Genomic DNA, 230,686 nt, shown 5'->3' with positions numbered 1-230,686 from the left:
ACGGCCTATGAAGGCATCGAGCAGGACGACCAGCTGGATCAGGATCCCAAAGGTAGAAAGCCGCGCCGCAAAAGGCGAGGAGCCAACCTGCTGTCGGGTGAAGACCTCTCTCAACTGACCATATCGATGGAAATGGAGAACACACCACAGCATTCCGCTGATGGTTTGATGAATCTGCGGGCCTACACGGCAGCTCCTGCCCCCCGAGAGGATGACGAAGAGCCCAACTTCGATCGCAATATCTAAAAACAGTAACATTCGCCTGCCGCATTGTATTTACTTCTAGACAATAATGCCTGCTCTGCGTGAGCTTTTTGCTCGCACTGAAGCAACGAAAGCAATCGCAAAGTTGAAATCTTAACCGTTACATTTCACCATCAAAATCCCGAAAATCCGCTCTTGTTAACCAGTTTCGATGGCATAGAAACTGACCCGTTTTAGCAAAACGCAAACAGAATCAAAACGCTAGTTGGTAACAGTAAAAAGACCTGACGATACTTGCAGAAAATCGTTCGAATCCTGTTTTACAGATATTAACCATGAAAGAGAACTCATAATTAACCCTGACATCTGTTAACCATATAATTTTACTATTGATTTTCGGTTTTCCGACATTCTTTCCCCACGACCAAGGACGGTCTCGAGTACAAAAACCAGAAAGGTTATGGGGATTATGTCAGGAATTACTCTCTCAGCAGGCGTTCGCTCGAATTTGCTTTCTTTGCAGAACACTGCAAGCATGATGTCTGATACGGCAAACCGGCTTTCAACGGGTAAGAAAGTCAACTCCGCGTTGGACAATCCAAACAGTTACTTTACCTCTCAAGGTCTCAGCACGCGGGCAAACGAGCTGGGCAACCTTCTTGACGGTATCGGCAACGCAACCAAAACACTCGAAGCAGCTGACAATGGCATCAAAGCCATCACCAAGCTGGTAGAGAGTGCGCAGTCGACCGTTCGTCAGGCTCAGCAGGCCAACAGCGATTCAAGCGGCACCCACATTCAGTCTGGCGCCAACATCGACACGTCGGGCTCCACTGGATCCACCACCAAGGCTCGCGCTGAAAACCAGACCCTTACCAATCTGGGCTTCACCACCGGTACCAGCTCCAACCTCACCATCACGTCTACCTCTGAAAATGGCGTGACCAAGACGTTCGACCTGAATGCTCACTTTACAGCAACCGGCGAAACCCTGCTTGATGGCGATGGCTCTGCATCCACCAGCACCGACGACTATACGGTCAGCGATCTGGTTGATGACATCAACGCATCGGGCGTTGCAACGGCTTCGATCACCGATGACGGTCGTCTGGACCTGAAAGCCAACGGCAACGCCGAACTGGAACTGCAGTTGGTCAACACCGATACCGAAACCGCAACCACGCAGGCCGGCACCACCGGTACCTCGCTGGCATCTGCCCTCGGTTTTGGTGCATCCGCTGACGAACTGGGTGAACTGGCTGATGGCTCCACTGGTACGGTTGGTGACGCTGGTGGTACCGACGTTGCATTCACCGCAGGCGCAACGTCTGGTGATGCTGATACCTTCACGGTTACCAACGTGGCCTCCTCGTCTGATGCTGACAATGCCGAACTGGTTTCCCAGTTCAACGACATTCTCGATCAGATTGACGAATTGGCATCAGATGCCACCTATAACGGTGTGAACCTGATCAATGGCGAAGGCAGTGACTTGACCGTTGCTTTCAACGAGCATCGTGACAGCAAGAAGTCCGAACTGACGATCAAATCTGCCGACCTCACCGCCACGGGCCTGAGCATCGGTAGTGCGACCTCTCTGAGTTCTGATGAAGCCAACACCAAGCTGGATAACCTCTCCGAGGCCCTCTCCACCTTGCGTGCCCAGTCTTCGACCTTCGGTTCGAAACTGAACACGGTGACCATTCGTGAGGAATTCACGAAAGACAGCATCAACACCCTGCAGACCGGTGCAGACTCGCTGGTCCTCGCAGACTCCAACGAAGAAGGTGCAAACATGCTGGCGCTGCAAACCCGCCAGACCCTGTCCACCACTTCCCTTTCGCTGGCGTCTCAGGCAGACCAGGCTGTGCTGCGCTTCTTGCGCGCTTAACAGCAACCAAAATTTCACTAAAATCCAAAACGGCGGGACATTCCCGCCGTTTTTTTGTCGTTAATAATCTGTTCACCAATGTCTTTAACGACGTTCCTGCACCCTCTATTAACCTTAAATTAGCCTTTCATAGCGATCATCCGACTAAGCCTTAGAAAAAGGTCAATATTGTATTCGAGTACCCAGAAAGGTAACACAATGTCGGATATCACTCTCTCATCTGGCGTACGCCAGAACTTGTTGTCACTCCAGAATACTGCGGACTTGATGTCCACCACGCAGAACCGGCTTTCAACGGGTTTGAAAGTTAACTCAGCTCTGGATAATCCAACCAACTACTTTACCTCCCAGGGTTTGAGCAGCCGTGCGGCCGATTTGAGCAACCTTCTCGATGGCATTGGCAACTCGATCAAAACCTTGGAATCAGCTGATAACGGCATCAAAGCCATCACCAAGCTGGTTGAAAGTGCTCAGTCTACTGTTCGTCAGTCTCAGTCTGCCAACAGCAATTCCAGCGGCACCCACATCCAGTCCGATGCCGGCATCAACACCGCGGGTTCTACAGGCTCGACCACCAAGGCACGTGCAGAAAACCAGACCCTTACCACTCTGGGCTTCACCACGGGCACCAGCTCGAACCTGACGATCACTTCCACGTCTGAAAATGGTGTCACGTCGACCTTCGATTTGAACGCCCACTTCACGGCGACTGGCAAAAGCTATCTGGACGGAGACGGCTCCGCTTCCACCAGCACCGACGACTACACCATCAGCAATCTGGTTGACGACATCAACGCGTCTGGCGTTGCAACCGCATCGATCACCGATGACGGCCGTCTTGACCTGAAAGCCAATGGCAACGAAGAGTTGGAACTGCAGCTGGTCAACACCGATACCGAAACCGCTACCACGCAGGCCGGCACCACCGGTACGTCTCTGGCAGCAGCTCTCGGCTTTGGTGCTTCCACTGACGGGCTTGGTGAACTGGCAGATGGCTCCACCGGTACGGTAGGTGACGCTGGTGGTACTGATGTTGAATTCACCGCTGGTGCGACCTCTGGTGACGCTGATACCTTCAGCATCACCAACCAGGCCTCCACCTCGGATGCTGACAACTCTGAACTCGTCACCCAGTTCAACGATATTCTTGACCAGATCGACTCGCTTGCAGCTGACTCCAGCTTCAACGGCATCAACCTGATCAACGGTACAGGCAACGACCTGACCGTATCGTTCAACGAACATCGTGATGAAAAGAAATCAGAACTCGAAATCAAGTCTGCTGACCTGACTTCTGATGGCCTGAGCATCAGTGCAGCAACGTCCTTGAGCTCTGACGAAGCAAACCTGAAACTGGACTCTCTGGCCGACGCCCTGACGACCCTTCGTAAGCAGGCTTCGACCTTCGGTTCCAACCTTTCCACCGTGCAGATCCGTAAGGACTACACCAAGGAAAGCATCAATACCCTGCAGACCGGTGCGGATGCTCTGGTTCTCGCAGATTCCAACGAAGAAGGTGCGAACATGCTGGCGTTGCAAACCCGCCAGACCCTGTCCACCACTGCTCTGTCTCTGGCTTCCCAGGCAGACCAGGCCGTTACCCGGTTCCTCCGGGCCTAATCGGTTCCTTCGTAAGGCGATTAGAAAGGCGGGGATTTCCTCGCCTTTTTTTGTTTCTGCCACGCAGCGATCCCGCGCTCCAGCGTCTTTATTCTTTCCAAGAGCCCCCAACTCCTCTAGGAAGAAAGAGCAAGCCTCAACACGAAGACTTGCGACAAACAGGAGGTCCCATGCCCCTCAAGATCGAGTTGCGCCCCGGCGAAAAAATCATCATCGGCAATAGCGTCATCACCAATGGAGAGAACCGCGCCAAATTGTTCGTGGATGGTGAAGCGCCTATCCTCAGAGAGAAGGATATCCTGACCAGCGAAACCGCCAACAGCCCCGCCAAACGCATCTATCTTTGCGTTCAGTTGATGTATCTGGGTCAGGATCTGGAAAAGCACAGAGAAACCTATTTTACTTTGGTGAATGAATTTCTACAGGCGGCTCCCAGTGCATTAACTATTATAGACGCCATAAATAGGAAAATATTAACCTATTCCCTCTATCCTGCTTTGAAGGAAACCAAGGCGCTTATAAAGTACGAAGAGGAGTTGCTCCGAGATGTACAACCAATCCGCAGCGAGAGCCTATCAGGAGACGGGCTATCAGGGGGGTGAGCCGCGCGAGCGCGAAGCAGCCCTGTTGATCAAGGCAGCAGCCAACCTGCAGCGGACCAAGTCGGACGAAGCCACGCGTGAAGAGCTTGATCACGCACTGACCTTCAACCGTCATGTTTGGACCTTGTTCGTCGGCGAATTGCTTGACGAAAACCATGAAATGCCGAAGGATTTGCGCCAAAATCTTGTTAATCTTGGCCTTTTTACCTTCAATCACACTTTGGATGTGATGGCTGATCCGCAAAACAAGACTGTCGACAGCCTGATCAACATCAATCGCAACATCGCGGAAGGCCTTCGCGCCAACGGCTAAAAGTCGGCTAGCAAGCGAAGCTTCGATAGGATGCGAGCAGGAATGCCAAATGCGCCACCACACCGGTTGGCGCATTTTTTCGTTTGACGATCACAAACGCCGCCCCTCGAAGCATTTGAACGCGAATGAACAGAAGTATAAGCAAAGAAAAAGGTGGCCTGTGCCACCTTCTTTTAAACTCGCTGCCCAATACATCAAGCAACCGGCGCCTGCACGTAAGCAACAGGTTCACATAAACTTGGTTAGCGTCAGATTATAAAGCATGGACGTCGCCTGATAGGAGGCTTCAATGCGTGTCTGCATGACCATGATTTTCGCGGCAACCTCTTCATCGTTAATTGCCTCGATGCCATCTGATGCAGATTGCAACATGCTCAGGCTGGTCGTGTGCCTCGTATTGGCATCGGACAACATCTTCGTTGCCACCCCCAGCTGGGTCTGGATCGTTTTGACCACATCTCCCTGGTTCGCACTCGACAGCCCCGCTGACACAGCATCGGCCAACGCCGAGTAACGATCCTGATCAACGCTGCTGTCCTGATCGTAGGACGGCAGTGTGAAAGCAGTCATATAGGCCAACTGACGCACGATGCTTTTCTCATTGGCTCGCGCCCCATAAGAAACATCCAGATGACTGTCGACATGTGCCTTGGCAGTGTCGCGCGCGTTGCCAGGATTGTTGTCACCAAGATACCAATTGACCGTTGGCTTACCGGCATTGGTGGCCGTATCGAGCGTGGTGGCCGTCTCAGGCGTCCCAACAACACGTTTGGGCTCACCTCCGTTGGATGTATCATAGAAGTCCATAGCCGCCTGTATGCGCGACGCAGCCTCCCCTTCATCCTGAACATTCTTCTCGATCTGGAAAGCCAGCACGCTTTCCAGCGAGGCCGCGGTGTCCGCAGGCGTTGCGCCAATGGAAAAGATCCCTTCCCCCGGATCGGAAGCACCCGAGCCCGCTTTGAGCTGAATGACTTCATTTGATCCATCCGGCAGCGTGAAGGTGAAGGACAGAACCTCATTCGGATCGGGTTGCCCGGTAAACGCGACATCGACCGACAAAGGCGCGCCAGTTGGCCCGGTGACCGTGGCATTGCTCAACGTGCTGGTGACCGCTTCGAGCTTATAGCCAAAGTCGGTCGCCTGTTCGGCCAGCGTCACCGTCCCAGCAGCTGCCGACAGCGTTAACCGTCCTCGGCCATCCGCACCGGCATCCGCCCGCATGCGCTCGTCGGTAACAGTGATCAACCCTTCCTCACCACCAAAGCCATTGATGATCTGGTCGTAGTTGCGCGTCGGTTCAATCTCGGACGTGGTACCGGAGAAAACGAAGTCTCCATCCACCTCCGTGTCGAGCAACCCCAATATTTCCTTGACAAAAGCCGTCGTCGTCATCTGACCGACCGACTGGTTGGTGTCAGTGATGTTGTATTCTGTCGACGTTGCAGACCCACTGACTTCAGATCCAATATCAACGATCCGCTCAAGAGCGGTGTTCATCATCGAAATCTGCAGCTTGGCTTGCGCGATCGTCGATTGAAACCCTTTGAAGGTTGAAATGTCCGACCGCAGATCCAGCGCCTTGGAAGACTGCTCGCCCAACCCACCATAGGTCTGTGCTTTTTTGCCAGTGCTGATCTGAACTGTCAGTTCTTCCATTTGGGCGGAATTGCGACTGAGCGACGTCATCAGCATCGTAGAAGAAAAGCCGTTAAGTCCACTGATCATCTTTGTGTCTCATTTCCTAAATGCGCATCAAGGAGTCCATCATCTCCTTGACGGCCGTCATCACACGGGCATTGGCGGTATAGGCGGTTTGCAGCTCCAGCAGATGCGCCAGCTCGGAGTCGATATCAACCTTCGAGCCTTCCTCATAACGCGCCATGACATTGTTCATGACGATTTGCTGGCCCTCGTTCCGGGTCTTGGCGGTTGCACTCTGCTGGGACTGATAGGCGATCACTTCGCGTGCATATTCATCCACGCTCATGGTCACCGGAGCGCCACCATCTTTCAGGTTAAACTGCAGCGAGGTGTTGTTGAGCGCATCAAACATCGCATCCGGGCGCGTCTGATCAGACGCCCCGATCCCGGCGCTATATTTGACCAGCAACGATGGGTCATTCACCAAAGCGGCATTAACCTGGATGCGAGAAGCAAAGCCGGTCTGCTGGACCATGCCATCAACACTGCCGGTATAAAGCCCCGGACCTGTGCCACCATCCACGAAGAAAGGCAAAGCGCCGGCCTGATCCTGAAGGCCCGTCGCCGTCATGCGAGCGTCCAGCGCGGCCACATCCACTGTGTTTGCGGCTCCATCATCCAGAATGCGGATGGAGTTGCCGGACGGATTACTAACGCTGAAGGCACCGCCCAGAGCGGCCTGAATCTGAGTTGCCACGCTGGCCATACCGCCAGAAAAGTCAATCCCCACAACGCTATCGTCATTGCGCGCGGTAACATCATCGCCCAGCGGCAACGACGCGGCAGAATCCACCCGCACGAACGTTACAACGCTGGTCTCACCCGTCCCCACATCCTGATAGGACAGAGTGAACTCGTCGCCCGATTGCAGCCCCGTCAAATCGACATCGAAGCCAGCCTGCGCGCCTGCAGTTGCCGCTGTCCCGGCCACGTCATATTTGGCAAAGGCATCTGCCAGACCATCAGCGAGGCTGTCGAGCTGGTTCTGGGTCTCGACAAGGACCTCATCACGCAGCTCAAACAGGGCACCGATCTTGCCACCCTCAAAGCCGCCAGTGTCGGTCATGTCATGGCGCGTGCCACCCTGCGAAACCAGATTTAGGCTACCAAGCAGCCCCTGCCCCGTGACACTGTCTCGCTTGGTTTCCGCGCTGACGGTGCCATAGGCATCAAACTCGAACTGCGAGGCCACCTGATCATAGATGGTGACACCATTCTCCAGCGAAATCTGAACGGAATTGTTCGGCGCATCATCGACCCGCAGAGGCACGAGTTCGGACAACTGATGGATCAGGGCATCGCGCTGATCCATCATGGCGACTGGCTCAATCTGATTGAGCGTCATTTCCTGAATCCGCCCATCGATATCTTCGATATCCTTGAGCAGGCGGTTCATGTCCTCAACGGCCGTCTCAATGGCAAATTCCGCGTCCTGCCGTAAAGACTGCACCTTGTCGGCGGATTGATTGATCTTCTGCGCCAGAATGGCCGCATCATTGAGCACATCCAAACGGCTTGCGGCATCATCTGGTGACGTCTGCAAGGTCTGCAATGCATTCGAGAAGGAGTTCAGCAAGGTGTCCAGCGCATTGGCACCACCTGGCTGTCCCATGGTGGCATCCACCTGACCCAGATAATCGGCCATCACGTTGGTATAATTGCTGGCGGCGGTTTCGGTCCATAGCTGTTTCTGCGCCACCTCATCGATGGTCCGCTGAACGGTGGTCCCGATGACCGCTGTCACCTTGCCATCGACGGTCACATCTTCACGATTGGAGACCTTGCGCGTATAGCCCGGCGTATTGGCATTGGTGATGTTGGAGGCAGTGATCTCCAGCTCACGGTTGGTCGTGCGCAACCCCGAGGACGCGACAGAAAGTGCAAGACCAAGACCCATGAACCAATCTCCAAATCACCTAAAGGAAAGCCGCCGCACCCAAACAATCGATGCGGCCGGCTCAATCATCTGTTACCGAATGACCTGCATCACTTCGCTCAGCATGTCGCGCGCAGTCGACAGCACGCGGGTATTGGCCGTGTAGGCCTGCTGGGAAACGATCATTTTGGAGAATTCATCGGCGATATCGACGTTGGCCGATTCCAGCGACGAGCCACGAATGGAGCCGGTGGCCCCCAGAATGGCCTCGCCGGAATCTTCCGTTGCCCGGAAGGCGCCGCCGCTTTCACGGGCCAGATAGTTATCACCGTCAAAGGAAGCCAGAATGATCTCAGCCAGATTGCTCGACTTGCCGTTTGAATAGTTGGCAACCACATGGCCTGAGCTGTCGATGCTGATGTTGGTCAGTTCACCAGCGGCGGCACCATCCTGCGACAGGTTCATGTTGGCAACACCGGTCTGAGTGGCGAAGGCCGTGATACCATTACCGCCATGATCAAGGACGATATTGCCAAGGTTGATGCCATCAACCGTCATGCCTGAGACAGTAACGTTTGTGGTAGGTGCTGTCATCGCACCTGTGGAATCAAAGGTATAGTTCTGACCGACATTGGTCCACTTGGTTGCGGTGCCGGTGGCAGTGGAATCCGACTTGTAGTAAAGGTTCCATGTATCAGGGGTGTCGGAAATCTTACCCCAACGCAGCTGCAGGGACGCATTCTCACCATTGGCGATATAGGTGGTGATCGCACCGCCAGAGATGGTCTGGGACAGAAACTGGGTTTCGTCCTGCGCCTGCACGACACCTGCACCGGCCGAGGTCGGATCAACAGTGTAACCCGTACCCGGGGTTATCATGCTGCCTGCAGTATCAGTGGTGGACGGAACTGCTGGCAGATTGCCGGTATATTTGACGGTCGTGGTCGCCTCGGCGGCCATAAAGCCTTCCTCAAAGGTCGCAGGCTGCGGCACGGAGCTCACCGGGTTGCCGGTTGCATCATCCAACTCGATCACTGCCAGATAATGCCCGGCTTCGTTGACGAAATAGCCGTCCTCATCAAGGGTGAAGTCACCGCGACGGGTATACATCGGCGTGCCGTCAAAAATCGGCGTGCCATCGGTTTCACCGATTTTCTCGTAAACGACGAAATAGCCATCACCACTGATCGACATATGGGTCGAGGTATCAGACGACCCAATCGGACCAGACACCGTGTTGGTCTGACGGGAGTTGGTCATGACCGAGCCGGAAGACTGCGCGGACTTGTTTGAGGTGAAGTTGCTGACGAGATCCACGAAAGCGGTATCGACTCGCTTGTAGCCAACCGTCGAGGTGTTGGCGATATTGCCGGAAATATTCTGCATCGATTTGGATTGCGCAGCCATGCCCGCAACGGAGGTCGTAAGCGCCGAATAAAGACTCATGGTACTTCCCTTTGATCAGGTACAAATCAGGTTGCCAATCTGAAGAGCAAAAACCGGGCCAACTGGAAGAATCAAAATTCCCTTTAAATTTCAATTAACTAGAAAATTTAACCTCTTGTTAAGCAGGTAATAAACGCCCCTACTGAACCACAAGCGGCATTTTTTGCCCGCCTGCATGGCCCATTTCTGCCCTATGAAAGACTGTCCGTCTGCAAGATATCAGGCCATTATCGCCCAATTTCCCATTGCACCGTCCTGATTGCCGCGATAGGTCAGACGATGGAAATGGCAATAAAAAAGCACCAAAGCCACAAAGAGCTGCAACCGCATCAGGGCTCAGCAAGGGGAGAAAGCATGCGATTTGAAGGTACGTCCAATTATGTCGCCACCGACGATCTGCGCATCGCGGTCAATGCCGCCATCACGCTGGAACGCCCGCTTCTGGTGAAGGGCGAACCGGGCACTGGCAAGACCGTACTGGCCCGCGAAATCGCCACGGCACTCGATGCCCCGATGATCGAATGGAACATCAAGTCGACCACCAAGGCGCAGCAGGGTCTGTATGAATATGATGCGGTCTCGCGCCTGCGCGACAGCCAGCTGGGCGATGAACGCGTCAAGGACATTGCCAATTACATCCGCCGCGGCAAGGTCTGGGAGGCCTTTGTCTCAGACAAGCGCCCCGTCCTGCTGATTGACGAAATCGACAAGGCCGACATCGAGTTCCCCAACGATCTGTTGCAGGAACTCGACCGGATGGAATTCCATGTCTATGAGACTGGTGAATTGGTCAAGGCCAAGCAGCGGCCAATCATCCTGATCACTTCAAACAACGAGAAGGAACTGCCCGACGCCTTTCTGCGCCGCTGCTTCTTCCACTATATCAAATTCCCCGATGAAGAGACGATGCGCGAGATTGTCGAGGTGCATTATCCGGGCATAAAGAACCGCTTGCTGAATCAGGCGCTCACGACCTTTTTCTCCGTGCGCGATGTGCCGGGCCTGAAGAAAAAACCCTCCACCTCGGAATTACTCGACTGGATCAAGCTGCTGCTGAATGAGGATATCGATCTGGAAACATTGCGTGAGGCGGATGCCACCAAGGTCATTCCACCGTTGCATGGAGCCCTCCTGAAGAATGAGCAGGATGTTCATCTCTTCCAGCGCCTCGCCTTCATGGCCAGAGGACAGAGATAGCGGCCAGCGATAAGACGCAGCTCAAGACTAATGGCAGGTGCGACCCTAGCCGCGCCGCTCTTCCCACATATCTTGCAATTGAAGCCCCCAATAGACCATCTGCGTCGCAATCCGGCCAATCGACCCGCCACCCCACTGGGCGGTAAAGGGCTTGAACAGCCGATGGCGATCCGACGTGCCGGCAATCCCCTCTGCCGCCACCACACCAATGGTCGCTGTGGCATTCAGGCCATGGCCACCGGTCCCGGTTGCCGCCCATAAACCGGGTTCCATTTCCCGCAGGATCGGCATCTTGTGAACGCAATAGCCCATCAGCCCCGCCCAGGCGTGCTCTATCTTGAAATCGCCCAATTGCGGATAGATCGCCAGAATGTCCTTTTTCAGCATGTCGGCCAAGGCTTTCGGCTCTGAGCGGCGCGTGGTGATACGCCCGCCCCACAAAAGCCGCGCGCCATCCTCAACAAGCCGATAATAATCCCCCGCCCGGCGCGTATCGCCAATGCAGCCTGCATAGCGGATCGCCTCAGCCAGACGCTCTGGCATGGCTTCTGAGGTGATCACATAGGTCGCCACCGGCAGAACGGCCCGTTCAAGTTTGGGATAAAGATCCTGCATATAGGCGCTGCCACACAGCAGCACAGCCCCCGCCTTGACCCTCGCCCCGGTCTCGCATGTCACCATCCAGCCAGCACCGGAGCGATCCAGGGCGCGCGCCGGACTTGCCTCATAAAGTCGCCCACCTGTAGCCACCAGATCCGCTGCCAGCGCCAAGGCATAATTAAGCGGCTGGATATGAAAGGCAGTTGGATCATTCAGCCCCTGAAAATAACGTTTGGTGACCAGACTGTCGCGCACCTGCTCGGTGGTCCAGACACCGAAACGGGCCCCATATTTCTCTTTCATATGGTCCGCGGAGCGACGCAACTGATCTTCGTTGCTGTAGCGCAACACCCTCAGCCAGCCCTTTTTCGGCTCAACGCCGGGAGGCTGCAAAGCTGCGATGGTGTTGCGCACATAATCCGTGCCCATCACCGACAGATCGAACAGGGCCTTGGCATGATCCAGCCCCAATTTGTCTTCAAGCGCCTGCATGCCCTCGGCATAGCCGTTGGAAACAAAACCGCCATTGCGACCCGACGCCCCCCAACCAATCCGCTGACCTTCGAGCAAAATGACAGACTTGCCAGCCTTGGCCAATTCTCGGGCCGCTGTCAAACCAGCCAGACCACCACCGATGACACAGACATCGGCCTCCTGCTCGCCCTCAATCGGCGCATGAAAGGCCGCATCGACCTTGGTGTCACGATAATAGCTGTCGATATATTGGTCCATTGTCATGAAAATGTAGCCTGTTGCGATAGAATGGCCGCAGCCGGAGCAGCCCCAATATTGTCATGGGTGGGTTCGCACCAACGAGAACCGTGGTGAAGGGGCAACGTTAAAGCCGTCATTCAATCGAGGCCAGTGCCGATTGCCCTCACACCAGTGGTTTGCACAAGTCTATGCTTTTGTGCCAAGAAGCCTCTGACAGTCAGAAACCCAGAGACTGGCTTGAAGGATCTGACCCAAAGGAACTGACCCAAAGGAACTGACAATGCTGCGTCTTTACTTGCTTCGCCATGCAAAATCCTCCTGGTCCGATCCGTCTCTGCACGACTTTGACCGCCCCCTCAACAAAAGAGGCCGCAAGGATGCGCCAAAGCTGGCCCGCGCCATGCAGGAGCGCGCCTATCACCCCGACCGGATTCTTTGCTCCAGCGCCCAGCGCACCAAAGAAACACTGGCGGGCATCATTCCCGGACTGTCGGGCGATGTCAGCCTCAGCTTGCTTGACGCGCTTTATGAGGGCAATGCACCGGACTATCTGTCACTGCTGCGCCTTCACGCCAAACAAAGCCGCAATCTCATGCTGGTTGGCCACAATAGTGGTCTTCAGGACACAGCGATCCGGCTGGCCGGGCGTGGCGATGTGGACCTGCTTTTGGCTCTTCAAGACAAATATCCAACTGGCGCACTCGCCGTTCTTGATTTCAATACCGATGATTGGAACATGGTCATGCCGGGCAGCGGCAAGCTGATCGATTTCATCAAGCCCCGCGATCTGACCCATCAGGTGGAAGGGAGCGACGAGGCGCATCTGGTTGAAAACCCCGCTCCGACCTTCTTTCGCCGCTAAAGCGTTGGCACATCAAACTTCCATCCCATAACCGCGGTGATGTGCATTTGCATTTGCCACTTTCTGTGCCTACATGCTTTTAAGACAAGACGCCGCTCAAGATCAGGCAGGGCATATGAAATTCTTCGACGAAATGCGCATCGCCGCATCCAACCTCACCGACTTTGCCAGTGACATGGCCGAACCATCCGTCCGCCTCGGCGTGACCGGGCTGGCGCGGGCGGGCAAGACCATTTTCATTTCCTCAGCTCTGCATAACATCATCCATGCTGGTCGCCTGCCGCGCTTCGAAGCCCATGCCACCGGCCGGATCGCGTCGGCCGAGATTGCCCCCCAGCCTGACAAGCTTGTGCCGCGCTTTCGCTATGAGGACCACATTGCCGACCTGACAGACAGGCGCATCTGGCCTGTTTCCACTTCGCGCACCAGCCAGGTTCGTCTGTCCCTGCGCTACCAATCGAAAGAAACACTCAAACGCACCTTTCGCTCCGATCGGATGGCCATCGACATTGTCGACTATCCCGGCGAATGGCTGCTCGATTTGACCTTGATGGAGTTAAGCTATCGGGACTGGTCGAGCCGGTCTTTCGAGCAGGCATCAAAGCCCCTCTACAGCCCCCATGCACGGGACTGGTTCGCCCATTGCGACGGGATTGCCACCAGTCTCGCCAATCCAGAACAGGGCGACGAGCCTTATCTGGAAACCCTTGCCCGCAGCACCGCCAAGCACTTCACCGACTATCTGACCGCCGCCAAACAGGCGCGCGGGGCCTATGCCTTGCTGACGCCGGGGCGCTTTTTGATGCCCGGCGAATATCAGGACAGCCCGGCTTTGTCCTTTGCACCCCTGCCCGACGCCCTTTACAGCAAAGACAAACACAGCCTCTGGGCGATGATGGAGCGGCGCTTTGAAGACTATAAAGCCTCTATCGTTGTGCCCTTCTATCGCGATCACTTTGCCCGCCTTGACCGCCAGATCGTGTTAATCGACCTGCTCGCCGCCTTGAATGAAGGGCCGGAAACCTTGGCTGAGCTGGAAGAAACCATCACCGAGATCCTGCGGGCCTTCCGCCCCGGCTCCCGCTTCTGGCTGCGCAATCTGGTCTCACGCCGGATCGACAAAATCCTGTTTGCCGCCACCAAGGCCGATCACCTCCACCACACCTCCCATGACCGACTGGAACGCATTCTGGCCCGGCTGGTTGAACGGGCCACCGAACGGGTACAATCCTCCGGTGGCGAATGCCAGACCATGGCCATTGCGGCGGTCCGCGCCACGCGCGAAGCCACCCTGACAGTGGAAGGCGATGAGCTGCCGTCCCTTGTCGGCATTCCCCTTGAAGGCGAAATACTGGGCGAGGATGCCTTTGACGGCGAAACCGAATTTGCCCTCTTCCCCGGCGACTTGCCCGCCAATCCCGATCTGTTTTTCCGCGCCGCCGGACAACCGGCACCTTGGGGGCCACATCCGGACAAGGCAGCCCAATTGGAAGACGAACCCAACGAAGATGACCTGTTTCAGGATCCCCTGTGTTTCGTTCGCTTCCGGCCACCCCATCTGGAAAAAGACGCCGAGGGACTGCCCCGCTCGCTGCCCCATATCCGTCTTGATCGCGCCCTTGATTTCCTCCTCGGAGACATTCTGAAATGACCAAAGACAAATCTTCGAAAGGACCTTCGAACGGGACTTCCAAATCAGGCAGCCGCGCCCCGCGCGCCATCAAGCTCGACCGTGGTGCCTATGGCGATGACATGGCCCAGCCAACCCCGAACACCGGCGCGACCCTGTCGATGACACCGGACCATATCCCCGACAGCGAGGACTATGCCGACCGGTTCGAGACGCTGGAAGAACCAAGCTTCAAGCCCGCCCGCAAGAAAGGCTGGTCGCTCAGCACCTTCTTCTGGAGTGCCCTGTCCGGCGTGGTGATGATGGCCCTTGGCCTGTGGCTTGATGGCTTGGTGCGTGAATTGTTCGCCCGTTGGGACTATCTCGGCTGGGCGGGGCTAACCTTGGTTGCCATCGCCACCTTGTCGCTGTTCTTCTTCTTACTGCGCGAATATCTTGCTATGCGACGGCTGTCCCATTTGGGAAATCTGCGCGAGCAAATCGTCGAGTTGCAGGCCAATGGCGACCGCAAAAGCACCATGGCCATAGCGAAAGACATGTTGGGGCTCTATGCCAAGCAGCCTTCGCTTTTCAAGGCCCGGCAGGCGTTGAAACAGGATTTGCCGCATCTGTTTGATGCCGAAGACATCCTCGCCCAGACAGAAAACCACCTGATGCCGCCCTTGGATCAGGCTGCCACCCATCGGGTGCATCAGGCTGCTCGCCGTGTGGCTCTTGTCACCGCCCTCAGCCCCCGCCCCATCTTTGACATCCTTGTCGTGCTGATCGAAACCGTTCGAATGGTCCGTGCCATTGCCGAAATCTATGGCAAACGACCCGGCTTCATCGCCATGCTGCGCCTGTCGGGCCATATTGCAGGCCATCTGGCGGTGACAGGCGGCATGGCCGCAGGTGAAACCCTGATCCAGCAGATTGTCGGCCACGGCTTGGCCGCCCGTCTGTCGGCCAAATTGGGAGAAGGCCTGCTGAATGGCATCCTCACCGCCCGCATCGGGCTGGCCTGCATTGATCTGTGTCGACCGATGCCCTTTGTCACCCAGTCCCAGCCAAAGCTTGGCGCGGTGATCAAGACCCTGCGTGCCCAGTCCGAAGAACTGGAAGGCGAACCATTGAAGGATAAAAAGCAGGCCAAATCGAAGACCAGAGCGTAAATCAGCGCCCCCTGTCAGGACGGCATCTCCATCCATAGACGACTTGACCCTGCCCTTGCACTCAGCCTAACTCATGGGGCGGGCCGCAAACCCGCATTCCAGCGGTCGGCAGAGAAGAGGCACCATGTTCATTCATTTTTTCGCAGAATTGCGGGCGGCCAAGGTTCCCGTCTCCTTGCGCGAATATCTGATGCTGATGCAGGCCATGGAAGCTGATCTTGCAGAAAGCCGGGTCGAGGATTTCTATTATCTCTCCCGCGCTGCCTTGGTGAAGGACGAAACCAATCTCGACAAATTCGATCAGGTCTTCGGCGCCACCTTCAAGGGGCTCCAAAGCTTGTCCGACGCGGTGGAAGAGGCCGAAATCCCCGAAGAGTGGCTGAAAAAGCTGGCCGAGAAATTCCTAACAGACGAAGAAAAAGCCCAGATCGAGGCGCTCGGCGGCTTTGACAAGCTGATGGAAACCCTGCAAAAGCGCCTTACTGAGCAAAAAGACCGCCATCAAGGCGGCAACAAATGGATCGGCACCGCTGGCACCTCCCCCTTCGGGGCCTATGGCTACAACCCGGAAGGCGTCCGCATCGGCCAGCATGAAAGCCGCCATCGCCGCGCGGTCAAGGTCTGGGACAAGCGCGAGTTCAAGGATCTCGATGGCAGCGTCGAGCTTGGCACCCGCAATCTCAAGGTTGCCTTACGCCGTCTGCGCCAATTTGCCCGCACCGGCAGCGCCGACGAGCTGGACCTGTCCGGCACCATCCGCAACACCGCCCACAAAGGCTATCTCGACATCAAAATGCGCCCCGAGCGCCACAATGCGGTGAAGGTGCTGCTATTCTTTGATGTCGGCGGCTCGATGGACGATCACGTCAAGATCTGCGAAGAGCTCTTCTCCGCCGTCCATACCGAATTTAAACATCTGGAATATTTCTACTTCCACAATTGCCTTTACGAAAATGTCTGGAAGGACAATGCCCGCCGCCACAATGAAAAGATCCCCACATGGGACCTGCTGCATAAATTCGGCTCGGACTATAAGATCATTTTCGTCGGCGATGCTGCCATGTCCCCCTATGAAGTCTCCCACCCCGGCGGCTCGGTGGAACATTGGAACAAGGAAGCTGGTTCTGTCTGGTTGTCCCGCATTCAGGATGTTTATGACAAAGTGGTCTGGCTCAACCCGACGCCAGAGCGCCACTGGGACTACACCTATTCCATCGGCATCATAAAGGAGCTGATGCAGGAGCGGATGTTCCCCTTGACGCTAGAAGGCATCGACGAAGCCATGCGCGCCCTGATGCGATAACAGCACGGCTCGTGCATTCATCAATGCTTCCCATCGCCTGCATCAATCATTGTCATTTGACCAATCAGTCACTCTACTGATAGCGTCAGGCCTCTTGTGAATTGCGATGAAGGCCCGAACGATGAATGTGAGCAATCCAACCAACAGCACATGGCGCACACCTTTTGTTATGCTGATGCTGATGAGCGCTGCAATGCAGCTTTCCTTTGCCAGCTGGTGGACCCTGCTCAACAACTTCGCGGTCAATGAAGTCGGCTTCACCGGCCGCGAAATCGGCATTCAGCAATCGATACGCGAAATTCCGGGTTTTCTGGCCTTCACCGCCATTTTCCTTTTGCTGTTGGTGCGCGAGCAGACCTTTGCTCTGCTGGCCCTGCTGACCCTTGGAGTCGGGGTGGCCATTACCGGTTTCATGCCGTCGGTCTGGGGGCTTTATTTCACCACCATCATCATGTCGATCGGCTTCCATTATTATGAGACCGCCAACCAGTCACTGGCGCTGCAATGGCTGCCAAAGGACAAGGCCCCGGCCATGATGGGGCGCATTCTCTCGGTCGCCGCCTTCGCCCAGTTGATCGCCTACGGCATCATCTTCATCACTTGGAAGACCTTCCATCTGTCCTTTGAAATGGTGTTCGGCATTGCTGGCATTCTGACCATTGTCATGGTCGGCTTCCTGTGGCTGACCTTTCCCCATTTTGAAGCCCCGCATCCGCAACGAAAGCAACTGGTGCTCCGAAAGCGTTACTCGCTTTATTATGCCCTGACCTTCATGGGTGGTGCCCGGCGGCAGATCTTCACGGTCTTTGCGGGCTTCATGATGGTTGAGAAATTCGGCTATCAGGTGCACGAAGTCTCGGCCCTGTTCCTGATCAATTGCCTGTTCAACATGTTTTTTGCGCCGCAAATCGGCAAATTCATCGGCCGCTTTGGCGAACGCCGCATGCTGACCGTTGAATATGTCGGCCTGATCCTCGTTTTCACCGCCTATGCCTTCGTCAACAATCCGTGGGCGGCGGCGGCACTTTATGTCATCGACCACGGCTTCTTTGCCATGTCGATTGCCATGAAAACCTACTTCCAGAAAATCGCTGATCCCGGTGACATGGCCCCGACCGCAGGGGTTGCCTTCACAATCAACCACATCGCAGCGGTCTTCATTCCCGCTCTGTTCGGCCTGATCTGGCTGGTCAGCCCGTCTGCCGTCTTCTTCCTTGGCGCTGGCATGGCTGGCATTTCGCTGGTACTGGCCCGTTTGGTGCCGCGCGACCCGGCAGAAGGGCGCGAATGGATCGGCAAGATCACCAAGGCACCGATGGCCGGAGAGTCTGCTGCCAAACAACCCGCAGAATAGCTCAAAGCTTGCGGGCGATCCCCAAATGGTGGGTGCCGATGATACCGGTGCCCACGCCCAGGTCATAGACATCATAGCGATCCAGCGCAAAGCCCGCCGCAGCAATCAAGCGACCCGGATCGCGATTGAGATGACAGCCCGCCGCCATGAAACGCCATGGCGCATTCAGCCCATCCTGCAACCGCGCCACCAATCGGCTCGGCGATCGCCCATGCTCACAAAAGAAAAGCCGACCATGAGGTCTGAGGATCCGGTGAATTTCTGCCAACGCAGACGAGATATCTGGGATGGAACAAAGACTATAGGTCACCACAACCGAATCCGCTGACGCTGATGGCAGAGACATGGCTTCCGCACTTTCCACCAGCAAAGTTGCAGGCAAGTGGTGCGCGGCAATGGCTTTCTGTCCCAATGCGGGCAAGCCGTCATCGGGATTGATACCGATCAGACTGGTCACCGTGGAGCGGTCATAATGCGGCAGATTGAGCCCCGACCCGAAGCCGATTTCCACCACATCCCCGCTCGCCAAGGGAACGATCTTTTGACGCTGCCGGGTGACCATCGGCAAGCCACAGACCCAGTGCACCCCGTTTGGCATCAAGCCACCAAACAGCGAACGGGTTTTTCCAGACGTCGGCAAAGGAGAACAGCAAGGGGACATGGCACACCGTCGGACATTATTTTCAACAAAGTGAAAATAGAGGACCTGACCGGCCAAGGTCAATGCACGAAACTCAGAGCAGCAAAGCTCAGCCTTCAGGCGGCAGGCCATAGACGGCGAAAGCGCTCTGTGATGATCTCCACGTCATCGCGCATCGCGCCACCAATCTCTTCAAATTCCTTGGCGAAAAAGTCCCAATGCACCGCACGCCACCAGGTATAACTCTTGTCGCCTTCCCCTTCGGCGGCAGCAAAGTCAGCATCAATGGCACGAAAAGGCAGGCGGTCAACGGCAATCAACTCAACCAAAGCCACGGGATTGCGATTCCAATTCTGGACAATCAGCAAATCGCCGACCTGCGGCATCCGCTCTTGGCCACTATCAACCCAATACGCCAAACCGCAGGAGGCCCGTTTTTCATCTCGCAGGACAAGATCTGCACAGAGATTGGCATTCACTTCGTCGGCGCAAAAATAATCTGCGGCCACGTGCCGACAGGCCATCGCTTCACGCTGCTGCAGCGACAGGGTGTCCAGATAGGCATCAAAGAAGGCCTGAGTCGCCGCAGTCAGCTTGGTCATCGGACAGGCCTAGCCTCAAGCCTGAAATTCAGGGATGCGAATAACAATGCCATCAAGCTCGTCACTCATACGGATCTGGCAGGACAGGCGACTGGATTCATTCGCATCCTGCGCAAAGTCGAGCATATCCTCTTCCATCGGATCCGGATCGCCGGTTTTTTCCGCCCAGCTTTCGTCCACATAGACATGGCAGGTCGCGCAAGCGCAGGCACCACCACATTCCGCCTCGATGCCGGGCACGCCATTTTTTACAGCGCTTTCCATCACCGTTGCCCCGTTGGAGGCCTCCACTTCATATTTGGTACCATCGAAAGCGACAAAATTGATCTTCGGCATTGGATATCATCTCTGATTGAATTGGTCACATGCCCCGCTATAGCGCAATTTGCCGGTGAGTCAAAGTTGCCTTTGCCCTAAAGCGACAGAACGGCCAGCCCCTCACGCACTTTTCATCCCCAAGCCCTCTGCGATCACAATCGCGATGCTGCGAACGGCACAGAGAATGACAATTGCGTCACAGGTTGAGAATCGCGCGGATATCCTCCATCGCTTCCTCAACCGCGTTACCCAACTGGGCAATCAGCGTCGGATCCGGACAATCTGCCTGTTCCAATTTTTCAGCAACAGCCGCGACATCAACCGCCCCGACCCCGCGTGCCGAGCCCTTGATGCTGTGGGCCAGCTCTTTCACCGATCCTTGAGCACACGCCAGATCAGCCATTTTGTCGTTCATCTGTTGCTCGAAGATTCGCAACACCTCACGCTGCAAATTCGCATCATTCATTGTCTGGCGAGCAAGATGCTCGAGGTCCAGTCGCGCCATGGAACGCCCCCCTTTTTATACATTGTCGACCATTTGAAACCACCGGGATCAGGATTCGCCCGACAGTCACTTTTGATATTTTCTGTTAACCATAATTGCCGAATTTGACCCTGGAATACAAAATTTAATTCCTGTGGTCCCCATCTCCATTGCGACATTGGCTGAACGCTTGGTTTGTCGACAAAAATTCCATTTTTCCAATCTCTTAACCTTAACAGGCTATCCCTACTGTGTGACGTCCCCTCTCCCGTGGCATCGATTGTTGAACAAATGCAGCCAAGGGTCGGAAATTTCTTGTTCCTTTGCCTTTGCTCTGCCTGTACGATGCTATCCCGATATATCGATTGATAGCGACAGACTAACTTTGACCCCAAAAGGCGCTTCCCATTGCCTTGCCACAAGGCCATGAGACAGCCGTAATTTTGGGTCAAGCGGATGCGGCGAGATCAAGATATTGCAAGACCCCTTTCGCAAAAGGGGAGGCATTGGTGCCCACGAGGCAAGACCGGCATTGTAGTCGGTTCGGGGCGACCAATGAAGTGGCGAGTATAGAGTAAGACAAGGCTGGTATAGACATGGTCAATAAGTCTCCAAAGATTCAGGATCCGACAGAAGCGGCTCTGTCGGCGGTTGAAGACGCGTTGAAACTCGATTTCGACGGCACGGAAGAGGCAAAGAGCGACGGCGGCAAGCAGGACATGGCCAAGGCAACGGCCAGTGATCTTGCCCCAAGCGAGGTTGAGAGCAAGTCGGACATACGTCCCTCTTCTGGCCGACCACGCCCCGCCAACGACGACCAGCAATCGGTCGGTCATTTGCTGCACAGCCTGCAAAGACCCGCAAGCTCCGCTCCCTACTGGTTTGCCACCCTGCTTGCCGTGATCTGGGCAGGTATGGCTGGCAGCGCTTTCTATATTGCCTTTGGTCAGGAGCTGATCACCGCTGGCGGAGCGCCTGCCATCCTGCAAAGCCCGATGGCGCTCGGTGCCATGGCGGCCATCGTGCTGCCGGTCGTGCTGTTCTTCATGATGGCCTATATGATCGTACGCTCCCACGAAATGCGCCAGGTCTCCCACACCATGACCGAAGTGGCCATGCGTCTGGTCGAGCCGGAAAGCGTCGCCAAGGAATCCGTCGTCAATGTCGGTCAGGCCATCCGCCGGGAAGTCGCTTCCATGAGCGATGGCATCGAACGCGCTCTCGCCCGCGCGTCCGAGCTGGAAGTCATGGTGCATAACGAGGTGTCCTCGCTGGAGCGCGCCTACTCTGAGAATGAATTGCGCATCCGCTCACTGATCGAGGAACTGATCACCCAGCGCGAAGCCATCGTCTCCAACTCCGAGCGTGTACGGGCCTCTATTTCCGGCGCTCACACGTCCCTCTCTGATGAATTGACCACCACGAGCGAGTCCATTTCCAAGAGCGTGTCCGACGCGGGTTCCCGCGTCACCCTGTCTCTGGCAGAAAAAGGTGAGCAGATCACCATTGCTTTGGCCAATGCTGGCGAGACCATGGTCAATGTCCTCTCCAACCGCGGCTCCGATCTGGTCGACCGCCTGTCCTCGACGGGTGCCGATGTGACCTCGTCCCTGTCCACGGCAGGTCAGTCCATCACGGACCAGCTCAATATGTCCGGCACCGAGATTTCCCAGAAACTGGAAGTCACCGGCTCCGATCTGACTGGTCAGTTGGCCAGCATCGGCCATGAAGTCACCGATCGCTTCATCAATGCAGGTCAGGAACTCACCTCTACCCTGTCGCAGACCGGCAATGACGTGACAACCAACATTTCGCAGGTCGGCGAAAACATGAATGCCAACCTTCAGGCCATCGGCTCTGAAGTGACCAACAATCTCAGCGTCACCGGCAACAACCTGACCGGCGAGTTGAAGTCGATCGGCACGGAAGTCACTGCAAATCTGGCCAATACCGGCCAGAGCCTGACCGGCGAGTTGCGCACCATTGGCTCCGAGGTCACCGAAAATCTCGCCAATACGGGCGGCACGCTGACCAACGAACTGCGCACCATCGGCTCCGAAGTCACCGAAAATCTGGCAACCACCGGCGGTGCACTCACCACCGAGCTCAATGCCATCAGCCAGAATGTCACCGGCAGCCTGACCGAAATCAGCGCCAACATGACCCAGACCATGTCACAGACCGGGTCTACGGTGGCCGAGAATATTCGCGATCAGGGCACCCAGATCGTCACCGCCATCACCGAACGCTCCTCTGAAGTTTCCGAAGCGCTCAAAGGCACTGGCGACGCGTTGCTGGTTGACCTGTCGCTGCGTGGCACAGAAATCAACGAAAAACTCGACGAAACCGGCTCCAACATTGCTCATTCCATCTCGCAGGCAGGCGCAGGCCTGACCTCCAACATGAACGAGACCGGTGGTCGGATTGTCGAAACCCTGACCAGCCGCGGCGACGAGCTGACCAGCAAGCTGGATCAGACCGCAGAGCGGATCCACGAAACCGTTGCCGTCAAAGGCGGGGAACTCGACAAGCAGCTCAACGAACATGCCCGGTCTCTTGGGTCCATGCTCGACGAACGCACCCTGAATATGGGGACCCTGCTCGAAGGTCAGTCCGTTGCCATCACCGAGCAGCTTGATCAGGCCGCAGGCAAAGCCAGCGAAGCCCTCAACAGCCGCTCGATGGAAGTCACAGAACGGCTCGCAATGGTTGGCTCCGAAATCGCCAAGGTCATTGCCCAGCGCGGTTCCAAGGTCAAGGAACTGTTCGAGACAACGGGTGGCGAGTTGACCGCAGCCCTCGAAGGCCAGAGCGAAAGCATCCGTCTGGCGATGGAAGAACGCGTCAAGGCGTTCGACGAAGTCATCGGCGTGCAGGGCACCAATCTGGTCAGCCATCTTGGCGACCGCCTCGACAGCCTCACCCAGTCGATGGATCAGCGGATCAATGCGCTCGACCAGACCCTGTTTGCCCGTGCTGGTGAAATCGAAACCGTGCTCGATTCCCGCCTTGATGGCTTCTCCGTCAGCGTCGCCACCAAGGCTCAGCAGGTCACCGACACGCTGGTTGAACGCACGTCCAACTTCGAGAAGGACATTTCCACCCGCCTCGATGGGTTCGAGCAGAATATCTCCAGCCTGACGATGAATTTCGCCAGCAAGGCCGATACGCTCAACACCACCCTCGACGAGCGCACCAGCAAGCTCGACGACGCGCTCGATGTCCGTGCCCGTCAGATCAACGACACCCTGCTGGATCGCACCCGTGATATCGCAGCGGCCTACTCCAAGGGTCAGCAGGATATCAACGAGAGCATGGACAACCGCCTCACCATGGTTGGCGAGACCCTGTCCCGTCAGGCCCACGACCTCACCGAGACCCTGTCGGATCGCGTTGCCGAGATCAATGTCTCCCTTGGCAGCAAAGTGTTCGAAGTGGCAGAAACGCTCGACAGCCGCTCGGCCCAGATCGAGGCCATCCTCAATGACCGGATGAATGCGATCTCGACCAACTTCGCAACCGAGAGTGCCAAAGCACGCGATTCCCTCGCATCGACCCTGACCGAAGCAAGTTCGGCCATCACCGAGAAGACCGAGAATTTCAATGCGGTTCTGGGCTCCCGCTCCGCAGAGCTGTCCTCGATCCTCGATGAAAAAGGCAATGCGGTCATTCAGGCGCTCGACAGCCGGTCTGAAAACATCACCTCCACCTTCCAGAAGGCGGGTGAGAGCATCATTCAGAGCCTGTCGAGCCGTGGCGGCGAAATCGCCAAGGCCGTGGCAATGGAAAGCGCTCGTGCATCCCAGTCCTTGGCTGAAACCGGCGACGGTCTGGTGGCTGCCATCACCGAGAATAGCAGCAGGGCGACCGAAAGTCTTGATCTGAGCGCCAATCGCGCGGTTCAGGCAATCAACGAAAGCTCGGATCGCACGGTCAACGCAGTCAGCAGCAGCACCGAACTGGCTGCTCAGTCCCTGTCCGAGAATGCTCAGCGTGCCGTCGAAGCCATGGAAGGCTCGACCCAGCGCACCGTTGGCACTCTGAACAGCAACACCGAGCGGACCGCACAGGTGCTGGCAGAAAGCGCACAGAAAGCATCGGAAACCCTCTCCTCCAGTGCCAACGAAACACTGGCAGCAATGGAAGACAATTCCAAACGCGCCGTCGAAGCCCTCACCGTCAGCTCGGAACAGGCTCGTGCCGCTTTGGAAGCCTCTTCCAGCAACCTCGTGCGTTCGATCGCCCAGAGCAGCCACGATGCGATTGTCAATCTCGACAATTCCAACAAGCGTCTGGTGGAAGCGGTTCGCGCCTCCACAGAGGAAGCAACCTCGTCGCTCAACAGCACCAACGAGCTCTTGCGCAATGACGGAACCGAAATCGTTGAGCGCCTGAAAAACGCCAACGACACCCTGTCCGAACTGTTGCTCAATGCTGGACACAGCCTGTCCACCATCGAGACCAGTCTTTCGGCCCAGACCAACCAGTTCCGCGATGTGGTCGACACGGTTGTCAATCAGGCTGGTGCCTCTGCCCAGCAGCTGACCGGTCAGGTCTCTGATCTGCGCTCCGTATCGGGCAACATTCTCGAACAGGTCGCCACCCTGACCAACAAGTTCGAGGAACAGGCCGGTGCCTTGATCAACACCACCCAGATGATGGAATCGGCCAATCAGCGTCTGGAAGGCAATGTCGATGAACGTCGTGCGGCCCTCGCCGCCATGACCGATGATCTCAGCCAACGCACCGATGCCATCGAAGGTGTGCTGAACAGCTTCACCAATGTCATCGCCAACACGCTCAACACAGCCGAGGCCCGGGCGCGCGATGTCGGCATGCTGCTCAGTCAGAGCACGGAAGGCGTATCCAAGGAAGTCATGGATCAGCTCGAGCAGCTGCGCATCAACACCGCGTCCGAAGGTCGCCGCGCCGCGGAAAGCATTCGGGCTGCCCAGCAGGACCTCAACGAGGAAATGCTGCAATCCATGGCCGATGCCAACAGCCGGTTTGAGAAAGCCACACAGGACATCCGCACCATCACACAGGATATCCGCCGTGATCTGGATACCACCCGTGCCGAGTTGCGCAACGGTCTGGCAGAACTGCCTGAAGAAACCCGCGAAGCCACCGGTGCGATGCGCCGCGTTGTCTCCGAGCAGATCGATGCTCTGAAGGAACTGTCCCGTGTTGTCCAACGCCATGGCAACAGCTTTGACAGCCTGCCCGCAGGTCGTTCAAGCCAGCCATCCGCTCCGGCACCGCGTCCAACCCCTCCGGCTCCGCAGACCATGCGTCAGCCAGAGCAACCACCGGCGCGGGCCCCGGAACCACGCCAAGAACCACGCCAGGAACCGCGCCAAGAGTCCAGAAACGACTATGCGCCAGCACAGCGTGATGACGACGATAGCCGCTCCGGCGGCTGGGTCTCCGATCTGCTGCGCCGTGCGTCCCAGTCTGACGACGGCTTCCCGCAACCGGGCGACGCCGCAGCGCTGGCGCCTCTGTCCAAGGAAATCGTCCGCGGCATCGACGGGCAAAATCAGGAACAGGCATGGGAAAGCTATCGCCGCGGCGAAGGTGGCAGCTTCACCCGTCGTCTCTACACCCTGAAAGGCCAGCAGATCTTTGAAGATGTGCGGATGCGCTATCAGCGCGACAATGATTTCCGCACCACGGTCAACCGCTATGTCGCCGATTATGAGCGCATCCTTGACGATATTTCCCGCAAGGATCGCGATGGCACCAACACCATGAACTACCTCACTTCGGAAACCGGCAAGGTTTATACCATGCTGGCCCATGCCAGTGGTCGATTGGGCTAACACGGCCCATCGAGCCATCACAAGCAAACAAAAAAGGGTGCCGACTGGGCACCCTTTTTTTGTTGTATCTGTTATGCGCTGTGAGACACCTTGATCTTGAGATCCTTCCAGCTAACAACCGTCAGGATCAGCTGAAATCAGCAACCCGGTCTCTCAGATCGGCAATGCTGCCTTCCAATGCTTCCAGATCCTCTTCATCTTCAGGCGCCGCCGCAAAGATATCTGCTTCAACATTGTCGATGGTCACACCGGCGAAGACGTCGGCCTTTGCAGCAGGCGAGACCGTTTCATCGCTGTCGTCATCCCCATTGTCCAGATCTGCAGATGCGAAAACGTCAGCATCCCCTTCATCAACCATCTCGGTTGCATCATCCGCACCAGCTGCATCGACCTTGGCATCGGCCCAGTCGAGATCTTCCATATCCAGAACATCGGCACCGATATTGCCTTTGGCTGCCACAATGTCATCGTTCGGAGCAATTGCGCTGTCTGCCATCATGGCATCGATGTCGTCCTGCCCGGCTTCGGCAGACAGGTCCGGTGCACCGGGGACGGCAACATCATCAACTGCCTCGGCAGGCGCCGCATCAAACATTGCGTCGATGTCATCCTGATCGGCCTCTTCAGGTGCCGCATCAAACATCGCATCGATATCACCCTGATCGGATTCTTCAGGTGCCGCATCAAACATCGCATCGATGTCATCCTGATCGGCCTCTTCAGGTGCCGCATCAAACATCGCGTCGATGTCACCCTGATCGGCCTCTTCAGGTGCTGCATCAAACATCGCATCGATATCACCCTGATCGGCAGGGCCATGATCGGCATTATTCAGCAGAAGATCGACGTCGCTCTGTTCGACGCCTTCGCCTGCAAATTGCGGACCATTGAGCAAATGCGCATCCGGGCGCTCGTCATGCGACCGGTGGTGGTTAGCATCCACTTCGACCGTGTGGGATTCAAATCCCCAGATATCGATCATCGAATTGATGCGGCTTTCTACATAGCGCATCGCATCGACAATTTTCTTGATCCGCTGACCGGTCAGATCCTGGAAGGAGCAAGACATGTAAATATTGGTTGCTTCCATATCCAGTTCATTGCACTTGTCTTCATCAGCGCCCATTTCCCGCAGGGTCCAGGCATATTCCTGGATTTTCTCTGCTGCGCCAAGGATTTCGCCCGTCGCAGATTCGGTCTGGGACACAATGGCATCCAGCTCGAGCGAAGCCCGCTCAAACCGTTCTGAACCATCATTATTTTCATGCTTGATTTGGGCGATTTCCCGTTTGGTCCGTTCAATGGCGCCGGCCATGTCGGCCAAATCCACCTTGACCCGGTCCATAACGGTTGCCGGTGCCCGCTCACGGACAACGGTTTTTTCCAGTTTATCTATCGCCGCCAATAGAGTATCTGTATCGGAGTTCCGGTTTCTGCGTGCATATTCAGACAGAAACCACCGTCCTCTGGCTGTTTCCATAACAGCGGCTTCGATGGCCAGATAGTCTTCTTGTCTCAGGGGCGTCGGAGGCATAGCGTTGCTCATCGGTCAGACCGGGTCCCTATCCTGCATGGCGCGAATCAGTGCCAAAATACGTAGATATTCCCTTCCTATGCTACAGCCGAAATCTTAACGGTTGTTTACTCTATTCAAGGCCATTTCTTATGTATTCTGCCCCTCCTCCACACTATGCAACCCGCATATCCCTTTTCTTTGGGGCATTCTTCTTTCCCTATGGCATTTACATCCCTTTTGCCGGGATATGGCTAAAAAGCTTGGGTCTGAGCCCGGAATCCATCGGCATCGTGCTGATGGTGCCACTGATTGCCCGCGTCGTTTTCACCCCGGTAATGGCAGCGATGGCCGACAAGATCGGAGATCGGCGGTTAACCCTTCAGATCTATTGCACCCTCTTCGCGTTAACCTTCGCCTTCATAACCATTGATGATAGCCTGGGCTGGATTTTGGCAGTGATGGCCATCTCCCACATCACCCAAGGGGCCATCGTACCGATTGCCGATTCTCTCGCCATGGCAGGCACCCGTCGCTATGATCTCGACTATGGCCGGATGCGCCGCTGGGGTTCGCTGGCCTTTGTTGTCGCCAATTTGGCTGGTGGATTTTGCCTTGATCTGTTGGGCGCCAACAAGATCATCTGGCTGATGATTGGAGGCAATCTGCTGCAGATCGTCTTCTCCCTCACTCTGCCCAAGGACCCTCGCCTGATCGACCACCAGCGCATGAGCAAGGGCAACAAACTTGACTGGACCCAGCTTAAACAGTTCGGCCAGACCGGCTTCTGGATCGTCTTGGCCAGCATCAGTCTCATTCAGGCCTCCCACGCGCTCCTCTACACCTTCGGTACCATCTATTGGGAACAGCGCGGCGTCGCCGCCAGCATGACCGGCATTTTCTGGTCCGTCTCTGTCTTTGCCGAAGTCTTGGTCTTCAGCTTCTCAAAACGCATTTCCGGTCGCGCTGACTGGAAGGCACTGATCTTTATCAGCGGCCTGCTTGCCACCTTGCGCTGGGCCTTGATGCCATTCGACATGCCAGAAGCGGGCTACCTGCTCCTTCAATTGCTCCATGCAGGCAGCTTTGCCTGCTCCCATCTGGGCACCATGTTCTTCATTGCTGCGATGGTCGACGATGACCTCTCGGGCACAGCACAGGGCCTCTATACAATGCTCACCGGACTGTTGATGGCAATCGCCACCTACGCATCGGGCATTCTTTATGGTGATCTGGGCGGCAATGGCTTTGTCATAATGGCAGGCATTTCCACCACCGCTCTGTTCCTGCTCGCCACCAGTCACCTGTTCCCTGTTGGCTATATCGCCAGTGACAGAGCGAGCGAAGCACAAAACGCACAACCAAAATGACACAAGCAGGCGCTTTTCTCCTTGAAATCCGGGATTAACCCTTGTGCATAATGGTCAAATAAGGCCATTTAGGCAAACGGATGGAGACTGACGTCACGCAAGCCGGCAATGCACCCCTGCCCTCACGGCAGCGCAACCGACCAGCGGACCAAAGCAGATGACTGGACGATGACCCAATCGCACGCGCAACTGACCCAAATGACGGTGGCTCCGGCGCTGACGCTGGATCAGAGCCGGAACATACTGGTCGCGGACGGCGATTGGACCATCGACACCATCCGTGATGCGGACCGACTGGTGACGGCCCTGATCGAAGCAGGCAAGCGCCCCGATGGCCTGGACCTCACCCGCGTGTGCTCGTTTGATACATCCGGAGCCTGGACCATCATCCGCCTGATCCGCGGGTTCCAACTGGACCAGAACGTGGTTGAAATGACCGATCCGGACCATCAAACCCTGTTTGAAGCCGTCTGCGAAACCAATCTGCACAAACCCGAGCTTACCCCGCAACCCGGGACTTTCCTGCAGGCAGCCGAACAGACGGGACGCGACGTCGTCGAAGTCTATAACGACACCAAGATCCTCGCTCATCTGATGGGGGGCGTGATTTCGAGCCTGCTGGAGAGCCTTCTCAGTCCAAAGAAACTGCGCTTCACAGCGATTGCCCATCATCTGGAGCAAACGGGCCTCAAGGCCGTGCCGATTGTTGCCCTGATGTCTTTCCTCGTCGGGGCCATTGTTGCCCAGCAGGGCGCATTCCAGTTGCGCCAGTTCGGGGCGGAACCCTTCGTCATTGACCTTGTCGGCATTCTTGTCCTGCGCGAAGTGGGTATTTTGCTAACCGCCATTCTGGTGGCGGGTCGATCCGGTAGCGCCTTCACCGCTGAGATCGGTTCGATGAAGATGCGTGAAGAGGTTGACGCCATGACGGTGATGGGCCTCAATGTCATTCAGGTGCTGATTGCACCTCGTGTCATTGCTTTGGTCATTGCCCTGCCCCTGCTGGGCATGGTGGCAAACGTCTCGGCCCTGATTGGCGGCGGCATGCTGCTCTGGGTCTATTCCGACATCACACCGGCGGCCTATATCAACTGGCTGCGCGATGCTGTGGCGGTCAATACCTTCATGGTTGGCGTCATCAAGGCCCCCTTCATGGCACTGATCATCGCCCTCATTTCCTGTGCCGAAGGGTTGCAGGTAGGGGGCAGCGCCGAATCTTTGGGCAAACGCACGACGGCAGCGGTCGTCAAATCCATCTTCCTGATGGTGCTGATTGACGGCATTTTCGCCATTTTCTTCGCTGCAATCGGATATTAGGGGGCACGATTGGTTATGTCAGATCACACCATCACGTCGCCTATCATCCATTCTGACGAACCGCCCCTTTTGTCTGTGCGCGGCCTGACCGTCGGCTTTGGCGAGCGCACCATCATCGAAAATCTCGATCTCGATGTCATGCGCGGCGAAATTCTCGGCATTGTTGGCGCATCCGGCACCGGCAAGTCCGTCCTGCTGCGCAGCATCCTTGGTCTCATTCCCAAGCGTGCAGGTGCCTTCATCATTTTCGGCAATGACATGGAAAAGATGTCCCGTGCCGAGCAGAAGCGCATCGAGCGCAAGGTCGGCGTGCTGTTCCAGCATGGAGCGCTCTTCTCGTCCCTCACGGTGATGCAGAATATTCAGGTGCCGATGCGCGAATATTATTCCCTGCCCCAGCGGCTGATGGATGAGCTGGCCATTTCCAAGATCGAACTGGTCGGCCTGCCCCCCGACGCAGCCCACAAATATCCGTCCGAATTGTCCGGAGGCATGATCAAGCGCGCCGCCATGGCCCGCGCTCTGGCTCTCGATCCGGAGATCGTCCTTCTGGACGAGCCAACGTCCGGCCTCGACCCGATCAGTGCGGAAGAATTCGACGACTTGATTTCGACGCTCAGAACAACTTTGGGACTGACCGTTTTTATGGTAACCCATGACTTGGACAGCCTGAATGACGCCTGTGACCGAATTGCCGTTTTGGCAGAGCGGCGGGTTCTCGTATCTGGTACCATTGAGCAAATGCGATCAAACGACCATCCTTGGGTGAAGCAATATTTCACCGGCAAACGCGCCATGCGCCAAGGGAACAGGAACTGACAAATGGAAACCAAAGCCAATTTTGTTGCAATCGGCCTGTTCACGCTGATCCTCACCGCTGTCGGCTTCGGCTTCATCTACTGGATTGCCCGCTATGATGACGTCCGACCAACCCGTGAGATGATCGTGCGCTTTGAAGGCTCCGTGGCCGGACTTTACAAGGGCGGACAGGTTCAGTTCAACGGCATCAAGGTCGGCGAGGTTTCGCGCCTGAATTACGATCCGAAAAATCCCCGCTACGTCAAAGCCCATTTGACCGTCTTTTCCGACATTCCGCTGAAAAAGGACAGCCGGGTGGAGCTCGCCTATAAGGGTCTGACCGGCGTCGGCAATGTCGAGATCACGGGTGGAGATCCCAAGCTGCCCGACTTGCTGGATCAAGAGGATGTCCCGGTCTTGACCGCGAGCAACTCTGCCCTTCAGGACCTGATGACCGGTGCCCGCCGTATCATGTCACGCGTTGACAATGTCCTTTTGAAGGTGGAAAAGCTGGTCGACACCAATGAAGCCAGCATTTCCAACTCTGTTGCCAATGTCGAGACCTTCACCGATGCGCTCAAAAACAATTCCGGCAACATCGACACTTTTCTTGCCAATGCGTCCAGTGCGGCCAAGGGTCTGACCTCACTCTCTGCCAAACTCGAAACACTTAGCACCAAAGCCGAAAGCCTGATTGGCGCAGTTGACCCGCAAAGCGTCAAGAATAGCGTCGCCAATGTCGAGAAGTTCAGCCAGGACCTTGCCAAAGCCTCCGACAAGTTTGATGTCGTCGTCGATGATGCATCGCAGGCAGCCAAGGGCATCAACGAGTTCTCAGCCAGCCTGAGCACGTCTCTGACCAAGGTTGACAAGCTGATTGCCAGTGTGGATCCGGACGCCGTGCGCGGCGCAATCTCGTCCCTGACGAGCTTTGCCAAGTCCCTCGATGACAATTCGGACGACATTGCCGGCATTATCAATGAGGCCAAGGCCGCTGCAGGCAACATCAACAAATTCTCCCAGACCATGTCCACGCGGACCGAAGACTTCAATCAGATCATCACCGACGCAAAGAATATTGCCTCACGCCTGAATGAAGCCTCCAAACGTGTCGACAAGATCATGGGCAAGGTGGACGGCATCCTCTCCAACGAAGAGGGCGGCAAGGGCTTGATCGAGGAAGCCACGGCAGCGGCCCGCTCGATCCGCAAGGTCTCCGAGCGGTTTGAAGCCCGGGCAGACGAGATTTCCAACGGCCTTGCCCGTTTCTCCGGCAAAGGCCTGCGTGATGTCGAAGGCATGGTTTCGGAAGCCCGCAACACGTTGCGCCGTCTGGAAAGCGCCGTGGGCAAGCTTGAGGACAACCCATCCAGCCTGATCTTTGGCGGCAACAAGGTGAAGACCTACAATCGCCGCTACTAGTCAGCCCCTTTGCTGATCGATCTGATGTCAGGGCTCCGCCAGTCACAAGCTTTGTAATCTCTCAGAGCGAGGCCGATTTTGTCCCTCGGAGCTCCATGATTTGTGACAAATTGGCACAAAGAGGCCAAAAAACTGCGCAAAGTGCCAAAAACTGGTTGGCATGGTCAGCCACTCGATTAGAGTATGGCCAAATCGGTAGATTTGGGAACTGGGGTACGAATTTGTTGCGATCATCGTCCGTAAAGCGGGTTTTTGCGTTGGCTGGCTTGTGTCTGACACTCGCGGCATGCTCAGTGGTGGGCGGCAAGCAGCTGACCACCTATGATCTCAGCGCTCCGACCAACTTTGATGACATATCCGGACGCAGCAATGCGCAGGTCCTTGTCGCAGCCCCGACCGCGCTCAAGTCTCTTGACAGTGAAATGATTGTCGTGCGTCCCAACGCTTCCGAAATCACTTATTTTGGTGATGCGCAATGGAGCGACCGGCTGAGCCGCGTTGTGCAGGAAAAACTGATCCAGACCTTTGAGAATTCCGGACGCATCCGATCGGTTGCCAAACCCGGTGACGGCGTTGTCGTCGACTACAAGGTCGTCACCACCATTCGGGCCTTTGAGCTGATTGATGCCAATGGGGCTCAGGCGCGCGTTGCCCTGTCGGTCAAGATCATCAATGATCGCAATGGACGCGTCCGTGCAAGCCGCCAGTTCAGCGCCACGGCACCCGCCAACCTGTCAAGCTCCGCCAAGGGCGTTGCGGGCATTGATGCTGCCTCTCAGGCCGTTCTAAAAGACGTGCTCTCCTGGGTCGTCCGTGTCATCTGACCCCACGACCCTCTGAAACCGGCATCCAACCGGGACTGTTCCAGCCACCTTGACCGCTACTGTCAGCCCTTGGCCTCATCCAGAAATTTGTTGAAGACCTTGGAAAATTCCAGATCGCTGCGAAACGGAGGCTCACTCCCGGCTTCATGTTGCTGGCGGCGCGGGGCAGCATCAATGGCCGAAAGCATATCCGCTTCCTTGCAAAAAGACGCGCCATCAAATTCCTCGGCAATCATTCGGGCATTGTCGAGCTCATGCGGCATGGTTCCGGCATTGACTTCCAAGACCGTGCGCACACCCTTTGCCACAGCCTCGAAAGCCGATCCTGGCCCCGGCTTGCCGATCATCACGTCGGACAGCTCCATCAGCAAACCTATGTTGCGCACAAAGCCGAAGACACGCTTCTGATAGCCCATTTCAACCGCAGCCAGCTCCTGCTTCAAAGCCTTGTTGTGACCACAGACGAAAATGACGTTCAACGGCTCTGAAAGCTGCTCCAGCGCCTGCGCAATTCTGATCATTTTCGGAGACCCATTGCCACCGTAGAAAACCAGAACCGTTTTGGCATCGGGGAACAAGCCCAGCCGTCGCTTCAAGGCTGCGGCATGGTCCGGCGACCGACGGAAAAAGGCGCGCCGCAAAACCGGGCCACTGATCCGCGTCACATGGGTGATGGCCCTATCCTTGCCCTGATGATAGCCACGCTCAGAAAACGCCACCAGATGCGTGCCTGAGGCCGGAATCCAGCTGTTGCGATAGGTCTCGGAATGATCTGTCACCACCATCATGTTGGGCAACCCAGCCCGCTCTGCTTCCTCGATCACATCGATGCCGATGAACGGCAACACACAGATCACCAGATCCGGTTTGGCTTCCGCATAAAAAGCCTGAAACAGTCGGGAGATTGCCTTGCCACGAATGGTGCGGAAAACCAGAGGCAACCACGACATGACACGCCAGGCAAATTGCGGCAGGCGCGAATGCTTCAAAAGAAAATTATAGTGCGCTTCACTATGGTTCGCGACAATGCGCTCAAACCAGCTGCCACGGGACAGAACATCCTTGTAGGGATTGGCGAAGACCAGCTCGACATCTTGATCCTCCGGCAGATATTCCCGTATGGCATTCGCCGTCGCTCGATGCCCGGCGCCCGCGTCGATCACGAACAGGCAAACCTTGATGGCATTTTCGCTTTTGAACAGGGAGGCACGATCAGCCTCGACACTTGCACGCATGGTCATCCTCGATTGCGTCATGAAGGTCTGCCAACAAACTTGGCCAGCGGTGCCAGATTGTCGAGGAACTGATTCAGGCTCTTGTCCCATGTCCGCTCAAGCGCAAAGGCGCGACAGCCAGACTTGTCGATTTCCAGAGCCGCAAGACAGGCCTGCTGCAAATCCTCATGAAGAGCCCCAACGCCACTATCCTCCAACAGGTCAAGCGGTCCTGTGACGGGAAAGGCAGCAACCGGAACACCGCAGGCAAGCGCCTCTTGCTGGGTGTTGCCAAATGTGTCGGTCTTGCTTGGGAAGACGAACACGTCAGCAGCAGCCAGATGGCGTGCCAACTCCTTGCCAACCTTCTCGCCCAGAAAATGCGCGTCGGGATACTTCTTTTCCAAAAACGCCTTGTCCGGCCCCTTGCCAATCACGACCTTGCTACCGGGCAGATCGAGCGACAGAAATGCCTCGAGATTCTTCTCGATCGCAACCCGGCCCATGCTCATAAAAATCGGCCTTGGCAAATCGAGCGCCACCGGATCCTCTGGCGTGAACAACTCGGTATCGACACCGCGCCCCCAGCGAACCAGATTCTCGAACCCTCGGGTCTGCAACTCCAACTCCAGCGACTTGGTCGCCACCATCACCCGTTCCCCGCGATTGTGAAAGCGCCGCAGCACAGTATAACTCCAGGAGACCGGAACACGGAAACGCTTGGCGATATATTCGGGAAATTTGGTGGTATAGCTGGTGGTGAAGGGCAGCCCCTGCTCAATGCAAACCGAGCGGGCAAAAAAGCCGATACTGCCCTCCGTCGCAACATGGATCGCATCGGGCTTGAAGGCAGCGATCCTGTCACGGATGATCCGTTTGCTCGGTAGGGCAAGAGGTATTTCGGGATAGCTCGGCAACGGAATTGTTCGAAAGTCGTTTGGGCTGACAAAATCAAACACAATGCCACGCTCGGCGGCCAAGGCACCGACTGTGCTCAGGGTACGGACGACCCCATTGACCTGCGGATGCCATGCATCGGTTGCGACAAGAACCTTCATCGAAACACCTGTCCCGGTTGTTCTGATATGCGTGGTGAAATGTCAGGCCATCGCCTGCGATGGTTGGACCGTCACGGAAACCGGCGCAACGCCGCTTTCCTCACTCCAGCGGATCAGCTCGAACCGACCATCCTCATGCTCGACGATTGCCGTGCAGCTCTCCACCCAGTCCCCGGTATTGTAGTAGGTGATGCCGAACTTATCATGCATCTCCGCATGGTGGATGTGACCGCAAATGACGCCGTCCACGTCGAACTTTCTGGCTTCCTGACAGAGGGTCTCCTCAAAGGTGCCAATGAAGTTGACCGCATTTTTCACTTTCATCTTCGCCCAGGCCGACAAGGACCAGTAGCGAAAGCCCAGCTTGCGACGCACAAAATTGAAGACGGTATTGAGCGCCAGTGCGAAGGAATAGGCCCAGTCACCGAAATGGGCGAGCCATTTGGCATGACGGACCACCATGTCATATTGATCGCCGTGGATCACCAGCATGCGCTTGCCATCGGCGGTCTCGTGAATGTCATGTTCAAGCACTTCGACACCACCGAAATGGGCGCCGTAATAGCTGCGCAGAAACTCATCGTGATTGCCGGGAACATAAATGATCCGAGCACCCTTGCGCGCCTTGCGCAACAGCTTCTGCACCACATCATTGTGCGCCTGCGGCCAATACCAGCGGCTTTGCAGACGCCAGCCATCCACGATATCCCCGACCAGATAGATCGTGTCCGCATCGTGATATTTGAGGAAGTCCAGCAACATGTCTGCCTGACAGCCGCGGGAGCCCAAGTGAACATCGGAGAGGAACATGGTCCGGTGTTTGTATTGTCCTTCATCGTTCGACTGCGTCATGGGTCTGCTCTGATTCACTGTCGCGTTAAGAGATGCGCCACCTTTTAAGAACAGCCTGTCTCACTTTTGTGACAATGAAGGAAAAAGCCACCCATACGCTTGCAGACATAAACAAAAGGAGGGCCGAATGGCCCTCCTCTACACAGTCAAAATCGCATGAAAGCAAAGATCAGTATTTACGATCGATTGGATCGTCATTGGCGAACAGTGGGTCCGGTTTCCACTTGTACCGCATGGCGACACTGACGATATCGGCAGCGGAATCCGCGGTGCCGGTGTAGGCACCAAAAGCGTTGCTACCACTTACCTTTACATCATCCTTGATGAAGAGATGGCTATATCCAACATCAACCGAGAATTTGTCGCTGACATTGTAGGACGCACCAAGGCTGGCCCACAGACGATCCGCATCCGGCAGACGCAGGTTGCGGTGATTGTCTGGAATAGGAGATTTCTCCCAACCAAGACCACCACGCAGGGTCAGATTTTCATTATGCTTATACTCACCGCCAACAGACGCATACCAGCCATCCTTATAGCCGAACAGCAAAGAGGTCCCGACAACGCTCCCATTGATCGAAATCGGATCCTTGAGCTCGCTCCAGCGGGTATATTCAAAGCCAGCGAGGAAAGCAAAGCGATCCGAGATTTCCTGCCGCAAACCCACAGTGACCGTCGAAGGCAAAGTCAAATTAGCTGTAATGGGATTCGTATTTGGCGTGGTCAAAGTAAGGAACTCTGTCCCCGACAGCACAAGTTTTGTTTTATGACGATAGCCGATACCAATGGTTGTGCTGTCAGTCGGCTTAATGGTCACACCAGCACTGAAAGTTGGTGCCCAATCATCACCTTTGAGTTCAGAGGAGAAAAAACCCGGACGAGCCGCAGTCATACGCACATCGGTATACATGGCACCGATGCCAACACCAACGCTGAACGCATCGTTGATGCGGTAAGCAATATTCACCTTGGCGTCCATGGTGAAGATCTTGGACGTCGCGGCATGGAAGGAAGATCCTGATGGGTTCCGGGCTTTGGTTGCCATGCCGTAAGGCGCGTTAACGCTGAGGCCAACAAACAGATCTTCAGTCAATTGCGCCCCCATGTAGGAAGCAGGCACAAGCGCATCCAGACCAACATCGCCCGGATCGGCGGTTGTAGGAGTACCCGAAGTCAAATTCACGTCGGTGCGTGGGATGACGAAGCTGGCAACGCTTTCGGTGCTCATGCCGCCAACCTGCGTCAGGGTGGCCGGGTTCCAGAACATCGAAGACAGGCCGCCACCCGCCGCGATACCGGCGAAGGACGCCCCTTGCCCGATAGCACTCTGCTCGCGCAGAGCGAAGCCGCCGGCTTCAGCGCTGGTTGTCGATACAGAAGCAACTGCGCCAACCAGCGCAACAGACGCAACAGTGCTTCTGAGAAGCTTTTTATACTTTTGCTGAGACACGAATTCCTCCATCACCCATATGTGTTCTTCTGCCAATTGTGGCATTTTGGTGAAATGTCACACAGGCAAATTCCCCAAATCAAGCCCCTCGAAAGGCCCTGCGCGGCGGAATGCGGCAAATTGTCAGGGAAATGGACATTCCGATCCGGCAAAAAACTAACACCCGTTCTTTGAATGACAGCACTGTCCAAAAATGAGCTGAAATTTCATGAAAACTATCATGCACTTACAAAGCGCCAAGTTGCATCCAATGCCCTGCGCGGAACCGCCTTCCCTAAGGAGATACCCTTACGTCACTGAAAAGCTTAACTTTTTGTGAAAAATCGGGGATAACTTTACCAAGCGACCAAAATCGTCACATCTGTTTCACCAGAAACAAAGTCTTACCTTTACGTAAGTCTAGATTCTTCCCGATAGCCTGATACCGATCCACCCGGTCTACTAAAGCGCCTTGCTGCGATTTTCGGCCTTGCGGGCGACACCCAGTCGCCTCTCGCGTTCAACCACGAACAAACCGGCCAAAATCACGATAGTACCGCCGAGCAGAACGGTGTTTGAGGGATATTCATCAAACAGCAAAATGCCCATCAGAACCGCCCAGACCATATTGATATAGTCGAACGACGCCAACAGCGAGGCTTCCGTCAAACGGAACGCCTGCGTGGTCAGGATTTGCGCCACGCCACCCAGCAGCCCTGCAAAGACGAGCAGGAGAATGGTCTGCCAATCCGGCAAGACCCATCCCCAATAGAGACTGATCAACGAAAAGGCCGAGGCGGTGACGAAGAAATAGAACATGATCGCCGCATTCTTCTCGGTCTTTGTCATCTTGCGCACGAGGATCGCGGCAAAGGCCATGAAGACCGTGGAGATCGCCGCCAGCATTGCTCCCAGCATGCCGGTCTCACCAATCGGTTGCCCCAGCCGCGGATACAGAATAACCAGCACCCCGACAAACCCGACACCCACCGCACTCCAGCGATAGATCCCGACATCTTCCTTCAGGACAATCGCCGCCAGCGCCACAATCATCAATGGCGTCAGAAAGGATATCGCCGTGGCTTCGGGCAGTGGCAACATGCTGATAGCTGTGAACCAGGTGAACATCGCCGAGGCACCGATCACCGACCGACGCACATGCATCCACGGATTGGCGGTGCGAATACAATCACGCCAATCCCCCTGCATAACCGCCATCACCGCCAGCGGGATCAATGCAAAAAAGCTTCTGGCAAAGACGATCTCTCCGGTGGGAACCACCGTCGCAGCATGTTTGACAATGGCGATCATCACCGCGAACAGCATTGTCGCCAAAAGCTTTAATCCGATACCAACAAGCGAAGTCATGAATACATCCTACCAACACGCGCAAAGCGATCCTGTTGGTTCACAAAGGCCAGTTTATGAAATGGTCAAGACGCAATGGAATGCCGTATCAACACCATCGCCAATGAAGGGACATACAACCTCTCGCTTTTGCTTGCGGAAATCAAGGCAAAAAATCGGCCATCCATTCAGGCCATACCCACGCCTTGCCCCACGGTGTCTGTAAAGACAAATCCCTATAGCCTTTTGCTTTTCCATTCCGGACCTGATAGATTCAAGCCATTCCCAGTTCGGCGCGCAACCGACACCGACGATCCCCCGCATTTGATATCCTTCTCAGACTTCTGACAAAGTCGTGAGTCAGGCGCGCGTCATCAACGCAAAAACTCGGCCCCCTATGCCCCATACGCAAGATATGATCCGGCGTTTCAACGCCAGCTCGGACCCGGTCAGAGCTCTGCTGATGCTATTTGTTTCCATGATATGCTTCGCCATCTGCGTTGCGATGATCAAGCAACTCGGTCAGCGGATGCATGTTGCTGAGATTATTGCCCTGAGACAAATCTTCATGGTCCTCGCGCTGGTGCCTGCGGTCCGACAGGCCCGCCTTCACAGCTGGATGCTCCATCGGCCGGGCTTGCTAATGCTGCGCAGTTCGATTGCCTTTTTCTCGATCCTGTGCGGCTTCACAGCAATCATCAACCTGCCGCTTGCCACCGCAACGACCCTGAGCTTCAGCCGCACCTTCTTCATCACCGTCTTTGCCGTTTTGATCCTCAAGGAAACAGTCGGTCCGCGCCGGATCGGCGCTCTGCTGATCGGCTTTCTGGGCATTCTGATCATTGCCCGCCCGCTGGATCTGGTCAGTCAGGGCCTTTCAGGCATCGACGTCAATATCCTGCTGGCAGTCATTTCGGCGGCAGGCATTGGCATCGGCCAGATCATTGTCCGCATTCAGGCCCGCGCAGACTCACCGGTCCTGATGGTGACCTGGCAGGCCATTCTGATCGGTCTTGCCATGGCTCCGATCGCCTATTGGAACTGGGTGACCCCGACATGGGCAGAATGGGGCATCCTGATCATGGTTGGAATCCTGACCAGCTTTGCCCAATGGACGATGGTCAATGCGTTCAAGCTGACCGAAGCGACCTTCCTTGCCCCCTTTGACTATTTCCGGCTGATCCTGTCCGCCCTGATCGGTTGGCTGGTTTTCAATGAATGGCCAGATTCCTACACATGGCTGGGTGCGGCCATCATCTTCCTCTCCACCTTCTACATCATGCGCCGGGAAGCCAGCCTGAAACGAAAGCGCCCCGAACCTGTCAGCCTGAAATGAAAAATGAAAGTCCCAGCTGACACAAAAATGCCGGACACTGTCCGGCTCGCACGATCCATCCAACCCGAACAAGAGGCAACCTGAAAACAAGGTCAAACTCCCCCGCCCCGAGCATCCTCTCAGGGTTGGCATTCACATCGAAAAGTCAGGGGGCCATCGCGCCTGTTTTGCAGTAAATCGGTCCGAGCGGCTCAACGACAAACCGTCCTCCCACGCGAGGCCTCCCTTTTCGCATTCTATTATTGTTGCAATCGCGCAGAAACCTGATCCAGAAGCGTAAGGCGTGTTTTTTTCAAGTCCTCCAAGTGGAAGTCAGAAGCATGTTTTTCCTCATGCTCGATTCTAATAATCGCGTCATTCACTTTCGAATATTCAGCTGCAAGCCTCAAGAAATCGTCGTCCTCGACCAGAAGGGCTTGCAATTTCTCAATATCCTCGGGAAACTCTTCCCGAAGCTTGTGCGTTTCGTGAAACATTGTCTTCTTCTCCCTATTGCTGCCCTTCGAGTGTGCGCCCCCCCTACCGGACGGACTTTGAAGCAGATCAATATGAGGGGAAATTTCAAAAAAACTAAAGTATATATCCCAGTCTGTTTTTGGGTTCTATCTGTCCAAAAGACCAGTTAGCCATGCACATTCCTGATAGCTTGAAAAATGCCCTGCAATAACAGCAAACCCCAGCCTTTTCCGGTGGTTTGGGCGATATGGCAAACTGCCCGACAGACGGCGGGATCTATGTCCTGCTGGCACGATTGGAGCAGCCTTTGACGATCACCCGGCCGCGTTTAGCAGAGCTGGAGCCGGGACTGTATGTCTATGCCGGCAGCGCTTATGGGCCGGGTGGCCTGCGATCCCGTCTGGCCCGTCATTTGCGTCCCGACAAGCCCCAGCGCTGGCACATTGACCAGATCACAACCAGAGCTGAAACAAAATATGCCATTGGCTGGACGGATGGTAAGGAGTGCGAATTGCAGGCTGCTCTGGCGGCAGGTGGCAACATCACCTACCCATTGCCGGGCTTTGGCAGCTCGGATTGCCGCAGCTGCCCCTCGCACCTGCTCAGGATCATCCTCTGATCGTCATCAGACCCGTTCAAGCGGTTTGTGCGGTTCGGGCGGCAGGATAAAACTGATCCTGTCACCGGGCTTGACCACACCACCCGCACGGACAATGCCCATCACCCCGGCCTTGCGAATAAGGCCTCCATCGTCCCCCTTGACCAGCATCACCGACAGCAATCCCGGCTGCCAGTCATTGATCTGCTGGCAGGGATTGCGCAAGCCAGTCAATGTCACCTCGGCCGTCGCACCAATCCGCAACAAGGTGCCTGTTGGCAGAGACAAAAGGTCAATGCCGGACGTGGTGATATTCTCCCCCAAATCCCCGGCCTTGACGCTAAATCCCTTCCCTGCGGCCTCATCAAACAGCTCGCTATGGATCAGGTGCACCTGCCTGAGGTTAGGCTGCGTGGGATCAACCCGCACCCGCGAGCGATGCTTCACCGTCTCCCCCATGTGAGCATCTCCTTCCACCCCCAATCCCTCAAGCAGTCGGATCTCGGTTTGGAGGGCTTTGGAAAAACCATGATGATCACTGGAAGCGACGGCAAGAATGGTTCCGTTGGGGCGGGGCATGCGGCACGTCTCCAATGAAAAAACTGACGGGAAAGAAAAAGGGCGGGATGTCTCCCGCCCTTTTTCGCATGGGATTGATCTGTTGATCAATTCAAACTTGTTTGTGCATTCTGAATCTGCTTTTCGCGGCGGGTCATCAGCTTGTTCAAGGCCGACACATACGCCTTGGCAGAAGACACCATCGTGTCGGTATCAGCCGAGCGTCCAGTCACGCGATTGCCATTCTCATTCAGACGGCACGCCACTTCAGCCTGTGCATCGGTTCCCTCGGTCACCGCACTGACCTGATACAATTCCAGCCGTCCTTCATGATCGATCATCTGTTTGATGGCATTGAAGATGGCATCCACCGGACCATCGCCCGTTGCTTCCTTGGTTACATGGCTGCCGTCGATATCCAGCGTCACAATCGCCTTCTGCACGCCACCCGTGCCAGCAATAACGGTCAAGGCGATCACCTTGATCTTCTCGGATGCCCCGGCCACTTCGGTATCGACCAGAGCCTCGATATCCTCGTCGAAAACATGCTTCTTCTTGTCTGCCAAATCCTTGAAGCGGTTGAAGGCATCCTGCAAGGCATTCTCGCCCAACTCATAGCCCAATTCTTCCAGCTTCTTCTTGAAGGCATGGCGGCCGGAATGTTTGCCCATCACCAAATCAGTGCCAACAACACCCACATCTTCCGGCTTCATGATCTCGTAGGTTTCGGCATTCTTCAGCATGCCGTCCTGATGGATGCCGGACTCATGGGCAAAGGCATTCTTGCCGACAATCGCCTTGTTATACTGCACCGGGAAGGCAGAGACCGCCGACACCAGCTTTGAAGCACGCGTCAGGAATTTCGGTTTGATATTGTTGGCATATGGATATTCGTCATTGCGGGTACGGATCGCCATCACGATCTCTTCCAATGCCGCATTGCCGGCCCGTTCGCCCAACCCATTGATCGTGCATTCGATCTGACGCGCGCCGCCCTTGACCGCAGCCAGAGAGTTGGCAACAGCCATGCCCAGATCATTGTGGTTATGGGTCGAGAAGATCGCCTTGTCGGAATTTGGCACGGTCTCGATCACCCGCGAGAACAGCGACCGGATCTCGTCCGGCGTGGTGTAACCGACCGTGTCGGGAATGTTGATGGTGGTAGCGCCCGCATTGATCGCGGCTTCCACACAACGGCACATGAAATCGAATTCCGTCCGGGTACCGTCCTCACAGGACCATTCCACGTCATCAGTCCAGTTGCGGGCACGGGTGACAGATTCGATCACCTTTTCATAGACCCGGTCCGGCTCCATCTGCAGCTTGTATTTCATATGCAGCGGGCTGGTGGAAATGAAGGTGTGAATGCGACCGCGCTTGGCATGCTTGATCGCCTCCCCTGCTCGATCAATATCCTTGGCCCCGGCACGCGCCAAGCCGCAGACCACGGCATTTTTCACCGCTTTGGCAATTTCGGATACGGCTTCAAAATCACCATTGGAAGCGATTGGAAAACCCGCCTCGATCACATCGACACCCATCTCGTCGAGGATGCGCGCCACCTGCAACTTTTCTTCCAGCGTCATGGACGCGCCGGGAGATTGTTCGCCATCGCGCAAGGTGGTGTCAAAAATGATAATATTGTCAGTCATCGAATTCGTCCTGATTTGGCCGCCCCAGTGGAAATGCAGATCTGAAAACTGGTCACGCGGCGAGAAAGTATCTGGCTGCTTGAAAAGTCATCCCCTGAAGATCCGCCGCCGATCGTTTCGGCGCCTGTCGATGTTCAGGGGCAGATTAGGAGGAGACCGGACTGAAGACGTGCGAGAGCGCTGGGAGCCTGCAGCTCAACCAAGGCAGTCTGACCAATTTTGCTCATCTGAGCGGTCATATTGTCTCTCACGGTCTGTCGACCACCAATCGTGGTCATTCATAGTCTGATGGCAAAGTTCTAACCGAACAATAACAACACCACAAGCATGAATTTTGAAATATTCCAATAGAAAATGCTGCCAAAAGCGATATGGGGCTGCAATCAATACAAAAATGCAACGAGGGTTATGGCAATCAAGCGCAGTGCGATCCAATCCCTCCGTAACCACAAGTAGGCCTCCCGGACGCGTGCAACAACCGCATTAACCTCTCAACAAGCATTCTGCAAAAATGTTTGATTATAAGTGCTTGGCAATATTCTCCCGCAAGTTTCCCTTAACTCTTAGTTAGTACGATAATTCGAAAATAAAAACAAATTTGCTCAAAAAAATTGGGCACTGACGACCAGAAGACAATACAAACCAGCCAATGACCACAAGGACCACCAATCATGCAGCTCCTTGCAAATCTCAGGATGACCCAAAAGGTCACCTTCATGATCACGGCAGCCGTTCTGGTTTCCATGATCTCCCTCGCGACTGTCACTTGGGTTATCATCGACGGAAAGGTCCGATCCGATGTTGTGGAACGGCAAGCTGCCAGCATTCGCGCTGCCGCCCAGATTTTCGAATCCAACGTTTCCGGTGCATCGATTTCTCGTGATAGCAAAGGCGACATCACGCGAATTTCCATGGACGCCCTTCCGACCTTTGAAAATCATGACATGATCGATTTGGTTGGCTCGGTCACTGGTGAAACCGCAACGGTCTTTGCATGGGATGAAGAAAGCCGCGATTTCTGGCGCAAGACCACCAACATCAAGAAAGATGGTGGGGCGCGCGCCGTGGGCACACCACTGGGTCAGAAGGGTGCTGTCTATCCGGTGATCATGGCCGGCAAGGCCTTCAATGGCGAAGCCATCATTTTGGGCAAAGCCTACTACACGCTCTATCAACCCATTTTCGATAACAGTGGCAAAGCCATCGGTATTCTTTATGTCGGCATCGAACGGGCCAACGTCGACGCTGTGCTCTATGACATCACCACAGCTCTTCTGATTGGCTCCCTGATTGTTGCTGCCGTCATTCTTGCCTTCGCCTTCGTCGTCGTCAGCCGCATGATGAAACCATTGCCAAAGCTGACTGGCATTCTGGTTGGTCTGGCGCGCGATGAAGAGGCCTCGCATATTCCGTTCCGCGATCGCAAGGACGAAATCGGTGATATGGCCGCCGCCATCGAAGTGCTCAACCAGCACAACATCCACCGCCATTCCCTCGAAGCCGAGAAGAGCAAGGACGAGAAGGCGCGCGCAGAGCGCGAGCAGTCCATCCTGCGTATGATCGGTGATTTCGACGCCAACATTCAGTCAGCACTGAAAGTGACCCGCGAAAACACCCAAACCATGGAAGGCACCGCAGAGCGGTTGTCATCCATCGCGGAAAGCACGTCCAGTCAGACCAACGAAGCGTCCAGCATTTCCCATGAGGCTGCCAGCAATGTGCAGGCCGTGGCATCTGCCGCTGAAGAGATGGCTGCATCGATCGAGGAAATCACCCGTCAGCTGGGTCAGACCCAGATCGTGGTCAACCAGACCACCGAAGAAGCCCGCATGACCAACGACAAGGTTTCAAGCCTTGATGCCGCAGCCCAGAAAATCGGCGTCGTGGTCAGCCTCATTCAGGATATTGCCGAACAGACCAACCTGCTGGCGCTCAACGCCACCATCGAAGCGGCCCGCGCCGGAGAGATGGGCAAGGGCTTTGCGGTTGTGGCAGCGGAAGTCAAGGAGTTGGCCAACCAGACCTCCAAGGCAACCGAGGAAATCTCGTCTCAGATCAGCGGCATTCAGAATTCCTCGAAGGAAGCCGTCTCTGCGATTGCCAAGATTGCCACGACGATGGATCAGGTCAATGAATATACCAATTCCATCGCCGTTGCCGTCGAGCAGCAGAGTTCGGCAACCTCCGAGATTTCGAGCAATGTTCAGCAGGCTTCACAGGGCACGCAATTGGTGACCGAACGGATTGCCTCGGTCAATGGGTCAGTCACCGAGACCCACCAGTCCGCCACCAGCGTTCTGAACGCGTCTCGCTCGTCGGCAGAACAGACCGCCCTGCTCAATCAACGCATTGAGGCCTTCCTGAAAGACATTCAGGCAGCCTGATCCAACAGTTGGATAACGGAAAGCAATCAGACAAACAAAAGCCCCGCTTCCCTTGAAGAGCGGGGCTTTTTCATGGCTTCATCCCGAGCCGGATCAATCTTGCGTCAGACTGGAGAGATAGGCCGCTGTAGCGGACGGAATGGTCCATAGAGATGCCTGCCCGGAGTCGACACCGTCCGCAGCTTTGGCCATCGAGGCCTGTGCCAGTGCAATATGGCTATAGGTAGGATTGTCTGATGGGAAAGAGGCAATAGCCTCATTCAGACGCGCCAGATATCGATCCATATCGCCCGCCAGAAAATGATCCCAAACCTTAGGCACCAGAATGACGTCAAGCGGCACATTGTCAGCCTTCATCACGCCTTGACGCGCCTTGAACAAAGCCGTTGTCGGGTCAACACTGCTCGGAGCAACCACCAAAACCGCCACTGAAGTCGCTTTGGACGAAGCAATCGCATCAGCCAGAACCGCATCTGCCAGAATCTGATCGGTACGCAACACGGCCTGACCGGACGAATGCATCTTGTCTGCCACCGCACCAATGCTCGAGCAGGTCAGCAACACCAGATCCGCCTCAGCCAGCCCCTTATTCAAGGCAGCAGCAACATCGTCTTCAAGCGCAGGGCTGACGCCACCCTCGTCCGTTGCACGTGCCAACAAATCCGGGCGCACCTGATGACAGGACACATCAAAGCCAGCAGCCACAGCTGCCGCATCAAAAGGCGCTATATTGCTCTCCACCGTATGCAGAAAAGCCAAACGGTCAACCATCAAATCCCTCCCCTGAGGTCAGATATAAAGTGCGCCGGATGCAACCCGCACGGCCTTGCCGCCGATCCGCGCTGCCTTGATGGCTTCCCCTTCCACATCCAGTTCCAGATGGATGATCGATGGCCGCTCCATCTCGAAGCCCTGCTCTATGATGTAGGCGTTGGACCCCTTCATCGGTCTGTCAAATTTCCGAATGACGCCGCTGAAGGCCGCAACAGCCGACCCGGTGGCAGGATCCTCGACAATCCCCATACCGGGCGCAAACATCCGCGTATGAAAATTCGAGGTATGTTTGACGGTCTCCCGGCTGTAGACAAAGGCATCATTGTGGGCATGAGACCCAAAGGCGGTGTTCCAACTCGGCATCACCGGCTTGGCCCGCTGAACCGCATCAAGGTTTTTCAGCGGCACCATGGCAAAAGGAACACCGGCGGAATAAACCGTCGGCACGTGATTTTCGAAGCCAATATCCTCGATATGCAGCCCCAGAGCGGCCGCAATCTCGTCTTTCGAACCAAGCGCCATGGCCACCGGTTCAGCCTCCTTGGGCAGTTCAAACACCGCCTCCCCGCAGCCATCAGGATCGATTTTGACAGCACAGCGCACCAGCCCGATTTTCTCCTCGAGCACCACCATGCAATCCATTTCCTTTTTCACTTCGGCGCATTTTTCCAGCCCCAGAAGCACTGCCGTGCCCACCGTGGGATGCCCGGCAAAAGGCAACTCAAGCTGAGGCGTGAAGATACGCAAGGACGCATTGTGCGCCGGATTGCTTGGAGCGCAGACAAACACTGTTTCAGAGAGATTGAACTCTTTGGCGATTTTCAGCATCTGCTCGTCCGACAGGCCTTCGCTGTCCAGAACCACCGCCAGCGGATTGCCCGCCAACGCCTCATCAGTGAAGACATCAAGGATAGAATAGCGTCGTGCAGATTTGGACATGGCAAGATCCTGCAATCATAAAAACGGGGAATTTACAGCTTAGGCACAAAGACGATCATTCACCAACGCTCAGCCCATAGCTTGGGTTATTTCCGACAAATCAAACCAAGCAAGTTTGAATCAAACATTAACACGGCACAAATCAAAAATCCCGGCCACGTGGACCGGGATTTTCCAAAAGTGTCTCAGCAGAAAAAGCTTAGTTTTTCGACTTGTCCACCATGGCTTTTTCCTTGATCCAAGGCATCATCTCACGCAACTTGGCGCCGACTTCCTCGACCTGATGGGCATCATTGCGGGCACGCACAGCCTTGAAGGAGGTCTGGTTGACCTTGTTTTCCAGCATCCAGTTGCGCACGAAGGTGCCATCCTGAATGTCGGTCAGAACTTTCTTCATCTCTGCCTTGGTGTCCGACGTGATCACCCGTGGGCCGGTGACATATTCGCCATATTCAGCGGTGTTGGAGATGGAGTAGTTCATGTTCGCGATGCCGCCTTCATAGATCAGGTCAACAATCAGCTTCATTTCGTGCACGCATTCGAAATAGGCCATTTCCGGAGCATAGCCAGCTTCGACAAGCGTTTCAAAACCGGCACGCATCAGCTCGACAGCACCGCCACACAGAACAGCCTGTTCACCGAAGAGGTCGGTCTCGCACTCTTCCTTAAAGGTGGTTTCGATAACACCTGCACGGCCACCGCCATTGGCGGATGCATAGGACAGAGCCAGATCATGGGCATTGCCGGTTGCGTTCTGAGCAATGGCGATCAGGGTCGGCACACCAGCGCCGCGCAGATATTCACCACGAACCGTATGACCTGGGCCCTTTGGAGCCACCATGGCAACGTCGATGTCAGCGCGTGGCTCGATCAGATTGAAGTGAACATTCAGACCATGAGCGAAGAGCAGCAGAGCGCCTTCTTTCATGTTGTTGTGCATGTCTGCATAATAGATGTCAGCCTGCAGCTCATCCGGGGTCAGCATCATGACAACGTCGGCCCAAGCGGATGCTTCAGCAACGGTCATGCACTTCAGACCTTCGGCTTCAGCTTTCTTGCGCGTGGAAGATCCTTCACGCAGAGCGATAGCGAGATTGGCAACGCCGGAGTCACGCAGGTTCAGAGCGTGGGCGTGGCCCTGGGAGCCATAACCAACGATGGCAACATTCTTGCCCTTGATCAGATTGATATCCGCATCGCGATCATAATATACGCGCATTATATTTTCCTTTTCCCTCGCTGTCGGCTTCGAAAGTTTCCCGAACAGCCTCTGAATTGGTCGAAACAGAAAGATTTGAACCACGGCCTAAAATAAGTGTTAGCCCACGTCAAGTCCAAACCATGTGAGACGACACCGAAAGGCGTCGCGAATTTTGTGTTTGCGGCTCGGCCATCAGCCTTCGCCGCAGAAATGAGAGCCTATCTCTCTCCCATAGAGACCTGAAAGCGTTTGACGCTCTCTGCAAAGCCGTAGATCAGCGCATCCGCCACAAAACCATGACCGATCGAGACTTCCTCGATATAGGGCACCTCTGCAATGAGAGCTGGAAGATTGTCCGGTGTCAGATCATGCCCCGCATTGACTGACAGGCCGACCTTGCGAGCCGCTTCCGCGGTTTCAATAACCTCCTCCAATCGAGCACTTTCCTGCTCCAGATCGTCATAGCAGGCCCCGTAAGGCCCGGTATAAATCTCGATCCGATCCGCCCCGACCGCAGCCGCCTTGGCAGGCTGGGCCGGATCCGGGTCAACAAACAGCGACACCCGCATCCCGGCCTTTTTCATCCGCTTAACACAAGCACGCAACAAAGCGTCATTGGCTTCGAAATCCCAGCCATGGTCCGAGGTCGTCTGCGCCGGATCATCGGGCACGAACAACACCTGATCGGGCTTGGCTTCCTCGCACAGGGCAAGAAAGCGCTCGTCCGGATAGCCTTCAAGACACAGTTCCTTGGCAGGAAAATCGCCTCTAATCATCTCTGCCAGATCCCGCACATCCTGTCGGCGAATATGGCGCTCATCGGGGCGAGGATGCACCGTGATGCCCTTGACTCCCGCCTCCAGCGCCAGCCGGGACAGCCCCGTCACACTTGGCCATGGCAGGTCGCGTCGGTTGCGCAGCATGGCAACCGCATTCACATTGACACTCAGTCGCGTTTTCATTGGCATTCATTCCATGATCAAAGCTTCATCGGCGACCCGGATCAGGTCTTGTCCCGTCCGCGCCTTAGAGCAATCACCCCGGTCCGGCACACCTCGACAAGGCCGAGCGGTTCCATGATGGTGATGAATTGCTCAATCTTCTGTGTCCGTCCGGTCAGCTCGAAGACGAAATGCTCCTGTGTCGCATCGATTACCGAAGCGCGGAAGGCATCTGCCAGACGCAAGGCTTCCACCCGCTGTTCGCCAAGGCCGGTCACCTTGACCAGAGCCAGTTCGCGCTCCAACGGCTTGATTTCACTCAACGACAGATCAGCCACCTCGTGAACTGGAATGAGCCGTCCCAGCTGGGAGCGGATCTGTTGCAGGACCTGAGGCGTTGCGGTGGTCACGATGGTGATACGGGAGATATGCTCCTCGTGTGAGGTTTCCGAAACAGTCAACGAGTCAATGTTATAGCCCCGTCCGGAGAAAAGGCCAATAACACGCGCCAGCACGCCGGGCTCGTTATCAACGAGCACCGACAAAGTGTGCGTTTCTTCCACAGTCGAGACTTCTTCGATGAAATAGGCAGATCCTTGTTGCATCTTGCCGTTCCTTCTCTTGAATTCAAATGTCGGTGATACAGCGATCAGACCAGCTTCTTGCCAGCGTCTCCGATTGCGGTTGCGATTTTCTCTGCATCCTCTGCTTCGTCAGACAGCAGCATGTCATTATGCGCCCGACCCGACGGGATCATCGGGAAGCAGTTGGCAAGCTTGGCCACACGGCAATCGAACAGAACCGGCCCGTCATAGGCAATCATTTCATCGATGGCTGCATCCAGATCATCGGGATGATCACACATGATGCCATGGGCACCATAGGCGTCCGCCAGCTTGACGAAATCAGGCATAGCCTCAACATAGGAGTTCGACATCCGGTTGCCATGCAGCAGCTGCTGCCACTGGCGCACCATGCCCATATATTCGTTATTGAGGATCATCACCTTGACCGGCAGGTTATACTGCACACAGCAGGACAGTTCCTGAATGGTCATCTGGATCGACGCATCCCCGGCAATGTCAATCACCAGACTGTTGCGATGTGCGGTCTGCACGCCCATTGCCGCCGGGAAGCCATAGCCCATGGTGCCAAGCCCACCGGAGGTCATCCAACGATGCGGCTCTTCAAAGCCGAGGAACTGCGCTGCCCACATCTGGTGCTGGCCCACCTCGGTGGTGATATAGGTATCCTTGCCCTTGATCTTTTCATTCAGACGCTGCAACGCATATTGCGGCATGATCACATCGTCATTCGGGCGATAGGCAAGGCAGTTGCGCTTGCGCCAGATCTTGATCTGCTCCCACCAGTCGGCGGTTTCCGACTTGGCCGGCTTCTTGCCACTGGCCCGCCAGATGCGGACCATGTCTTCGAGCACATGACCGACATCGCCGACAATCGCCAGATCCACCCGGACGATCTTGTTGATCGAGGAGGGGTCGATATCGATATGGATCTTTTTCGAATTGGGCGAGAAGGCATCAAGACGCCCGGTGATGCGGTCATCGAACCGTGCCCCAATACACAGCATGACGTCACATTCATGCATGGCCATATTGGCTTCATACGTGCCGTGCATCCCCAACATCCCGAGCCATTCGTCACCAGAGGCCGGATAAGCCCCCAACCCCATCAGGGTCGAGGTGATCGGATAACCGGTCAGGGAAATTAGCTCCCGCAGCATCTGACAGGCTTCGGTGCCTGAATTGATGACGCCGCCGCCGGAATAGATGACGGGTCGCTTGGCACCCAGCAACATATCAACGGCTTTGCGAACGCTTTCCAAGTCCCCCTTGACCTGCGGATGGTAGGTCTTGTGGCTGATGTTGGACGGACCATGATAGGTGCCGGTCGCGAACTGAACATCCTTTGGAATATCGACAACAACCGGCCCCGGACGCCCCGAACGGGCAACATAGAAGGCTTCATGCAGAATGCGCGGCAGATCCTCGATATGACGGACCAGATAATTGTGCTTGGTGCAGGGACGAGTGACACCGGACGTATCGCATTCCTGAAAGGCATCGCTGCCGATCAGTGCAGTGGGCACCTGCCCGGTGATGCAGACCAGTGGAATGGAGTCCATCAGCGCATCGGCCAACGGGGTCACGGCATTGGTGGCACCCGGACCGGAGGTTACCAATAGCACGCCAACTTTGCCGGTGGAGCGAGCATAGCCTTCGGCCGCATGGCCTGCACCCTGTTCATGGCGCACCAGAATATGCTCAATGTCTTCCTGCTGAAAAATCTCGTCATAAATCGGGAGAACCGCTCCCCCGGGATAGCCAAAGATATGGTCAACGCCCTGATCTCTCAGAGCTTGGATAACCATTTCAGCACCAGTCATCTGACGTGTCATTTATCCATTCCTTAAACTGACTTTGGTCCTGCCGAACACTTCGACTTTGCTTGAACACACATAACAGTCTTGTGTTTCCTGCGGGCAATAAAAAAGGGCCCTCAAAGGCCCCAGATGCGCACCACCATTTGCAACGGTCAATCAACCATCGCAGCGGCGCGCCTTCCCACTAGAATCACAAGAATATTTCGCATAATAAGCTCAGTCTTTTCGTTCGTTTCGCGTGGCACGTTAGTCCCTCCCCTCCATTAGGTCAACCCGCTTTAAACAGGATTCTTAATTCTTAGGGTAATTTTCTACACTCTTTCCTCGCCTTTGCTTTTCAATTCTATCAAAAAATGCGCAATGGCAGCCTCGGCAGTCTCAAAATGCGGCCATTTGTCCATCTGATTGCGGATCCATGTCATTTGCCGTTTGGCATAGCGACGGGTGTCCCGTTTGCAAAGGGCGATCGCTTCGTCATACGAGATGCGGCCATCTGCAAAGGCATTGAGATGCGCCACCCCGATGGCCTTCATGGCGGGCAAGTCCGGGTCGATCCCCAAAGAGGCCAGATGTCGCGCCTCCTCAATGCCGCCCAGTTCCACCATCTGGTCAAAGCGCTTCTCGATCTTGCCATAGACCAGTTCGCGCGGTGGCAGCAGCACCATCCGCATCGAATCCTCCACGATGGAGGTGTCATGACGCATGGCATCCTCCGCCTGCCAGTCGAGCAGGGATTTGCCAGTCTCATCAAGAATTTCCAGCGCCCGCAGGATTCTCTGCCCGTCGGCCGCCTTCAGGGTCGCTGCCATCGCTGGATCACGGTCTGAAAGAATGGCATGCAGTGCCTCCGGGCTGCCGAGGCGGTGAAGCTCTCCCGCCCAATGGGCCCGCACTGCATCGGACACCTCGGGAATGGCATTCAGCCCCTCAAGCAATGCCTTGTAATAGAGCCCCGTGCCGCCAACAAGGATCGGGCAGCGGCCGCTCGCGCGCACATCCTTGATCGCCGCCACCGCGTCATCCAGCCAGCGTCCCACCGAATAACGCTCGGAAGGAGGCACATAGCCATAGAGCCGATGCTCGATGCCCCCCATTTCATCGGCTGTCGGACGGGCGGACAGGATCAGCATTTCGTCGTAAATCTGCATGGAATCGGCGTTGATAATCACCCCGTCCACCATTTCCGCCAACCGCACCGCAAGAGAAGACTTGCCGCTTGCCGTTGGCCCGGCTATCAACACCGCAGAAGGCGCAGAAGAGAGTTTTGTTCCGTCTGTCATCGTCCGATCATTGCCGCCTCCTCAAATGGGGAGGCACCAATCCTTGCTGGGGGATCCATGTCTTTCACTCTGACCGTCATCAGCGCACCGGCAAAGCCTGCCGTCACCGCCGACCTCGTGGCCAAGATCCGCTCTGTCATCAGGGTCGATACAGACTTTACATGGCTTATGGAAGGGGTTGCATGCGATTTTGTCATCCCCAAGCATCCTGATTATGCCAATTTGCGGGCCGAACTGCGCGTGGCCCTCAGCAATGCGGGCGTCGACATGGCCCTGCAGCCCAGCGAAGGCCGCAAGAAAAAGCTGCTGCTGGCCGACATGGACTCCACGATGATCCAGCAGGAATGCATCGATGAGCTGGCCGACGAAGTGGGCCTGAAAGACAAGGTCTCCGCCATTACGGCACGTGCCATGCGCGGCGAGATTGACTTTGATCCCGCGCTGAAGGAACGCGTTGCCCTGCTCAAGGGGCTTGATCTCAGTGTCGTTGATCAGCTATTTGCCAAGCGCATCACCTTCACCCCCGGCGGCAAAAGCCTGATCCAGACCATGAAGGCCAATGGTGCCTATTGTGCTCTGGTGTCCGGCGGCTTCACCCATTTCACCGCCAAGGTGCGCGAAAGCCTCGGCTTTGACGAAGACCGCGCCAACATCCTGCTCGAAGCAGGTGGCAAATTGACCGGCGAGGTCGGCATGCCGATCCTCGGCAAGGACGCCAAAAAGCAGCGCCTGCATGAATTGATCGCCGAGATGAACATCACCGCAGCCGACAGCCTCGCGGTTGGCGATGGTGCCAATGATCTGGCCATGATCCAGGATGCGGGCATGGGCGTGGCTTTGCATGCCAAGCCGAATGTCGCCGCGCAGGCCGAATTTGTCATCGACCATGGCGACCTGACCGCTCTTCTCTTCCTGCAAGGCTATAAGGCCTCGGACTTCATCACCACCTGAGAGACAAAGCCGCGGCCTATCCGCGTTCATCCTTGGGAGACGACATCACCGCATAGCTAGTGATGGACGTCACCTGAGGCAGCGCCCCCAGCACATCTGTGTGAAACCGTTTGTAGGCCGCCAGATCCGCAACCTCGACCCGCAGCATATATTCAATCGTGCCGGTGACATTGTGGCATTCCTTGACCTCCCGCGCCGCCAGAATGGACCGCTCAAACGCCAATTGTGATGCCTTGGTGTGATCCTTCAGCCCCACCCCGATCAGCGCCACAAAGCTGTTGCCAATCTTGGCCGGGTCTATCACGGCCCGATAGCCTGTGATCACCCCCTTCTGCTCCAGATCCTGCACCCGGCGCAAAACAGCCGAGGCTGACAGCCCGACCCGCTTGCCCAGTTCGGTATGCGTCATCCGGCCATCGCGGCTTAACTCACGCAAGATTTTTTCGTCAAATTGATCCATAGATCACAAACTATGCGATTTAAGATCCAGCTGCACGTAATTTTGCAGAAATTCTCCATCAAATCGCCGCTAATCTTGCGCCATGACATATGAAACGCTCTTTCCGCTGGTGCTTTACGCCTTCTCAACCTCCATCACCCCTGGTCCCAACAATCTGATGCTTATGTCGTCAGGGGCCAATTTTGGCCTGACCCGAACCCTGCCCCATCTGGCAGGAATTTCATTCGGCTTCACTTTGATGACGGTGGTAATCGGCGTCGCCTTGATGGATGTGCTGGCAGCCCATCCCGCCATTCTTCAATGGCTGAAAGTGATCTGCTTTGGCTTTGTGCTTTATCTGGCATGGCGCATTCTCACCTCTTCCGCCCCAGATCCAGAGCGCAGCAAACGCGCCCGCCCATTGGCCTTTCACGAGGCCGCTGCCTTCCAGTGGCTCAATCCCAAGGCCATAGCCATGGCACTGACCACCATCACCGCCTATACCCAGCAGCAGTCCGTCTGGTCGATCTTGTTGGCGGCAAGCATATTCGGGCTGATCAATGCGCCCTCTTGCAGCGTTTGGATTCTGCTTGGTCAAAGCCTGCGCAGAGTTCTGCAGCGCCCCGCAACCCTGCGATTGTTCAATGCTGCAATGGCCAGTCTTCTGGTGCTATCAATGGTGCCTTTGCTGCTCAGTCTGGGCACCTGAGAGGCTCTCGCCCTACTCCAGCTTGAGCGGCACAAAGACCAACTCACCGCCATCGGGCCGCGCCAGCAGCAACACGATGGTGGTCTTGCCCTCGGCCTTCAGCGCCTCGACCCGCTCGATCACCCCTTCGGGCGTCGAGACAATTTCCTGATTGATCTCGACAATCACCATCCCCTGCACAATGCCCTTCTGGGCTGCAAGGCTGTCAGGCGCGACCTGATGCACAACCACGCCTTCCACCTGATCCCCCAGATTGTGCTTCTTGCGTTCAGCTTCCGTGAGGTCCGTCAGCGCCATACCGAACAGCGAGGCCTGCATTGCCGGTGCTTGCTTCAGTCTGGGCAGAGACGTCTGGTTTGCTTCCAAATGTCCCACCACAATCGGCAACACCATTGTGTGCCCTTTGCGCACCAGACGCACCTTCACCTGATCGCCAATAGCGCTTTCAGCCACCAGCCGGGTCAGATCACGCACTTCATGGATGGCCTTGCCATCATAGGAAAGAATGACGTCGCCGGGCTTCAGGCCGGCTTTTTGTGCCGGGCCGTCCTGATTGACCCAGGAGACCAGAACGCCACGATCCTGCGACAGGCCAAGCCCCTCGGCCAGATCTTGTGAAATCTGCTGAATGCGAATCCCGAGCCAGCCACGGCGTGTTTCGCCGAAGGATTTGAGCTGATCCACCACCCGGCGCGCAATGTCTGCCGGAATGGCAAAACCAAGGCCGATGGAGGAACCGGTCGGCGAGATGATCGCCGTATTGACCCCGACCACATTGCCATACATGTCGAACAGGGGACCGCCGGAATTGCCCCGGTTGATTGCGGCGTCGGTCTGGATGAAGCTGTCATAAGGTCCGGTATTGATGTCCCGATTGCGGGCCGAGACAATGCCGACAGACACCGAGCTGCCAAGACCGAACGGATTGCCAATCGCCATCACCCAGTCACCAACCCGCACATCTTCATCAGTCGCAAAGGAAACGACTGCCAGTGGTTCGGTCACTTCGATCTTCAGAAGCGCCAGATCGGTTTTGGTATCGCGTCCGACAAGCCGCGCCTCGTGCCGCGATCCGTCGGCCAACTTGATGGTGATCTCATCGGCTTCGGAAATCACATGATGGTTGGTGACAATCAACCCTGAAGCGTCGATGACAAAGCCAGATCCGAGCGACTGCACACTTTGCTTGCGGCTGCCCCCCTCACCATTCTGTTCGAAGAAATCCTCGAAAAATTCCTGAAAGGGAGAGCCATCAGGGACCCGTGGAATGGGAATGCTCGATTTGGCATCCACCACCGAGCGGGTGGATATATTGACCACGGCTGGCATCAAACGGTCTGCCAGATCGGCCACGGAACGCGGGCCGGTCGCTGTCTTGTGCCCGGCCTTGGCCAGATCTGCACAAGCAAGCGAGACCAACGCAGCCAGCAGAACCACCGATAGCGAAGGAATTTGGCGGGCAACCGGCCTCAGTCCCTCGCTGACAAACGCGCGAAAAATCATCCCAGTCCCCCTCGCCAAACCGGTTGATCGCATCAACCCAAAGCAAAAAACGCCCCGGCCTGCATCCCACAGAGCCTCAACCAAAGCCAGCCCCAGCCTTGTCAGAGCTAAGCTTACCAGATTCAATGCGTTAGAAAAGTCGCGACTTAGCCGCGGATAAGATAGATGATCACCACACCAATCAGCATGGCCATCAGGCCGCCCGAGCGCAAACTGTTGCTGGGCAGGGTCAGAACCTCAAAGATCATGCGCTTCATCAGATCGGGGAAAGCCGCATAGACCAGCCCCTCAAGAACCAAAACAAGGCCAATTGCGACGAAAAAGTCAGACATGGAGGTCCTTCATAGTCTTTATTCTTCGGATCTGAAAAGACCCTGAATGCAGCTGCGGCCCCTTTTGAGGGCCGCAGACTTGATCATTATTATTACTGAGGCTTGGCAGCGCCTTCAGCACCACCAAAGTAGCTGAAGAATTCCCCATCCGGGGTCAGCACCAGGCGGGTGTCGCCTTTTGCAAGGCTGCGCTCATAGGCCTGCATCGTACGATAGAATTCGAAGAAGCTGGCATTCTTGCCATAGGCTTCCGCAAAGATATTGTTTCGCTGAGCATCGCCCTCACCGCGAATGACCTCGGAATCACGCCGGGCATTGGCGATGATAACGGTGGCATTACGGTCAGCGATAGAGCGGATCTGCAAGGCGGCACGATCACCGTCGGCACGAATACCATTGGCTTCCTGCTGACGCTCGGTCTGCATCTGACGATAGACCGCTTCAGAGTTTTCCTTTGGAAGGTCTGCACGACGAACCCGGAAATCAACCACTTCGACGCCGAAATTCTTGGTCTTTCCGTCGATATCCTTGCGGATTGCCTCGATCAGATCCTCACGCTTGTCACGCACAATGTCCTGAAAATCGAAGTTGGCAGCAGCTGCACGCAGGGACGAATCCATGAAGGTGCGCAACTGGTTTTCGAAGTTGGACATCACCTTCGCACGCTGTTTGAAGCGCAGCGGCTCGATGATCCGGTAACGGGTGAAGGAATCGATGATCAGACGTTTCTTGTCGGACGCGATGACCTCACGTTCGGACAGCTCGAGATATCGGGCGCGCTTGTCAAGATATTCCACATTCTGGATGAACGGGATCTTGAAATAGACACCAGGCTCACGCTCGGCATTGACGATCCGGCCAAACTGCGTCACCACAGCCTGCTCGTGCGGATAGACGAAATAGACCGACAGAAACAGCACAACGGCCACAATTGCGGTCAGAATGAGGGAAAAAATTGCTTTTACAGACATGATTAGTTCCCCGCTTTCTTGGTCAATTCATTCAAGGGCAGGTACGGCACGACGCCGGAGCCATCCTTGCCGCCACTGTCGAGAATGATCTTCTCGGACTGGCCCATGACCTTTTCCATAGTTTCGAGATAAAGACGCTTGCGGGTGATTTCCGGCGCCTTTTCATATTCCCCAAGAACCTTGGAGAAGCGATCGGCCTGACCGCGCGCTTCGGCCACCGTCTGTTCACGATAGGCATTGGCAGCTTCCAGAATTTGGGCAGCCTGACCCTGTGCCTGTGGCACGACCTTGTTGGCATAGGCCTGTGCTTCGTTCTGCAAACGCACATTATCGGCCTTCGCCGCCTGAACGTCACGGAACGCGGCGACCACCTCTTGCGGAGGCTCGACACCCTCAAGCTGAATCTCGACGATGGTCACGCCGGTCTTGTAATCATTCAGCATCTTCTGGGACAATTCCTGAACGGCCAACTCAACCGCGGTACGGTTACCGGTCTGGATCTCATCCATCGTGTTGCGGCCAACGATTTCGCGCATCGCGCTTTCGACGACCTGCTTCACCGCGACTTCTGGCTCTGCCACATTAAACAGATATTGCGCAGGATCGCTGATATTCCACTGAACCTTGAAATCCACGTCGATGATATTCTCATCCCCGGTCAGCATCAGGCTTTCTTCAGGCACGTCCTGCACGCGGGTACCGCGCGAAGACGAAAACTGCCGAGCGCCGACATTGATTTCGCGGATCTGTTCCACATTGACGATTTCTGTGCGACCGACGGGATATGGGAAATTGTAGTTCAGACCGGAGCCGGACACTGCCGACGTCTGACCGAGCATCAGTTCAACACCGAGCTCACCCTCTTTGACCGAGTAGAAACCGGTCAGCATCCACACAGCAATGGCACCAAGCCCGAGGAGGCCAATACCTTTGGCGCCGAGAGAACCGCCGCCCGAACCGCCACCACCTGGGAAGGCTTGCCGGAGACGTTCCTGGCCTTTGCGGATCATGTCTTCCAGATCAGGCGGATTGGATCCCGGTTTCTGAGGGCCTTGCCCCCATGGTCCGCCATTCCGTCCGCCGCCGCCGTTGCCCCAAGGGCCACCGCTGCCGCCACCACCATTCTGATTGCTCCAAGGCATAGTCTATCCTTATTCTAGGAACCGATTGAGCGAAACTTCGCCCAGTTGATCATCCAAGCCCTCCCGGACTTTGACAACATATGGGGAGAATTACGCAACTCTTCAAACTCGACTTTGGTGACAAATTGGGAAGCAACTGCCGTAAAATCAAGGCTTAACTCACGATTTTCAGCCCTTGGACCGAATTAAGTGAGGAAAGCCGGTTTAATTTCCCTTACCATCGCCAAAACGGGCAAAAGTAGCGCACACTTCTTTGCCCTTTGTTACGGTCTGTCAGGACAGTCAGACCACCCCTGTCACAAGCCACCATCGGAAGCTGCATCCATGAACAGAACGGACCGCCCCATTGCCGAGCTGAAAAATATGGGGCCGAAAACCAGCGTCTGGCTGGCGGAAATCGGCATCCATACGGAGCGGGACTTGCGCCAACGCGGCATCATCGACGCCTATATCGAGGTGAAGGCCCGCAATCCGCGTATCGTCAACCTGATGATGCTCTGGGCCTTGCAAGGCGCACTGATGGATATCAATTGCCTGCATTTGCCTGATGAGATCAAGGCAGCGCTGAAACAGGACCTGATAAACCACACCTGACTGACAAGAAATCAGGCCCGGCGTTCATAGATCGCAAACCGCATCGGAGCGCTGTCCTTCTCCCCCTGCACCGGATCTTCGATGCTCACCTGACGCCACACCGCTGCATCAATCAACGGCAAAAAAGTATCCCCGTCCGGCTCGGCCTCGATATGGGTCACATAGAGGCGATCCGCCCGCCCCCAGAGCGCGTTATAGATCGTCCCACCACCAATCACCGCAATTTCATCGACCTGATCGTCAGACGCGATGGTCTGGGCCATGGCAAGGGCTTCTTCGATATCCCTTGCGACCCGGATGCCTTCGGCGGTGAAATCAGGATCTCGCGTCACCACGATGTTGGTCCGTCCAGGCAAAGGTCGCCCGATCGAGGCAAAGGTCTTGCGGCCCATGATCAATGGCTTGCCCATCGTCATCGCCTTGAAGCGCTTCAAATCGCTTGAGACATGCCAAGGCATGTCATTGTCTTTGCCAATCACCCCATTGCTGGCAACCGCATAATGAAAGACCAGCTTCGCTGCCTTTGGCTCCACCATAGCCCAACCTTTCTGTTTACACCGCCACAGGCGCTGCAATATGTGCATGGGGATCATAATCAACCAGTTCGAAATCTTCGAATGTGAAGCTGAAAATGTCTTTCCGATCCGGATTGATTCGCATCTTGGGCAAAGCCCGTGGCGCACGGGTCATTTGCGCGCGGGCCTGCTCGAAATGGTTCGAATAGAGATGAGTATCGCCAAAGGAATGGACAAAGTCACCCGGCTCCAGATCACAGACCTGCGCCACCATCATGGTCAACAGCGCATAGGAGGCGATGTTGAACGGCACGCCGAGAAACACATCCGCTGAACGCTGATAGAGCTGGCAGGACAGGCGGCCATTGGCCACATAGAACTGGAACAGACAGTGGCAGGGAGGCAACGCCATCCGCTCCACATCGGCAGGGTTCCACGCGGTGACCATCAGGCGGCGGCTGTCCGGGTTGGTCTTGATCTGGTCAATCAACTGGCTGATCTGATCGATCGTGCCCCCGTCCCGCGCCGGCCAGGAGCGCCACTGATGGCCGTAGACCGGCCCCAGATCGCCATTCTCATCGGCCCAGTCATCCCAAATCCGCACCTTGTTGTCCTTCAGATAGCCGATATTGGTATCCCCCGACAGGAACCACAACAACTCATGGATGATCGAGCGCAGATGCAGCTTCTTGGTGGTCAGCAGCGGAAAGCCTTCCGAGAGATCAAAGCGCATTTGATAGCCAAAGACCGAGCGGGTACCAGTGCCGGTCCGGTCGCCCTTGTCGACGCCAGTGTCAAGAATATGCTGCAAGAGATCGAGATAGGACTGCATGGCAAAGGGCTCCCGGGAGATGTGTCTTTAAAAAAGGGTGTTATCCGATTCTGACACATAGAGCGAAGCCCTTGTTTTCGCCGCCTTTGCATTGCGTTAAAAACAAACCATGCACAGGATGGTGCGAAACCGCTCTTCCCTCTTTAAATTCACGCACTTGATCCTTATATTCAGGCTGTTGCTTCGGCAACTATGGCAATAAATGGCCTTTGTAATAAGCCTATCGGACCCGGGGGCGGTACCCGGCGCCTCCACCACAAGCACCGTTGAGTTCATTTGACAGCGGTGTTTTTGATGGGGGCGAAACAGGATCGACGAGGGTGTAAAGATTGTGTTTTTGCTCGGCATTGTACCACCGTTATCGGGCTAATTTAGTAGTTGCAAACGACAACTATGCAGGCTCCCGTCTCGCTGCTGCCTAAGCAGTGCGACAAGCCACTTAAAGCCCTAGCCGGTATGCTCGGTTAGGCGGGGTCCTGGGGGCACCTGGCAACAGAAGCCCTCGCCTTACAGCCTTCCCGGCACAATAAAAATGGATCGTCGGCCAAGGCAATGACGGCTTCCCAATCCCGGCAATGGTTGATATCTCCAACGCATTCAGCTATTCACGATTTGGCTTGCTTGACTCCAAGCCCAAGCCACTGACACAGTGGCAGAATACAGGACAATTCTCGGAGGCCCTATGAGCGAAGACCTGATCCGGTACGACATTCTCGCACAGGATGCACTCAGAGGTGTGGTGAAAACCGTACTCACCGAGGTAGCGCGCACTGGCTTGCCCGGCGAGCATCATTTCTACATCACCTTCAACACCCAGGCACAGGGCGTTCGCATTTCCCCACGGCTTCTGGAGAAATATCCAGATGACATGACCATTGTCCTCCAGCATCAATTCTGGGACCTGCAGGCCAACGAGCAGGCAATCGAAATAGGCCTGTCTTTTGATGGCATCCCGGAAAAGCTTTACATTCCCTACACCGCGATCATCACCTTCATCGACCCGTCGGTGCATTTCTCGCTGCAGTTCGAAGTAACCGGCGAGATGGATGAGGATGATGAGGACTTTGACGGCGAGATGCTGATACCGATCGATGAGAATGACGATGGCGTCATTGCGGTCATTGCACCCAGCGAGGAAACCGGTGATCTTGATACGTCAGATGCAACAGACATCGACGAAGAAGCTGCCAACGAGAGCGAAGACGACAGCAAGCCGGCCAAACCCGAAGGAGCAGAAGTCGTCTCCCTTGATTCCTTCCGCAAGAAATAGTCGGGGAGCAGTCAGCCTGCGGCAGACACAGCCAGCAATGGGGCGTACATGACCGAAATCATCAATCTGCGTCAGGCGAGAAAAGCCCGCAATCGGCAGGAAAAGGAAAAGCAGGCCGAAGCCAATCGCGCCCTGTTTGGCCGCACCAAGGGTCAGAAAGCCAAAGACAAGGCAGAAGCGGACAAGCTCAATCGTCATTTGGATGGACACAAGCTGACCACTCTGTCCAGACCCGATAAGGCCCCCGAAGATGGGTCTGAAGCGGCGACATGAAGAAACACTCTGTCACCATTTCCGGCCACCGCACCTCCATTTCGCTGGAAGATGAGTTCTGGACGGGCCTGAAAGAGATTGCTGACCACCGCAACAAGGCACTGGCCGATATCATCCGCCAGATCGACAAAGACCGCGGCAATCACAATCTCTCCTCGGCCATTCGGATCGCGGTGCTCGATCACTACAAATCCCGGATCCCCACGACAGACCAAGGCAAGGACATCGACTTGCACCGCTCTATTCGAGCTGAATGATCCGATCCGGAGAATTGCGGAACTCTTCCATCAATTCATTGAAGGTTGGCCGATTGTCATTGGCTGGCTCAGACGCTGGCGCCTGTTTCTCGCCAATGGCAGGCGCGACCCGAATGCGCGGCAGCACCGACAGATTGTCCGGCAAGGGTTGCGATGCGCGGCTTTCGGGACCTGCTGCTGCACCACTGAGCAAACCGGATTCGGTTGCCAGATCCTCGCTGCCATTGCCCGTGGCATTCGTCTCATTGGGCACAAGATCGCCAAGCGGACGCACTTCGATCTGTCCATTGCTCTGGTTTGGCAACGGCGCAATAACGCTGGCAGGCTGCTGGCTTTGTTCCAGCTGCCGAGCGGCTTCTTCGGCTGCACGGGCCTCTGCTGCGAGACGCTCGGCTTCTTTGCGGGCGGCTTCCACCTTGCGGGCTTCTTCATCTGCACGGGCTTGGGCTTCGGCTGCCAGACGGGCCTTTTCGGCGGCGGCTTTGCGGGCTTCCTCGGCCAAACGCTTTTGCTCAGCCAGTCTCTTTTCTTCCGCCTTGCGGGCCGCCTCGGCCTCCAGCCTTGCCTTCTCAGCAGCCTTACGGGCTTCTTCCGCCTTGCGCTTGGCTTCGGCCTCTGCCGCTTTGCGCGCCGCTTCAGCTTCCAGACGAGCCTTTTCTTCCGCGGCCTTGCGCTTCGCTGCCTTTTTGGCATCTTCAACCGCCTGCAGCTTTAACCGCTCCGCTTCCTGTTCGGCGGCCAGCGCCTCCGCCTCCCGATGCCGCGCCTGCTCACGATAGAGCCGCAACAGTCGGCGCATCCGTTCCTTTTCCAGAATATCGGCCTGCAAGCGTTCGACCCGATCCACCTCGCGCTCGAAGGCGCGAATGCTCAAATAACCGGTGAAAGGCGCCACATCAACAACGCGTTTTGGTGCCTCCAGATCACCGGAAAAGACCAGCCCGACCTCAGGCTGCGCACCCGTCACCGCATCTTCCTCATTCGGCTCGACCTTGATCGACCAGTCCCCTTTCAGGGTCTGGGCGGACAGATCCAGCATCAAAGAGCCGCGCGACTGCAAAATGTCCGCTTCCGCATTGATATTGTTGGCCCTGAGCGCTCCACCTGCAATCTGGAAGGCCCCCGACAGGCTTTTGACACGCGTTGAGCCAGCGTCCATATGGGCAATGAAGGTTCTTTTGATATCCGCTTCCTTCAGGTCCAGCCCCGCATCAACCGCACGCACAACCTGCTCGAAAGCCAATGGATTGACATATTTCAACTCCGCATCCCTGAGCGCGAATGTGCCATCACCAGTCAGCCCGGACACCAGCCCCGCATAGGAGCGCCCCTGGCTTTCAAGCGTCACATTGAGATCCATCAGCCCCGTGGCAACCGAGCGGCCATCCCGCTCCCAAATGAATGGTTCAAGCGCCATGCCATCGGCCCGCAGGTGAGATTTCACAACCCCTTCGCCAGCCACATTCTCGAACTGCAGGCCACCCGTAACCTTACCGCCTTGCAACAAGGCCTTGAAGTCACTGATCACCAGACTGTCGTCGCGCCAGATCATCGAAAAACGCGGTTGCTGGAAAATGGTGGGGGCAATCAGCTCAAGACTGCGCGCCTTGACATCAAGCGCCAGTTTGACCGGCAGGGTTTCGCCTTTCTCGAGCGGTTGCTGGAACGGCAGATCCGGCCAGGCGCGACTGGTGGCCGTCAGGCGTCCCGGCCCGACAATGCTCTCCCCCAACCACAGACCATCGAGATCGCCAAGTTCCAGAGAACCAGACACCACACGGTCCGTCACCGTCCGCTCAAGACGCAAGGTCCCAACCACCGGCTGGTCATCCCATGTGCCTTTGAGGTCGGACAGATTGCTCGCCTCATCCCTATGGGCCAAATGCGCTGTCAGAGCGACCGGAAGAGCAAGGCCGGGATTGGACAGAGATATGCCAGATGCCATCAGATAAGGCGCCAGATCCTGCGAGCGGAGCGCCAACGCGCCATCAGCAACCAGACGATCCCGGTTATCGAGCGCCAGTGTGCCTTGATAGCTCAACGCCCCATCGTCGGCATCAAGCGAGACGGACAATTGCGCTGTCTCACGCGGCGTTCCCTGCAAATTCACTTTGGCCGCCAATGGTGGCAGGCCGATCATGTCGCCCCCTAGCCCCACAAGGCCAAGCAGTTTTGCGCCATCGGGATTGTCAATCGCCAGATCAAGCGCCAGAGGCTTCTCGCGCCATGTGACCAGTGAGCCTTCCATCGCCGCGTCAAGGGCAACAGCACCACCACTCATCTGCCCCTTCAGCTTGGCCGACAGACCATTGCCATCGGGATTGCCCTCCAGCGAAAAGGCAACATCTGCCGGAGCCAACGCCCCTTTGGCGCTCTGGAACCAGTCAGCAACTGGCTGATCGGGCAACAACCATTGCGCCGCCGAGGCCAAACCATCCAGATGCTTCGCCTTGATCCGCCCGGACAGGGTCCCGCTCGGTCGCCCGGCCAAATCACGCAAGGACCCGGTCGCCTCAACCGACGCTCCGGCAAAATCATCCACCTTGAAGCTGTCAATCGCCAGATCCCCATCCATCAGACGGATCTTGGCGGCAAGGCTTTGGCCCTCGAACTCGCCAAGCGACAGCCGGTCGGTTTTCACATCCACATCAATGCTACCCAGCGGCGACGCCGCCCCATTGGTGTTGGCAAGCAGCAGTGAGCCAATGCCACGCACCGCGTCGAGATCGATCCGGTCAGCATCCAGTTTGATGGTCAAAGATCCATCCGTCTTTTTGGCGTCATCACCGATATACCAGTCGATCCGTCCCGTTGCCCGATCTCCATTCATGTCCAGATCAAGGGAGGAGACCTGCAACCGGTCTGCCTTGGCCAGCACCTGACCACTCAAGTCAAACGGCTGCAATTGCCCATTGGCAGGCGCATCCCTCAGCCACCATTTGGCAAAGACTGAAGGTTGCTCGGACCGCATCCGCGCTTCACCCTCAAAGGCATGTTCCAAACTGCCGGCGTCGAAACGACGGGCAAACATCCCGGCCATGGCAAAGCGGGTCTGCCCCGGCAGATCTGCTTCCAGCGTCTCGATCTGCCAGCCCTGATCCACCAGCATGGCATCCAGCTGGACATTGCGCACAATGCCGCCGCCCAGAATGATCCCCGGCACATCAAAGCCCACATGGCCCGGCATTGGCGGCAATGGCATCTGCGTCAACGCCGAGGCCAGCTTGCTAACCCCAACTTTGAGGTCAATCGGCGCATTTGGCCCTTCGCCTAGCGCGCGATCGAGATCCAGCTGGCGCGACGAGACCACGATGTCAAACCGCGGCTTGGCTCCGAAATTCACTGTCCCGGCGCCGCTCAAGCGATAGGCCTGTTCAACATCGCCATGGGAGAAGTCAAATTTGGGCATGACCAGAGAGGTCGCTGTCAGGTTGCTCTCACCGGTCAATTCCCAAGGTGTCACCTGCTGCTCCAACCCCTCGATGGCATTGGTCAGCTTCAGCACACCCATATAATGGAAGCGCTCATCGGATCCTTCCTTGACTTCACCGTCAATCGACAGGGTCACCGGATGGTTGGCTGGCGTCAAAAGGCTTTTCAGCCGCATGCCCGCTTCACTCGCCGAACCAGTTGACAGCATCAGCGAATAGGGCTCCCCTTCCATCAGAAAGGAGGTTTCGATCTTGTAGGGACCAATCAGACTGCGGGCTTCAAGGGTGCCATTGAGATTGGAAACCTCTTTGTGTCGGCCAGTGCTTTCATCGTCAAATTCGATCCGACCATCGGCAATTCGCACGTCATTGAGGCGGATTTTCTCCAGATCCAGATCCCAAAGCTTGCCCGTGTCCCGACGCCAGGCAAATTTCCCCTCCTGATCAAGCCGAATCTTGAGAACCGGTGACCTGAGGGTCATGTCGACCACTTCAATCTTCTTTTGCAACAGTGGCATCAGCTCGATGCGCATGTCGAACTCATCAACGACGAGGATAGGCGCCTGATCGTCCGGCCCGACATGGATGCTTTCAAAATGCAAATGCGGCAAAGGCAGGATTTGCATGTCCGCATCGCCGAGCACCCGCACCGGCTGCCCCAACGCCAACGTGGCTTCGCGCTCGAAGGCGGAGCGGTAGGAAGTCCAGTCAACAAAGAGAGGTCCGACCAGCGCCACGATCAGCGCCAGCAAGATTGCGCCACCGACGGTGAAATACAGACTATTCAGAACCCAGTCCCCCTATGGCCTTGACGCACTACCAACCAAGCCAGCAGACATCGACGGGTTGCCACGCTCACCCCAATGGCAAACAGACACCCACGCCCCAAACCGGCTCTTGTCTGACGCAGGTTATTGAAACCATTCCAGAAAGAACCGGCTATTTTATGACCAAGAAGCTAGCAAATTTCAGCCCTAAGCGGCAAATGCCCGTTAAGGATTAGTCAACACTTGGAAGGATTTTCCCCGGATTCATGATGTTTTTCGGGTCGATAGCCTGTTTGATCGCGGCCATGTAGGTCAGAGCCGGACCATATTCTTCAACCATATACTTCATTTTGCCCTGCCCGATGCCATGTTCACCGGTACAGGTGCCGCCCATTGCGATGGCGCGATGGGCGAGTCGCCCAAGGAAGGTTTCGGCTTTTGCCTGTTCTTCCGCGCTGTCCGGGTCAAGCAGCAACAGGACATGAAAATTGCCGTCCCCCACATGGCCAACAATAGGGGCGATGAAGCCAGTTTCAGCAACATCCTTCTGGGTTTCAGCCACACATTCCGCCAGCCGTGAAATCGGCACACACGCATCCGTCGACAGGCCCTTGGCCCCGGGGCGCAACTCATGCGCCGCCCAATAAGCATTATGCCGCGCGGCCCACAGCTTGCTGCGCTCTTCGGCCTTTGACGCCCAGCGGAAATCGGACCCGCCGCACTCGGTCACAATGTCGGAAAACAACTCCACTTGCTCGGCAACACTGCCTTCGGTGCCGTGGAATTCCACCAGCAAGGTCGGACGCTCCGCCAGATCGAGCTTGGAATAGCCATTGCAAGCCTTGACTTGCAATTCATCCAGCATCTCGATCCGGGCAACCGGAATGCCGCACTGGATGGTCAGGATCACCGCATTGCAGGCGCTTTCCAGATCTGGAAAATTGCAAATTCCACCCGTCACGCTTTGCGGAATGCCGGACAATTTCAGCGTCACTTCGGTGATGATGCCAAGCGTGCCTTCCGAACCGACCAGCAGGCGGGTCAAGTCATAGCCAGCGGAGCTTTTCTTGGCGCGGCTGGCGGTCTGGATGATTTGCCCATCCGGCATCACAGCCTTCAGGGAAACCACATTGTCTTTCATCGTGCCATAGCGCACCGCATTCGTGCCCGAGGCCCGTGTCGCTGCCATGCCACCAATCGAAGCATCGGCACCGGGATCAATCGGGAAGAACAGCCCCGTATCACGCAAATAGGAATTGAGCATCTCCCGCGTCACGCCTGCCTGCACTGTGCAGGTCAAATCCTCGGCCTGCACATCGACAATGGCATTCATCCGCGAAAGATCCACCGAAATGCCGCCAAAGGGTGCATTCAGATGCCCTTCGAGCGAAGAGCCAGTACCAAATGGGATCACCGGCACATCGTGGCTGTGGCACAGCGTCACCACCTCGGACACATCCTCAGAACTTTCAGCAAAGACCACCCCGTCCGGGATCTGGTTCTTCATTGAGGTGGTGGTATGGCCATGTTGTTCGCGCAAAGCCTGGCCCGTGGTGAAGCGATCACCAAACCGGGCTGCCAGCGCGTCGCAAACCAGCTTCACCGCTGCGTCATCTTTGGTGCGGGTAAAGTGCGGTTGAATGGCCATTAATCTTGTCTCCCTTGAAGCTTCCGAAGCGATTGCGGCGACGGACTGGGTTGGCAACGCGCCAACGCTCTTTCTTTGATTGCTTTATAATGAAGGACGGATGGTGCTGCAAACAAAAGTGCTTGGCAAAACGGGATATCGCCTTGCCACCCCTCAGCAAATCGCACTGTCAGCTTTCAGGCACAAGCGAACGAAAGTCTAAGCTTCCACCCGCCCCTCTTTGAGCCATCCGAAAAATATGAAGCAAAAAACCTCATTGCCCTGTGTATCATGCGAGCGGCCATAGAAAGTCGGGTGGGATCGAGACGAATCTTTATTTACTCTGGGGCACAAGACAGGCCAAAATGGCGCGATGAAAAGGGCAGCCCAAAGCCCGGACATTCAGTTTGCGCAACAAGGAGATAGTCGGAACGCATGCGCTGGTTAAATCCAATTCAAATCTTGAAAAGCTGGATCGAACCCAACTGGCGCAGCTATCTGGGCACCCAACAGCCAAAAATCTGGTTCTTGTCGATGGTCATCGGCCTGCTGGTGTCACTGGCCGCCATTCTTTTTCGCCTTGGCATCGGCGCGGTGCAATGGCTATGGCTTGGCACATCGAGCGAGATTATCATCGACAAGGTTGAGGCCACCCCCTTTTGGATTGTCGTGCTGGCCCCCACCATTGGCGGCCTTTTTGTCGGGCTTTTCCTTGAAAAGGTCCATCCCATCAAACGCGCCGAAGGGGTCGCTGATGTCATTGAAGCCCGCGCCCATTCCGGCAAGGGATTGAAATTCTGGCAAGGCCTCGACAGCGCTGCGGTCACCATCGTCTCGCTCGGGTCTGGCGGCAGCGGCGGCCGAGAGGGCCCAATCGTTCATCTGGGCGCGAGCCTTGCCAACATTGTCTGCGCCATCTTCTCGCTGACACCGGCTTCCAAGAAAACCCTTCTGGCCTGCGGCGTTGCCAGTGCCGTATCGGCCTCCTTTAACGCCCCCATAGCGGGTGTCCTGTTTGCCCACGAGGTCATTCTCGGCCATTATGCGATGACCGCCTTTGTGCCCATCGTGCTCGCCTCCGCCATGGGCACGCTTTTATCGCGGCTTTATTTCGGCAACATTGCTGCTTTCGAAATCCCGGCCTATCAGATCACCTCTTATTGGGAAATGCCCGCCTTCGCGCTGCTCGGAATCACCTGTGCCATTGTCGCGGTCTGCTTCCAATTTTCTCTGATGAGCACCGACTGGCTGGCCCGTCATGTCAAAATCCCACTGATGGTCCGCCCGGTCATTGGCGGCTTTATCATTGGCTGCATGGCTCTGGTTTTCCCCGAAATTCTCGGCGTCGGCTATGAAGCGACTGACAAGGCCCTGCATCAGCAATTGCCAATCGCTCTGATGGCCAGCCTGATTGTCGCCAAGACAGCCGCCACCGCCATCACTTTGGCCTCACGCTTTGGCGGCGGTATCTTTTCCCCCTCGCTTTATATCGGAGCGATGACCGGCGGCACCTTCGGCCTGATCGCAGCGCAAATCTTCCCCGAGCTGGCCTCCAGCCACGGCCTTTATGCCATTCTGGGTATGGGAGCCGTAGCCGCAGCCGTCCTCGGCGCGCCGGTCTCCACCACCATGATTGTCTTTGAATTGACAGGCGGCTACGCCCTCTCCATCGCTCTCTTGCTCACGGTTTCCATCGCCACCGGCCTGACGCTGGCCTTGCATGGCCGCTCCTATTTCCACTGGCAGCTGGAAATGCGCGGTGTCTTCCTGCAAAAAGGGGCCCATAAATTCCTCGTCACCACGGTCAAGGTGGGCAGCTTCTTCACGCCTTTGCCCAAAGACACACCGGACGAAGAACGAGCCCACAAAGACGGCACCCCAACCATCCAGTTAATGGATACGTTGGAAAAAGCACTCAAAGCCTTTGATGCGGCAGGCGGGGCCGATCTCGCAGTCATCGATCCGGCAGACCCAAAGCGCATTGTTGGCTATGCCAAACAGGTCAATGCCCTTCGCTATTTCAACAAACAGCTGATCGACACCCACGCCGAAGAGCATCGCTAGGGTGCTTTCGACATCCATGTGGCATTTTTGCTCCAGATATTCACATGACAAGCCACATTTGTTGCTATAATGTTCTTCAATTGGATTCGACCACCCCGTGAGCTTGTCGATCTACCCCACACGAACAACCGGACCCGTTTGCCTCCATGTCTGATCTTTTTGCCACGCCCCCCGCCCCACAGCCGCGCCAAGAGATGAATGACGGAGAAGAAGACAGCATTCGCGCCAAACTGGCCCGGATGAAGCCAACGCCCTATCTTGACGGCCTCAACCCCGAACAGCGCCATGCGGTTGAAAATTGCGACGGCCCTCTGCTGGTTTTGGCAGGCGCTGGCACCGGCAAGACCCGGGTTCTGACCACCCGCATCGGCCATATTCTGGCCACCCGCAGGGCCGCGCCTTGGCAGATTCTGGCCGTGACCTTTACCAACAAGGCCGCCCGCGAAATGAAAGAACGCATTGGCAGCCTGATTGGCGGTTCGGTCGAGGGCATGCAATGGCTCGGCACCTTCCACTCCATCTGCGTCAAGATCCTGCGCCGTCATGCCGAACTGGTTGGCCTCAAATCCAACTTCACCATCCTTGACACCGACGACCAGATCCGCCTGATGAAACAGCTCATTCAGGCCGACGGTCTGGACGAAAAGCGCTGGCCCGCCCGCCAATTGGCCAACCTGATCGACAGCTGGAAAAACCGTGGCCTGTCCCCTGATCAGGTGCCACAGGAGGAAGCCCATCTCTTCGCCAATGGCCATGGCATCCGGCTCTATGCCGCCTATCAGCAGCGCATGAAGATCCTCAATGCCTGCGACTTTGGCGATCTGCTGCTCGAATGTTTGCGGCTGTTCCGCGAGAACCCTGATGTCCTCAAGATCTATCACGACCGCTTTCGTTACATTCTGGTCGACGAGTATCAGGATACCAACGTTGCCCAATATCTCTGGCTGCGCCTGTTGGCGCAGGCCAGCCACAATGTTTGCTGCGTCGGCGATGATGACCAGTCGATTTATGGTTGGCGCGGGGCCGAGGTCGACAATATCTTGCGCTTTGAGGAAGATTTCCCCGGCGCGTCCGTCATCCGCCTTGAGCGCAATTATCGCTCCACCGCCCACATTCTCGCCGCTGCCTCTCACCTGATCGCCTATAATCAGGGCCGTCTGGGCAAGACCCTGCATCCGCAAATCAATGACCCGGAGGCCGAAAAGGTCACGGTCACCTCGGTCTGGGATTCGGAAGAAGAAGCCCGCACCATCGGCGACCGCATCGAAACCCTGCAGCGACAGGGGCACAATCTCAATCAAATCGCCATCCTCGTCCGTGCCTCCTTCCAGATGCGGTCCTTTGAGGATCGGTTTGTCACAATGGGATTGAATTATCGGGTCGTTGGTGGGCCACGCTTCTATGAGCGCGCCGAAATCCGCGACGCACTGGCCTATTTCCGCGCCATGCTGCAACCCGCCGACGACCTTGCCTTTGAGCGCATCGTCAACACCCCCCGCCGTGGCTTGGGCGACGCCACCATCAAGAAGGTTCACGACCTTGCCCGCGATCAGGAAATTCCTCTGATGGAAGCGGCAACGGAGATTGTCGGCACCGACGACCTCAAGCCACGGCCACGCAATGCACTGAAAACCCTGCTGGGACAGTTCAACCACTGGCGCACCCTGCTGCCCAATATGAAGCATACCGAATTGGCCGAGATGATCTTGGACGAATCCGGCTATACGGAAATGTGGCAGAAGGACAAGTCCCCAGATGCGCCCGGTCGCCTCGACAACCTCAAGGAACTGATCCGCTCCATGGAAGAATTCGATTCGCTCGCGGGCTTCCTTGAGCATATCGCGCTGGTGATGGATCGGGATGCCAGTGAGGGCAATGAAGCGGTGTCCATCATGACACTCCACTCCGCCAAGGGGCTGGAATTTGACACGGTCTTTCTGCCCGGCTGGGAAGAGGGTGTCTTCCCCAATCAGCGGGCGCTGGATGAATCGGGCACAAAGGGGTTGGAAGAAGAACGCCGCCTTGCCTATGTCGGCATCACACGCGCCAAGAAGCGCGCCAAGATCTATGTCGCCAACAATCGGCGCATTCATGGCCAATGGCAGAATTCCATCCCCTCTCGCTTCCTCGACGAACTACCCGTCAAGCATGTCGATATTGAGGAAAGCCAATCAACCTATGGCGGCTATGGCGCCTCGGGCGTGGGCGGCTCGGTCTATGGCAAGAGCCGCTTTGACAGCTCCGATCCTTACGAAAGTGATTATGAGACCCCCGGCTGGAAGCGCATGAAAACCGCCCAAGGCGGGAAAGGCGGAACCAAGGGCGGAAAAGCCAAAAGCTACGATCAGGGCAAGCGCCTCGGGCCAACAATCGAGGGCGAGCTGGTCGCCAAGTCGGTCTCTGACAGCCCGTCCAAATACAAGGTCGGCGAGCGGGTCTTCCATATCAAGTTTGGCTATGGCGACATCAAGTCTGTTGAAGGCAACAAGCTGACCATCCTGTTCCAGACTGGCCAGAAACGCGTGCTGGATTCCTTTGTCGAGAAGCACTGACCTGCAGCTTGGCAAGACGGGCAACCAATCAAAGACCGGGGCACATGCGCCCTGCTCTTGCCTTCTGACACCAGCCGCGCTATCGAACAGTTCACACTATCATTGGCCGTGCAGATACAATCCAGACCGAAGCAGTCTGCCTGCACACAGGCACAAAAGAGACCGACCATGTCCCATTATCTCTATGCCGAAGGCACAGTCGCCGACATCAAGAAGGCTGCCCAACATCTCGAACTGGTATTTGACGAAGACGGCTTTGCCATCTCCTACTTCGAAATCGACGAAGACAAGGGCGTCTGGGCCCTCTCGCTTTATCCGCAGGAGGAAGATCTGGCAGACGTCCATGCACGCGCCAAATCAGAGCTTGCCAACCTGTCGGTCAGTCTGGATTTGACCAAGCGCGAGCTGGATGACGTGGATTGGGTCACCAAGTCACTTGAAGGTCTTTCCGCGGTTCAGGCGGGTCGCTTCATCATCCATGGCTCGCACGATGCAGACCTTGACATGCGCGGTCATATCCCGGTGCAGATCAATGCAGGTCAGGCCTTTGGCACCGGCCATCATGGCACCACCGCCGGCTGCCTGAAGGTCATCAGCGAAGAGTTGCGCAGCTTCAAGCCTATGCGGGTGCTCGACTTGGGCACAGGCTCGGCGGTTCTCGCCATCGGCCTTGCCAAATTGCTGAAACAGGAAGTCATTGCAACCGACATCGATCCAATCTCGATTGAAACGGCAAAGGACAATATCCGCATCAACAAGGTCCATCCCTTTGTCAAACTGGCGGTTGCCCCCGGCTTCAAACATCCGATTTTTGCGGAAAAAGGTCCGTTCGACCTGATCGTTGCCAATATTCTGGCGGGCCCGCTTTGCAGCATGGCGCCCGAACTGGCGCTACATACCAGCCTTGGTGGCCGTATCATTTTGTCTGGCCTGTTGCCGCACCAACGCGCGCGCGTCATCGCGGCCTATCGCCAGCAAGGCATAAAACTGCTCAGAACAATCGAGGAAGATGGCTGGCTGGTGCTGGTCTTCGAAGGATAATATCCCCCAAAGGCAGATAAAAAAGAAGCGGGCCGTAGCCCGCTTTTTTTGTGTCATCGGGCAAAGTCCGATGCGCTTTGTTCCATTCGTTCAATCCGGTCCACCATGGGGGGACCTGACATCTTAGAATGGCAGGTCTTTGTTCCGGTCGATACGGAAATCGGCCATATCAGCGTCGATAAGATGATCATATTCAGCGACGTGACGACGCGCTTCCATCAGACGACCAGCAACCATGCGATCAAAAATGCGGCTAAATGCAGACATATTCGTTCCTATCCTTAACACAGAGGCTCTCGGATCAAATCGGAGCCTAATAAGTAGACATCCGTAATATGGTGCGGCGCAATAGAAATGAAAATAGACAGTTGAGCAACACAGTCATTCCATAAACGCATATCAAATAAATGAGACTTGCATTTTACGCAACATTCCTGTCACCGCTCACCGGCGCTCAAATGTCTTTCCATTCTGACAAAAATGACAAAGCCTCTCACCGGGGGACGAGAGGCTCTGAGCATTACAGATGGGTCAGGATTTATTTGCCCTGATATTCCCAAGTCATGTCCAAGTAGCGTTCCATACCACGGTTGGTCATGTAGTTACGGACATAGGACTCAACAGAGCCATCGATATGTTGAACGTCCTTGCCGACAAGCATGGAGAAAAAGCTCATTTTCTGTCCTTTCAAAATGTCCCGAACGATGCCAAGCCAAACAACTTGCCTTGTGGGATACAGCGATCGGTCAATATGCTGGGGCTGGCTGCTTGCGAACAACGTCGAAACATCTTCGCTGTCACCACCCTTACGCAATGGAATAGACCACTTATATGGGTCTTTACTTATTTCATAAAAGTCCGGAAACTCGAAAATTCTGAAAAAAGTTTTTACGGCACCCGGTTCGATGATTATGGCGCCTTGACATGCTTGATTTAAGTATTTGGTTTAATTATCTAATCAGCCCTATCACAAACAATTAGGCAAATTTGCCATTTGCAAGAGATCGAATTCATTACGCATCTTTCCCTATTTTGACAGCAATCTTCAATTACAATTCCGACATCGCCGACATGACCGCAAAGCCAGCAAAAGGCACCCTTGCCCCCCCTCCTGAAAACTGGCACAGTCGCAGCACAAGACACTTCCAGCCCACAGGATCTCATTGATGTTTCAAGACTTCGCCGATCAGGCCTGCCCGGATCAGGGCCGCGTACGCATTCCGCTCCTCAGAGAAGAATTGCAAGAGCAAGGCCTGACCGGCTTCATTGTCCCGCGTGCCGATGAATTCGGGGGTGAAAATCTTGCTGCCTATGCGGAACGCCTGAGTTGGCTGACCGGTTTTACAGGCTCGGCAGGTGCCGCCGTCATCCTGAAAACATCAGCCGCCATTTTCATTGATGGGCGTTACACGTTGCAAGTGAAGGATCAGGTGGATACCGATCTTTTAGACCCGATCTCCATCCCGCAAAATTCTGTCGCGGGATGGCTCAAGGAAAACACGACGGCCGGACAGGTGATCGGGTTTGACCCATGGCTTCACAGCGCCAACGATGCAAGGCGCCTGTTCAACGCCTGTGCGGCGACCGGAGCGGAGCTGCGCCCCTGCACAACCAATCCGATTGACGCCATTTGGTCCGATCAACCAGCCCGCCCAACAGGCCAGCTGCGCTTGCATCCCCCCAAATTGGCGGGCCAAACAGCGGAAGACAAACTCGCCGCCATTGTCAAAATCCTCAAAGGCAAGGCGACAGCCACCTTCATCACGCAAGGCGATAGCATCGCATGGCTGTTCAACATCCGCGGCAACGATGTGCCCTGTGCCCCTCTGCCTCTGGCGTTTGCCATTATCACCGCCAGTGGCGACGCCTTCCTGATCATCGATCCTGCCAAGGTGTCACCGGAAGTCAACAAGGCCCTACCTGCCAATGTGACGCTGATGGCACCCAGCGGCCTTGCCAGCACGATTGAAGGTCTTGCCAGTGACGAAACCACCTGGATGCTCGACGAAAGCCTCGTGCCCTATGCGGTCAAACAGATGATCGAGGCGACTGGCGCGGCCATCATTCCCGGCACCGATCCTTGCCTGAAGCCCAAGGCCGCCAAGAATGCAGCAGAACTTGACGGCATGCGCGCCGCCCACCTGCGTGATGGGGTCGCCATGTGCCGGTTTCTGGCCTGGTTCGACACCATGGCGCCGACGGACAGCCTCGACGAAATCGCCACGGCCCGAGCTCTGGAGCAATTCCGAGCCACCACAGGAAAGCTGCAAGACATTTCGTTCGAAACCATTTCCGGCGCAGGTCCCAACGGAGCCATCGTGCATTATCGCGTGACGGAAAGCACCAATCGCAAGCTCGATCAGAATTCCCTCTATCTGGTGGATTCCGGCGCTCAATATCCCGACGGCACCACGGACATAACCCGCACATTGGCGGTGGGCACGCCGACCGCCGAGATGAAGGACCGCTTCACCCGCGTGCTCAAGGGCATGATTGCCATCTCACTCGCCCGCTTCCCCCAAGGCACCACAGGCGCCCAGCTCGACACTTTGGCCCGGATGCCCCTTTGGCAGGCAGGGCTTGACTATGCCCACGGCACCGGCCACGGGGTCGGGTCCTTCCTGAGCGTTCATGAGGGCCCGCAGCGCATTGCCAAGACCGGCACCACCCCGCTTGAGGCGGGCAACATCCTGTCCAACGAGCCGGGTTACTACAAGGCCGGCCACTGGGGCATTCGCATCGAAAATCTGGTGATTGTAACAGAGCCGGGTTTGGTGGAAGGGGGCGAAGAGCCGCTTCACGCCTTTGAAACCCTGACCCTTTGTCCGATAGACCAGCGCCTGATCGATGTCAGCCTGCTTGATGACCGCGAATTGAACTGGCTGAACGATTATCACGAGCGGGTCTTTGCCGAACTGTCCGACGCACTTGAGGAAGACACGCGCAGCTGGCTGGCGGAAGCCACCAAGCCCCTGCATCGGTAAGACCAACTCAGCACAAAGCCATGCAAACGAAAGCCGCGCAATGCGCGGCTTTTCTGTTTTATTGGCCCACCAGTTCGATCCATTCATCCTCGGTCAGGATTTGGATCTCCAACTCCTGAGCCTTTTTAAGCTTCGACCCGGCCCCCGGCCCGGCAACCAATATATCGGTCTTCTTCGACACCGATCCTGACACTTTCGCCCCCAGACTCTCGGCCTGATTCTTGGCTTCCGTCCGGCTCAGCCGTTCAAGACTGCCGGTGAAGACGATGGTTTTGCCAGAGACAGAGCTATCGGTCTGAACAGCAGCAGCCTCTTGCGGGGTTACCGCATCAAGCAGCTTGTCGAGCACTTCGGCATTATGGCTTTCTTTGAAGAATTCCACCACCGCACGGGCAACAATCGCCCCGATGCCATCAATCCCCAACAATTCCTGCCAGGCGTCACTGTCGCCCTCCCCGGCCTTTTCCATCGCCGCGCGAAGATCAGCGAAACTGCCATAATGCCGGGCCAGCAATTTGGCATTGCCCTCGCCCACATGGCGAATGCCAAGGGCGAAGATGAAACGATGCAGCTCGACCGAGCGCCGATCATCAATGGCATCAAACAATTTGCGCGCCGAGGTCGGCCCCCAGCCATCCTGATCGCGCAGGCGTCTGCCACGTTCAGGTTTTTCCCGATCTTCAAGACTGAAAATATCCGCCGCATTGGCAATCATGCCCTGCTCGAAGAAGGCCCGAACCTGCTTTTCCCCCAGCCCGTCAATATCCATCGCATTGCGCGAGACGAAATGCTTGAGTTGCTCTACGGCCTGCGCGGGACAAATCAGGCCGCCCGTACAGCGGCGGATGGCATCCAGCTCGCCATTTTCCTTCTTCTCGCGCACGGCGTGAGATCCACAAATGGGGCAGGTTTCAGGGAAGACAAAAGGCTCCAACCCTTCGGGCCGTTGCTTAATGACAGGGGCAACGATTTGCGGGATCACATCGCCGGCCCGCTGGACCACAACCATGTCACCGATCCGCACACCCTTGCGCTCGATCTCGCCCTCATTGTGCAAGGTCGCATTGGAGACGACCACACCACCGACCGTCACCGGTTCAAGCTTGGCAACCGGGGTCAAGGCTCCGGTCCGGCCCACCTGAATATCGATATCCAGCAGCCGCGTCGTTGCTTGTTCTGCCGGGAATTTGTGGGCAATGGCCCAACGCGGCGCCCGGGAGACAAAACCAAGCCGCCTCTGATAGTCAAGGCTGTCGACCTTGTAGACCACCCCGTCAATGTCATAATCGAGCGAGGCGCGTTGCGCTTCAATTGCGCGATAATGCTCCAGCAAACTATCAATATTGTCGTGGCGACGCATTTGCTCATTGACCACGAAGCCCCAGTCCGCCAGCCGCTGAACAGCCCCATATTGCGTCTCGGCCAGCGGCTCGCTCACCTCTCCCCATGCATAGGCAAAGAAAGCCAGATTGCGCGAACGAGTGATGTTCGCATCCAGCTGTCGCAAGGACCCCGCCGCCGCATTGCGTGGATTGGCAAAGACCTTGCCGCCACTAGCTTCCTGCCGGGCGTTGAGCGCCAGAAACTCCGAACGGGGGAAAAAGACCTCGCCCCGCACTTCGACCACCGCCGGAATTTTGTCACCCTTGAGCGCGTGGGGGATGCTGTCGATGGTCTTCAGGTTGGCGGTAATATCCTCACCCACAGTGCCATCACCACGGGTCACCCCATAGACCAGCGTCCCATTCTCATAGCGCAGGGACGCCGACAGGCCATCAATCTTCGGCTCGGCGGTCAGCGCAACCGTCTCGGTGTGTGGCAAGCCGAGATACTTGCGCACCCGCGTGGCAAAGTCCCTTACATCTTCATCGTCAAACGCATTGTCGAGTGACAACATCGGCACCGCATGGGTGATCTTGGAGAATTTCTCCGATGGGGCAGCCCCAACACGTCCTGTCGGACTGTCCGCGCGCCGTAGGTTCGGGAACCGCAATTCGAGCGCCATATTGCGCTTGCGCAGCGCATCATAGTCAGCATCGCTGAGCTCCGGATTGTCTTCGGTGTGGTAAAGCCGATCTGCCTCGGTAATTTCCTCGGCCAGATAGGCCAATTCCTGCTTGGCTTCCGCTCCATCGAGCAAATCAACCGATTTGGCACGCAATGTCGGGCGATCCATCCTCAGGCCTCCGTCTTTTCACCAGCCATCAGCCGCCGCGCTGCCGCACGGGCTTCGTCGGAAATGACTTCGCCAGCCAACATCCGGGCAATTTCCTCTTCGCGATGATCGCCGTCAATCACGGTGACACCCGTTGCAACGCGTTTCTCACCCCTCACCGGGGTCTTGGCAATCCGCATATGGGCATGAGCCTGAGAAGCCACCTGCGGCGCATGGGTGACCGAGAGCACCTGCACATTGCTTGCCAGCCGCGCCAGACGCCGACCAATGGCGGCAGCCACCGCCCCTCCAACACCGGTATCGATTTCGTCGAATACGAGTGTCGGAGCAGAGCCCTTGTCTGCCATTGCCACCTTCAGTGCCAACAGGAAGCGCGACAGCTCACCGCCCGATGCCACCTTCATCATCGGGCCGGGCTTGGTGCCGGGGTTGGTCTGAACCCAGAACTCGATCTGGTCGATGCCTTCCTCGGCGCGGTTCTCTGGGTCAGTGCTTTGTTCAACAAGAAACTGCGCAGCCTCAAGCTTCAGGGACGGCAACTCCTTCATGACATCCTTGATCAACCGTTTGGCGGTCCGCTCGCGTTTCTTGCTCAACTCGGCTGCCGCCTTGTCATAGGCATCCTTGGTCGCAATGGCCTCTGCCCGCAAGGCAACCAGACGCTCCTCACCATGATCGAGCGTATCGAGCTCGGCCCGCATCGAGTCAAGCAGACCCGACAACGCGTCGGCTGGCAGCTTGTGCTTGCGCGACAGAGCACGCAGAGCAAACAAGCGCTCTTCGATCTGTTCCAGTTCATGGGGGTCAAAATCGGTCGCCCGCAAAGCGGTTTCCAGACAGCCACGGGCATCTTCCAGCCCATTAAGGGCAACATTCAAATGCCCCAATGTCTCGTCCAGCAGCCCCGGCATTTGCTCGGTCTTGCGTTCCAGACGCCGCATCATGCCCGCCAGTGTCGGGATAGGAGACGCATTGCCATCAAGCATATCAAACGCTTCGTTGAGGTCGCCGGCAATCTTCTCCGACTGCATCATGGTGGTGCGTCTGGTGGCCAGTTCCTCTTCCTCACCGTCCATCAAGCCAAAAGCTGTCAGCTCCTCTACTGAGGCGTTGAGATAGTCCGCTTCCTTGCGGGCTTCTTCGATGGAAAGCTCCAGCGCCTTGAGATCCTTCTCGGCCTTGCGCCAACCGTGAAACAGCTTCGCAACCTTCTCCACGTGGGGTGTCAGCGCATCAAAGGCATCAAGCAGACCACGATGGACGGAAACATCGACCAACGCTCGGTCATCATGCTGCCCGTGGATTTCAACCAGCCCCTCGCCCACTTGCCGCAGCGTACCAGCACTGACAGGCTGGTCATTGACAAAGGCACGGGTGCGGCCATCGGCATTCTGGACCCTGCGCAGCACAAGATCACCTTCGCTGTCGATGCCCTGTTCTTCAAGAAAGGCAAAAACCGGATGATCGGGAACAAGGTCAAACATCGCCACGACCTGCCCCTGCTTTTCACCGGCCCGAACAAGACCGCCATCCCCGCGCCCGCCCATGGCCAGCGACAGCGAATCCAGCAAGATCGACTTGCCCGCTCCGGTCTCACCGGTGAGCACAGTCATACCCTCGCCGAATTCGAGATCCAAACGATCAATCAGAACAATGTTGCGAATAGAAAGAGAGGCGAGCATCAGTCCCCCATGGATCAGTCGGCCCGCATGGCCGAAAGCCTGATTCAGATTTGGAGGTCATGCTATGCCAAACAAGGTCGACAAGGCAATCAGGCAGAACGGGACCACACAGAACAAATCGTGATCATTTCCCCAGAAATCGCAAACCGGGGAAACGAGTTTCATCAAATCACACTGGTCTTAGCTGAAGACATTGCTAATCCAGGACCCCTTCTGGATCTGAGGCTGAAGACCGCCCTCATTCAGCATGTTATAACCACGCTTGTACCATGGGCTGTCGGGGAAATTGTGCCCAAGAACGGCAATCGCAGTTTGGGCTTCGTGGGCAATGCCCATCGCCAGATAGGATTCAGCCAGTCGCATCAGGGCTTCTTCGATGTGACGGGTATTCTGGAAATCGGACACCACCACCTTGAAGCGGTTGATGGCGGCGATATATTCGCGCCGTTCCTGATAGTAACGACCGATCTGCATTTCCTTGCCCGCCAACTGGTCGAGCGTGATGCGGACTTTCCGGCGCGCATCATCGGAATATTCCGAATCCGGATAGCGCTGCACCAGTTCGTTCATCGCACCCATGGCGCGTTCGGCGGCTTCCTGATCGCGTGTGACGTCCGGGATCTGACGATAATAGCTTTCACCAATCAGATAATACGCATAAGGCACATCCTCATCGCCGGGATACAGCGCGATGAAGCGTTTGGCAGCCGTAACGGTTTCGGTATAGTTGCCGTTCCGAAAATTCTGGTAAGCGGTCAGCAGCATCGATTTGCGCGCAAAGCTCGAATAAGGATGCTGGCGATCGATTTCCTCAAACTTCTTCTTGGCTTCCTTGCTATCGCCGGTCTCCATTGCACGAAGACCTTCGGCATAAAGCTTCTCCGCAGGCACTTCTTCGAAGGCAAGTTCGGATGGATCTTTGCTTGCGCAGGCAGCCACGCCCAGTGTCAGCAGCAGAGCAAACCCGATACGGCTCTGTTTTGCAGAAAGAAAACCCATCTGTACTGTTACCCTTCCATCAGACGGCGAGCGGTGCCCCACTCAGTCCTGTCTCTTCTGACCGGATGCTCCCGGCTTGCTTGCACGCAATGAATTCATGCGCGGAAAATGTCATACCTTGCCCGTCACCCAAAAGCGAGAGGCTTTTTGCCTAGTGGCTCATTCTGTCTTTACAAGAAAGCAACCAAATTTGCCAACAGTCTCGTGACAAATAGGGACAAAATGTGTCCGTCACTACGTGAAAAGCACCAGTCTCAACAGTCTTGCACCTTCTATCTGTATCAGGACCGCAAGAGGGATGCCAAATATGCGAAAGGGCGACCGAAGCCGCCCCGAATAAACTCACACTGTCTCTTTTGACTTTCAGTTGGTCTCAGGACCCATCGCTGCCTGAATGGAGGAGTTGGCATGGGACACATCCACCCGCGCCGCATTGCGCTTGGTGATGGAGGCTTCCACCCACTCCCAGTTGCTGTCATCAGCGAACAGGGCTTCGAGCATATTGAAATTCAGCTTATGACCACCTTTGTAAGACCGGAAATGGGCCAACAGCTGCGCGCCAGCCAGCGCCAGATCGCCAACAGCATCCAGCGTTTTGTGACGCACAAACTCGTCTTCATAACGCAGACCGTCCGGATTGACGATTTTCTGATCGTCACCAATGACGACGGAATTTTCTAAAGACGACCCGAGCGCATAACCCGCAGCCCAAAGACGCTCGACATCCGACATGAAGCCGAAGGTGCGCGCAAGACTGACGTCGCGCTTGAAGACTGAAGGGGTCATTTCTTCATTGAAGGTCTGAACGCCGATGGTCTCACAATCGAAATCGATGGTGACATCAAAGCGTGTGCCATCATGAGGAAGCAGCTCACCGACGGAATCGCCATTCTGCACACGCACTGGCTTGAGCACACGAATGTAACGACGCGGTGCCGACAAGTCCTTGAGACCAACCTGGTCAATGGCATCGATATAGGCACGAGAGCTGCCGTCCATGACCGGCACTTCGTCCGCATCCACTTCCACCAACACATTGTCGACCCCATAACCGACCAAAGCCGCCATCAAATGTTCGATGGTGGCGATCATGCCTTTTTCCGGGTGACCGATGATGGTGCAGAGGCGGGTGTCAATAACCGACTGATAGGTGCCTTTGATTTCCAGCTCAGTGCCTTTTTCACGGTTCGTCCGTAGGAAGGTGATGCCTGTGTTGGCATCGGCTGGATGGAGGATCATCTCCACAGGCTTGCCGCTATGCACACCAACTCCGGAGACAACAACGCGTTCACGCAGAGTGGTTTGCTTGGCATTCAGCAGGTTGGCCATAATTCTGCCCCTAATCTTTTCATGCTGACTGACGTCTTCCCGGGGAAGTCTACGCGTCTCTGGCGGACAGCGTTAACAATACGTCAACAAGTTGAATTTAGGCCACAATAGCTTGTCGGCATCCCCTTTTCCAAATCACGCTTTCTTACCCAATGTTACGCGTTTCCGCAAAAGGAAGCTTGAACAGTAAATGGGAAAATTATAACTTTAATTCAAATAGTTAAAGCCGGATCTCACAGAGATCCGGCTTTTTACGTGGCGTTTAGAACTTGGCTTTGTAACAGACTGTTACCGGACCTGACGACGCAGGAAGGCGGGAATTTCAACCTGGTCTTCTTCACTGATTCCCTGTGGCTGCATGGGCGCTGCCGGGATTGCCCGACCCTGAGCATCCAGCTGGCCCTGCTGTGGCTGATACATGCCATGCTGAGCAGGACGCTGCGGGCGTGGAGCGAACTCGTTCAGCGGAGAATCCTGCGCTGCCATCTGCGGCTGAGCCGACATCGGCGCTTGCGGTGCAGCAGGCGCATTCATCGTCGGCATAACAGGCAAATCCTGCTGCACTGGTTGATAGGCAGGCTGCTGTTGAACCGGTGCCGATGGCTGAGCCATGTCCGGCTCATCGTCACGGCGGCCCAGACCAACCGCGGCCAAGCGCTTCAACAAGCTCATCGGACGGCTGTCATCATCATGATGGTTTAGATTTTCACCATTGCGCAGAGCTTCCAGCTCACGCTGGATGATCGGAGGCAACTCGTCAACATTCGGCATCTGACGATGCAGATTTTCAGGCACTTCAGCGGTTGGCGGAATGAAAGGCTGCTCGGCAACCACCGGGCGCTCTTCCACGGCCACACGTGGCGCTTCATATTCCTCTTCAACAACCGGCTCACTTGCTGCCTGTGGCGTGAAAGGAGCAATGGAGACTGCAGGATCCTGAACCGAAGGCTGTGCAAAGGTTGCCTGTGGCAATTCCATTTGACGCTCAACCGTTTCAACAGCTTCCGCGACAGCGGCTGCGGCTTCTTCCTCGAAGGCGACAGGTTCGGCAGGCTGGGATACGGCCTGTTCTGCTTCGGCCTCACCGGTAGGCGCGGCAACAGTGCGCAGACGCTCGGACAGCTCACGCATCCGCTGATCGGCAGGAACAACCTGCTCATACAGCACCTGATCAATTCCCGTGGCAACCACAGAAACGCGGATCATGCCATCCATATTCTCATCGAATGTCGCGCCAAGAATGATGTTGGCATCTTCGTCGACTTCCTCACGAATACGGGTCGCAGCTTCGTCGACTTCAAAAAGGGTAAGGTCCTGACCACCGGTAATGGAAATCAGCAAGCCTTGCGCACCCTTCATCGAGATATCATCCAGCAGCGGGTTGGCAATCGCCGCTTCGGCAGCAGCCAGAGCACGGTTTTCACCAGAGGCTTCACCCGTCCCCATCATCGCCTTGCCCATGGCGCGCATGACCGAACGCACGTCAGCAAAGTCCAGATTGATCAGACCTTCCTTGACCATAAGGTCGGTGATGCAGGCAACACCGGAATAGAGCACTTCGTCGGCCATCGAGAAGGCATCCGCAAAGGTGGTCTTCTCATTGGCAATGCGGAACAAATTCTGGTTCGGAATGACGATCAGCGTGTCGACATTTTTCTGCAGATCTTCGATACCGGTTTCCGCAAGGCGCATGCGGCGCTGGCCTTCAAAGTGGAATGGCTTGGTCACAACACCGACGGTCAGGATCCCCTGATCGCGCGCGGTGCGGGCAATCACAGGCGCGGCGCCCGTGCCCGTGCCACCGCCCATACCGGCGGTGATAAAGACCATATGCGATCCATTGAGATGATCGTTGATCTCATCGATAACTTCCTCGGCAGCCGCACGGCCAACCTCGGGCTGCGACCCGGCACCGAGGCCTTCGGTCACTGCGATGCCCATCTGGATAATGCGTTCAGCCTTTGACAGGGTCAAGGCCTGAGCATCCGTATTGGCAACAACAAAATCCACGCCGTCAAGACCGGTTTCGATCATGTTGTTGACTGCGTTTCCACCAGCACCGCCGACACCGAACACCGTAATTCTCGGCTTCAATTCGGTAATGTCGGGCATCTTCAAATTGATGGTCATAGTACCCTCATCTCACTGCATGGATCGAATTGTTACCGATCTCAATTCGCATTAATCCAAGCCGCAATTGAACGCGCGGCTCCGTTTCCAATTGTCTTTTTTCCGATTGGGACAAAGCTGCGAATCACTTCCCAACAATATAACCCAACCCTTTGATTCTGATCAACGATTCACGCATGTTTCACGAAATCAATCCAATCAGGATCAGAAACTCTCTCTCAGCCACTGCCCCATACGGGACAAATAGCCATCGGTGCCTGTCAAGCGTGGCTTGACCTGAACCCGTTCAAACTGCTCAATCTGGGCCACCTGCGGATAAATCAGCAAGCCCACCGCGGTGGCAAAGGCTGGGCCCTTGCCAAATTCCGGCAAGCCCGCCACCCCGAGCGGTCGACCTATGCGCACATTGCGCCCCAGGATCCGCCGGGCCGTTTCTGCCATCCCCGTCAACTGGCTCGCACCACCAGTGAGCACCACTCGTTTGCCGACATGGCCAGCAAAACCCGAGGCCTCGATGCGATCACGCACCAGCTCGAAAATCTCCTCAACCCGCGGCCGGATAATCCGGGTCAGCGCGGCCTGAGGCACCTGATTGAGCAAATCCCGATCATCATCCCCCACAGGCGGAATGGCGATCAGCTCCTGATCATCAGACAGGGACAGTAGCGCACTGCCATGCAGGGTCTTGATCCGTTCAGCATCCGCCAGACGGGTCGATAGCCCACGAGCCAAATCCATCGTCACATGATGCCCGCCAATGGTGATGGCGTCGGAATGGACAAACTGGCCGTCGACAAAGATCGACACAGAAGTTGTCCCGCCGCCAAGATCAACGCAGGCAACACCAAGTTCGGCTTCGTCATCGACAAGACATGCCAACCCGGAGGCATAAGGAGTGGCCACCATCATCTCGGCTTCGAGGTGACAGCGATTGATGCACAATTCCAGATTCTTCAGTGGCGCGGTCTGGGCGGTAACCACATGCATATCGACAGCCAGATCATCGCCGATCATACCGCGCGGATCCTGAATGCCCTTGCCGCCATCCAGCGAATAGCCGATCGGCATCGAATGAACGACGGTGCGATCCATTGTCAGCAGATGCCCGGCCCCGGCCTGAAGCACCCGACGAATGTCCAGCTCATCCACCTCATGCCCATTCAGGGACACTGAAGCGCTGAGCGTATCACTCTTGATCCGACCGCAGGACACATTGACGATCAGCGACTGGACCATGATGTCAGCCTGCCGTTCGGCAGCGTCCACAGCCAGACGAATGGAATTCTCGGCCTGATCCAGATCCACCACCACGCCGGACTTGATGCCACGCGCCTGATGCAATCCGAAGCCAAGCACCTCGATTGTGTGGGTACGGTGACGCAAGGCCTCGCCGGCCGGGCGCGGCACTAGGCGCGCAATCATGCAGCAGACCTTCGTCGAGCCGATATCCAGAATGGTAATGACCGAGGACCGCTTGCTGGTGAGATAGCGACCACGCATGTCTTTCTTGCCCCAAGGTGTTCCGATCATGTTTCCACCTCTTTGGGCAAATTGGCCCCAAGACCACGCAGGGTCGTGCGGCGGCGTTCGGCGGCATCCTTGCTCATCCGGACAAACATCCGGTCTGACAGTCGCATATCCACCAGCGTGATATCCTTGCGTGACAATGAGCCATCTTCGTCAAACACCAAAAGCTTCTCGAGCGCATCCTCGACATCGACTTCTGGCAATTTGGCCTGAACGCCATTCTTGAAATAGAGATCCCAGCGTCGTTCCGACACATAGACCACGGCCCGTGTCTTGCGGGCCAGAGACGGATATTGTGCCAGCACCTCGAAAATCTGTGCCGCCTTGCGCTGTGCCCCATGGCCAACAACCAGAGGCAGATCGGCAAATTCCGGATCAATGCGATTGGACAGAACCGAGCCGTCATAAGAAATCAACGAGACATATTGCCCACGTTGCCACAAGGCGAACGGCTTCTGCTCCTGAACCACCACCTGAATCTTGTTCGGATAGAGCTTCTGAACCGAGGCTTCAGCAATCCAACTGATGGCTTCAAGGTTCTTGCGCCCCTGATAGGCGTTGAATGTCAGCAGCGACGTATCGGCATTGATCCCCAGAGCAGTCAGAATCTCCGCTTCGCTCACTTCCTTCTGGCCGGTGATCAGCACGGCCTCGACCTTGAGACCAAAAACGGCGGAAGCCCGTTCCAAAGCAGACTGATTTCCACCACTGATGGTCGCGCCATACAGCGCCGTGACAGCCAGAAAGCCGATCGACAGTCCCCAGCCAATGCCCTTGGGCAACCAGGTTTCTGCCATTGGAATGATGCGACGATAAAATGGCAGACGGCGCTGTTCATAAGCGAACGCGCGCGGAACCATCGAGTCCAACTGCATCTTGGATGCAGACCCGCGGTCCTTTCTCTTCTTCCATTTTTCGATCAACGCCCGCACGAAGCGTCCTCCACCATCCAGGTTACCAATTGTTCAAAATCGAAGCCGGCCTCTGCTGCCAATTCAGGAACAAGAGAAGTCGGTGTCATGCCGGGCTGGGTATTCACTTCCAGACAGATCAACTCACCATCCTCGCCAACGCTCTCGTCATAACGAAAATCGGCGCGGGAGATGCCTCGACAACCAAGCGCTTTATGCGCGGTTATGGTTAACGATTGTATATATTCGTAAACATTCGGTTTAAGAATTGCCGGTAAAATGTGAGAAGACCCGCCGGGCGCATATTTTGCGTCAAAATCGTAGAAGCTATTGTTGTTGGAAACGATGTCGATAACGTCAAGCGCCTTGTCGCCCATCGCAGCACAGGTCAATTCGCGACCGGCGATATAGCGCTCGACCATCACGATGTCACCATAGGGCCACTGATCGGAATAAAGCTCTTGCGGTGGATGTTCCTGCCCCTGCTTGACGATCAGCACGCCAAAACTTGAACCTTCGCATACCGGCTTGATGACATAAGGGGTCGGCAAAGCATGCGCTTTGGCCGCTTCCAGCCGGTGCATCACCTTGGACTCAGCCACCGGAATACCCGCTGCACGCATGATATCCTTGGCTTTTTCCTTGTTCATCGCCACAGAGGACCCCATCACCCCGGAATGAGTATAGGGAATATCAAGCACCTCCAGCACGCCCTGAATGCAGCCATCCTCGCCGAATGGACCATGCAGGGCATTGAAGGCAACGTCTGGTTTGAGGTCGGCAAGAAGTTGTGCAATGTCCCGCTGAACATCGACCCGCGTCACCTTGAAACCGGCACTTTCGAGTGCGTCGGCGCAGGCAGCTCCGGAACTCAAAGACACAGGACGCTCGGAAGACCATCCCCCCATCAGCACTGCAACATGCTTGACCATTTCACTTCACCTTTCATGTCAGACCGCAAGTGCGCGGCACTTTTCCCGTCTGACAGCAACTTTTCATGCAAGCAGGACCGGAACATGGCGAGAATCGCAGGTCATGCAAATTGCACGGCTTCCTCCCATTTATGGTTAAAAATACCTAACAAAGTATGAGCGACCGTCACCGCCGATGATCGAGTGCACATAAAGCAGACAGCAAAAACGCAAAAAGCCGCCCCGAAATACGGGGCGGCCCATCCGAAAAGACAGTCTAAAAATATGTTGATGGCGTGCCTCGTCTATTCTGCAAGGAAAGGTTTCACCTCACCCCCCTCAACAAAGCGGCCAATGCGTTTGATTTCCCAATGCAGTTCAATGCCGGTCATCTCACGGACCTTGCCGCGCACCATTTCTCCCAGACGCTCAATGTCTTCTGCGGTGGCTGCGCCCGTATTGATCAGGAAGTTGGTGTGCTTGGGCGAGACTTGCGCCCCACCAAGCTCAAAGCCCCGAAAGCCCGCGTCATCGACCAGCTTCCAGGCGCTCATGCCATCGGGATTCTTAAAGGTCGACCCGCCGGTCCGTTCCTTGGTTGGCTGATTGTCTTCGCGATAGGCCGAAACCTCATCCATCTCGGCCTTCAGCGCAGTCGGATCCCCCGCCTCGCCCTGATAGGTAGCTTGGGTGAAAATAAAGTCAGCAGGTGCAGCACAGGAACGATAGGCATGACCCAGATCAGCCGGGGTCAGCACATGTATAGTGCCGTTGCGATCCACCGCCCGGGCCGAGATCAGCCGGTCCTTGGTCTCCGATCCGTGCGCCCCGGCATTCATCCGCAAAGCACCACCAATCGCACCGGGTATCCCCTTGTAAAAGGCAAAGCCGGCAATGCCAGCCTTGGCCATCTGGGTTGCAAAGCGCATGTCCGGCATAGCGGCCCCGACACTGACCGTGTGATCACTGTTGATCACCACATCACTGAACGCTTTGCCAGACAGGCGGATCACCACCCCTTCGACACCGCCATCACGGACCAGCATGTTTGAGCCAAGACCGATCACCGTCACCGGCATCTCTTCTGGCAGGTTTTTCAGGAACAGCGCAAGATCGGCTTCATCCGCCGGATTGAAAAAGAGCTGAGCCGGTCCGCCAACACGGAACCATGTATAAGGCGCAATATCGAAATTGCTCTTGAGACGCCCGCGCAGTTTCGTTGTCCAGTCACCAAGACCGGGCAGAAGATCTTCAAACACGCGCTCACTCCCCGGCCAATGCTTTGAGCTGCCCCGGCAGGGCATTCGCCCATGCGGTGATGTTGCCAGCCCCGAGGCAGACCACATAATCTCCCGGCTCGGCCATATCACGGATGCGTTCTGCCAGAACCTCCGGCGCGCCCATCAAGGAGGCATGGCGATGACCGTGGCTCTTCAACCCAGTCACCAAAGCCTCGGCACTTGCGCCCTCAATCGGCTGTTCACCGGCTTCATAGACATCAGCCACCAACACACGATCAGCAACATTCAAACAGGTGCAGAAATCCTCGAAATGGTCGCGCAAGCGGCTATAGCGGTGCGGTTGCATCACGGCGATCACCTTGCCCTGACTGGCCTGCCGTGCGGCCTGCATCACCGCCGAAATCTCGACCGGGTGATGGGCATAATCGTCAATCACTTCGATGCCATTCCAGCTGCCGGTGCGGGTGAAGCGCCGCTTGACACCCCCAAAGCTCGACAGGCCTCGACGGATCGCCTCACCCGAAATACCCAATTGATGGGCAACCGCAATCGCGGCGGTGGCGTTTGCCACATTATGCTCGCCGGGCATCGGCAGGCTAAGGCCAGTAATTTCTTCGCTCGTTCCGGTCTGTCGATTGCTGATGACAATCGAGAAACGGCTGACGCCGCCTTCCGAGCGCAAATCCTTGTAACGCACATCGGCCTGCGGATTGGTGCCGTAAGTGACGATCCGGCGATCCTCAATCTGGCCGACCAGAGCCTGCACTTCCGGATGATCAAGGCACATGGCCGCAAAGCCATAGAAAGGGACATTTTCGACAAAGGCGGTAAAGGCAGCCTTCACCGCGGCAAAGTCGCCATAATGATCCAGATGCTCCGCGTCGATGTTGGTCACCACCGCGATATCGGCGGGCAGTTTGACGAAAGTGCCATCGGATTCGTCGGCCTCGACGACCATCCAGTCGCCCTCGCCCATCCGCGCATTGGTGCCATAGGCATTGATGATCCCGCCATTGATCACGGTCGGGTCCATCCCGCCCGCATCCAGCAATGCCGAGACCAGCGAGGTGGTCGTCGTTTTGCCGTGGGTGCCACCAATCGCGATGGCTGATTTGAAGCGCATCAATTCGGCCAGCATTTCGGCCCGTCGGACCACAGGCAACAACCGTGCGCGCGCCTCGACCAACTCGGGATTGTCCGCCTTGATCGCCGAGGAGACGACCACGACTTCCGCATTGGCGATATTCTCCGCAGCATGGCCGATGGCCACCTGAATGCCCTTGTTCCGCAACCGCAACACATTGGCGCTCTCGGCAATGTCACTGCCCTGCACGGTATAGCCCAGCTTCACCAGCACCTCGGCAATGCCTGACATCCCGATCCCGCCAATCCCGACAAAATGCACCGGGCCGATATTTTGAGGCATTTTCATTTGGCAACTCCTGTTGTCTCGGCCACGCTCGCGACAAGATCAGCCAGTCGGTCGGCAGCATCCAGCTTGCCTTCCTTGCGCGCAGCCTCGGCTGCTGCGTTCAGCTTGTCGGGATGGGCAAAAAGCTCTTCCAGCAAATCAGAAATATCATTGGGGCGAAGGCCGCGCTGTTCCATCATCCAGGCACCGCCCACCTTGACGAGCACGGAGGCATTGGCTTTCTGGTCCTGATCAAGCGCACCGGGCAACGGCACAAGGATTGACGGGCGGCCAATCGCCGCCAACTCGCCAACCGATGACGCCCCTGAGCGGCAAATGACCAGATGGGCCTTGGCGATTTTTTGCGGCATGTCGGCAAAGAAAGGCGCAAGCTCGGCATCAAGTCCCAGCTCGCGATAGCCAACCTTGACCTTCAACAGATCCTCAGGCCGACATTGCTGCACCAGCTTGATCCGGGCGCGCATATCCTGCGGCAAACGGCCCAAGGCACCGGGCATATATTCAGAGAAAAACCGCGCCCCTTGCGAGCCGCCAAACACCACCAACCGGATTTCGCTATCAGCGCTCAGCGGCGCATAGGGCAATTTGGCAGCTTCCTCGACCATCGGCCGCACCGGATTGCCGGTCAGCGTTGTCTTGGCCTCCAGCCCTTCGGCCCCCTTGAGGATCGGGAAGCTCGCAGCAATTGCTTTGGCGCCCTTGGCCAGCATCCGGTTGGCGCGGCCCATCACGCCATTCTGCTCATGCAGGCAGCTTGGCACCCCGAGGCTTTTCGCCGCCAACATTGGCGGCACGGTCGGATAGCCTCCAAAGCCAACGACCACATCAGGCTTCAACTGCTTGATCACCTTGCGAGCGGCCACAAACCCCTTGATCAGCTTGAACACGGCCTTGGCCAAGACAATCGGATTTTTCACTGACGGGGTCGCTGACGGGATGATCAGAATGCTTTCGGCTGGGAAATCATGCCCATATTGGGTCGCCCGGCCATCGGTTGCCAAATGCACGTTCCAACCCCGCGCAATCAGTGCATGCGCAAGCGCCTGGGCTGGAAACAAGTGCCCGCCCGTGCCACCGGCGGTCAACAAAGCGACTTTTGCCATCAATTCTACCCCATCGGGTTTCTGTTACTGCGCGGATCGTTGCCAGGTCTGCGCGTCCGTCACTTTTGTGACTGATAAAACTGCGACTGCTCCAGTCCCACTTCAGGCCGCCGCCTTGTCAGGGCCAGCAAGAAGCCCATGGCAATCGCGACCGAGAGCAGCGATGAGCCACCATAGGAAATGAATGGCAGCGTCATACCCTTGGCAGGCAGCAACTGCAAGTTCACCGCGATGTTAATCACCGCTTGCAGACCAAACAACAGCGCCAGACCGGAAATGGCCAGCCTTTTGAACAAATCCTGCGTTTTCAGCGCCATCGACAGCGATCGCAACACCACGAAAAGATAGGCGCTGACCAGCAACAGGCAAACAATGATGCCAAACTCTTCAGCCAGCACAGCGAAAATAAAGTCCGTATGACTGTCGGGCAGGATCCTTTTGACCATGCCTTCGCCGGGTCCGGTGCCAAGCCAGCCACCGCGCACGATGGAATCCATCGCCGTATCCACCTGAAAGGTGTCGCCGGTTTCCGGATCCAGAAAACGATTGATACGACCGGTGACGTGAGGCACGAAAAAATAGGCCATGGTCAGTCCGCCGACCCCAAGCCCGGCCAATAGGAAAATCCAGAAAAGCGGCATCCCCGCCATGAAGAACAAGCCGCCCCAGACCGAGGCCAACAGCACGGTCTGGCCGATATCGGGCTGGGCCACCAGCAACACCACAGACACCATGAACAGCACAATCGAGAACAGATTGCCCGGAATTTCGGGCCGCCGGTCATTCTCGGCAAACAGCCATGCCGCAAGCACCACAAACGACGGTTTCAAAAACTCCGAGGGCTGCAGCGAAAAGCCCAGAATGGTGATCCAGCGCTGAGACCCCTTGGCGGAAAAGCCGATAAACAGGGTCATCACCATGCCCACCAACGATGCGATCAGCAAAGCCAAGGCAACACGTCGGATGGTGCGCGGATCAAGGAATGTCATGCCGATCATCAGGGTCAGGGCAATGGGAATAAAGAAGGCATGTCGCTTGACGAAGTGAAAACTGTCGAGCCCCAGACGCTCTGCCACGGGCGGACTCGCCGCCATCGACAGGATGAGACCGGAAAACAGGATCAGGATCAACACCAGCAGCATGGGTCGATCAATCGTCCACCACCATTCGGTCAGAAGATTTTTCCGCGTCCGCCGCATTATGCCTGTCCACCTCTGGCATGGTCGGGATCGACCGGCACGCTGCCGGTTTCGAGATAGGTCACCACCGCCTGACGGAACTGATCCCCCCGGACCATGAAGTTCGGGAATTGATCAAAGCTGGCACAGGCCGGAGACAGCAAAATGGCCACCTCGCCCGCACCATCATGGTCCGTTTTGGCCACAACAATGGCCTTTTCCAACGCGATATCCATATGCTCACACCGGCTGAAGGCGACATTGTGGCGCGCCAAGGTCTCGGCAAAGAGATCCGTTGCTTCGCCGATCAGATAGGCATGATCGACCCGCGGGAAATAATCAATCAGACTTTCGATGCCGCCATCCTTGGCCTTGCCTCCAAGGATCCAGTGGATATGCTTGAAGGCGGCCAGAGCGCGGGCTGCCGCATCCGCATTGGTGGCTTTGGAATCATTGATGAAGACCAATTTGCCTTCAACGCCGACTTCTTCCATGCGATGCGCCAATCCACCAAAGGAAATCAGAGCGCGGGAGAGCGAGGCCGGTGTGATGTCAAACTGCCGCGCAATGGCAACGGCGGCTGCCGCATTCTGGGCATTGTGGGTGCCGCGCAAGGCGCGCGCCTGATCAAGATTGAACAGGAAGTCCCCTTCCATGCTCTGCAAAATGCCATCGGGCGCGGCCATCATGGCGCGTTCATTGCCAAAACCGGAAATGGTCACCACGGCCTTGCCTTTCAGCCGCAAATTGGAAGCCACATTGGCGGTCAGTCGATCATCGATACCAACCACAGGCAACGCCGAACTCGTGATCATCCGCGCCTTGATCCGGGCATAGTTGAGCAAATCCCCGTGGCGGTCGAGATGGTCAGCAGAAATATTGAGCAGCAAGCCAATGGAGGGATCAATCGTCGGGGCAAGATCAATTTGATAAGAAGAGACCTCAATCACATAGACCCGATCCGGCGAAAGCGGCTCCAGCGCGAGAATGGGCGTGCCAATATTGCCCCCCATTTGCACATCAAGGCCTGCATCCTTGAGCAAATGACTGATCAAAGCGGTGGTCGTCGATTTGCCATTGGTGCCGGTGATAGCAATGAAAGGGCAATCAATGCCCAAGGCCCGGCGCTGACGACAGAACAGCTCCACGTCACCAATCACCTCAACGCCAGCCTGCTGAGCCAGCTTGACGCTCCAATGGGGTTCGGGGTGGGTCAGGGGTACACCGGGGGCCAACACCAGTGCGGCAAAGCCGGTCCAGTCCGCCTCGCGCAGGTCCTTGACGCTCACACCCTCAATCGCAGACGCCTTGGCACAACTTGCCGCATTGTCATCATAGGCAATCACCTGCGCACCGCCCGCCACCAATGCCTCAAGGGTCGCCAGACCACTGCCTCCAAGCCCGAATACCGCAATCGTTTCATCCTTGAAAATGGTAACCGGGATCATGACACTGTTGCCTTGCTGAAAGCTGAAAGGATGGGAAAGCCAGAAAAGCCGGGCACAGCAGCGCCCGGCATAGAGATTAGCGCAGTTTGAGGGTCGCCAGACCGATCAGGGCAAGCACCACCGCAATGATCCAGAAGCGGATCACCACCTGTGGCTCGGTCCAGCCTTTATGTTCGAAATGGTGATGGATTGGTGCCATCCGGAAGACCCGTTTGCCAGTCAGTTTGAAGGAGGCGACCTGAATGATCACCGACACAGCTTCGAGCACAAACAGACCGCCGACAATCGCCAGCACCAACTCATGCTTGGTAGCAACCGAAATCGACCCCAGCATGCCGCCCAACGCCAGAGAGCCGGTATCCCCCATGAAGATCGCAGCAGGCGGCGCATTGAACCACAGAAATCCCAGCCCCGCGCCGACCATCGCGCCACACAAAACCAGCAGCTCACCGGTTCCGGGAACATAATGGATCTGCAAATAATCAGCGAAAATCTCGTTACCAGACAGATAGGCGATCAGACCAAAGGTCGCTGTTGCAATCATTACCGGCACAATCGCCAACCCATCGAGCCCATCGGTCAGATTGACCGCATTGCCCGCCCCGACAATCACGAACAGACCAAACGGCACGAAGAACCAGCCTAGATCAAGCAAAATGTCCTTGAAAAAGGGGAACGTCACCGAGGTGGTGAAAGAGGTTTCGCCCAGCTGCGCCACGGCGAAGCAGGCCATGCCCGCAATCACGGCCTCAATCGACAGGCGCATGCGACCTGAAAAGCCTTTGTGAGACGAACGGGAGACCTTCAGGAAATCATCGTAAAAGCCAATAAGGCCAAAGCCGACGGTGACAAACAGCACAATCCAGACGTAGGGATTGGCCAGATTGGCCCACAACAAAGTCGCCGAGATCAGACCACTCAGAATCATCAAGCCCCCCATGGTTGGGGTGCCTTTCTTGGTCAGAAGGTGGCTTTCCGGCCCGTCTTCGCGGATCGGTTGGCCCTTGCCCTGACGCATCCGAAGAGCATTGATAATCATCGGCCCAAACAGAAACACCATCAGCAGAGCGGTGATGATCGCGCCCGCGGTTCGAAAGGTGAGATATCGGAAAACGTTCAATCCCGAGATTTGATCCGAAAATTCAACAAGATACATCAGCATCTGGGTATCTGGCCTTTCTGAAACGCAGCCTGTCCTTTGACGGGCCTATTGTTTGAACTCTTCAAGCAATGACTGAACAATCGGCCCCATCCGGGATCCCAACGATCCCTTGACCATGACCGCGTCACCATCCCGCAGCGCTTCGCACAACGGGGCGACAAGATCAGCAGAGCTATTAGCATAAATACCCCGCAGTTCAACAGGGGCAATTTCCCATAGGTGAGCCATCATCGGCCCGCAGAGATAGAGCCGATCGATGCCCGCCGACTGGATGGCTGGCAAAAGCGCAGCATGCATCTCTGCGCTCTCCTCACCCAGTTCCAACATGTCCCCAAGAACGGCGATTTTCCGCCCCTTGGTCTCTGAAAGACCAAGAGTCGCCAGAGCTGCAGCAACAGAAGACGGATTGGCATTGTAGCTTTCATCAATCAACGAAACTGTGCCGCCGCGCACGGCAAGCTCATGGCGTTCACCGCGCCCCTTGCTCGCCCCATGGGTCCCAAGCGCCAGACAAGCAGCCTCGACATCCCCACCAGCAAGGCGCACCAAGCCAAACACGGCCAAGGCATTCATCGCCAGATGCTCCCCCGCCGCTGCGACATGGCAGGACACAGGCTCACCGAACAAAGACAAAGTCAGATCCGAGCCATCGGCCTGCAAATCAAGTGCTTCAAGACGGATATCCGCATGGGCGGCACGTCCGAAATGATGGATATGGGCAATGCCGAGATCCTTGGCGATATCAGTCAAATAGCCATCAAACGCATTGTCGGCATTGAGCAACACCGCACCGCCTTCGACCACACCTTCAAAGATTTCAGCCTTCGCTGCGGCGATCTCGTCAATCGAATTGAAATTCCCGATATGAGCGGCAACAATCGTGGTGATCGCCGCAAGATGCGGTTTCACCATGTCGATCAGGGTGCGGATCTCACCGGGATGGTTCATCCCGACTTCAAAAATGCCAAATTCTGCATCCTCAGGCATCCGCGCCAAGGTCAGCGGCACGCCCCAATGATTGTTAAAAGACGCATTGGCCGCATGCAGCCGGCCACTTGGTGCCAAAGCCGCGCGCAAGGCATCCTTGGTGCTGGTCTTGCCCACGCTGCCGGTGATGGCAATCACCTTGCCTTTCATCCGCGCCCGCGCCGCACGACCAAGACGCTCCAGCGCCTTCAAAACATCGTCGACAAACACCACCCGCTCGCCAATGTCGGCAAAGTCAGCCCGCTGAGCCTCATCCAGCACCACCACAGCAGCGCCTGCTTCCAAGGCGGTCCGTGCAAAGGCATGGCCGTCAAACTGGTCGCCCTTGATGGCAAAGAAGGCATCGCCTTCACCAATCGTTCGGCTGTCGATGGAAATACCGGTCACATCCTTGATGCCTCCCGGCTGGGAGACCGGAGAGACTGCCGCAACAAAGGCCTCAGTCGTCCAGAGAACACTCATTGCGCTGTCCCCTTCCCGGTTTCGGCCATGGCCCGCGCCACGGCGTCATGATCGGAGAAAGGCAGCACCTCTTTGCCAATCGTCTGGCCGGTTTCATGCCCCTTACCAGCCACCAGCAAAATATCGCCCGGCTCCATCATGCGCACCCCGAGGGTGATCGCATCCTGTCGCCCGCCAACATCCACCCCGTTTGTCACCGCTGCCATCACAGCAGCCCGGATCAGGGCCGGATCTTCAGAACGCGGATTGTCATCGGTGACGATGGAATAGTCGGCAAAATCATTGCTCGCCTGCCCCATCATCGGCCGCTTGCCGGGATCGCGGTCACCGCCTGCGCCAAAGACTGAAATCAGCCGGTTTTTAACAAAAGGCCGCAAAGCCTGAAGCGCAACGGCAAGCGAATCTGGCGTATGGGAATAGTCGACATAAATCGCCGTCTCTGGACCCGCATGGCCCACCAGCTCCATGCGCCCGCAGGCGCCTTTCAGCTTGGCAATGGCTTCCAGAATGACAGAGGGTTCCACCCTGCCGCTATAGGCCATCAGGCCAGCGACCAAAGCATTGGACACCTGAAAGCTGCCAACCAGCGGCACATGGCAGGTGACATCGCCCCACAGGCCGGACAGGGTCACCGACTGATCAAAGCCATCAATCTCGATGGCCTCGATCACCAGATCAGCCTCTTGCGTCTGTCCCACCGTGTAGCAGGTCAGGCCGCGCTTTTTGGCAATGTCGAGATAGAAGGCACCATAGGGATCATCCAGATTGATCACCGCAGCACCACCCTCGCGCACCAGCCGCTTGAACAACAAAGCCTTGGCATCGCGATAGGCTTCCAGCGTGCCATGATAGTCCAGATGATCGCGAGTGAGATTGGTGAACGCCCCGACATCAACGCTGAGGCAATCAAGGCGCTTCTGCTCCAGACCGTGGCTGGAGGCCTCAAGCGCCAGATGGGTCACCCCTTCCGCGACCAGCCCCTCCACAGAAGAAATCAGACCGACAGGATCCGGCGTTGTCAGGCCACCATAGCTGGTGCCTTTTGGCCCTTCGATGCCGATGGTGCCGATATTGGCCGCAACGGCACCCGCATGAGCCCAGATCTGTCTGAGGAAAGAGGCAATCGACGTTTTGCCATTGGTGCCCGTCACCGCTCCAACATGCTGAAGGGAAACCGGATGCAACAATGCCGCCAGACGGGCCAACGCCAAATGTGGATCAGAAACCCGAACAATCGGCGCTGTAGCGTCGTCCAACTCAGCAGGCAGCTCAGAGGATTGTGCAATGAGAGCAAACACAGCCCCTTGCGCCAGCGCCTGCGGCACGAACTGCGCACCATCCACTGTTGACCCTGGCACCCCGACAAAGACAAATCCGGGCTTCACCGCCCGACTGTCGGCGGTCACGCCGACAATTGTCTGTCCAGAAACAGCGGCAAGTCCGCCTTGTTCAGTGGGCTGTTCCAGCGCGCCCAGCAGTTCGGCCACATTCATCCAACGGCTCTCCGGCTTTCAATTCGCACCCTTGCGGGTGTCAGCTTTAGAAGGATGCAGCCACTGTTGGAACAACCTTTTGGCCAAAACGGGGCTTAACCCCCAAAATTGCGCCAACCCTGCGGATAACTGCTCCTGCGGTCGGTGCGGCATTCACGCCAGCAGTGGCGTAACCATAAGTTTCCTTGATGCCCTTTGGCTCATCCAGCATCACCAGAACCACATAATCGGGATTGTCGATCGGGAAGGCTGACAGGAAAGATGTCAGCAGCTTGTTGTGAGAATATTTGCCATTCTCGACTTTTTCCGCCGTGCCCGTCTTGCCACCAACCAGATAGCCATCAACCCGACTGCGTTTGCCCGAGCCCTTGACCGCATTCAGACGCAGCAAATAGCGCACATTCTCACTGGTTTCCTGACTGACGATGCGGTCACCCTTCGAGATGATGACATCGGCACTGCGCTTGAGGAAGGTCGGCGTCACATAGGTGCCGCCATTGACCAAAGCCGCCGCAGTCGCTGCCAATTGAAGAGGGGCTACGGTCATACCATGCCCAAAGGAAATGGTCATGGTCGACAGATCTGTCCATTTGCTCGGATAGGAAGGCGTGCGTGATTCCGGCAATTCGGTCTGGACCCGATCCAGCAAATGCGCCTTCTGCAAAAAGTCCTTATGGCCTTCACGACCCACTTTCAGGGCCATTTTGGCAGTGCCGATGTTGGAAGAGTAAATGAACACTTCCGGCACGGACAGGATCCGCTTTTTGCCATGGAAATCGCTAATCGTACCGCCCCGCACCCGGATCGGCTGGCGCGCATCAAAGCTGTCCTGCATATTGACGGTGCCTGTATCGAGCGCCATTGCGGTGGTGACCAGCTTCATCACCGACCCCATCTCATAGACACCGGCAGTCATCCGGTTGAGACGGTCCGGCTTTTGCGCATCCACTGGATCATTTGGATCATAGTCCGGCAAGGAAACCATACCGACCACTTCGCCATTCCGCGCATTCAAAACAACACCAGCCGCCGCTTCGGCCTTGTATTTCTCCATGCTTTTGCGCAGCTCGTCACGCAACACATGTTGAACCCGCAAGTCCAGAGACAATTGCACCGGCTTCTGGTCCGCCGTGCGGGCAAAGCCGGTTTCATGCAACACCGACAAGCCGGATTCATCGACAAACTTCTCGATACCCGCGATGCCTTCATTGTCGACATTGACCAGCCCCAGAATATGCGATGCCGTCGCTCCGGCTGGATAGAAGCGGCGATTTTCACTCAAAAATCCAAGCCCCGGAATGCCGGCCTCATGCACAGCCTGTTGTTGGCGTGGCGTGACTTCGCGCTTGATCCAGGTGAACTTGCCGTCGCCCGACAGCCGCTTGCGCAGGCTTTCGCTTTCCAGATCTGGAAACACGCCGGTCAGCGCATCCACCGCTTCGTCCACATCGATGATCTTGTAAGGCTCGGCAAAGACCGAAGCGGTCTTGATGTCGGTCGCAAGGATTTCGCCATTGCGATCAAGAATATCAGGCCGCGCCGCCGCCATGGCATCCTGTGCACTGGAGCGGTGATTGGCTTCAGCCGGAGTGGCAAAGCCAAGCATCACCAGTCGGGCAGCAATGACAGTGAAACAAAAGACAAAGACGACAAGCGACATCTGGATACGCACGCCCGTTTCCTTGGAGCGCACTTTGTTGGTGCCGTCAAAATCGAAATTATGGTCCACGGTTCGTATTTGCCCCTGTCGGGCGAGAAGATCGGTCATGGCCCGCCCCTATTCCACGATGACTGCTGTCGGTTGTGCCTGCTTGAGAAACTCGTCGATGGTCGGCTTGTCTGCACCAACCTCTGACGGCTCCTGCACCCGTTCGGGCAAATCGGCCACCGTGCCAATCTGGTAAGGCTGCACTTCGCTCAATCCAAGCTCTTCGGAAAAGCGCTCAGAGAGCTTCTGCACCCGCTCGGGTCGATTGAGATAGCTCCATTCGGCTTTCAACAACAGCAAGGCTTCCTTTTCGTCCTCGATCTGCTGTTCCAGTTTGACAATCCGGCTCTCTTCCTCTTTGGCTTCATGTTTGACCTGATAGAGCCAAAAGGCCCCCAGCAACACAAAGAGAAACAGAACGGTATTGATGAGTCTGCTCATGATCGGCCTCCTGAGCGGCTCTCCGCCAGCATTCTGGGCAATCCAAGCCCTTTTGCATCCAATGGGTGAGGCGCAGCATTGGTCCGTATGCCAGCCCGCATCTTTGCTGACCTGGACCGTGGATTGCGCGCCAGTTCTACCTCGTCAGGTCCCACCCCGCCTTTCACCGCCATTTCGAAACTCGGGGCTGCGAGATCCTGCTCCGGCATATAACGTGACCCGCCGGAATGGGTCTTGGAACGCTCCTGAAAGAAGCGTTTGACAATACGGTCTTCGAGCGAATGGAAGGTCACGACAACCAGCCGACCGCCTGGCTTGAGACAGCGTTCCGCCGCCATCAGCCCGTCGACCAGTTCGTCAAGCTCGCCATTGACATAGATCCGCAGACCCTGAAACACCTTGGTCGCCGGATGTATCTTCTGTGTCGGTTTGCGGCCAATGGTCTTCTCGATCAGGTTCGCCAGATCAAGCGTGGTCTCAAACGGCATTACCGCACGGCGCTCAACAATCGCTGCGGCGATCCGGCGTCCTTGATTTTCTTCGCCCAACTGACGGAAAATCCGGGTCAGTTCCACTGCGTCATGACCATTGACCACGTCCGCCGCGCTCGGCCCGCTCTGGGACATCCGCATATCGAGCGGCCCATCCTGCATGAAGGAAAAGCCCCTTTCGGCTTCATCCAGCTGCATCGAAGAAACGCCGATATCCAGCACAACCGCATCAAGTGGTGTCAGCCCTTCATCGGCAGCAATATCGGCCAGCTCACTGAAACAGCCCGCCACGAACCGCAACCGCTCGCCATATTTGGTCTGCAACACCGCTGCCCGATCAGCAGCTTCCGGATCCCGGTCAACCCCAAGCACCGAAGCACCCCGATCAAGAATGGCGCTGGAATAGCCGCCAAAACCGAAGGTGCCATCGAGCACCCATTCGCCGTCACGGGCATCAAGGGCATCAACAACAGGATCAAGCAGCACAGGGATATGACGCTGAGCGTCTTCACCATCGGTCATCGCGCTGAGCTCGCTCATGCCTCGTCTCCTCCGCCTTGCCCTTCTTTGGGGGCCACATTTGTTTTTCCTTGACGGATCCTCGACAGGGCAAGCTTTTGCGCTTCCTTGCGATGGACCTCATAGCGATCGGGTTGCCAGAGGCGAAATTTCGTCCCTTGACCGACAAACACCACCACATCCGTGATGCCCGCATATTCCTTGATGCTTTCGCTCAGGACGATGCGACCATCCTTGTCGATCTTGAAAGTCTCGCTCTCCCCCAACAGGGCAGTCGAGAGCATTTCGCGCTCTTCCGAGAAGGGATCGAACTGGTTGAGCTGATCGTTGATTTCCTGCTGATAAACCAAGCCACCGGCCTCGATGGAGACTTGGTCAAGAGAAGGACTGCAAAATAGGCTGTCCTGTCCATCCTGTGCGAGCAACTGCCGGAAGGGAGCAGGTATCGACACACGCCCCTTGGAATCCAACCGGTTCACATATTTGGATACAAATGCCTGCATCCTATCCCGCCTACTGGACCATTTTCGACGCGTCTTGGCTGATCGAAAAATGCCTCACAACACTGAAAATCCAGCGCTCTGCTCCGCCCCGTTTTACCGGTGCGTTCCCAAACCGCCCTCAACGCTCATTGTTTCACTCTTGCCTCCCGATAAGGGAGTAGTCCGCCGCATATTCTGTGGGATCGAGTCATTTCAGACGACACGACCCCGGACCGCATGGATATGGGATATCATGGGATTATATGGGCGTCAATGGAATCCCATGGAGTCACGCCACAGCAGCCGCGATCTCCCATTTTAAGAAAATTAGCGTTAACAAAGGGTTGAAGCCAATTTGGTCCAAAAGGCCCAAAGGCACTTTTAACAGGTTAAAAACAGGCAAATGGCGTCTGGATTTTACACTTGCCCGACAAAACCCATGAACAAAACCCATGAACAGAACCCATGAACCGCCAGAGAAGGTTTCTGCGTCTTGCGACGCAACCAACTCCGCTGCGACACCCATCAGGAGGCGAAGAAACGCAAAAGAAAGAAAAAGAAGAACCAGTCGGTCTGTAAGCCGGGTTTTGTACGGCGCGGCCCGAGGGCCACACGCGGCAACCATTCATCTGGGGCATCCATTGCTGAATGCCTCTAGCAACCCACCCGAATGACTGGCCTGAAAGCCGGCTGGACTTGCGCCCGCGCCATTCCTATTCGGTTTTGCTCCCGGTGGGGTTTACCATGCCGTCCGCATTGCTGAAGACGCGGTGAGCTCTTACCTCACCCTTTCACCCTTACCCGACGCGATGTCGGGCGGTTTGCTTTCTGTGGCACTTTCCCTAGAGTCGCCTCCGCCGGGCGTTACCCGGCACCGTGCTTTCATGGAGCCCGGACTTTCCTCACCGGATTGCTTTCGCGTGACCGGTGCGGCTGCCCGACCGACTGGTCTCCCGGACCTAAGCCCAATTGCATCGCAGGTCAAGGGACGAAGCGCTTGAGACAGTGCGCAACTGCCTCAACAGCGTTAACAATCTCGGCCTCATTGGATGCCGCATAGCCAAAGAACAATCCCTGCCGCACCTCACAGCGACCAGACCAGTAAAGCGCCGACAAAGGCGTGCACTCGATGCCGATTGCTGCCAGTGCTGCCGCCAGCGCTTCATCCCGCACCCCGGCTTCCAGCAGGCGCGGTGTCAGATAGGCAGGCATCTGGATGCCCCCATCCGGCACTTCCGGCATCAAGATGTCACCACACCGAGCAGCCAGAGCCTCGGCCAAACAATCCCGCCGTGCCTGATAGAGCTTGTTCATGTCGCGCACATGGCTGCGAAAATGCCCGCTGGTCAAAAACTCTGCCAGCGCCATTTGCACCGTCAAACCCGGCACCCCTCCCATATTGCGCTGCATCCTCCTGACCGGCTCGACCAGAGGCGGCGGCACCACCAGATAGGCAAGGCGCAAGGAGGGCATCAGCGATTTGGCGAAAGTGCCCATATAGAGCACCCGCTCACCGCGACCCAACCCTTGCAAACAGGAGAGTGGCGCGTTGGAGAAATGAAACTCACTGTCGTAATCATCCTCCAGAACGAATGCCCCATGTTTGGCAGCAAAGGCCAACAGCGCCAAACGATCCTTCAGTGTCATCACCTGCCCGGAAGGGAACTGATGGGACGGCGAAACATAGATCAACCGTGGTACAGCCCCATCAGCCACCAAGTCGTCAAGCCGCTGAAACCGGTCTGCCGCATACACCTCAATTGGCCGGACATCCGCATGCACCCCGCGCAACACCGACAGCATTCCCGCATAGCCCGGCTCTTCATGCAACGCCACATCGCCCGGATCCAGCAACAGGCGCGCGACCAGATCCAGAGCGGCTTGCGCCGAGGAAAAGACAATCACCTGCTCCGCAGACGCAGAAACTCCTCGGCTCACGGCCACATGATCTATCAGCGCCTCACGCAGGTCCGGCAGGCCATAATAGTGAGCATAGCCCCCCAGCAGGGGCTGCTGATGCATCCCCCGTGCCGCACGCCTCAAACAGCGTCCCCACAAGTCATGGGGAAAGTGGCGCACATCTGGCAATCCCGGCTGAAAAGTGTGCGGTGTCGGTTGATCCCGCCGCCCAACCGCGATCAGCGCTTGGGCACTGCGCGACAAGCGCAGGGGACGCGCCTGCGGCGGCTCCTCTCGCGCCGGGGGCTCGACCGGCACAAATCCCCGTGAGGCTTCGCTGACAAAAGTGCCGCGCCGCCCTTCAGAGCGCAAATAACCTTCTGCCAGCAGCAAGTCATAGGCAGCCACCACACTGTTGCGCCCCACGCCCAGCTGGGCGGACAGATGTCGACTGGTCGGCAAGCGACTGCCAGCCCCAAGCACACCCGTCTCGATCAGCCCTCTGAGCTGTTCAAACAATTGCGGCACGAGACCCTTCCCCCCGACCCGATCCAGAGTGATGTGACTTGCAAGCATATTGGTTCCTATAAATTGATGCTTTTGGATCTTCATTAAGAACCAAAAGCCTGTTTGGATCAAGCCAAACCCAAACAGCACCGCATCTACGCCCGCAAGGCGTCAAGACAAGAGCAAACCAATGAGTGAGCAAACAAGCCAACAGGTTCCCATCACAGCCACCAACAAGGTGCGGACGGCCAACCGCGCTAACTATGACCGGCAAACCATTCACGCCATCCTCGATGATGGCCTCATTGCCCATGTGGCCTTTTCCCTTGATGATCAACCCTTCGTTCTGCCCATGGCCTATGGCCGGATCGGCGACCAGCTTTATATCCATGGAGCCAAGGGTGCCCGCATGTTCAAGGCCCTGAAAAAGGGCCTGCCGATCTGCATCAATGTGACCATCGTCGACGGCTTTGTCGTCGCGCGTTCCGCCTTCCATCATTCGATGAATTACCGTTCGGCCAATATTCATGGCATCGGCCGTCTTGTGGAAGACAGAGATGAAAAATACGATGCTCTGGTCGCGGTCACCGACCATATCGCGCCGGGCCGCTGGGACGAAACCCGCGAGACCACCGACAAGGAGCTCAATGCCACCACGGTGATCGCGGTCGAGATCGAAACCGCCGCTGCCAAATACCGCGCCGGCATGCCGGTCGATGACGAGGAAGACTATGCGACCGACTTCTGGGCCGGCATCGTGCCGATTGCCACCAGCTTCGGCCCAGCCATTGATGACAGCCGTCTGAAAGACGGCATTCCGGTCGCCGACAGCATCCAAAAGCTGGTTGGCCGTCGATAGCAGCCAAATCCCCCAAGCCGACCATGGCCGACCAAGCTTGACAAGATCTGAGGACGGGTTTATATCCGCCCTCAGGTTGCAGGCACCTGCCGCTCGCAAGGCGACAGCCCATGGTGAAGTCCTGATGATAGATCCGAAATCTCTGCCCCACATGCATTTCATGCGGGTGGCAATGCGGGCCCCATCCTTATTTGGAAATGCGTCTTGTTAGGAGGCTGAGATGTCATCGGACAACTCTTCCCAATCGCACGCGCATAGCCCGTTTTTAAGCGGTGCCCTCAGTGCGCATTTTGCTCGCACGGCCCTACCCATCATTTTCGTGATGGGCATGAACGGTCTACTGACGGTCGTCGACGCCATTTTTCTTGGTCACTATGTCGGCCCCGAGGCCTTGGCGGCGGTCACCCTGATCTTTCCCATCTATATGCTGATGGTGGCCCTGTCGACGCTGGTCTCTAGCGGTCTTGCCAGCTTGATCGCCCGGCAACTGGGCGCTGGCAATATTGATGAGGCACGCGCCCATTTCAGCGGCGCGCACGGCCTCGCTCTACTGATCGGCTTCTTCTTCATCGCCAGCTATCTCGCATTTGGCAAGGAACTGACCCTCATCGCCGCCAATGGGTCAGAAACACTTGCCCATCTTGGCACGATCTATTTGCGCATCATGGTCTTTGCCACACCGATGGTCATGGTCCTCTCGCTCCATGTCGATACCTTGCGCAATGAGGGCTTTGCTCCCATCATGGCTGCAATGAGCCTATTGGTGTCCCTTGCCAATATCGGCTTCAACGCCCTGTTCATCATCCACTATGATCTGGGTATTGCAGGCTCGGCCTATGGCACCCTAGCTGCACAATCTCTGGCATTCACAATCATTCTCGGCTTTCGCCATTGGGGGCCAAGTGCCTTCAAGCCATTGGGTCTGATGCGCCATTCGCTTACCACGGGCTGGCGGCAGATTCTGGCGCTTGGCGCACCGCAAAGCTTTGGCTTTATCGGCATGTCGCTCATCGCCACAGCCACGATCACCGCCTTGCAACTGGTCAACACCAGCCACTATGGCGAAACCATCTCGGCTTATGGCATCATCACCCGCATGATGACCTTCTATTTCCTGCCTCTTTTGGGAATGGGACAAGCCATGCAGTCGATTCTCGGATCCAACTTTGGTGCCGCCCTTTGGCATCGCTCCGACCATGCCTTGCGCATCGCGCTTGGTGCAGCATTGATCTACAGCCTGCTGGCTCAGGCTCTTTTCATGCTCGCACCCGGCATGCTTGCCAGCCTGTTCATCTCCGAGCAAGGGGTGATTGACGAGATGATCCGCATCCTGCCCAAGACAACCATGATGATGTTTACGGCAGGGCCACTCTTCATTCTGGCAACCTATTTTCAGGCCATCGGCGACGTGCCACGCGCAGCGATCCTCAGCCTGATGAAAACCTACTGCCTGATGCTGCCGCTGCTGTTCCTCCTGCCCATGCTGACAGGTGAAATCGGGATCTGGTTCACCGGTCCGCTGGCGGATGCCCTGATGTTGGCCATCACATTTGCGCTGCTGCGTCATGCGGCACGAAAGACAGGATATCAATGGGGTCTGTTTGCAGCCCCCGCAAAGGTGCAATCATGACAAACAAACCCGCATCCATCGATGCAGCCAAAAAACAGGCCAAATTACTAAGAAACAAATTGGCGGACGACGGCACTGCCATCTCCCATTCCAAGTCACTGGAACTGATTGCCCAGCAATATGGCTTTCGGGATTGGAACAGCCTGTTCGCAGACTATGGCAACCGGCCGAAACGGGACTGGCAGGTCGGCGACATTGTGTCCGGCCACTATCTCTCCCAACCTTTCCGGGCCGAGATCCTCAGCGTTACCCGCATGGGCGACGGCTGGTTCCGGCTCACCTTCAAGTTTGATGAGCCGGTTGATATCATCACCTTTGAGAGCTGGTCCGCCTTCCGCCAGCGCACCACACAGGTGATCGGCCCGGATGGCATGACACGAGAGAAGACATCGGACGGGCGCCCCCACATGGTGCTCGAACTCTAGACCAACCAGGCAACGAGCCCCCTGAAGCCGGCTTAAAGCTTCGGCATCAGGGTGTTCAGCTTGTAGAGGGTGGTGATCGTCGCGGCGTCCGCCACCCCATCCACTCTCTCTGGCAGGAAATGCATCTGGAACGCCTTGACCACCGCTTCTGTCGCAGCGTCAAAAACACCGGTCACATCCACCCGATAGCCATAAACCGCCAGCATCGTCTGCAAAGCCTGAATCGGCTGCCCCTCATCGCCACGCTGGAACGTTCGCCCCCCTTGCGCCGTTTCCGGCTCTGGCATCAGACCAACACCGGCATCGGCCAGTTTTTGCCACGGGAATTTCGCTCCCGGATCGATTTTGCGTCCCGGAGCGACATCGGAATGGCCCAGCACCCGATAGGCCGGAATATCGTGGCGTGCCATCAAGTCCTGACAAAGGGCGATCACCGCCTTGATCTGCTCCTCGGTAAAGTCTTCATGCCCGGCATTGGCGATTTCGATACCGATCGAGCAACTGTTGATGTCCTTTTCGCCCTTCCAGAAAGCCTCCCCCGCATGCCAGGCGCGCATTTCCTCGGCCACCAGCTGCTGGGTCGCACCGGCTCGGTCGATATAATAGTGCGACGACACTTCGCTTGTCTCATTGCACAACCAGTTGAGCGCCTGATCGTCATCCTCCATGCCGGTATAATGCAGCAGGATCATATCGATTCTGCCATCATTCTTGCGATCACCGAAATTGGGGGAAGGGTTCAAACTGCAAGCGCATTGGGTCTGGGTCGCTGACAGCATTGTCGTCTCCATTCTGTCTTGTCTTGATATTTGTTTCGATGCCTTGTCTGGGACAGGCCACAAATCTAACGCAAGCCGCGCTCCAACTGGACCTGTGACCAGGCCAGATTGATCGCCGCAAGTTTGTCGGTTGAAATGCGGACAAACTCCTCGGGCACACCACGGGCGATCAACCGATCCGGATGATTCTCCCGCACAAGCTTGCGATAATGGCTTTTGATCTCCAGATCCGACATGCCGCGATTGGCTTCCAGGATGGTATAGGGATCCTGTTCATCGGGCTGCACATGTCCCATCTTTATGCGTTCAAAACAACGCTCGGGGATACCGAAAATGTCGGCCACATGCTCCAGATAGAGCATTTCGCGTGCATGCATCACCCCATCGGCGGCCGCAATCATGAACAACCCGTCGATGATATCTTCGAGCACATCGCGTTCTTCCTCGAACAGATCGGCAATCTGCCGCGCATAGGCGTCATATCCGGCCACATCCTGCTTGGCGAGGTTGAACAGACGCGTCACATTGCGCTCTTCCCCTTCGGGAATTTCAAACATTTCATGAAAGACGAGGATTTCGTCGTGGGTCACGACACCATCCGCCTTGGCCATTTTGGCTGAAAGCGCGATCATCGCCACCGTGAAGGTCAACTGCTTGCGATCAACACCGGCACCCATGCCACGCACCACCGCCGCCGCTTTGTCAACAAAGGCCGATAAAGTCTCGCTCTGACGGAGCCCGTCAATAAGTGTGCCGATCTGGCTCCAGATACTCATTGCAGTTCCTGATCTTCCCCCAGCTCGCACAAGTCTCGTCCGGGACACGCCCTAAACCCAGACCATAGGCGACTTCACTGGGAAATGCGAGAGTGAAAGCACCATAACGCACATCCACCAACCCATTGGGACAGGCCGGAGCGCGCCCGCGCCGATGCCCTATTGGCAAGACCGCCACGTCCCCTTGCGGCCATGGCGACCATGATCCAGATGCAGATGATCCTGATGATATTTGTCACCCCCCGGGCCGATCACCGTCGTGAAATAGCGACAGGCCGAGCGGTTGATCGCCCTGAGGAACCGCCCCTTGCGCCCCATCGAATGCCAGTCATCCTCGATGGTCAGGACTGTGCCATCCGCCAGTGTCAGAGCACTCATATCGAAGGCATTCATCTTGGCATGTTCTGACAGTTTGGCCCCGCGCTTGCTGTTGCGCGTCCGGCAGGAATAGCTCGCGGCCACACGGACCTCAACCACAGGCTGGCGCAGCATCGACAAAGCCATCGGCTGCACACTGTCGGCAAAATAGCGCTGCAACTGTGTCGCCATCACACAGTTGATCTTGGCGTCCGTATTGAACGAAACCGGATTGCGTCCATTGATCCCGGCAATTGTGTAAGGATAGGGGTGACCACAGACCTTGCGTTCCTTGACTTCGGGCAACTCCCGACCGGACACCAGCCCCATCTCCAACACCGGACATTGCCCCTCCAAACCATCGAGGCCAGGCAAAACCGCATCTTCCTGCAAAGCGCCCTGATCAACCGGTTCCAGGTCCGCAACCGCGCTGCAACCAGCCAGCACCATGACACCAACGAGGCCCCACAATGCCGTCTTCGCAAGGTCTATTGCCTTCACCATCATTGGCTTCCCGCTTGCAGCCCATCCAAGAAAGGCGCATCCTGTTAGAGTTTGTTTCGCGCAAGTCAGGCCGCGCAAATGCGCCCAAAAGATGAAATCAGGCACGTCGTTTCAATCGGATTGCTCTGATTATTTTCGAAACGCGCTAGGAAAGTGTTAAGATTAAGGGAGGGGAACCCATGGTGGAGACAAAAAGCAATTCAGGGCTTGTCGGCCCGGTCAGCCTGCTTGATCAATTGAAGGCCATGGAACAGGGCAGTCTGTCGCCAGAGGCATCCATCGCAGCCTGTCTCGAGCGCATTGATCAAGTCGAAGAGCATTTGAAAGCCTTCTGCGCCTTGAATGCCAACGCGACCAGCCAGATTGCCTCATCCGGTCCGCTCAAGGGGATTGGCCTTGCGGTCAAGGACATATTTGACACCGCCGATCTGCCCACCGCCCATGGTTCTCCCATCTACCACGCCCACAATCCCGCACGCGACGCCAGCATCGTCATGCAGGCCAGACGGGCGGGATGCACCCTGCTGGGCAAGACCGTCACCACCGAATTTGCCTTCTTCCACCCCGGCCCGACCCGCAACCCCCACAATCTGGATCATACTCCCGGCGGCTCCTCGTCCGGCTCGGCAGCAGCCGTCGCCTCGGGCATGGCCCATCTGGCAATCGGCAGCCAGACCGGTGGCTCGATCATCCGCCCCGCCGCTTTTTGCGGCATCACCGGCTACAAGCCATCCGCAGGATTGTTACCCAAACCGGGCATGAAAGACGGCGCATGGTCGCTTGATACGATCGGCCTTTACACGGCCACGGTTGCTGATGTCGCCTATGCCATGTCGGCACTGACTGGCCGCAATTGCTCCATCCAGCCAAGAGCCCCCTTCCGCACCCCGAAATTTGGCGTCGTTCGCAGCCACAGCTGGCCCGAAGCGGATCCGGGCTACAAATCCCGTTTCAATAGCCTGCTGGAGCATCTCCATTCTCTGGGAGCGGAGCTGGTCGAAATCGAACCCAGCGAAACCTGGATTGCCGCCTTCCATGCTCATCAGATCATTCAGGATTATGAAATCCGTCAATCCCTGGCTTGGGAACATGACACACACGGCGATCTGCTCAGCCCGGTTTTGAAACAGACCCTCGATTTCGCAAAAACCATCACCGCTGCCGACTATGACGAAGCCCATCTCTGCGCACAAGAGGCACGCATCGAAGCCGCCGAGCATCTTGAAGATCTCGATGCCTTCCTCTCCCTGTCGGCCCCCGGCCCTGCGCCCCTGGGACTTGCCTCCACCGGCTCCTCCATCTTCAACCGCATCTGGACCCTGTTCGGCTTGCCATGTGTCAATGTGGCAGGCATGCAAACAGAGGATGGACTGCCACTTGGCGTTCAGATCATCGGCCCCTTCATGGAAGACCATCACACCTTGCATATTGCTCACTGGCTAGAAGGAGCGATTGCCCGCGCTCGATCATAAAGCGCACAAATCACATCAGCGTCCAGCCTTGCGCCCAGCCATCCGCTTGGCCTTCAACCGTTGCTTGACCGATGGATCGAGTTTTTCAGTTGCAGCCTGCCAGGCGGCAGGGGCAAGTGTAACGATATGCCTATCCAGAAGGGCCATCACCGGCTCCGGCCAAACATGCCAGGCTTCGCGCAATGTCCAGCCAAGCCCCTTCTGCACATAATAGTCAGGATCCGCCAGCAGGGCCTCCACCAGCTCGAAAACCAACGCTTGTTCGGGAAATGAGCGCCGAAATCGCGAATAGCATAGCAAGGCCACCAGCGACTGCCGGCGTTCCCACGGATTGTCGCTGCCATTCCAGTGCCTGAGCACCGGCACCACCTGCTCCGGATGGGCTTCGTTGATCCGGGCATAGAGGTTTGACAAGGTGTCCGACTGATCCCAGCAATTGACGCTCGACACCCAATCTTTCACTGCCCCCCAAAGCCAGACAAGATCTGTCCCTGCGGGCGGTTTCTCGATGAAGAAGGCTGCTTGCATTCTGGTTTCGTGATGGGTCGCCTCGGACCAGATATGAGCCCAGAGCGGCAATTGCACCTCGAACGGCAAGTGAGAGAAGCTGTAACCGCGACGCAGCAGCTTTCTTTGCGCAGGCACGCCAAGCCCGAACATCGGCATGGTCGCCTTCATGAAATGCGCCCGCTCTGCGGCTTTGTGCGGATCTATGCCCCGTGCATCTGCCCTAAGGGCAGCTTGCACTTCCACAAGCGCTTCTTGACACTTTTGTGAATGCTGCATCGCAATATTCCGATCCTGTCCCCGGTTTTGATGCTCTCGATTGTCGCACGTTGCCCCCTGAATCCACAAGGAGTTATGAGCAAATAGCGACTGGCGGCTGACATTATTTTGCAGCGCGGCATGTTTTTCTCTTCGCGAATTACCGAAGTTGCCGTAGACTCGATCACAAGCAATAAAAGCAGATAGGAGAGGTTACATGGTCAAATCAATGAATTTCATGATTTTGTGTGCCGCTTTCGCATTCATTGCAGCTATTGTGGTTGGAATTATTTAAAACAAGGAACCAGCCACAAAAGCACGCATCCGGGAGGAAAGCTCAGAGAGGCACTTGAAAAACAACGCTGTTTCTGAAGTTAGGAAGCGTAAAAACCGGGATTTTTCCCGGTTTTTTTATTTGCGAATACTACATGTAAAAGAAGAACTATACATAAAGATGGATTAGCCCGGCTTCCTCGCAGATTACGTCGAGGGAACCGGGCAGTTCCTCATGGCCGATAGTTCAGAATTGGAGCAAGCCAACGTTCGGCTTCTTCGGTTGTCCAGCCTTTTCGGGCTGCGTAATCTGCGACCTGATCCTTTTCGATCTTGCCGACACCGAAATAGTGCGAATCAGGATGGGAGAAATACAGCCCCGCCACGGCTGATCCCGGCACCATCGCAAAACTCTCCGTCAGTTTGATTCCGGTCGCCGCTTCCGCATCGAGCAGATCAAACAAGGTGCCCTTCTCGGTGTGATCCGGCTGAGCCGGATAGCCTGCAGCCGGACGAATGCCCTGATAACGCTCGGCGATCAGATCTTCAACATTGAGTGTTTCATCGCTGGCATAGCCCCAATGCTCTTTGCGCACCTTGTGATGCATGGCTTCAGCAAAGGCTTCCGCCAAACGGTCCGCCAGAGCCTGCAGCAGGATCTTGGAATAGTCGTCACCAGCCGCATCAAAGGCCTTGGCTCGCTCAGCTTCACCAAAGCCGGTCGAGACCGCAAAGCCACCGATATAATCGGCAACACCGCTGTCGAGCGGGGCAACAAAGTCCCCAAGCGCCACATTGGCGCGCGCCGACCGTCCGGCCATCTGCTGACGCAGTCCATAGAAGCGACCAAGCTCGCTGTCGCGGCTCTCATCTGCATAGACAGCAATGTCGTCACCAACCCCGTTGGCAGGCCAGAGGCCAAACACCCCACGGGCCGTCAGCCATTTTTCCTCGACGATCTGCTTCAACATCGCCTGTGCATCCTTGAACAGGCTTGTCGCCGCTTCCCCATAGACATCGTCGCTGAGGATCGCCGGATAACGCCCCTTCATTTCCCATGTCGAGAAAAACGGCGTCCAGTCGATATAGGGCACCAGATCCGCCAGATCGATATCATCAATCACTTTGGTGCCAAGGAAGGCGGGCTTGGTTGGCTGATAGGCAGTCCAGTCCAATGCCATTTTCTTGGTCCGTGCCTCATCGATGCTCAAGCGGCGCTTCTTGTCCTGTGCGGCCTCATGCTTGGCCCGCACACCGACATAGCTGTCCTTGATCTCGGCGATATAGGCATCCTTGTCCCGCGACAGCAGCTTGGTCGCAACTCCGACTGCGCGACTGGCATCGGTCACATAAATGGTCTGACCGCGATCGTAATTCGGATCGATCTTCACCGCCGTATGCACCTGCGAGGTCGTAGCCCCACCGATCATCAGCGGTTGATCAAAGCCTTGCCGCTCCATTTCAGCCGCCACATGACACATTTCATCCAGCGACGGCGTGATCAGACCGGACAGGCCGATGATATCGACCTTCTCGCGCCGCGCCGCTTCCAGAATGTCATTGGCTGGCACCATCACGCCGAGGTCAACCACCTCATAGCCGTTGCATTGCAGCACCACGCCGACAATATTCTTGCCGATATCATGCACATCGCCTTTGACGGTCGCCATCAGCACCTTGCCGGCGCTCTGGCGCTCACCTTCCTGCTCCGCATCCATGTAAGGCAGCAGATAGGCCACGGCCTTTTTCATAACGCGGGCAGACTTCACCACCTGTGGCAGAAACATCTTGCCGTCGCCAAACAGATCGCCGACCACATTCATGCCATCCATCAGCGGTCCCTCGATCACATCAAGGGTGCGGCTGGCGGCCTGACGGGCTTCCTCGACATCCTCATCGACATAGTCGCCAATGCCCTTGACCAAAGCATGCTCAAGGCGCTTTTCGACCGGCAACTCACGCCATGCCAGATCGACCACTTTGGCTTCGCCCTTCTGGTGCAGGAACCGCTCGGCCACTTCCAGCAGACGGTCGGTGCCGTCAGACCGGCGATTGAGGATCACATCCTCGATCCGCGCCAAAAGCTCCTTGTCGATCTGATCATAGACCATCAGCTGGCCAGCATTGACGATCGACATATCGAGCCCAGCCTTGATGGCATGGAACAGGAAGGCCGAATGCATCGCCTCACGCACCAGATTGTTGCCGCGGAAGGAGAAGCTGAGGTTTGACAGGCCACCGGACACATGGGCACCGGGCAGATTCTGGCGAATCCAGCGGATCGCCTCGATGAAGTCGACCCCGTAATTGTTATGCTCCTCGATGCCCGTTGCCACTGCAAAGACGTTTGGATCGAAAATGATGTCTTCGGGCGGGAAGCCCACTTCATTGACCAGAATGTCATAGGAGCGCTGGCAGATGTCGATCTTGCGCTCAAGGCTGTCGGCTTGCCCCTTCTCATCGAAGGCCATCACAACCACCGCCGCACCATAGCGCAACACCAGCTTGGCCTGTTCGATAAAGGCCTCCTTGCCTTCCTTCATCGAGATCGAGTTGACCACCGATTTGCCCTGCAAGCATTTCAGACCCGCCTCGATGACGCTCCATTTCGAGCTATCGACCATCACCGGCACGCGGGAAATGTCCGGCTCGGCCACGATCAGATGGAGGAAGGTCACCATTGCCTCTTCCGAATCGAGCAAGCCTTCATCCATATTCACATCGATGATCTGGGCACCATTCTCCACCTGCTGGCGGGCCACATCGAGTGCGGCTTCATAGTCGCCATCCTTGATCAGCTTGCGGAATTTCGCCGACCCGGTAACGTTGGTCCGTTCCCCGATATTGACGAAATTGGTCTCAGGCGTCAGCGTGAAGGGCTCCAGCCCCGACAGACGCATATGCTGTTCGATGGTCGGAATGACGCGGGTTTTGACCGGCTTGACCACTTCGGCAATGGCCGCAATGTGGTCCGGCGTCGTGCCACAACAGCCACCGACAATGTTAACAAGGCCAGATTCGGCAAATTCCTTGATCAGTCCGGCCATATGTTCCGGGCTCTCGTCATATTCTCCGAACTCGTTCGGAAGACCCGCATTCGGATAGGTCGAGACCAGTGTCTCGGCAACACGGGAAATCGATGCCACATGCTGACGCAATTCAGCTGCCCCGAGGGCACAGTTGAGACCAACCGCAAAAGGTTTGGCATGACGGATCGAATGATAGAAGGCTTCCGCCGTCTGGCCAGACAGGGTGCGCCCCGATTTATCGGTGATGGTGCCCGAAATGATCACCGGCCAGCGCATGCCGCGCGCTTCAAACTCTTCCTCAATCGCAAACAAGGCTGCCTTGGCATTCAGCGTATCGAAGATGGTTTCAACGGCCAGCGCATCCGCACCGCCATCGATAAGACCGCGCGCGGCCTCGCGATAGGCGTCTTTCAACACATCGAATGACACCGCCCGAAAACCGGGATTGTTGACATCGGGCGAAATGGAGGCGGTCCGGTTGGTCGGCCCCATGGCACCCAGCACAAAGCACTGGCGGCCCGGTTCCTTGGCCATTACCTCTTCGGCTGCTTCCTTGGCAATTTTGGCGCTCTCGACATTCAGTTCATAGGCCAGATGCTCCATCGCATAGTCCGCCTGCGCGATGGTGGTCGAGGAAAAGGTGTTGGTGCCCGCAAAATCGGCCCCGGCTTCATAATATTGCCGATGGATATCGCGAATGGCTTCCGGCTTGGTGATCGAGAGCAAATCATTGTTGCCCTTCAGATCCTGATTCCAGCTTTTGAAGCGCTCCCCGCGGAAATCCTCTTCCGTCAGATTGAGCCGCTGGATCATGGTACCCATTGCCCCATCGAGAATGAGGATACGGTCGGACGCCAAACGACGCAGCGCGTCAAAGGACGGGCTAAGAGGCAAGCTCGACATGATGACTGGTTCCTTGTCTATCCAGAGCAAGGCGGGTCGCTCTCCCGCACGGCTCTGTCAGTTTATGTCTATTCGGTCTTGATCTTGTTGCTCAGCTTAATCTTGCTCTGCCGCGCCCTTGATCGGACGCAAGCCAAGCAAATGACAGATCGCATAAGACAGATTGGCTCTGTTCATGGTGTAGAAATGAAAATCATCGACACCACGTTCATGCAGATCATTCACCTGCTCGGCAGCAATGGCTGCAGCCACCAACCGGTGGGTTTCCTCGTCATTTTCCAGACCTTCAAACCGGTTGGCCAGCCATTGCGGCACACTCGCCCCCGTGCGTGAGGCGAAATTGGCCATCTGCACGAAATTGTGAATCGGCAGAATGCCCGGCACGATGGGAATGAATATTCCGGCCCGCCGTACCCGCTCGACATAGGCCTCATAAAGATCATTGTCGAAGAAAAATTGCGTGATCGCCCGTGTCGCCCCTGCATCGACCTTCTGGCGAAGCATTTCGACATCGGTCGCAAAGTCCGGACTTTCGGGATGCTTTTCCGGATAGGCCGAGACGGACACCTCGATATCGCCCAATTGCTTGATGCCACCGACCAGATCGGCCGCATTGATATAGCCCCCCTGATGCGGCTGATATTTGGTACCTACCCCGTCGGCCGGGTCTCCACGCAAGGCAACAATATGCTTGACGCCAGCTTCGATATAGGAGCGCACCACATCATTGACTTCTTCCTTGGTCGCCCCGACGCATGTCAGATGCGCAGCAGCCGGAACAGAGGTCTCCCTGATGATCCGTTCGACAGTGGCGTGGGTCCGCTCGCGGGTCGAGCCGCCAGCGCCATAGGTCACAGACACGAAGTCAGGGGCGAGCGGGGCCAAACGCTCAACGCATTCCCAAAGCTTTTCTTCCATCTTCGGGGTCTTTGGTGGAAAGAACTCGAAGGAAATATTCAGCTTGTCGGCGCTTTGGCTGCGGCGTCCGCTGCGTTCTGCATTATGGTTCATCAGTCTTCTCTCAGTCTTGACGGCCCTGTTTTGGGAGGTTCGGGCCAGTCCTGTCATCACTTTGGTGATCCACCCCTTCATTGGTGAGGCGACACCCAAATCGGTAAAGGCAAAGTCTCGGCGCTCAGTCTCGGCGCTCAGTCAGGCATTCGTTTTTCGGCAACCCAGATCGTCACCGTCAGCGGCGTATCGCTCATCTCGTCGATCCGGCGGGTTTCCGCCAGATCAGTCGCCGAGACAACGGCAAAGCCAGCCTGTTCCATCCAGCGGCTCATGACGTCATGGGAGAAACCCAGTCGTCTGTGAGCATGGTCCTTTCGCAAGAATTCATAATCATGGGGCGCAAAGTCAGCCACCAGAATGCGGCCACCGGGCAGCAACACCCGACCCGCCTCATTCAGCGCCGCCGACGGATCGTCCAGATAGTGCAGCACCTGATGCACCGTCACCAGATCGAAGCTCCGCTCCAGCGTCGTCAGATCGAGAATGTCGCCCTGCTGCACATGCAGGTGATTGTGATGGGGTCCATCCAGACGCGTCCGTGCGATGGCCAGCATTGAACGGTTGGCATCCACCCCAAGGCCAAAGCGGCAGCGATCCGCCAAAAGCGACAACATACTGCCCGTGCCGGTGCCCAGATCCAGCATCCGCTGGATCGGCTTGTCGCCCAGCGCCTCGACAATGGCACTTTCCACGGCACTCTCAGGCACATGCAGCGCTCGTAATTCGTCCCACCGCTCGGCATTCTGCTGGAAATATTCCGTCGCCTGCTGTCGCTGGGTTAGTTTGATCTGGGAGAGACGCTCCATATCACGGCGAATCATCAGATCGTCCTGATCGATATGCCGCAGGGAAGCGGAAACCAGATCCCCCTTGGCCTGATCCCGCGTCAGGCAATAATAGACCCAGGCCCCTTCCGGCAGCCGGTCGACCAGACCGGCCTCATAAAGGAGCTTCAGGTGACGTGAGATTCTTGGCTGGCTCTGATTGAGGATCGCAGTCAAGTCCTTGACCGACAAATCCCCTTCCGCAAGCAGCGACAGAAGGCGCAGACGGGTTGGTTCCCCGCTCGCCTTCAACAATCCAACCATTTCATCAAGTGACAGCATCTGAATTCCCCAAAGATATAAAGATATCTTTATGCGACAAATGCAGAAGATGCAAGCCGGAAAGACGCTCCCTGATATCCTGTGCACATACACATGCACTGATTGCCGACCCAATGGTCAAAAATGCCTCAAAGGTCAGCCAAACATCAAAAAACCCCGCCTCTTGTGAGGCAGGGTTTTGATGAAAAGCATCGATAAAGGTGCTTATTCAGCGCTTGGCGCCATGCCGAGGGCATGCAGATACAGATCCAACAGAGCTTCCATTTCCTGACGCTCATTGTTGTCCTGCTTGCGCAAGCGAACCACCTGACGCATCACCTTGACGTCGTAGCCATTGCCCTTGGCTTCTGCATAGACATCCTTGATATCATCAGAGATGGCTTTCTTTTCTTCTTCTAGGCGTTCAATGCGTTCGACAAAAGCACGCAGCTGATCGGCAGCGACACCACCTGGATTTGACATATCCTACACTCCAATTATCGGTTCGTCGCCCGAAAGCATCGGCACTCGGGGGCCAACATGCCTGGGCGAGCGTAACCGCTCTTCAACCAAATTTGTGTTGCGACATCCTTAACAGCGATCCATTCCGGCGCAAAGTCTCTTTGACACCGAGCACACCATTTTTGCCAGTCCTTCAGAATAGGGCTTGCGGACCAGATACGCTCAATTGCCCGCACTCAGTCGTGTTTGTGCGAAATTTTGAACGCGTCAAGCTGGCCCTGACTTGCCTCTTTCTGATATTTTTCTTTCCATTCGTCATAGGGCATCCCATAGACGATTTCGCGCGCAACTTCCTTGTTCATATCGAGCCCGGCCTCGTTGGCCGCCTCCATATACCAGCGCGACAGGCAATTGCGGCAAAAGCCTGCAAGATTCATCATGTCGATATTTTGCACATCGGTCCGTTCGCGCAAATGCGCCATCAAGCGGCGAAAGGCTGCGGCTTCCAATTCGGTCTGACTGATCTCACTCATACGGCTCCCCTTCCTGTCATTCGCCCGCCGATTGGTCGCGAGCGCGAGAAAGCCCGCATCATATCGAAGGTGATGGCAGCAACAAGGCCAATCTGCCTTCCGATCCCCCATTTGACGCCTCGTGCACAGATCCTGTGAGGAACCCGTATGACAGCCGCTTTTTCGCCCAACTGATCGCCGATCATATCCCGTCACACAGCCGTCAAGCACAGTCGCTAAACAGGCCCATGTCAGTCAGAAGCCCTAGAATATCAATCCGGTCAGTCAGCCCAACCATGCACAGCGTCTCTCAAACTGAGGTGCAGAAGTTGGTACAGATTACCCCGGTCAGTTGAAAACCGCACAAAATGGGGAATGTTTGATCCCCTTTAACGCACAGTCTTCGACTATTGTAGAGTTCCTGCATTGACATTACGGGCGCAAGACGCGAAACAAAAGGCGGCTTACGAACAGCTTCAAGATGATATTGAGCCCAATGATTGTTTCAAAAAAGACAACAGCTCCTGCGACCAACACCTTGGTAAAGACCCATATCCGGACATGCACCATGGCAGGTCTGATGCTGCTGGCAAGCAGTCTTCAGGCGGCAGCCGACCTTCGTGTATGCAACAAGACCAGCAGCACGATCGGTCTGGCCATCGGATATAAGATGAAGGGCGAATGGATCAGTGAGGGCTGGTGGAACATTGACCAGAACAAGTGCGAGACTGTCCTCAAGGGCGTGCTTGTAAACAATCGCTATCTGATCCATGCCATCGATTATGACAAGGGCGGACAGTGGAACGGCGAGGCATTCATGTGCACACAGGATCTTGAATTCAAGATCAAGGGCACGCACGAATGTGTCGCGAGGGGATTTGAGCGCACCGGCTTTTTCGAAATCGATACGGCCGGGAAGCAGGATTATACGGTCCAATTGACCGATCAAGAATAGGAAAAAAACCGTGACTGTAAGACGCAATCGGAAGGTCAAGATCCTGGCCACCTTGGGCCCGGCTTCAGATAAAGAGGAACAGATCAAGGCTCTGTTCCTGGCGGGTGCGGATGTATTCCGCATCAATATGAGCCACTCGTCCCATGACGAAATGCGCGAGCGCGTCGCAAAAATTCGCTCTGTCGAAAAAGAAGTCGGCCGCCCGATCGGCATTCTGGCTGACCTTCAGGGCCCCAAACTGCGTCTTGGCAAATTCGCCGAGACCAAAGTGCGCCTCAAAAATGGTGCCAACTTCACCCTCGACATGAAGGATGAGCCCGGCGACGTCCATCGCGTCCAGCTGCCCCATCCGGAAATTTTCGGCTCGGTCAAGGAAGGTGACATGCTTCTGCTTGACGATGGCAAGGTTCGCCTGCGCACCATCGGCACCGCAGCCGACGCCATCCATACCGAAGTCGTCACCGGCGGCCCAATCTCTGACCGCAAGGGCATCAGCTTCCCCGATTCCACCCTCTCCTTCTCGGCCCTGACCGACAAGGACCGTGCCGATCTGGAAGCCGCCGTCAATGCCGATGTCGACTGGATTGCCCTTTCCTTCGTGCAGCGTCCCGAAGATGTCGCCGAAGTGCGCAAACTGTCCCGTGGCCGGACCGGCATCCTGTCGAAAATCGAAAAGCCGCAGGCCGTCAAACATCTGGCCGAGATCATTGAGCTGTCCGACGCGATCATGGTGGCCCGTGGTGACCTTGGCGTTGAAATGCCGCTGGAACAGGTTCCCGGTGTTCAGAAGCAGATCACCCGAGCCGCTCGACAGGCCGGCAAGCCGGTGGTGGTTGCCACCCAGATGCTTGAATCAATGATCACGTCGCCAATGCCAACACGCGCCGAGGCGTCTGACGTCGCCACAGCAGTGTTCGAAGGCGCTGACGCGATCATGCTGTCCGCCGAATCCGCTGCCGGTGAATATCCGCAGGAAGCGGTTGCCATGATGAACCGGATTGCCGAGCAGGTCGAAAAAGACCCTTACTATTCCAACATCATCTACGCACAGCGCGCCGAACCCGAAGCAACCGGTGCCGATGCCATCTCTGCTGCAACCCGTCAGATCGCCGAGACGCTGAAGCTGGCCAACATCGTCTGTTACACCTCTTCAGGCACCACCGGCCTCAGAGCGGCCCGTGAGCGCCCACAGACGCCAATCATCACCATGAGCCCGATCAACGCCACCGCGCGTCGCTTGTCCCTCGTCTGGGGCCTGCACTGCATCGTGTCTGAAGATTCCGGCACTCTGGATGAAATGGTCGACCGCGCCTGCTCCACCTCCTATCAGGAAGGTTTCGCCAAGCCCGGTCAGCGCGTTATCATCACCGCCGGTGTCCCTCTGGGTACCCCGGGCGCAACCAACATGCTGCGCATCGCCTTTGTCGGCAGCGACGGTCTGGGCGGCATTTAAAGCGCACCACGACCCACAATAGAAAGACAGACGCGACAGATATCATCCGATGTCTGTCGCGTTTTTCGTTCAAGGGCAGGCACTTGGTCAAAGCACTTGGATCAAATCAAACAACAAAAAGGCCGGTTCCCTGAGGAACCGGCCTTTTTCTGTCTTCTGCTTTGCGTATGAAACAGATTGACTTTATCCAGCGCCTTGCGCCATCCATTGCCAATCTATACAAAAAACGCGCGTGAGCTACACTCCTGCGCGCCTTATGTTCATGCAATCAAGAAACCTGACTTAGCCCTGACGAGCTTTAAAGCGAGGATTCTTCTTGTTGATGATATATACGCGACCCTTGCGGCGAACCATGCGGTTGTCACGGTGACGCTTGGCAAGTGCTTTCAGAGAATTCTTGATTTTCATTGTCCCAAGCCTCGGCCATTTATTCGAAACAAAAAGCGCGCCGAGGCGCGCAAAATTCGAAGCGGAAACTACGGCCAGAGACACGGCTTGTCAACTAGCAAATGACCTTGAATCGCAAGATTCACGCGATCTTTTCATAATTATCACGCCCCCATGGCCAGCAATTGCATCTTAAGAACGGAATCACACGGTCATCCCCGTCCCAGTCCACAACAACCCAGCCTTTGATCAACAGATCATCCCTTAGGAGCGATTCTTTCGAAAAAGCTCGACAGGTTGGCCGCATTTAAATACGCTTTTCCAAAAGGTCTCAAGGTTGCAAGGGGTGAATGCACTATGGCTTTTGGCGGGTCAGCAGATTTAAACTGGCATCATAAAGAAACAGTGCTTGTGGACATGAAGTGGGTCAACAAGACAATTGTCGTCCATGTCGAAATGCGGCAATTCGAGGAGGCCGAACATCAAGGCCATGCGCCCTCAGTCATCCTGACGCGCAAAACCCCCTCAAAGACTGAGGATCTCGTTGTTGTTTCAGGCCGCGCAGGCACGCGCCTCTTGGTCTCTCTTGACCATCAGGACAAACTGATTGGTCGCATCAACCAGACCAATCCCAATTCCGCAGGCAACGTGAAATGGGAAATCGTCGCCTGACAAGCGACGTCCGCAAACAACAGACCAGCATGCCTTATCCACACACCCGCTTCCCGCCAGGAGGCGGGGCGTGCCCTATATGCGTAAGCAATCGACTGGATTGGCGAAATGGTATCCCAAAAGAGTGCCTAAAGGTCTCGCACTTCTCACTGGAGCATGATAGATTGCAATCAGTAATTGCATTATCAAGCAACAAGGTTGAATCGTGAACAACCAGCCAAGTTCCCAAACCCGGACCACAGACCCCTCCCTCATCCAACTCGGACGCGACCTCAGCGCAACCTTGCTGGTTGGCAATCTCGACCAATCCCTTGCCCTGTTGCTCGATCATGCGGATCGAACGGAATATCGCTTTTCCGATCAAACCCGTGCCCGATTGCGTGCAAGACTAAGCGAAACCTCTCCGTGAGGCGTCTCCAAAGACACTGACAAATGAAGCAGGGACAAGTGAAGCGGGAAAAATGTGACCTGACACTCAAAAAATGAGCCAAAAAAAGAGCCATAGATCATCCGACCAAAGGGCCGATTGATCTATGGCGCTTCTCATTGCCATGAACCTTGACGGTTCACGACACCGATTGCCAATTTGACAGGCGGATCAGACTTGCAACACAAAACTGACCGCGCAAACATGCCATTCTGCAGGGCAGAACCGTCAGCGGCAATCACCAGCCTTTTGAAGAGAAAATGTAAGATATACCCCCCTGTAGGCCAGTCCGCTTTTGGAGAGTCCCCCGATCCCCCAAAGCAGTGGTATTTTTATCATTTCATAATCAAAACTGCAACCGCTGAGACGACACCTTTCAACCACTGCACTTATTTGTCGCAATTGGCATACCAATCGTCACCGGCAGCGCACCAAGGGAATACCCGCCCTCAGGGGAAAATCCCCTGAAAAAGGCAAACCTGCCGATTATCTTATCCACCGCCCGGCCCATCACTTCAGGGAAAAGCGACCATCGAGCGGCTTGTTGCGAATCGATGGCACCTGACGCGTTTTTTTTTCCGTCAGCGCTCGACTGGCAGCCAAGCGACCCACTGGAGAATGCGGCTCAGCGCGCGATCGTCAACGCAAACCGTCCATCGCTTGGAGCGATGGACAGAAGCCGATAGCTTGCAATGGCGGGAATACCGGCAGGAACATGCGCGGTTTGCGTTGCAGTGATGCCAATCACTTGCGCTCCGGCCGCCAACCCGGCTGTGATCCCGGCTGCGGCATCCTCGAACACAACGCACTGTTCTGGCGCCAGACCAACCAGATCCGCCCCTTTCAGGAACGGTTCAGGGTTTGGCTTGCCCTTGGTGATGTCATCGGAGGTGATCATACGCGCGGGCGTGGGAATGCCTGCGGCCCGGATCCGTGCACCGGCAACCGGCACCGAGCCTGATGTTACGATTGTCCAGGGCACTGACAGGCGATCAAGCTCGGCGATAAAGTCAAGCGCCCCGTCAAGGGCGACAATGCCCTCCACATCGGTGCTTTCCATATGTTGCAACCACCGGATCTCTTCCTCGATGATAGCCTCATCCTTGCCTGACAGCAGATCCCGAATGGACTCGTGCGCCGGACGACCGTGAATTTTGGCAAGATAGATCGCCGGATCCAGATCATGACGCTCAAGCAATGCACTCCAGCAGCGGACGACCGGCGGAGTGGAATCAATCAATGTCCCATCAAGATCAAACAGACAGGCGTCAAGCAGCAGGGAATGGGACATGGATACCTCGTTAAAGCAGAAACCGGCCCGGACACTCGGTCAGTGCACCAACATCTAAGGGCCACCCGGTGCGCTTCTGCTTACCACCCGCTTGGTGGAGGGGAAAGGCAAAATTTCAAGTGCATAACGGCTTTGCAGATTGCCCGGAGCGACGTCATCATGCCCGCACGGAGATCGTCCGCCTATCAGCAACAGCAATGCACCAAGCGCGCCTTCATCGGGGCTTTTCCTTGACCACCCACGACCGACGGGTCGCAAAGGGAGCCCAATAGGCAAACCACACCAGCAATCAGAATAGACGCGTTTTTGGGTCGCACTTGGCTGCCATTCGTGCCATATCTGGCGCCAAAGTGAAGCCACGGCATCACCGCCCGGAAGCCCGCGGCCGATATCTGGAAAGGAATGCAGCCATGTCCACCGCCATCATCATCCCAGCGCGCTATGGATCCAGCCGCCTGCCCGGCAAACCGATGTTACCGATCCTTGGAACCAGCATGCTCGAGCGGATCTGGCGGATCGCCAAGGCAACGACGGGCTGCTCCCGTGTCGTCATCAGCACCGAGGATGAACGCATCGTCAAACACGCCATGAGCTTTGGCGCCGAAGCCGTCCTGACCCCGGAAAGCTGTCGCAATGGCTCGGAACGCTCCTTTGCCACGCTGGAAGCTGCCAACATCACCGAAGAGGCCATCCTCAATTTTCAGGGCGATGCGGTCCTCACCCCGCCATGGGTGCTGCAGGCGATGATCGATGAATTTGCAAAGGGGGAAGGTGATTTCGACATTGTCACCCCGGCGACCGTGCTGGATGACACCATGCTGGCAAACCTTGTGGAGAGCAAAAAGGCCAATCCCGCCAGTGGCACCACCGTGGTGTTCGATGCCAACCGCAATGCGCTCTATTTCTCCAAAATGATCCTGCCTTATATCCGCGCAGCCGGTCACACATCGGTCTATCGCCATATCGGGCTTTATGGCTATCGCCGCGAGGCACTTGAGCGCTATGTCAATCTTGCCCCCTCACCGCTGGAATTGACCGAAGGGCTCGAGCAATTGCGAGCGCTGGAAAATGGCATGACAGTGCGCATCGTCACGGTCGACTATCTGGGGCGCACCCATGCCTCGGTCGATGCGCCCGACGACGTCAAGATTGTTGAAGACATCATCAAACAGGAAGGCGAGTTGGTGGCATGAAACTGATCCTTGTCAGACACGGCAACACCTTTGGTCCCGACGACAAGGTCGTCTGGGTCGGGGCACGCTCTGATCTCGATCTCGTTGAAAAAGGTCGCGCTCAGGCCAAAGAGGTTGGCGAGACCATGAAGGCCGCCACGATCCGCCCTGATTGCGTTGTTTGTGGCCCGCTCAAACGCACCCGCCAGACCGCCAGCATCATGGCCGAGACCGCAGGCTGGCTCGATCTGGAGCCACAGGTCAATGACGCCCTGTGCGAAATCGATTATGGCGCGTGGGAAGGTCGATCCAACGACGACATCCGCAAAGCCCATGGCGACAGGGACATTGACGGCTGGCAAAAGAGCAGCCTATGGCCCGAAGGCTATGGCTGGACCCCAAGCCCCGAAGCCATTCTTAATGGTTGGAATGCCATGATCGCCAGCATCGAAGAACAACATGGCCCGGACGCCACCGCCGTCATTGTTACCAGCAATGGCATCCTGCGCATGGCTGCTCCAACCTACGGCATCAAGGCCGAAGAGGCCAAGGTCGGCACCGGCCATATCTGTGTGATCGAGAACGGAACGGTCGCTCTTTGGAACACCCGTTCGTTGGTCTGATCCACCCCATGCCCGATCAACAAGCAGCCCTCTGCAAAAGCTTGCAGGGGGCTTTTTGTTGCAAAACAGCCCTTTGATTGAGCAGATCTCCACATTGCCAAGCGGCCACCTCTTGGCCACTATGTCCGACAAAATCAACAGAATCGGCCGATTTGTCGCGCAGAAAATCAGCCATTCCCGTCATTCTTTCAAATTATGTCTGATATAATCCTTTACATTGTCTGACATAGTTGTTTCAATATCAGGAGCACCCATGAGCAACCAACGATCTGACACCCCGATGAGCGACGCCACCGACAAGCAACTTGAGCAGGCATCCCGCGAGACCGTCATTCGCGAAGCCAAGAAGCGCCGCCTGACTTTGTCTGGTGAAAGCCGCAGCTCGAGCCGGGTTCAGGACATTCTCGACGCATTGGTGGAAATCATCGAAGCGTCGGGCTTGCAGGCTGGTGACCGCCTCCCATCAGAAACAGAACTGGCGCAGTCCCTGGGGGTTGGGCGCTCCACCATCCGCGAAGCCCTTATGGCTTGGCAGCGTATGGGCATCGTGGTGCGCAACAAGGGCGCAGGCACGCGCCTGTCGGCCGACATTTCCCAGCGTTCGATGAACTTCCCCCTCACCGTCAAGGTGGAGGCCGCCGGATTGATGCGGACCCATCAGGTGCGTATGCCGCTCGAGATCGAGGCCACCCGCCTTGCCTGTCAGAATGCCACTGACAAGGACAAACGCATCATCAATGCCCGATGCGAGGAGCTGATGGCAATTTTCGAAGCGGGCGAAAACTGGCATGCCGCTGACAAGCGCTTCCACGCCGCCATTCATGATGCGAGCGGCAATCCGCTGTTCGGTCAACTCATCTTGCAGCTTCATGAGGCTTTTGAAGAGACCTATGAAGCCCCCTTCGATCAACCGCAAATGGCTGATTCCAGCATACCCCTGCACCGCAATCTGGCAGATGCCGTCATCAATCAGGATGCGGATCAGTCAGAAGCCATCTTGCGGAAAATCCTCTCCATAGTAGAAGACGAGGTCGCCATAAGGCTCAATGAATAAGACGCTTCAGGACGAGACCAACACTCTGGCACTGGCCACGCGGCTCAACCGCCCCCATGCGGATGCGACCGGCACCATTGCACCGCCAATCTATCAAAGCTCGCTGTTCGGCTTTGAGAGTTTTCAGGACTTTGAAGACACGGTGTCCGGCAACAGCAACCACCCCATCTATACGCGCGTTTCCAACGAAACGGTCACTGCCTTTGAAACGCTCATGGCCGATGCGGAAAATGGCGAAGCCGCGGTCGCCTTTTCCTCGGGCATGGCGGCCATTTCTTCGACGCTTCTCGCCTTCCTCAAGCCCGGCGACCGGGTGGTTTGCATCGAACATGTTTATCCGGACAGTTTCCGGCTGTTCGAAAAAATGCTGCGGCCATTCGGCGTTGAGACCAGCTACCATTCCATTGAAGAGATGGAAAACAATCCCGATCTGATGGCGGGCGCCAAACTCGCCTATCTTGAAAGCCCCAACAGCATGATGATGCAGGCGATGGATCTGCCAAAGGTTGCCGCCCATGCCCGCAACCATGGGGCCATCACAGTCATAGACAACAGCTGGGCCACCCCGGTCTTCCAGCGCCCGATTGAGTTGGGTATCGATATCGTCCTTCATTCAGCGTCGAAATATATTTCTGGCCATTCCGATGTGGTGGCTGGCGTTGTGATCGCCAGTGCAGAGCATATCGCAGCCATCCGCACCATGAGCCTGACGCTGCTCGGCGGCAAACTGGCGCCGTTTGAAGCGTGGCTCTTGACCCGTGGTCTGCGCACCCTGCCGATCCGCATGCAGGCCCATCAAGCCACCGCCAATCTGTTTGTCGAAAAGCTTACTGCTCACCCAATGATCCGCGCGGTCCATTCCCCCGCTGCGGGCTCAGTGCCCGGTCTGGAAGGTCGCTCGGGCCTGTTATCCGTCGAAATTGCTCCAGAGGGCGACATCCGCACACTGGTCGACAGTCTCAAACTGTTTCGCCTTGGCGTCAGTTGGGGTGGCTTTGAAAGTCTTGTGGTCCCCACCGCCATCAGCCTCAAACAGAAAGATCCAACCAACTCCCTCCAAGCCTTCAAGGTTTCAGACCGGATCATTCGCCTCAGCCTCGGCCTGGAAGACGCCAACGATCTGTGGGCCGACTTCGAGCAGGGCTTGGCAGCCTGCCGCAGCAACCGCTGACCATCACCGACCAAAGCAATCCAGACAATCTAGGAGTTCCCTGATTTTCGTTTTTACAAAGTGGAGGACAAGATGAAGAAAACCGTATTCGGGCTGACCGTCGCCAGCCTTGCCCTGCTGGCCAACACGGCGTTTGCCGACACCCAGCTCAAGCTGGTGGAAGTGATTACCAGCCCGGCCCGCACCGAGACCCTGAAGGAAATGGTCAGCGCCTACGAAGCCGCAAATCCCGGCGTCACCGTTGAGATCGTCTCCCTGCCATGGGGACAGGCTTACGAGAAGCTGGCAACCATGGTCGCCGGAGGCGATGTGCCCGACGTGGTGGAAATGCCTGACAAGTGGCAGGCGCTGTATGCAGGCGCTGGCAAACTGGCGAGCCTTGAAGATCACATCAAGGCTTGGGAGCATGGCCCCACTCTGACCGACAAGACCATGGCCATGGCTCGCCTTGCCGGTGGCACCGCCTATTCCGTGCCTTATGGCTTCTATCTGCGCGCCATGTTCTACAACAAGAAACTGCTGGCTGAAGCAGGCGTCGCCAAGCCACCGAAAACCATGGAAGAGTTCCATGATGCTCTTGCCAAGGTCTCGGCCCTTGATGGCAAATCCGGCTACTGCCTGCGCGGCAGCCGCGGCGGCCACAGTGGCTGGCTGATGAATGCAGCAGCCATGAATGGCAGTGCCGACTTCTTCACCGCAGACGGCAAAAGCACCCTCAACACCCCTGAAGCCATCAAAGGCTATCAGGAGCTGATCGATATCTATCAGGAAGGTCTCGCACCAAAAGACTCGGTCAACTGGGGCTTCAACGAGATCGTCGCCGGCTTCTATTCCGGCACCTGCGCCTTCCTTGATCAGGATCCCGATGCGTTGATCGCCGTTCAGGAACGCATGGACAATGCTGACTTCGCCGTCATCCCGATGCCAACCGGCCCGCATGGCAAAGCCTATCCAACCATCGGCTTCGTTGGCTGGTCGATCTTCAACACCACCGAGCATGAGAGCGACGCCTGGAAGTTGGTGGCTCATCTGTCCGATCCGGAAAACAACAAGGTCTGGGCCCGCAAAGTCGGCGTCATCCCGGTTCACACCGGTGCTGACAAGGACCCTTACTTCCAGACCGAACAGTTTGCCGGTTGGTTCGAGACCCTGAATGGCGCTGACTATGTGCCCCTCGTTCTGCCCCATCAACTCGAAGGCTTCGGCTATTTCGCCGACACCATCGCCGTTGAAACCGCTCAGCAGGCCCTGCTTGGTGAAATCACCGCCAAGGAAATGGCCGACCAGTGGGCTGACTATATGAACGAAGAATATACCAAGTGGAAAGCCAATCAATGAGCCGCCCCTTGCATGACGACAAGCTCCCGGGGACACCCCGGGAGCCCAAGATCAGGCGCAGGAGTGCCCACGAGGCGAAAGCCGCGCAAGGGAGCCGCTTCGGTCTGTCCCTGTCCTATCTCCTTGAGCCTTACCTCTATCTCTCCCCGGCGGTGATCTTCATAGGCTTGGTCATTCTGGTACCGCTCAGCATCGGCATTTCCTATTCCTTCCAGTCTATCGCCCTGTTGAAGCCCTTTGACACCGGCTGGGTTGGCTTTGAGAATTACGAGGCCCTGCTGCATGATTCCAAATTCATGCTGGCGCTGAAAAACACCGTCCGCTGGACTCTCTATAGCGTCTTCTTCCAGTTTTTCCTCGGCCTTGGCCTTGCCATGCTGCTGAACACCAAATTCCACGGCAAGAAGATCGTTCAGGCGCTCGTCTTTCTGCCATGGGCAGTCCCCGCCATGCTCTCGGCACTGACCTGGGCCTGGTTGTTCAACCCGGTCATTGGTCCCATTCCCCATTGGCTAGCCGCCCTTGGCATCCTGTCCGAGCCCTACAATATTCTCGGCGACAAGGACCTCGCCCTCTGGGGGCCGATCGTCGCCAATATCTGGTTTGGCATTCCCTTTTTCGCGATCACCATGCTGGCGGCGCTGCAATCCATCCCGTCCGACATGTATGAAGCGGCCGAGATTGATGGCGCGACCCCATGGCAGCGCTTCACCAAGATCACCCTGCCCTTCCTTGCACCGATGATCGCCATCACCGTGATGCTGCGCACGATCTGGATCGCCAATTTCGCCGACCTCATCTATGTGATGACCAGCGGGGGACCTGCCAACTCCACCCAGATCCTGTCGTCCTACATCTTCACCACCGCCTTCCGAAAGCTCGATTTCGGCTATGCCTCGGCCATTGCCGTGGTGCTTTTGGTGCTGATGATGCTCTATGCGATGATCCTGCTGCGCATGCGGCAAAAGCTTGTGAAGGTGTGACATGTCCACCCGTAACCGTGCAACGCGCCCCCTCCTTGTTGGCGGCAAATATCTGGCCATCCTGCTCTATTTGCTGTTTGCCCTATTCCCGCTCTACTGGCTTTTGAAAATCGGCCTGACCCCGGACAAGTTGATCTATACCGAAGGCACGGCCCTGTGGCCGAGCTGGGTGACCTTCGACAATTTCCGCTCAGTCGTCACCCAGACCGACTTCCTGATCTATTTCCGCAACAGCATCACCGTGTCGCTGAGCACTGCCTTCGTCACCACTTTGGTCGCCAGCGCGGCGGGTTATGCCTTCTCGCGCTTTGTCTTTCGCGGCAAGAATCTGATCATCCTGTTGATGCTGCTGACACAGATGTTCCCGCTATTGATGATCATCTCGCCAATTTACAAGATTTTTGCCACCGTTGGCCTGCTCAACACCCTTTCTGGGCTGATCATCGCCTATACCGCCTTCAACATCCCCTTTGCCACCTTCCTGATGCAGTCCTTCTTTGATGGCATCCCGCAGGATCTGGAAGAAGCGGCCATGACCGACGGGGCAACCCGCTTTCAGGCTCTGCGTCTGGTCATCTTCCCGCTGACCCTGCCCGGCATGGCGGCCACCTTGGGTTTTGTCTTCACTGCCGCCTGGAGCGAGCTGCTCTTTGCGCTGATGCTGATCAATTCCAACGACACCATGACCTTCCCGGTGGGGCTGATGACCTTCGTGTCGAAATTCTCCGTCGACTGGGGGCAGATGATGGCCGCAGGCGTCTTGGCACTGATCCCGAGCTGCCTCTTCTTCTTCTTCATTCAACGCTATTTGGTTCAGGGCCTGACCTCAGGCGCCGTGAAAGGCTAGAGACATGGCACGTATCCAGCTTCAGAATATCTCAAAATCCTATGGCCCTGTCTCGGTGCTTGATGACATCAATCTCGACATTGACGAGGGCGAATTCATCGTTCTTGTCGGCCCGTCAGGCTGTGGCAAATCCACCCTTCTGCGGATGATTGCCGGGCTTGAAACCGTCACTGGAGGCGACATCCTTATCGGAGACACGCTGGTCAATGAGCTGCGCCCGCGCGAACGAGACATTGCCATGGTGTTCCAGTCCTATGCCCTCTATCCGCATATGGATGTCGAACGCAATATGGGCTTCAGTATGGAGATCCGAAAGGAAGACAAGACCTTGCGGGCAGAACGCGTCGGTGAGGCAGCGGGCATCCTTGGCCTTGGCAAGCTCCTTGGCCGAACACCCAAAGCCCTGTCTGGCGGCCAGCGTCAGCGCGTTGCCATGGGCCGCGCCATCGTCCGCGATCCCAAGGCCTTTCTGTTTGACGAGCCCTTGTCCAACCTTGATGCGGCCCTGCGCGTTGAAATGCGACTGGAAATCGCCAAACTGCACAAGCGTCTGGATGCGACCATGATCTATGTGACCCACGATCAGGTCGAGGCCCTGACACTGGCGGACCGCATCGTGGTGATGAATGCAGGTCATATCCAGCAGGTTGGCACGCCGATGGAGCTTTATGATCAGCCACACAACCTGTTTGTCGCCCAGTTCATCGGCTCGCCCAACATGAACATTGTTGGCACCGACACCATGCCCGATGCGCTGAAAGCAACCCTGCTGCCAAAAAGCAAGCAAAGCGCCAGCGCAAAGGTCGCCCATTTCGGCATCCGACCTGAACACACTATGATCATCGAGAACGGAGAGCACCAGCTTACCGGACAAGTCATCATCGCTGAGCGGCTCGGCTCGGACACCAACGTCTATATTGAAGCAGACGGCATTGGACAAATGCTGGTGCGCCAGCGCGGCGACGTTTCGCTTGCAGCGGGGCAACAGGTCAAGGTGCAGCTGGACCTCACCAAGGCCCACTATTTCAATGCTGACGGCGAAGCTTTGTTTTTGCGCGAGGCGTAAGCATCCCCTTTCCCCACCACCCCAAAAAGCCATGCCGTGGCTGCGAACAGCAGCCACGGCATTCCTTTATCCTCTTGTCTCGCCCGTTGCGACAATAAGCCGACATCTGGCATGTCATTCGAACCAGCATTTGCGTTATGATATGACACAATCGTTCCCCCAACGCAGAAACAGACAGTCATGAGACTATTGCTGGTAGAAGATGATCAGGGGCTGGTAACGCGGCTGAAAAAGGACTTCGAAGCAAACGGCTATGTCGTCGACCATGCTGACAACGGCATTGACGGCCAATATCTCGGAGAGACAGAAGCCTATGATCTGGTCATCCTCGATCTGGGATTGCCCGGCAGACCCGGCCTCGACATCTTGCACAATTGGCGTGAAAGCGGATTGACGCTGCCGGTCATTCTTCTGACGGCTCGCGATGCCTGGCATGAGCGTGTCGAGGGATTTCGCTTCGGGGCAGACGATTATGTTGGCAAACCCTTTCACTTCGAGGAACTGCTCGAGCGGGTCAAAGCCCTTATCCGGCGCAGCAACAACACCCAGAATAGCGAGCTGCACACGAAGGGCTTGTCGCTCGATGAAGAGCGGCAATGCGTCCTCATGGACGATGGCAGAACCATCGATCTGACCGGCACCGAGTTTCGCCTGCTGCGGTACTTCCTGCTGCACAAAGGCAAGATCCTCTCCAAGTCAACACTGACCGAACATATCTATGATCGCGACTTTGATCGCGACAGCAATGTCATCGAGGTCTATGTCCGCCATCTTCGCAACAAACTGGGCGACGAATGGATCCAGACCCGTAGGGGGCAAGGCTATGTCTTTGAGGGTGGTGACCAATGAACTCGATGGAGCGGCAACTGCAAGTCGGTCTGGCGGCCATTCTGCTTCTGCTGATGCTGTCGGCCTGGTATGTGGTCAATCAATCGGTTCAGACGCTGGTGGAGGACTTTGTGGTGTCTCGCCTCAAGCATGACGCTCAAAGCATGATTGGCGCTCTCGAGCCTGATCCCGCCTTTACCCGGGTGCGTTGGCGCGGTGTCAGCGACATCTACAACAAGGTCGATTCAGGTCATTATTATGTTTTCGCCTTCACCGACGGCCGGGTCATAACCTCACCCTCTCTGTGGGACCAGACCCCACAGGTTCCAAAGGTTGCTCCGAATGATGAAGCCGTCACACGCATAGAGACCCCCGACGGGCAAACCGTTCTGGTCTGGGCCAAGCAGTTCGAGAAGGACGGACAAGGATTCACACTGGCTGTCGCCGAAGACCTTGAGCCCATGCTCGCCCAGATCGACAGGCTCAAGCGCAACTTTGCCGGTCTGTTGGCCTTTGGCTTCGCCTCGCTTCTGGTCTTGCAAAGCTGGCTGGTACGAAGATCCTTTCGGAAACTGGACCCCATCCGGCAGGACATCAAGAGCCTTGAGCAAGGCAAAAGAGACAAGCTGCGCGAAGAAGTCCCTTCCGAAATCCAGCCGCTCGTCAGGAGCTTCAATCACTTGCTGGCACTGCTGACAACAAGGCTGGAGCGTTCGCGCAACTCACTGGGTAACTTGACCCATGCACTCAAAGGTCCTCTCAATCTGCTCATCCAGCAGCTGCATGAAAGCGATCAGTTGAATGGCAAGGGCCTGAAGGAAGCCCGTGATCAGACCGAGCGCCTGCACTTTTTGATCGAGCGGGAACTGAAGCGAGCCCGTATGGCAGGCCGAGGCATCAGCGGCCAACAGTTTGATGCCGGCCGCGACCTTCCAGACCTCATCGGAGTGATGCAACAAACCCACCGAGACAAACAGCTCGAAATCATCGCCATCGGCGCCAGTGCCATGCCCTTGTTTGGTGACCGGGAGGATTTGCTCGAGCTCATTGGCAACATTCTGGACAATGCCTGCAAATGGGCCAACGGCAAAGTGGTCTGCCGCATGTCCCTTGATGAGACCTATCGCATAACCATTGAAGATGATGGCGCCGGACTGCCAAAAGAAAAGCTGGATCAGTTGATCATGCGCGGCGTCCGATTGGATGAAAGCGTCGGGGGAACCGGTCTTGGCCTTTCCATCGCCAAGGATATTGTCAGCCTTTATGGCGGCACCATGCGCTTTGACCTGTCAGAGGAACTGGGAGGCCTCAGGGTCGACATGACCTTGCCGCTGATCGCCGCCAAATGACCTTATTGTTTTCAGCTTCATTTCAGCATGCTGCTCTAGACTTGGGGATATAAAGTCGTCTGCCACATGAGGCATGGCGATATCACTCAAAAGGAGATGTGCCATGAAAATGCTAGCAAAAACCATCACGATTGCTGCCATTGCCCTTGGCTTGACGAGTGGGGCAGCGCTTGCTGTCGATATGACACAACGCGGAATGTTGCCTTTCGCCACTTGGGACATGAACAATGACGGCTCAATTTCAAGCAAGGAATTCACGTCGATCCGTTCCAAACGACAGGCTGCGCGCGCCGCCGAAGGGCGTTTCATGAGGAATCAGGCCACCTCGCCATCCTTTGCCTCGTTTGATACGGACGGAAACGGTTCGATTTCGTCCAGCGAGTTCAACACCCGCCAGACCGCATTGCTCCCAAGCCGTCCCGGCGCTCAGAGAATGGGTATGGCCCGCAATATGGGCAACCGCAACTGGGGTAACCGAGGTTGGGGAAACCGTGGTTGGGGCAATCGAAACGGGCGTGGTCGCGGCATGGGCCGGAGATGGGCGCAATGAAGCCTTGTTGCAAGCTTTGAAAGTGGGCAGGTACTTCCTGCCCATTTTTGTTTGCAATGGCATCCACACTTGCTAAGCTGGCACCAAATGGTGCCCTCAATAGTACTGCAACCATCAAGCGCAAGAAACAGCTTGAACCTATACAATAACGATGGCCAGCAAGCAGGATAGAGGAGTGATCAAGATCGAGCAGCCGGTCCGCAGCCTCAAACAGACCTGTGGTTGCAGGTGGCAAATCGGCCTTTCGAGAAGATCAAGCCCAATGCGATACTGGTCTGCTCGTCTCGCGGTGGCATCATCAATGACGATGCCCTTTATGAAGCGCTGAATGCCCATTTCAGCAAAGCATCGAAGCGACCAACGGGGTTTTCTGGCCACTTCGACAACAATTCACAAGTTGATCCCCATGCCGTCTCGGCATTTATCTGGGTTAAGCGTCCAGTTTGGTCATAAGGGTCGGGCAGTGGTGGCAAGGCCATGGTCAAGGCACAGCTTTCCCGTTCGCAGGCTGCAAAGCCAACGGTCTGTCAGAAGTTATATCACGTCCCCAAAGATCCGGCGCTCAGCACAATTGCCGCGTGACGCCGAAATTGGTCAGCTCAGCCAGTGACCTGCGCCCCAAGTATCTACCAGTTTTAAGGCTGATAGAGCCGCATATTCGTTTGGTGTGAGGTTACCCAAAGAAGAATGAGGCCTCTCGGTGTTGTAATCGTCCTTCCATGCCTTGATCTCGTGCCGGGCCTGCGCCAATGAGGAAAACAGGGTTTCGTTGAGGCACTCGTCCCTGAAACTGCCATTGAAGCTTTCAACAAGGCCATTCTGCATCGCTGCACGACAAGTGATTGCTGGCAATCACTGAGAGTGGGGTTTGCCTGATGCGATATAGTGCCAGTCGATATTTGTCTCCTGACACCACTTCAGAATAGCCATCGAGGTAAATTCCGTTCCGTTGTCGCTGACGATGGTTCTGGGCTTGCCTCTTTGCCTGATCAGTTCATCAAGTTCTCGGACCACCCGATAGCCAGAAAGGGATGTGTCGACAACCAGTGCCAGACATTCTCGGGAGAAGTCATCGATGACTGCCAGCACTCGGAACCTGCGCCCGTCAGTGAAAGCATCGGAGACAAAGTCCAGCGACCACCGCTCATTTGTCTGGTTGGGCACGACAATAGGCTTTCTGGTGCCCAGAGCGCGTTTGCGACCACCCATTGCCCGGCAGGCAAGCGAAGCGCCGCCGAGAGGGGCGCTTCGCTTGCCTGCAGCTTCTCTTCACGATAAAGTCGCCTGAGCTTCTTGTGGTTCATATGGATGCCTTGCTTGGACAGCATGAGCGCAATCCTTCTATACCCAAAGCGGCGGCGTTTAGCCGCCACCGCCTTGATTGCTTCTCGAAGATCTGCGTCATCATCCCGAATGCTATTGTAACGCACACTGGACCGATCAACTTCAAGAATGGCACACGCCCGTCGCTGGCTCACACCATGCTCTTTACAGGCATGAGCCACAGCATCTCGCTTGCCGACAGGCGTCACCATTTTTTTGAAGCGATATCCTTCAGGACCGCATTGTCCAGCATCTGCTCGGCCAAAAGCTTTTTGAGCTTGGCATTCTCTTCTTCGAGTGCCTTCAGCTTGCGAGCATCAGATATATCCATGCCACCATATTTGGCCTTGTATTTGTAAAAGGATGCTGAGCTGATCCCGTGCTTGCGACAAACCTCTGCGGTTGGAACCCCGGATTCCTGTTCCTTGATCATTCCGATGATCTGTTCTTCTGAAAATCGCGTGCGCTTCATTATCCGTCTCCGTTAAGTAGGACGGACTCTACCAAATTCTGGAGGAGTTTTGGGGGCGCAGGTCACGAAGTATGGCGTGCGTGATTCGGACGGAAACCTGTCTGATGAGAAACTGCGTGAAATTGCGTCGCACCCACAAGTGCGAATGATTGAAATCAAGCTCAGCCAAGGGGCCAAGCCCGGAAAAGGCGGCATTCTGCCTGGCGGCAAGGCCACTGCCGAAAACGCAAAAGTTCGTGAAATTGCAGAAGGACAGGATTCTCTCTCATCCAACCGGCACACCGACATCAACAGCCTTAGGGAGCTGCTCGACATGATCGATTACGTGCGCGAGACAACGGGCTTGCCAACCGGCTTCAAGACAGTCATCGGTGACACCGCTTGGCTCGATGAGTTATTCTCGATAATTGCTGATCGAGGTGAACGGTCCGCTCCCGACTTTATCACTGTCGATAGCGGCGACGGCGGCACTGGAGCAGCTCCAATGCCGTTGATGGACAATATGGGATTGCCGATCAAGGAATCGCTGCCAATGCTGATCGCAGCTTTACACCGATCCGGATTGCGCAACCGGATCAAGGTTGCCGCATCAGGCAAATTGGTTACGCCAGCGGAGGTTGCCTGGGCCTATTGCGCTGGGGCCGATGTTGTCAACTCAGCTCGCGGTTTCATATTTGCGTTGGGCTGTATCCAAGCGCTCAAATGCAACAGGAACACCTGTCCGACGGGCATCACTACTCACAATCCACGCCTTCAGCGAGGACTGGATCCTGCAGACAAATCGGTTCGCGTTATAAATTACGTCGAGAAGATCCACAAAGGTGTCGGCGTCATCGCGCATTCGTGTGGCGTTTCGCATGCAAGGGCTCTTGGGCCGGCTCATGTCCGGATGGTCCAGCCGAATGGCGCTTCAAAATCACTTGAGCAGATTGCGTGGATGCTTGAGGCCGGTCTGCCAGAGGCCCCCAAAAACTTGGAACGAAGTTTGATGGATTGAAGGGCCCGGAACTGAGGGACGCTGTTGATCTCAATTTTTTTAGTGCATCAGCAGCTTTAGTCCCTCACCTCTCGATGGGTTGATGAAATGTTGTGTCTCAATCGAATGCGAGGAATGGAAAAGCAGGCTTCTTGAAAGTCGTCCGTGCTGAAGGTCTCCAAAGGGCCGCAAATGCTCTTCTTGGACCAAGAAGAGCGGTTTCATATGATGATGCTCCGCGTCAGTCAGCTTCTTCCATGGGCGCAGGTCATCATCGCGCCAACCGTTTTAGGGCTGCTGTGCGATAGGGGGCGTTGCGGGCACCATAGCCGTTATAGCCGCCGCGTCGTTCGACCACCTCGAAGAAGAAACCATCCCCATGGGGTCGGGAATAAAGCTGCAGGAAAGAGCCGCCATTGTCATCCTGATCATAGAAAATGTTGCGCGCGCGCAAGGTTTCAATCACTTCTGGCCCCAGCTCGAATTCGGTCGCCAACTCGTCATAATAGGTTTCCGGGATTTCCAGGCTTTCAAAGCCATTGGCTGCCAGTTTTCGAGCGGTGTCGATGATATTGCCACTCAGGAAGGCAAAATGCTGCATTGATGCACCATAGCTGTCTGACAGGAACCGTCCGGCAAAGGTGCGGTGGGTGTCGACGCCATTCATCGTCAGGCGGAAACTGCCATCTGCATTTTGCAGGGAGCGGGACTGCACAAGCCCCCCCGCATCTGCCACCCCCACATCGGGCGCCTTGTTGATATTGAAGATCGAAGTGTAAAACTGGGTCCAGCTGTTGAGCTCTTCCTGTTTCATCACCTGCGCCAAATGATCGATGCGCAACAGACCGGTGGGCTGAACATTGCTTTCATCGGTCACCGGAACAAATTCTTTCTCCCAAACCTCGCCCAGTTCGGTCTGTCGATCGAGGAAATGCAATACAGAACCACCAACACCGCGCATCGCGGGAATGTCGAGCTCTCCAGAATGACGCTTCTGCATGAACCGTTTGGCCCCGAGTAGTTCCGAACGCACGGTCGCGGCTTCGGCATCGCCGACCATCAGGCCAATATCGCAGACGCTCGTGCCATGCATCACATAGGCGGAATGGGCATAGCCCTTCGTTTCGGAGTTGATGACGATATTAATGCCATTTTGCTGCCAAAGCGTCACTTTCCGGGCGATATGCTTGGCAGTCGGTTTGAAGCCCAATTGTGACAGCATGGCCTCCATCGAAGGGGCGTCTTTATCACCAGCCGCAAACTCGATGAACTCGACGCCTTCAATCTTGGCCTTCTGTGGCATGGGAGGCAGATCGACATGACAGCTTGGTTCGGATTTTCGGGCCGCATCGGCAATGACAATCAGCGCGCGATAGCCATCGAGTGCCAATTGTCGGGTCGAAGCGCGGCTCTTGTTCTCAACCAAGTCAAGACCGTAGCCATCCGAGTAGCCGGTGGCCGCGACCGCCTTGACGAAATCGAGAATGGGAAAATCCCCTTCTCCCGGCAAGGAGCGGAAGTTGCGAGACTTGTATTGAAGATCCATGCTGACAGCAGGTGCATCGGCCAACTGGACATGAAACAGTTTGTCCGCTGGAATGGCACGGATGCTTTCAGACGAGAGGCCTCTGGCCAATGTGTGATAGCTGTCCAGCACGAGTCCGATCGCCGGATGATTGGCTCGACGGACGACTTCCCAGGCATCGCGATAATCGGAGATATGGCGCCCCCATGCGAGCGCTTCATAGCCTACTCGCATGCCGTATTTTTGCGCCAGTTCACCAAGTTCGGTAAAATCATTGGCCATCCGGTCTACGCCGCCCAGGCAGTCCGGTGAGGTGGCTGAACAGATCAACAAAAGATCAGTGCCCAGTTCCGCCATGGCGTTGAAGCGGCGTTCAATGCGGTCAAAGGCCCGACGGCGTGATGCCTCGGGCAGGCCTTCAAAATCGAGCGCCGGTTTGAACAGCCGGATGCTCAAACCCTGATCGCGGACCATCTGACCGATTTCGGTTGGGGTGCGGCCCTGCACCGCGAAATCCTGTTCCGTGATTTCAATGCTGTCAAAGCCAGCCGCAGCAAAGGCAGCAAGCTTGTCTTCCAACGCATCGGCAACGGACAAAGTGGAAATCGAAGTCTTCATTTTTCATTCCTTGCTGAACACCGGGACAGAATATCGAAAAGGGGCCGCATCCGGATCTTGTTAGGTGCTGGCGTGGCCACCGCTTCCATCAGGGGAATAGATGTCGAGAATGTTCCAATGGCCCGAAGTCGGAGTCGGGTTGTTGATCATCGCCACATCAATCACCGTCGGCTTGCCGCTGGCAATCGCCGCTTCAAGCGCCGGACGGAAGGCGCCAGCCGAAGTGACCCGTACGCCATCACAGCCATAGGCTCTGGCAATCGCCGCATAGTCTGGCGTTTGTTCTTGCGGGTTGTCAGCTGCGGGGAAGACCGTGCCATGGGTCAGGCCATAGTTCGACTTTTGCAGACCAGCGATAGTGCCATAGGCATTGTTATTCATGATGATCCAGATGACCGGCACATTCTCGGCGTTGGCGGTGGCGAGCATCGCCGGATTCTGGCCAAAGCCTCCATCGCCGACGAGGCTGATCACCACCCGATCAGGCGCTGCGATCTTGGCCCCGATGGCAGCTGGCGGGCCAAAGCCCATGGTGGCAAAGCCGCCGGGAATGAGGATCGAGCCCGGTGTGAAAATGTCAAACTGCTGGGCAACGCCATTCTTGTTCCAGCCCACATCGGAGGTGAGGATGGCATCGCGCGGCATGACGGCCCGCAGATCGGCCAAAATCCGTTCCGGCATCATCGGGAAGGCATCGGACTGCTGCATCTCGACATTTTGAGCGCTGAAGTTCTGGCGCTCAGTGGCGATCTGCGAGGCCCGGCCATCGGATGGACGTCCGTCGGGCAACATCTCGCGGGCCACGCGGTTGAGCACGGTGAGCGCCGCCTTCAGGTCAGCCACCGCCCCAATCTCGACCGGATAGTTGCGGCCAATTTCCTGCGGCTCGATGTCAATCTGCATCAAGCTGGTCGCGTCTTTGCCGATATTGAAGGTGTAGTCCGGATACCAGCTGGAGCAATCAGCTTCCTTGAAGCGGGTGCCGAGCGCCAGAATCCAGTCGGCGGCCAAGGTCTGCTGGTTGGTGAATTGCATCCCCCAGAAGCCGGTCATGCCCAGCACCATTGGGTGATCATCGGGCAGTACGCCCTTGCCCATCAAGGAGAAGGAAACCGGGATCTGCATGTGATCGACAAAGGCGCGCAGCTCGTCATAGGCTTTGGCCAGCGCGATGCCGCCGCCGACATGGATGATCGGTTGTTTGGCGTCTGCCAAGGTCTTTACGATCTGACGCGCTGTCGCCTCATCAATGGTTGGCTTGGCCAAGAGTTTGGAGCCTGTCTTGACCCGCTCCCAACAGGCCGGGTCGACCTTGGTGGAGAAGAAATCCATCGGCACATTGACCAGAACCGGACCGGGCTGGCCGCTTTCGGCCAAAAGGAAAGCCTTTTCGAGATTTTCAGGCAACAATTCCGGAGTATCGACGCGCCACGCCCGCTTGACGAAGGGACGGTAGATTTCATATTGCGCCGCATCCGCATGAAGATTGACCTCCTGATGGGGATGCTTGCCGTAATAATAAGACGGAATATCGCCGGCAATCACCACCATCGGGATGCAGTCGAGCGCCGCATTGGCCACCCCGGTCGCCGCATTGGTCAGGCCGGGGGAGAGATGGCTCAGCACCACCGACGCACGGCCTGTGACACGGGCATAGCCGTCTGCGGCATGAGCGGAAACCTGCTCATGGCGAACATTGACGAATTTGATGCTCGAGTCGGCCAAAGCGGACAGGACCGCGATGTTGGTGTGGCCGCAAAGGCCGAAAATATGTTCAATGCCGCGATATTCGAGATAATCCACCAACTGGGGTGCATTCTCGATCAGAGTCGTTTGATCCTTTTCCATCAGAGCACCTCTGTATTGTAAAATTCACCAAACAATTCAGCGTCGCTAGGGCGGTCTTCGGGGATTGGACGGGCGACCCAAGTGACATTCATATAGTGCTTCAGCGAGACATTCTCGTTGGTGATGTTGCCGCCCCAGATGCCACAACCGAGCGACGAGGTCATCGGCATGCCGTTGGAGAAGGAGCCTGCATTGGCTTTTGATTGCGGCTGGCGCACCATGACGCGGGAGACCGGCGCATTGGCGGCGTGGCGCAGAATGCGGTCTTCATCAAAGGAATAGATGCCGCAGGAATGGCCTTTGCCACCAACGTCATAAATTTCGCGGACCAGACGCAGGGTGTCGTCAAAATCCTTGGCCCGATAGAGCGCCATGGTGACGGACAGCTTTTCACGGCTGAAGGGATGATCCTTGCCGATTTCTTCCTGTTCGACCATCAGGAATTTGCGATCGTCCGGCAGATCAAAGCCCGCAAAGTCAGCAATGGTTTTGGCAGAGACCGCGACGGTTTCGACGCGACGGGAACCGTCTTCCTTCCAGAGCGCCTTGGCAAGCAGCTGCTTTTCCTCTGGCGAGCAGAGATAGCCGCCTTCGCTGATCAGCGCTGCTTTCATTTGCTCATAAACCGCATCGACAATGATCAGGTTGCCATCGGCCGAACAGCCGGACCCGAAGTCGGACATTTTCGACATGCGCGAATTGGCGGCCGCCTCAGCAATGTCGGCGGTCTCGTCAATCACCATGGTGGAGTTGCCTGCGCCGACGCCATAGGCCGGTTTGCCTGAGCTGTAGGCCGCATGAACCATCGGTTTGCCGCCGGTGGCGAGCGTCAGATCGGCCTGGCTCATCAGGTAATTGGTGCCCGGGATGGATGGCTGGGTGACACATTGGAACAGGTCTTCGGGTGCACCAACCAGTTTGCAGGCATGGCGCATGACATTGACCATTTCATTGGTTGTCGCCTTGGCGCGGGGATGGGGCGAGAAGATTACCGCATCCTTGCATTTGGCCGCATAAAGGCCGGTGACCGGCGGGGTCAATTCCGGGTTGGTGGTGGGGATGAGAGAGGCGATGACGCCTGCCGGTTTGGCGATCTTGGTCAGGCCTTTTTCTGCGTCTTCCTCGATCACACCAACGGATTTGCCACGCAAGGCATCACGCAGAACACCGAGCACCTTGAAGCGCTTGCCTGCGCGTCCAGCGCGGTCGCCAATGCCGCTTTCATCAACGCCCATCTGGGCGATGCGGACAAAGGTTTTTTCGTTGCCGCAATGCCAACCAATGGATTGTGCCAACCGGTCTACTTGTTCTTGATCCCAGTCGGCGATGGCGTCCATGGCAGCACGCGCACGGATGATCATTGCGTCGATGGTTTCGATTTCTTCTGGTGAAATGTCACGAGCCATATCGGATACTCCTGATTATCGCTGCGGCCTCAGGCCATTTGTTTGAACGATGCCGGGTCGGCATCAAAGACAGAACGGGCTGCTTCAAGGCAGTTTCGGGCATGCTGCTCGGGGCCAAATTCGGCAATCCGTTTGGCATGGGGCAGCTCGATGGAAAGGGGCAGATCGGGGAAAAGATAATTGACGGCCCAGAAATCGATCGCCCCTTCGCCAGGATAAAGACGGGCATCGCGGGCTGTTTCGATCATCGCTTCGCGGGTGAAGGCCAGATCCTCGGCGTCACAGATATGGAGGAAATTGATCCATTCTGGCGGCACCTTTTCGAGTGCCAGAAGGGGGGCCTTGTTGAAATGCATATAGAGGGTGTCGACCAGCATGCCCTGATTGCGCCGACCGGTCCGTTCGAGAACTTCCATTACCTCTTCGAGCGTTGTCAGCCGAGAAAAGGCCGGGAATTCCAGATTGACCGTCAGGCCAAAGGGAGCGGCGAGATCGCAGATCTCGGCAAAGGTCTCGACGATGAATTTGCGGTCGTTGCGCACATCGGTCCATGCAGAGCAAATGACTTGCCCTGCCCCCAGCTCAGCCCCGGCTTCAAAGGCGGGCACAAAATCCTTGGGGTCAAGGCCGCGCATGATGCGCATCAGCTCGATGTCAAAGCATTTCAGATCGGTGTCCGCCAGCGCCTGTTTGGTCTCGCGGATGATCTGCGGGTCAGTCGGGTTGATGTCCGGCTCGCCCGCCACACCCAGATGAAACAGCCGATAGCTGACATAATCATAGCCTGTGCGAGCGGCGATGTAAGTCTGTTCGGGTGGCGTTACGCCGGGCACCGTCAAATAGGACAGGGCATAGGGATGGCTCATGACTGATCCTCCGATGATTGCAGCCAAGGGGGCGGTGGCATATGAGACATGCGACCGGGCAAGGCCCGCTCAAACAGGGCTTCTGCTTCGGCGACAGGGCCGCGCAGGGCTTGCCAATTGATGCCGGTTTTTAGGCCCATTTCCTCGCAGGCATAGGCGACATCTTCGGTCGCGACATTGCCCGTTGCCATCGGCACGAAGGGACAGCCGCCAAGGCCACCCATGGCCGCATCAAAAATCCGCACGCCAGCCTGAAGCCCGGCCACCATATTGGCCAGCCCCAGCCCGCGCGTGTCATGCAGATGCAGCGACAGGGCGGTCTCGTCGCCGATCTCGCCGCGCAACCGCTGGCATAGGTTGAAGACCTGCTGCGGATTGGACAAGCCTGCCGTGTCGGCAATGTTGATTTCCTGCACCCCAAGCGCCGCAAAGCGCAGGGCAATGCGGGACACTTGATCCGGGTCGATATGACCTTCAAAGCCGCAGCCAAGGGCCGACTGGATGCCTGCGCGGACGGCGACGCCTTCGGACAAAGCCTTTTCGATCACTGGAAGGATGCGGGTGATGCCATCCTCGACCGAGCGATTGGTGTTTTTCTGCGAATGGGTCTCAGAGGCGGAGACCGAAATGGACAGATGCTTGACGCCGACCGCCAGCGCCCGGTCAAGGCCAGAGCCATTGAGCACCAAGGCGGTATAGACCACGCCCTTCTTTGGCTCGATCCGATCAAACAGAGCATCAGTGTCGGCCATTTGCGGCACCCATTTGGGGTGGACGAAGGAGCCGACCTGGATCCGCCGCACGCCTGCTGCCTCGAGATGGCCAAGGAAATGCAACTTTTCATCCACGCTCAGAAGGCGCTTTTCATTCTGCAATCCATCGCGCAGAAATTCGTCTTCGATGAGAATGTCCCCTGAAAGATCCATCATCAGAAGCCCATCACTCGAGGAAGCCATGTTACCGCATCCGGTACAAAGGTGATGATGATGAGCACCAGAACTTCAACCACGAAGAAGGGCATGATGGCCTTGATCAATCGGGCCATACCGACCCCGGCGACGCTCTCCGCCACAAAGAGGCAGAGACCAAGTGGTGGAGTAATCAGGCCGATCATCAGGTTGAAGATGACGACAATGCCGAAATGAACCGGATCGACCCCAAGCGACACGGCGATCGGATGCAGGATCGGCACCAGAACCAGCATTGCGGCGATGCCTTCGAGAAACAGGCCAACAAACAGGAACAGCAGGATGACCGCGATCAGGAAGGTGGTCTTGCTGTCGACATTGCCCAGCACCCAGTCGGTGACCATGTTGGGAATGCGATTGTAGGTCAGGAGCCAGTTGGCGGCGGCGACGGCGGCGATGATCACCAGAATGACCGCGCTGTCGCGCATGGCGCCCGAAAAAATCTGCGGCAGGCGTTTGAAGGAAATCTTGCGATAGACAAACAGACCCAGCACCAATGCATAGCAGACCGCGAAGCTTGCCGCTTCGGTCGGCGTGACAACGCCGAGCAGAATCGAGCCGACAACAAAGACTGGCATCAAGAGTGGAAGGATTCCGCCCACAATGGCGTCCCTGTTCGAGGTGCCGTGGATGTTTCTCTCACCTGAGACCGTGTCGGCCTTGACCGTCAGCATGACATAGATCGAGAGAAACACCGCCAGCAGCAAGCCGGGGACGATACCAGCCAGAAACAGTGCGGGAACGGAGACACCAGAGACGATGAGGGCGTAAATGATGACGGGAATGGATGGAGGAATAATCGGGCCAATTACCGAGGAGGCTGCCGTGAGCGCAGCCGCAAAGGCGCGGTCATAGCCATGCTTTTCCATTTCGGGAATGAAGACCCGGCCAATGGCCGAGGTGTCGGCAACCGCCGAGCCGGACAGCCCGGCAAAGATCACCGAAGCCCAGATATTGACATGGGCAAGACCCGCACGAAACCCGCCAACCAGTACATTGGCAAAGGCGATGATGCGGCGGGTGATGCCGCTTTCGTTCATCAATTCGCCCGCCAGAATAAAGAGCGGGATTGCCAGAAGGGGATAGGAATCGAGCCCCTTGAACATTTCGGTTGCGACGATGCGCAAGGTATAAGGTGCTTCGCCTGTGGTCATGAACCAAATGAGGGCAACTAGAATAGCGAACGCGATGGGCAGCCCCAGCAACAGGCCGGATGTCAGAATGAAAATGGTCATGCGTCACCCTTTTCCTGAATGCGTTCAATAAAGCGAATGGCAGCGGAAATCGCCAGAATGATGCCGCCGCAGGCAATCGCGGCCTGCCAGGTTCCAACCCGCCCGAGCCATTCGAGCCAGGCCATGTCGAGGCTCTGGGCCAGCTCCTTGGCCGTACCGATAAGCCCGGAGGCTTCGATCTGCGGTCGCCGGGATGCGAAGGCAATCCCTGACAGCGTGAGGCCAATGCCGGTTGCAAGCGTAACCAGATCCATCGCGGCGAAAGTCCAGCGCCGCCATTGATCCGTCAGTATGTCCGTAACGATGGAAAAGCGAATATGTCGATCCTGCAAATATGCCAAGCCAATGCCGAACATGACCCCATAGATGGTCAGATAGATCGGCATTTCCTCACCCCAAGCCAGAGAATGGCCAGTGGTGTAACGACGCACGGAATTGACCAAAATGATCGCAAAGACCAGAGCAATGGAAAGGCCTGCGCCAAAAGCCCAAATCCGCTGGGTAAACCGACTGATTACACGCATTCGATGTCTCACGATCCTTTGGGTGGGAGAGATGGGTGGCGTTTGGGCGGCCACCCATCCTTGGGTCTTACTTGGTGGCAGCTTTCACAGCAGCATCAAGCTTTTCAATCCACTCGGCTTCGCCGCCCAGCTCGCCAGCCAGCCATTTTTTGACAGCTGGTTGCGCCGCATCGCGGAACTGCGCCAATTCTTCGGCGGTTGGCGAATAGACCTGCATGCCTTCGGCTTGCACGGCATTCACACCAACGGCGGTGGAGAATTGCTGAATGGAACGACCCATATTGCCTGCCACGACGGCTGCTTTCTGCACCACGGCCTGCTCGGCAGGGGAAAGGGACTGGAAGAACTCATCAGAGATGAGCAGGAAGTCGGCTGCATAGACGTGACCGTCAAGGGTCATGTATTTCTGCAGTTTATGCAGGCCGTTATTGTAGATCACGCCGACCGGATTTTCCTGACCGTCAACCACACCTGTTGACAGAGCATTTGGCAATTCGGTCCAGGCAATCGGTGTTGGCTCGCCGCCAAGGCCCTTGACCATCTCAATATAGAGCGGGATCGGCTGGACACGGAATTTGAGGCCCTTCATATCTGCCGGGGTGCGAATTTCGCGCTCACCATTGGTGAAGTTGCGGAAGCCGGTTTCCCCGTAGGCAAGCGTACGCAGGCCGGTTTTATCCAGACAATGTGCGGCCAGTTCGCTCCCGAAGGAACCATCCAGCACGTTCCATGCCACTGGTGCAGACGGGAAGGTGTAAGGAATATCCAGCACGGATGCCGCGCGGCAGATTTTTGACATGGCACCGGAAACCATCACCACCTGGGTGAGATTGTCCTGTGCCTGAGCGACGAGTTCATCTTCGTTGCCTAACGCACCGGCTGGGAACAACTCGACTGTCAGACCGGTTTCGCCTTCAACGATGTTTTTGAAGATTTCGGCTGCGGCGCCCTTTTTCGAGCTTTGCCAATCAGCCGGGTCAACGTGAGCGAAGCGGATGGTCTGGGCCTGTGCACTGGCAGCAACGCCCAAGCCAATGGCCAGGCCTGCAAGGGCTGACAGGGTTTTGGTTGTGAAATTACGCATGGTTCTCCTCCCATTTCGATAAAGTCAGTGTGATCTATTGATTTCAGGGCTTACTGTGTGCGTGCAAAAAGGCCTCACGCATCACATCTCGATCGGGGCTTTGCTCGGTGAAAAGAGCAAATGCCCTTACAGCCTGCCAGAGCGCCATGCCACCACCACCCATGGTGCGGCATCCTTGAGCGCGCGCTGCTGCAAGCAATTCGGTTTCCATTGGAAAATAGATGATATCTGCCACCCAGGCGCCATGCGGAATGGAGGCAACAGGCAAGGGCGTACCCGGCAGTTTTGCCATACCCACAGGGGAGGCATTGACCAGTCCGTCACAATTCTGGACTGCCTCTTGTGCATTGGTGACGACCTTGATCCGGCGCGGGTCATAATGCTTGGAAAGCTCACTGGCCAGATCTTGGGCGCGCGCTTGTTCAGGGTCACAGAGGCGCAACTCGCCCACCCCCTCGCACAGAAGACCATAAGCAGTCGCCGCGCCAGCCCCGCCAGCGCCAAGCTGCAAGACACGCTCTCGGGCAACGCCGGTCAACTCGGTTCGAAAGGCTTCGGCAAACCCCCAGATGTCGGTATTGTGGCCATACCGGCGGCCATCGCGCAGAACGACCGTGTTGACGGCACCAACGCGTTCGGCATTTTCTGACAACTCGTCAAGGAAAGGAATGATTTCCTGCTTGCACGGATAGGTGATGTTCAAGCCATCGAACCCCATCCACTCGGCGGTCTTTAGAAGGTTTTCCAGAGAAAGCTTGCAGTCGAAATCGAGGTCCAGACGACGATAGACCAGCGGGAAGCCGAGGGCTCGAGCGGCAGCCTCATGCATGGCCGGGGTACGAGATCCTGCGATTCCTGCACCGATAAGCCCAATCAGGACGGATTTCGGCTCCGCTTGATGCTGCATTGTGTGATTGTTCATGTCTCACTCCCTGCACCATAATTAACTGAACAGTTAAATCTGTCAATTGTTTTTAACTGGACAGTCCATTAGGGTAAGGGAAACACGATATGCAGGCTTCAGATGACCAACCAGAAGAGCGCAGCTGCGCCCGAGCGAAAGAAGAGATGGAAGCAGGATCCGGAGGCTGTGCAAGCCAGCATTCTGGAGGCGGCTGCGACGGAGTTTGCCGAGCACGGTTTGACTGGCGCACGAGTCGATGACATTGCCGATCGTTCTCGCTTTACCAAGCGGATGATCTATTATTATTTCAATGACAAAGAGACCCTCTATCTGCGTGTTCTGGAAGAAGCCTATCGCAAGGTACGCGGTGAGGAAGCGGCGCTGGATCTATCATCCCTGAATGCCAAACAGGCCCTGCGCAAACTGGTCGAATTCACCTTCGATCATCATCGCAAGAATGAGCCTTTCATCCGACTGGTGATGATTGAGAATATCAACAACGGCCGTCATCTGGAAACGTCGACCCTGATTGCCAAGGTCAATGAAAGCGCTGTAGATCGGATCAATGAGATCTGCGCTCTTGGCAAAGAGGACGGAACCATCCGCGCCGACCTGTCACCGCTGGAGTTGCACTGGATGATCAGCGCGATGTCCTTTTTCAATGTCTCCAACCAGCCCAGCTTCGCCCGCGTCTTTGGCGGCACCCTGTTTTTGCCCGACGGCCAGGAACGGTTGCGTGACATGGTCGTTGAGGCTGTGCTTGCAATTGCTGAGCCTAAGCTTTGAGGAAAATTCTTCATACGGGTCAGGGTCTTTTGTGCGACAGTTTGGCAGATATGAATCAATGTGGTTTTCTAGATCGTGCCCCTTTTGCTGCATCGCCAGTGAAAAGCATGATGTCGATTGTGATGCAGATATAGAGTGCATTGCGGGGTCGGCAAAAACCGCTGCGTTCCCGCCAAAGCGTACTGCGAACAGGATGTCACTGGAGTGGCCCAAGCCGAAAGAGGCTCTTTCCTGCGCTCCGACTTGATGATCGAACAGGCTGGACGCCAGCATGGTATGGCTGCATCAGGCTTCCTGTGGTCGGTCATCTTCGCGGTGTTTTCACCCACCTTGGTGAGTTTTTCGGCAATAGTTCTTTGTACTTGACTGTGAGGAAATGCCGCTCACCCACGCGGCGCTTCAAAATCACTGCGGCAAATTGCGTGGCTGTTTGAAGTTGATCGGTCAGGGCAGTCTTGAACTTGAAACGAAGCTTGTGGATAGAATCGATCCGTTGCATCTATCAGGCTAGGTTCTCGCGGGCGTTGAGACTCCGGGATTTATGATCGTCAAGCGCACAGGTCATGGCTATTTTGGAATGGCTTCCACCGGTGTCAAACATAGCTGCGACAAATGCGATTGACTGGTAGATTTCAGATTTTCAAATGTTTGTAATCTTCGAGATTTGATCCAATATTGGCGCTAAATCTATCATCGGTTTGAATGCAAACTCAATTTTGGCGACACCCGTGACAATTGAAATCCCTTGAATTTCTATGCTTTTAGATGACATTTGCCGCATGCCCAACGTTACATTTGTATTTGCTTGCACAATGGCTAAAGCTGCTGGCATGTCGCTTTCTGAAGATGGCAGCCTTTGGAGCGATGGTGAAATTGTTCACCGGGTTGTTCAACCAGTGGACGGGCGTCTCACCTCCCCCCCTCACCACTGACGTAAGACCAACGGGATGGGCGTATAGCTCAGCGGGAACGCAGAGCAAGAGCCGAAGGCAATTGCGAAAACTTCGTTGTCCACTCACATTGACTGGTGTGAATAAAATCAGAGACTGAAAGGCTGGGCCTCAAGCTCACTCTATGAACGAAGCCATTGTTTTTCTTGACGAATGAGGAGAAAGGATGGTGGGCGTAACTGGGATTGAACCAGTGACCCCTTCGATGTCAACGAAGTGCTCTCCCGCTGAGCTATACGCCCATCCTGTTGGCGATCTATGGTTTTCGCCTTGCGGTGAGAAGGCTTCTACCGCCCTCAAGAAGTGATTGCAAGCCCCTTTTGCAAACTTGTCACATAGGGCTGTGGATCTGTGAAAAAACATGCACCACCAACACCATGGCGCATGGAAAGAAGATCACAGGGCCCGATCAGGCGGCAAGCATTTTGCCGACTTCATTCACCAGATCACGCAGATGGAAGGGCTTGGAAAGCACCTTGGCGTCCTTTGGAGCCTGGCTGTCAGGATTAAGGGCCACCGCCGCAAAGCCTGTGATGAACATCACTTTGAGATCCGGATCAAGTTCTGTCGCCCGGCGCGCCAGTTCGATGCCGTCCATCTCAGGCATGACGATATCGGTCAACAGCAAGGTGAAAGGCTCTTCACGCAGGCGATCATAAGCGCTCTTACCATTATCGAAGGAGACGACCTCATATCCGGCATTCTGCAATGCCCGCGACAAGAAGCGGCGCATATCGTTATCATCTTCAGCAAGCAAAATCTGTGACATGTCTGTTTGGTCTCCAGCCGCTTCGTCGGGCTTTTCGTTCAATGATGGAGCCCGGCTTCGCCCGGGGATCGTCCTGATCCTACATTTCTTGTCCTCACGGGTAAAGATCCCGTGAATTCTGACGTACATTTTACAAGCTTTCCTCAAGCACATCATCAATTGTGATGATTTAACCAAATATTAAGGAAAGAAACCTCCCGCCTTCTCGCAATCTGCGATAGTCTTCCAGCATGACCAACCACGACCGGGATGGAGCCACGGCAAGCCGATGATGGCAATCCGTGCAAATCAACTTCTGGCTAGCAACCAATTGCTTGCAAGAGGGGGATTGCACGAATCCGCCAGTTGGGAATATCATAGACCACAATCCGATGGCTTGACCGCGACATGGCGGGGCGAGCTGCGGCAATAAAACAAGAAGCCGAGAGACCGCGTTGACATCATCGAAATTCGCAGCATTTGACACCCTCGAAGACGCGTTTCTTCTCCATGAGCCAGAGGAGCAGCTGGCCCCGTTTCTATTCAACTCCCCTCATTCAGGCCGCTGCTACACCCAAGCCTTCAAAGACTCCAGCCGATTGGGAGAAATGGAGTTACGCCGGTCGGAAGATGCTTTCGTTGATCTGTTGTTTAAAAAGGTGCCCGATGTTGGCCTGCCTTTGCTGAAGGCCCATTTTCCGCGTGCTTTCCTCGATCTCAACCGGGAGCCCTATGAACTCGATCCAAGCATGTTCGACGCTCCGCTGCCTTCCTACGTCAAAAGCGCTGGTGCTCGGGTGGGCGGTGGCCTCGGGACGATCGCCAGAATCGTTGCAGAGCGCCGCGAGATCTACAAACACCGCCTGACTGTAGAAGAAGGGCTGGAGCGCATCGAAACATTCTACAAACCTTATCATCAGACGCTGAGACGACAAATGGCCCTCACCCATGTCGATTTCGGCTATGCCTGTCTGATCGATTGCCATTCAATGCCCTCCCGCGTGCTGCAAAATACCAATCCGGCAAACCGCCCAGACATCATTCTGGGTGATCGCTATGGCACCAGCTGTCATGCCTCCCTAACCGATGCGGTAAAAGGAATCCTGACGCATCTTGGTTTCAAGGTAGAAATGAACCGCCCTTATGCCGGCGGCTTCATAACCCAGCATTATGGTCGCCCCCTGAAGGGGCTTCATGCCCTCCAGATCGAAATTGATCGCAGCCTTTATATGGATGAGGATACCTTCACGCCGGTTGCCCATTTCGATGAACTGACGGATCTGTTTGCCCGCTTTGCCGAGCTGCTGATGCAGTGCGCCAATGACGCCTTCCTGCCGGAAGCAGCTGCCGCGGAATAGCATCCTCGCGCCCCTCTGCTATTCCCCTGACCCTCCCCCTATCCCCGCCTTGATTATGCAAAGCACACACACATCCGCATTGGATTGCGGACCAACAGGGGCACGGGAAGGCATAGGAAAGGGGACTGGACAAAGAAAAAGGGCCGCAAAAAGATGCGGCCCGCGAAGTCTAAGGAGGAAACGCCCAGCAAGGGCGGCGGGAATAAATTCCGCACTGCAACAATGGCACCGAAAGCCCAGAAATTCAAGACAATCCTGCCTCAAGGCGCGGAGACTGGCTCGGATCGGAGTTTTTCACGAACTTCCAAAAATCCTCCAAATCATTGAATAATAAGATATTTCCTCCCTTGTCCGGGCTTTATTTCAGCCTTCAAATTTACTGTGCATAATTTTTAGGCCAATTTCCGAAAATACTATAATTGCACAAAAAATAGACATATGCCTCCTGTTCTGATGCGAATTCCATCACCACAGAAGTCGAGTTTTCCAGCACAGCCAATGGCCTGACCGGAGGCTCACGCTTTGGTGATATTGCGTGTGATCAGCGTCACAGCCAATTCATTTCCCATTGATCAGCTTTCCCGACAGGATGCAATTGTCCGCTGAGCACAACCGATCAGACGGACCAAGTTTCAAAACGCAAACAACATTTTTGCTCACATCACTTACTCCGGGAGACTACCATGTCTAACAATGCAAAAACCTTCTCCGCAGCCCTCGTCGCTGGCGCTGTCGCCACTTTCGTTTCCGCCGGTGCCATGACCGCCCTGACCACCGACGGCGTACAGGCTGCCGAAATGGAGAAATGCTACGGTGTTGCTCTCAAAGGCCAGAATGATTGCAAGGCTGGTCCAGGCACCACCTGCTCGGGTTCCTCCACCATGGACTATCAGGGCAACGCCTGGAAGCTGGTCCCTAAAGGCACCTGCACCACCATGAAAACCCCACATGGCATGGGCAGCCTGACCCCGAAAAAAATGTAAGACCGGCCGCACCTGCGGACGATTTTTGAGAGGTACAGGCCAGAGGTAAAGTCCCATGACATTGTCCAACACCCTGTCTGCCTCGTCTTCCAAACCGATCCCGGCGCGTGCCGGGGTCGGTCTGAAGGCGGAGCATTATCAGACGATCCTTGAAACAAATCCCGACATTGGTTGGTTTGAAGTGCACCCTGAAAATTACATGGGTGCAGGCGGTCCGCCGCATAAATACCTGACCGAGATCGCCAGTCGCTATCCGCTGTCCCTGCACGGGGTCGCCGCGTCCATTGGCGCTGACCAGCCGCTGGATCAGGGCCATCTCGACCGCCTCAAGGCGCTCAATGAGCGTTACATGCCCGGACTTTTCTCCGAGCATCTGGCATGGTCGAGCCATGACGAGCTTTTTTTCAACGATCTTCTTCCCGTCCCCTATCGCGAAGACAGCCTTGAGCGGGTCGTCGCCCATGTGGATCAGGTTCAGACCCTGCTGGGTCGCAAAATCCTGATTGAAAATCCGTCGGTCTATGTGGCATTCGAAAGCTCCACCATGTCCGAGATCGCCTTTCTGGAAAAACTGGTGGCCCGCACCGGTTGTGGCCTGCTGCTTGACTGCAACAATGTTTATGTCTCAGCGACCAACCAGAATTATGACCCTGTCGCCTATCTCGACGCCTTCCCCGTGGAGCATGTTGGTGAGGTGCATCTGGCCGGATTTGCGCGCGATGAAGATGATGAAGGCGAGATTCTGCTGATTGACTCCCACGACCGCGAGGTTGCCGATGTGGTCTGGCAGCTCTATGACCACGCGCTCAAACGCTCCGGTACCGTGCCGACCCTGATCGAATGGGATGGCAACATTCCCACTTGGGACGTGCTGTTTGCGGAAGCTGAGCGAGCAGAAGCCATCCTTGATCAACACCGCAAGGCGGGAGACCTCCGTCATGCTGGCTAATGATCGGGTTAAAAATCTGGGCACGGTCCAGACCGGCTTTGCATCGGCCCTCCTCAATCTCGAGGATCCGGTGCCCGCCGACGTGATTGGTCCCAAGCCCGGCAAAAAGGCCGTCAAACGCTTTGGCGTCTATCGCAACAATGTGCTCAGCAGTCTCATCGAAGCCATGGCGGGAGTCTATCCGGTGGTGCGCGATCTGGTCGGCGAGGAATTTTTCAACGCCACCTGCTCGATCTACATTCGCCAGCATCCGCCACGTTCCAAGATGTTGATCACCTATGGCGATGCATTTGCCGAGTTTCTGGCAAATTTCCCGCCAGTTGCCGAATTGCCCTATCTGGCAGACGTCGCAAGACTGGAGCGAGCTTGGCTCGATGCCTATCACGCGGCCGACGCCGCACCATTTGACCCTTCCATGTTGCAATCAATCCCGCCTGAACGTCTGGGCGCGCTGACCTTTGCCTTTCATCCCGGTGCGCACTTGCTTCGGTCCGACCATCCGGTCTTTTCCATCTGGTCGGCTCATTCTGAACATGGCGACACTGTCGACCTTGGCACCGTAGAACAGGCAGCACAGTCCGTTCTCGTCACCCGCCCGCACTGGCAGGTGTCGGTGACCATGCTGCCCGATGGCGCAGACCTCTTCTTTGCCACCCTCATGGAAGGGGCGACCCTCGCTGACGCCGCAGAGCGAGCTGCCAGCGCTTACGACAATTTTGATTTTGGCCAGCATTTCACTGGCCTCTTGCAAACCGGCGCCTTGTTGAGCGCCCATTAACCCGAACAAACTGAAGCTGCCCTCCCCCGCAACGCAGCGTTCAGACAGCCTAACAACGGATACGAACATGTCTCTACTCGACCGGCTTATAGCCTTACACAACCGCACTTTCTCAGCACTGGATGCTGCACTGTCCGACTGGTTCCTCGGTCTTGCTGCCCGGTTGATTTTCTCCAGCGCCCTGTTTTTCTATTATTTCAACTCCGGCATCAGCAAACTGGGCGAGGGTTTCTTCGGAATATTCAATCCCTCCGCCGGTGCCTATGGCCAGATCTTGCCAACCATCGCCGAAGCCGTGCTGTATGACACCAGCCAGATCGCCTTCTTCCCTTGGACGATCATCGTCATTCTGGGCACCGTCACCGAAATCATCCTGCCATTTCTGATCCTGTTTGGTCTGGTCACACGTCTCGCCAGCCTTGCCTTCATTGGCTTCATTGCCGTTCAGACCTATGTCGACATCGCCTTCCACGGTCTTGAAAGCGAAACCATTGGAGCGGTGTTCGATCAGGTACACAATTCAGAAATTCTCGACTACCGCCTCTTGTCCATCCTGCCGCTGATCCTGCTGATCCTCAAAGGTCCCGGCAAGGCATCCCTTGACTATCTGCTGACAAAAACGATCCAGCCAAGCGGCAAATTGGCGGCAGCCTGACACACAAGATCAGAATTGGTCTTGACCCGGGCAAGCGAGCTTGGTCCTATGGGACACCAGCCAGACACCTTTTCAGGCACCTCTTCGGGCCACTGCCTGAAGAGGTTTTTGTCTCTTGCCTCAAGGATCAAACATGCAATTTGCCAGCGACAACTGGGCCGGGGCCTCTGCCAAGGTCATGGACGCCCTGTCCCGCCACAATGATGGTGCCGCCCCCGCCTATGGCGGTGATGACCTCACCCAACAGATCGAAACCCGTTTTCAGGACATTTTCGAAACCGATTGTTCCGTCTTCATGGTCGCAACGGGCACCGCCGCCAATGCGCTGTCGCTCTCAACGCTGACCGGTCCGGGCGGTACTGTCTTCTGCCATATGGACGCCCACATCCGGGTTGATGAATGCGGCGCACCGGAATTTCTGACTTCGGGTGCCCGCATGTGGGGTCTGGAAGGTCGCCATGGCAAACTGACGCCAGACGCCATCCGGCATGGTCTGGAGCAAGTCCCCCATGGGGTTGTCCATCATGGCCAGCCCAATGCCATTTCCCTCTCGCAGGCCACCGAATACGGCACCGCCTACTCACTGAGGGAGCTGGAAGCAATGGCAACCATTGCCAAGGACCAGAAACTCGCCCTGCATATGGATGGCGCCCGCTTTGCCAATGCCATGCTGGCTATCGGAGCAACACCGGCTGAAATGACATGGAAATCCGGTGTCGACGTCCTGTCCTTCGGCGCGACGAAAAATGGCGCCTGGTGCGCTGAAGCCGTGGTCTTTTTCAACAAGTCCTATGCGGGGGACTTTATCTATCGCCGCAAACGGGCAGGCCATCTCTTCTCCAAAATGCGCTTTGCCGCCGCCCAGTTTGATGGCTACTTTGCCGACGACCACTGGCTGGACAATGCAACGCACGCCAACAAGATGGCCAACCGTCTGATTGATGGCCTTAAGGCATCCAACAGCAGCCGCATCGCCTGGCCGAGCCAGTCCAACGAGGTCTTTGCCATCCTGCCCAAGACAGCAGCCGAACAAGCCCGCGAGGCGGGCGGCAATTTCCATGAATGGCCGTCAGCAGGCCTGCCGGATGAAGACTGCCCCGGCGAAGGCGAGTGCCTGGTTCGTCTGGTCTGTTCCTTCCGCACCCAACCAGATGAAGTCGACGCCTTCCTAGCGGCCATCAACAAAAGCGAAGCACCCCACAAAATCGGATAGCAAAACGGCTCCAGCGACATCATATCGCTGGAGCCGTTCTGTGAGAGGACCGATTGCCCTCAGGCACGGTGTGTGGGAGGAAGACCCTCAGGCAATCGGTACGACCTTTTGGAAAAGGTCTGGGAGGAATGTGGGGGGAGTGTGTGGAGCGTGGATCACGCTCCACCTTGATCTTGTCGGATCGAAGAAATGATTAGTGGGTGTTGCCTTCGATCATCGTCTGATCGGATGCGCTTTTGATGGCGATTTGGCGTGGTTTTTTCGCCTCAGGCAATTCTCGGGACAGATCGATATGCAACAGGCCATGCTCCATGCTTGCGCCTTCCACCTGCATATAGTCAGCAAGTTGGAACTGGCGCTCAAACGCACGGGACGCGATGCCGCGATGCAGATAATCCCGGTCCTTGTCCGCCTCATCAGCGACCTTTTCACCAACCACGGTCAGCGTGTTTTCCTTCACTTCGATAGAAACGTCTTTCTCGGTGAAGCCCGCGACAGCCATGGAGATGCGATAGCCATTCTCGGAAAGGCGCTCGATATTGTAAGGGGGATAGGAAGATGCTCCGCTATCCGGGCTTGAAACAGTGTCCAGCATGGAGAAAAGCTTGTCAAAGCCAACGGTGGAGCGATAGAGCGGGGTAAAATCGTAGTGACGCATGGAAATGCCCTCCTTTGAGCAGCAGGTTTGCGTATTTTTCAAAATGGTCATTCTCCCGTTCAGTGGCGAGAATGAGACGGCACCGGAGCCGTTTTGGCCTCCGATATACGAGATATGGAAATGGTCAATTTCCTTTTCAAGACTTTTTCTGCGAAAAAATGCACCAGCCCCGCGAGCGGCCAATTCGTGCAAAAAGTGGCAGGATTTGGGCCTGCCACAGCATCGCCACGATGATAAATCCCAGATGAACAGGGCCTTCCAATTGCGTTCAGCTAGCCCCTGCTAGGGTGAAATCACAACAACAAAATGGGCAGCAGGCACACCAACGCAAAAGGAAAGGCAAGATCATGAAAGCAATAGCAGTCGCACTTCCCCTTCTCGTCGCAACCCTCATCGGTGGACCAGCCTCGGCCCGTCCGATCGACCTCACGGCAATGAATGGTCAGCTCGTTATCTCCATCGGCAAGGCCGAACAGGTGAGACATTACGGCTGGGATCAGCGCAAGGCCGTCAAACATCATGGCAAGCAGCACCGCTTCGAGCCACTGCCGCCACGCAAGATCGCTCGCATTCTGAACAAGCGCGGTTTTACCGGTCTTAGAAACATGCGCACCGATGGCCGTGTCTATACCGTCAAGGCACGTGGCAAGCGTGGCAATCTGGTCCGTCTGACCGTCAATGCCCGCAACGGCAAGATCATCGACCGTCAGCTGCTGCGGCGCCTCAACCGTGTCGACCGGCGCGCCAATGACCATAGCGCCCGCTGGGACTATCGCAACGACCGCCGTCCCTTCTGGATTCGCTAAGCCCTGATCCAAATGACATCAGAGCAATTCCCGCAGAAGCAAAACCCCGTATCCTTCCAGCAAGGTTCGGGGTTTTGTGCGGTCCTTCATCCTTGCGCCGATGCCGTGGTGCACTATTCTAGGGTCCAGCCGCCCCATTGAGCGGGAAAAAGACACAATGGGCAGCATTTCCTCTCCCAATCCCCCAGCATTTGGGTAAACTGGGGCAAGCGTCGCCAACTGGGAAAGAGAATGTCGGACAAGCGCAAAGATTTGAAAAAGCTGGACAATTATCCAGATCTGATGGACGCCCGCTGCCAGACGATGAAAACCTATGATGGCTTTTCCTTGCGCACAGCACTTTGGCCTGCCACCGTCCCCGCACCCAAGGGCACCATCTGCCTGTTGCAGGGACGATCCGAATTCATCGAAAAATATTATGAAGTGATCCAGGAGCTACGCCAAAAGGGCTTTGCTGTGGCAACCTTTGACTGGCGTGGACAAGGAGGGTCAGACAGATTGCTGGACGATCCGCTGAAGGGGCATGTCAGGCGCTTTGCCGATTATGGCCGCGATCTTGATCAGTTCATGAAACAGATCGCCCTTCCCGACACGCCGCGACCGCATTTTGCGCTGGCCCATTCCATGGGTGGCCTGATCCTGCTCTCGAACTTGCCCCACATGCGCACTCTGTTCGAACGCACCCTGATCACCACGCCTTTATTGGAACTGGCCTCCCAACAGCGCCGCTTCATGGGTCTTCGCTTCCAGCAACAGACCATCCGCAAGCTTGCCGGTTGCCTGCGTTTCCTTGGACGGGGCAAAGCCTATATGCTGGGTGCCGACCGCAAACCAATCGACCCGCTGGGCTTTGAAGGCAATCCACTCACCTCGGACGGTCCGCGCTATGACCGCAATCGGCGCTATCTCGTCGATTTTCCCGAACTGGCCATAGCCGGACCGACGGCCAGTTGGCTACATGAAAGCTGCAAGGCGATGGATCATCTGCAATCAAGCGACGTTCAGGCCACGATCCACACGCCGACCCTCATCATCACAGCCTCACAAGACACCATTGTCAGCACCAACATGGCCGAGCAGTTTGCGTCATCGACCCGCGCAGCCTATGCCATCAGCATCGCTGGCAGCCGCCATGAAGTGATGATGGAGCGCAACATCCTGCGCCAACAATTCTGGGCCGCCTTTGACAGCTTCATCCCCGGCAGCAATCCCGTGGAATTGACCGACGTGGCAAGTTGACCGCCAGTCTGTGGCAATCAGACTTTACCCGCCAGCAGCGCGATGGCTTGCTCGAGTAGAGCCTCATTGGCCGCGGCAATCACCTGCCCACCGTCAAAGGCCGAGCCACCAGTCCAGTTTGTGACAATGCCGCCAGCCCCTTCAATGATCGGAATCAGCGGCGCAATATCAACTGGCTTCAGGGACGATTCAACAACCAGATCCCCATAGCCCAACGCTACCATGCAGTAGGCATAACAATCCGTGCCATAGCGCGTCAGGCGAGCCTGTGCCTCAACCCGACGATAAGCGATCAGTTCATCCCCGACAAACAGATCAGGCGTGGTGGTGAAAAGCGTGGCTTCGCTTATGTCATGGCAAGCCCGTGTCTTGATTGAACGTTTGCCGTCCGGCCCCTGATAAAAGCTTTCTAGCCCGTTGCCGAAATAGCGTTCACCGGTAAAGGGCTGGCTCATCATGCCAAGCGAGGCGCCATCCTTATGGCGGTAACCAATCAGGGTGCCCCATGTTGGCAAACCGGAAATAAAGGCGCGCGTCCCGTCGATCGGATCAAGAATCCACAGCCCATCCGCATCAAGATTTTCGTCTTCGAACTCTTCACCCAGAATGCCATGATCAGCAAATTGCGCCAAAATCGCCCGACGCATCTCCAACTCGGCCTGTTTATCGGCCTCGGTCACTGGATCAAACCCTGCTTCTTCCTTGTTCTCGACAGCAATCGGCGCCCGGAATAACGGCATCACCGCATCCCGCGCCAGATCGGCGAGATGGTTGAGAAAAGCATAGTCCGGGTGGCGTGAAGTCTCGGTCATAGTCGCGTCCATTCCTTAAGAGCGCCAGAGGCTGTTGGGGCGTGCCGGAGCGATCGGCTAAAGAGGATGCAAGCCTTTTACTCAAACGACCACATCCCTGCAATCGCCATAGCACGAAAAATGCCAAAGCGGACAGTTTGTAGCGCTCACACTGAATGAAAAGGCGCGGTCAGCGGCTGTCGGACCAGGAGAAATTATCCACCCGCATTTGCGGCACGGACAGGGAAGACGGCGTGACCGGCGCTCCCTTGTTTGCCGCATCCGATGGCTGCGCCAGAGCGACAGGTTTGACCAGCTTGTCGGAATCAAGCGGCGGTTTGCGCAAGACAAAGATATCCCGGCTTGCACCACGCCCTTCCCTCAGCGCCGCCTCATCGGCCGAGGCCAGATTGTCCGGCAGCACATCTTCGGCCACCGATTGAGACAAGGCGCGTACGACAAGTTTTTCGACAAAGAAGGCAAGCTTGCGCCGCCCGGCTTTGTTGAACCGAATGGCGTTGCCCTGACGCAGACGGCGATCCTGCCCGGTCAGATCCGGGCCGCGATAGGAGAAATTCCCCTCTTCATCAGCAAAGGCATCCCAGACATCAATGAACCGCTCGCCACGCTCCGTCAGACGACTGGCGACAAGATCGTTCAGATAACGCAGATCGGTGGACAATTTCTTGCTGCCAACCGGCGGCAAACCCACCCAGAAAACCGGCCTGTCCTGCAGTGCGAAAGCCAACCGAAGCCGATCAATCTCGCGCCCATAGGACCGGACCCAGCCATCGGTCTTGAAGTCATAGGCAGGATAGATCTGAGCGCCTTCTTCATCCTTTTTCGCCGGCATCTTGATGCGATCATTCAATCCCACCATCACGACTGCGAAACTGAAGGGCTTGGAATCGAACAAAGCCTCGGGATCCTTCAAGACATTGCGACTTGAATTATAGAGAATGCCGCTGCTCGGCTTGGCATGAATTTCCACCTTCACGTCAGGGACTTGCGAGAAGGCATCTTTCAGCCCCCAGGCAATATCCTGACCGAATTCATCGCCAAACACGGCAATCACCGCGGCATCAGGATCCTTGCTGACCGTGGAGATGACCGGCTTGACCGGCCCAGCCCGCCGCACTGGCTTTTTCGTACGCTTGGTCTTTTCTTCTTCTTTTTTCCGGCTGCGGCGTTTGAACAGCCGCTCAAAGAAACCAAGCGCAACGTCATACCGCCCGTCATCGACCGCCACCGCAGGCGCTTCGTGTCGCAACAGGGGCGCTGCGGACAATGGAGAGACCAGAGCCGCCTCCAACAGCAGACAGGCGCCAATCATCAGCGACAGGCAAAGCCTGATGCCCTTTGATCCACTTTTGCAATGTTGCGTCTGTCCACTCATGGTCTCAATCGATGCTCATCTGTCTCGTTGCTATAGATTTACCCGCCTTTGCGCAGAGCCTCAAGCAAATATCCACTTGGAAAGCCATCCGGAATGCGACCGGAGCGTTTCTGCCAATGGCGGATTGCAGCCTTCGATTTGGATCCCAACCGGCCGTCGACACCACCGGTGTCATAGCCTCGCCGATTGAGCAGCGTCTGCAGTTCTTTCCGCTCGGTTCGGGTCAACATCCTGTCGCCGCGCGGCCATGTTCCGGTAAAGCCACCACCGCCGCGAATCCGGTCGGCCAAATGCCCCACCCCGAGCGCATAGGCATCCGCATTGTTGTAGCGCTTGATGACCGAGAAATTCTTCAGCATCAAGAAGGCCGGACCACGATAGCCAGCCGGAATGATCAACCGGGCCTGATCGTCTGGCCGCGGGAATGGCTGCCCCTTTGCCCGTTTGATGCCCAGTTTTGACCACTCAGCCAAACTCTTGGTCACCCGCCCGTCCGCCAGTTCAAAAGCGAATGTCTTTGGCAGTGCAACCTCATAGCCCCATGTCTTTTCGCTCTCCCAGCCTGCGGTCGACAACAGGTTGGCTGTGGAGGCCAGAGCATCAGGCACCGAAGACCAGATATCACGCCGTCCGTCGCCGTCAAAATCAACCGCCTTGGACAGATAGGTGGTCGGAATGAACTGGGTGTGCCCCATGGCGCCTGCCCATGATCCGACCATGCTGGACGGAGCGACATCCCCATTTTGCAGAATCTTCAGCGCTGCAAGCAATTGTGTGCGGCCAAATTTCGAGCGTCTTTTATCCGCATAGCCAAGCGTTGCCAGCGACTGGATCGTCGGTTTGATCAGCTTGGAGTTTTTGAAAATCGCACCATAGGCGCTTTCCATCCCCCAGATCGCCAGAAGGACATGCCGATCAACACCAAAGCGTTGTTCAAGCTGACTCAAAAGTGTCGCATATTGTGCTTTCATCTTGCGGCCATTCTTGATGCGGGTCTCGCTCACCGCACCATCAAGATAAGACCAGATCGGTTTGACAAATTCTGGCTGATTGCTGGCTCGTTTGATGATCGAGCTGTCATAGCGCGCACCGGCAAAAGCGGCATTGTATGTCTGGCTCGAAATGCCCGCGGATCGGGCCGTTGGCCAGAAATCGCGGATCCACTTTTGAAACCCCGCTTCACTCGCCGCCCACCCTTCACCAGTCGACAGGGCGAGAATCAGTATGCCAGCCGACATGACTGAGCGGGGAAAAGAGCCACATTCCCCGGAGAGCCGGAACAATGCAAACCAAGACATTCTGCGCATCTAACAATCCTATATCTGCAAATCAGAAACACCCGGCCAGAATCATCGCAATCAAATGTGGCCAAGTTGTATTTTGTTTACCATCCTACGGACTTTTCCTTAACCAAGTTTCAAGCTGCCTGTGCCATCATCGAAGCGATATATTTCTTCTATATTGGGTACGACGTCGAAAAGCTTGGAGTCTTTGAAGAATGGCAAGACCGATCCGCAAAGCCGTATTTCCCGTCGCAGGTCTGGGAACGCGCTTTCTACCTGCAACCAAAGCAATGCCAAAAGAAATGCTGACGATCGTGGATCGCCCGGTGATTCAATATGTGGTGGACGAAGCCAAGGCAGCGGGGGTTGAGCACTTTATTTTTGTCACTGGCCGCAACAAGTCGGTCATCGAAGATCATTTTGACGTTCAGGTTGAGCTGGAACACACCCTTGAGCAGCGCGGCAAACTGGATATTCTGCGCACCTTGCGCAAGGAACTGCCAAAAGCAGGTCACACCAGCTTCACCCGCCAGCAGCAGCCTCTTGGTCTCGGTCACGCCGTTCTTTGCGCCCGCGAACTGGTCGGCAACGAACCCTTTGCCTTGCTGTTGCCCGACATGATCATGAACTCCGAACGCGGCTGTCTCGCTGAAATGATGGACATTTACGAAAAGCAGGACTGCAATGTCGTTGCGCTCGAAAAAGTCCCCATGAGCGAAACCCACAAATATGGTGTCGTACAGACCGGCACACAGAGCGAGGATGCCCACGAAATTCTCGGCATGATCGAGAAACCCTCACCGGGCACGGCACCCTCGGACCTGATCCTGTCGGGTCGCTATATCCTGAAGCCGGAAATCTTTGATTATCTCGCCCAGCAGCCTCCCGGCAGCGGCAACGAAATCCAGCTGACTGATGCGATGATCCGGTTGAACAATGACCAGAAATTCTTTGGTGTCGAGTTCAAGGGAGACACCTATGATTGCGGCTCGAAATCCGGTTTCCTGATGGCCAATGTTGCCTTTGGCATGCAGCGCGACGACATTGCACCCAATGTGGTCGAAACCCTGCGCAGCATTCTTGCCGATTATGACGCTGGCTCGGTCTGAGCCGCAATTAAACTGACAAACAGAGCCAACAAAAAAGCGGGCCAAGCCCGCTTTCTTTTTCACTCTGCGCGATGTTCGATGGAACCAATCGGCACCAAATGCGCCACTATTCCACAAGACTGACAATATTGCCCGACGGATCGATCAGATGGGCCAGCGATCCCCCCCAGAATTGCCGTTCTGGCGGCGCGACAAATGGCACACCCCGCGCCTTCAGCGCTTTGTAAAGGTCGGGAAGATTGTCGACAGCCAGCGACAGGCCGGTAAACCGCCCGATCAACGAGGACTGAGGTCCTTGGCTGTCTTCCTGCTCGATGATCACCAGCATGCCCGGCTCAAACCCGACAGCGCCCTGCTCCGAGCGATCCCAAACCATCGGCCATTCCAGCGCATTGGCATAGAATTCACGCGCGGCTGCCAGATCTCTGACAAATATTCGAAAGGCGGTTACATGCATTGGCCGTCCCCCATAATAGCCCGGACATTTGTCCGACATTCGCATGCGGGCCATTCAACCGACATCCACCCGCACCAGCGTCATTTTGATTTGGCCATCGGGAAAACAAACTGCACCTGCATCAAAGGGCCGCCCCCGACAGGGAGCAGCCTTTGGCTTGAGGATGCGGAAATTTCCTTCCAGCATCAACAGTCTGGCAATGGTTTGACGTGTCAGTCAAGGAGTAATCCATCCTGAGGCCACAAAAGTGCCCGGCTTCTTGCCTGTTCAACCGTCAACAGCCGATATTGTTTGACAATCATCATCGACTGGTTCGGCGACAGACACAAAAGCCATGGACCGCACGACAACAGGCTTTCGACCAACTGATCAGAGAAACCCATCAACTTGAACAGACACAGGGTCTGCTCCCAATGCAGGGTCGCCATCATCCGGGCAACAATCTGATGTGGAAAGCCACTCATGCGAGCGATGCCGCAGACAACATCAGCAAACTGATCATTGGATGCATATTGCCGCAGGATCCCTTTGTCGAGCACGCCCTGCCGTTCCAGTTTGTCGATCTTGTTCAGGGACGATTCGAAACGATAGCGTGCCAGATAGGAATGCATCGACAGATCATATAACGGCCCGGGCACTTGTGCCTCGATGTCCTTCCACAAGCTGGCAACACTGAGATCATTGGTGCGTTTCAACGGCGCAGCAGCTTTGACATCCTCGACCCCATTGACTTTGTCGCGACGGGACAATTCCTTGGCCAATGCCTGATCGTTGGCCGCCGCATTCTTCAGAACGCGCATGCCGATCGGCGAAATCTCTGCATCGGTGTTGGCTGCCAGCTTGATCAGCACCGAACCATGTTCTGATTCAATCAGCACATCGGTCACGACACAGGACAGCTGCTTGCGGAAGCAAATGGCAACCATATGGTCCTTGCCTTTGACATCGCTGACCTCAATCAGGTCCTGATCGGTCAAAACCGGAGAATGCTTGAGCACCGGATTCGCCACAGCAATGGCATCAAAAGCAAAGCGGCGAACGATCTGATGCGGCGCATTGCCAAGCGTGCTGAGCTTCTTGGCGGCAAAGGAACGCGTTTCCTCGCACACCAGATCAGCCAACCGTTGCATGACCGTATCATAAGTGGCGAGTTGCTCGTCCGTACAATGCTCAGCCGTCAGCGAAAACAATGTAGCAACATGGCGCATGAGCTCATCGCTCTTGTTTCTGTCGCCTTGACCGCTAAGGACTTTCCAGTCAACCAGTTCGGTTTTTAAGGTGGCAGTTTTCATTGTCTTTTCCCATTTCTGACCGCCCGTCTCGGCGGGAAACTGACTTATTTGAATTCCAAACTACCAGAACCGAATATACAAACGGCTAAACAGGGCATCGAGATTTTAGGATAAAGCATTGAAAACTAGAGCCAAATTTGCTTAAAATTTGATACAAATGAGACCCGCAGCATGAAGGATTGAGTTGACATATGCCCAAGCGCCCCGGAGAGAAAGAACTCGACACCGCCTGTCTGGCCAACGATGCCTGGCTCACCTTCATCGGCCATATCGAGACACAATACCAGACGCCCAAAGACTGTCCACGCAGTGGCGCAAACAGCGAAACCGAAGCCTTTTTGCGTCTCAAACCGGATTTTCTACCCGGCCTGAAGTCAGTGGAAACATGTAGCCATCTCATAGTCTTATACTGGATGGATCAGGCCATGCGGAGTCTGATCGAGCAGGCCCCCAAATTTGACAATCGGAGCCACGGCACCTTTGCCCTGCGCTCGCCCCATCGCCCCAATCCGATTGCCATCTCGACGGTCGAATTGCTTGCAGTCCTGCCAGATGGGTTGAAAATTCGCCATATCGATTGCGTCAATGGCACCCCTCTGCTGGACATCAAACCTTACTTCGCTCATTCCGATTGTGTACCTGACGCAACCGTCGGCTGGTTCTCGCAACGCGATGAGCGCACGCGATCTTAATCCTTCGGAAACCATGCACAAAAAAGCCCCGCTCAAATGAACGGGGCTTTCCGTTTCCAATGCGAAGTCTTAGCGGGAGAAAGGCTTGTATTGCACGCGTTTTGGATTGACCGCATCTGGTCCGAGACGGCGAATCTTGTCCTTCTCGTAATCCTCGAAGTTACCTTCAAACCATTCCACATGGCTGTCGCCTTCAAAGGCCATCATGTGCGTTGCAAGACGGTCAAGGAACATGCGATCGTGGCTGATGACCACGGCGCAACCGGCAAAATCCTCCAGCGCATCCTCGAGCGCGGCAAGGGTTTCGGTGTCCAGATCGTTGGTCGGCTCATCGAGCAGTAGCACATTGGCGCCCGATTTCAACACTTTGGCAAGATGCACCCGGTTCCGCTGACCGCCAGACAGGGAGCCAACTTTCTGCTGCTGATCGCCACCCTTGAAATTGAAGGCGGAGCAATAGGCGCGGCTGTTCATCTCGCGCTTGCCAAGCTTGATGATATCATCTCCACCGGAAATCTCTTCCCAGACGGTCTTGTCGGCATCCAGCGCATCACGGGACTGGTCAACATAGCCCAGATGAACCGTCTCGCCCAGACGCAAGGCGCCTTCGTCAGGCTGTTCCTGACCGGTCAACATCTTGAACAGGGTGGTTTTGCCCACGCCGTTCGGACCGATCACGCCAACAATGCCGCCCGGTGGCAGTTTGAAATCAAGCCCATCGATCAGCAGACGATCTGCAAAACCTTTTTTGAGGCCTTCGGCTTCAATCACCACATCTCCCAGACGCTCTCCGGGTGGAATGATAATCTGGGCCGTGCCCGGCGCACGCTCTTCGTTGCGCTTGAGCAATTCATCATAGGCCTTGATACGCGCCTTGGACTTGGCCTGACGGGCTTTCGGGCTTGCGGCAATCCATTCCTGCTCGCGAGACAGGGCACGCTGGCGGGCGGCCTCTTCGCGGCCTTCCTGTGCCAGACGCTTGGCTTTCGATTGCAGATAGGCGGAATAATTGCCTTCATAAGGGATGCCCGACCCACGGTCGAGTTCGAGGATCCAGCCGGTAACATTGTCAAGGAAGTAGCGATCGTGGGTAATGATCAGCACGGCGCCCTTGAAGTCCCGCAGATGCTTTTCAAGCCAATGCACGGTTTCCGCGTCCAGATGGTTGGTCGGCTCATCGAGCAGCAGCAGGTCAGGCTCGGCCAGGAGCAGCTTGCACAAGGCCACGCGGCGCTTCTCACCACCCGACAAGACGGAAACATCGGCATCCGAGGGAGGACAGCGCAACGCATCCATTGCCATCTCGACCTGACTTTCCAGATCCCAGAGATTCTGACTATCGATAATGTCCTGAAGCTGAGCGCCCTCATCCGCGGTTTCGTCGGAATAATTCATCATCAGCTCATTGTAACGGTCCAGAATGGCCTGTTTCTCGGCCACACCTTCCATCACATTGCCCAGCACATCCTTGCTTTCGTCCAGCATCGGTTCCTGTGGCAGATAGCCGATCTTGGCACCGTCTGCGGCCCAGGCCTCACCGGTAAATTCCTTGTCGAGACCGGCCATGATCCGCAGGATGGTGGATTTACCGGCCCCGTTCGGGCCGAGGATGCCGATTTTGGCGTCCGGGTAGAAGGAGAGATGGATATTGTCCAACACCTTCTTGCCGCCGCTATAGGTCTTGGAAAGACCATGCATGTGATAAATAAACTGTCGAGCCATTCAAACGCCACCATTTCAAAGGGGGGGGAAATCAGAGTTGCCCCGTTTTAATGGGCCAAGAGGCGGGTTTCAATCCCCTTTCCCCCTTTCATGAAGGAACGATGCTCGACTATCGGCCATTCACCCATGCCAGATCAAGCATAGGCCGGCCCGCAAAGCAGGCGCAGCCAGAAAGAATCGGCAGGATTGGTCGAGGGAGTGCCGTCTTTTACGACGCCTCCCGGAGTTCTTCCTCATGATGGAAGCAATTGCGACCGGACTTTTTACTCATGTAAAGCTGGGCATCGGCGCGGGCCATCACATCACAGGCATGATCACCGAACCGAGACATGGCACCGCCCACCGAAGCGGTGAAGGAAACGGTCTCCCCGTCAAGCTCGATCCATGATTCCCTGAGCAGCAGAACCAGCCTTTTTCCAACAGCAACCAGCCCTCCCTCCGAGATATTGGGCAGAAAGACGACAAATTCATCACCGCCCCAGCGACAAGCGACATCGGTCGGCCTGAGCGTCGCGATCAAGGTGCTTGATACAGCCTTGATCACCCGGTCTCCAACATCGTGCCCCCAACGATCATTGACGCTTTTGAAATTGTCGATATCAACATAGAGCACCCCGAACGGCACCTTGTTCTGCCGCCATGCATTGCCGAAACTGTTCAGAGAAATGTCTGCCTGACGCCGATTGCCAATGCCGGTCAGCGGATCGGTCACAGTGGCCTGACGCAGCGCCTCGACCTCGGAGCTGATTGCCATTGTATGGCTGCGATCTGAAAAAATCTCGACAGAGCCGACAATCTTGCCCTCTTCATCACGCATTGGCAGCGAACGGATACTCACCGGCACCCGATGCCCGTCCTTGTGATGCATGAAGACATTGACGTTGCGCGATTCTCCATCGCGCATGCATCCAGCCAAAGGGCACCCTCTTCGGCACAAATTGCGACCATTCTCATCCACATGGTTGAGTGTATTGTCCGCACAGCGCTTACCGAGCATTTCCTCGGCTGTATATCCACTCAATTGCTCAGCGGCCTTGTTCCAGTAAAGCACCTCGCGACGACGGTTGACGAAATAGATGCCGTCATTGAGTGAATCCAAGATATCCTTGTAAAATGACTCATTCATAACATGTCTATGCTGCCTTCGGTCGACTGCCACAATTGAACAGATCTGGGCCGAACGGCATTACCCCCACAATGCAGAATAAATGGCGTTTCTAATTAATCCTTTAATCGCGTGCAACGCAAAAGCATGAAACCAATTGTTGAGTTAATAAAAACTTGCGACAAATTGTCCCTAATAGACCAGATGGTTAAAGAAAAAATATTACCCCAAATCCACCGATGCCAAGCGCGCCTGCGCCCTCTGGTTAAAGCCAGAAGCCTTACAAGATGTAAATTTCTGAAGCGGTAGTTTTTAAGCTTTACACCAAAGACAAGCACCACACAGCAAGGCCTAACCCAGCGCCAGCCAATCAATTTCGCTTCGACCATGGTCGCTCAGAAAGCCGTTGGCGCGGGAGAAGCAGCGCGATCCAAGAAAGGCATCAAAGTCCAAACCGGCCTTACGTGCCCCCAAAGGACTCGGGTGAGAGGTCCGAACAACGCAGTGCCTGTTTTCATCGATGGCCGCAGCAAGTTTGTGGCTATGCTTGCCCCAGGCAAGAAACACAACCGGATCAGCTTTCTCATTGACCACGTCCAGCACAGCGGCGGTAAAGTCTTCCCATCCCTTCTTGGCATGAGAAGCGGCCTCTCCTTGGCGAAGCGTCAGGCAACTATTCAGCATCAGCACCCCTTGCGCTGCCCAACCGCGCAAATCTCCATGCAGCGGCACATCAAGACCGCAATCTTGAGACAATTCCTTATAGATATTGTTGAGCGAACGGGGCGGCTTGATCCCAGGCGAGACGGAAAAGGATAGTCCCATTGCGTGCGGCACGTCCCCTTCCAAGCCCGGATAAGGGTCTTGTCCCGTGATCACCACCCGCACAGAGGCCAGTGACGTTTGCTTCAGGGCATTCAGCCGCAATCCCCGATGTGGCAAAATCCGATAGCCCCTTTCTTCCTCACAAAGCCAGGCTTCAAGCGCTTCAAGACGCCCATGCTGGTCGCGCAACGCCTCGTACCAATCACCACAGGCACGCAGTTCATCCAGCAAAGTTTCCATCTGTCTCTCCCAAACTTGTCTCTGACCCTTCGCCTCTCAATAAACAACCCACTCTCTCCCCGCAATCGCCTGGCCGTCAAACCACAGCCCATAAATTCAATCAATCGATTGATTAATTTTTCAATTAGGTCTATTCTGGATCCCGAAACCCACATTCAATGAGCATCCAACATGGCGCAGGAACGATCGATCCAAACCAGACAGGCCCTGATCAAGGCAGCTTTCCAGCTGTTCGGAGAAAAAGGATTTGCCGCAACGTCCACCCGCGAACTTGCCGCGGCGGCAGGCACGAATGTCGCCTCGATCCCCTATCACTTCGGCAGCAAGGCTGGTTTGAAAATGGCCTGTGCCGACATCATCATCGAGCATATGACCCGGTTGCGTCAGGAACCGAGCGTCCAAGCCCTGCCAGACATCATTCAAACAGCCGAGACCACCTTCGAAAAACTGTTTCTGCGTCAGGCCTATATCCTGCTCAGCCTGCAAGAGGCTGAGCCGATGATCCGCTTTCTGTTCAGAGAAGCCCATGAACAGAGCGATGTCTTCGATCACATCTACAACACGCTGTTCCGCCCCCTGTTGGAATTCTTATTAAGCCACTGGGTCGAAGCCATCGGCGCAGAGCCGCACGTCGCCGAAGAGGAATCCACCCGCATCACCCTCTTCTCGATCATTTCGCAAATTGCCTATTTCCGCATCGCCCAGCCGATTGTTGCCCGCCACTTGAACTGGCACGGCTATGACCGCGAGGAAGCACTCGCTGTCCTGTCTGTCCTGCAAACCAACATTCGCGCCATCATTGCCGCCCACAGGAGCGCATCATGACCTTTCTTTGCTCCATCCCGTTTCTGAGCCTGCTCTTCAATGCCTGCCTGCCGCCTGCACCTTTGGCCACCGGCTATGTCGAAGGAGACTATGTGCTGATCGCCCCGATTGAAACGGCTCAGATCGCCGCCATTCCGGTCAAGCGCGGCGAAAGAGTGGCCTTTGACCAGCCCTTGGCTATGCTCGAACGCCGTGACGCGGAAATTGCAGTCGCCGAAGCCGAAGCCACCATCGCACAGGCCCGCAGCAAGCTGGCAAACCTGAACAGAGGGGCGCGGCCCGAAAAGATCGCCACCCTGCAAGCCTCCATCGCGGCGGCCCAGTTCAGCGCCGAAGAAGCCAAACGCGACATGGACCGCCAGCAAAAACTGATGGAAAAGGGCACCGTTTCCAAAAGCCGTTTTGATCAGGCCCATACCTCCTATGATGTTGCCAAGGCCAAGGTTGAAGAATTGAAAGCCAATCTTGCCTATACCAAACTGCCCGCTCGAGAAGATGAAATTGCAGCGGCGAAAGCCAGTGTCAAACAAGCAGAAGCGGCTCTGGAAAAAGCCGAATGGCGTCTGCGCAAACGCACGCTGAAAGCCAGCCAGACCGGTATCATCGTCGATATCATCCGCGATCTGGGTGAAGTCGCAGGCCCGCAAGCCCCGATCTTGTCGCTGCTGCCCGACAATGGCACCAAATTGCGTCTCTATCTGCCTGAAAAAGACCTTGCCTCGATCAAGGTCGGCAGCCAGCTCGATGTTGAATGCGATGGCTGCACCGGCCCCAACAAGGCCATCGTCAATTACATTTCCGACGGCCCGGAATTCACCCCGCCGGTCATCTATTCCCTCGAAAATCGCCAAAAGCTGGTCTATCAGATCGAGGCACGGCCCGCCGATGGCTCAAGCCTTAAGCCCGGCCAGATCGTCTCGGTGCGGCTTGTGCCATCCCCAGCATCAGTGAAGTGAGGAGGCAGGCATGAAAGCCATTGATGTCCGCAATCTCGTCAAACGCTTTGGCGACAAGACAGTCGTCAACAATGTCTCCTTGTCCGTCGATCAGGGAGAGATTTCCGGCTTTCTTGGTCCCAATGGCTCGGGCAAGACGACGACCATCCGCGTCATGTGCGGCCTGCTCACCCCCGATGAGGGCGAAGGCACGGTGCTCGGCTATGATTTGCATGACGACCAGTTGAAGATCAAACGGCAGGTCGGCTATATGACGCAGAAATTCTCCTTCTATACCGACCTGACGATTGAGGAAAATCTCTTCTTTGTCGCCCGGCTCTATGGCCTCAGCCCGGCCCGCGACCATGTCCGCGACACACTGGAAAATCTCGGCCTCACCTCGCGCAAACATCAATTGGCGGGGCTTTTGTCCGGCGGCTGGAAACAGCGTCTGGCGCTTGCTGCCTGCATCATGCACAAACCAAAGCTATTGCTGCTTGATGAGCCCACCGCGGGCGTTGACCCCAAGGCCCGGCGCGAATTCTGGGACGAAATCCATGCCCTTGCCGCCGATGGCATGACCGTGATGGTCTCCACCCACTATATGGACGAGGCAGAACGCTGTCACCGGATCAATTATATCGCCTATGGCAGCCTGCTCACCTCAGGTACCGTGCAAGAAGTGGTGGCCGAAGCGGGGCTGCATACCTTCATCCTGTCGGGTAAAAATGCCCTGATAGCCGCCAAAGCCCTGACCCAAATGGACGGCGTCGATCAGGTCGCCCCCTTCGGCAATGATCTGCATGTGGTTGGCAAAGACAAAGTCAAACTCGAGCAGATCGTCCGCCAGACCGCCAGCCGGTTCGACATCAGCGCCGCCGCCGGAGAAACGACCTTGGAGGATGTTTTCATCCAATATATGAGCCAGTCGACCGACAATATGGCCGACAACAAACAAGGAGAGCGGTCATGAACCACTATTTCTCCTTCTCCCGTCTCTATGCCCTGCTGGCCAAGGAAGTCACCCAGATGATGCGCGACCGCATCACCTTTGCCATGATGATTGGCATCCCGCTCATCCAGCTCGCTCTGTTTGGCTTTGCCATCAACACCGACCCCAAACAATTGCCCGCAGCGCTCGTCACCACCTCGCAGGATCAATTCACCCGCGCCATGGTTTCGGCCCTCGAAATCACCGATTATTACCGCTTCGATCATGTGGTCAGCTCCCATCTGGAGGCCAGCCGCTTGATGGAAGAGGGCCGCGTTTCCTTCATCGTCACCATCCCGTCCGATTTCTCCAGACGGGTGCTGAAAGGTGACCAGCCACAAATCCTGATCGAAGCCGACGCCACCGACCCGGCGGCGTCTTCCGGTGCGGTCTCCACCCTGACGACCGTGGCCAAACAGGCCTTCCAACGTGAATTGGGTCAGGTCGAGCCGGACGCGTCCAACATCGATATCGTCGTTCATCGCCGCTATAATCCAGAGGGCATCACCCAATATAACATCGTGCCGGGGCTGCTCGGGGTCATTCTCCAACTGATCATGGTGATGATGACCTCAATGGCGCTGACCCGCGAGGTTGAGCGCGGCACGATGGAAAATCTCCTCGCCATGCCCGCCACGCCGTTTGAAATCATGCTCGGCAAAATCATGCCCTATCTGGCGGTCGGCGCGGTGCAGGTGACCGTGGTGCTGGTTGCCGCCAAAACCCTGTTCAGCGTGCCCTTTGTCGGCTCTCTTTGGCTGTTGTTGCTCGGCGTCTTCATTTTTATCTGCTCGCTGGTGCTGATTGGTTATGCCATTTCCACCGTCGCAGGCAGCCAGATGCAGGCCATGCAAATGAGTTTCTTCTTCTTCCTCCCCTCTTTGCTTTTGTCCGGCTTCATGTTCCCCTTCAAGGGCATGCCGGGCTGGGCGCAAGTGATTGGCGAGATCTTCCCCCTGACCCATTTCCTGCGGCTGGTGCGCGGTATCATGCTCAAAGGGGCCGATATCCATGCCATGCGCGCCCCCTTGATCGCGCTTCTCATCTTCACGATAGCGCTTTCGGCCATTGCCTTATTGCGCTTCCGCAAGACGCTGGATTGATCCTTACCACTGGAAGTCGCAGCCAGACGGTCTTATATTCAAGCCACTGCAATATCCTTTCCCTCGTGCGAAAGAGCCAAGACATGTCGATGAGCCAACCCGTCTCTTGGGCCTTCAAGACAACGGGCCTGACCAAAGTCTATGGGGAAGGCAACGCCGCCGTTCATGCCTTGCGCGGGGTCGATCTCGAAATCCCCAATGGCGAAATGGTCGTTCTGCTGGGTGCATCCGGCAGCGGCAAATCCACCTTGCTGAATATTGTCGGCGGTCTGGATCGCGCCACCGATGGCACGGTTTTGTTTCAAGACCTCGACTTGACCGCCCTGTCCGATGACCGCCTCACCCTCTATCGCCGCGATCATGTGGGCTTTGTCTTCCAATTCTACAATCTGATGCCGAGCCTAACCGCCTATGAGAATGTCCAACTGGTCACCGAAATCGCCGAAGACCCGATGGAGCCGGACGAAGCCTTGGCCCTTGTTGGCCTTGCCGACCGTGCCCACCATTTCCCGGCCCAATTGTCCGGCGGTGAGCAGCAACGGGTCGCCATTGCCCGCGCCATCGCCAAAAAGCCCACTGTCCTCTTTTGCGACGAACCCACCGGGGCGCTCGACAGCACCACGGGCCGGGTGGTGCTCGAGGTGCTGCGCGATGTCAATGAACGGCTCGGCGCAACGCTTCTGATCGTGACCCATGCCGCCAACACCGCCGCCATGGCCGACCGGGTGGTGCATTTTGCCGACGGGCAAATCCGCGAAGTCGTGATCAATCAGACCAAACTCACCCCCGACCAGATCGAATGGTAAGGCGAAAGAGGTGAGCATGTCTCCACTCAACCAAAAGCTGGCACGGGATCTCTGGCGCATGAAGGGGCAGGCTATTGCCATTGCCGCCGTCATCGCCACCGGCGTCATGCTGCTGGTCATGATGTCGGGCGTTGTCACCTCCCTGTCCGAGACCAAACGCGCCTATTATGAGCGCAACCGGCTGGCCGACATTTTCGCCCCCGTCAAACGGGCACCGCTCCATGTCATCCGCGATCTGGCCGCCCTGCCCGGCATTTCGGCTGCCGAAGGTCGGGTGACGGGGTCAGCCCTGATCAGCCTGCCCGGTCTGGCGCTTCCCTTGCGTGCCAGCGCCGTTTCCCTGCCCGATGATGGCAGGCCGCGATTGAATGAAATTCATCTGACCGATGGCCGCCGCATCAGCCGCGACAATGCCAATGAGATCCTGCTGCTCGAAAGCTTTGCCAAGGCCCATGGCCTCACCCCCGGCGATCATCTCTCCGCCACGATGAATGGCGCCCGCCGGTCTTTCCTGATTGTCGGCCTCGCCCAGTCACCGGAATTTCTCTATAGCGTCGCGCCGGGGGAAATGATCTCCGACGACAGCCGCTTTGGTGTCATCTGGATGAGCCAGACCGCCCTGTCGGCGGCCTATGACATGCAAGGGGCCTTCAACGAAGCCATCCTGTCTCTGGGCCGCAGCAACAATCTCGCCGACATCCTCGACCGGATCGACCGCATTCTCGACCCCTATGGTGGGCTTGGGGCCTATGGCCTCAAGGACCAGACTTCGAACCGCTTCATCGCCGAAGAAATCAAGGGCATGGAATCGTCCTCCCGCGTCGTGCCGCCAATCTTTCTGGCCGTCGCCGCCTTCCTGCTCAACATCGTCATTTCCCGCATGGTGCAGGCCGAGCGTGAACAAATCGGCCTGATCAAAGCCTTTGGCTACACAAACTGGGAGGTCGGCGGCCATTATTTCAAATTCGTACTGGTGATTGCGATTGGCGGCGCTCTGATCGGCTGTTTGGGTGGCATCGCGCTGGGGCGTGGCATGCTCACCATGTATCAAGCCTATTATAAATTCCCCATTCTGGTCTTCCAGCTCGAACCCGCGGCCTTTGTCACGGCCTTTGCCACCTCCATTCTGGCGGCTTCCGCCGGAGGCCTGTTGGTGTTGCGCACGGTCTTTGCCCTAACGCCTGCGGTCGCCATGCGCCCTCCGGCTCCGGCCGACTATTCCCGCACCGGACGCCTTGGCGCCAGCCTCAACCGCCTGCTCGATCAGCCAAGCCGGATGATCCTGCGCCGCCTCACCCGCCAGCCGGGCCGCATGCTCGGCTCGCTTGCAGGCATTTCGGCGGGCATGGCCCTCTCGGTCTCGATGATTTCCCTGCTGGCAGGGTTCGACAAAACCATGGACCTGACCTTCAATGTCATGGATCGGTCGGAGGTCACCGTCACCTTCACCCATCCGCTCGCCAGCCGCACCATTCATGAGCTGCAAAGCATGCCCGGCATCCTGCAGGTCGAGCCGGAGCGCTCTGTTGCTGCCGTCCTGCGTCATGGGCTGAACAGCTATCGCGGCGGCATCACCGGCCTCATCAATGACCCGAGCCTCAAACGCGCTGTCGCCCGCGATCTCTCCCCCATTCCGCTGGGGCCGCAAGGCATCGTGCTGTCCAAGGCCCTCGCCAAGACACTCGACATTGTGCCGGGGCAAAGCCTGACCGTCGACATCCTCGAAGGCCGCCGCCCGACGCTGACCATCCCCGTCGCCAACATCGCTGAAAGCCTCATAGGCTCGCCCGCCTATATGCAGCTCGACGCGCTCAATCGCGAGCTGAAAGAACCTTTGCGCATCTCAACGGCTTATTTGCGCATCGACATGAAACAAAAAGACCGCATCTTCAAGCAACTCAAAGACCGCCCCTATGTCGCCGGAGTCAGCCTCAAATCCGACGCCCGTGCCGCCTTGCAGAAAATGATGGATACGGGCGCCGGCTCCACCCGCTATGTCATGCTGGCCATCGCCGCCATCATTACCTTTGGCATCGTCTATAATGCCGCCCGCATCGCTTATGCCGAACGCCTGCGCGATCTTGCCAGCCTGCGCGTCATGGGCTTCACCCGCGCCGAGGCGGCCTTTGTGCTGCTTGGTGAACTGGGCGTGATCACACTCACCGCCCTGCCCCTTGGCTCGCTTCTGGGCTATTATCTGGTCTATGCCATGGCAGAAGGTTTCAGCACCGACCTCTATCAGGTCCCCATCATCTTTTCGCCTGCCAGCTACGGCACCGCTGCGCTTGCCGTCCTCATGGCTGCGGCTTTTTCCGGCTGGCTGGTGAAACGCGACATCGACCGGGCCGACCTTGTGTCCGCCCTCAAAATCAGGGAATGATCCAGTTCACGCTGGGAGTTATCTCATGGCCAAAAGAAAATCTCGTTCTTTTCTCACCATCGCCGCCTTGCTGGTCACCGCCGCCGCGCTGACCTATGCCTTCTGGCCGCGCCCCTTGATGGTCGATATGGATGTCGCCAAACGCGGCGCCATGATCCAGACCATCAATGAAGAAGGCCGCACAAGGGTGCATGATGCCTATGTGGTCTCCAGCCCGGTGGCCGGACGCCTGATGCGGGTGGAAGCCAAACCCGGTGACGCGGTGATCCGCAATGAAACCGTCGTCGCCCAAATGCGACCGCTCAATCCCGCCGCCCTCGACATCCGCACCCGCGAGCAGGCCCGCGCTGCGGTCACCGCTGCTGAAGCCGCCCTGCGGGTCGCCCGCGCAGACCTCAACAAGGCCATCGCCGATCTGGAATTTGCCGACAGCGAATGGCAGCGTTCCAAGCAACTCGCCGCCAAAGGCAGCGAAAGCCAAGCTGCCCTTGACCGCAAGCAAAGCATGGTGCGCAGCGCCAGCGCCATCCGCGACACCGCAGAAGCCGCCATTGCCATGCGCGAAGCCGAGCTTGCCAATACCCGCGCCCGTCTGATCAGCTTTGATGACCCACAGCCAACCAGTGCTCAGGCCGACGATCATGCCATCCCGCTCAAAGCCCCAACCACCGGGCATATCCTACGCGTCATCCAGCAAAGCGAAACGACGCTGACTGCAGGCACCCCGATCATGGAAATCGGCAACATCGAGAATGACCTCGAAGTGGTGGTCGAACTGCTCTCCACCGACGCGGTGCAGGTCAGCCCCGGCGATCGGGTGATCATTGAAGATTGGGGTGGGGAAGCCACCCTCTCCGGCGAGGTCGAACGGGTCGACCCTTGGGGCTTCAAGAAATTCTCCTCCCTTGGCGTTGAAGAACAGCGCGTCAATGCGGTCATCCAATTTACCGGTCCCAGAGACACGCGCCTGCGCCTTGGCCATGGTTATCGGGTCGAGGTCCGCATCGTTATTTGGGAAAGCGACGGCTCCCTGATCATTCCATCCAACGCCCTCTTCCGCGATGGTGAAGACTGGGCCGTCTTCAAAGTGATCGACGGCAAGGCCCAGCAAGCCCGCGTCAATATCGGCCGCAACAATGGCATCAAGGCCCAGATCCTCGACGGCCTGAAAGAAGGCGACCCAATCATCCTCTACCCTTCCGCCGGCATCACCAACGGCGTAAAGGTTGCCCAGCGGACGATGGAATAGCAAAGGAAGACGCAATCGGGGCACAACCGCGCAAACAAACCGTAAAATCATAGCTAAGTTATTGAAAAGGTTGGTAGGACAGGAGGGACTTGAACCCCCAACCAGACCGTTATGAGCGGTCGGCTCTAACCAATTGAGCTACTGTCCCGAACCGGCTTGCTCGTCCTGACAGCGGACTGCAACAGCAGGGTGCATCTGACCTATACTGAAATGCGCCGACAGGCAAGCCCCGCAACGCCAACCAGTGGATAGCAGAATAGGCCTTCCAAGCCATGCATCCGGGTTATCCCCGACGATAAGTCCTCACTCCCTAATCCAGCCACAAAGTCGCACAACACTCACCCCACAATCGGGCTTGGTTTCAAAACCATGGTCCTTGCTGCGACTGGTCCCTTTTCAATGACCATTGCCCCGCGCTTTCAAGCCAAGGCATTTGATATTCGGAGACATAACTCATGAAAAAGCAGTTTCTGGCCCTTGCCACCGTCCTGCCCCTGTTGGCGCTACCAGCCCATGCTGATGAGGCCAAGGGCGGCACGATCTCGGTCACCGGAACCGGCATCATAGACATGGCCCCGGACATGGCCCTCGTCAGTGCAGGCGTCCAGTCCCGCGCCAAACAAGCCCAGCAGGCCTTAGCCGAAAACAACACCAAGATGCAGGCCCTGTTTGCCGAGCTGGAAAAAGCAGGCATCGACAAGAAAGACATCCAGACAGACAATTTCAACATCCATCCTGAAATCGTCTATCCGCAAAACAACAATTCCAACATCCAGCGCGCGCCTGAAATTGTTGGCTATGTGGTCAACAATCAGGTTGGCGTGAAAATTCGCAAACTGGAAAATGTCGGTTCGGTTCTCACCGCTCTGGTCAATGCCGGGGCCAACAACATGTCGGGCCTCCGCTTTGATGTCTCTGATAAAGCGAATCTGATGGACGAAGCCCGCAAGGCGGCCATTGCCAATGCCCGCGCCAAGGCCGAGCTTTATGCCACTGAGCTGGGCACCAGCATCAAACGCCTCACCTCACTAAGCGAGAATGGCGGCAATCGTCCCCCGGTCCCGATGATGATGCGCGCCGGCAAAGCAGAGATGATGGTCGCCGACGTCCCCGTCGCCGAAGGCACCCTGTCCATGTCCATCACCATCAACACCAGCTGGGAGTTGGCCCAATAAGCCATTGCCAACATGGTCCAGAACGAAAAAGGCCGGACAATCGTCCGGCCTTTTTGTTTCCAAATCCAAGATGCCCTTAGCTGTCCAAGAAGCTGCGCAGTTTGCGTGAGCGGCTTGGATGCTTGAGTTTTCTCAGCGCCTTGGCTTCGATCTGACGAATACGCTCACGGGTCACCGAGAATTGCTGACCAACCTCTTCCAGCGTGTGGTCGGTATTCATGCCGATGCCAAAGCGCATGCGCAGCACGCGTTCCTCACGCGGGGTGAGCGAGGCCAGCACGCGGGTCGTGGTCTCGCGCAAGTTGGCCTGAATGGCCGCATCGATTGGCAGGATCGCATTCTTGTCCTCAATGAAATCACCCAGATGGCTGTCTTCCTCGTCGCCGATTGGCGTTTCAAGGGAGATTGGCTCCTTGGCGATTTTCAGCACCTTACGGACCTTCTCAAGCGGCATCTGCAGCTTTTCAGACAGCTCTTCCGGCGTTGGCTCACGACCAATTTCATGCAGCATCTGGCGGCTGGTGCGGACAATCTTGTTGATTGTCTCTATCATATGCACCGGAATACGAATGGTCCGGGCCTGATCGGCGATCGAACGGGTGATCGCCTGCCTGATCCACCAGGTCGCATAGGTCGAGAATTTGTACCCACGGCGATATTCGAACTTATCGACCGCCTTCATAAGGCCGATATTGCCTTCCTGAATGAGGTCGAGGAACTGCAGACCGCGGTTGGTGTATTTCTTGGCGATCGAAATCACCAGACGCAGGTTGGCTTCGACCATTTCCTTCTTGGCCTGACGGGCTTCCCGCTCGCCTTTCTGCACGGAGGAAACGATGCGGCGGAACTCGCCGATTTCAAGGCCCGTCTCGGTTGCCAGCATCTGGATGTCTTCACGCAGTTCAGCAATCCGGTCCATCTCGTGATGGATGAAGTCTTTCCAGCCACGGCTGGTCAAAGTCGCAACACGCTCGGACCATGCCTGATCCAGCTCGTGACCCTGATATTGCTTGAGGAACTCACCACGGTTGACACCGTAGGCTTCGGCCAGACGCAGCAGACGCCCTTCACGACCGACAAGCTGCTTGTTGATGTCATAGAGCTGGGAGACCAGAGCATCGATACGATTCTGGTTCAAAGACAGACTCTTGACCTCGACAATGATGTCTTCCTTCAGCTTGTCATATTTCTTTTCCTGCTGAGGAGACAGAGCCTTGTTGGCCATGCGGACTTCAACGATTTGATCCTGCAGGCGGCGCAGCTTCTTGTAGTCGTCGGCAATCTGGTCGAAAATCGTCAGAACCTTCGGCTTCAGCTCGGCTTCCATCGCCGCGAGAGACATGTTGTTCTCGAGATCGTCATCGTCATCGTCGTCGCCTTCCCCTTCGCTCTCGGGTTCTTCCCCCTCCTCGCCGGATTTCGGCTGAGCGGCAGCAGCAGGCTTTGGCGTATCAGACGAAGCAGCGGGCGCCCCGGATGCTTCGGTGGCAACGCCCTCCGCAGTCTCATCGCCCTCTTCCTCGTCGTCATCCACGTCATTGTCCGGGCCAGCATAGGTGGCCTCAAGGTCAATGATGTCTCTGAGCAGAATATTGCCTTCGACCAGTTCGTCACGCCAGATAATAATGGCCTGAAAAGTCAGCGGGCTTTCGCACAATCCGGCAATCATCGCCTCGCGACCGGCTTCGATCCGCTTGGCAATGGCAATCTCGCCTTCTCGCGACAAAAGCTCAACCGACCCCATCTCGCGCAGATACATCCGCACAGGATCGTCGGTCCGGTCCGTCGGCTCCTTGCTGGTCGTGGTTTTCGCAACAGCCGTGGACCCTTTGGCTTCCACCAACTCGGTCGAATTGCTCTCGCTTTCGTTTTCTTCGGCTTCTTCCGCCTCGATCACATTGATGCCCATGTCAGACAACATCGACATGGTATCCTCGATCTGCTCGGAGGAAACTTCTTCAGAAGGCAGAACCTCGTTCAACTCGTCATAGGTGACATATCCGCGCTTCTTGGCAGTCTTGATCATCTGCTTGACGGCAGACGCGGTCATGTCCAGCAGCGGCGCGTCGGAACTTGCACCTTCTGAGCCGGACTTTTCTTCAGTATTCTGTGTTGCCTTTGTTGCCATTCCTGTCTCCAAGGATGCTCCATTCAGACCCTGTGCTGAACGTCATCCATTCGCACGGACGCTATTTCATATCCATCAGGCACTCGCCTTGCCAGTGGCATGATTTTTCAGGATTATCGGACCTTCATACCGTGTTGACGTTAAACGCCCCTTAACCGAAACCTGTTGCATGCAGCTGTCTTAACCCCTCAAGACCCTATCCACACCCAATCAGGCCGGTCAGACCAATTGGTCTGCGGCTCAGGTTTCCTTTGAATAATGCAGCTAACAATCATTCCCTCGCCAACTTGACTTTGGCGCATAGCGCTGCCGAACCATGATATTTAGCGCAGTGATTCGATTCGGCAACCCCCACAGACGTCAAAAACCGCCAGAAAACCGACTTTTTTGAATCATTTAGCGCAATTTACCCTGCAATCAAGTCCTCCCGCACGGCCAAGTAAGCAAAGCAACTGATTCGTTTTGACCAGAATGAAGCTGATTCGGTACAGGTCAGCTCATGCCCGGCTTGGCCAATTGCGCCAAGGTATCTTCCAGAGTGTCCGAAATCCCGCTTTCCTTCATCTGATTGTAAAGCTCGGACAGCTCCTGCTCTTCACGCAGATTTTCCTCGCGCCGCCGATGCAGCTCGTTATTGAGGGTGCGGATGCGATCGAACAGGGCCTCATCCACCGAGCCGGACAATTGCCCCATTTCCCGCTCGAGGTCCTTCTCGATCTCACGCACTTCCAGCACATTCAGATAGGACTGGAACAGACGCTGCAGGAAGAGCCGCGAAGGCCCATAGACCAATTGATGCACCCGCCGACGCCCGGCAAGACGCCAGCCCCATGGATAAACAAGGCTGCCATCCTCCTTGCGTTCCTCAAACCCATGAAGGTCGTCAAGCAGCCCCTTCAAGTCATCGCCGCAATGAAAATAGACATCTTCATAGGATTGGGCTTTGTGATCGAAGATGATTTGCGCCAGCACATGCTTGAAGGCCTCAAGGCTTGCCTTTTGGAACGGCAGTTCGAGAATCTGTTCGGCAAATTCCTCAAACAGGAAAGGCATGTGGATCGCCAGACCAATGAGGCAATATTCATATTCGGTCGACTGCCCCTCTTCCGGCACCCGCGATATATTGCCCGATGCTTGCAAGGCATTCGATGGCCCTGCCCCCTTGCCAGCCCGCGCCCCACCGCCGGTGAATCCGCGATTGCGGCTTTCATCCCGCTTCTGCCGCTCCTGTTGCCAGAACAGGGTCGAGAGCGCCGATTTAAACGACAATTGATATTGTCGCCGAACCCGCTCATCCTGAATGGTATTGAGCAGATCCTCAATTCGTTTCTCAAACGCCGCCTTGCGCTCTGGTGTATCGACCGGCTGAGCGTCCAGCTCCCGCTCCCAGATAACCTCGGACAACGGCTTGGCCGAACCAAGCACCGGCCGGAAGGCCTCGGCCCCGCCACTGCGCACCAGATCGTCCGGGTCCTTGCCGTCTGGCAGAAAGACGAACTGGAAGGAATAACCAGCCTTCAAACTGGGCAAAATGCGCTCAATCGAGCGGTGGGCCGCCTGTCGCCCTGCCCGGTCGCCATCAAAACAGATGTAAGGCTCATTGGAGAAGCGCCACATGCGGGCAATCTGCTGCTCGGTAAAGGCGGTTCCAAGGGAGGCCACCACATTGCGTATGCCCGCCTGATGCAGGGCAATCGCATCCATATAGCCCTCGACCACAATGGCCGACCCTGCCTCATAGGCAGCTTGTCGCGCCCGATGGGCGTTGAACAGCATCGTGCCCTTGAAGAACAGCTTGGTTTCGGGCGAGTTGAGATATTTCGGTTTGCCGTCCGGATCAAGGATACGGCCACCAAAAGCCACCACGCGACCCTTTTCATCCTCAATCGGGATCATCAGACGATTGCGGAATCGATCATAGGTCGCCCGACCATCATCAGGCTTGATCACCAGCCCGGTCGCCAGCATATCTTCTTCGCTGACACCGCGCTCCAGCAAATAACTTTTCAGATGATCGCGACTATTGGCAGAATAGCCGAAGCGGAAGGTCTTGAGCGTTTCCCCCGTCAGGCCACGCGCCTGCGCATACCGCCTTGCCTCACGCCCGAGGTCCGAGCTGAACTGCAGCTGGAAATAGCGCGCAGCCATTTCCATCACATCATAAAGGCTGGCCCGTTCCCGTTCCCGCCGTTCAACCTGAGGGTCCGGTGAAGGCAGGACAACGCCCGCCTGTTGCGCCAGCGCCTCGACAGCCTCGGGAAAGCTCAGTCCTTCGGTCTCCATCAGAAACTTGAAAATGTCCCCATGTTTGCCAGAGGAGAAGCAATGATAGAACTGCTTTTGATCATTGACGAAGAAAGACGGTGTTTTTTCCTTGTTGAAGGGCGACAAACCGGCATATTCCCGCCCCTGGCGGCGCAGCTTGACCTTGCGACCCACCACATCCGATACCGGAATCCGTTCACGGATTTCCTCCAGCAGACTTTGCGGAAACTTCATGGATGCGACCAGACTTTCATTCTTCTATCAGCCATCGATCAGGCATCAGCCTTTGATCCGGGCTCGCGAGCCGAATGGCTCCCAATTGCCACCCCCTTCATGCTACAGAAAGTGGGGCAAAATGCCAGTCTCGTAAAGAGACGGCAGGTCAAACGCACAATGGCCCCCGACCAAGGGAGCCATTGCGAAACTCTGTCAAAACAAACGGTCAGATCAAAGCAACATGCCCTTGACGATGCAGCTTGCCTTACCAAAGTCCATTTGCCCCGGATAATGCGCCTTCAGATGCGCCATCACCTTGCCCATATCGCGCAGGCCACCGGCATCCAGTTCCTCGACCGCCCGCGAGCAGGTAGCCGCAACCTCGTCTTCACTCATTTGCTGAGGCAGGAACTCCTTGATGATCACCGCTTCTTCCCGCTCCTGTTCAGCAAGTTCCAGCCGACCGGCCTCTTCATAAATTGCAATCGACTCATCGCGCTGTTTGACCATCTTGGCCAGAATTTGCAGCAATTCGTCGTCAGAAACCCGTTCCTTGCCTTGTCCACGTGCTTCGACATCCCGATCCTTGATCGCAGCGCTGATCAGTCGCAAGGTCGCAATCCGACGCTTGTCCTGAGCCTTGATCGCTTCTTTCAGGTGTTCCGAAATTTGCTCACGCATATTTGCCTCACATCTCATGACTGGCCGGGCACCCATGGTACCGCTGCCAGATCTCGACGGTAGAAGTTTCATCTGGACATAGTCTGTCGACACAAATGTCTATCAAAGCCAGACCACATCTTTCTTCAAAGACTTACCGCATCGCTCGTGCGTCAAGATTCACGGACAATGCACCGTTACATGGCGGCAACCAGTGCTTTTGGACGCCATTTGGCTATCACAAAAACCTAACCTGAATACAGCCACAGCGGCCAAAGAGCAAGTCGACATTCCACTTATAGCCCTTCGTCGCTACGAAGGATCTGAGCATGTACAACAAAAAGATCTCGGTCGCCAGAGGAGATTTACGCAGCACCACAACACAAAATGCCGAATAAAGTAGAAAATCAGAACTATTATCTGATTAATTTTCAACATCACATTGACGATGGCCATCTTTTGCCCTAGATCATGTCTTCTGAGAACAGGTGTTTCCCAAATCCGCCAAACCGTCCATGTTCTGCAAGCGCCTGACGGGCGCTGGCGGGCTGCAAACTGGCACGAACCTGACACTGTCACTGGCTTGGACGAGGGAAACGAAACACTTTCAGGACGCATTCGGCATGGCTCACCCCGCTACCAACTCGGCCCCAGCACCTTGGGAAGATACCAAACCAACCGCCTTGCTTGTCTTGGCGGACGGCACTGTCATTGAAGGACAAGGCATCGGCAGCACTGGCTCTGCAGTTGCCGAGGTTTGCTTCAACACCGCCATCACCGGCTATCAGGAAATCCTGACGGATCCCTCCTATGCTGGCCAGATCGTCACCTTCACCTTCCCGCATGTGGGCAATATCGGCACCAATGAGGAAGACGTCGAGACGATCGACATGGAAAGCGAGACGGGCGTCCGCGGCACGGTCATCAAGACCGATATCACGGAACCATCCAACTATCGTGCCTCCCGCCATTTCGACGCCTGGCTGAAAAGCCGTGGCATCATCGGCATTGCCGGTGTGGACACCCGCGCCCTGACAGCTCTCATCCGCGAAAAGGGTCTGGCCAATGCGGTCATCGCCCACGCTCCGGATGGTGACTTCGATGTCGACGCCCTCAAACGTCAGGCAGCGGGCTGGAATGGTCTTGTCGGGGCTGACCTCGCCAAGGATGTCACCACGGCGGCCAGCTTCGAATGGAATGAAACCCCTTGGCAATGGGACAAGGGCTATGGCGAACGCGCCGAAGATGCTTTCCATGTGGTGGCCATCGACTTTGGCGTCAAGCGCAACATCCTGCGTCTGCTGGCAGCACAGGGCTGCAAGCTGACCGTCCTGCCTGCCACCGCAACCGGCGAAGAGATCCTTGCCCTTAATCCCGACGGGGTCTTCCTGTCGAACGGCCCCGGCGACCCGGCAGCAACCGGCACCTATGCCGTCGACGCCATCAAGGCGGTGATCGAGGCGGGCATTCCTTTGTTCGGCATTTGCCTTGGCCATCAGATGCTGGCGTTGGCCCTTGGTGCCAAGACCGAGAAAATGCATCAGGGCCACCATGGCGCCAACCATCCGGTTCAAGACAAGACCACCGGCAAGGTCGAGATCACCTCGATGAATCATGGCTTCGCCGTTGATGGTGAGACCCTGCCTGCTGGCGTCTCCGAGACCCATGTGTCGCTGTTTGACGGCTCGAACTGCGGCCTGGCGGTAGACGGCAAACCGATCTTCTCGGTGCAGTATCACCCCGAAGCCTCTCCTGGCCCGCAGGACAGTCATTATCTCTTCACCCGCTTCACCAATCTGATCCGGGTGAAAAAAGGCATGGAGCAGCGCCCGGAATAACAGCCGCAACCGCTGACACTCAAATACAGAAAACCCGCCCAAGGCTCCTGCCCGGCGGGTTTTCTTTTGTCCTTAAAGGGCGTGTCTCAGGGATTGGCGACAGAAAAGGTATCACACGCCGCCACCTTGCCGCCCTCATAGCCACGGGTAAACCATGCCTTGCGCTGAGCGGACGTGCCGTGGTTGAAGCTGTCAGGCACTACATAACCTTGCGTGCGCTTCTGCAAGGCATCATCACCGATCTGGGTAGCCGCATTCAGGGCTTCTCCCAGATCCCCCTGCTCCAACAGGCCTTTCTGGTTGGTACGATGGGCCCAGACGCCAGCATAACAATCTGCTTGCAATTCGACCCGGATCGACATTTGGTTTTCTTCCAGCTTGCTCATAGAGCGCCGCATCTGATTGAATTTCGGCAGCACCCCCGTGATATTCTGGATATGGTGCCCCACTTCATGGGCAATCACATAGGCTTGGGCAAAGTCCCCCGGCGCCTCAAACCGGGTCTTCAACTCGCGGTAAAAGCCAAGATCGATATAGACCTTCTGATCTCCCGGACAATAGAAGGGCCCGGTCGCCGAAGAGGCTGACCCGCAGGCTGATCGGACCTGATTGGAAAAGAGAACCAGCTTCGGCTCGGGATAGCGCTCTCCCGCCTGCTGGAAGATTTTCCCCCAGACATCTTCCGTCTCGGCTAACACGACCTTCACAAAGGCCGCCATCTCGTCATTGGCAGCAGATTGCCCCGGTTGGGCCTGCTGGCTCTGCGGTGATGTCTGTTGCGGGAGATAGACATCCCCCCCACCCATCAGCATCGAAAGGATTGTGGTCGGACTGACTCCCATCATCCAAAGAACGCCCCCCACAACCAGAAGCACAATCAGGCTTGGGCTGCCGCGACGCCCCCCTCGCCCCAAAGGCAGGCGGATGCTGCCTCTTGGCATGGAAGCGGGACGCATCCCTCTTTGATCTTCCACATTGCTGCTTTGTCTTCGTCCTCGCCAACGCATGTCTTAAGTCCCTGAATCTCGCACCCGGTCCATAGTCACAAAGAGCTTGCACGAAGCCTCAAGCGAATTGCGATCAGAAATCTGACCAATGGCAACAAAATGTAGGTGGAAAAGAGGAGGGAGGCTCGGCGGAAATCGGGCTGCACCAAAGGCCAGATAACAAGAAAGGCCCGCGTGGGGTGCGGGCCTTCTTCTTGTCTATAAATGCCCGGATTTTTACCGGGACATTATTGGGCGTTTTAGTCTACAATAGAGCGCCAGATCCGTGCAAAAGAGCAACGGAAACTAGCAACCTTATGTACATCACACCGACGACTGACGCCCAACGTCGCACGGCTAGCTACAAGATCAGCCAACATTGGGTTTCTCCAAAAGTTGTTGGGACGATGACATCCCGATGATTGTCGCACCAAACGGTAATTATCAGATTGACCATAAGGAAGCTTAGGCTTTAAATGGACCTGAAACTGCACTTAGTGCGCTTACACGACTATATATGTGCACATTGTGCGCCAATGTCAACAGACAAAAGCGCACAAATTGCACCAAGCCACCCGAACGAAGTTAAATTTAGTCTAAGGTTGATGCTTCTCGTGCCCAGTCAGAAAAAAGAAACCACGCTTGATCCAATGCCTCCGGAACAGTTCCGCATCTGGCGGAAGAATATGGGGCTGAAACAAAAGGATGCCGCTGATTTGCTTGGCTTGAAAAAGCGGATGATCCAATATTACGAGAAAGGGCGACGAGACGGAAAAACCGTTACAATTCCGAAGTCTGTGCGTCTGGCCTGCTATGCGCTCTCCATCGGCGTGGGGGATTATGATGGCAACAAACCGTATAATCTGGACCTGAGCCAGTTTCAGCAGGACGAGAGCTGAAACACCACTCCCAAAAGCCTCGGCATGCCGATATCCAGCCAGCCCGAAAACACCCTTTTTCGATTCAATTCATCAGGAAAACCACAGATATCAACAAACCGTGTTTTTTCTCGGAAAATCGTGCGTTCAAGGGTCAATCCCCCTTCAGTTGGGCAAGACCTGTCTCATCAACCGCAGTCATCAACAACAAGGCTTCGATATCCACCAAACGAACGCAGGCCGGGAACATTATCAACCAAACGAGATCAACAAACCGAACAATCGACCGGATAAGTGCTGATTTCTATCAAAAAAGTGCCCCGCCCTATGGCCTTGACGACCATATTTCGCTATAGCGACACAAATCTCATCTGAAAAACCCCGACCTGCAACGGCCTGGGCTCCCATCATGCGCGGGAGCGCGGTGCCTTGACATGAGCGCGAAACAAGATGCCAAAGCGGAACGACATTCAATCCATCCTGATCATCGGCGCCGGCCCAATCATCATTGGGCAGGCCTGCGAATTCGATTATTCCGGAACTCAGGCCTGTAAGGCTCTGAAAGAGGAAGGATATCGGGTCATCCTCGTCAACTCCAACCCAGCCACGATCATGACTGATCCTGACATGGCGGACGCGACCTATATTGAGCCGATCACACCAGAAATCGTCGCCAAGATCATTGAGAAGGAACGACCAGACGCTCTGCTGCCAACCATGGGCGGCCAGACGGCGCTGAACTGCGCCCTGTCGCTGCGCAAAATGGGCGTGCTGGATAAATATAATGTCGAAATGATCGGCGCCACCGCCGAAGCCATCGACAAGGCCGAGGATCGCGAGCTGTTCCGCGAAGCGATGACCAAGATTGGCCTTGATACGCCGGTTTCTCGTCTGGCGCACAATATCCCCGAAGCGCTTGAGGCGCTCGACGTGGTCGGCCTGCCAGCCATCATCCGTCCGTCCTTCACCATGGGCGGCACCGGTGGCGGCGTGGCCTATAACCGCGAAGAATATCTCGAAATCATAGAGCGGGGGCTCGATGCCTCCCCGACCACCGAAGTGCTGGTCGAGGAAAGCATCATCGGCTGGAAAGAATATGAGATGGAGGTCGTTCGCGATAAGAATGACAACTGCATCATCATTTGTTCAATCGAAAACCTCGACCCGATGGGCGTTCATACCGGCGACTCGATCACCATCGCCCCGGCCCTGACCCTGACCGATAAAGAATATCAGGTCATGCGCGACGCCTCTCTGGCCGTTCTGCGCGAGATCGGTGTTGAGACCGGTGGCTCCAACGTCCAGTTCTCGGTCAATCCGGAAAATGGCCGTCTGATCGTCATCGAAATGAATCCACGCGTGTCGCGCTCCTCGGCGCTCGCTTCCAAGGCAACCGGCTTCCCGATTGCCAAGGTCGCAGCCAAGCTGGCCGTCGGCTACACTTTGGATGAATTGGCCAACGACATCACCGGCGGCGCAACGCCTGCCTCGTTCGAGCCATCCATCGATTATGTGGTCACCAAGATCCCACGCTTTGCCTTCGAGAAATTCCCCGGCGCCGAGCCAGTCCTCTCCACCGCCATGAAGTCGGTTGGGGAAGTAATGGCCATTGGCCGGACCTTCCAGGAATCGCTGCAGAAAGCCCTACGTGGTCTTGAAACCGGCCTGACCGGTGTCAACGAAGTGGAAATTGAAGGTCTCGGCCAAGGCGATGACAAGAACGCCATTCGCGCGGCCCTTGCCAAAGCCACTCCGGACCGGATCCTCAAGGCAGCCCAAGCCATGCGTCTTGGCGTGCCGCACGACCAGATCCATGAAATCTCCAAGTTCGATCCATGGTTCCTTGAACAGGTTCAAGGCATCATCGACATGGAAGAGCGTGTCCGCGCCCATGGTCTGCCGCAGGATGCGAAAAATCTACGCAAGCTGAAAAGCATGGGCTTTTCTGACGCCCGTCTGGCCGAGCTGGCTGATACCAGCGCCAAGAAAGTGTTTGAGCTGCGTCATGCCCTTGACGTGCGCCCGGTCTATAAGCGCATCGACACCTGTGCGGCCGAATTCGCCTCCCCGACCGCTTACATGTATTCCAGCTACGAGCTGCCATTCGATGGCGCGACCGTCTGCGAAGCCATGCCGTCGGATCGCAAGAAAGTCGCCATTTTGGGTGGTGGCCCGAACCGCATCGGTCAGGGCATCGAGTTTGATTATTGCTGCTGTCATGCCTGCTACGCCATGAGCGAAGTTGGCTATGAAACCATCATGATCAACTGCAACCCGGAAACCGTCTCCACCGACTATGACACTTCCGACCGCCTCTATTTCGAACCACTGACCGAAGAAGACGTGATCGAAATCCTGCGCAAAGAGCAGGAAAATGGCGAACTGGTTGGCGTGATCGTGCAGTTTGGTGGCCAGACCCCGCTGAAACTGGCCAATGCCCTTGAGGATGCAGACATTCCGATCCTCGGCACTTCGCCAGATGCCATTGATTTGGCCGAAGACCGCGACCGCTTCCAGAAGCTGCTGCACAAGCTGGATCTGATGCAGCCACGCAACGGCATTGCCTATTCCATCGAGCAGGCCCGCATCGTTGCCGATCAGATCGGCTTCCCGATCGTGGTCCGTCCATCCTATGTGCTGGGTGGCCGCGCCATGGAAATTGTCCGCACCGCCGACGCTTTCGAGAAATATATCCAGATGACGCTGGCCGAGCTGGTACCACCGGATATCCGTCTCAAATATCCAAACGACAAGACCGGCCAGATCAACGCTGTACTGGCGCAAAACGCCCTGCTGTTTGACAGCTATCTGTCCGGCGCGATTGAGGTGGATGTGGACTGCCTGTGCGACGGCGAAGACGTGGTCGTCTGCGGCATCATGGAGCATATCGAAGAAGCGGGCATCCATTCGGGCGACTCCGCCTGCTCCTTGCCGCCCCACTCGCTGTCAGAAGAAATTCAGCAAGAATTGATCCGTCAAACCAAAGAGATGGCATTGGCGCTGAATGTTGGCGGCCTGATGAATGTGCAATATGCGGTCAAAGACGGCGACATCTATGTCATCGAAGTCAATCCGCGCGCATCCCGGACCGTGCCATTCGTTGCCAAGACCGTCGGCAAGCCGATTGCCAAGATCGCTTCCCGCGTCATGACCGGCGAAAAACTTTCCACCTTCGACGTGAAGCTCGAAAAGATCGATCATGTCGCCGTCAAGGAAGCCGTCTTCCCATTTGCCCGTTTCCAGGGCGTCGACACGTTGCTCGGCCCGGAAATGCGCTCGACCGGTGAGGTTATGGGTCTCGACAAAGACTTCCCAATCGCCTTTGCCAAGTCCCAGCTGGGCGGCGGCACCAAGGTGCCGGTGGAAGGCACCGCCTTCATCTCGGTCAAGAAAGATGACAAGCCACGGGTCCTGTCAGCGGTCCAGCGCCTCAAAGACGCAGGCTTCCGCATCATTGCGACAGGCGGCACCCAACGCTATTTGGCAGAGAATGGCATTGAATGCGAGAAAATCAACAAGATGCTGGAAGGCCGTCCGCACATTGTTGACGCCATCAAAAACGGCGAAGTGCATCTGGTCTTCAACACCACTGAAGGTGCAAAAGCACTTTCCGACAGTCGGGATTTGCGCCGCGCTGCACTTTTGCATAAAGTACCCTACTACACGACGGTGGCGGGAGCCCTTGCTGCAGCACAGGGAATTGAAGCCTACAAAACAGGAAACATTGAAGTTCGGCCACTGCAGGACTATTTTTCCTAACAAACAACGGCCAAGATTGGCCTGTTGAATAGAGACAGATTCATGCGCGTTCCGAAGGCTTTTGCCCTCGGAGCGCTAAACTTTTTTATAGGGGCCAATGCCCCGGAACGGATCAGGAGGCTTTCCGAAGGCTATGGAAAAAATCCCAATGACGCCTGCAGGATATCAGGCTCTGGAAGAAGAACTAAAAAAACGCAGCAGCGAAGAGCGCCCGCGTATCATTGCCGCCATTTCAGAAGCGCGCGCGCACGGTGACCTTTCGGAAAATGCCGAATATCACGCTGCCAAAGAACAGCAGAGTCTCAATGAAGGGCGCATTGCCGAACTGGAAGACAAACTGTCCCGCGCCGAAGTGATCGACGTGTCCAAGATGAGTGGCGACACGATCAAGTTCGGTGCAACCGTCACCATTGTCGACGAAGACACCGACGAGGAAAAGACCTATCAGATTGTAGGCGACATGGAAGCAGACCTGAACAAGGGTCGCATTTCCCTGTCCTCCCCGATCGCCCGTGCCCTGATCGGCAAACAGGTCGAGGATTCGGTCGAGGTCTCTGCACCCGGTGGCTCGAAATCCTACGAGATTCTGAAAGTGAAATACGTCTAGGGGCCTCAAGCGCCGGTCTCCAAACCGGCGCAGCTCCCTTGCAGATTTTGGCTCTGCTCACGGGCTGCCTAACTGCCTCGCCCGTCCCCGAACCGGACACAAACTGCCCGATCCCTCTTCATAAAGCCCGATCAATCACCCAGATCGATCGGAACATTCGGATAGTTTTTGCTCTGTCGAATGGTAAGCGACGTGCGCACGCTATCTACATTGGGTGCCGAGGTCAGTTCGTTGATCACGAATGACTGGAAGGCCTGAAGATCGGGGGCCACACAGCGCAGGACAAAGTCGATATCGCCCGACAGCATGTAGCATTCGCGCACCTGTGGCCATGAGCGCACGAGGCTTTCGAACGCAACCAGATCGGCTTCAGCCTGACTGTGCAGACCGACCATGGCAATCGCGGTCACATCGAACCCGATTTGCTTCTCGTCGACAATGGCACGATAACCTTTGATGATGCCGGCTTCTTCGAGCGCACGGACACGACGCAGGCAGGGAGGGGCGGAAATACCGACGCGGCGCGCGAGCTCCACATTGGTGATACGACCGTCATCCTGTAGTTCTTTCAGGATCTTCCAGTCGATGGGATCTAGTCTTGCTTTCAATGCAACAGGTCTCTTATTTTTGTTGAGTAAGGGGAGAGATATCGCCCGAACCAATGCCAACCGGTATAACGCTCAAGCCTTCCATATCATAGTCACAAAAACACCGATTTGGAAAGTTTTGACATTTTTTTGTGCGCATTTCCGACACAGAGTGACTGTTCTGTGAATGATTCGGAAATTTTAGGAATAGGAGCGCTTGCGTGACTTCCACCCCTGATAGAGTGATTTGGGTTCTGACGGACGGCAAGGCAGGTGACCTGAACCAGTGTCTGGGCGTCGCCGAGCGGCTCAATGGCCGCATTGAAACACGCACGGTCGCTCCCGCCGCGCCATGGGTCTGGCTGATGCCCTGGGGCCCCGTTCCTCCCGCCGACAATCCGGCAAACCCCGCCTCACCACTCCATGGCACACCACCGGACATTGCCATCGCATCCGGCCGCCGCGCAGCCGCCTATCTGCGCAAACTCAAGCAGATCAGCCCGCACACCGTGACAGTCTTCTTAAAGGACCCGCGCACTGACAATGTGCAGGCCGACCTGATCTGGGTACCGTTCCACGACAAACGACGCGGCAAGAATGTGCTGGTCACCCTGACCGGCCCGCATCGCATCACGCATGAGGCCCTCAAGCAGGCCGCAAGCAAGGGTCCCGCAGCGCTGCACCACCTGCCAGCACCGCGCATCGCGCTCGTTCTGGGTGGCGACACCGCCAAGGAAAAGTTCGGCAAGGCCGCAGCCCAACGCCTCGCTCACTATATTGCCCACGAGTTGCCGCCCCATATGGGGGTGATGGTCACCCCGTCCCGACGCACGCCGGACCACCTGCTCAAGACTATCCAGCAAGCCTTGCGCGCGCGCCCTCACTGGATCTGGGATGGCGAAGGTGACAATCCCTACTTCACAATGCTGACGCTGGCCGACGCGATCATCGTCACGGCTGATTCTCATTCCATGCTGTCAGAAGTGCTTGCCGCCCCTGTTCCTGTCTATATTTTCGAGCCCGATGCCTACCCTAGGAAGCTCAAAAGCACCATCGACCAGCTCATTCAACAGCCTTCTGTTCAACTTCTTGTGGGACCACTTGAAACAGGAACCCGCCCGACCATAGATTCAACGGAACTGATAGCGGACGAGATTCTCGACCTGCTGAACCAATCCTGATAGCGTGCCGACTGCCACCCAGCAGATGGCAGTCCCTTTGAAGAAAGAAACTCCGATGCATAGCAAAGTCTTGATCATTGGCTCTGGCCCGGCCGGATATACCGCTGCCATTTATGCCGCCCGCGCCATGCTTGAGCCAACCCTTGTTGCCGGCATGCAAGAAGGTGGTCAGTTGACCATCACCACCGAAATCGAAAACTATCCTGGCTTTGCCGAAGAAATTCAGGGCCCGTGGTTGATGGAACAGATGAAGGCGCAGGCAGCCAATGTCGGCACCAAACTGGTCTCTGACATCATCACCGAAGTTGACCTGTCGTCCCGCCCCTTCAAGGCCAAGGGCGATTCCGGCACCGAATATACCGCCGACAGCCTGATCATCGCCACCGGCGCACAGGCCCGCTGGCTCGGCATGGAAACCGAAGAGAAGTTCAAGGGCTTCGGCATCTCCGCTTGTGCCACCTGTGACGGTTTCTTCTATCGCGGCAAGGAAGTGCTGGTGATTGGCGGCGGCAACACCGCTGTTGAAGAGGCGCTGTATCTGACCCACCATGCGGACAAGGTTACCGTCATCCATCGCCGCGATGAGTTCCGCGCCGAGAAGATCCTTCAGAACCGCCTGTTCAAGCATCCCAAGATCGAAGTGATCTGGGACAGCGTGATCGAAGAATTCACCGGCAAGGAAGGCTTCCCACCAAGCGTCACCGGTGCCAAGCTGCGCAATGTCAAAACAGGCGAGACCACCGACATCACCGCCGACGGCATCTTTGTCGCTATTGGCCACGCCCCGGCTGTCGAGTTGTTCAAAGACCAGATCAAGATGACCGACCACGGCTATATCTGGTCGGCACCTGATTCGACCGTCACCTCCATTCCCGGCGTTTTTGCTGCTGGCGACGTGACCGATGACAAGTATCGTCAGGCCGTCACAGCCGCCGGACAGGGCTGTATGGCAGCTTTGGAGGCAGAACGCTTCCTAGCTGAGCAGGAAGACGCTGAATAATAACGGGTTTTGCCCAAGAAATCCTCCCAGACCGCAGACAGACACTTTGTTTTGCGCTGCAAAGTTATTAGACTATCGGTTACCTTGGTTTTTGCATGCCAGACGTAACCAATACGCATAGCAAAACAAAGGTCTGGATTTTCAGTATAGAACCGAGAGGGGCCATCAGCTGCTCTTGGTGGAGGACAATATGGATTGGGACAAACTTCGCATCTTTCATGCGGCTGCAGATGCCGGGAGCTTCACCCATGCCGGTGACAAGCTCCACATGAGCCAATCCGCCATCTCCCGTCAGGTCAGCGCCCTTGAGGCCGATCTCGGCGTCACGCTTTTTCATCGCCATGCCCGTGGCCTCATCCTGACAGAACAGGGTGAGTTACTCTATCGCACCGCCCATGATGTGCTGATGAAGCTGGAAACGGTCCGCACTCACCTGACGGACTCCAAGGAAAAACCAACCGGAGAGTTGCGACTGACCACCACCGTTGGTCTTGGCTCTGCATGGCTGACCCAGCATCTACCGGAATTTCTGGAACTCTATCCCGGCATCGCGATCAATCTGCTGCTGGAGAATGAGGATCTCGATCTGGGGATGCGTGAGGCCGACGTCGCCATTCGCCTGCATCAACCGACCCAGCCGGATCTCATTCAGCGCAAGCTCTTCACCGTCCATTTCCACATGTATGCCGCACCGGACTATTTGAAGAAATACAGCCAGCCACAATCGATGGATGATCTGGACCATCATCGCCTGATTTGCTTTGGCAACAATCACCCGGCCTATCTCAAGGACATCAACTGGCTTGAAACCGCCCAGATGCCCCCGGGGCGCAAGCGCCAGATGGCGCTGAAGGTCAACAACATCCTTGGCCTGCGTAGCGCTGTGATGCGCGGTGCAGGCATTGCGATTCTACCCGATTACGTTGTCCATCCGCGCGACAACCTCATACAGTTGTTGCCAAGTGTGGAAATGCCAAGCTTCGAGACTTATTTTGTTTATGCCGCAGAATTGCGCAATTCCATGCGCATCAACGCCATCAGGGATTTTCTGCTGTCAAAAGCGGCAAGCTGGCATTATTAATTGCGTCAGAGCTACGTTTCACGACCAAAGCTTGCTCACTGGACATCGCATAACACCTACAGTGCAATGGAACAACTGCCATGCCCTTTCCGCATAGCAGCAATGCGTCTGTATGGATTGTAAGTAGGCTAATTAATAGGCATATACAGCCTTAGCTGAAGGCAATAATCGTCACACACTCCTCCCCGTGGCGATGTTTGTAGCCAGCTGTTCCCCTCTGGAAGGTGATTGCTCCGCATATTTATGCGGATTTTACTTCAAAGCCGGACCTTGGTCCGGCTTTTTTTTTCGCCTAAGCCAGTTGCTGCGCATACAGACTATTTATGCCTATTTTTTAATCAAAAATAAGTTTGCACAATAATCTATCAAAATCAGTTGGTTCAATAATGCATAGGACGAGGGCGAGACACCCGTTTATGCTGCACCGCATGCATAGAGCAGCAGTTCGATTGTCCATATTTGCATAACTGCAATCCAGCGTGAAACATCCCGCTAAAATCAGCGGTATAAAATTTCGCGCTTACCCAATTCCTTGTAGAGATGAGCGACCTGCTCACCATAGCCATTGAAGAATTGTGTCGGGATGCGCTCATTGGTGCCGAGCACCTGTTCGGTCGCCTGACTCCAGCGCGGATGCCGCACCTCCGGATTCACATTGGCCCAGAAACCATATTCCCCCGGTGCGAGTTGCTCCCAGAAGCTGACCGGTCGCTTGTCCGTGAAAGTGAAGCGGGTGATCGACTTGATTGACTTGAACCCATATTTCCACGGCAATGCCAATCGCAGCGGCGCACCAAACTGTTTGGCCGCCGGTTTGCCATACGCACCCGTAACCAGAAACGCCAACTCGTTCATCGCCTCTTCGATCGACACCCCTTCAACATAGGGCCACGGATACCAGCTTTGTTTCTGACCGCTGGCAACGCTTGGATCATGGAAGGTTTCCATCCGGATATATTTGGCCTTCGAGAGTGGCTTGGCCTTCTTGACCAGATCAGCAAAGGCAAAACCGGTCCAGGGGATAGTCATTGACCATGCCTCGACACAGCGATGGCGATAGAGGCGCTCTTCCAGCACCATCGAGCGGACCAGCACGTCGATGTCCAGTTCCATCTCCTCCTCGACCAGACCGTCAATCTTGACAGTCCAGGGGCGCGTCTTGAGGCTTTGAGCGGCCTTGGCAATCTGCTTGTGCGAGCCGAACTCATAGAAATTATTGTAAGCCGCATTGACCTCCTCAGGCGTGATATCCCGCTTGATAATGTAGGTCGGGTTGCGCTTGGCTGGGTAGAGATCAAGGGTCGGATCCTTGAAGTCGGAGGTCGAGGCGCTTTGCGTGATCGCGCTATCGGATGCGGCACTGTCCATATTGCATCCTGCAAGGCTGAGACTTGCCCCGCCAATCAGCAAGGATGAGCCACGCAGAAAGCTGCGCCGATTGAGATAGACCTGCTCGTCCGTTGCCTGATGCTCCTTCAGGGACCAACTGCGATTGCGTTTGATAAACATTGCGTCCTCACCCTCGATGATCAATTGGCATTGTTGCCCCCTCTACCCAGGGGTCCGATCTCAAAGCCTACGGTCTCTGCCCGATTGGAACAAATCACCAATCCGTGTCGTGCAAAGTGAGACATCATAACACGCACCTAAGGATCCATACTTATCCAAATATTCATTCTCTATGGTTAGAAATGGAAGGAAACAGAGAGGTCCCGTGATGTTCCAGCTATACAATCATGACCTGGCCCAAGCCGCAATGAAGACCGTCCGCTTGTCGGAGCTACTCGGCTCCCTCAGTTACGCGCTTGACTTGACAGAGGGGCAGCCGGTGGGTCATTGCGTCCGTTGCTGCTGGATCGGCACCAATATCGGCATGCATCTGGGACTGGACGACACAGCCCTTGAAGATCTCTATTATACCCTGCTGCTCAAGGATCTGGGCTGCTCCAGCAACGCGGCGCGCATTTGCGCCCTCTATCTGGCCGACGACATCACCTTCAAGCGCGACTTCAAAACCATCGACGGCAGTCTCGCCGCCGCCCTGCGCTTTGTGCTCTCCAAGACCGGCCTTGAAAGCGGCTTCAGCGAGCGCATCCGCGCCGTGGTTCATATCCTGCAAAATGGTGGCACCATCGCACGAGAATTGATCGAAACGCGTTGTCAGCGCGGTGCTGACATTGCCGCCAAAATGCGTTTCTCCAAGGCCGTGCAAGACGGCATCCATAGCCTTGATGAACATTGGAATGGTTCAGGCAAACCCAACGGGATCAAGGCCCAAGATATCCCACTCAATGCCAACATCGCCCTGCTGGCACAAGTGGTGGACGTCTTCACCCAATCACACTCGCGACAAGCAGCGATTGAAGAAATCAAACACCGCAGCGGCAGCTGGTTTGATCCGGCGCTGGTCGAGGCCTTTTTGGCGGTTCAGGCCCAGCCGGGCTTTTGGGAAACACTGTCCTCCAGCGACATTGATCAAACGCTGTTTGCCATGGACGCTGCCAGCCACCATCAGCAGATTGATGAAGACCATCTTGATGAAATCGCCGCTGCCTTCGCCGATGTGGTTGATGCCAAAAGCCCCTTCACTGCCGAGCATAGCAGCCGCGTCGCGATTTACACCGACATCATTGCCGCCGAGCTGGGGCTCGACACCGCTCATCGCCGCTGGTTGCGCCGCGCCGCCCTGCTCCATGACATCGGCAAACTGGCCATCAGCAACCAGATCCTCGACAAAAATGGCAAACTGGATCCACAGGAATGGCAAGCCATTCAGAGCCACCCTGTCCATGGCGAGGCCATTCTTACGCGGATCGAAGCCTTCCGGGACATTGCCCCTCTTGCTGGCAGCCACCATGAAAAGTTGGATGGCAAAGGCTATCCCAGAGGCTGGAAAGGCGAGGAAATTTGTTTGGAGAGCCGCATTCTCAGCGTTGCCGACGTCTTTGACGCTCTGACTGCCGACCGCCCCTATCGCGCCGCCATGCCGATCGAAAAGGCGCTTTCCATCCTCGACAAGGATACAGGCACCGCCTTTGACGGCAGGTGCGTCGCCGCTCTCAAAATGGCACTTGCGAAAATGAAGAAGCCGGAAGCGGCCTGACTGGCAGCCAACCACCATGACCGCACCAGAAAACGGGGCTTTACGCCCCGTTCCCTTCTCTCGGCCCCACGGTAATCAGGACTATTCCGCAGCCTGAGCGGCTTGCAGAACCAGATCCGCATTGCGACCGGTCAGCTCCTGCATGTGATCAAAGCTGGCCTCAAACGACGCCACCCCCGCGGAGATCGAGCGCAACTCGATGATCAGGTCTCCGATTTCCGACTGCGGCATCAGGGATTCAACCACATCCCAGCCATCCCAGCCCGGACGGGCGTCATAACCCATCAACTGCCCACGGCGACCCGCAACGATGGTGTTGACCTTGGCGGTCACATCATTCGGCACGGCGATCTTCACATTCATGATCGGCTCCAACAGCACCGGACTGCAATCCGGCAAGCCTTCGCGCATGGCCAAAGTGCCTGCAGACCGAAAAGCCTGATCGGAGCTGTCCACCGTATGGTAGGAGCCATCGGACAGATTGACCGTCAGATCCACCACCTCGAAGCCCAATGGCCCCTTGACCAGTGCATCCTTCACCCCATTCTCGACCGAGCCAAAATACTGCTTTGGCACGACACCACCAGTGATGCTTTCGCTGAAGACAAATCCTTCACCACGGCCCATTGGCTTGATATCAATGACCACATCACCAAACTGCCCATGACCGCCAGACTGCTTCTTGTGGCGACCGCGCACAGTGACGCCTTTGCGGATGGTTTCCTTGTAAGGAACCACAGGTGTGTAATGCTCGATATTGATGCCATATTTGCCCTGCAGCCGTTCAACAGCCACCCGCAAATGCATCTCGCCCTGACCGCGCAGGATGGTTTCACCACTATCCTGGTTTTGCTCCACCACCAGAGACGGATCTTCCTCCGTCAGCTTTTGCAAGGTTGCATGCAGCTTGACTTCATCGCGATGCTCGGTTGGCTTCACAGCCATGCCGAAGACCGGGGCCGGAATGGCCAACAAATCAAGAGGATCAACCCCGGCCTTGGCCGTCGTCAGGGTCGTACCGGTATGGGCGACATCAAGCTTGCCAAGAGCGATGACTTGTCCTTCGGTCGCCCGATTGTCCTTGACCGTTTTTTGTCCCTGCACATGGAACAGACCAGAAGAACGACCAATTTCGTCGCCGTCCGCCCCATAGAAGACATCCCCATCCTTCACGGCACCCTTGAGCACACGGGAAATGGACAGTTTGCCGCCATGGGAAGTATGGATCGACTTCATCACTTGTAAAATGGCATCGCCTTCCGCAGGATCCGGACAACCAAGGCGCTTGGCAGTGGTTTCAATGCCCGGGCCTTCATGACGCAGCACCTTCAGCAAGCGCAAAATGCCATTCTCTTGTTCGGCGGCCCCGATCAGCACCGGCATCACCTGCCCTTGGCGCATTTCCTCGACCAAGTCCCCAAACACCCGCTCGGCATCCGGTTCCATTTCTTCAAGCAGCTGCTCCATCAGCACTTCGTCATGGTCGGACAGGGTTTCAAGCATCGAATAACGGGCTTCCCACTCGCGCTCCTGATCCGTCTCGCTCATGCCAACCAGTTCGCTCGGGGCATGCTCGTGATAAAGGAACGCACGTTCAAGAGCGAGATCGATATAGCCAATGGCCGTTTCACCCTTCCAGATAGGAATCTGACGCAACAGCAAAGGTGTGGCGCTGGCTTTTTGCAGTTCCTCGACAACCGCGCGCACATGGGCGGTGCATTTGTCCATTTTGTTCAGGAAAAGAATCCGGGGAATGTTGCGCTCTTCAAGGCTTTTCAGGATCACTTGCAGCGCGGGGATCTTCTTCTCGTCTGGTTCGCAAACCACGATCGCGAGATCAACGGCGGAGAGGGCAGGCTGACTTTCAAACTGGAATTCGACAGATCCGGGACAATCAATGAAGGTGTAAGTATCACCCATAAATTCGGTTTCGGCGATGTTGGCTTCCACTGACATATGGTGGGATCTGGCTTCCTCCGATCCATCCCCGACCGAGCTTCCGCTATCTACCGATGAAAATTTGTTAATGGCTCCGGTTCGCGCCAAAATGGCTTCAAGGAGAGTTGTTTTACCGCCTCCAAAGGGTCCTACGATGGCTACGCAACGTGGACCCTCGACTCTTCTGCCAACTTGTCCCATGGCAGATCCTCCTTTCATTTTTGAGCATGACGTCCGGCATAAGATCCAAAGATCGCTCAGATGAACAATCATCAGCTCTTGCTTGGAAATTTCCGTCTGTTGAACAAACCTCCCGTTCAGACCATCCATAAACTGCCAAATGTCGGACAGAACATCTCAAAGCTTAACTGAGATCCGCCCGCTGCAATTGATCAAACGCAAACCACACCGTCGATTGCAGCGAAGAGTCACCGCTATTTGACATTTCCATGACAGCCCCTTCCCATGATACCACATCGCCTAAAACCATAGTATTAGAAGGCATTTTCATACAGCCGAAACCAAAAAAGGCCCGCCCCGGTGAGGGCGGACCTTTGACTATCTATTGTTGGCAAAAGCCTATTTCAGCGCGGCACAGAAGCGCTTGATGCGTGCACAGGCTTCTGTCAGGGCCTCGGTAGAGGTCGCATAGGAAACACGGAAATAAGGCTCAAGGCCAAAGGCCACACCCTGCACCACAGCCACACCTTCGGTTTCGAGCAGCTCGGTGACGAAGTCACTGTCATTCTCGATCACCTTGCCCGATGGCGCGGTCTTGCCAATGCAACCCGCACAGGACGGATAGACATAGAAAGCACCTTCCGGGGTCGGGCATTCCAGACCCTCGCACTCATTGAGCAGGGCAACCACCATGTCGCGACGCTCCTTGAACACTTTCGCGCGTTCAGGGATGAAATCCTGAGGCCCTTCCAAAGCTTCCAAAGACGCCCACTGGGAAATGGAAGTCGGGTTGGAAGTGGACTGGGACTGGATCTTGCGCATTGCGCCGATCAGCTCCAATGGACCTGCCGCATAACCGATACGCCAGCCGGTCATCGCATAGGCTTTCGACACACCATTCATCGTCAGGGTGCGATCTTTGAGCGATGGCTCGACCTGAACCGGGGTGACAAACTTGAAGTCGTCATAGACCAGATGCTCATACATATCGTCGGTCAGAATCCAGACATGCGGATGCTTGACCAGCACGTCGGTCAAAGCCTTCAGCTCGTCATGGGTATAGGCCGCACCGGTCGGGTTGGATGGCGAGTTGAAGATGATCCATTTGGTCTTCTCGGTGATCGCCGCTTCCAGCTGCTCGGGCTGCAGTTTGAAATTATGCTCGATGGTCGCTTCCACGGCGACGGGAGTGCCACCAGCCAGCAGAACGATATCAGGATAGGACACCCAATATGGCGCAGGGATGATCACCTCATCGCCCGGATTGATCGTCGCCATCATGGCATTATAGATGATCGGCTTGCCACCCGGTGCAACAAAGCACTGGCCAGGATCGTAATCGATGCCATTTTCACGCTTGAACTTGTCGGCAATCGCCTTCTTCAGTTCAGGGATCCCATCAACAGCTGTATATTTGGTTTCGCCACGAGTGATCGCATCGATAGCGGCCTTTTTGATGTTGTCAGGTGTATCGAAGTCTGGTTCTCCAGCCCCCAGACCGATGACGTCACGACCAGCGGCCTTGAGTTCTCGCGCTTTGTTGGTCACTGCAATCGTTGCAGATGGTTGAACACGCGAAAGCTGCTCGGCGATAAAGCTCATTGAGCCCTCCAAATATAAAGCGAAAAATAAAGTCAAGCGGACCCTGTCGTTGAGAAGGCTTCCCAACGCGACCGCACCGGAACACTAGTGCAGCCCCATAGGCAATTCAAGCAGGGCCAGGTAAGAATCGTCCGTTCCTAGCCTTTTGGTGTCGCAATTCTTGCGCACAAATGTACCCAACCAACAAGCAGCAACCTACATTCGTTTCGGAATGCGGGCTTCTACATAAACCAGATGCGCCCATAGTCGGATAAGTCACGACAAAGCAGGCCTCAGACCTAACCCTTTTTGCGATATATCAAATTTGGCGCAGCTTAGCCACATCTGCGACATTCTGTCCAACATTACTATTCTGTAATTTTCGAATTTCATAATATACTAATTTTTGGACCGGGCGAGTCTGGCGCCTCCAAATCCAGACTGCGTCATCACACGCAGACAGACTCAAACCGGGCAGTGCGAAGCTGGCCTTTGTTCTGTCCGGTCTATCGAGCATCCGTTAGGAGGAACCAATGACGGACAGTTCAAGACGACGTGGTTTGCGGCGGGTATGTTGTACCCTGACCTCAAGCCTGATGGTCGCCATTTTTGTAACGTTTTCCGGATCGTTTATCGCCGATATGGAGGTGAAGGCCTCCCCGGCACAGGCCACTGAAGCAAATGCATCGACACCAAGTGATGCCAGCCGACAGGTAACCGGCAAGGAACCCGGAGAGACCGCCGACCACACCAAATTCGAAATCCTGCAACAGGACTTCAAAAGCGGACCAGAGGTCACCAAGGCTTGCCTCTCCTGCCACACCGAAGCCGCCCATCAGGTGCAGGACAGCATTCATTACCAATGGGTCTTCGCCAACAAGACCACCGGCCAGACCCTTGGCAAGCGCAATGTGATCAACAATTTCTGTGGCAATGTCGCCTCGAACGAAGCCCGCTGCACATCTTGTCACGCAGGGTATGGCTGGAAAGACATGCGCCAACCGCCGCCCAAGGAGGAAAGTGCGGTCGATTGCCTCGTCTGCCATGCACCCAAGAAATATTACCGCAAGTTCCCGACCATGGCGGGTCTGCCAATCACCGAACCGAAAAAGTTCAATGGCAAGGACTTCCCCGTCTCCGACCTGACCAAGGCCGCCCAGTCGGTCAATCTCGCCCAACGTGAAAATTGCGGCGCCTGCCACTTCTTTGGCGGCGGTGGCGACGCGGTCAAGCATGGCGACATCGACAGTTCGCTGACCAATCCGCCACGCGATCTCGACGTCCATATGGCCACCGATGGCGGCAACATGGCCTGCTCCGCCTGTCACTCGGGCTCCGGGCACAAATGGCCGGGCTCCCGCTTTGAGATGGATGCCAAGCCGGTGACCCGCGACGCGGACGGAAAATCCATTCCGTCCTATCAGATCCGTCGTTCCAACAAGACAGCATCATGCGAGAGCTGCCATTCCGACGCACCGCATCAAGGCGCAACGCTGGAAGCGGTCAAGCTCAACAACCATACCGACACCGTCGCTTGCCAGACCTGCCATATCCCGGAATTTGCCAGAGGCGGCATCGCCACCAAAATGCTCTGGGACTGGTCAACAGCCGGCAAGAAGAAAGACGGCAAACCATATGTCGAAAAAGACGCTAACGGCAACCCGAGCTACAATTCCAAGAAAGGGACCTTCGTCTACAAAGAGAATGTCACGCCAGTCTATGCCTGGTTCAACGGCACGATCACCTACAAGACCGATGATGACCCGCTCGACACGGCCTCGCCAGTGGTCCTCAATCAGTTGCATGGGGATGCCAGCGACAAGACCGCACGCATCTGGCCTTTCAAGCTGATGAACACCGTTCAGCCGATCGATGCCGAAAGCAAGAAGCTCGCTTATATGCATCTGTTCGGCAAGGACGACAATGCCTATTGGAAGACCTATGACTGGGGCAAGGCTCTTCAGGCCGGCATGGACTATATGAGCAAGCCTTATTCCGGCAAATATGACTGGGCGAAAACCCAGATGTTCTGGCCGATCACGCATATGGTCGCACCGACCGAGCAGGCCGTTCAATGTGGCGAATGCCATACCAAGAATGGCCGTCTCGAAGGCATCACCGGGGTCTATATTCCGGGACGCGACAGCTTCGGCATTCTGGATTGGCTTGGCTATGGCCTCATCATCCTGACCATCATCGGCGTTGGCATCCACACCGCTTTCCGGATTGCCACCCGCAGCAAACGCCAATCTTGAGGAGTGCGTATCATGACAGACATTGCATCAACTCCCCTTGGCCCCAAAAATGGCCCTGAAACTGGCCCTGAAACTGGCACCAAAGACAGCAAACCGCCCCTTCAGCATCGCAAGGTGAAGAATTACTCTCGCTATGAGCGCTTCTGGCACTGGTCTCAGGCGTTGCTGATTTTCCTGCTGGCCTTCTCCGGTTTCACTGTCCATGGCACAATCCGCTTCATCCCGTTCGAAAAGGCGGTGATGATGCATGATATCGCCGCCTTTGCCCTAATCTTCCTGTGGCTGTTTACAGCCTTCTGGACGATCACCACCGGTCAATGGCGACATTTCGTGCCGACCAATGCGGGCCTTTGGGCCGTCATCCGCCATTATCTGATCGGCATGATGGTGGGCCAGCCCCATCCCTACAAGCGCACCCTGAGCCGGAAACAGAATCCACTCCAGTCAGCCGCCTATTTCGCGATCATGACCTTGGTCGGGCCGCTGCTCTGGCTCTCCGGGCTGGCCTATATGTTCTACAGTTTCTGGGCAGGCAACTCGGGCAATCACGAGATCTTCAACCTCGTTGTTCTGCTCCACCTCATTGGCGCTTTCCTGATGGTCGCCTTTGTCATCGGACACATCTATATGGTCACGACAGGCAAGACGATCTTTCACTATACCCGCGCCATGATCTCGGGCTACGAGGATATGGAGCTAACCGACGCCGAAGTGACCTATCTGGAGACCCACGAACCAGATCGCATCAAATAAAGCTCGCAACACACACCAAAAAGGCCGCAGCATCCGCTGCGGCCTTTTTTGTTGGACCAGTCAGAGAGGAAAAAGTCTCAGAGGCTTATTTGAAAGCACTGCCGGGCTTTACGCCCAGCATCTTGAAGATCATTGCTGCCGGACAAAAGCCGGTGAAGGCAGATTGCAGCAGGTTGGCGCCGATAAACACGGTCAACCACATGAAGAGCGGGCTGACAAACTGGGTCAGGGCGACGGAGATCAGGATCATGACGCCAGCGAAGGCGAAGATGGTACGGTCAAGGCACATGGAGCTATCCTTTGCATGCTCAATTAAATTAGTATTTGCGAATATTCATATCAAATAAATCTTTCATCGTAAATACGCCTTTATATGCGACATGCGACCGCAGGTGAAAAACCGAGTCACTCGGGGATCGTCTTCACCGGCACGTGATTGCCCTTTCCGGCTTTTAACTGGCCAGCCGCAAAATGGTCACAATATTTGTCCGCTTCTGCCCTTTTTCCCTCAAAACCGGGCCGCATTCGGGTGTGATCCTAGGATCAAGACATGCCTTCATGGTCATACATCCGATTGAGAGACGATCACCAATGCCCCTTTCATCACCTGATAGTCAGCGCAAAAAGCGCCGCCGCCATTCCATTGACCTCGACCTGAAACGAGGATCAGAAAAATCCATTTCCAAGGCCTTCAAAATCTGGATCGGCGCCTACGCGCTGGCCATTGGCATCGGCTTCACGGTTGCTGCACATCCTGCCCGTTCGGCTCCGGTGACCACGCCTGAGATCACCGCCGCGGAACAGGCCCCACAGGCCAGAGCGTCCAGCGACCTGCGCCTGGTCGGCCCCAATGACATGCAATCCGGCGGTCTGCTGTTCAAAGCCAAAGAGCCGGGCAAATATGTCGAAGCACCCAAAGTCGCGACCGACATCAAGCTCGACGTCACCGGCCCGGTTGCCCGCGCCACCGTCACGCAAACATTTCTCAATCCCAGCGACGTCTGGGTCGAGGGCATCTATGTCTTTCCTCTGCCGGACAATGCCGCCGTCGACCAGTTGAAAATGAAGGTTGGCGATCGCCTGATCGAAGGCAAGATCAAGCCAAAGCAGGAAGCCCGTGAAATCTACGAGGCCGCCAAACGCGAAGGCAAGAAAGCCAGCCTGCTCGAACAGCAGCGTCCCAACCTCTTCACCAATGCAGTCGCCAATATCGGCCCGGGCGAGAGCATCACCGTCCAGATCGAATATCAGGAAACCATCCCGCGCAAAGGCGAAGACTTCTCCCTGCGCGTGCCTCTGGTGGTCGCCCCACGCTACAATCCGCTCAACAAACCGTTGCAGCCCGTCATTGACATGGAAGCCAAACAGACCGCTGGCACCAGCGGCTGGGGCTCCACCGATCCGGTGCCGGACCGTGACACCATCACCGCCCCGGTGATCGATCCGAACAAAGAGGACAAGAGCAATCCGGTCACTCTTTCGGTCACCCTCAATTCCGGCTTCCCGCTCGACAAGGTCGTCAGCCACTATCATGACGTCGACATCAAGCCCGCAGGCGACGACAAGGTCACGCTGACCCTCAAAGAAGGGGCTGTGCCAGCGGATAAGGATTTCCTCCTCACCTGGACCGGCAAGAAGGGCAAGACGCCCAATCTCGGCCTCTTCACCCAGAAACTGACCGGCAAAAATGAAACGACGCAAGATTATCTGCTGGCCTATATCACGCCGCCATACAAGCTGACCGAGAGCCTGAAAGTGCCACCGCGTGAAGTGATCTTTGTTATCGATCAGTCCGGCTCCATGGCTGGCCCTTCGATCCGTCAGGCGCGCGCCAGCCTGATCGAAGCCCTTGATCAACTCAAGCCTGAAGACAGCTTCCAGATCATCCGCTTCAACAATGAAATGAACCAGCTGTTCGGTGCGCCGCAAAAGGCCGATAGCGAGACGGCCGCCAAGGCCAAGCGCTGGGTCACTCGCATCAAGGCCGAAGGCGGCACAGAAATGCTGCCAGCCATGCTCGAAGCCTTGGCCGACAGCGCCCCCAATGCCCCGACCCTGCGTCAGGTCATTTTCCTCACCGATGGAGCCATCGGCAACGAAAAGCAATTGTTTGAGGCGGTCAAATCCCAGAAAGGTCGCTCGCGCATCTTCACTGTTGGCATCGGCTCCGCCCCCAACAGCTTCTTCATGTCCCGTGCGGCAGAAGTGGGACGCGGCACCTTCACCCATATCGGTGATATCACCGAAGTACAGAGCCAGATGGAGACCTTGTTCAAGCAGTTGAGCAGCCCGGTCGCCACCGACCTCACCGTCACCCTTGCGGGCAGCGAAGGGATCGAAGCGTCCCCCGATGCCCTGCCCGATCTTTATCTTGGCGAACCGGTGATCCTTGCCCTCAAGGCAAACAAACTTGGCGACACGCTGACCCTGAAAGGCCGCTTTGACAATCAGCCATGGACCTTGTCCGTCGATCTGACCAAAGCCGCCCCGTCAACAGCTGTCGACAAGATCTGGGCCCGTGGCAAGATCCGTCAGCTCGAAAGTGACCGCCTTCTGTCCAATGACTCAAAGGCAATTGACAAGCGGATCGAGACGCTCGGCCTTGACCATCATCTGGTCACCCGCCTGACCAGCCTCGTCGCCGTCGATGTCACACCGTCCCGTCCAAGCGAAGAGGGACTTGAAAGCAAGAAAGTGCCTTTGAACCTGCCCGATGGCTGGGAAATGGACAAGGTCTTTGGTGAGCAGGCCGAAATGGCTCAGCCAGTGATGGCAGCCCCAGCCAAGGCCATGACCGGCACGAGCAAGAAACGCAGGTCGATGCAAATGCGCGACAGCAGCATGCGGACCTCTGCCCTGATCGCCCCTCAGGCTGCCCCGATGGTGGGGGCCAGCGGGCAACCGATGAAACTGGCTGCGGTGCAAACCAATCAGGGTCAGATCATGCTGCCGAAAACCGCGACCAAGGCAGACCTGATTCTGCTGGCTGGTACCTTGTTGCTGTTGCTCTCAGGCGGATTGCTTGCCTGGCTGCAATGGCGCCGCGTGGCCAAGAAATGACCCCGGCGCGACAACGACACTGGCTCAAACTCCCCGCCATGCTGATCGGCATGGCGGGCTTTGCCTTGATCCTCTGGGCGGGTTGGATTCCTGCCAAGGCCAAGCTGGCACAATTTCTCCTCCAGCGCGCCTGGATGGAAAGCCAGACCACAGGCACCCCGGTCAAGGCATGGGGCTGGGCCGACACATGGCCCGTCGCCAAATTGTCCATTCCGGCCATTGCCTTTGAAGCGATTATCCTGCGCGAAGCAGGCGGCGAGGGTCTCGCCTTCGGGCCTGTTCTGCTCAACCAGTCAGCATCCTTGGGCGAGGATGGCCTGTCAGTAATTTCCGCCCACCGCGACACCCATTTCAAACCACTGGCCCAACTGAAGCCGGGCATGAAAATCCACATTGAGCCTCTCAAGGGTCCGACACTCACCTATCAGGTCGAACAAATGCGCATTGCCCCTTGGGACCGCTCCGGCCTCAGCAAGGACAGCTTTGAGCCAACCCTTGCACTCACCTCCTGTTGGCCCTTTGAAGATGTCACCCCCGGCCCGTTGCGTTTCATTGCCGAGGCTCGTCTGCTCCAGTCCCTCCCCTCAACGCAGGCAGCCCCATTGTGATCAACCCTACGCATCCCTACGTAGAAGAAAGCAAGACGCCTTTCTTCTGACCGGACGGAGATGCTTCATGACTGCACATACACCCCCTGATATCGCAGCCCGCAAGATGCCCTCATTCAAGGCGGTTGATATGCGAGATCCTCGCTCAAATATCGCAGGAACAAATCTGATGTGGGCCATGCTGGCCCTTGCCACGGCCGTCTTCCTAGCCACCAGTCTGTCGAAGGCAAATGCCCAACAGACTCCCAGTCTTGAAACCCAGACCGGCCCGATCGAAATCGAACAAATAGCCACATTCGATCGTCCCTGGGGCATGGCCTTTTTGTCAAGAACACAGTTGCTGGTGACCGAACGAACCGGTGGCCTATGGCTGCTTGACACAGCATCAGGAGAAAAGACGGCGGTTAAAAACCCGCCCTCTGCCCATGTCGCCGGTCAGGGCGGGCTGCTGGATGTCGCCCTCCACCCGGATTTCAGCCAGACCAACTGGGTCTATTTCACCCTCGCACGCCAGTCCGAAGGGGGCACGGGAACCACTCTGGTGCGGGCCAAATTGTCAGGCCTCGAAACGGGTTCACCAACCCTGTCGGATCAGCAAACCCTGTATGAAGTCCTGCCCAGCGCCGGAACCTACCATTATGGCTCCCGCATCGCTTTCACCGCGGATGGCAACCTCTATGTCACCTTCGGCGACCATGGGGTACGCCCAAGAGCGCAGGATGCCACCAACGCCTCTGGCTCGGTCATCCGCCTGACAGACGACGGATCGATCCCAGATGACAATCCGTCCTTCGGTGCCAATGCCAAAGAGGGACTATGGTCGATTGGCCATCGCAATCCGCAAGGTGCCGCCATCCATCCCGAAACCGGTCAACTCTGGACCGTTGAACATGGCGCCCGGGGCGGTGATGAAATCAATCGTCCGGAAGCAGGCAAAAATTATGGCTGGCCAACCATTTCCTATGGCCGTCACTATTCCGGAGGCCGCATCGGCGAAGGCACTCAGAAGGCCGGCATGGAGCAGCCGATCCACTATTGGGACCCATCTATCGCACCGTCTGGTTTGGCCTTTTATGATGGCGATCTGTTCCCCGACTGGAAAGGCAACCTGTTTGTTGGTGCCTTGAAGGACCAGAAACTGGTCCGCCTGACCCTTGAGGGAAACCGGGTCACCCATGAGGAGATTCTGCTTGAGCGGCTTTATGGTCGCATCCGCGATGTGCGCTCCGGCCCCGACGGTGCCCTGTGGTTGTTGACCGACTCCTCGCGTGGTGCCTTGCTACGGATCACCCCCGCCCGATGATCCATCAATTTCCCTGCGCAATCCATCGAAACTATTCAATTGATTGATCGCAGAAAATGGCGTAATTCCGTTTGACCGGGCCGACAAGCCTCCCTTGTCGGCCCTTGATGACTTTATGACAGACCCGCCTCAAAAAATGTGTCCGGAAGTGATGCCATGTCCCGTTTGACTGCCAATAGCCTGTTGTTGATCGCCGCCATGGTCTGGGGCGCTGCCTTCGTGGCCCAATCCACCGCCATGGACTCCATCGGTCCGCTCAGCTTCACAGGCGTCCGCTTCCTTCTGGCTGCCATCTCAGTTGCCCCTTTTGCCTATTTCGAGTGGCGCAAAAGCGAAAAACGCATTCCCCTCAGGGGCATGTTGCAAAGTGCCTTTGTCGGCGCAATCTTCTTCATTGCCATCACCTTGCAGCAATATGGCTTTTTCACCACCTCTGTCACCAATGCCGGTTTCCTGACTGCGCTCTATGTGGTCTTCACCCCGATCATGGGGATCGTGATCCTGCGAACCTGGCCCAATGCCTATATCTGGCCCATCGTGGCGATTGCCTTGATCGGAGCCTATCTGTTGGCCGGTAGACTCGAAAGCATGGCCGTAGGTGATCTGCTGAATGTCTTGAGCGGCCTGTTCTGGGCCCTGCAAATCATCCTGATCGGTCGGCTTGTCCTCCAATATGGCAATCCGATCACCATTGCCTGCCTCCAGTTCCTCACAGCCGGTCTATTGGGCATGCTGTTCGGCCTGCCGATTGAAGGGCTGGCGCTGCACAATCTGACCGGTGCCTGGTTTGAAATCATCTATACTGGCGTCTTTTCAGGTGGCCTGTCCTTCACCTTGCAAGCCATCGGCCAGCGCTACACGCCACCAGCTGATGCTGCCATTCTGCTGTCGAGCGAAAGCCTGTTCGCTGCCATCTTTGGGGCCCTGCTGCTGAATGAACGCCTCACGGGCAGTCAGGTGATCGGATGCGCGATGATCTTTTCCTGCATTCTTCTGGTCGAATTGCTGCCTCTGATCAGCCGCAAACTGCGCCGCTCCGGTGACAAGCCACAGGCAAAACAGCCCGCCTGACAAGCGGGCGAATTTTTCCGTCCGACACCCTTCATATTCCTGATTTGTTCCCTTATATTGAGTCTTCGACGCGCACCGATACAATTGAGGGGCTTTCTCCATGGCATCTGACAATCGCAAGGGCAAAGGCAGCACCGCATCCGGTCTGGGCGAAGCGCCGCAAGCCCCGCTGGAAGGCATGCCCCTGTCTGATTCCATCGCTGACTGGGCCGAGGAAATCACCCGCAGCGCCGAGGAAAAACCTGCCGCGACCAAACAGACTGACAAATCCGACAAACCCAAGCGCAGCCGCAAAAAGCCGGAAGAGAAAGCCTCTGCCCGCGAACGCGCAGCCGGTGGTCTGAACCCGATTGCCGGTCTCGATATTTCGCTAGAAAAGGCCGAAGAGCTCGAACGCGTCACCAAGGAACGCAAGAAGGCCCAGAAGAAAAAAGGCAAGAGCGACGATCGCTCCGGTGTCACGGAAACCGTGCGTGCACTTGAATCGCTCATCGAGCATGGTCGCCCGGAATTCATGGATACCGAGCCGTGGCGACCTCATCGACCCGACCGGCCAGAGAAATCCGAAGGCGGTGTCTCCTTTAATCTGGTCACCGAGTTCGATCCTGCGGGCGACCAGCCGACCGCCATTGCCGATCTGCAAGAAGGCATCAAGAATGGCGAGGCCACACAGGTATTGCTCGGTGTCACCGGCTCGGGCAAGACCTTTACCATGGCCCAGCTGATCGCCAAGACCCAGCGGCCAGCCCTGATCCTTGCGCCAAACAAAACCTTGGCCGCCCAGCTCTATGGCGAGTTCAAGAGCTTCTTTCCAAACAACGCGGTCGAATATTTCGTCTCCTATTACGACTATTATCAGCCAGAAGCCTATGTGCCGCGCACCGACACCTTCATCGAGAAGGAAAGCACGGTCAACGAACAGATTGACCGCATGCGCCACTCGGCCACTCGCTCATTGCTGGAACGCGATGACGTGATCATCATCGCCTCGGTCTCCTGTATCTATGGTATCGGTTCCGTCGAAACCTATACCGAGATGAGCTTCAAGATCGAGGTTGGCGACGAAATCGATCAGGGCCAATTGATGGCCGATCTGGTCGCCCTGCAATATAAGCGCAACGACATGGCCTTCCAGCGCGGCTCCTTCCGGGTCAGCGGTGACAGTGTCGAGGTTTTCCCGGCCCACTATGAAGACCGCGCCTGGCGCATTTCCTTCTTCGGGGACGAGATCGAGGAAATCAAGGAATTTGACCCTCTGACCGGCCAGAAGATGGACGAGTTGGAGATGGTCAAGCTTTATGCCAATTCCCACTATGTCACCCCGCGCCCAACCCTCAATCAGGCAATCAAGAGCATCAAGAAGGAATTAACCGAGCGCCTCGCCGAGTTGGAGGCCCATGGCCGTCTGCTCGAAGCCCAACGGCTGGAACAGCGCACGCGTTTTGACCTTGAAATGATGGAAGCGACGGGCGCCTGTCAGGGCATCGAGAACTATTCGCGTTATCTGACGGGCCGCCTGCCCGGTGAGCCGCCACCGACCCTGTTTGAATATCTGCCCGACAATGCCCTGATCTTCGTTGATGAAAGCCATGTGACCATCGGCCAGCTTGGCGCGATGTATCGCGGCGACTTCCGCCGTAAGGCAACTTTGGCCGAATATGGCTTCCGCCTGCCAAGCTGCATGGACAACCGCCCCTTACGCTTTGAGGAATGGGACGCCATGCGCCCCCAGACCGTTGCCGTATCCGCCACCCCCGGTGGCTGGGAGATGGAAGAAGCTGGCGGTGTCTTTGCCGAACAGGTCATTCGCCCCACCGGCCTGACCGACCCGATCATCGAAATCCGCTCGGCCAAGACACAGGTAGACGATCTGCTTGGTGAGGTGAAGGAAAAGGCCAAACAAGGCTATCGGACATTGGTCACCACCCTGACCAAGCGCATGGCTGAAGACTTGACCGAATATCTCCACGAGCAGGGCGTTCGCGTCCGCTATATGCATTCCGACGTCGACACCATCGAGCGAATTGAGATCATTCGCGATCTGCGCCTTGGGGCCTTCGATGTGCTGGTCGGCATCAACCTGTTGCGTGAGGGGCTCGACATTCCAGAATGTGCACTGGTCGCCATTCTGGATGCTGACAAGGAAGGCTTCCTGCGCTCGGAAACCTCCCTGATCCAGACCATCGGTCGCGCCGCCCGGAATGCCGACGGCAAGGTCATTCTTTATGCTGACCGGATGACCGGTTCGATGGATCGAGCCATCTCGGAGACCAACCGCCGCCGCGAGAAGCAGATGGCCTATAATGAAGAACATGGCATCACGCCGCAGACCGTGAAGAAAAATATCGGCGATATTCTCGGCTCGGTCTATGAAAGCGACCATGTCACCGTCGACAAGGGGCTGGCTGAAGAAGGCCCGGCATCCATCGGCCACAATCTCGAAGCCCATATCGCGGATCTGGAAAGCCGCATGAAGGATGCCGCTGCCAACCTCGAATTCGAGGAAGCCGCCCGCCTGCGCGACGAGGTCAAACGCCTGCGCGAGACCGAACTGGCCATTGCCGATGATCCATTGGCCCGTCAGGCAAGCGTCGACGAGAAAACCGGTGGGTATCGCGGCGAGCGCAAATATGGCTCATCCGCCAACCTGCCCAAAACGTCCCGCATTCAACAACCCGATCTCGATGATATGGGCCCCGGATCAGACCGCACCCGCCCCAAAGGCGCAGCTGAGACCAAGGGACGGGGCAGAAAGAAAAGATAAAGGAGGGAGGCGCAAGCCTCCCTTTTTAAACGGCACGCCATCTATGCATGAGAGACAACAGCTGCCGATGTATCTATTGGCTTCGTTTGAGATCAACGCAATAGAGCCAGAACGCCATGCATCCAAGCGCCAGCACAAAGACATGCGGCATCATGACATTGGCTTTGAAGATGAGGCCGAGCCAGTCAAACTCACCCCAATTTGGTCGCCACGAAGAATAAATATTGAAGTCTATTTCCCCGTCCGCTGCGCAAGCAATGTTCTCTTCGAGCGCTTTGATCCGCGGAACATAGGCATTTTGATAGCTCTTCCAGACCGCATCGGTGATCCAGAAAGGCAGAGCAGACAAAGCCGCAAACAACATCGTCATCGCCCCGGCCCGTGTACGCGGCCTTGCATAGACCGCAAGAATGGTCGCCAACCCGATGGTCACCGACCAACCTTTCAAGGCCAATGCATGCTGATTGAAACTCTCATAGGTGAGATAGATCAGTTCATATTCTTTGATGACAGCGTCACAGGTCAAAACCGGGTCCAGCCTTCCAACAAACAGCGCCAAAGCACCACTATAAGGCGCACCTGAGAACCAATACAACACCCAACGGAATTGTGATTCCCAGTTGATTCCAGCAGCCGCTATAGAAGGGTTAGTCCTTGACGGAACCCAAGAGAGTGTAGCATCGCATGGAACTTGTCTTTGCTTACGGCGCCGGTCTGCTGACCCTGATCAATCCCTGTGTCCTGCCGGTTTTGCCGATTGTACTGGCCTCTGCCCTGTCGGAAGACCGCCGCGGTCCGGTAGCCTTGGCGCTTGGCATGTCGATCTCCTTTGTCAGCTTCGGCCTGTTGGTTGCCTCAGCGGGGCATGCTATCGGGCTGGATGAACGCATTTTGGGACAAATTGGCGCGAGCCTGATGTTGGCGTTCGGCCTGATCCTCCTTGTGCCCGCCTTTGCCAGCCGCTTTGAGACCGCGACCGCAGGCTTTGCCGCCAAAGCCGACAGTCAACTTTATCAATCCAATCTGACAGGGTTCAAGGGCCAGTTCTTTGCCGGTCTGTTGCTCGGAGCCGTCTGGTCCCCTTGCATTGGTCCAACCCTTGGCGGAGCCATTGCGCTGGCCAGTCAGGGAGAAAATCTCCTTTGGGCCACCGCCATCATGATTGCCTTTGCCGCCGGTGTCTCGACCCTCATTCTGGGCCTTGGCCTTGGGGCAAAGAATGCCATCCGCAGCCGGGCGCAGGCCCTGCGCGCCATCGCTGAGAAGTCCAAGCCACTGATGGGTCTGCTCTTGATCGCCGTCGGCCTGATGATCCTGCTCGGCGTCCATCACTGGTTCGAAGCATGGGCCGTCGCGCATCTGCCCTACTGGCTGCAAGACCTTTCCGTTGCGCTCTAGCTGCCCAAAATGATCACCAAGGCCACATCAACCGTAGAAATGCCAAATGCATCTTTCAGGGAGACACAACCATGATCCGATTTTTCGCCCTTCTGAGCTTCCTCGTCATGACCAGCGTTGCATCCGCCTCTGACGTCATGGACTACAAACCCGGCCTCATTCAGTCCTTGCTGAAAGAGGGCAAGACCGTCTTTGTCGATTACAAAGCCAGTTGGTGCACCACCTGCGCCGCGCAGGAGCGGGTGATCGAGCGCTTGCGGTCCGAAAATGATGTCTATGACAAGGCGCTAACCTTTGTCGCCGTTGACTGGGACAATTATCGCGACCACGAGGTCACCACCTCGCGCAACATTCCCCGCCGTTCCACCCTGCTGGTGCTCAAAGGCGATCAGGAACTCGGTCGCATCGTTGCAGGCACCTCGACCAAGGAAATCAAGGCCCTGCTCGACAAGGGCCTCTGACCATACCCACAAAGAAGGGAGCCACTTGGCTCCCTTTGCCCGTTCCATGCGCTGCTTTATTGGCAGACATGGATTGGTGCCGGATCAAGCCCGAACTGCAAGCCTCTTTCCTGACATCCCCAGCCATGGCTTCTTCATGGCCGCATCTTCATGGCTGCATCTTCATTGCATCGCACCATACTCTTGCCATTTTGATCGATCAAACAGTGCCCCTGCCGCATCTGGGATAGCCTTGCGGTCACCCAATGCACCGACAGGGAGTTTCGGTTGATGAAGCATGTTAGCCTATATGCGCTTGTGGCGAGCGCCAGCCTGCTCTTTTTGGCTGTGCTAATGGATGTCAGTCGCGCGACGGAATGGAACAATTGCGGCAAGGCTTCGTGGTATCAGCTCACGACGCGCACCGCGTCCGGCGAATATGCCAACCCGGACAAGATGACCGCGGCCCACCGCAAGCTGAAATTTGGCACCCATGTAGAAGTGCGCAACATGCGCAACAACAAGACGGTCATTGTCCGGATCAATGACCGCGGGCCCTTCATCAAGGGCCGTATTATCGATGTGACCCGCGCAGCTGCCATCAAGCTTGGCTTCAAGAATGCAGGCACCACCAAGGTCTGCTATCGCGTGGTGACAAAAGAGCATGCGGTCAACAACGCACCAAAGGCCCGGCCACACACCCCACCCAAAAGCCTGCCGAAAAGCAAACCGCAAAAGGCACCTGAGAAGTCACTCTGAATCACGCCCTCAACGCCCTCAACGCGGGCCGGGCTTTTGCTCCAGCGCATAGAGCGCTTCGGTATAATCGTCCATCTTCTTCTCAAGCAAAGCCCGCGCATCCAGCAATCCGCGATTGTAGAAGACCGGTGCCATGTAACGGGCCAGATGATCGAGCAGAAACTCCGCCTCAAAGCGCCCCAGCTCGAAGTCCAGCTCCTCGGCGACATACGCGCTGAGCAGTTCAACCAGATGCGCCTTTTCTTCGGGTGTTAACGTGACCTCGGTCATCCCACAATCCTCAGAGATGATACGTCAAAGATTTTGCAGGAACGGATTGTTCCGTCGCTCTTCGCCGATATTGGAATGATTGCCATGGCCACAAATGAAGGCCACATCATCGCCCAACGGCAGGATCTTGTCGCGGATCGAAGCCATCAGGGTGTCATAGTCGCCGCCGGGCAAATCGGTTCGACCAATTGAGCCATTGAACAAGACATCCCCCATGATGGCGAACTGCGCATCTCCATTATAGAAAACCACATGGCCCGGCGCATGACCGGGGCAATGCAACACATCAAAGGCCATGCCAGCAATATCCACCTGATCCCCTTCAACCAGCCAGCGATCCGGCTCGCATGGTTTGGCTTCTGGCAGTCCGAACTGGATCGCCTGATCGGCCACCCGCTCCATCAGCATCCGGTCCGCTTCATGGGGGCCTTCCACCTCGACATCCAGCGCGTCGCGCAGCTCGGCCGCTCCCCCCACATGATCAATATGCCCATGGGTGATCAGGATGCGTTCCACCTCGATCTTTTCATGCTCCAGCACCTTGAGGATCTGCGGCACATCCCCACCCGGATCGATCACGACCCCCTTGCCGGTTTCTTCGTCCCAAATCAGCGTGCAATTCTGCTGAAATGGCGTCACGGGAACAATCGCTACTTTCATGATGCTGTCCTGTCTTGCGCACCATCGTTGGCTGCGCGGATGAGTAATATGGTTCGCGGCGGCAAGACCGATGCGAAGCGCTTTGCCCCATGCTTAGCCTGTTTCGTGACAAAATCCAATCCGACCTTCCTTGGGATCACCACCCTTGAGAAGGGTCTCATCGGTCATGGTCATCGCCTTGGCCGGAGTCTGTTTGTTGCCGCATGCGCCTGCTCCATCATCTTTGGGTGAACAGGCCTGCGCGAAAGTGGCACAATCAAAACGAGTCAGTTATCCTTGCGTCCAGTCGTTTCTTCAGGCCAGTACTATTCTTCAGGCCAGCACTATTCTTCAGGAGCGTTGGTGATGCAATTCAGGCAATCGATCAAAGGGTACGAGAGACAAGCGCCCGCGGCCACTGCAAGGCAGCCCCAATCCCAGTCGATTTTCTGGCAATTTGGTTTTTTATGCCTGTTCGCTCTTGTGTTTTGCGCCTCTCTGGCGCAAGCCGCCAACATTCCCATCCCACAACGTCTGATCGACAATCACCGCGCCACAATGGGCTGCTGGCTGGCAGACATCGACGATGACGAACTCTCCGACAAGGCGATTTATATCGATCTGGGTGTCCAGAAGCTTTATGGTTTCATCTGCTCGTCCAGCCTGTCAGGCGACAGCTACCGGCTGTTTCAGGTCGAGGATGGGCGAGATGAATGGGCCAACCTGATCTCGTTTCCTCAACTCGACACCAAGCTGGGCTGGTATGCCACCAGCCAGCTGCAAAAACCCACATGGGATGAAAAGAAAAAGCTGCTGCGCTCGGAAATTCCGAAACAGGGCTCGGCCAGTTCCTGCCGCCAGTTCAGCATCTATTCCTGGCAGAAGGACCGCTTCTTCATCGCCCAGATTGGCTTGGCCGGTGACTGCAAGGAAAAGGAAGATGCCGACAAGGATCTGATCATATATCCCTTCGTTGCCGAAGTGGAAGAAGGCAAGGCTGCAGGAACCGCACCCGGTGACGAAACGGACGCAACCACCGACAAGGATGCGGATTCAGCGGAAAAGTCGGAAAAGAAGGCCAACTGAGCCGAGATCATTTGACACTCCCCGCCCGCTCGTCCATTAGGGCGCATCCGGTCTTGGCCCGCCCTTGGGCCCAGGCACCACCCGTTGCAACCCGAGCATGCCATGAACTATCGCCACATCTACCATGCAGGCAATTTCGCTGACTGCCTGAAACATATCGTGCTAACGCGCATCCTGACCTATTTGCAGAAGAAGGACAAACCCTGCTTCTGTCTGGACAGCCATGCCGGTATCGGTGCCTATGATCTGTCGAGCGAGGAAGCTCAGAAGACCGGAGAGTGGCAACAGGGCATCGCCCGCCTGATGGGCCCGGAAGCAGCCCCGCTGCCCGCCAACATTGCCGAGATGTGCGAGCCCTATCTAGCGATCATTCGCAAGTTAAACCCCGAAGGTCCGATCACCACCTATCCCGGATCACCGCTTCTGATGGCCGAAATGGCCCGCCAGCAGGACCGCGCCTTCTTTGTCGAAAAGCATCCCGACGATGCCGAGACCCTGAAGCAGACCATCCGCCGCGACCGCCGCTTCCATATCCGTCAGGAGGACGGTTGGAACGCCATCAAAGGTGACCTGCCGCCGCAGGAGCGCCGTGGCATGGTGCTGGTTGACCCGCCTTTTGAGGAGAAGGGCGAGTTCAATCGCATGATCTGGTACTTCACCCAAGGCTACAAGCGCTGGGCCAATGGCATTTATTGCCTCTGGTACCCGATCAAGGCCCGCCGCGATGTTGACGAGGCCGCGAGCATGCTCAAGGCCGAAGGCATCGACAATATCCTGCGCGCCGAGTTGGTGATCAACAAGCTCGACACGGCCAAACGCCTCAACGGCACCGGCATGTTCATCATCAATCCTCCTTTCATGCTGCATGACGAATTGTCTGCCCTGCTGCCGTTCCTTGCGGAGCGCCTTGGCGAGACGGCGCGCCGGTCCCATCTTGAATGGATAGCGCCGCCACGCTAGAAGCAAAGCGTGCGACACAAAAGGCAAGGATGGTCAGCCGAGCGAACAACCGGGCGCGGCCCATCCTTCATGGGGAACAATATGGCCATACACACAAAGATTGTGGCATTGCTCACGACCCTTATGCTCTTTCCGCTGGCGCTCGACAAAGCGCAGGCCGATCGGGCTGGAGACTTCGATTATTACCTCCTCGCCCTGTCATGGTCCCCCTCCTATTGCGCCGATGATGGCCGACAGGGACGCGACAAGTTGCAGTGCTTTTCGGGCCGTCCCTATGGCTTTGTCATTCATGGTCTTTGGCCGCAACATGAAAGCGGCTACCCGGAATTTTGTCGCTCCTCGCACCGCAAGCCCTCCGACAAACTTGTCGACCAGATGCTGAAATATTCCCCAAGCCGCGGCCTGATCCATCATGAATGGAAGAAGCATGGCAGCTGCACCGGGCTGTCACCCCTTGACTATTTCCGCAAGGCCGTCAAAAGCTACAAATCGCTAAAGCGCCCAAGCCAGTTGGTGGGTCTGGAGCGTCCCCTGCTGATGACAGTCAAGCAAATCCGCGACGCCTTTCTCAACGCCAACCCGGATCTGCCGCGCGACAGCGTGCTGGTGACCTGCAAGCGGAACAAGCTGCGCGAGGTGCGGATTTGCTTTGACAAACTGGGAAGCCCACGCGCCTGCAGCCCCTCCGCATTTAAAGGGGCCTGCCGAGATCGGGGCAAGCTGCGCATTCTGGCTGTGCGATAATGTCGCACTTTTCCGTGCCCTGTCACGCCATTGTGACCTGCATCCGCTACCCCTCATCCCGGACAGCCACCAGCCGCAGAATTCTGCCACCTTTCGCCCAGAACGTGTGATTTCTTTCTTGACCTAGGCAAACGAACAGGCAAAGCTGCTGGAAAATCACATTCGGGGAGCAGACAGAATGTCATTTCCAATCCGTGCCGCCTTCAGCGCCGCTCTGCTGATCGCAGCAACCCTCAGCATGCCCGCCAAGGCAGCGATCCTGCCGGAATGCGATTCCGCTGGCGTGCTGGCCAAAATCAACCGCACCCTGACCATTGCAGAAAGCAATGTTGTCCGGTCCGGTGACCCGGTCGCCCAACTGCACTATATCCGCCAGTCCAAGCTCAGGGATCAGGGGCCGCGCGCATTTGCACAGCGCTATTGCCGCGCCACCGGTATCACGGAAAATGGTCGCAAAAAAAGGGTCTATTACTTGATTGAAGCCCGTGGCGGTTTTGCCGGTTACACCTATGGCGTCGAGGCTTGCATCCTTGGCCGCGATCCGTGGAAGGTCCACGGTGCCTATTGCAGGTCCCTGCGCTAGACCTGCTCTTGCCTGATCGAAGATCCAAGCCTCTGGCCAGCTTCTGGCCGGAGGCTTTCATTTTGATTGGCAGCGTGCACCGCGTCAGACCGACACACATCCAGCACTCCCTATTTCCTTTGTCGAACGGCCTTTAAATCCCTCCGACGCCCGCCTATATAGGGGTTTACGCTTCAACAATCCCAAAACCAGCGCCAGAACAAGCCCCTCGGCACCAACAATAATAACGGACGTCAAACGACCCATGATGATGTATCTGCACCTCGTTGGAGGTCTCCTGTTGCTCTTGATTGCCGGGGATCTTCTGGTAAGAGGCGCTATTGCGCTCGCTACCCGTCTGGGCATTCCGCCACTGATCATCGGCCTGACCATCGTCTCCTTCGGTACCTCAGCACCTGAATTGATCATCTCACTACGCGCCGCCTTTGAAGGGGCAGCCGGCATCGCCATCGGCAACGTGGTTGGATCCAACATCACCAACATCCTGCTCGTCCTTGGCATGCCAGCTCTAATCCGCATGACCCAATGCACGGAAAATGGCGTCCGCTCCAGTACCGTTTTCATGATGACCATCTCGATTGTCTTCACAGCCCTGTGCTGGCAAGGGGTTCTCGACATCACAGCAGGCATTATCCTGTTGTCTCTGTTGGCTTTTTTCCTTTCCTGGACCGTATGGACCTCGCGCAAGCAAAAAGGCGAACCCTGTGATCTGATGGATGACGATATGCTGGACGAGGCGCCATCGAGCCTTGGCCTAGCCGTTCTGTTCACTGTCGTCGGCATCATTGGCCTGCCCATTGGCGGCAATTTCACCATCGACGGAGCAACCGCCATTGCCCGCACATGGGGTGTTTCAGAGGCCACAATTGGTCTCACCGTCGTTGCGCTTGGCACCTCGCTGCCCGAACTGGTCACAACACTGGTTGCCGCCATTCGCAATCAGGGCGCGGTTGCCATCGGCAACGTGGTCGGCTCCAACATTTTCAACATTCTGGCCATCATGGGCCTGACGGCAACCATCATACCGATCCGGGTGCCCAGCGAAGTGATCGACTTTGACCTCTGGATCATGCTCGCCTCTTCCGCCCTGATGTTGCCTGTAGCCCTGCTGCGCATGAACATCACGCGGATGCGCGGCATCGCCATGTTGATTGCCTATGCAACCTATATTGCAGTGGTCTTCAAGGTTGGCGAGTTGCCCGACATTTCCCTCGGCATCAAATTCTGAGCCGACACACAAAGCCAAATGCCTTCGGGAGGGGTCTGTTTACAGCCCCTCCTTTTGATTCACCATTCATTCAATTTGCTCTAAAGTGCAGCCATGATTGACGAATCGAACCATCCCGACGCATCCCATCCTACCGACGACACCAATGCCACACCCGCCAAACCGGCGACCGGCTTTGATGTCATCGCCGATTTCGTGCGCCGCTTGCCCAATGGTCCCGGCGTCTATCGCATGCTCAATGCGGGCGGCGATGTGCTCTATGTCGGCAAAGCCCGCAACCTGAAAAAGCGCGTCTCCAACTATGCCCGCCACGGCAACCAGACCAACCGCATCCTGCGGATGATCCAGTTGACCAGCTCGATGGAATTCGTCACCACCGCCACCGAGACCGAAGCCCTGCTGCTGGAAGCGAATCTCATCAAGCGCCTCCGCCCCCGCTTCAATGTGCTTCTGCGTGACGATAAGAGCTTTCCCTATATTCTGATCGGTGAAGACCATGCCGCCCCGCAAATCACCAAACATCGCGGCGCGCGCAAGAGAAAAGCCAAATATTACGGCCCCTTCGCCTCGGCTGGTGCTGTCAACAACACCATCAATGCCCTGCAAAAAGCCTTCCTTTTGCGCACCTGCACGGACTCGGTCTATGAAAGCCGCAGCCGCCCTTGCCTGCTCTATCAAATCAAGCGCTGCGCCGCCCCCTGCACCGGCGAAATCTCGATCGAACAGTATGGCGAGCTGGTCAAGGAAGCCCATCAATTCCTGACTGGCAAGAGCCAGACTGTGCGCAAGGAAATGGCGGAAAAGATGCAGCAGGCTTCTGAGGCCCTTGATTTCGAGACGGCGGCGATCTATCGCGACCGCTTGGCAGGCCTTAGCCATATTCAGTCCCATCAGGGCATCAACCCGCAGAATACCGAGGAAGCCGACGTCTTTGCCTGCTATCAGGATGGCGGCCAGACCTGCATTCAGGTCTTCTTTTTCCGCACCGGGCAAAATTGGGGCAACCGCGCCTATTTCCCCAAGGCCGATAAGAGCCAGACCGAGGCAGAAGTGCTCGGTGCCTTTCTCGCCCAGTTTTATGACAACAAACCCTGCCCACGTCTTGTGCTATTGTCCCATGAGATCGAGGAACAGGAGCTTGTCGCCGAGGCACTGACCAGCAAGAGCGACCACAAGGTCGCGGTCACCATGCCGCAAAGGGGCGAAAAACGCGCGCTGGTCGACCATGCCCATGCCAACGCCCGCGAAGCTTTGGGCCGCCGTCTGGCCGAAACCTCGACACAGGCCAAACTGCTTGATGGTGTCGCCGAGGTTTTTGGTCTGCCCGCCCGCCCAAACCGGATTGAAGTCTATGACAACAGCCACATTCAGGGCACCAATGCGGTCGGCGGCATGATCGTTGCCGGGTCAGATGGCTTCATGAAGAACCAGTATCGCAAATTCAACATCAAGTCCGACACGATCACCCCGGGGGATGATTTCGGCATGATGCGCGAAGTGCTGGAGCGCCGTTTCTCCCGTCTGTTGAAGGAAAATGGCCCTCGCCCCGAGACGACAGAAAAAGAAGCTGGCGACAATGAAGGCGTCAACATGCCAGACCCGGCCTGGCCGGATCTGTTGCTGATCGACGGCGGCAAGGGCCAGCTGAATGCGGTTTGCGAGACCCTCGCCGACCTCGGCATTCATGATCTGCCTATTGTTGGCGTCGCCAAGGGGCCGGACCGGGATGCGGGGCGCGAGCAGTTTTTCATGCCCGACCGCGACAGTTTCATGTTGCCCCTGCGCGACCCTGTCCTCTATTTCATTCAGCGCCTGCGCGACGAAGCCCACCGCTTCGCCATCGGCACCCATCGCGCCAAACGCAGCAAGCAGATTTCCCAGACCGGCCTTGATGACATTCCGGGCATCGGTCCATCCCGCAAACGCGCCCTATTGCATCATTTCGGCACCGCCAAGGCGGTGCGCAACGCCGCCCTTTCAGATCTCTTGGCCGTCGATGGCATATCTGAACAAATGGCCAAAGTGATCCACGCCTATTTCCACGAAGATGGCCACTGAACGGCACTAGGCATTAAAGCCGCATTGACGCCGCCCCGTCTGCCATGCTTTGAAGGGGGCGAGACGATTATGCAAGACCGCTGGTTTTTCAGCGACATCAGCCGCGCTGGGCCAGCATGATCTCAAGATGGAGCATTCTTTGCGCCCGTTTGCCACTCAGGCATCAGGCACGGACATGCCTCTGTCTTGAAGAAGGGCGCGACCAAGATGAATGGCTCCAAGACTTTCAGCCTTCCCAACATCCTCACATTCGGGCGCATTCTAGCGGTCCCGGCGGTGGTGTTCGTCCTGCTCTGGCCAGACAAGGAATGGGCACGCTGGACTGCATTGGGCATCTTTTCTGTCGCTGCCATCACCGATTTTTTCGACGGCTATCTCGCACGTCGCTGGAAAATGCAATCTGCCCTTGGCCGGATGCTCGATCCGATTGCCGACAAGTTGCTGGTCTCCATCTGCATTGTCATGCTGGCCCATGACCAGACGCTCTATGGCTGGCATATCTGGGCCGGTGTGATCATCCTTTGCCGTGAAATTCTGGTTTCGGGCCTGCGCGAGTTCCTTGCGGAGCTGCAGGTCAGTGTGCCGGTCACCAAGCTGGCCAAATGGAAAACCACGGCCCAGCTGATCGCCCTTGGCTTCTTGCTCGCAGGCCATGCAGGGGACAAGGTGTTGCCCTACAACACGGAAATTGGCCTCACGCTGCTTTGGGTATCGGCGTTGCTCACCCTTTATACCGGTTACGACTATTTCCGCGCCGGGATGAAATATCTGATCAACGAGTAAGCGGCGCGAAGTCGTGACGTCTACCCGTTTGCCGTGCTACCGTCTGACAAAGACGAAAGAATCAGGTGGAAGCAGTTATGAAGCTCATTTATTTTGCATGGATCCGGGAACGCATCGGCAAGGAAGAAGAAGAAGTCGCCCTGCCTCCTTCTGTCACCACCGTCCATGATTTGCTTGTCTGGCAAAAGCAGCGCGGCGAAGAATATGAAGCCGCCTTTGGTGAAATCGACACCATCCGCGTCGCCCTTGACCAGTTTCATGCCGACCCGTCCGATCCCGTCGGCGCTGCCGGTGAAATTGCCTTTTTCCCGCCCATGACCGGTGGTTAGGAGCGACCCATGGCGGTTAGGCTTCAGCGCGACGATTTTGACATTGGACGAGAGATTGATCACTTGGTGGCGGGCCGCACCTCTATCGGGGCTGCGGTCACCTTCACCGGTCTGGTGCGCGACATGATCGGCGACCAGCGCATTCTCGACATGGAACTGGAGCATTACCCGGCCATGGCACAGGCCGAGCTTGAACGGATCGAGGCAGAGGCCCGTCAGCGTTGGCCAATGCTCGAAGGCACCACCATCATCCACCGCTATGGCACCTTGGCGCCGGGCGACCGCATCGTTTTGGTGATCACCCTGTCGTCCCACCGTCAGGCGGCCTTTGACGCCAACAATTTCATCATGGATTTCCTCAAAACCCGCGCTCCTTTTTGGAAAAAAGAGCGTCTCGCCAGCGGCAACGCCCAATGGGTCGAGGCAAAAGACAAGGATGACGAAGCCACCCGGCGCTGGCATCAGGACTGAAGCCCAAAAGACTGAAACCCAGACACGAAAACGGCGCCCAATGGCGCCGTTTCTTATTCTGTCAGCACTGATCCTCCAAGGGGATCACTCGGCAGCGATGGCCTTCGGGGTGACTTCATTGGTATAGTCATCCATCAGCTGCTTGGTGATGTCGCCCGGCGTGAAGCCATAATTGTCGATGACCGATACCGGAGTAACCTCAACCGCCGTACCGGTCAGGAAGCATTCCTCGAAATCGCCCAGCTCTTCCGGGCGGATCTTGCGCTCGATCACCTCGATGCCGCGACGCTTGGCAAGCTCAACCGTGGTCTGACGGGTGATGCCATCAAGGAAGCAATCCGGGGTAGGCGTATGCAAAACCCCATTCTTGGTGAAGAAGATGTTCGCTCCGGTGGCCTCGGCGAT

198 protein-coding genes, 2 tRNA genes, 2 other RNA genes and 1 pseudogene (2 of these 203 running past the window's edge) are annotated in these 230,686 nt (G+C 56.2%); 98 read left to right on the top strand and 105 right to left on the bottom strand.

The window, feature by feature from the left end; genetic code table 11:
* From FDK21_RS02295 to flaF, 5 genes are all read left to right on the top strand, one after another.
* Positions 1-246: the 3' portion of a hypothetical protein gene (locus FDK21_RS02295; protein ID WP_138147367.1), read on the top strand. It extends 150 nt beyond the left edge of the window; only the last 246 of its 396 coding nucleotides appear in the window; its start codon lies beyond the left edge, outside the window; it ends in the stop codon at positions 244-246.
* A gap of 418 nt (positions 247-664) precedes the next feature.
* A complete protein-coding gene (locus FDK21_RS02290; RefSeq protein WP_138147366.1) occupies positions 665-2,095 on the top strand; it encodes a flagellin in 1,431 nt (476 codons plus the stop codon).
* A gap of 198 nt (positions 2,096-2,293) precedes the next feature.
* Positions 2,294-3,715, top strand: a complete 1,422-nt coding sequence (locus FDK21_RS02285) for a flagellin (RefSeq protein ID WP_138147365.1) — start codon at positions 2,294-2,296, stop codon at positions 3,713-3,715.
* Between the two features lie 170 nt (positions 3,716-3,885).
* Complete coding sequence (flbT, locus tag FDK21_RS02280; protein ID WP_114009378.1) at positions 3,886-4,317, top strand: flagellar biosynthesis repressor FlbT; 432 nt, start codon at positions 3,886-3,888, stop codon at positions 4,315-4,317.
* Positions 4,262-4,630 carry a flagellar biosynthesis regulator FlaF gene (flaF, locus tag FDK21_RS02275; RefSeq protein WP_138147364.1) on the top strand — a complete coding sequence of 123 codons (369 nt, stop codon included), beginning with the start codon at positions 4,262-4,264 and terminating at the stop codon, positions 4,628-4,630. Before flbT ends, flaF begins: the two co-directional genes overlap by 56 nt.
* 228 nt (positions 4,631-4,858) lie before the next feature.
* Here the strand turns inward: flaF and FDK21_RS02270 are convergent, their stop codons facing one another.
* The 3 genes from FDK21_RS02270 to FDK21_RS02260 all read right to left on the bottom strand — a co-directional run bounded on the left by FDK21_RS02270 (position 4,859) and on the right by FDK21_RS02260 (position 9,656).
* Positions 4,859-6,358 carry a hypothetical protein gene (locus tag FDK21_RS02270; protein ID WP_114009380.1) on the bottom strand — a complete coding sequence of 500 codons (1,500 nt, stop codon included), beginning with the start codon at positions 6,356-6,358 and terminating at the stop codon, positions 4,859-4,861.
* A 16-nt stretch (positions 6,359-6,374) separates the two neighbouring features.
* Positions 6,375-8,231 (bottom strand): flagellar hook-associated protein FlgK, encoded by a 1,857-nt coding sequence (flgK, locus tag FDK21_RS02265; protein WP_138147363.1) that lies wholly within the window; start codon positions 8,229-8,231, stop codon positions 6,375-6,377.
* A gap of 72 nt (positions 8,232-8,303) precedes the next feature.
* Positions 8,304-9,656 (bottom strand): flagellar hook-basal body complex protein, encoded by a 1,353-nt coding sequence (locus FDK21_RS02260; RefSeq protein WP_138147362.1) that lies wholly within the window; start codon positions 9,654-9,656, stop codon positions 8,304-8,306.
* Between the two features lie 354 nt (positions 9,657-10,010).
* Here FDK21_RS02260 and FDK21_RS02255 point away from each other — a divergent pair, with 354 nt between their 5' ends.
* The gene (locus tag FDK21_RS02255) at positions 10,011-10,853 is read left to right on the top strand and encodes a MoxR family ATPase (RefSeq protein WP_138147361.1); all 843 of its coding nucleotides are present in this window, start codon (positions 10,011-10,013) and stop codon (positions 10,851-10,853) included.
* A gap of 45 nt (positions 10,854-10,898) precedes the next feature.
* On the opposite strand, the gene FDK21_RS02250 is transcribed toward FDK21_RS02255, so the two are convergent.
* Positions 10,899-12,191, bottom strand: coding sequence for an FAD-binding oxidoreductase (locus FDK21_RS02250; RefSeq protein ID WP_138147360.1), 1,293 nt, complete (start codon positions 12,189-12,191; stop codon positions 10,899-10,901).
* Positions 12,192-12,447: 256 nt separating this feature from the next.
* Here FDK21_RS02250 and FDK21_RS02245 point away from each other — a divergent pair, with 256 nt between their 5' ends.
* The 5 genes from FDK21_RS02245 to FDK21_RS02225 all read left to right on the top strand — a co-directional run bounded on the left by FDK21_RS02245 (position 12,448) and on the right by FDK21_RS02225 (position 18,467).
* Positions 12,448-13,029 (top strand): histidine phosphatase family protein, encoded by a 582-nt coding sequence (locus tag FDK21_RS02245; RefSeq protein ID WP_138147359.1) that lies wholly within the window; start codon positions 12,448-12,450, stop codon positions 13,027-13,029.
* Positions 13,030-13,144: 115 nt separating this feature from the next.
* A complete protein-coding gene (locus FDK21_RS02240; protein WP_138147358.1) occupies positions 13,145-14,680 on the top strand; it encodes a YcjX family protein in 1,536 nt (511 codons plus the stop codon).
* Entirely contained in the window at positions 14,677-15,810 is a 1,134-nt protein-coding gene (locus FDK21_RS02235) for a TIGR01620 family protein (RefSeq protein WP_138147357.1), read from the top strand. The genes FDK21_RS02240 and FDK21_RS02235 overlap by 4 nt, the downstream gene beginning before the upstream one ends.
* A 124-nt stretch (positions 15,811-15,934) precedes the next feature.
* Positions 15,935-17,113 carry a VWA domain-containing protein gene (locus FDK21_RS02230; protein ID WP_138147356.1) on the top strand — a complete coding sequence of 393 codons (1,179 nt, stop codon included), beginning with the start codon at positions 15,935-15,937 and terminating at the stop codon, positions 17,111-17,113.
* A gap of 121 nt (positions 17,114-17,234) precedes the next feature.
* Positions 17,235-18,467 carry an MFS transporter gene (locus FDK21_RS02225; protein ID WP_198662887.1) on the top strand — a complete coding sequence of 411 codons (1,233 nt, stop codon included), beginning with the start codon at positions 17,235-17,237 and terminating at the stop codon, positions 18,465-18,467.
* A gap of 1 nt (position 18,468) precedes the next feature.
* Here the strand turns inward: FDK21_RS02225 and FDK21_RS02220 are convergent, their stop codons facing one another.
* The 4 genes from FDK21_RS02220 to FDK21_RS02205 form a co-directional block, all read right to left on the bottom strand.
* A complete protein-coding gene (locus tag FDK21_RS02220) occupies positions 18,469-19,065 on the bottom strand; it encodes a methyltransferase domain-containing protein (RefSeq protein WP_171021914.1) in 597 nt (198 codons plus the stop codon).
* Between the two features lie 158 nt (positions 19,066-19,223).
* Positions 19,224-19,709 carry an ASCH domain-containing protein gene (locus FDK21_RS02215; protein ID WP_138147354.1) on the bottom strand — a complete coding sequence of 162 codons (486 nt, stop codon included), beginning with the start codon at positions 19,707-19,709 and terminating at the stop codon, positions 19,224-19,226.
* A gap of 15 nt (positions 19,710-19,724) precedes the next feature.
* The gene (locus tag FDK21_RS02210; protein WP_114009391.1) at positions 19,725-20,045 is read right to left on the bottom strand and encodes a 2Fe-2S iron-sulfur cluster-binding protein; all 321 of its coding nucleotides are present in this window, start codon (positions 20,043-20,045) and stop codon (positions 19,725-19,727) included.
* Between the two features lie 178 nt (positions 20,046-20,223).
* Positions 20,224-20,532 (bottom strand): Hpt domain-containing protein, encoded by a 309-nt coding sequence (locus FDK21_RS02205; protein WP_138147353.1) that lies wholly within the window; start codon positions 20,530-20,532, stop codon positions 20,224-20,226.
* Positions 20,533-21,107: 575 nt separating this feature from the next.
* On the opposite strand from FDK21_RS02205, the gene FDK21_RS02200 reads away from it, so the two are divergent.
* A complete protein-coding gene (locus tag FDK21_RS02200) occupies positions 21,108-26,333 on the top strand; it encodes a hypothetical protein (protein WP_138147352.1) in 5,226 nt (1,741 codons plus the stop codon).
* A gap of 127 nt (positions 26,334-26,460) precedes the next feature.
* Here FDK21_RS02200 and FDK21_RS02195 read toward each other — a convergent pair whose 3' ends face one another.
* Positions 26,461-27,867, bottom strand: coding sequence for a protein phosphatase CheZ (locus tag FDK21_RS02195; protein ID WP_157967631.1), 1,407 nt, complete (start codon positions 27,865-27,867; stop codon positions 26,461-26,463).
* 131 nt (positions 27,868-27,998) lie between these two features.
* Between FDK21_RS02195 and FDK21_RS02190 the strand changes: the two genes are divergently transcribed.
* The 5 genes from FDK21_RS02190 (at position 27,999) to FDK21_RS02170 (ending at position 33,577) form a co-directional block, all read left to right on the top strand.
* A complete protein-coding gene (locus tag FDK21_RS02190; RefSeq protein WP_138147351.1) occupies positions 27,999-29,216 on the top strand; it encodes an MFS transporter in 1,218 nt (405 codons plus the stop codon).
* A 168-nt stretch (positions 29,217-29,384) separates the two neighbouring features.
* Complete coding sequence (locus FDK21_RS02185) at positions 29,385-30,533, top strand: ABC transporter permease (RefSeq protein WP_245418412.1); 1,149 nt, start codon at positions 29,385-29,387, stop codon at positions 30,531-30,533.
* 15 nt (positions 30,534-30,548) lie between these two features.
* A complete protein-coding gene (locus tag FDK21_RS02180) occupies positions 30,549-31,352 on the top strand; it encodes an ABC transporter ATP-binding protein (protein ID WP_114009396.1) in 804 nt (267 codons plus the stop codon).
* Between the two features lie 3 nt (positions 31,353-31,355).
* Positions 31,356-32,753 carry an MlaD family protein gene (locus FDK21_RS02175; protein WP_138147350.1) on the top strand — a complete coding sequence of 466 codons (1,398 nt, stop codon included), beginning with the start codon at positions 31,356-31,358 and terminating at the stop codon, positions 32,751-32,753.
* Positions 32,754-33,049: 296 nt separating this feature from the next.
* Positions 33,050-33,577 (top strand): ABC-type transport auxiliary lipoprotein family protein, encoded by a 528-nt coding sequence (locus tag FDK21_RS02170; RefSeq protein ID WP_171021913.1) that lies wholly within the window; start codon positions 33,050-33,052, stop codon positions 33,575-33,577.
* A gap of 62 nt (positions 33,578-33,639) precedes the next feature.
* Here FDK21_RS02170 and FDK21_RS02165 read toward each other — a convergent pair whose 3' ends face one another.
* The 5 genes from FDK21_RS02165 to FDK21_RS02145 form a co-directional block, all read right to left on the bottom strand.
* Positions 33,640-34,833, bottom strand: coding sequence for a glycosyltransferase (locus FDK21_RS02165; protein ID WP_171021912.1), 1,194 nt, complete (start codon positions 34,831-34,833; stop codon positions 33,640-33,642).
* Positions 34,830-35,849, bottom strand: coding sequence for a glycosyltransferase family 1 protein (locus tag FDK21_RS02160; RefSeq protein ID WP_138147347.1), 1,020 nt, complete (start codon positions 35,847-35,849; stop codon positions 34,830-34,832). Before FDK21_RS02160 ends, FDK21_RS02165 begins: the two co-directional genes overlap by 4 nt.
* Before the next feature lie 42 nt (positions 35,850-35,891).
* A complete protein-coding gene (locus FDK21_RS02155; protein ID WP_245418413.1) occupies positions 35,892-36,701 on the bottom strand; it encodes a UDP-2,3-diacylglucosamine diphosphatase in 810 nt (269 codons plus the stop codon).
* 169 nt (positions 36,702-36,870) lie between these two features.
* Positions 36,871-38,151 carry an outer membrane protein transport protein gene (locus FDK21_RS02150; protein WP_171021911.1) on the bottom strand — a complete coding sequence of 427 codons (1,281 nt, stop codon included), beginning with the start codon at positions 38,149-38,151 and terminating at the stop codon, positions 36,871-36,873.
* A 441-nt stretch (positions 38,152-38,592) separates the two neighbouring features.
* Positions 38,593-39,498, bottom strand: coding sequence for a DMT family transporter (locus FDK21_RS02145; RefSeq protein ID WP_114009402.1), 906 nt, complete (start codon positions 39,496-39,498; stop codon positions 38,593-38,595).
* Between the two features lie 442 nt (positions 39,499-39,940).
* Between FDK21_RS02145 and FDK21_RS02140 the strand changes: the two genes are divergently transcribed.
* A complete protein-coding gene (locus tag FDK21_RS02140; protein WP_171021910.1) occupies positions 39,941-40,813 on the top strand; it encodes a DMT family transporter in 873 nt (290 codons plus the stop codon).
* 239 nt (positions 40,814-41,052) lie between these two features.
* Here FDK21_RS02140 and FDK21_RS02135 read toward each other — a convergent pair whose 3' ends face one another.
* Positions 41,053-41,289 (bottom strand): DUF465 domain-containing protein, encoded by a 237-nt coding sequence (locus FDK21_RS02135; protein WP_138147345.1) that lies wholly within the window; start codon positions 41,287-41,289, stop codon positions 41,053-41,055.
* Between the two features lie 227 nt (positions 41,290-41,516).
* On the opposite strand from FDK21_RS02135, the gene FDK21_RS02130 reads away from it, so the two are divergent.
* Positions 41,517-41,888, top strand: a complete 372-nt coding sequence (locus FDK21_RS02130) for a GIY-YIG nuclease family protein (protein ID WP_138147344.1) — start codon at positions 41,517-41,519, stop codon at positions 41,886-41,888.
* 6 nt (positions 41,889-41,894) lie between these two features.
* Here FDK21_RS02130 and FDK21_RS02125 read toward each other — a convergent pair whose 3' ends face one another.
* On the bottom strand, positions 41,895-42,446 hold the full coding sequence (locus tag FDK21_RS02125) for an MOSC domain-containing protein (RefSeq protein WP_138147343.1): 552 nt from the start codon (positions 42,444-42,446) through the stop codon (positions 41,895-41,897).
* A gap of 86 nt (positions 42,447-42,532) precedes the next feature.
* The gene (locus FDK21_RS02120; RefSeq protein ID WP_138147342.1) at positions 42,533-44,077 is read right to left on the bottom strand and encodes a 2-isopropylmalate synthase; all 1,545 of its coding nucleotides are present in this window, start codon (positions 44,075-44,077) and stop codon (positions 42,533-42,535) included.
* Positions 44,078-44,748: 671 nt separating this feature from the next.
* Here FDK21_RS02120 and FDK21_RS02115 point away from each other — a divergent pair.
* The gene (locus FDK21_RS02115) at positions 44,749-46,461 is read left to right on the top strand and encodes a Cache 3/Cache 2 fusion domain-containing protein (RefSeq protein ID WP_114009408.1); all 1,713 of its coding nucleotides are present in this window, start codon (positions 44,749-44,751) and stop codon (positions 46,459-46,461) included.
* A gap of 93 nt (positions 46,462-46,554) precedes the next feature.
* Here the strand turns inward: FDK21_RS02115 and FDK21_RS02110 are convergent, their stop codons facing one another.
* The 7 genes from FDK21_RS02110 to miaA all read right to left on the bottom strand — a co-directional run bounded on the left by FDK21_RS02110 (position 46,555) and on the right by miaA (position 54,000).
* Positions 46,555-47,232, bottom strand: coding sequence for a hypothetical protein (locus FDK21_RS02110; protein ID WP_138147341.1), 678 nt, complete (start codon positions 47,230-47,232; stop codon positions 46,555-46,557).
* 18 nt (positions 47,233-47,250) lie between these two features.
* On the bottom strand, positions 47,251-48,174 hold the full coding sequence (locus FDK21_RS02105; RefSeq protein ID WP_138147340.1) for a PhzF family phenazine biosynthesis protein: 924 nt from the start codon (positions 48,172-48,174) through the stop codon (positions 47,251-47,253).
* Positions 48,175-48,373: 199 nt separating this feature from the next.
* Complete coding sequence (gene ilvC, locus FDK21_RS02100; protein WP_114009411.1) at positions 48,374-49,393, bottom strand: ketol-acid reductoisomerase; 1,020 nt, start codon at positions 49,391-49,393, stop codon at positions 48,374-48,376.
* 200 nt (positions 49,394-49,593) lie between these two features.
* Entirely contained in the window at positions 49,594-50,343 is a 750-nt protein-coding gene (locus FDK21_RS02095; RefSeq protein WP_138147339.1) for a pyridoxine 5'-phosphate synthase, read from the bottom strand.
* Between the two features lie 35 nt (positions 50,344-50,378).
* Positions 50,379-50,921, bottom strand: a complete 543-nt coding sequence (gene ilvN, locus FDK21_RS02090) for an acetolactate synthase small subunit (RefSeq protein ID WP_114009413.1) — start codon at positions 50,919-50,921, stop codon at positions 50,379-50,381.
* A 44-nt stretch (positions 50,922-50,965) separates the two neighbouring features.
* Complete coding sequence (locus FDK21_RS02085) at positions 50,966-52,735, bottom strand: acetolactate synthase 3 large subunit (RefSeq protein ID WP_246657472.1); 1,770 nt, start codon at positions 52,733-52,735, stop codon at positions 50,966-50,968.
* Between the two features lie 296 nt (positions 52,736-53,031).
* Positions 53,032-54,000: a tRNA (adenosine(37)-N6)-dimethylallyltransferase MiaA gene (gene miaA / locus FDK21_RS02080; protein WP_138147338.1), complete on the bottom strand. Its 969-nt coding sequence runs from the start codon at positions 53,998-54,000 to the stop codon at positions 53,032-53,034.
* Between the two features lie 57 nt (positions 54,001-54,057).
* On the opposite strand from miaA, the gene serB reads away from it, so the two are divergent.
* A complete protein-coding gene (gene serB / locus FDK21_RS02075) occupies positions 54,058-54,951 on the top strand; it encodes a phosphoserine phosphatase SerB (protein ID WP_138147337.1) in 894 nt (297 codons plus the stop codon).
* 16 nt (positions 54,952-54,967) lie between these two features.
* On the opposite strand, the gene FDK21_RS02070 is transcribed toward serB, so the two are convergent.
* On the bottom strand, positions 54,968-55,411 hold the full coding sequence (locus FDK21_RS02070; RefSeq protein WP_138147336.1) for an Lrp/AsnC family transcriptional regulator: 444 nt from the start codon (positions 55,409-55,411) through the stop codon (positions 54,968-54,970).
* A gap of 82 nt (positions 55,412-55,493) precedes the next feature.
* On the opposite strand from FDK21_RS02070, the gene FDK21_RS02065 reads away from it, so the two are divergent.
* The gene (locus FDK21_RS02065) at positions 55,494-56,099 is read left to right on the top strand and encodes a LysE family translocator (RefSeq protein WP_138147335.1); all 606 of its coding nucleotides are present in this window, start codon (positions 55,494-55,496) and stop codon (positions 56,097-56,099) included.
* Between the two features lie 12 nt (positions 56,100-56,111).
* On the opposite strand, the gene FDK21_RS02060 is transcribed toward FDK21_RS02065, so the two are convergent.
* The 4 genes from FDK21_RS02060 to hflK all read right to left on the bottom strand — a co-directional run bounded on the left by FDK21_RS02060 (position 56,112) and on the right by hflK (position 60,047).
* Positions 56,112-57,602, bottom strand: a complete 1,491-nt coding sequence (locus tag FDK21_RS02060; protein WP_138147334.1) for a Do family serine endopeptidase — start codon at positions 57,600-57,602, stop codon at positions 56,112-56,114.
* A 146-nt stretch (positions 57,603-57,748) separates the two neighbouring features.
* Complete coding sequence (locus FDK21_RS02055; protein ID WP_114009419.1) at positions 57,749-57,934, bottom strand: DUF2065 domain-containing protein; 186 nt, start codon at positions 57,932-57,934, stop codon at positions 57,749-57,751.
* Positions 57,935-58,026: 92 nt separating this feature from the next.
* Positions 58,027-58,905, bottom strand: a complete 879-nt coding sequence (locus FDK21_RS02050; RefSeq protein WP_138147333.1) for a protease modulator HflC — start codon at positions 58,903-58,905, stop codon at positions 58,027-58,029.
* 2 nt (positions 58,906-58,907) lie between these two features.
* Complete coding sequence (gene hflK, locus FDK21_RS02045; RefSeq protein ID WP_138147332.1) at positions 58,908-60,047, bottom strand: FtsH protease activity modulator HflK; 1,140 nt, start codon at positions 60,045-60,047, stop codon at positions 58,908-58,910.
* 324 nt (positions 60,048-60,371) lie between these two features.
* On the opposite strand from hflK, the gene FDK21_RS02040 reads away from it, so the two are divergent.
* Positions 60,372-60,641 (top strand): TfoX/Sxy family protein, encoded by a 270-nt coding sequence (locus FDK21_RS02040; protein WP_138147331.1) that lies wholly within the window; start codon positions 60,372-60,374, stop codon positions 60,639-60,641.
* Between the two features lie 11 nt (positions 60,642-60,652).
* Here the strand turns inward: FDK21_RS02040 and FDK21_RS02035 are convergent, their stop codons facing one another.
* Both FDK21_RS02035 and FDK21_RS02030 read right to left on the bottom strand, forming a co-directional pair.
* Positions 60,653-61,177, bottom strand: coding sequence for a dihydrofolate reductase (locus FDK21_RS02035; protein ID WP_138147330.1), 525 nt, complete (start codon positions 61,175-61,177; stop codon positions 60,653-60,655).
* Between the two features lie 16 nt (positions 61,178-61,193).
* Positions 61,194-61,988, bottom strand: a complete 795-nt coding sequence (locus FDK21_RS02030; protein ID WP_138147329.1) for a thymidylate synthase — start codon at positions 61,986-61,988, stop codon at positions 61,194-61,196.
* Between the two features lie 138 nt (positions 61,989-62,126).
* Between FDK21_RS02030 and ssrA the strand changes: the two genes are divergently transcribed.
* The 4 genes from ssrA (at position 62,127) to FDK21_RS02010 (ending at position 63,788) form a co-directional block, all read left to right on the top strand.
* Positions 62,127-62,496, top strand: a transfer-messenger RNA (tmRNA) gene (ssrA, locus tag FDK21_RS02025).
* A 174-nt stretch (positions 62,497-62,670) separates the two neighbouring features.
* Positions 62,671-63,258, top strand: coding sequence for a ClpXP protease specificity-enhancing factor SspB (locus tag FDK21_RS02020; RefSeq protein WP_138147328.1), 588 nt, complete (start codon positions 62,671-62,673; stop codon positions 63,256-63,258).
* Positions 63,259-63,306: 48 nt separating this feature from the next.
* Complete coding sequence (locus FDK21_RS02015; RefSeq protein WP_138147327.1) at positions 63,307-63,531, top strand: DUF4169 family protein; 225 nt, start codon at positions 63,307-63,309, stop codon at positions 63,529-63,531.
* Entirely contained in the window at positions 63,528-63,788 is a 261-nt protein-coding gene (locus FDK21_RS02010; protein ID WP_138147326.1) for a ribbon-helix-helix domain-containing protein, read from the top strand. Before FDK21_RS02015 ends, FDK21_RS02010 begins: the two co-directional genes overlap by 4 nt.
* On the opposite strand, the gene FDK21_RS02005 is transcribed toward FDK21_RS02010, so the two are convergent.
* Positions 63,772-67,971, bottom strand: a complete 4,200-nt coding sequence (locus tag FDK21_RS02005; RefSeq protein ID WP_138147325.1) for an AsmA family protein — start codon at positions 67,969-67,971, stop codon at positions 63,772-63,774. The genes FDK21_RS02010 and FDK21_RS02005 overlap by 17 nt on opposite strands.
* 247 nt (positions 67,972-68,218) lie before the next feature.
* Entirely contained in the window at positions 68,219-69,634 is a 1,416-nt protein-coding gene (locus FDK21_RS02000; protein WP_138147324.1) for an FAD-linked oxidase C-terminal domain-containing protein, read from the bottom strand.
* Positions 69,635-70,048: 414 nt separating this feature from the next.
* Between FDK21_RS02000 and FDK21_RS01995 the strand changes: the two genes are divergently transcribed.
* The 3 genes from FDK21_RS01995 (at position 70,049) to FDK21_RS01985 (ending at position 75,270) form a co-directional block, all read left to right on the top strand.
* Positions 70,049-71,677 (top strand): chloride channel protein, encoded by a 1,629-nt coding sequence (locus tag FDK21_RS01995; protein ID WP_138147323.1) that lies wholly within the window; start codon positions 70,049-70,051, stop codon positions 71,675-71,677.
* Positions 71,678-71,871: 194 nt separating this feature from the next.
* Positions 71,872-74,229, top strand: a complete 2,358-nt coding sequence (locus tag FDK21_RS01990) for a UvrD-helicase domain-containing protein (protein ID WP_246657504.1) — start codon at positions 71,872-71,874, stop codon at positions 74,227-74,229.
* A gap of 108 nt (positions 74,230-74,337) precedes the next feature.
* A complete protein-coding gene (locus tag FDK21_RS01985) occupies positions 74,338-75,270 on the top strand; it encodes a 50S ribosomal protein L11 methyltransferase (RefSeq protein WP_348639240.1) in 933 nt (310 codons plus the stop codon).
* Between the two features lie 123 nt (positions 75,271-75,393).
* Here the strand turns inward: FDK21_RS01985 and FDK21_RS20550 are convergent, their stop codons facing one another.
* Positions 75,394-75,537 carry a hypothetical protein gene (locus FDK21_RS20550; protein WP_157967636.1) on the bottom strand — a complete coding sequence of 48 codons (144 nt, stop codon included), beginning with the start codon at positions 75,535-75,537 and terminating at the stop codon, positions 75,394-75,396.
* Positions 75,538-75,808: 271 nt separating this feature from the next.
* Positions 75,809-75,946 (bottom strand): hypothetical protein, encoded by a 138-nt coding sequence (locus tag FDK21_RS20545; protein WP_171021909.1) that lies wholly within the window; start codon positions 75,944-75,946, stop codon positions 75,809-75,811.
* Between the two features lie 490 nt (positions 75,947-76,436).
* On the opposite strand from FDK21_RS20545, the gene FDK21_RS01980 reads away from it, so the two are divergent.
* Positions 76,437-78,254 (top strand): aminopeptidase P family protein, encoded by a 1,818-nt coding sequence (locus tag FDK21_RS01980; RefSeq protein ID WP_138147320.1) that lies wholly within the window; start codon positions 76,437-76,439, stop codon positions 78,252-78,254.
* 58 nt (positions 78,255-78,312) lie between these two features.
* Here the strand turns inward: FDK21_RS01980 and ligA are convergent, their stop codons facing one another.
* The 22 genes from ligA to FDK21_RS01870 all read right to left on the bottom strand — a co-directional run bounded on the left by ligA (position 78,313) and on the right by FDK21_RS01870 (position 106,541).
* Positions 78,313-80,430 (bottom strand): NAD-dependent DNA ligase LigA, encoded by a 2,118-nt coding sequence (gene ligA / locus FDK21_RS01975; protein ID WP_138147319.1) that lies wholly within the window; start codon positions 80,428-80,430, stop codon positions 78,313-78,315.
* Positions 80,431-80,432: 2 nt separating this feature from the next.
* On the bottom strand, positions 80,433-82,112 hold the full coding sequence (recN, locus tag FDK21_RS01970; RefSeq protein ID WP_138147318.1) for a DNA repair protein RecN: 1,680 nt from the start codon (positions 82,110-82,112) through the stop codon (positions 80,433-80,435).
* Between the two features lie 180 nt (positions 82,113-82,292).
* Positions 82,293-83,111 (bottom strand): outer membrane protein assembly factor BamD, encoded by an 819-nt coding sequence (locus tag FDK21_RS01965; RefSeq protein ID WP_138147317.1) that lies wholly within the window; start codon positions 83,109-83,111, stop codon positions 82,293-82,295.
* 363 nt (positions 83,112-83,474) lie between these two features.
* On the bottom strand, positions 83,475-84,440 hold the full coding sequence (gene lpxC, locus FDK21_RS01960; protein WP_138147316.1) for a UDP-3-O-acyl-N-acetylglucosamine deacetylase: 966 nt from the start codon (positions 84,438-84,440) through the stop codon (positions 83,475-83,477).
* Between the two features lie 288 nt (positions 84,441-84,728).
* A complete protein-coding gene (ftsZ, locus tag FDK21_RS01955) occupies positions 84,729-86,570 on the bottom strand; it encodes a cell division protein FtsZ (protein ID WP_138147315.1) in 1,842 nt (613 codons plus the stop codon).
* Positions 86,571-86,774: 204 nt separating this feature from the next.
* On the bottom strand, positions 86,775-88,070 hold the full coding sequence (ftsA, locus tag FDK21_RS01950) for a cell division protein FtsA (protein ID WP_171021967.1): 1,296 nt from the start codon (positions 88,068-88,070) through the stop codon (positions 86,775-86,777).
* A 26-nt stretch (positions 88,071-88,096) separates the two neighbouring features.
* Positions 88,097-89,029, bottom strand: a complete 933-nt coding sequence (locus FDK21_RS01945; RefSeq protein ID WP_114009441.1) for an FtsQ-type POTRA domain-containing protein — start codon at positions 89,027-89,029, stop codon at positions 88,097-88,099.
* A complete protein-coding gene (locus FDK21_RS01940; RefSeq protein ID WP_114009442.1) occupies positions 89,017-89,940 on the bottom strand; it encodes a D-alanine--D-alanine ligase in 924 nt (307 codons plus the stop codon). The genes FDK21_RS01945 and FDK21_RS01940 overlap by 13 nt, the downstream gene beginning before the upstream one ends.
* A 284-nt stretch (positions 89,941-90,224) precedes the next feature.
* Positions 90,225-91,178: a UDP-N-acetylmuramate dehydrogenase gene (gene murB, locus FDK21_RS01935; RefSeq protein WP_245418416.1), complete on the bottom strand. Its 954-nt coding sequence runs from the start codon at positions 91,176-91,178 to the stop codon at positions 90,225-90,227.
* A 4-nt stretch (positions 91,179-91,182) separates the two neighbouring features.
* The gene (gene murC / locus FDK21_RS01930; RefSeq protein WP_114009444.1) at positions 91,183-92,592 is read right to left on the bottom strand and encodes a UDP-N-acetylmuramate--L-alanine ligase; all 1,410 of its coding nucleotides are present in this window, start codon (positions 92,590-92,592) and stop codon (positions 91,183-91,185) included.
* Positions 92,589-93,695 (bottom strand): undecaprenyldiphospho-muramoylpentapeptide beta-N-acetylglucosaminyltransferase, encoded by a 1,107-nt coding sequence (gene murG / locus FDK21_RS01925; protein ID WP_138147314.1) that lies wholly within the window; start codon positions 93,693-93,695, stop codon positions 92,589-92,591. Before murG ends, murC begins: the two co-directional genes overlap by 4 nt.
* A gap of 59 nt (positions 93,696-93,754) precedes the next feature.
* Complete coding sequence (ftsW, locus tag FDK21_RS01920) at positions 93,755-94,894, bottom strand: putative lipid II flippase FtsW (protein ID WP_198662890.1); 1,140 nt, start codon at positions 94,892-94,894, stop codon at positions 93,755-93,757.
* Complete coding sequence (murD, locus tag FDK21_RS01915; RefSeq protein ID WP_138147313.1) at positions 94,894-96,321, bottom strand: UDP-N-acetylmuramoyl-L-alanine--D-glutamate ligase; 1,428 nt, start codon at positions 96,319-96,321, stop codon at positions 94,894-94,896. Before murD ends, ftsW begins: the two co-directional genes overlap by 1 nt.
* Positions 96,322-96,397: 76 nt before the next feature.
* Positions 96,398-97,483, bottom strand: coding sequence for a phospho-N-acetylmuramoyl-pentapeptide-transferase (gene mraY, locus FDK21_RS01910; RefSeq protein ID WP_114009448.1), 1,086 nt, complete (start codon positions 97,481-97,483; stop codon positions 96,398-96,400).
* A 45-nt stretch (positions 97,484-97,528) separates the two neighbouring features.
* Entirely contained in the window at positions 97,529-98,932 is a 1,404-nt protein-coding gene (locus FDK21_RS01905; RefSeq protein WP_138147312.1) for a UDP-N-acetylmuramoylalanyl-D-glutamyl-2,6-diaminopimelate--D-alanyl-D-alanine ligase, read from the bottom strand.
* The gene (locus FDK21_RS01900; RefSeq protein WP_138147311.1) at positions 98,929-100,425 is read right to left on the bottom strand and encodes a UDP-N-acetylmuramoyl-L-alanyl-D-glutamate--2,6-diaminopimelate ligase; all 1,497 of its coding nucleotides are present in this window, start codon (positions 100,423-100,425) and stop codon (positions 98,929-98,931) included. Before FDK21_RS01900 ends, FDK21_RS01905 begins: the two co-directional genes overlap by 4 nt.
* A gap of 46 nt (positions 100,426-100,471) precedes the next feature.
* Positions 100,472-102,193, bottom strand: a complete 1,722-nt coding sequence (locus tag FDK21_RS01895; RefSeq protein WP_114009451.1) for a penicillin-binding protein 2 — start codon at positions 102,191-102,193, stop codon at positions 100,472-100,474.
* Between the two features lie 9 nt (positions 102,194-102,202).
* On the bottom strand, positions 102,203-102,574 hold the full coding sequence (locus FDK21_RS01890) for a hypothetical protein (protein WP_138147310.1): 372 nt from the start codon (positions 102,572-102,574) through the stop codon (positions 102,203-102,205).
* Positions 102,571-103,605, bottom strand: a complete 1,035-nt coding sequence (gene rsmH, locus FDK21_RS01885; protein WP_138147309.1) for a 16S rRNA (cytosine(1402)-N(4))-methyltransferase RsmH — start codon at positions 103,603-103,605, stop codon at positions 102,571-102,573. Before rsmH ends, FDK21_RS01890 begins: the two co-directional genes overlap by 4 nt.
* Entirely contained in the window at positions 103,602-104,087 is a 486-nt protein-coding gene (locus FDK21_RS01880) for a division/cell wall cluster transcriptional repressor MraZ (RefSeq protein ID WP_114009454.1), read from the bottom strand. Before FDK21_RS01880 ends, rsmH begins: the two co-directional genes overlap by 4 nt.
* 539 nt (positions 104,088-104,626) lie before the next feature.
* An RNA gene (rnpB, locus tag FDK21_RS01875) (RNase P RNA component class A) lies at positions 104,627-105,015 on the bottom strand.
* A gap of 32 nt (positions 105,016-105,047) precedes the next feature.
* Positions 105,048-106,541 carry a PLP-dependent aminotransferase family protein gene (locus tag FDK21_RS01870; protein ID WP_171021908.1) on the bottom strand — a complete coding sequence of 498 codons (1,494 nt, stop codon included), beginning with the start codon at positions 106,539-106,541 and terminating at the stop codon, positions 105,048-105,050.
* Positions 106,542-106,662: 121 nt separating this feature from the next.
* On the opposite strand from FDK21_RS01870, the gene FDK21_RS01865 reads away from it, so the two are divergent.
* From FDK21_RS01865 to FDK21_RS01855, 3 genes are all read left to right on the top strand, one after another.
* Positions 106,663-107,331, top strand: coding sequence for a pyridoxamine 5'-phosphate oxidase family protein (locus FDK21_RS01865; RefSeq protein WP_138147307.1), 669 nt, complete (start codon positions 106,663-106,665; stop codon positions 107,329-107,331).
* 220 nt (positions 107,332-107,551) lie between these two features.
* Positions 107,552-108,961, top strand: coding sequence for an MATE family efflux transporter (locus FDK21_RS01860; RefSeq protein ID WP_138147306.1), 1,410 nt, complete (start codon positions 107,552-107,554; stop codon positions 108,959-108,961).
* The gene (locus FDK21_RS01855) at positions 108,958-109,386 is read left to right on the top strand and encodes a glyoxalase superfamily protein (protein ID WP_138147305.1); all 429 of its coding nucleotides are present in this window, start codon (positions 108,958-108,960) and stop codon (positions 109,384-109,386) included. The genes FDK21_RS01860 and FDK21_RS01855 overlap by 4 nt, the downstream gene beginning before the upstream one ends.
* Positions 109,387-109,418: 32 nt before the next feature.
* Here FDK21_RS01855 and FDK21_RS01850 read toward each other — a convergent pair whose 3' ends face one another.
* The 3 genes from FDK21_RS01850 to FDK21_RS01840 form a co-directional block, all read right to left on the bottom strand.
* On the bottom strand, positions 109,419-110,165 hold the full coding sequence (locus tag FDK21_RS01850; RefSeq protein ID WP_138147304.1) for an N-acetylmuramoyl-L-alanine amidase: 747 nt from the start codon (positions 110,163-110,165) through the stop codon (positions 109,419-109,421).
* A 65-nt stretch (positions 110,166-110,230) separates the two neighbouring features.
* Positions 110,231-110,941 carry a TerB family tellurite resistance protein gene (locus FDK21_RS01845; protein WP_114009459.1) on the bottom strand — a complete coding sequence of 237 codons (711 nt, stop codon included), beginning with the start codon at positions 110,939-110,941 and terminating at the stop codon, positions 110,231-110,233.
* Positions 110,942-111,100: 159 nt separating this feature from the next.
* On the bottom strand, positions 111,101-111,802 hold the full coding sequence (locus FDK21_RS01840) for an extensin family protein (protein WP_171021907.1): 702 nt from the start codon (positions 111,800-111,802) through the stop codon (positions 111,101-111,103).
* A 179-nt stretch (positions 111,803-111,981) separates the two neighbouring features.
* On the opposite strand from FDK21_RS01840, the gene FDK21_RS01835 reads away from it, so the two are divergent.
* Complete coding sequence (locus FDK21_RS01835; RefSeq protein ID WP_138147302.1) at positions 111,982-113,274, top strand: amidase; 1,293 nt, start codon at positions 111,982-111,984, stop codon at positions 113,272-113,274.
* Between the two features lie 15 nt (positions 113,275-113,289).
* Here the strand turns inward: FDK21_RS01835 and FDK21_RS01830 are convergent, their stop codons facing one another.
* The 6 genes from FDK21_RS01830 to FDK21_RS01805 all read right to left on the bottom strand — a co-directional run bounded on the left by FDK21_RS01830 (position 113,290) and on the right by FDK21_RS01805 (position 121,338).
* Positions 113,290-114,027, bottom strand: a complete 738-nt coding sequence (locus tag FDK21_RS01830) for a DNA alkylation repair protein (RefSeq protein ID WP_171021906.1) — start codon at positions 114,025-114,027, stop codon at positions 113,290-113,292.
* A gap of 518 nt (positions 114,028-114,545) precedes the next feature.
* On the bottom strand, positions 114,546-118,244 hold the full coding sequence (metH, locus tag FDK21_RS01825) for a methionine synthase (RefSeq protein ID WP_138147300.1): 3,699 nt from the start codon (positions 118,242-118,244) through the stop codon (positions 114,546-114,548).
* A gap of 96 nt (positions 118,245-118,340) precedes the next feature.
* Entirely contained in the window at positions 118,341-119,255 is a 915-nt protein-coding gene (gene metF / locus FDK21_RS01820; RefSeq protein ID WP_114009464.1) for a methylenetetrahydrofolate reductase [NAD(P)H], read from the bottom strand.
* 137 nt (positions 119,256-119,392) lie between these two features.
* Entirely contained in the window at positions 119,393-120,364 is a 972-nt protein-coding gene (locus FDK21_RS01815; RefSeq protein WP_138147299.1) for a metalloregulator ArsR/SmtB family transcription factor, read from the bottom strand.
* Between the two features lie 204 nt (positions 120,365-120,568).
* Complete coding sequence (locus tag FDK21_RS01810; RefSeq protein WP_114009466.1) at positions 120,569-120,826, bottom strand: DUF2312 domain-containing protein; 258 nt, start codon at positions 120,824-120,826, stop codon at positions 120,569-120,571.
* 215 nt (positions 120,827-121,041) lie between these two features.
* Positions 121,042-121,338: a DUF1244 domain-containing protein gene (locus FDK21_RS01805; protein ID WP_138147298.1), complete on the bottom strand. Its 297-nt coding sequence runs from the start codon at positions 121,336-121,338 to the stop codon at positions 121,042-121,044.
* Between the two features lie 547 nt (positions 121,339-121,885).
* On the opposite strand from FDK21_RS01805, the gene FDK21_RS01800 reads away from it, so the two are divergent.
* Both FDK21_RS01800 and pyk read left to right on the top strand, forming a co-directional pair.
* Positions 121,886-122,272, top strand: a complete 387-nt coding sequence (locus tag FDK21_RS01800; RefSeq protein WP_138147297.1) for a DUF1036 domain-containing protein — start codon at positions 121,886-121,888, stop codon at positions 122,270-122,272.
* Between the two features lie 10 nt (positions 122,273-122,282).
* Positions 122,283-123,725, top strand: a complete 1,443-nt coding sequence (gene pyk / locus FDK21_RS01795; RefSeq protein ID WP_114009469.1) for a pyruvate kinase — start codon at positions 122,283-122,285, stop codon at positions 123,723-123,725.
* A 282-nt stretch (positions 123,726-124,007) separates the two neighbouring features.
* Here pyk and ykgO read toward each other — a convergent pair whose 3' ends face one another.
* Entirely contained in the window at positions 124,008-124,133 is a 126-nt protein-coding gene (ykgO, locus tag FDK21_RS01790; RefSeq protein ID WP_097153051.1) for a type B 50S ribosomal protein L36, read from the bottom strand.
* 390 nt (positions 124,134-124,523) lie between these two features.
* On the opposite strand from ykgO, the gene FDK21_RS01785 reads away from it, so the two are divergent.
* Positions 124,524-124,784 (top strand): hypothetical protein, encoded by a 261-nt coding sequence (locus tag FDK21_RS01785; protein WP_138147296.1) that lies wholly within the window; start codon positions 124,524-124,526, stop codon positions 124,782-124,784.
* 205 nt (positions 124,785-124,989) lie between these two features.
* Complete coding sequence (locus FDK21_RS01780; RefSeq protein ID WP_138147295.1) at positions 124,990-125,193, top strand: hypothetical protein; 204 nt, start codon at positions 124,990-124,992, stop codon at positions 125,191-125,193.
* A 643-nt stretch (positions 125,194-125,836) separates the two neighbouring features.
* Here the strand turns inward: FDK21_RS01780 and FDK21_RS01775 are convergent.
* Entirely contained in the window at positions 125,837-126,502 is a 666-nt protein-coding gene (locus FDK21_RS01775) for an HAD-IA family hydrolase (RefSeq protein ID WP_138147294.1), read from the bottom strand.
* A gap of 410 nt (positions 126,503-126,912) precedes the next feature.
* Here FDK21_RS01775 and kdsB point away from each other — a divergent pair, with 410 nt between their 5' ends.
* Both kdsB and FDK21_RS01765 read left to right on the top strand, forming a co-directional pair.
* Complete coding sequence (gene kdsB / locus FDK21_RS01770) at positions 126,913-127,695, top strand: 3-deoxy-manno-octulosonate cytidylyltransferase (RefSeq protein ID WP_138147293.1); 783 nt, start codon at positions 126,913-126,915, stop codon at positions 127,693-127,695.
* Positions 127,692-128,297, top strand: a complete 606-nt coding sequence (locus FDK21_RS01765) for a phosphoglycerate mutase family protein (RefSeq protein WP_138147292.1) — start codon at positions 127,692-127,694, stop codon at positions 128,295-128,297. Before kdsB ends, FDK21_RS01765 begins: the two co-directional genes overlap by 4 nt.
* A gap of 16 nt (positions 128,298-128,313) precedes the next feature.
* On the opposite strand, the gene FDK21_RS20540 is transcribed toward FDK21_RS01765, so the two are convergent.
* Entirely contained in the window at positions 128,314-128,472 is a 159-nt protein-coding gene (locus FDK21_RS20540) for a hypothetical protein (protein ID WP_157967640.1), read from the bottom strand.
* A gap of 78 nt (positions 128,473-128,550) precedes the next feature.
* Here FDK21_RS20540 and FDK21_RS01760 point away from each other — a divergent pair, with 78 nt between their 5' ends.
* From FDK21_RS01760 to FDK21_RS01720, 9 genes are all read left to right on the top strand, one after another.
* Positions 128,551-129,351 (top strand): FadR/GntR family transcriptional regulator, encoded by an 801-nt coding sequence (locus FDK21_RS01760; protein ID WP_210238660.1) that lies wholly within the window; start codon positions 128,551-128,553, stop codon positions 129,349-129,351.
* Positions 129,344-130,522, top strand: coding sequence for an aminotransferase class I/II-fold pyridoxal phosphate-dependent enzyme (locus FDK21_RS01755; protein ID WP_114009474.1), 1,179 nt, complete (start codon positions 129,344-129,346; stop codon positions 130,520-130,522). The genes FDK21_RS01760 and FDK21_RS01755 overlap by 8 nt, the downstream gene beginning before the upstream one ends.
* A gap of 72 nt (positions 130,523-130,594) precedes the next feature.
* Positions 130,595-131,860: a sugar ABC transporter substrate-binding protein gene (locus FDK21_RS01750; RefSeq protein WP_138147291.1), complete on the top strand. Its 1,266-nt coding sequence runs from the start codon at positions 130,595-130,597 to the stop codon at positions 131,858-131,860.
* A complete protein-coding gene (locus FDK21_RS01745) occupies positions 131,857-132,843 on the top strand; it encodes a sugar ABC transporter permease (protein WP_114009476.1) in 987 nt (328 codons plus the stop codon). Before FDK21_RS01750 ends, FDK21_RS01745 begins: the two co-directional genes overlap by 4 nt.
* A gap of 1 nt (position 132,844) precedes the next feature.
* A complete protein-coding gene (locus FDK21_RS01740; RefSeq protein ID WP_138147290.1) occupies positions 132,845-133,690 on the top strand; it encodes a carbohydrate ABC transporter permease in 846 nt (281 codons plus the stop codon).
* 4 nt (positions 133,691-133,694) lie between these two features.
* Positions 133,695-134,756, top strand: coding sequence for a sn-glycerol-3-phosphate ABC transporter ATP-binding protein UgpC (ugpC, locus tag FDK21_RS01735; protein WP_138147289.1), 1,062 nt, complete (start codon positions 133,695-133,697; stop codon positions 134,754-134,756).
* Between the two features lie 180 nt (positions 134,757-134,936).
* Complete coding sequence (locus FDK21_RS01730; protein WP_138147288.1) at positions 134,937-135,605, top strand: response regulator transcription factor; 669 nt, start codon at positions 134,937-134,939, stop codon at positions 135,603-135,605.
* Positions 135,602-136,933 carry a sensor histidine kinase gene (locus FDK21_RS01725; protein WP_138147287.1) on the top strand — a complete coding sequence of 444 codons (1,332 nt, stop codon included), beginning with the start codon at positions 135,602-135,604 and terminating at the stop codon, positions 136,931-136,933. The genes FDK21_RS01730 and FDK21_RS01725 overlap by 4 nt, the downstream gene beginning before the upstream one ends.
* 103 nt (positions 136,934-137,036) lie before the next feature.
* The gene (locus FDK21_RS01720; RefSeq protein ID WP_171021905.1) at positions 137,037-137,483 is read left to right on the top strand and encodes an EF-hand domain-containing protein; all 447 of its coding nucleotides are present in this window, start codon (positions 137,037-137,039) and stop codon (positions 137,481-137,483) included.
* 594 nt (positions 137,484-138,077) lie between these two features.
* Here the strand turns inward: FDK21_RS01720 and FDK21_RS01715 are convergent.
* Positions 138,078-139,278 (bottom strand): annotated as a pseudogene (locus FDK21_RS01715) (IS3 family transposase).
* A gap of 49 nt (positions 139,279-139,327) precedes the next feature.
* On the opposite strand from FDK21_RS01715, the gene FDK21_RS01710 reads away from it, so the two are divergent.
* Entirely contained in the window at positions 139,328-140,275 is a 948-nt protein-coding gene (locus FDK21_RS01710) for an FMN-binding glutamate synthase family protein (RefSeq protein ID WP_246657470.1), read from the top strand.
* A 250-nt stretch (positions 140,276-140,525) separates the two neighbouring features.
* Here FDK21_RS01710 and FDK21_RS01705 read toward each other — a convergent pair whose 3' ends face one another.
* The 9 genes from FDK21_RS01705 to FDK21_RS01665 form a co-directional block, all read right to left on the bottom strand.
* On the bottom strand, positions 140,526-142,397 hold the full coding sequence (locus tag FDK21_RS01705; protein WP_114009485.1) for a sugar phosphate isomerase/epimerase and 4-hydroxyphenylpyruvate domain-containing protein: 1,872 nt from the start codon (positions 142,395-142,397) through the stop codon (positions 140,526-140,528).
* Positions 142,398-142,457: 60 nt separating this feature from the next.
* Positions 142,458-144,245 (bottom strand): thiamine pyrophosphate-binding protein, encoded by a 1,788-nt coding sequence (locus tag FDK21_RS01700; RefSeq protein WP_138147286.1) that lies wholly within the window; start codon positions 144,243-144,245, stop codon positions 142,458-142,460.
* Complete coding sequence (locus FDK21_RS01695; RefSeq protein ID WP_138147285.1) at positions 144,245-145,651, bottom strand: aldehyde dehydrogenase family protein; 1,407 nt, start codon at positions 145,649-145,651, stop codon at positions 144,245-144,247. The genes FDK21_RS01700 and FDK21_RS01695 overlap by 1 nt, the downstream gene beginning before the upstream one ends.
* Positions 145,652-145,680: 29 nt before the next feature.
* Positions 145,681-146,517 (bottom strand): TIM barrel protein, encoded by an 837-nt coding sequence (locus tag FDK21_RS01690; RefSeq protein ID WP_138147284.1) that lies wholly within the window; start codon positions 146,515-146,517, stop codon positions 145,681-145,683.
* Positions 146,514-147,473: a hydroxymethylglutaryl-CoA lyase gene (locus FDK21_RS01685; protein WP_138147283.1), complete on the bottom strand. Its 960-nt coding sequence runs from the start codon at positions 147,471-147,473 to the stop codon at positions 146,514-146,516. Before FDK21_RS01685 ends, FDK21_RS01690 begins: the two co-directional genes overlap by 4 nt.
* Positions 147,446-148,720: a TRAP transporter large permease gene (locus FDK21_RS01680; protein ID WP_138147282.1), complete on the bottom strand. Its 1,275-nt coding sequence runs from the start codon at positions 148,718-148,720 to the stop codon at positions 147,446-147,448. Before FDK21_RS01680 ends, FDK21_RS01685 begins: the two co-directional genes overlap by 28 nt.
* Positions 148,717-149,244, bottom strand: a complete 528-nt coding sequence (locus tag FDK21_RS01675) for a TRAP transporter small permease subunit (RefSeq protein WP_138147281.1) — start codon at positions 149,242-149,244, stop codon at positions 148,717-148,719. Before FDK21_RS01675 ends, FDK21_RS01680 begins: the two co-directional genes overlap by 4 nt.
* A 67-nt stretch (positions 149,245-149,311) precedes the next feature.
* Positions 149,312-150,328 (bottom strand): DctP family TRAP transporter solute-binding subunit, encoded by a 1,017-nt coding sequence (locus FDK21_RS01670; RefSeq protein ID WP_114009492.1) that lies wholly within the window; start codon positions 150,326-150,328, stop codon positions 149,312-149,314.
* A gap of 43 nt (positions 150,329-150,371) precedes the next feature.
* Entirely contained in the window at positions 150,372-151,250 is an 879-nt protein-coding gene (locus FDK21_RS01665) for a shikimate dehydrogenase (protein WP_245418417.1), read from the bottom strand.
* A gap of 102 nt (positions 151,251-151,352) precedes the next feature.
* On the opposite strand from FDK21_RS01665, the gene FDK21_RS01660 reads away from it, so the two are divergent.
* The gene (locus FDK21_RS01660) at positions 151,353-152,018 is read left to right on the top strand and encodes a TetR/AcrR family transcriptional regulator (RefSeq protein ID WP_114009493.1); all 666 of its coding nucleotides are present in this window, start codon (positions 151,353-151,355) and stop codon (positions 152,016-152,018) included.
* A 640-nt stretch (positions 152,019-152,658) separates the two neighbouring features.
* Here FDK21_RS01660 and FDK21_RS01655 read toward each other — a convergent pair.
* The 3 genes from FDK21_RS01655 to FDK21_RS01645 form a co-directional block, all read right to left on the bottom strand.
* Entirely contained in the window at positions 152,659-152,850 is a 192-nt protein-coding gene (locus FDK21_RS01655; protein WP_138147280.1) for a hypothetical protein, read from the bottom strand.
* Between the two features lie 285 nt (positions 152,851-153,135).
* Positions 153,136-153,210, bottom strand: a tRNA-Val gene (locus FDK21_RS01650).
* A 167-nt stretch (positions 153,211-153,377) separates the two neighbouring features.
* Entirely contained in the window at positions 153,378-153,737 is a 360-nt protein-coding gene (locus FDK21_RS01645; RefSeq protein ID WP_114009495.1) for a response regulator, read from the bottom strand.
* 434 nt (positions 153,738-154,171) lie between these two features.
* Between FDK21_RS01645 and FDK21_RS01640 the strand changes: the two genes are divergently transcribed.
* From FDK21_RS01640 to FDK21_RS01615, 6 genes are all read left to right on the top strand, one after another.
* Positions 154,172-155,074, top strand: a complete 903-nt coding sequence (locus FDK21_RS01640) for an N-formylglutamate amidohydrolase (RefSeq protein WP_138147279.1) — start codon at positions 154,172-154,174, stop codon at positions 155,072-155,074.
* Positions 155,075-155,757: 683 nt separating this feature from the next.
* Positions 155,758-156,057: a DUF2282 domain-containing protein gene (locus FDK21_RS01635; protein ID WP_114009497.1), complete on the top strand. Its 300-nt coding sequence runs from the start codon at positions 155,758-155,760 to the stop codon at positions 156,055-156,057.
* A gap of 55 nt (positions 156,058-156,112) precedes the next feature.
* Positions 156,113-157,006 (top strand): DUF692 domain-containing protein, encoded by an 894-nt coding sequence (locus tag FDK21_RS01630; RefSeq protein ID WP_114009498.1) that lies wholly within the window; start codon positions 156,113-156,115, stop codon positions 157,004-157,006.
* Positions 156,996-157,784 carry a DNA-binding domain-containing protein gene (locus FDK21_RS01625; protein ID WP_171021904.1) on the top strand — a complete coding sequence of 263 codons (789 nt, stop codon included), beginning with the start codon at positions 156,996-156,998 and terminating at the stop codon, positions 157,782-157,784. The genes FDK21_RS01630 and FDK21_RS01625 overlap by 11 nt, the downstream gene beginning before the upstream one ends.
* 67 nt (positions 157,785-157,851) lie before the next feature.
* Complete coding sequence (locus tag FDK21_RS01620; protein ID WP_138147277.1) at positions 157,852-158,439, top strand: DoxX family membrane protein; 588 nt, start codon at positions 157,852-157,854, stop codon at positions 158,437-158,439.
* A gap of 133 nt (positions 158,440-158,572) precedes the next feature.
* Positions 158,573-159,652 (top strand): low specificity L-threonine aldolase, encoded by a 1,080-nt coding sequence (locus FDK21_RS01615; protein WP_138147276.1) that lies wholly within the window; start codon positions 158,573-158,575, stop codon positions 159,650-159,652.
* A gap of 193 nt (positions 159,653-159,845) precedes the next feature.
* Here the strand turns inward: FDK21_RS01615 and FDK21_RS01610 are convergent, their stop codons facing one another.
* Positions 159,846-160,310 (bottom strand): Hsp20 family protein, encoded by a 465-nt coding sequence (locus FDK21_RS01610; protein WP_138147275.1) that lies wholly within the window; start codon positions 160,308-160,310, stop codon positions 159,846-159,848.
* A 347-nt stretch (positions 160,311-160,657) separates the two neighbouring features.
* Between FDK21_RS01610 and FDK21_RS01605 the strand changes: the two genes are divergently transcribed.
* Together FDK21_RS01605 and FDK21_RS01600 are read left to right on the top strand one after the other, a co-directional pair.
* Positions 160,658-161,116, top strand: a complete 459-nt coding sequence (locus FDK21_RS01605; RefSeq protein ID WP_138147274.1) for a hypothetical protein — start codon at positions 160,658-160,660, stop codon at positions 161,114-161,116.
* Positions 161,117-161,347: 231 nt separating this feature from the next.
* Complete coding sequence (locus FDK21_RS01600) at positions 161,348-162,355, top strand: alpha/beta hydrolase (protein WP_246657469.1); 1,008 nt, start codon at positions 161,348-161,350, stop codon at positions 162,353-162,355.
* Positions 162,356-162,372: 17 nt separating this feature from the next.
* Here the strand turns inward: FDK21_RS01600 and hisN are convergent, their stop codons facing one another.
* The 3 genes from hisN to FDK21_RS01585 form a co-directional block, all read right to left on the bottom strand.
* Positions 162,373-163,167 carry a histidinol-phosphatase gene (gene hisN, locus FDK21_RS01595; protein WP_138147273.1) on the bottom strand — a complete coding sequence of 265 codons (795 nt, stop codon included), beginning with the start codon at positions 163,165-163,167 and terminating at the stop codon, positions 162,373-162,375.
* Positions 163,168-163,336: 169 nt separating this feature from the next.
* On the bottom strand, positions 163,337-164,542 hold the full coding sequence (locus FDK21_RS01590) for a DUF459 domain-containing protein (protein ID WP_138147272.1): 1,206 nt from the start codon (positions 164,540-164,542) through the stop codon (positions 163,337-163,339).
* A gap of 38 nt (positions 164,543-164,580) precedes the next feature.
* A complete protein-coding gene (locus tag FDK21_RS01585; RefSeq protein WP_246657468.1) occupies positions 164,581-165,849 on the bottom strand; it encodes a lytic murein transglycosylase in 1,269 nt (422 codons plus the stop codon).
* Positions 165,850-166,040: 191 nt separating this feature from the next.
* Here FDK21_RS01585 and galU point away from each other — a divergent pair, with 191 nt between their 5' ends.
* Complete coding sequence (gene galU / locus FDK21_RS01580; protein WP_114009506.1) at positions 166,041-166,934, top strand: UTP--glucose-1-phosphate uridylyltransferase GalU; 894 nt, start codon at positions 166,041-166,043, stop codon at positions 166,932-166,934.
* Between the two features lie 106 nt (positions 166,935-167,040).
* Here galU and FDK21_RS01575 read toward each other — a convergent pair whose 3' ends face one another.
* Both FDK21_RS01575 and FDK21_RS01570 read right to left on the bottom strand, forming a co-directional pair.
* Positions 167,041-167,445 (bottom strand): VOC family protein, encoded by a 405-nt coding sequence (locus FDK21_RS01575; protein WP_114009507.1) that lies wholly within the window; start codon positions 167,443-167,445, stop codon positions 167,041-167,043.
* A 158-nt stretch (positions 167,446-167,603) separates the two neighbouring features.
* Entirely contained in the window at positions 167,604-168,683 is a 1,080-nt protein-coding gene (locus FDK21_RS01570) for a DUF2336 domain-containing protein (protein WP_138147271.1), read from the bottom strand.
* A gap of 191 nt (positions 168,684-168,874) precedes the next feature.
* On the opposite strand from FDK21_RS01570, the gene tsaA reads away from it, so the two are divergent.
* The gene (gene tsaA, locus FDK21_RS01565) at positions 168,875-169,375 is read left to right on the top strand and encodes a tRNA (N6-threonylcarbamoyladenosine(37)-N6)-methyltransferase TrmO (protein ID WP_114009509.1); all 501 of its coding nucleotides are present in this window, start codon (positions 168,875-168,877) and stop codon (positions 169,373-169,375) included.
* A gap of 69 nt (positions 169,376-169,444) precedes the next feature.
* Here tsaA and ettA read toward each other — a convergent pair whose 3' ends face one another.
* From ettA to ung, 3 genes are all read right to left on the bottom strand, one after another.
* Positions 169,445-171,097 carry an energy-dependent translational throttle protein EttA gene (gene ettA / locus FDK21_RS01560; RefSeq protein WP_114009510.1) on the bottom strand — a complete coding sequence of 551 codons (1,653 nt, stop codon included), beginning with the start codon at positions 171,095-171,097 and terminating at the stop codon, positions 169,445-169,447.
* Positions 171,098-171,305: 208 nt separating this feature from the next.
* A complete protein-coding gene (locus FDK21_RS01555) occupies positions 171,306-172,223 on the bottom strand; it encodes a sensor domain-containing diguanylate cyclase (RefSeq protein ID WP_138147270.1) in 918 nt (305 codons plus the stop codon).
* 330 nt (positions 172,224-172,553) lie between these two features.
* Complete coding sequence (gene ung / locus FDK21_RS01550; protein WP_138147269.1) at positions 172,554-173,267, bottom strand: uracil-DNA glycosylase; 714 nt, start codon at positions 173,265-173,267, stop codon at positions 172,554-172,556.
* 171 nt (positions 173,268-173,438) lie between these two features.
* Here ung and FDK21_RS01545 point away from each other — a divergent pair, with 171 nt between their 5' ends.
* The 7 genes from FDK21_RS01545 (at position 173,439) to FDK21_RS01515 (ending at position 181,556) form a co-directional block, all read left to right on the top strand.
* Positions 173,439-174,092, top strand: a complete 654-nt coding sequence (locus FDK21_RS01545) for a CerR family C-terminal domain-containing protein (RefSeq protein ID WP_138147268.1) — start codon at positions 173,439-173,441, stop codon at positions 174,090-174,092.
* Positions 174,089-175,048: an HlyD family efflux transporter periplasmic adaptor subunit gene (locus FDK21_RS01540; RefSeq protein WP_138147267.1), complete on the top strand. Its 960-nt coding sequence runs from the start codon at positions 174,089-174,091 to the stop codon at positions 175,046-175,048. The genes FDK21_RS01545 and FDK21_RS01540 overlap by 4 nt, the downstream gene beginning before the upstream one ends.
* 10 nt (positions 175,049-175,058) lie before the next feature.
* Positions 175,059-176,000 carry an ABC transporter ATP-binding protein gene (locus tag FDK21_RS01535; protein ID WP_138147266.1) on the top strand — a complete coding sequence of 314 codons (942 nt, stop codon included), beginning with the start codon at positions 175,059-175,061 and terminating at the stop codon, positions 175,998-176,000.
* Entirely contained in the window at positions 175,997-177,121 is a 1,125-nt protein-coding gene (locus FDK21_RS01530) for an ABC transporter permease (RefSeq protein ID WP_138147265.1), read from the top strand. Before FDK21_RS01535 ends, FDK21_RS01530 begins: the two co-directional genes overlap by 4 nt.
* Before the next feature lie 89 nt (positions 177,122-177,210).
* On the top strand, positions 177,211-177,927 hold the full coding sequence (locus FDK21_RS01525) for an ABC transporter ATP-binding protein (protein ID WP_210238695.1): 717 nt from the start codon (positions 177,211-177,213) through the stop codon (positions 177,925-177,927).
* Positions 177,928-177,943: 16 nt separating this feature from the next.
* Complete coding sequence (locus FDK21_RS01520; RefSeq protein ID WP_138147263.1) at positions 177,944-180,307, top strand: ABC transporter permease; 2,364 nt, start codon at positions 177,944-177,946, stop codon at positions 180,305-180,307.
* A 25-nt stretch (positions 180,308-180,332) separates the two neighbouring features.
* Positions 180,333-181,556 carry an HlyD family efflux transporter periplasmic adaptor subunit gene (locus FDK21_RS01515; protein WP_138147262.1) on the top strand — a complete coding sequence of 408 codons (1,224 nt, stop codon included), beginning with the start codon at positions 180,333-180,335 and terminating at the stop codon, positions 181,554-181,556.
* Positions 181,557-181,627: 71 nt separating this feature from the next.
* Here FDK21_RS01515 and FDK21_RS01510 read toward each other — a convergent pair.
* A tRNA-Ile gene (locus FDK21_RS01510) sits at positions 181,628-181,704 on the bottom strand.
* A 307-nt stretch (positions 181,705-182,011) separates the two neighbouring features.
* Between FDK21_RS01510 and FDK21_RS01505 the strand changes: the two genes are divergently transcribed.
* The gene (locus tag FDK21_RS01505) at positions 182,012-182,731 is read left to right on the top strand and encodes an SIMPL domain-containing protein (protein ID WP_138147261.1); all 720 of its coding nucleotides are present in this window, start codon (positions 182,012-182,014) and stop codon (positions 182,729-182,731) included.
* Between the two features lie 76 nt (positions 182,732-182,807).
* Here the strand turns inward: FDK21_RS01505 and rpoD are convergent, their stop codons facing one another.
* The 3 genes from rpoD to FDK21_RS01490 form a co-directional block, all read right to left on the bottom strand.
* Complete coding sequence (rpoD, locus tag FDK21_RS01500) at positions 182,808-184,859, bottom strand: RNA polymerase sigma factor RpoD (RefSeq protein ID WP_138147260.1); 2,052 nt, start codon at positions 184,857-184,859, stop codon at positions 182,808-182,810.
* A 492-nt stretch (positions 184,860-185,351) separates the two neighbouring features.
* Entirely contained in the window at positions 185,352-187,358 is a 2,007-nt protein-coding gene (gene dnaG / locus FDK21_RS01495) for a DNA primase (RefSeq protein ID WP_138147259.1), read from the bottom strand.
* 213 nt (positions 187,359-187,571) lie between these two features.
* Entirely contained in the window at positions 187,572-188,021 is a 450-nt protein-coding gene (locus FDK21_RS01490; RefSeq protein ID WP_114009522.1) for a GatB/YqeY domain-containing protein, read from the bottom strand.
* A gap of 602 nt (positions 188,022-188,623) precedes the next feature.
* Here FDK21_RS01490 and carA point away from each other — a divergent pair.
* The gene (carA, locus tag FDK21_RS01485; RefSeq protein WP_138147258.1) at positions 188,624-189,838 is read left to right on the top strand and encodes a glutamine-hydrolyzing carbamoyl-phosphate synthase small subunit; all 1,215 of its coding nucleotides are present in this window, start codon (positions 188,624-188,626) and stop codon (positions 189,836-189,838) included.
* Positions 189,839-189,924: 86 nt separating this feature from the next.
* Here carA and FDK21_RS01480 read toward each other — a convergent pair whose 3' ends face one another.
* Positions 189,925-190,845, bottom strand: a complete 921-nt coding sequence (locus FDK21_RS01480) for a neutral zinc metallopeptidase (protein ID WP_114009524.1) — start codon at positions 190,843-190,845, stop codon at positions 189,925-189,927.
* Between the two features lie 455 nt (positions 190,846-191,300).
* Here FDK21_RS01480 and FDK21_RS20870 point away from each other — a divergent pair, with 455 nt between their 5' ends.
* The 3 genes from FDK21_RS20870 (at position 191,301) to greA (ending at position 196,068) form a co-directional block, all read left to right on the top strand.
* Entirely contained in the window at positions 191,301-191,723 is a 423-nt protein-coding gene (locus FDK21_RS20870; RefSeq protein WP_245418420.1) for a helix-turn-helix domain-containing protein, read from the top strand.
* Between the two features lie 429 nt (positions 191,724-192,152).
* Positions 192,153-195,461: a carbamoyl-phosphate synthase large subunit gene (gene carB / locus FDK21_RS01470; protein WP_138147257.1), complete on the top strand. Its 3,309-nt coding sequence runs from the start codon at positions 192,153-192,155 to the stop codon at positions 195,459-195,461.
* Positions 195,462-195,594: 133 nt separating this feature from the next.
* A complete protein-coding gene (gene greA, locus FDK21_RS01465) occupies positions 195,595-196,068 on the top strand; it encodes a transcription elongation factor GreA (protein ID WP_114009526.1) in 474 nt (157 codons plus the stop codon).
* A 131-nt stretch (positions 196,069-196,199) separates the two neighbouring features.
* Here the strand turns inward: greA and FDK21_RS01460 are convergent, their stop codons facing one another.
* Entirely contained in the window at positions 196,200-196,676 is a 477-nt protein-coding gene (locus tag FDK21_RS01460) for an Lrp/AsnC family transcriptional regulator (protein WP_114009527.1), read from the bottom strand.
* A gap of 200 nt (positions 196,677-196,876) precedes the next feature.
* Between FDK21_RS01460 and FDK21_RS01455 the strand changes: the two genes are divergently transcribed.
* The 3 genes from FDK21_RS01455 (at position 196,877) to FDK21_RS01445 (ending at position 199,917) form a co-directional block, all read left to right on the top strand.
* Complete coding sequence (locus tag FDK21_RS01455) at positions 196,877-197,836, top strand: mitochondrial fission ELM1 family protein (protein ID WP_138147256.1); 960 nt, start codon at positions 196,877-196,879, stop codon at positions 197,834-197,836.
* A 55-nt stretch (positions 197,837-197,891) separates the two neighbouring features.
* Complete coding sequence (trxB, locus tag FDK21_RS01450; protein ID WP_138147255.1) at positions 197,892-198,836, top strand: thioredoxin-disulfide reductase; 945 nt, start codon at positions 197,892-197,894, stop codon at positions 198,834-198,836.
* Between the two features lie 178 nt (positions 198,837-199,014).
* On the top strand, positions 199,015-199,917 hold the full coding sequence (locus tag FDK21_RS01445) for a LysR family transcriptional regulator (protein WP_198662907.1): 903 nt from the start codon (positions 199,015-199,017) through the stop codon (positions 199,915-199,917).
* A 498-nt stretch (positions 199,918-200,415) separates the two neighbouring features.
* On the opposite strand, the gene msrP is transcribed toward FDK21_RS01445, so the two are convergent.
* A complete protein-coding gene (gene msrP / locus FDK21_RS01440) occupies positions 200,416-201,426 on the bottom strand; it encodes a protein-methionine-sulfoxide reductase catalytic subunit MsrP (RefSeq protein ID WP_138147254.1) in 1,011 nt (336 codons plus the stop codon).
* A 208-nt stretch (positions 201,427-201,634) separates the two neighbouring features.
* On the opposite strand from msrP, the gene FDK21_RS01435 reads away from it, so the two are divergent.
* Complete coding sequence (locus FDK21_RS01435; RefSeq protein ID WP_246657467.1) at positions 201,635-203,020, top strand: HD domain-containing protein; 1,386 nt, start codon at positions 201,635-201,637, stop codon at positions 203,018-203,020.
* Positions 203,021-203,101: 81 nt separating this feature from the next.
* On the opposite strand, the gene FDK21_RS01430 is transcribed toward FDK21_RS01435, so the two are convergent.
* Both FDK21_RS01430 and FDK21_RS01425 read right to left on the bottom strand, forming a co-directional pair.
* Complete coding sequence (locus tag FDK21_RS01430; protein WP_138147253.1) at positions 203,102-205,159, bottom strand: elongation factor G; 2,058 nt, start codon at positions 205,157-205,159, stop codon at positions 203,102-203,104.
* A 378-nt stretch (positions 205,160-205,537) separates the two neighbouring features.
* Complete coding sequence (locus FDK21_RS01425; protein ID WP_138147252.1) at positions 205,538-206,740, bottom strand: pyridoxal phosphate-dependent aminotransferase; 1,203 nt, start codon at positions 206,738-206,740, stop codon at positions 205,538-205,540.
* Between the two features lie 512 nt (positions 206,741-207,252).
* Here FDK21_RS01425 and FDK21_RS01420 point away from each other — a divergent pair.
* On the top strand, positions 207,253-208,974 hold the full coding sequence (locus FDK21_RS01420; RefSeq protein WP_210238659.1) for a tetrathionate reductase family octaheme c-type cytochrome: 1,722 nt from the start codon (positions 207,253-207,255) through the stop codon (positions 208,972-208,974).
* Positions 208,975-208,986: 12 nt separating this feature from the next.
* On the top strand, positions 208,987-209,727 hold the full coding sequence (locus FDK21_RS01415) for a cytochrome b/b6 domain-containing protein (RefSeq protein WP_138147251.1): 741 nt from the start codon (positions 208,987-208,989) through the stop codon (positions 209,725-209,727).
* 85 nt (positions 209,728-209,812) lie between these two features.
* Here the strand turns inward: FDK21_RS01415 and FDK21_RS01410 are convergent, their stop codons facing one another.
* Positions 209,813-210,016 (bottom strand): DUF2892 domain-containing protein, encoded by a 204-nt coding sequence (locus tag FDK21_RS01410; RefSeq protein ID WP_114009535.1) that lies wholly within the window; start codon positions 210,014-210,016, stop codon positions 209,813-209,815.
* Between the two features lie 302 nt (positions 210,017-210,318).
* Between FDK21_RS01410 and FDK21_RS01405 the strand changes: the two genes are divergently transcribed.
* The 5 genes from FDK21_RS01405 (at position 210,319) to uvrB (ending at position 218,533) form a co-directional block, all read left to right on the top strand.
* Complete coding sequence (locus FDK21_RS01405) at positions 210,319-212,787, top strand: marine proteobacterial sortase target protein (protein ID WP_171021903.1); 2,469 nt, start codon at positions 210,319-210,321, stop codon at positions 212,785-212,787.
* Positions 212,784-213,395 carry a class GN sortase gene (locus FDK21_RS01400; protein ID WP_171021902.1) on the top strand — a complete coding sequence of 204 codons (612 nt, stop codon included), beginning with the start codon at positions 212,784-212,786 and terminating at the stop codon, positions 213,393-213,395. The genes FDK21_RS01405 and FDK21_RS01400 overlap by 4 nt, the downstream gene beginning before the upstream one ends.
* A 67-nt stretch (positions 213,396-213,462) precedes the next feature.
* A complete protein-coding gene (locus tag FDK21_RS01395; protein ID WP_246657466.1) occupies positions 213,463-214,698 on the top strand; it encodes a PQQ-dependent sugar dehydrogenase in 1,236 nt (411 codons plus the stop codon).
* Between the two features lie 156 nt (positions 214,699-214,854).
* Entirely contained in the window at positions 214,855-215,769 is a 915-nt protein-coding gene (locus tag FDK21_RS01390; protein WP_138147248.1) for a DMT family transporter, read from the top strand.
* 100 nt (positions 215,770-215,869) lie between these two features.
* Entirely contained in the window at positions 215,870-218,533 is a 2,664-nt protein-coding gene (gene uvrB, locus FDK21_RS01385) for an excinuclease ABC subunit UvrB (RefSeq protein ID WP_138147247.1), read from the top strand.
* A 73-nt stretch (positions 218,534-218,606) separates the two neighbouring features.
* Here uvrB and FDK21_RS01380 read toward each other — a convergent pair whose 3' ends face one another.
* Positions 218,607-219,059, bottom strand: coding sequence for a hypothetical protein (locus FDK21_RS01380; protein ID WP_138147246.1), 453 nt, complete (start codon positions 219,057-219,059; stop codon positions 218,607-218,609).
* A gap of 158 nt (positions 219,060-219,217) precedes the next feature.
* On the opposite strand from FDK21_RS01380, the gene FDK21_RS01375 reads away from it, so the two are divergent.
* The 3 genes from FDK21_RS01375 (at position 219,218) to FDK21_RS01365 (ending at position 221,130) form a co-directional block, all read left to right on the top strand.
* Positions 219,218-219,931: a cytochrome c biogenesis CcdA family protein gene (locus tag FDK21_RS01375; RefSeq protein WP_138147245.1), complete on the top strand. Its 714-nt coding sequence runs from the start codon at positions 219,218-219,220 to the stop codon at positions 219,929-219,931.
* A 71-nt stretch (positions 219,932-220,002) separates the two neighbouring features.
* Positions 220,003-220,392: a thioredoxin family protein gene (locus tag FDK21_RS01370; RefSeq protein ID WP_114009542.1), complete on the top strand. Its 390-nt coding sequence runs from the start codon at positions 220,003-220,005 to the stop codon at positions 220,390-220,392.
* A gap of 270 nt (positions 220,393-220,662) precedes the next feature.
* Positions 220,663-221,130, top strand: coding sequence for a septal ring lytic transglycosylase RlpA family protein (locus FDK21_RS01365; protein ID WP_138147244.1), 468 nt, complete (start codon positions 220,663-220,665; stop codon positions 221,128-221,130).
* An 18-nt stretch (positions 221,131-221,148) separates the two neighbouring features.
* On the opposite strand, the gene FDK21_RS01360 is transcribed toward FDK21_RS01365, so the two are convergent.
* Together FDK21_RS01360 and FDK21_RS01355 are read right to left on the bottom strand one after the other, a co-directional pair.
* Entirely contained in the window at positions 221,149-221,400 is a 252-nt protein-coding gene (locus FDK21_RS01360) for a DUF2164 domain-containing protein (RefSeq protein ID WP_138147243.1), read from the bottom strand.
* Between the two features lie 24 nt (positions 221,401-221,424).
* Positions 221,425-222,060 carry an MBL fold metallo-hydrolase gene (locus tag FDK21_RS01355; protein ID WP_138147242.1) on the bottom strand — a complete coding sequence of 212 codons (636 nt, stop codon included), beginning with the start codon at positions 222,058-222,060 and terminating at the stop codon, positions 221,425-221,427.
* Between the two features lie 39 nt (positions 222,061-222,099).
* Here FDK21_RS01355 and FDK21_RS01350 point away from each other — a divergent pair, with 39 nt between their 5' ends.
* The 10 genes from FDK21_RS01350 (at position 222,100) to FDK21_RS01305 (ending at position 230,281) form a co-directional block, all read left to right on the top strand.
* On the top strand, positions 222,100-222,291 hold the full coding sequence (locus tag FDK21_RS01350; protein WP_138147241.1) for a hypothetical protein: 192 nt from the start codon (positions 222,100-222,102) through the stop codon (positions 222,289-222,291).
* A 114-nt stretch (positions 222,292-222,405) separates the two neighbouring features.
* Positions 222,406-223,125 (top strand): hypothetical protein, encoded by a 720-nt coding sequence (locus FDK21_RS01345; RefSeq protein ID WP_138147240.1) that lies wholly within the window; start codon positions 222,406-222,408, stop codon positions 223,123-223,125.
* A gap of 102 nt (positions 223,126-223,227) precedes the next feature.
* Positions 223,228-224,085: a 23S rRNA (adenine(2030)-N(6))-methyltransferase RlmJ gene (rlmJ, locus tag FDK21_RS01340; protein WP_138147239.1), complete on the top strand. Its 858-nt coding sequence runs from the start codon at positions 223,228-223,230 to the stop codon at positions 224,083-224,085.
* 81 nt (positions 224,086-224,166) lie between these two features.
* Positions 224,167-224,829 carry a ribonuclease T2 gene (locus FDK21_RS01335; protein WP_171021901.1) on the top strand — a complete coding sequence of 221 codons (663 nt, stop codon included), beginning with the start codon at positions 224,167-224,169 and terminating at the stop codon, positions 224,827-224,829.
* Between the two features lie 178 nt (positions 224,830-225,007).
* Entirely contained in the window at positions 225,008-225,412 is a 405-nt protein-coding gene (locus tag FDK21_RS01330; protein WP_114009550.1) for a hypothetical protein, read from the top strand.
* 244 nt (positions 225,413-225,656) lie between these two features.
* Positions 225,657-226,640, top strand: a complete 984-nt coding sequence (locus FDK21_RS01325; RefSeq protein WP_138147237.1) for a calcium/sodium antiporter — start codon at positions 225,657-225,659, stop codon at positions 226,638-226,640.
* A 93-nt stretch (positions 226,641-226,733) separates the two neighbouring features.
* The gene (uvrC, locus tag FDK21_RS01320) at positions 226,734-228,698 is read left to right on the top strand and encodes an excinuclease ABC subunit UvrC (RefSeq protein WP_138147236.1); all 1,965 of its coding nucleotides are present in this window, start codon (positions 226,734-226,736) and stop codon (positions 228,696-228,698) included.
* 207 nt (positions 228,699-228,905) lie between these two features.
* A complete protein-coding gene (pgsA, locus tag FDK21_RS01315) occupies positions 228,906-229,481 on the top strand; it encodes a CDP-diacylglycerol--glycerol-3-phosphate 3-phosphatidyltransferase (RefSeq protein ID WP_138147235.1) in 576 nt (191 codons plus the stop codon).
* A 77-nt stretch (positions 229,482-229,558) separates the two neighbouring features.
* Positions 229,559-229,810, top strand: coding sequence for a molybdopterin converting factor subunit 1 (gene moaD, locus FDK21_RS01310; RefSeq protein WP_114009553.1), 252 nt, complete (start codon positions 229,559-229,561; stop codon positions 229,808-229,810).
* 9 nt (positions 229,811-229,819) lie between these two features.
* The gene (locus FDK21_RS01305) at positions 229,820-230,281 is read left to right on the top strand and encodes a molybdenum cofactor biosynthesis protein MoaE (protein WP_114009554.1); all 462 of its coding nucleotides are present in this window, start codon (positions 229,820-229,822) and stop codon (positions 230,279-230,281) included.
* An 84-nt stretch (positions 230,282-230,365) separates the two neighbouring features.
* Here the strand turns inward: FDK21_RS01305 and FDK21_RS01300 are convergent, their stop codons facing one another.
* Positions 230,366-230,686 carry the final stretch of a branched-chain amino acid aminotransferase gene (locus FDK21_RS01300; RefSeq protein ID WP_138147234.1) on the bottom strand. The gene runs 570 nt beyond the window's last position, so only the last 321 of its 891 coding nucleotides appear in the window; the start codon falls outside the window, past its right edge — the gene reads right to left on this strand; the stop codon is at positions 230,366-230,368.

The organism is Cohaesibacter sp. CAU 1516 (assembly GCF_005771485.1).
In the GTDB taxonomy this organism is placed as follows: Bacteria; Pseudomonadota; Alphaproteobacteria; order Rhizobiales; family Cohaesibacteraceae; genus Cohaesibacter; species Cohaesibacter intestini.
This window is presented reverse-complemented; position numbering and strand designations above follow the sequence as displayed.

Coding starts and splice junctions, on each gene's coding strand:
- FDK21_RS02290 (WP_138147366.1), top strand. CDS start 665: ATGGGGATTATGTCAGGAATTACTCTCTCAGCAGGCGTTCGCTCGAAT.
- FDK21_RS02285 (WP_138147365.1), top strand. CDS start 2,294: ATGTCGGATATCACTCTCTCATCTGGCGTACGCCAGAACTTGTTGTCA.
- flbT (WP_114009378.1), top strand. CDS start 3,886: ATGCCCCTCAAGATCGAGTTGCGCCCCGGCGAAAAAATCATCATCGGC.
- flaF (WP_138147364.1), top strand. CDS start 4,262: ATGTACAACCAATCCGCAGCGAGAGCCTATCAGGAGACGGGCTATCAG.
- FDK21_RS02270 (WP_114009380.1), bottom strand. CDS start 6,358: ATGATCAGTGGACTTAACGGCTTTTCTTCTACGATGCTGATGACGTCG.
- flgK (WP_138147363.1), bottom strand. CDS start 8,231: ATGGGTCTTGGTCTTGCACTTTCTGTCGCGTCCTCGGGGTTGCGCACG.
- FDK21_RS02260 (WP_138147362.1), bottom strand. CDS start 9,656: ATGAGTCTTTATTCGGCGCTTACGACCTCCGTTGCGGGCATGGCTGCG.
- FDK21_RS02255 (WP_138147361.1), top strand. CDS start 10,011: ATGCGATTTGAAGGTACGTCCAATTATGTCGCCACCGACGATCTGCGC.
- FDK21_RS02250 (WP_138147360.1), bottom strand. CDS start 12,191: ATGACAATGGACCAATATATCGACAGCTATTATCGTGACACCAAGGTC.
- FDK21_RS02245 (WP_138147359.1), top strand. CDS start 12,448: ATGCTGCGTCTTTACTTGCTTCGCCATGCAAAATCCTCCTGGTCCGAT.
- FDK21_RS02240 (WP_138147358.1), top strand. CDS start 13,145: ATGAAATTCTTCGACGAAATGCGCATCGCCGCATCCAACCTCACCGAC.
- FDK21_RS02235 (WP_138147357.1), top strand. CDS start 14,677: ATGACCAAAGACAAATCTTCGAAAGGACCTTCGAACGGGACTTCCAAA.
- FDK21_RS02230 (WP_138147356.1), top strand. CDS start 15,935: ATGTTCATTCATTTTTTCGCAGAATTGCGGGCGGCCAAGGTTCCCGTC.
- FDK21_RS02225 (WP_198662887.1), top strand. CDS start 17,235: ATGAATGTGAGCAATCCAACCAACAGCACATGGCGCACACCTTTTGTT.
- FDK21_RS02220 (WP_171021914.1), bottom strand. CDS start 19,065: ATGCCAAACGGGGTGCACTGGGTCTGTGGCTTGCCGATGGTCACCCGG.
- FDK21_RS02215 (WP_138147354.1), bottom strand. CDS start 19,709: ATGACCAAGCTGACTGCGGCGACTCAGGCCTTCTTTGATGCCTATCTG.
- FDK21_RS02210 (WP_114009391.1), bottom strand. CDS start 20,045: ATGCCGAAGATCAATTTTGTCGCTTTCGATGGTACCAAATATGAAGTG.
- FDK21_RS02205 (WP_138147353.1), bottom strand. CDS start 20,532: ATGGCGCGACTGGACCTCGAGCATCTTGCTCGCCAGACAATGAATGAT.
- FDK21_RS02200 (WP_138147352.1), top strand. CDS start 21,108: ATGGTCAATAAGTCTCCAAAGATTCAGGATCCGACAGAAGCGGCTCTG.
- FDK21_RS02195 (WP_157967631.1), bottom strand. CDS start 27,867: ATGCCTCCGACGCCCCTGAGACAAGAAGACTATCTGGCCATCGAAGCC.
- FDK21_RS02190 (WP_138147351.1), top strand. CDS start 27,999: ATGTATTCTGCCCCTCCTCCACACTATGCAACCCGCATATCCCTTTTC.
- FDK21_RS02185 (WP_245418412.1), top strand. CDS start 29,385: ATGACCCAATCGCACGCGCAACTGACCCAAATGACGGTGGCTCCGGCG.
- FDK21_RS02180 (WP_114009396.1), top strand. CDS start 30,549: ATGTCAGATCACACCATCACGTCGCCTATCATCCATTCTGACGAACCG.
- FDK21_RS02175 (WP_138147350.1), top strand. CDS start 31,356: ATGGAAACCAAAGCCAATTTTGTTGCAATCGGCCTGTTCACGCTGATC.
- FDK21_RS02165 (WP_171021912.1), bottom strand. CDS start 34,833: ATGACGCAATCGAGGATGACCATGCGTGCAAGTGTCGAGGCTGATCGT.
- FDK21_RS02160 (WP_138147347.1), bottom strand. CDS start 35,849: ATGAAGGTTCTTGTCGCAACCGATGCATGGCATCCGCAGGTCAATGGG.
- FDK21_RS02155 (WP_245418413.1), bottom strand. CDS start 36,701: ATGACGCAGTCGAACGATGAAGGACAATACAAACACCGGACCATGTTC.
- FDK21_RS02145 (WP_114009402.1), bottom strand. CDS start 39,498: ATGACTTCGCTTGTTGGTATCGGATTAAAGCTTTTGGCGACAATGCTG.
- FDK21_RS02140 (WP_171021910.1), top strand. CDS start 39,941: ATGCTATTTGTTTCCATGATATGCTTCGCCATCTGCGTTGCGATGATC.
- FDK21_RS02135 (WP_138147345.1), bottom strand. CDS start 41,289: ATGTTTCACGAAACGCACAAGCTTCGGGAAGAGTTTCCCGAGGATATT.
- FDK21_RS02130 (WP_138147344.1), top strand. CDS start 41,517: ATGGCAAACTGCCCGACAGACGGCGGGATCTATGTCCTGCTGGCACGA.
- FDK21_RS02125 (WP_138147343.1), bottom strand. CDS start 42,446: ATGCCCCGCCCCAACGGAACCATTCTTGCCGTCGCTTCCAGTGATCAT.
- FDK21_RS02120 (WP_138147342.1), bottom strand. CDS start 44,077: ATGACTGACAATATTATCATTTTTGACACCACCTTGCGCGATGGCGAA.
- FDK21_RS02115 (WP_114009408.1), top strand. CDS start 44,749: ATGCAGCTCCTTGCAAATCTCAGGATGACCCAAAAGGTCACCTTCATG.
- FDK21_RS02110 (WP_138147341.1), bottom strand. CDS start 47,232: ATGGTTGACCGTTTGGCTTTTCTGCATACGGTGGAGAGCAATATAGCG.
- FDK21_RS02105 (WP_138147340.1), bottom strand. CDS start 48,174: ATGTCCAAATCTGCACGACGCTATTCTATCCTTGATGTCTTCACTGAT.
- ilvC (WP_114009411.1), bottom strand. CDS start 49,393: ATGCGCGTATATTATGATCGCGATGCGGATATCAATCTGATCAAGGGC.
- FDK21_RS02095 (WP_138147339.1), bottom strand. CDS start 50,343: ATGCCAATGAAAACGCGACTGAGTGTCAATGTGAATGCGGTTGCCATG.
- ilvN (WP_114009413.1), bottom strand. CDS start 50,921: ATGCAACAAGGATCTGCCTATTTCATCGAAGAAGTCTCGACTGTGGAA.
- FDK21_RS02085 (WP_246657472.1), bottom strand. CDS start 52,735: ATGACACGTCAGATGACTGGTGCTGAAATGGTTATCCAAGCTCTGAGA.
- miaA (WP_138147338.1), bottom strand. CDS start 54,000: ATGACAGACGGAACAAAACTCTCTTCTGCGCCTTCTGCGGTGTTGATA.
- serB (WP_138147337.1), top strand. CDS start 54,058: ATGTCTTTCACTCTGACCGTCATCAGCGCACCGGCAAAGCCTGCCGTC.
- FDK21_RS02070 (WP_138147336.1), bottom strand. CDS start 55,411: ATGGATCAATTTGACGAAAAAATCTTGCGTGAGTTAAGCCGCGATGGC.
- FDK21_RS02065 (WP_138147335.1), top strand. CDS start 55,494: ATGACATATGAAACGCTCTTTCCGCTGGTGCTTTACGCCTTCTCAACC.
- FDK21_RS02060 (WP_138147334.1), bottom strand. CDS start 57,602: ATGATTTTTCGCGCGTTTGTCAGCGAGGGACTGAGGCCGGTTGCCCGC.
- FDK21_RS02055 (WP_114009419.1), bottom strand. CDS start 57,934: ATGTCTGACTTTTTCGTCGCAATTGGCCTTGTTTTGGTTCTTGAGGGG.
- FDK21_RS02050 (WP_138147333.1), bottom strand. CDS start 58,905: ATGTCTGTAAAAGCAATTTTTTCCCTCATTCTGACCGCAATTGTGGCC.
- hflK (WP_138147332.1), bottom strand. CDS start 60,047: ATGCCTTGGAGCAATCAGAATGGTGGTGGCGGCAGCGGTGGCCCTTGG.
- FDK21_RS02040 (WP_138147331.1), top strand. CDS start 60,372: ATGAACAGAACGGACCGCCCCATTGCCGAGCTGAAAAATATGGGGCCG.
- FDK21_RS02035 (WP_138147330.1), bottom strand. CDS start 61,177: ATGGTGGAGCCAAAGGCAGCGAAGCTGGTCTTTCATTATGCGGTTGCC.
- FDK21_RS02030 (WP_138147329.1), bottom strand. CDS start 61,988: ATGCAGTCCTATCTCGATCTCTTGCAGCATATTCTTGACACTGGCGTC.
- FDK21_RS02020 (WP_138147328.1), top strand. CDS start 62,671: ATGAGCGAAGACCTGATCCGGTACGACATTCTCGCACAGGATGCACTC.
- FDK21_RS02015 (WP_138147327.1), top strand. CDS start 63,307: ATGACCGAAATCATCAATCTGCGTCAGGCGAGAAAAGCCCGCAATCGG.
- FDK21_RS02010 (WP_138147326.1), top strand. CDS start 63,528: ATGAAGAAACACTCTGTCACCATTTCCGGCCACCGCACCTCCATTTCG.
- FDK21_RS02000 (WP_138147324.1), bottom strand. CDS start 69,634: ATGGCCATTCAACCGCACTTTACCCGCACCAAAGATGACGCAGCGGTG.
- FDK21_RS01995 (WP_138147323.1), top strand. CDS start 70,049: ATGCGCTGGTTAAATCCAATTCAAATCTTGAAAAGCTGGATCGAACCC.
- FDK21_RS01990 (WP_246657504.1), top strand. CDS start 71,872: ATGAATGACGGAGAAGAAGACAGCATTCGCGCCAAACTGGCCCGGATG.
- FDK21_RS20550 (WP_157967636.1), bottom strand. CDS start 75,537: ATGTCTGCATTTAGCCGCATTTTTGATCGCATGGTTGCTGGTCGTCTG.
- FDK21_RS20545 (WP_171021909.1), bottom strand. CDS start 75,946: ATGAGCTTTTTCTCCATGCTTGTCGGCAAGGACGTTCAACATATCGAT.
- FDK21_RS01980 (WP_138147320.1), top strand. CDS start 76,437: ATGTTTCAAGACTTCGCCGATCAGGCCTGCCCGGATCAGGGCCGCGTA.
- ligA (WP_138147319.1), bottom strand. CDS start 80,430: ATGGATCGCCCGACATTGCGTGCCAAATCGGTTGATTTGCTCGATGGA.
- recN (WP_138147318.1), bottom strand. CDS start 82,112: ATGCTCGCCTCTCTTTCTATTCGCAACATTGTTCTGATTGATCGTTTG.
- FDK21_RS01965 (WP_138147317.1), bottom strand. CDS start 83,111: ATGGGTTTTCTTTCTGCAAAACAGAGCCGTATCGGGTTTGCTCTGCTG.
- lpxC (WP_138147316.1), bottom strand. CDS start 84,440: ATGGCCAACCTGCTGAATGCCAAGCAAACCACTCTGCGTGAACGCGTT.
- ftsZ (WP_138147315.1), bottom strand. CDS start 86,570: ATGACCATCAATTTGAAGATGCCCGACATTACCGAATTGAAGCCGAGA.
- ftsA (WP_171021967.1), bottom strand. CDS start 88,070: ATGCGTGGTCGCTATCTCACCAGCAAGCGGTCCTCGGTCATTACCATT.
- FDK21_RS01940 (WP_114009442.1), bottom strand. CDS start 89,940: ATGGTCAAGCATGTTGCAGTGCTGATGGGGGGATGGTCTTCCGAGCGT.
- murC (WP_114009444.1), bottom strand. CDS start 92,592: ATGAAAATGCCTCAAAATATCGGCCCGGTGCATTTTGTCGGGATTGGC.
- murG (WP_138147314.1), bottom strand. CDS start 93,695: ATGGCAAAAGTCGCTTTGTTGACCGCCGGTGGCACGGGCGGGCACTTG.
- ftsW (WP_198662890.1), bottom strand. CDS start 94,894: ATGCGGCGGACGCGGAAAAATCTTCTGACCGAATGGTGGTGGACGATT.
- murD (WP_138147313.1), bottom strand. CDS start 96,321: ATGATCCCGGTTACCATTTTCAAGGATGAAACGATTGCGGTATTCGGG.
- mraY (WP_114009448.1), bottom strand. CDS start 97,483: ATGCTGATGTATCTTGTTGAATTTTCGGATCAAATCTCGGGATTGAAC.
- FDK21_RS01905 (WP_138147312.1), bottom strand. CDS start 98,932: ATGAGTGTTCTCTGGACGACTGAGGCCTTTGTTGCGGCAGTCTCTCCG.
- FDK21_RS01900 (WP_138147311.1), bottom strand. CDS start 100,425: ATGAATGTGGCCGAACTGCTGGGCGCGCTGGAACAGCCCACTGAACAA.
- FDK21_RS01895 (WP_114009451.1), bottom strand. CDS start 102,193: ATGACCGATCTTCTCGCCCGACAGGGGCAAATACGAACCGTGGACCAT.
- FDK21_RS01890 (WP_138147310.1), bottom strand. CDS start 102,574: ATGAGCAGACTCATCAATACCGTTCTGTTTCTCTTTGTGTTGCTGGGG.
- rsmH (WP_138147309.1), bottom strand. CDS start 103,605: ATGAGCGAGCTCAGCGCGATGACCGATGGTGAAGACGCTCAGCGTCAT.
- FDK21_RS01880 (WP_114009454.1), bottom strand. CDS start 104,087: ATGCAGGCATTTGTATCCAAATATGTGAACCGGTTGGATTCCAAGGGG.
- FDK21_RS01870 (WP_171021908.1), bottom strand. CDS start 106,541: ATGCTTGCAAGTCACATCACTCTGGATCGGGTCGGGGGGAAGGGTCTC.
- FDK21_RS01865 (WP_138147307.1), top strand. CDS start 106,663: ATGAGTGAGCAAACAAGCCAACAGGTTCCCATCACAGCCACCAACAAG.
- FDK21_RS01860 (WP_138147306.1), top strand. CDS start 107,552: ATGTCATCGGACAACTCTTCCCAATCGCACGCGCATAGCCCGTTTTTA.
- FDK21_RS01855 (WP_138147305.1), top strand. CDS start 108,958: ATGACAAACAAACCCGCATCCATCGATGCAGCCAAAAAACAGGCCAAA.
- FDK21_RS01850 (WP_138147304.1), bottom strand. CDS start 110,165: ATGCTGTCAGCGACCCAGACCCAATGCGCTTGCAGTTTGAACCCTTCC.
- FDK21_RS01845 (WP_114009459.1), bottom strand. CDS start 110,941: ATGAGTATCTGGAGCCAGATCGGCACACTTATTGACGGGCTCCGTCAG.
- FDK21_RS01840 (WP_171021907.1), bottom strand. CDS start 111,802: ATGGTGAAGGCAATAGACCTTGCGAAGACGGCATTGTGGGGCCTCGTT.
- FDK21_RS01835 (WP_138147302.1), top strand. CDS start 111,982: ATGGTGGAGACAAAAAGCAATTCAGGGCTTGTCGGCCCGGTCAGCCTG.
- metH (WP_138147300.1), bottom strand. CDS start 118,244: ATGTCGAGCTTGCCTCTTAGCCCGTCCTTTGACGCGCTGCGTCGTTTG.
- metF (WP_114009464.1), bottom strand. CDS start 119,255: ATGAACCATAATGCAGAACGCAGCGGACGCCGCAGCCAAAGCGCCGAC.
- FDK21_RS01815 (WP_138147299.1), bottom strand. CDS start 120,364: ATGCTGTCACTTGATGAAATGGTTGGATTGTTGAAGGCGAGCGGGGAA.
- FDK21_RS01810 (WP_114009466.1), bottom strand. CDS start 120,826: ATGTCAAATCCAGGTGGTGTCGCTGCCGATCAGCTGCGTGCTTTTGTC.
- FDK21_RS01805 (WP_138147298.1), bottom strand. CDS start 121,338: ATGAGTGAGATCAGTCAGACCGAATTGGAAGCCGCAGCCTTTCGCCGC.
- FDK21_RS01800 (WP_138147297.1), top strand. CDS start 121,886: ATGGCAGGTCTGATGCTGCTGGCAAGCAGTCTTCAGGCGGCAGCCGAC.
- ykgO (WP_097153051.1), bottom strand. CDS start 124,133: ATGAAAATCAAGAATTCTCTGAAAGCACTTGCCAAGCGTCACCGTGAC.
- FDK21_RS01775 (WP_138147294.1), bottom strand. CDS start 126,502: ATGTCCCATTCCCTGCTGCTTGACGCCTGTCTGTTTGATCTTGATGGG.
- kdsB (WP_138147293.1), top strand. CDS start 126,913: ATGTCCACCGCCATCATCATCCCAGCGCGCTATGGATCCAGCCGCCTG.
- FDK21_RS01765 (WP_138147292.1), top strand. CDS start 127,692: ATGAAACTGATCCTTGTCAGACACGGCAACACCTTTGGTCCCGACGAC.
- FDK21_RS20540 (WP_157967640.1), bottom strand. CDS start 128,472: ATGGCTGATTTTCTGCGCGACAAATCGGCCGATTCTGTTGATTTTGTC.
- FDK21_RS01760 (WP_210238660.1), top strand. CDS start 128,551: ATGAGCAACCAACGATCTGACACCCCGATGAGCGACGCCACCGACAAG.
- FDK21_RS01755 (WP_114009474.1), top strand. CDS start 129,344: ATGAATAAGACGCTTCAGGACGAGACCAACACTCTGGCACTGGCCACG.
- FDK21_RS01750 (WP_138147291.1), top strand. CDS start 130,595: ATGAAGAAAACCGTATTCGGGCTGACCGTCGCCAGCCTTGCCCTGCTG.
- FDK21_RS01745 (WP_114009476.1), top strand. CDS start 131,857: ATGAGCCGCCCCTTGCATGACGACAAGCTCCCGGGGACACCCCGGGAG.
- FDK21_RS01740 (WP_138147290.1), top strand. CDS start 132,845: ATGTCCACCCGTAACCGTGCAACGCGCCCCCTCCTTGTTGGCGGCAAA.
- ugpC (WP_138147289.1), top strand. CDS start 133,695: ATGGCACGTATCCAGCTTCAGAATATCTCAAAATCCTATGGCCCTGTC.
- FDK21_RS01730 (WP_138147288.1), top strand. CDS start 134,937: ATGAGACTATTGCTGGTAGAAGATGATCAGGGGCTGGTAACGCGGCTG.
- FDK21_RS01725 (WP_138147287.1), top strand. CDS start 135,602: ATGAACTCGATGGAGCGGCAACTGCAAGTCGGTCTGGCGGCCATTCTG.
- FDK21_RS01720 (WP_171021905.1), top strand. CDS start 137,037: ATGAAAATGCTAGCAAAAACCATCACGATTGCTGCCATTGCCCTTGGC.
- FDK21_RS01705 (WP_114009485.1), bottom strand. CDS start 142,397: ATGAAGACTTCGATTTCCACTTTGTCCGTTGCCGATGCGTTGGAAGAC.
- FDK21_RS01700 (WP_138147286.1), bottom strand. CDS start 144,245: ATGGAAAAGGATCAAACGACTCTGATCGAGAATGCACCCCAGTTGGTG.
- FDK21_RS01695 (WP_138147285.1), bottom strand. CDS start 145,651: ATGGCTCGTGACATTTCACCAGAAGAAATCGAAACCATCGACGCAATG.
- FDK21_RS01690 (WP_138147284.1), bottom strand. CDS start 146,517: ATGAGCCATCCCTATGCCCTGTCCTATTTGACGGTGCCCGGCGTAACG.
- FDK21_RS01685 (WP_138147283.1), bottom strand. CDS start 147,473: ATGGCTTCCTCGAGTGATGGGCTTCTGATGATGGATCTTTCAGGGGAC.
- FDK21_RS01680 (WP_138147282.1), bottom strand. CDS start 148,720: ATGACCATTTTCATTCTGACATCCGGCCTGTTGCTGGGGCTGCCCATC.
- FDK21_RS01675 (WP_138147281.1), bottom strand. CDS start 149,244: ATGCGTGTAATCAGTCGGTTTACCCAGCGGATTTGGGCTTTTGGCGCA.
- FDK21_RS01670 (WP_114009492.1), bottom strand. CDS start 150,328: ATGCGTAATTTCACAACCAAAACCCTGTCAGCCCTTGCAGGCCTGGCC.
- FDK21_RS01665 (WP_245418417.1), bottom strand. CDS start 151,250: ATGAACAATCACACAATGCAGCATCAAGCGGAGCCGAAATCCGTCCTG.
- FDK21_RS01660 (WP_114009493.1), top strand. CDS start 151,353: ATGACCAACCAGAAGAGCGCAGCTGCGCCCGAGCGAAAGAAGAGATGG.
- FDK21_RS01655 (WP_138147280.1), bottom strand. CDS start 152,850: ATGCCAGCAGCTTTAGCCATTGTGCAAGCAAATACAAATGTAACGTTG.
- FDK21_RS01645 (WP_114009495.1), bottom strand. CDS start 153,737: ATGTCACAGATTTTGCTTGCTGAAGATGATAACGATATGCGCCGCTTC.
- FDK21_RS01635 (WP_114009497.1), top strand. CDS start 155,758: ATGTCTAACAATGCAAAAACCTTCTCCGCAGCCCTCGTCGCTGGCGCT.
- FDK21_RS01630 (WP_114009498.1), top strand. CDS start 156,113: ATGACATTGTCCAACACCCTGTCTGCCTCGTCTTCCAAACCGATCCCG.
- FDK21_RS01625 (WP_171021904.1), top strand. CDS start 156,996: ATGCTGGCTAATGATCGGGTTAAAAATCTGGGCACGGTCCAGACCGGC.
- FDK21_RS01620 (WP_138147277.1), top strand. CDS start 157,852: ATGTCTCTACTCGACCGGCTTATAGCCTTACACAACCGCACTTTCTCA.
- FDK21_RS01615 (WP_138147276.1), top strand. CDS start 158,573: ATGCAATTTGCCAGCGACAACTGGGCCGGGGCCTCTGCCAAGGTCATG.
- FDK21_RS01610 (WP_138147275.1), bottom strand. CDS start 160,310: ATGCGTCACTACGATTTTACCCCGCTCTATCGCTCCACCGTTGGCTTT.
- FDK21_RS01605 (WP_138147274.1), top strand. CDS start 160,658: ATGAAAGCAATAGCAGTCGCACTTCCCCTTCTCGTCGCAACCCTCATC.
- FDK21_RS01600 (WP_246657469.1), top strand. CDS start 161,348: ATGTCGGACAAGCGCAAAGATTTGAAAAAGCTGGACAATTATCCAGAT.
- hisN (WP_138147273.1), bottom strand. CDS start 163,167: ATGACCGAGACTTCACGCCACCCGGACTATGCTTTTCTCAACCATCTC.
- FDK21_RS01590 (WP_138147272.1), bottom strand. CDS start 164,542: ATGAGTGGACAGACGCAACATTGCAAAAGTGGATCAAAGGGCATCAGG.
- FDK21_RS01585 (WP_246657468.1), bottom strand. CDS start 165,849: ATGCGCAGAATGTCTTGGTTTGCATTGTTCCGGCTCTCCGGGGAATGT.
- galU (WP_114009506.1), top strand. CDS start 166,041: ATGGCAAGACCGATCCGCAAAGCCGTATTTCCCGTCGCAGGTCTGGGA.
- FDK21_RS01575 (WP_114009507.1), bottom strand. CDS start 167,445: ATGGCCCGCATGCGAATGTCGGACAAATGTCCGGGCTATTATGGGGGA.
- FDK21_RS01570 (WP_138147271.1), bottom strand. CDS start 168,683: ATGAAAACTGCCACCTTAAAAACCGAACTGGTTGACTGGAAAGTCCTT.
- tsaA (WP_114009509.1), top strand. CDS start 168,875: ATGCCCAAGCGCCCCGGAGAGAAAGAACTCGACACCGCCTGTCTGGCC.
- ettA (WP_114009510.1), bottom strand. CDS start 171,097: ATGGCTCGACAGTTTATTTATCACATGCATGGTCTTTCCAAGACCTAT.
- FDK21_RS01555 (WP_138147270.1), bottom strand. CDS start 172,223: ATGAATGAGTCATTTTACAAGGATATCTTGGATTCACTCAATGACGGC.
- ung (WP_138147269.1), bottom strand. CDS start 173,267: ATGGAAACTTTGCTGGATGAACTGCGTGCCTGTGGTGATTGGTACGAG.
- FDK21_RS01545 (WP_138147268.1), top strand. CDS start 173,439: ATGGCGCAGGAACGATCGATCCAAACCAGACAGGCCCTGATCAAGGCA.
- FDK21_RS01540 (WP_138147267.1), top strand. CDS start 174,089: ATGACCTTTCTTTGCTCCATCCCGTTTCTGAGCCTGCTCTTCAATGCC.
- FDK21_RS01535 (WP_138147266.1), top strand. CDS start 175,059: ATGAAAGCCATTGATGTCCGCAATCTCGTCAAACGCTTTGGCGACAAG.
- FDK21_RS01530 (WP_138147265.1), top strand. CDS start 175,997: ATGAACCACTATTTCTCCTTCTCCCGTCTCTATGCCCTGCTGGCCAAG.
- FDK21_RS01525 (WP_210238695.1), top strand. CDS start 177,211: ATGAGCCAACCCGTCTCTTGGGCCTTCAAGACAACGGGCCTGACCAAA.
- FDK21_RS01520 (WP_138147263.1), top strand. CDS start 177,944: ATGTCTCCACTCAACCAAAAGCTGGCACGGGATCTCTGGCGCATGAAG.
- FDK21_RS01515 (WP_138147262.1), top strand. CDS start 180,333: ATGGCCAAAAGAAAATCTCGTTCTTTTCTCACCATCGCCGCCTTGCTG.
- FDK21_RS01505 (WP_138147261.1), top strand. CDS start 182,012: ATGAAAAAGCAGTTTCTGGCCCTTGCCACCGTCCTGCCCCTGTTGGCG.
- rpoD (WP_138147260.1), bottom strand. CDS start 184,859: ATGGCAACAAAGGCAACACAGAATACTGAAGAAAAGTCCGGCTCAGAA.
- dnaG (WP_138147259.1), bottom strand. CDS start 187,358: ATGAAGTTTCCGCAAAGTCTGCTGGAGGAAATCCGTGAACGGATTCCG.
- FDK21_RS01490 (WP_114009522.1), bottom strand. CDS start 188,021: ATGCGTGAGCAAATTTCGGAACACCTGAAAGAAGCGATCAAGGCTCAG.
- carA (WP_138147258.1), top strand. CDS start 188,624: ATGGCTCACCCCGCTACCAACTCGGCCCCAGCACCTTGGGAAGATACC.
- FDK21_RS01480 (WP_114009524.1), bottom strand. CDS start 190,845: ATGCGTTGGCGAGGACGAAGACAAAGCAGCAATGTGGAAGATCAAAGA.
- FDK21_RS20870 (WP_245418420.1), top strand. CDS start 191,301: ATGGACCTGAAACTGCACTTAGTGCGCTTACACGACTATATATGTGCA.
- carB (WP_138147257.1), top strand. CDS start 192,153: ATGCCAAAGCGGAACGACATTCAATCCATCCTGATCATCGGCGCCGGC.
- greA (WP_114009526.1), top strand. CDS start 195,595: ATGGAAAAAATCCCAATGACGCCTGCAGGATATCAGGCTCTGGAAGAA.
- trxB (WP_138147255.1), top strand. CDS start 197,892: ATGCATAGCAAAGTCTTGATCATTGGCTCTGGCCCGGCCGGATATACC.
- msrP (WP_138147254.1), bottom strand. CDS start 201,426: ATGTTTATCAAACGCAATCGCAGTTGGTCCCTGAAGGAGCATCAGGCA.
- FDK21_RS01435 (WP_246657467.1), top strand. CDS start 201,635: ATGTTCCAGCTATACAATCATGACCTGGCCCAAGCCGCAATGAAGACC.
- FDK21_RS01430 (WP_138147253.1), bottom strand. CDS start 205,159: ATGGGACAAGTTGGCAGAAGAGTCGAGGGTCCACGTTGCGTAGCCATC.
- FDK21_RS01425 (WP_138147252.1), bottom strand. CDS start 206,740: ATGAGCTTTATCGCCGAGCAGCTTTCGCGTGTTCAACCATCTGCAACG.
- FDK21_RS01420 (WP_210238659.1), top strand. CDS start 207,253: ATGACGGACAGTTCAAGACGACGTGGTTTGCGGCGGGTATGTTGTACC.
- FDK21_RS01415 (WP_138147251.1), top strand. CDS start 208,987: ATGACAGACATTGCATCAACTCCCCTTGGCCCCAAAAATGGCCCTGAA.
- FDK21_RS01410 (WP_114009535.1), bottom strand. CDS start 210,016: ATGTGCCTTGACCGTACCATCTTCGCCTTCGCTGGCGTCATGATCCTG.
- FDK21_RS01405 (WP_171021903.1), top strand. CDS start 210,319: ATGCCCCTTTCATCACCTGATAGTCAGCGCAAAAAGCGCCGCCGCCAT.
- FDK21_RS01400 (WP_171021902.1), top strand. CDS start 212,784: ATGACCCCGGCGCGACAACGACACTGGCTCAAACTCCCCGCCATGCTG.
- FDK21_RS01395 (WP_246657466.1), top strand. CDS start 213,463: ATGACTGCACATACACCCCCTGATATCGCAGCCCGCAAGATGCCCTCA.
- FDK21_RS01390 (WP_138147248.1), top strand. CDS start 214,855: ATGTCCCGTTTGACTGCCAATAGCCTGTTGTTGATCGCCGCCATGGTC.
- uvrB (WP_138147247.1), top strand. CDS start 215,870: ATGGCATCTGACAATCGCAAGGGCAAAGGCAGCACCGCATCCGGTCTG.
- FDK21_RS01375 (WP_138147245.1), top strand. CDS start 219,218: ATGGAACTTGTCTTTGCTTACGGCGCCGGTCTGCTGACCCTGATCAAT.
- FDK21_RS01370 (WP_114009542.1), top strand. CDS start 220,003: ATGATCCGATTTTTCGCCCTTCTGAGCTTCCTCGTCATGACCAGCGTT.
- FDK21_RS01365 (WP_138147244.1), top strand. CDS start 220,663: ATGAAGCATGTTAGCCTATATGCGCTTGTGGCGAGCGCCAGCCTGCTC.
- FDK21_RS01360 (WP_138147243.1), bottom strand. CDS start 221,400: ATGACCGAGGTCACGTTAACACCCGAAGAAAAGGCGCATCTGGTTGAA.
- FDK21_RS01355 (WP_138147242.1), bottom strand. CDS start 222,060: ATGAAAGTAGCGATTGTTCCCGTGACGCCATTTCAGCAGAATTGCACG.
- FDK21_RS01350 (WP_138147241.1), top strand. CDS start 222,100: ATGAGTAATATGGTTCGCGGCGGCAAGACCGATGCGAAGCGCTTTGCC.
- FDK21_RS01345 (WP_138147240.1), top strand. CDS start 222,406: ATGCAATTCAGGCAATCGATCAAAGGGTACGAGAGACAAGCGCCCGCG.
- rlmJ (WP_138147239.1), top strand. CDS start 223,228: ATGAACTATCGCCACATCTACCATGCAGGCAATTTCGCTGACTGCCTG.
- FDK21_RS01335 (WP_171021901.1), top strand. CDS start 224,167: ATGGCCATACACACAAAGATTGTGGCATTGCTCACGACCCTTATGCTC.
- FDK21_RS01330 (WP_114009550.1), top strand. CDS start 225,008: ATGTCATTTCCAATCCGTGCCGCCTTCAGCGCCGCTCTGCTGATCGCA.
- FDK21_RS01325 (WP_138147237.1), top strand. CDS start 225,657: ATGATGATGTATCTGCACCTCGTTGGAGGTCTCCTGTTGCTCTTGATT.
- uvrC (WP_138147236.1), top strand. CDS start 226,734: ATGATTGACGAATCGAACCATCCCGACGCATCCCATCCTACCGACGAC.
- pgsA (WP_138147235.1), top strand. CDS start 228,906: ATGAATGGCTCCAAGACTTTCAGCCTTCCCAACATCCTCACATTCGGG.
- moaD (WP_114009553.1), top strand. CDS start 229,559: ATGAAGCTCATTTATTTTGCATGGATCCGGGAACGCATCGGCAAGGAA.
- FDK21_RS01305 (WP_114009554.1), top strand. CDS start 229,820: ATGGCGGTTAGGCTTCAGCGCGACGATTTTGACATTGGACGAGAGATT.